Source organism: Verminephrobacter eiseniae EF01-2 (genome assembly GCF_000015565.1).
Lineage (GTDB): Bacteria > Pseudomonadota > Gammaproteobacteria > Burkholderiales > Burkholderiaceae_C > Acidovorax > Acidovorax eiseniae.
The window spans coordinates 1,982,141-2,212,826 of sequence record NC_008786.1 but is presented as its reverse complement, the minus strand read 5'-3'; the positions used below and the strand labels follow the sequence as shown (position 1 = coordinate 2,212,826).

General features: G+C 65.2%; 183 protein-coding genes, 4 tRNA genes, 3 rRNA genes, 1 other RNA gene and 6 pseudogenes (2 of these 197 cut by a window edge). 88 read left to right on the top strand and 109 right to left on the bottom strand.

Annotated features, from left to right (window positions below; all coding sequences use genetic code 11):
* The 4 genes from VEIS_RS09610 to VEIS_RS09595 all read right to left on the bottom strand — a co-directional run.
* A protein-coding gene (locus VEIS_RS09610) for an indolepyruvate oxidoreductase subunit beta family protein (RefSeq protein ID WP_011809724.1) crosses the window boundary here: on the bottom strand, positions 1–1,262 show its 5' portion. The gene continues 271 nt to the left of window position 1, outside the view; only the first 1,262 of its 1,533 coding nucleotides appear in the window; it begins with the start codon at positions 1,260–1,262; its stop codon lies beyond the left edge, outside the window.
* Positions 1,259–3,472 carry a thiamine pyrophosphate-dependent enzyme gene (locus VEIS_RS09605; protein ID WP_011809723.1) on the bottom strand — a complete coding sequence of 738 codons (2,214 nt, stop codon included), beginning with the start codon at positions 3,470–3,472 and terminating at the stop codon, positions 1,259–1,261. The genes VEIS_RS09610 and VEIS_RS09605 overlap by 4 nt, the downstream gene beginning before the upstream one ends.
* 49 nt (positions 3,473–3,521) lie before the next feature.
* Positions 3,522–4,301, bottom strand: a complete 780-nt coding sequence (locus VEIS_RS09600; protein WP_011809722.1) for a cyclase family protein — start codon at positions 4,299–4,301, stop codon at positions 3,522–3,524.
* Between the two features lie 83 nt (positions 4,302–4,384).
* Positions 4,385–5,980: a phytoene desaturase family protein gene (locus tag VEIS_RS09595; RefSeq protein WP_011809721.1), complete on the bottom strand. Its 1,596-nt coding sequence runs from the start codon at positions 5,978–5,980 to the stop codon at positions 4,385–4,387.
* 440 nt (positions 5,981–6,420) lie between these two features.
* On the opposite strand from VEIS_RS09595, the gene VEIS_RS09590 reads away from it, so the two are divergent.
* The 11 genes and pseudogenes from VEIS_RS09590 (at position 6,421) to VEIS_RS09540 (ending at position 19,993) form a co-directional block, all read left to right on the top strand.
* Positions 6,421–7,161, top strand: a complete 741-nt coding sequence (locus tag VEIS_RS09590) for an alpha/beta fold hydrolase (RefSeq protein ID WP_011809720.1) — start codon at positions 6,421–6,423, stop codon at positions 7,159–7,161.
* Between the two features lie 125 nt (positions 7,162–7,286).
* Positions 7,287–8,270 carry an AraC family transcriptional regulator gene (locus VEIS_RS09585; RefSeq protein WP_011809719.1) on the top strand — a complete coding sequence of 328 codons (984 nt, stop codon included), beginning with the start codon at positions 7,287–7,289 and terminating at the stop codon, positions 8,268–8,270.
* 6 nt (positions 8,271–8,276) lie between these two features.
* Positions 8,277–9,848, top strand: coding sequence for a phytoene desaturase family protein (locus VEIS_RS09580; RefSeq protein WP_011809718.1), 1,572 nt, complete (start codon positions 8,277–8,279; stop codon positions 9,846–9,848).
* 223 nt (positions 9,849–10,071) lie between these two features.
* Positions 10,072–11,328: an ABC transporter substrate-binding protein gene (locus VEIS_RS09575; protein ID WP_011809717.1), complete on the top strand. Its 1,257-nt coding sequence runs from the start codon at positions 10,072–10,074 to the stop codon at positions 11,326–11,328.
* A gap of 496 nt (positions 11,329–11,824) precedes the next feature.
* Positions 11,825–12,061, top strand: a pseudogene (locus VEIS_RS30415) (glutamate synthase-related protein); the annotation flags it as partial.
* 195 nt (positions 12,062–12,256) lie between these two features.
* On the top strand, positions 12,257–13,558 hold the full coding sequence (locus VEIS_RS09565; RefSeq protein ID WP_011809715.1) for an ABC transporter substrate-binding protein: 1,302 nt from the start codon (positions 12,257–12,259) through the stop codon (positions 13,556–13,558).
* A 7-nt stretch (positions 13,559–13,565) separates the two neighbouring features.
* Positions 13,566–14,318, top strand: a complete 753-nt coding sequence (locus tag VEIS_RS09560; protein WP_011809714.1) for an ABC transporter ATP-binding protein — start codon at positions 13,566–13,568, stop codon at positions 14,316–14,318.
* Complete coding sequence (locus VEIS_RS09555; protein ID WP_011809713.1) at positions 14,315–15,121, top strand: ABC transporter ATP-binding protein; 807 nt, start codon at positions 14,315–14,317, stop codon at positions 15,119–15,121. The genes VEIS_RS09560 and VEIS_RS09555 overlap by 4 nt, the downstream gene beginning before the upstream one ends.
* A 2-nt stretch (positions 15,122–15,123) precedes the next feature.
* The gene (locus VEIS_RS09550; protein WP_011809712.1) at positions 15,124–16,014 is read left to right on the top strand and encodes a branched-chain amino acid ABC transporter permease; all 891 of its coding nucleotides are present in this window, start codon (positions 15,124–15,126) and stop codon (positions 16,012–16,014) included.
* 2 nt (positions 16,015–16,016) lie between these two features.
* Positions 16,017–17,654 (top strand): branched-chain amino acid ABC transporter permease, encoded by a 1,638-nt coding sequence (locus VEIS_RS09545; RefSeq protein ID WP_011809711.1) that lies wholly within the window; start codon positions 16,017–16,019, stop codon positions 17,652–17,654.
* 17 nt (positions 17,655–17,671) lie between these two features.
* Positions 17,672–19,993: a N,N-dimethylformamidase beta subunit family domain-containing protein gene (locus VEIS_RS09540; RefSeq protein WP_011809710.1), complete on the top strand. Its 2,322-nt coding sequence runs from the start codon at positions 17,672–17,674 to the stop codon at positions 19,991–19,993.
* A gap of 485 nt (positions 19,994–20,478) precedes the next feature.
* Here the strand turns inward: VEIS_RS09540 and VEIS_RS30410 are convergent, their stop codons facing one another.
* Positions 20,479–20,898 carry an acetate--CoA ligase family protein gene (locus VEIS_RS30410; RefSeq protein WP_232287887.1) on the bottom strand — a complete coding sequence of 140 codons (420 nt, stop codon included), beginning with the start codon at positions 20,896–20,898 and terminating at the stop codon, positions 20,479–20,481.
* Between the two features lie 35 nt (positions 20,899–20,933).
* Here VEIS_RS30410 and VEIS_RS31325 point away from each other — a divergent pair.
* Positions 20,934–21,305: pseudogene (locus VEIS_RS31325) on the top strand (hypothetical protein); the annotation flags it as partial.
* 34 nt (positions 21,306–21,339) lie between these two features.
* Here VEIS_RS31325 and VEIS_RS28480 read toward each other — a convergent pair.
* The 4 genes from VEIS_RS28480 to VEIS_RS09520 are packed head-to-tail and all read right to left on the bottom strand — an operon-like array spanning position 21,340 to position 30,289.
* Positions 21,340–22,806 carry a hypothetical protein gene (locus tag VEIS_RS28480; protein ID WP_011809709.1) on the bottom strand — a complete coding sequence of 489 codons (1,467 nt, stop codon included), beginning with the start codon at positions 22,804–22,806 and terminating at the stop codon, positions 21,340–21,342.
* A gap of 1 nt (position 22,807) precedes the next feature.
* A complete protein-coding gene (locus VEIS_RS28475; RefSeq protein WP_157048452.1) occupies positions 22,808–27,262 on the bottom strand; it encodes an ATP-binding protein in 4,455 nt (1,484 codons plus the stop codon).
* Positions 27,263–27,278: 16 nt separating this feature from the next.
* Positions 27,279–29,474 (bottom strand): DNA methyltransferase, encoded by a 2,196-nt coding sequence (locus VEIS_RS09525; RefSeq protein ID WP_011809707.1) that lies wholly within the window; start codon positions 29,472–29,474, stop codon positions 27,279–27,281.
* Entirely contained in the window at positions 29,471–30,289 is an 819-nt protein-coding gene (locus VEIS_RS09520; RefSeq protein ID WP_011809706.1) for a hypothetical protein, read from the bottom strand. The genes VEIS_RS09525 and VEIS_RS09520 overlap by 4 nt, the downstream gene beginning before the upstream one ends.
* A 993-nt stretch (positions 30,290–31,282) precedes the next feature.
* On the opposite strand from VEIS_RS09520, the gene VEIS_RS09515 reads away from it, so the two are divergent.
* Genes VEIS_RS09515 through VEIS_RS09500 form a run of 4 tightly spaced genes read left to right on the top strand, consistent with a single transcriptional unit; the run spans position 31,283 to position 35,754 of the window.
* Complete coding sequence (locus tag VEIS_RS09515) at positions 31,283–32,398, top strand: ABC transporter ATP-binding protein (RefSeq protein ID WP_011809704.1); 1,116 nt, start codon at positions 31,283–31,285, stop codon at positions 32,396–32,398.
* Positions 32,395–33,279 (top strand): ABC transporter permease, encoded by an 885-nt coding sequence (locus tag VEIS_RS09510; protein ID WP_011809703.1) that lies wholly within the window; start codon positions 32,395–32,397, stop codon positions 33,277–33,279. Before VEIS_RS09515 ends, VEIS_RS09510 begins: the two co-directional genes overlap by 4 nt.
* A 2-nt stretch (positions 33,280–33,281) precedes the next feature.
* Positions 33,282–34,145: an ABC transporter permease gene (locus VEIS_RS09505; protein ID WP_011809702.1), complete on the top strand. Its 864-nt coding sequence runs from the start codon at positions 33,282–33,284 to the stop codon at positions 34,143–34,145.
* A gap of 7 nt (positions 34,146–34,152) precedes the next feature.
* Positions 34,153–35,754: a GMC family oxidoreductase gene (locus VEIS_RS09500; RefSeq protein WP_011809701.1), complete on the top strand. Its 1,602-nt coding sequence runs from the start codon at positions 34,153–34,155 to the stop codon at positions 35,752–35,754.
* 402 nt (positions 35,755–36,156) lie between these two features.
* Here the strand turns inward: VEIS_RS09500 and VEIS_RS09490 are convergent, their stop codons facing one another.
* Both VEIS_RS09490 and VEIS_RS25905 read right to left on the bottom strand, forming a co-directional pair.
* The gene (locus tag VEIS_RS09490; RefSeq protein ID WP_011809700.1) at positions 36,157–37,104 is read right to left on the bottom strand and encodes a DMT family transporter; all 948 of its coding nucleotides are present in this window, start codon (positions 37,102–37,104) and stop codon (positions 36,157–36,159) included.
* Positions 37,086–37,763: a phytanoyl-CoA dioxygenase family protein gene (locus VEIS_RS25905; protein WP_011809699.1), complete on the bottom strand. Its 678-nt coding sequence runs from the start codon at positions 37,761–37,763 to the stop codon at positions 37,086–37,088. The genes VEIS_RS09490 and VEIS_RS25905 overlap by 19 nt, the downstream gene beginning before the upstream one ends.
* A 404-nt stretch (positions 37,764–38,167) precedes the next feature.
* Between VEIS_RS25905 and VEIS_RS09480 the strand changes: the two genes are divergently transcribed.
* The 4 genes from VEIS_RS09480 to VEIS_RS09465 all read left to right on the top strand — a co-directional run bounded on the left by VEIS_RS09480 (position 38,168) and on the right by VEIS_RS09465 (position 41,002).
* The gene (locus VEIS_RS09480) at positions 38,168–39,673 is read left to right on the top strand and encodes an aldehyde dehydrogenase family protein (RefSeq protein ID WP_011809698.1); all 1,506 of its coding nucleotides are present in this window, start codon (positions 38,168–38,170) and stop codon (positions 39,671–39,673) included.
* 226 nt (positions 39,674–39,899) lie between these two features.
* Complete coding sequence (locus VEIS_RS09475) at positions 39,900–40,229, top strand: DUF883 family protein (RefSeq protein ID WP_041949925.1); 330 nt, start codon at positions 39,900–39,902, stop codon at positions 40,227–40,229.
* 33 nt (positions 40,230–40,262) lie between these two features.
* Positions 40,263–40,658 (top strand): phage holin family protein, encoded by a 396-nt coding sequence (locus VEIS_RS09470; RefSeq protein ID WP_011809696.1) that lies wholly within the window; start codon positions 40,263–40,265, stop codon positions 40,656–40,658.
* Positions 40,659–40,660: 2 nt separating this feature from the next.
* A complete protein-coding gene (locus VEIS_RS09465) occupies positions 40,661–41,002 on the top strand; it encodes a hypothetical protein (RefSeq protein ID WP_011809695.1) in 342 nt (113 codons plus the stop codon).
* A gap of 78 nt (positions 41,003–41,080) precedes the next feature.
* Here VEIS_RS09465 and VEIS_RS09460 read toward each other — a convergent pair whose 3' ends face one another.
* Positions 41,081–42,163, bottom strand: coding sequence for a quinone-dependent dihydroorotate dehydrogenase (locus VEIS_RS09460; protein WP_011809694.1), 1,083 nt, complete (start codon positions 42,161–42,163; stop codon positions 41,081–41,083).
* A gap of 17 nt (positions 42,164–42,180) precedes the next feature.
* Here VEIS_RS09460 and rpiA point away from each other — a divergent pair, with 17 nt between their 5' ends.
* Entirely contained in the window at positions 42,181–42,948 is a 768-nt protein-coding gene (gene rpiA, locus VEIS_RS09455) for a ribose-5-phosphate isomerase RpiA (RefSeq protein WP_011809693.1), read from the top strand.
* Here rpiA and VEIS_RS09450 read toward each other — a convergent pair.
* The 14 genes from VEIS_RS09450 to VEIS_RS09385 all read right to left on the bottom strand — a co-directional run bounded on the left by VEIS_RS09450 (position 42,937) and on the right by VEIS_RS09385 (position 59,242).
* Entirely contained in the window at positions 42,937–44,478 is a 1,542-nt protein-coding gene (locus VEIS_RS09450) for an acetolactate synthase large subunit (protein WP_011809692.1), read from the bottom strand. The two genes, rpiA and VEIS_RS09450, sit on opposite strands and share 12 nt — an antisense overlap.
* 77 nt (positions 44,479–44,555) lie before the next feature.
* A complete protein-coding gene (locus VEIS_RS09445) occupies positions 44,556–46,136 on the bottom strand; it encodes a gamma-glutamyltransferase family protein (RefSeq protein WP_011809691.1) in 1,581 nt (526 codons plus the stop codon).
* A gap of 152 nt (positions 46,137–46,288) precedes the next feature.
* A complete protein-coding gene (locus VEIS_RS09440; RefSeq protein ID WP_011809690.1) occupies positions 46,289–47,278 on the bottom strand; it encodes a Bug family tripartite tricarboxylate transporter substrate binding protein in 990 nt (329 codons plus the stop codon).
* 18 nt (positions 47,279–47,296) lie between these two features.
* Positions 47,297–47,605, bottom strand: coding sequence for a hypothetical protein (locus VEIS_RS09435; RefSeq protein WP_041949924.1), 309 nt, complete (start codon positions 47,603–47,605; stop codon positions 47,297–47,299).
* A gap of 20 nt (positions 47,606–47,625) precedes the next feature.
* Positions 47,626–49,149, bottom strand: coding sequence for a M81 family metallopeptidase (locus tag VEIS_RS09430; protein ID WP_011809688.1), 1,524 nt, complete (start codon positions 49,147–49,149; stop codon positions 47,626–47,628).
* A gap of 225 nt (positions 49,150–49,374) precedes the next feature.
* Positions 49,375–50,172 (bottom strand): ABC transporter substrate-binding protein, encoded by a 798-nt coding sequence (locus VEIS_RS09425; RefSeq protein WP_011809687.1) that lies wholly within the window; start codon positions 50,170–50,172, stop codon positions 49,375–49,377.
* Between the two features lie 100 nt (positions 50,173–50,272).
* Complete coding sequence (locus VEIS_RS09420; RefSeq protein WP_049774054.1) at positions 50,273–50,971, bottom strand: ABC transporter permease; 699 nt, start codon at positions 50,969–50,971, stop codon at positions 50,273–50,275.
* Between the two features lie 32 nt (positions 50,972–51,003).
* Positions 51,004–51,690 (bottom strand): ABC transporter permease, encoded by a 687-nt coding sequence (locus VEIS_RS09415; protein ID WP_011809685.1) that lies wholly within the window; start codon positions 51,688–51,690, stop codon positions 51,004–51,006.
* Positions 51,680–52,273 (bottom strand): GNAT family N-acetyltransferase, encoded by a 594-nt coding sequence (locus VEIS_RS09410; RefSeq protein ID WP_232287886.1) that lies wholly within the window; start codon positions 52,271–52,273, stop codon positions 51,680–51,682. The genes VEIS_RS09415 and VEIS_RS09410 overlap by 11 nt, the downstream gene beginning before the upstream one ends.
* Positions 52,274–52,375: 102 nt before the next feature.
* The gene (locus VEIS_RS09405; protein WP_011809683.1) at positions 52,376–53,011 is read right to left on the bottom strand and encodes a DUF4124 domain-containing protein; all 636 of its coding nucleotides are present in this window, start codon (positions 53,009–53,011) and stop codon (positions 52,376–52,378) included.
* A gap of 67 nt (positions 53,012–53,078) precedes the next feature.
* On the bottom strand, positions 53,079–55,118 hold the full coding sequence (locus VEIS_RS09400) for a M3 family metallopeptidase (RefSeq protein ID WP_011809682.1): 2,040 nt from the start codon (positions 55,116–55,118) through the stop codon (positions 53,079–53,081).
* Between the two features lie 9 nt (positions 55,119–55,127).
* On the bottom strand, positions 55,128–55,985 hold the full coding sequence (gene folD / locus VEIS_RS09395) for a bifunctional methylenetetrahydrofolate dehydrogenase/methenyltetrahydrofolate cyclohydrolase FolD (protein WP_041950702.1): 858 nt from the start codon (positions 55,983–55,985) through the stop codon (positions 55,128–55,130).
* Positions 55,986–56,063: 78 nt separating this feature from the next.
* On the bottom strand, positions 56,064–56,690 hold the full coding sequence (locus tag VEIS_RS09390) for a response regulator transcription factor (RefSeq protein ID WP_011809680.1): 627 nt from the start codon (positions 56,688–56,690) through the stop codon (positions 56,064–56,066).
* The gene (locus VEIS_RS09385) at positions 56,687–59,242 is read right to left on the bottom strand and encodes a PAS domain S-box protein (protein ID WP_041949922.1); all 2,556 of its coding nucleotides are present in this window, start codon (positions 59,240–59,242) and stop codon (positions 56,687–56,689) included. The genes VEIS_RS09390 and VEIS_RS09385 overlap by 4 nt, the downstream gene beginning before the upstream one ends.
* Before the next feature lie 162 nt (positions 59,243–59,404).
* Between VEIS_RS09385 and aceE the strand changes: the two genes are divergently transcribed.
* The 3 genes from aceE to lpdA are packed head-to-tail and all read left to right on the top strand — an operon-like array spanning position 59,405 to position 65,302.
* Positions 59,405–62,113 (top strand): pyruvate dehydrogenase (acetyl-transferring), homodimeric type, encoded by a 2,709-nt coding sequence (gene aceE, locus VEIS_RS09380; protein ID WP_011809678.1) that lies wholly within the window; start codon positions 59,405–59,407, stop codon positions 62,111–62,113.
* 12 nt (positions 62,114–62,125) lie between these two features.
* The gene (aceF, locus tag VEIS_RS09375; RefSeq protein WP_011809677.1) at positions 62,126–63,457 is read left to right on the top strand and encodes a dihydrolipoyllysine-residue acetyltransferase; all 1,332 of its coding nucleotides are present in this window, start codon (positions 62,126–62,128) and stop codon (positions 63,455–63,457) included.
* A gap of 15 nt (positions 63,458–63,472) precedes the next feature.
* Positions 63,473–65,302, top strand: coding sequence for a dihydrolipoyl dehydrogenase (gene lpdA, locus VEIS_RS09370; RefSeq protein WP_011809676.1), 1,830 nt, complete (start codon positions 63,473–63,475; stop codon positions 65,300–65,302).
* 325 nt (positions 65,303–65,627) lie between these two features.
* Here lpdA and VEIS_RS09365 read toward each other — a convergent pair whose 3' ends face one another.
* From VEIS_RS09365 to VEIS_RS09290, 16 genes are all read right to left on the bottom strand, one after another.
* Entirely contained in the window at positions 65,628–66,491 is an 864-nt protein-coding gene (locus tag VEIS_RS09365; protein ID WP_011809675.1) for an isocitrate lyase/PEP mutase family protein, read from the bottom strand.
* A complete protein-coding gene (locus VEIS_RS09360; protein WP_011809674.1) occupies positions 66,488–67,903 on the bottom strand; it encodes an FAD-dependent oxidoreductase in 1,416 nt (471 codons plus the stop codon). The genes VEIS_RS09365 and VEIS_RS09360 overlap by 4 nt, the downstream gene beginning before the upstream one ends.
* Entirely contained in the window at positions 67,900–68,568 is a 669-nt protein-coding gene (locus VEIS_RS09355; RefSeq protein WP_011809673.1) for a cysteine hydrolase family protein, read from the bottom strand. Before VEIS_RS09355 ends, VEIS_RS09360 begins: the two co-directional genes overlap by 4 nt.
* Positions 68,565–70,619: a hydantoinase/oxoprolinase family protein gene (locus tag VEIS_RS09350; RefSeq protein WP_011809672.1), complete on the bottom strand. Its 2,055-nt coding sequence runs from the start codon at positions 70,617–70,619 to the stop codon at positions 68,565–68,567. The genes VEIS_RS09355 and VEIS_RS09350 overlap by 4 nt, the downstream gene beginning before the upstream one ends.
* Positions 70,616–72,325 (bottom strand): hydantoinase B/oxoprolinase family protein, encoded by a 1,710-nt coding sequence (locus VEIS_RS09345; protein ID WP_011809671.1) that lies wholly within the window; start codon positions 72,323–72,325, stop codon positions 70,616–70,618. The genes VEIS_RS09350 and VEIS_RS09345 overlap by 4 nt, the downstream gene beginning before the upstream one ends.
* Positions 72,318–72,836 carry a LeuD/DmdB family oxidoreductase small subunit gene (locus VEIS_RS09340; RefSeq protein WP_011809670.1) on the bottom strand — a complete coding sequence of 173 codons (519 nt, stop codon included), beginning with the start codon at positions 72,834–72,836 and terminating at the stop codon, positions 72,318–72,320. Before VEIS_RS09340 ends, VEIS_RS09345 begins: the two co-directional genes overlap by 8 nt.
* Positions 72,833–74,119: a 3-isopropylmalate dehydratase large subunit gene (locus VEIS_RS09335; protein ID WP_011809669.1), complete on the bottom strand. Its 1,287-nt coding sequence runs from the start codon at positions 74,117–74,119 to the stop codon at positions 72,833–72,835. The genes VEIS_RS09340 and VEIS_RS09335 overlap by 4 nt, the downstream gene beginning before the upstream one ends.
* Positions 74,116–75,072 (bottom strand): tripartite tricarboxylate transporter substrate binding protein, encoded by a 957-nt coding sequence (locus VEIS_RS09330; RefSeq protein ID WP_011809668.1) that lies wholly within the window; start codon positions 75,070–75,072, stop codon positions 74,116–74,118. Before VEIS_RS09330 ends, VEIS_RS09335 begins: the two co-directional genes overlap by 4 nt.
* A gap of 27 nt (positions 75,073–75,099) precedes the next feature.
* Positions 75,100–75,810 carry an ABC transporter ATP-binding protein gene (locus tag VEIS_RS09325; RefSeq protein WP_041950700.1) on the bottom strand — a complete coding sequence of 237 codons (711 nt, stop codon included), beginning with the start codon at positions 75,808–75,810 and terminating at the stop codon, positions 75,100–75,102.
* A gap of 50 nt (positions 75,811–75,860) precedes the next feature.
* Entirely contained in the window at positions 75,861–76,622 is a 762-nt protein-coding gene (locus tag VEIS_RS09320) for an ABC transporter ATP-binding protein (RefSeq protein ID WP_011809666.1), read from the bottom strand.
* Entirely contained in the window at positions 76,615–77,595 is a 981-nt protein-coding gene (locus VEIS_RS09315) for a branched-chain amino acid ABC transporter permease (RefSeq protein WP_011809665.1), read from the bottom strand. The genes VEIS_RS09320 and VEIS_RS09315 overlap by 8 nt, the downstream gene beginning before the upstream one ends.
* On the bottom strand, positions 77,592–78,464 hold the full coding sequence (locus tag VEIS_RS09310) for a branched-chain amino acid ABC transporter permease (RefSeq protein WP_011809664.1): 873 nt from the start codon (positions 78,462–78,464) through the stop codon (positions 77,592–77,594). The genes VEIS_RS09315 and VEIS_RS09310 overlap by 4 nt, the downstream gene beginning before the upstream one ends.
* Positions 78,465–78,492: 28 nt before the next feature.
* The gene (locus VEIS_RS09305) at positions 78,493–79,695 is read right to left on the bottom strand and encodes an ABC transporter substrate-binding protein (RefSeq protein ID WP_011809663.1); all 1,203 of its coding nucleotides are present in this window, start codon (positions 79,693–79,695) and stop codon (positions 78,493–78,495) included.
* Positions 79,696–79,711: 16 nt separating this feature from the next.
* Positions 79,712–80,503, bottom strand: coding sequence for a GntR family transcriptional regulator (locus tag VEIS_RS09300; RefSeq protein WP_041949921.1), 792 nt, complete (start codon positions 80,501–80,503; stop codon positions 79,712–79,714).
* Positions 80,504–80,822: 319 nt separating this feature from the next.
* Entirely contained in the window at positions 80,823–81,743 is a 921-nt protein-coding gene (gene argF, locus VEIS_RS09295) for an ornithine carbamoyltransferase (protein ID WP_011809661.1), read from the bottom strand.
* 27 nt (positions 81,744–81,770) lie between these two features.
* Positions 81,771–82,973, bottom strand: a complete 1,203-nt coding sequence (locus VEIS_RS09290; RefSeq protein WP_011809660.1) for an aspartate aminotransferase family protein — start codon at positions 82,971–82,973, stop codon at positions 81,771–81,773.
* 191 nt (positions 82,974–83,164) lie between these two features.
* Here VEIS_RS09290 and VEIS_RS09285 point away from each other — a divergent pair, with 191 nt between their 5' ends.
* From VEIS_RS09285 to rnpB, 8 genes are all read left to right on the top strand, one after another.
* Positions 83,165–84,007 (top strand): acyl-CoA thioesterase, encoded by an 843-nt coding sequence (locus tag VEIS_RS09285; protein ID WP_011809659.1) that lies wholly within the window; start codon positions 83,165–83,167, stop codon positions 84,005–84,007.
* A gap of 45 nt (positions 84,008–84,052) precedes the next feature.
* On the top strand, positions 84,053–84,829 hold the full coding sequence (locus tag VEIS_RS09280; RefSeq protein ID WP_011809658.1) for an enoyl-CoA hydratase: 777 nt from the start codon (positions 84,053–84,055) through the stop codon (positions 84,827–84,829).
* A 244-nt stretch (positions 84,830–85,073) separates the two neighbouring features.
* On the top strand, positions 85,074–85,793 hold the full coding sequence (locus VEIS_RS09275; RefSeq protein WP_011809657.1) for a TetR/AcrR family transcriptional regulator: 720 nt from the start codon (positions 85,074–85,076) through the stop codon (positions 85,791–85,793).
* A 2-nt stretch (positions 85,794–85,795) separates the two neighbouring features.
* Positions 85,796–87,412 carry an acyl-CoA carboxylase subunit beta gene (locus VEIS_RS09270; RefSeq protein WP_011809656.1) on the top strand — a complete coding sequence of 539 codons (1,617 nt, stop codon included), beginning with the start codon at positions 85,796–85,798 and terminating at the stop codon, positions 87,410–87,412.
* 41 nt (positions 87,413–87,453) lie between these two features.
* Positions 87,454–88,638: an acyl-CoA dehydrogenase family protein gene (locus VEIS_RS09265; protein WP_011809655.1), complete on the top strand. Its 1,185-nt coding sequence runs from the start codon at positions 87,454–87,456 to the stop codon at positions 88,636–88,638.
* A 260-nt stretch (positions 88,639–88,898) separates the two neighbouring features.
* The gene (locus VEIS_RS09260; protein ID WP_041949919.1) at positions 88,899–90,962 is read left to right on the top strand and encodes an acetyl/propionyl/methylcrotonyl-CoA carboxylase subunit alpha; all 2,064 of its coding nucleotides are present in this window, start codon (positions 88,899–88,901) and stop codon (positions 90,960–90,962) included.
* Positions 90,959–91,831, top strand: a complete 873-nt coding sequence (locus VEIS_RS09255) for a BKACE family enzyme (protein WP_011809653.1) — start codon at positions 90,959–90,961, stop codon at positions 91,829–91,831. The genes VEIS_RS09260 and VEIS_RS09255 overlap by 4 nt, the downstream gene beginning before the upstream one ends.
* Before the next feature lie 53 nt (positions 91,832–91,884).
* An RNA gene (gene rnpB, locus VEIS_RS25070) (RNase P RNA component class A) lies at positions 91,885–92,214 on the top strand.
* 60 nt (positions 92,215–92,274) lie between these two features.
* Here the strand turns inward: rnpB and VEIS_RS09250 are convergent.
* A complete protein-coding gene (locus VEIS_RS09250) occupies positions 92,275–93,471 on the bottom strand; it encodes a M48 family metallopeptidase (protein WP_011809652.1) in 1,197 nt (398 codons plus the stop codon).
* Positions 93,471–94,730: a YjgN family protein gene (locus VEIS_RS09245; protein ID WP_011809651.1), complete on the bottom strand. Its 1,260-nt coding sequence runs from the start codon at positions 94,728–94,730 to the stop codon at positions 93,471–93,473. Before VEIS_RS09245 ends, VEIS_RS09250 begins: the two co-directional genes overlap by 1 nt.
* A 13-nt stretch (positions 94,731–94,743) precedes the next feature.
* On the opposite strand from VEIS_RS09245, the gene VEIS_RS28470 reads away from it, so the two are divergent.
* Positions 94,744–94,911, top strand: a complete 168-nt coding sequence (locus VEIS_RS28470) for a hypothetical protein (protein ID WP_157048451.1) — start codon at positions 94,744–94,746, stop codon at positions 94,909–94,911.
* Between the two features lie 127 nt (positions 94,912–95,038).
* On the opposite strand, the pseudogene VEIS_RS25900 reads toward VEIS_RS28470, so the two are convergent.
* The 5 genes and pseudogenes from VEIS_RS25900 to VEIS_RS09230 all read right to left on the bottom strand — a co-directional run.
* Positions 95,039–96,377, bottom strand: a pseudogene (locus VEIS_RS25900) (DUF898 family protein); the annotation flags it as partial.
* Between the two features lie 141 nt (positions 96,378–96,518).
* A pseudogene (locus VEIS_RS30400) lies at positions 96,519–97,760 on the bottom strand (YjgN family protein); the annotation flags it as partial.
* 111 nt (positions 97,761–97,871) lie between these two features.
* Positions 97,872–99,233 (bottom strand): annotated as a pseudogene (locus tag VEIS_RS25895) (YjgN family protein); the annotation flags it as partial.
* A gap of 88 nt (positions 99,234–99,321) precedes the next feature.
* Entirely contained in the window at positions 99,322–100,116 is a 795-nt protein-coding gene (locus VEIS_RS09235) for an RNA pseudouridine synthase (protein WP_011809648.1), read from the bottom strand.
* A gap of 30 nt (positions 100,117–100,146) precedes the next feature.
* Positions 100,147–101,826, bottom strand: coding sequence for an MBL fold metallo-hydrolase (locus tag VEIS_RS09230; protein WP_011809647.1), 1,680 nt, complete (start codon positions 101,824–101,826; stop codon positions 100,147–100,149).
* A 215-nt stretch (positions 101,827–102,041) separates the two neighbouring features.
* Here VEIS_RS09230 and VEIS_RS25890 point away from each other — a divergent pair, with 215 nt between their 5' ends.
* Both VEIS_RS25890 and VEIS_RS09220 read left to right on the top strand, forming a co-directional pair.
* Positions 102,042–102,377, top strand: coding sequence for a BrnT family toxin (locus VEIS_RS25890; RefSeq protein WP_011809646.1), 336 nt, complete (start codon positions 102,042–102,044; stop codon positions 102,375–102,377).
* Positions 102,274–102,540 (top strand): BrnA antitoxin family protein, encoded by a 267-nt coding sequence (locus VEIS_RS09220; RefSeq protein ID WP_011809645.1) that lies wholly within the window; start codon positions 102,274–102,276, stop codon positions 102,538–102,540. The genes VEIS_RS25890 and VEIS_RS09220 overlap by 104 nt, the downstream gene beginning before the upstream one ends.
* A gap of 144 nt (positions 102,541–102,684) precedes the next feature.
* On the opposite strand, the gene VEIS_RS09215 is transcribed toward VEIS_RS09220, so the two are convergent.
* The 16 genes from VEIS_RS09215 to VEIS_RS09140 all read right to left on the bottom strand — a co-directional run bounded on the left by VEIS_RS09215 (position 102,685) and on the right by VEIS_RS09140 (position 121,301).
* A complete protein-coding gene (locus VEIS_RS09215) occupies positions 102,685–103,656 on the bottom strand; it encodes a Bug family tripartite tricarboxylate transporter substrate binding protein (protein ID WP_011809644.1) in 972 nt (323 codons plus the stop codon).
* Between the two features lie 83 nt (positions 103,657–103,739).
* Positions 103,740–105,485: an acyl-CoA dehydrogenase family protein gene (locus VEIS_RS09210; RefSeq protein ID WP_011809643.1), complete on the bottom strand. Its 1,746-nt coding sequence runs from the start codon at positions 105,483–105,485 to the stop codon at positions 103,740–103,742.
* A 28-nt stretch (positions 105,486–105,513) separates the two neighbouring features.
* Complete coding sequence (locus VEIS_RS09205; protein WP_011809642.1) at positions 105,514–106,629, bottom strand: glycerol dehydrogenase; 1,116 nt, start codon at positions 106,627–106,629, stop codon at positions 105,514–105,516.
* On the bottom strand, positions 106,626–107,564 hold the full coding sequence (locus VEIS_RS28465; protein WP_011809641.1) for an SDR family NAD(P)-dependent oxidoreductase: 939 nt from the start codon (positions 107,562–107,564) through the stop codon (positions 106,626–106,628). The genes VEIS_RS09205 and VEIS_RS28465 overlap by 4 nt, the downstream gene beginning before the upstream one ends.
* A gap of 32 nt (positions 107,565–107,596) precedes the next feature.
* On the bottom strand, positions 107,597–108,430 hold the full coding sequence (locus VEIS_RS09195; RefSeq protein ID WP_011809640.1) for a carbohydrate ABC transporter permease: 834 nt from the start codon (positions 108,428–108,430) through the stop codon (positions 107,597–107,599).
* Entirely contained in the window at positions 108,430–109,290 is an 861-nt protein-coding gene (locus tag VEIS_RS09190) for a carbohydrate ABC transporter permease (RefSeq protein WP_011809639.1), read from the bottom strand. The genes VEIS_RS09195 and VEIS_RS09190 overlap by 1 nt, the downstream gene beginning before the upstream one ends.
* Positions 109,291–109,302: 12 nt before the next feature.
* Positions 109,303–110,664, bottom strand: coding sequence for an ABC transporter substrate-binding protein (locus tag VEIS_RS09185; RefSeq protein WP_011809638.1), 1,362 nt, complete (start codon positions 110,662–110,664; stop codon positions 109,303–109,305).
* 13 nt (positions 110,665–110,677) lie between these two features.
* Entirely contained in the window at positions 110,678–111,793 is a 1,116-nt protein-coding gene (locus tag VEIS_RS09180; protein WP_011809637.1) for an ABC transporter ATP-binding protein, read from the bottom strand.
* A gap of 36 nt (positions 111,794–111,829) precedes the next feature.
* Positions 111,830–113,350, bottom strand: a complete 1,521-nt coding sequence (gene xylB / locus VEIS_RS09175; protein WP_011809636.1) for a xylulokinase — start codon at positions 113,348–113,350, stop codon at positions 111,830–111,832.
* Positions 113,337–114,869 (bottom strand): FAD-binding oxidoreductase, encoded by a 1,533-nt coding sequence (locus VEIS_RS09170; protein ID WP_011809635.1) that lies wholly within the window; start codon positions 114,867–114,869, stop codon positions 113,337–113,339. Before VEIS_RS09170 ends, xylB begins: the two co-directional genes overlap by 14 nt.
* Before the next feature lie 200 nt (positions 114,870–115,069).
* Entirely contained in the window at positions 115,070–116,065 is a 996-nt protein-coding gene (locus VEIS_RS09165; RefSeq protein ID WP_011809634.1) for a LacI family DNA-binding transcriptional regulator, read from the bottom strand.
* A 310-nt stretch (positions 116,066–116,375) separates the two neighbouring features.
* A complete protein-coding gene (locus VEIS_RS09160; RefSeq protein ID WP_011809633.1) occupies positions 116,376–117,077 on the bottom strand; it encodes an ABC transporter ATP-binding protein in 702 nt (233 codons plus the stop codon).
* A complete protein-coding gene (gene livG, locus VEIS_RS09155; protein ID WP_011809632.1) occupies positions 117,077–117,868 on the bottom strand; it encodes a high-affinity branched-chain amino acid ABC transporter ATP-binding protein LivG in 792 nt (263 codons plus the stop codon). The genes VEIS_RS09160 and livG overlap by 1 nt, the downstream gene beginning before the upstream one ends.
* The gene (locus VEIS_RS09150; protein WP_011809631.1) at positions 117,865–119,148 is read right to left on the bottom strand and encodes a high-affinity branched-chain amino acid ABC transporter permease LivM; all 1,284 of its coding nucleotides are present in this window, start codon (positions 119,146–119,148) and stop codon (positions 117,865–117,867) included. Before VEIS_RS09150 ends, livG begins: the two co-directional genes overlap by 4 nt.
* A gap of 8 nt (positions 119,149–119,156) precedes the next feature.
* Positions 119,157–120,083, bottom strand: a complete 927-nt coding sequence (gene livH, locus VEIS_RS09145; protein WP_011809630.1) for a high-affinity branched-chain amino acid ABC transporter permease LivH — start codon at positions 120,081–120,083, stop codon at positions 119,157–119,159.
* 99 nt (positions 120,084–120,182) lie between these two features.
* Positions 120,183–121,301, bottom strand: coding sequence for a branched-chain amino acid ABC transporter substrate-binding protein (locus VEIS_RS09140; RefSeq protein WP_041949917.1), 1,119 nt, complete (start codon positions 121,299–121,301; stop codon positions 120,183–120,185).
* Between the two features lie 1,276 nt (positions 121,302–122,577).
* Between VEIS_RS09140 and VEIS_RS09130 the strand changes: the two genes are divergently transcribed.
* The 9 genes from VEIS_RS09130 (at position 122,578) to flhC (ending at position 132,421) form a co-directional block, all read left to right on the top strand.
* Positions 122,578–124,053: a M81 family metallopeptidase gene (locus tag VEIS_RS09130; RefSeq protein WP_011809627.1), complete on the top strand. Its 1,476-nt coding sequence runs from the start codon at positions 122,578–122,580 to the stop codon at positions 124,051–124,053.
* Between the two features lie 42 nt (positions 124,054–124,095).
* On the top strand, positions 124,096–125,679 hold the full coding sequence (locus tag VEIS_RS09125; protein WP_011809626.1) for an ABC transporter substrate-binding protein: 1,584 nt from the start codon (positions 124,096–124,098) through the stop codon (positions 125,677–125,679).
* 28 nt (positions 125,680–125,707) lie between these two features.
* Entirely contained in the window at positions 125,708–126,643 is a 936-nt protein-coding gene (locus tag VEIS_RS09120; protein WP_011809625.1) for an ABC transporter permease, read from the top strand.
* Positions 126,644–126,652: 9 nt separating this feature from the next.
* Positions 126,653–127,534, top strand: coding sequence for an ABC transporter permease (locus VEIS_RS09115; RefSeq protein ID WP_011809624.1), 882 nt, complete (start codon positions 126,653–126,655; stop codon positions 127,532–127,534).
* Between the two features lie 31 nt (positions 127,535–127,565).
* Positions 127,566–128,618 carry an ABC transporter ATP-binding protein gene (locus VEIS_RS09110; RefSeq protein ID WP_011809623.1) on the top strand — a complete coding sequence of 351 codons (1,053 nt, stop codon included), beginning with the start codon at positions 127,566–127,568 and terminating at the stop codon, positions 128,616–128,618.
* On the top strand, positions 128,615–129,610 hold the full coding sequence (locus VEIS_RS09105; protein WP_011809622.1) for an ABC transporter ATP-binding protein: 996 nt from the start codon (positions 128,615–128,617) through the stop codon (positions 129,608–129,610). The genes VEIS_RS09110 and VEIS_RS09105 overlap by 4 nt, the downstream gene beginning before the upstream one ends.
* A gap of 24 nt (positions 129,611–129,634) precedes the next feature.
* A complete protein-coding gene (locus VEIS_RS09100; RefSeq protein WP_041950689.1) occupies positions 129,635–131,113 on the top strand; it encodes an N-acyl-D-amino-acid deacylase family protein in 1,479 nt (492 codons plus the stop codon).
* A 393-nt stretch (positions 131,114–131,506) separates the two neighbouring features.
* Complete coding sequence (flhD, locus tag VEIS_RS09095; RefSeq protein ID WP_011809619.1) at positions 131,507–131,857, top strand: flagellar transcriptional regulator FlhD; 351 nt, start codon at positions 131,507–131,509, stop codon at positions 131,855–131,857.
* Between the two features lie 9 nt (positions 131,858–131,866).
* Positions 131,867–132,421: a flagellar transcriptional regulator FlhC gene (gene flhC, locus VEIS_RS09090; RefSeq protein WP_011809618.1), complete on the top strand. Its 555-nt coding sequence runs from the start codon at positions 131,867–131,869 to the stop codon at positions 132,419–132,421.
* 41 nt (positions 132,422–132,462) lie between these two features.
* Here the strand turns inward: flhC and VEIS_RS09085 are convergent, their stop codons facing one another.
* The 3 genes from VEIS_RS09085 to VEIS_RS09075 form a co-directional block, all read right to left on the bottom strand.
* Entirely contained in the window at positions 132,463–133,341 is an 879-nt protein-coding gene (locus VEIS_RS09085) for an NHL repeat-containing protein (RefSeq protein ID WP_157048450.1), read from the bottom strand.
* Positions 133,342–133,351: 10 nt separating this feature from the next.
* Positions 133,352–134,275 carry a DMT family transporter gene (locus VEIS_RS09080; RefSeq protein ID WP_011809616.1) on the bottom strand — a complete coding sequence of 308 codons (924 nt, stop codon included), beginning with the start codon at positions 134,273–134,275 and terminating at the stop codon, positions 133,352–133,354.
* A gap of 238 nt (positions 134,276–134,513) precedes the next feature.
* Positions 134,514–135,341 (bottom strand): carboxymuconolactone decarboxylase family protein, encoded by an 828-nt coding sequence (locus VEIS_RS09075; RefSeq protein ID WP_011809615.1) that lies wholly within the window; start codon positions 135,339–135,341, stop codon positions 134,514–134,516.
* Between the two features lie 100 nt (positions 135,342–135,441).
* Here VEIS_RS09075 and VEIS_RS09070 point away from each other — a divergent pair, with 100 nt between their 5' ends.
* From VEIS_RS09070 to VEIS_RS09055, 5 genes are all read left to right on the top strand, one after another.
* Complete coding sequence (locus VEIS_RS09070) at positions 135,442–136,410, top strand: LysR family transcriptional regulator (protein WP_232287885.1); 969 nt, start codon at positions 135,442–135,444, stop codon at positions 136,408–136,410.
* A gap of 334 nt (positions 136,411–136,744) precedes the next feature.
* Positions 136,745–136,821, top strand: a tRNA-Arg gene (locus VEIS_RS09065).
* A 184-nt stretch (positions 136,822–137,005) separates the two neighbouring features.
* Positions 137,006–137,605: a tyrosine-type recombinase/integrase gene (locus VEIS_RS09060; protein WP_011809613.1), complete on the top strand. Its 600-nt coding sequence runs from the start codon at positions 137,006–137,008 to the stop codon at positions 137,603–137,605.
* Positions 137,606–137,616: 11 nt separating this feature from the next.
* Complete coding sequence (locus VEIS_RS31320) at positions 137,617–137,994, top strand: hypothetical protein (RefSeq protein WP_011809612.1); 378 nt, start codon at positions 137,617–137,619, stop codon at positions 137,992–137,994.
* Positions 137,991–138,461, top strand: a complete 471-nt coding sequence (locus VEIS_RS09055) for a hypothetical protein (RefSeq protein ID WP_041949915.1) — start codon at positions 137,991–137,993, stop codon at positions 138,459–138,461. The genes VEIS_RS31320 and VEIS_RS09055 overlap by 4 nt, the downstream gene beginning before the upstream one ends.
* Positions 138,462–138,525: 64 nt before the next feature.
* Here VEIS_RS09055 and VEIS_RS09050 read toward each other — a convergent pair whose 3' ends face one another.
* Positions 138,526–139,557: a LacI family DNA-binding transcriptional regulator gene (locus tag VEIS_RS09050; RefSeq protein ID WP_041949914.1), complete on the bottom strand. Its 1,032-nt coding sequence runs from the start codon at positions 139,555–139,557 to the stop codon at positions 138,526–138,528.
* Between the two features lie 154 nt (positions 139,558–139,711).
* Between VEIS_RS09050 and VEIS_RS09045 the strand changes: the two genes are divergently transcribed.
* On the top strand, positions 139,712–140,887 hold the full coding sequence (locus tag VEIS_RS09045) for a phytanoyl-CoA dioxygenase family protein (RefSeq protein ID WP_011809610.1): 1,176 nt from the start codon (positions 139,712–139,714) through the stop codon (positions 140,885–140,887).
* A 15-nt stretch (positions 140,888–140,902) separates the two neighbouring features.
* Entirely contained in the window at positions 140,903–141,928 is a 1,026-nt protein-coding gene (locus VEIS_RS09040) for a Gfo/Idh/MocA family protein (RefSeq protein ID WP_011809609.1), read from the top strand.
* A 72-nt stretch (positions 141,929–142,000) separates the two neighbouring features.
* Here the strand turns inward: VEIS_RS09040 and VEIS_RS09035 are convergent, their stop codons facing one another.
* The gene (locus tag VEIS_RS09035; protein WP_011809608.1) at positions 142,001–142,990 is read right to left on the bottom strand and encodes a tripartite tricarboxylate transporter substrate binding protein; all 990 of its coding nucleotides are present in this window, start codon (positions 142,988–142,990) and stop codon (positions 142,001–142,003) included.
* A 24-nt stretch (positions 142,991–143,014) separates the two neighbouring features.
* Positions 143,015–143,902, bottom strand: a complete 888-nt coding sequence (locus VEIS_RS09030) for an alpha/beta fold hydrolase (protein WP_011809607.1) — start codon at positions 143,900–143,902, stop codon at positions 143,015–143,017.
* A gap of 181 nt (positions 143,903–144,083) precedes the next feature.
* On the opposite strand from VEIS_RS09030, the gene VEIS_RS09025 reads away from it, so the two are divergent.
* Both VEIS_RS09025 and VEIS_RS09015 read left to right on the top strand, forming a co-directional pair.
* Complete coding sequence (locus VEIS_RS09025) at positions 144,084–144,620, top strand: MarR family winged helix-turn-helix transcriptional regulator (protein WP_011809606.1); 537 nt, start codon at positions 144,084–144,086, stop codon at positions 144,618–144,620.
* 835 nt (positions 144,621–145,455) lie between these two features.
* The gene (locus tag VEIS_RS09015) at positions 145,456–146,178 is read left to right on the top strand and encodes a uracil-DNA glycosylase (RefSeq protein WP_011809605.1); all 723 of its coding nucleotides are present in this window, start codon (positions 145,456–145,458) and stop codon (positions 146,176–146,178) included.
* Positions 146,179–146,183: 5 nt separating this feature from the next.
* Here the strand turns inward: VEIS_RS09015 and VEIS_RS09010 are convergent, their stop codons facing one another.
* Positions 146,184–147,752, bottom strand: coding sequence for an amino acid permease (locus VEIS_RS09010; RefSeq protein ID WP_011809604.1), 1,569 nt, complete (start codon positions 147,750–147,752; stop codon positions 146,184–146,186).
* 285 nt (positions 147,753–148,037) lie between these two features.
* On the opposite strand from VEIS_RS09010, the gene VEIS_RS09005 reads away from it, so the two are divergent.
* Complete coding sequence (locus VEIS_RS09005) at positions 148,038–150,272, top strand: PhoX family protein (protein WP_011809603.1); 2,235 nt, start codon at positions 148,038–148,040, stop codon at positions 150,270–150,272.
* 132 nt (positions 150,273–150,404) lie between these two features.
* Here VEIS_RS09005 and VEIS_RS09000 read toward each other — a convergent pair whose 3' ends face one another.
* Positions 150,405–151,355 (bottom strand): homoserine kinase, encoded by a 951-nt coding sequence (locus VEIS_RS09000; protein ID WP_011809602.1) that lies wholly within the window; start codon positions 151,353–151,355, stop codon positions 150,405–150,407.
* Between the two features lie 15 nt (positions 151,356–151,370).
* Positions 151,371–151,688 (bottom strand): hypothetical protein, encoded by a 318-nt coding sequence (locus VEIS_RS08995; protein ID WP_041949912.1) that lies wholly within the window; start codon positions 151,686–151,688, stop codon positions 151,371–151,373.
* A 68-nt stretch (positions 151,689–151,756) separates the two neighbouring features.
* On the opposite strand from VEIS_RS08995, the gene polA reads away from it, so the two are divergent.
* Positions 151,757–154,567, top strand: coding sequence for a DNA polymerase I (polA, locus tag VEIS_RS08990; protein WP_011809600.1), 2,811 nt, complete (start codon positions 151,757–151,759; stop codon positions 154,565–154,567).
* Positions 154,568–154,752: 185 nt separating this feature from the next.
* Here polA and VEIS_RS08985 read toward each other — a convergent pair whose 3' ends face one another.
* The 9 genes from VEIS_RS08985 to VEIS_RS08940 form a co-directional block, all read right to left on the bottom strand.
* A complete protein-coding gene (locus VEIS_RS08985) occupies positions 154,753–156,072 on the bottom strand; it encodes a dicarboxylate/amino acid:cation symporter (RefSeq protein WP_011809599.1) in 1,320 nt (439 codons plus the stop codon).
* A gap of 362 nt (positions 156,073–156,434) precedes the next feature.
* A complete protein-coding gene (locus VEIS_RS08975) occupies positions 156,435–157,676 on the bottom strand; it encodes a thiolase family protein (protein ID WP_011809597.1) in 1,242 nt (413 codons plus the stop codon).
* A 45-nt stretch (positions 157,677–157,721) separates the two neighbouring features.
* Positions 157,722–159,278, bottom strand: coding sequence for an AMP-binding protein (locus VEIS_RS08970; protein WP_011809596.1), 1,557 nt, complete (start codon positions 159,276–159,278; stop codon positions 157,722–157,724).
* Positions 159,279–159,327: 49 nt separating this feature from the next.
* Entirely contained in the window at positions 159,328–159,741 is a 414-nt protein-coding gene (locus tag VEIS_RS08965; RefSeq protein ID WP_011809595.1) for an SCP2 sterol-binding domain-containing protein, read from the bottom strand.
* 42 nt (positions 159,742–159,783) lie between these two features.
* Positions 159,784–160,587, bottom strand: coding sequence for a hypothetical protein (locus tag VEIS_RS27630; protein WP_011809594.1), 804 nt, complete (start codon positions 160,585–160,587; stop codon positions 159,784–159,786).
* Entirely contained in the window at positions 160,584–162,842 is a 2,259-nt protein-coding gene (locus VEIS_RS08955) for a hydantoinase B/oxoprolinase family protein (protein WP_011809593.1), read from the bottom strand. Before VEIS_RS08955 ends, VEIS_RS27630 begins: the two co-directional genes overlap by 4 nt.
* A gap of 19 nt (positions 162,843–162,861) precedes the next feature.
* Positions 162,862–165,057, bottom strand: a complete 2,196-nt coding sequence (locus VEIS_RS08950; RefSeq protein WP_011809592.1) for a hydantoinase/oxoprolinase family protein — start codon at positions 165,055–165,057, stop codon at positions 162,862–162,864.
* A complete protein-coding gene (locus tag VEIS_RS08945; RefSeq protein WP_011809591.1) occupies positions 165,054–165,407 on the bottom strand; it encodes an acetone carboxylase subunit gamma in 354 nt (117 codons plus the stop codon). The genes VEIS_RS08950 and VEIS_RS08945 overlap by 4 nt, the downstream gene beginning before the upstream one ends.
* Positions 165,408–165,424: 17 nt before the next feature.
* Positions 165,425–167,341, bottom strand: a complete 1,917-nt coding sequence (locus tag VEIS_RS08940; RefSeq protein ID WP_011809590.1) for a hydantoinase/oxoprolinase family protein — start codon at positions 167,339–167,341, stop codon at positions 165,425–165,427.
* A 216-nt stretch (positions 167,342–167,557) separates the two neighbouring features.
* Here VEIS_RS08940 and VEIS_RS08935 point away from each other — a divergent pair, with 216 nt between their 5' ends.
* The 12 genes from VEIS_RS08935 to VEIS_RS08880 all read left to right on the top strand — a co-directional run bounded on the left by VEIS_RS08935 (position 167,558) and on the right by VEIS_RS08880 (position 179,112).
* Positions 167,558–168,604: a helix-turn-helix domain-containing protein gene (locus VEIS_RS08935; RefSeq protein WP_011809589.1), complete on the top strand. Its 1,047-nt coding sequence runs from the start codon at positions 167,558–167,560 to the stop codon at positions 168,602–168,604.
* A gap of 440 nt (positions 168,605–169,044) precedes the next feature.
* Entirely contained in the window at positions 169,045–170,907 is a 1,863-nt protein-coding gene (locus tag VEIS_RS08930) for a methanol/ethanol family PQQ-dependent dehydrogenase (protein ID WP_011809588.1), read from the top strand.
* 12 nt (positions 170,908–170,919) lie between these two features.
* Complete coding sequence (gene moxJ, locus VEIS_RS08925; RefSeq protein WP_011809587.1) at positions 170,920–171,771, top strand: methanol oxidation system protein MoxJ; 852 nt, start codon at positions 170,920–170,922, stop codon at positions 171,769–171,771.
* Complete coding sequence (gene moxG / locus VEIS_RS08920) at positions 171,771–172,247, top strand: cytochrome c(L), periplasmic (protein WP_198137973.1); 477 nt, start codon at positions 171,771–171,773, stop codon at positions 172,245–172,247. The genes moxJ and moxG overlap by 1 nt, the downstream gene beginning before the upstream one ends.
* Positions 172,248–172,320: 73 nt before the next feature.
* A complete protein-coding gene (locus tag VEIS_RS08915) occupies positions 172,321–172,596 on the top strand; it encodes a methanol dehydrogenase [cytochrome c] subunit (RefSeq protein WP_011809585.1) in 276 nt (91 codons plus the stop codon).
* Between the two features lie 258 nt (positions 172,597–172,854).
* Positions 172,855–173,874: an AAA family ATPase gene (locus VEIS_RS08910; protein WP_011809584.1), complete on the top strand. Its 1,020-nt coding sequence runs from the start codon at positions 172,855–172,857 to the stop codon at positions 173,872–173,874.
* Between the two features lie 30 nt (positions 173,875–173,904).
* Positions 173,905–174,777, top strand: coding sequence for a DUF58 domain-containing protein (locus tag VEIS_RS08905; RefSeq protein WP_011809583.1), 873 nt, complete (start codon positions 173,905–173,907; stop codon positions 174,775–174,777).
* A gap of 8 nt (positions 174,778–174,785) precedes the next feature.
* Complete coding sequence (locus tag VEIS_RS24710; protein WP_049773853.1) at positions 174,786–175,865, top strand: hypothetical protein; 1,080 nt, start codon at positions 174,786–174,788, stop codon at positions 175,863–175,865.
* Positions 175,852–176,832 carry a vWA domain-containing protein gene (locus VEIS_RS08895; protein ID WP_011809581.1) on the top strand — a complete coding sequence of 327 codons (981 nt, stop codon included), beginning with the start codon at positions 175,852–175,854 and terminating at the stop codon, positions 176,830–176,832. The genes VEIS_RS24710 and VEIS_RS08895 overlap by 14 nt, the downstream gene beginning before the upstream one ends.
* Complete coding sequence (locus tag VEIS_RS08890) at positions 176,817–177,425, top strand: hypothetical protein (RefSeq protein WP_011809580.1); 609 nt, start codon at positions 176,817–176,819, stop codon at positions 177,423–177,425. The genes VEIS_RS08895 and VEIS_RS08890 overlap by 16 nt, the downstream gene beginning before the upstream one ends.
* A gap of 1 nt (position 177,426) precedes the next feature.
* On the top strand, positions 177,427–178,521 hold the full coding sequence (locus VEIS_RS08885; protein ID WP_011809579.1) for a hypothetical protein: 1,095 nt from the start codon (positions 177,427–177,429) through the stop codon (positions 178,519–178,521).
* Positions 178,522–178,608: 87 nt separating this feature from the next.
* The gene (locus VEIS_RS08880; RefSeq protein WP_198137972.1) at positions 178,609–179,112 is read left to right on the top strand and encodes an SRPBCC family protein; all 504 of its coding nucleotides are present in this window, start codon (positions 178,609–178,611) and stop codon (positions 179,110–179,112) included.
* 305 nt (positions 179,113–179,417) lie between these two features.
* On the opposite strand, the gene VEIS_RS08875 is transcribed toward VEIS_RS08880, so the two are convergent.
* From VEIS_RS08875 to VEIS_RS08845, 7 genes are all read right to left on the bottom strand, one after another.
* Positions 179,418–180,476, bottom strand: coding sequence for a hypothetical protein (locus VEIS_RS08875; protein ID WP_232287884.1), 1,059 nt, complete (start codon positions 180,474–180,476; stop codon positions 179,418–179,420).
* A gap of 47 nt (positions 180,477–180,523) precedes the next feature.
* On the bottom strand, positions 180,524–186,646 hold the full coding sequence (locus VEIS_RS08870) for a P-loop NTPase family protein (RefSeq protein WP_157048449.1): 6,123 nt from the start codon (positions 186,644–186,646) through the stop codon (positions 180,524–180,526).
* A gap of 106 nt (positions 186,647–186,752) precedes the next feature.
* The gene (locus tag VEIS_RS08865; RefSeq protein WP_011809575.1) at positions 186,753–187,568 is read right to left on the bottom strand and encodes an SDR family NAD(P)-dependent oxidoreductase; all 816 of its coding nucleotides are present in this window, start codon (positions 187,566–187,568) and stop codon (positions 186,753–186,755) included.
* Between the two features lie 44 nt (positions 187,569–187,612).
* The gene (locus VEIS_RS08860; protein WP_011809574.1) at positions 187,613–188,419 is read right to left on the bottom strand and encodes an enoyl-CoA hydratase/isomerase family protein; all 807 of its coding nucleotides are present in this window, start codon (positions 188,417–188,419) and stop codon (positions 187,613–187,615) included.
* A 25-nt stretch (positions 188,420–188,444) separates the two neighbouring features.
* On the bottom strand, positions 188,445–189,698 hold the full coding sequence (locus VEIS_RS08855) for a thiolase family protein (protein ID WP_011809573.1): 1,254 nt from the start codon (positions 189,696–189,698) through the stop codon (positions 188,445–188,447).
* Positions 189,695–190,144 carry a Zn-ribbon domain-containing OB-fold protein gene (locus VEIS_RS08850; RefSeq protein WP_011809572.1) on the bottom strand — a complete coding sequence of 150 codons (450 nt, stop codon included), beginning with the start codon at positions 190,142–190,144 and terminating at the stop codon, positions 189,695–189,697. The genes VEIS_RS08855 and VEIS_RS08850 overlap by 4 nt, the downstream gene beginning before the upstream one ends.
* Positions 190,145–190,191: 47 nt before the next feature.
* Positions 190,192–191,172: a Bug family tripartite tricarboxylate transporter substrate binding protein gene (locus VEIS_RS08845; RefSeq protein WP_011809571.1), complete on the bottom strand. Its 981-nt coding sequence runs from the start codon at positions 191,170–191,172 to the stop codon at positions 190,192–190,194.
* 190 nt (positions 191,173–191,362) lie between these two features.
* Between VEIS_RS08845 and VEIS_RS08840 the strand changes: the two genes are divergently transcribed.
* The 4 genes from VEIS_RS08840 to VEIS_RS08825 are packed head-to-tail and all read left to right on the top strand — an operon-like array spanning position 191,363 to position 196,582.
* Positions 191,363–192,127, top strand: coding sequence for an IclR family transcriptional regulator (locus VEIS_RS08840; RefSeq protein WP_011809570.1), 765 nt, complete (start codon positions 191,363–191,365; stop codon positions 192,125–192,127).
* A gap of 42 nt (positions 192,128–192,169) precedes the next feature.
* Positions 192,170–193,315 carry an acyl-CoA dehydrogenase family protein gene (locus VEIS_RS08835; RefSeq protein ID WP_011809569.1) on the top strand — a complete coding sequence of 382 codons (1,146 nt, stop codon included), beginning with the start codon at positions 192,170–192,172 and terminating at the stop codon, positions 193,313–193,315.
* 25 nt (positions 193,316–193,340) lie between these two features.
* Positions 193,341–195,473 carry an acetate--CoA ligase family protein gene (locus tag VEIS_RS08830; protein ID WP_011809568.1) on the top strand — a complete coding sequence of 711 codons (2,133 nt, stop codon included), beginning with the start codon at positions 193,341–193,343 and terminating at the stop codon, positions 195,471–195,473.
* Positions 195,470–196,582, top strand: a complete 1,113-nt coding sequence (locus VEIS_RS08825; RefSeq protein WP_011809567.1) for a CaiB/BaiF CoA transferase family protein — start codon at positions 195,470–195,472, stop codon at positions 196,580–196,582. The genes VEIS_RS08830 and VEIS_RS08825 overlap by 4 nt, the downstream gene beginning before the upstream one ends.
* Positions 196,583–196,854: 272 nt before the next feature.
* On the opposite strand, the gene VEIS_RS08820 is transcribed toward VEIS_RS08825, so the two are convergent.
* The 3 genes and pseudogenes from VEIS_RS08820 to VEIS_RS31555 all read right to left on the bottom strand — a co-directional run.
* Positions 196,855–197,289 carry a carboxymuconolactone decarboxylase family protein gene (locus VEIS_RS08820; protein WP_011809360.1) on the bottom strand — a complete coding sequence of 145 codons (435 nt, stop codon included), beginning with the start codon at positions 197,287–197,289 and terminating at the stop codon, positions 196,855–196,857.
* Complete coding sequence (locus VEIS_RS31100) at positions 197,286–197,498, bottom strand: benzoate/H(+) symporter BenE family transporter (RefSeq protein WP_011809566.1); 213 nt, start codon at positions 197,496–197,498, stop codon at positions 197,286–197,288. Before VEIS_RS31100 ends, VEIS_RS08820 begins: the two co-directional genes overlap by 4 nt.
* Before the next feature lie 20 nt (positions 197,499–197,518).
* Positions 197,519–197,680: pseudogene (locus VEIS_RS31555) on the bottom strand (benzoate/H(+) symporter BenE family transporter); the annotation flags it as partial.
* Between the two features lie 61 nt (positions 197,681–197,741).
* On the opposite strand from VEIS_RS31555, the gene VEIS_RS08815 reads away from it, so the two are divergent.
* Positions 197,742–197,818: transfer RNA gene (locus VEIS_RS08815), tRNA-Pro, on the top strand.
* A 250-nt stretch (positions 197,819–198,068) separates the two neighbouring features.
* Here the strand turns inward: VEIS_RS08815 and VEIS_RS08810 are convergent.
* From VEIS_RS08810 to VEIS_RS08790, 5 genes are all read right to left on the bottom strand, one after another.
* The gene (locus VEIS_RS08810; RefSeq protein ID WP_011809565.1) at positions 198,069–198,854 is read right to left on the bottom strand and encodes a peptidylprolyl isomerase; all 786 of its coding nucleotides are present in this window, start codon (positions 198,852–198,854) and stop codon (positions 198,069–198,071) included.
* Between the two features lie 82 nt (positions 198,855–198,936).
* Entirely contained in the window at positions 198,937–199,197 is a 261-nt protein-coding gene (locus tag VEIS_RS08805) for a BolA family protein (protein WP_011809564.1), read from the bottom strand.
* Positions 199,194–199,730, bottom strand: coding sequence for a septation protein A (locus VEIS_RS08800; RefSeq protein ID WP_011809563.1), 537 nt, complete (start codon positions 199,728–199,730; stop codon positions 199,194–199,196). Before VEIS_RS08800 ends, VEIS_RS08805 begins: the two co-directional genes overlap by 4 nt.
* A 43-nt stretch (positions 199,731–199,773) precedes the next feature.
* On the bottom strand, positions 199,774–200,187 hold the full coding sequence (gene msrB / locus VEIS_RS08795; RefSeq protein WP_011809562.1) for a peptide-methionine (R)-S-oxide reductase MsrB: 414 nt from the start codon (positions 200,185–200,187) through the stop codon (positions 199,774–199,776).
* Positions 200,184–201,680 carry a protein adenylyltransferase SelO gene (locus VEIS_RS08790; RefSeq protein WP_041950679.1) on the bottom strand — a complete coding sequence of 499 codons (1,497 nt, stop codon included), beginning with the start codon at positions 201,678–201,680 and terminating at the stop codon, positions 200,184–200,186. Before VEIS_RS08790 ends, msrB begins: the two co-directional genes overlap by 4 nt.
* A 169-nt stretch (positions 201,681–201,849) precedes the next feature.
* On the opposite strand from VEIS_RS08790, the gene VEIS_RS08785 reads away from it, so the two are divergent.
* From VEIS_RS08785 to VEIS_RS08725, 14 genes are all read left to right on the top strand, one after another.
* The gene (locus VEIS_RS08785) at positions 201,850–203,493 is read left to right on the top strand and encodes a 3-(methylthio)propionyl-CoA ligase (protein WP_011809560.1); all 1,644 of its coding nucleotides are present in this window, start codon (positions 201,850–201,852) and stop codon (positions 203,491–203,493) included.
* Positions 203,494–203,616: 123 nt separating this feature from the next.
* Positions 203,617–204,852 carry a branched-chain amino acid ABC transporter substrate-binding protein gene (locus tag VEIS_RS08780; RefSeq protein ID WP_011809559.1) on the top strand — a complete coding sequence of 412 codons (1,236 nt, stop codon included), beginning with the start codon at positions 203,617–203,619 and terminating at the stop codon, positions 204,850–204,852.
* A gap of 183 nt (positions 204,853–205,035) precedes the next feature.
* A complete protein-coding gene (locus VEIS_RS08775; RefSeq protein WP_011809558.1) occupies positions 205,036–206,274 on the top strand; it encodes a branched-chain amino acid ABC transporter substrate-binding protein in 1,239 nt (412 codons plus the stop codon).
* A gap of 81 nt (positions 206,275–206,355) precedes the next feature.
* The gene (locus tag VEIS_RS08770) at positions 206,356–207,309 is read left to right on the top strand and encodes a branched-chain amino acid ABC transporter permease (protein WP_011809557.1); all 954 of its coding nucleotides are present in this window, start codon (positions 206,356–206,358) and stop codon (positions 207,307–207,309) included.
* Between the two features lie 32 nt (positions 207,310–207,341).
* A complete protein-coding gene (locus VEIS_RS31095; protein WP_265259624.1) occupies positions 207,342–207,470 on the top strand; it encodes a hypothetical protein in 129 nt (42 codons plus the stop codon).
* A 15-nt stretch (positions 207,471–207,485) separates the two neighbouring features.
* On the top strand, positions 207,486–208,778 hold the full coding sequence (locus VEIS_RS08765) for a branched-chain amino acid ABC transporter permease (protein WP_041949910.1): 1,293 nt from the start codon (positions 207,486–207,488) through the stop codon (positions 208,776–208,778).
* The gene (locus tag VEIS_RS08760) at positions 208,765–209,574 is read left to right on the top strand and encodes an ABC transporter ATP-binding protein (protein WP_011809555.1); all 810 of its coding nucleotides are present in this window, start codon (positions 208,765–208,767) and stop codon (positions 209,572–209,574) included. Before VEIS_RS08765 ends, VEIS_RS08760 begins: the two co-directional genes overlap by 14 nt.
* Positions 209,575–209,577: 3 nt before the next feature.
* Complete coding sequence (locus tag VEIS_RS08755) at positions 209,578–210,285, top strand: ABC transporter ATP-binding protein (RefSeq protein ID WP_011809554.1); 708 nt, start codon at positions 209,578–209,580, stop codon at positions 210,283–210,285.
* 102 nt (positions 210,286–210,387) lie between these two features.
* Complete coding sequence (locus tag VEIS_RS08750) at positions 210,388–212,487, top strand: 3-hydroxyacyl-CoA dehydrogenase NAD-binding domain-containing protein (protein WP_011809553.1); 2,100 nt, start codon at positions 210,388–210,390, stop codon at positions 212,485–212,487.
* An 87-nt stretch (positions 212,488–212,574) separates the two neighbouring features.
* Positions 212,575–213,750 (top strand): acetyl-CoA C-acyltransferase, encoded by a 1,176-nt coding sequence (locus tag VEIS_RS08745; RefSeq protein ID WP_011809552.1) that lies wholly within the window; start codon positions 212,575–212,577, stop codon positions 213,748–213,750.
* A gap of 5 nt (positions 213,751–213,755) precedes the next feature.
* The gene (locus tag VEIS_RS08740) at positions 213,756–215,447 is read left to right on the top strand and encodes an acyl-CoA dehydrogenase family protein (RefSeq protein WP_011809551.1); all 1,692 of its coding nucleotides are present in this window, start codon (positions 213,756–213,758) and stop codon (positions 215,445–215,447) included.
* A gap of 142 nt (positions 215,448–215,589) precedes the next feature.
* Positions 215,590–216,222: a TetR/AcrR family transcriptional regulator gene (locus VEIS_RS08735; RefSeq protein WP_011809550.1), complete on the top strand. Its 633-nt coding sequence runs from the start codon at positions 215,590–215,592 to the stop codon at positions 216,220–216,222.
* 144 nt (positions 216,223–216,366) lie between these two features.
* Complete coding sequence (locus VEIS_RS08730) at positions 216,367–217,248, top strand: 23S rRNA (adenine(2030)-N(6))-methyltransferase RlmJ (RefSeq protein WP_011809549.1); 882 nt, start codon at positions 216,367–216,369, stop codon at positions 217,246–217,248.
* Positions 217,249–217,662: 414 nt separating this feature from the next.
* Complete coding sequence (locus VEIS_RS08725) at positions 217,663–219,075, top strand: IS1182-like element ISVei6 family transposase (protein ID WP_011809547.1); 1,413 nt, start codon at positions 217,663–217,665, stop codon at positions 219,073–219,075.
* A 171-nt stretch (positions 219,076–219,246) separates the two neighbouring features.
* On the opposite strand, the gene VEIS_RS08720 is transcribed toward VEIS_RS08725, so the two are convergent.
* A complete protein-coding gene (locus VEIS_RS08720; RefSeq protein ID WP_011809546.1) occupies positions 219,247–220,005 on the bottom strand; it encodes a Nif3-like dinuclear metal center hexameric protein in 759 nt (252 codons plus the stop codon).
* A 116-nt stretch (positions 220,006–220,121) separates the two neighbouring features.
* Here VEIS_RS08720 and VEIS_RS08715 point away from each other — a divergent pair, with 116 nt between their 5' ends.
* Positions 220,122–221,279: a S1C family serine protease gene (locus VEIS_RS08715; protein WP_011809545.1), complete on the top strand. Its 1,158-nt coding sequence runs from the start codon at positions 220,122–220,124 to the stop codon at positions 221,277–221,279.
* Positions 221,280–221,312: 33 nt separating this feature from the next.
* Here the strand turns inward: VEIS_RS08715 and glk are convergent, their stop codons facing one another.
* The 5 genes from glk to tal all read right to left on the bottom strand — a co-directional run bounded on the left by glk (position 221,313) and on the right by tal (position 225,909).
* A complete protein-coding gene (glk, locus tag VEIS_RS08710) occupies positions 221,313–222,326 on the bottom strand; it encodes a glucokinase (protein ID WP_011809544.1) in 1,014 nt (337 codons plus the stop codon).
* A 102-nt stretch (positions 222,327–222,428) separates the two neighbouring features.
* Positions 222,429–222,614, bottom strand: a complete 186-nt coding sequence (locus tag VEIS_RS08705) for a hypothetical protein (protein ID WP_041949907.1) — start codon at positions 222,612–222,614, stop codon at positions 222,429–222,431.
* Between the two features lie 334 nt (positions 222,615–222,948).
* The gene (locus VEIS_RS08700) at positions 222,949–224,136 is read right to left on the bottom strand and encodes a carbohydrate porin (RefSeq protein ID WP_011809542.1); all 1,188 of its coding nucleotides are present in this window, start codon (positions 224,134–224,136) and stop codon (positions 222,949–222,951) included.
* Positions 224,137–224,138: 2 nt separating this feature from the next.
* Positions 224,139–224,639 carry a hypothetical protein gene (locus VEIS_RS08695; protein ID WP_011809541.1) on the bottom strand — a complete coding sequence of 167 codons (501 nt, stop codon included), beginning with the start codon at positions 224,637–224,639 and terminating at the stop codon, positions 224,139–224,141.
* A gap of 319 nt (positions 224,640–224,958) precedes the next feature.
* A complete protein-coding gene (gene tal, locus VEIS_RS08690; RefSeq protein ID WP_011809540.1) occupies positions 224,959–225,909 on the bottom strand; it encodes a transaldolase in 951 nt (316 codons plus the stop codon).
* A gap of 82 nt (positions 225,910–225,991) precedes the next feature.
* Between tal and VEIS_RS08685 the strand changes: the two genes are divergently transcribed.
* Entirely contained in the window at positions 225,992–226,837 is an 846-nt protein-coding gene (locus tag VEIS_RS08685) for a MurR/RpiR family transcriptional regulator (protein WP_011809539.1), read from the top strand.
* A 109-nt stretch (positions 226,838–226,946) separates the two neighbouring features.
* On the opposite strand, the gene rrf is transcribed toward VEIS_RS08685, so the two are convergent.
* From rrf to VEIS_RS08660, 5 genes are all read right to left on the bottom strand, one after another.
* Positions 226,947–227,059: ribosomal RNA gene (gene rrf / locus VEIS_RS08680) — 5S ribosomal RNA — on the bottom strand.
* A gap of 117 nt (positions 227,060–227,176) precedes the next feature.
* A 23S ribosomal RNA gene (locus VEIS_RS08675) occupies positions 227,177–230,063 on the bottom strand.
* A gap of 281 nt (positions 230,064–230,344) precedes the next feature.
* Positions 230,345–230,420, bottom strand: a tRNA-Ala gene (locus VEIS_RS08670).
* A gap of 36 nt (positions 230,421–230,456) precedes the next feature.
* Positions 230,457–230,533: transfer RNA gene (locus VEIS_RS08665), tRNA-Ile, on the bottom strand.
* An 86-nt stretch (positions 230,534–230,619) separates the two neighbouring features.
* Positions 230,620–230,686 (bottom strand): 16S ribosomal RNA (locus VEIS_RS08660); it runs 1,467 nt beyond the window's last position.
* Together the 16S, 23S and 5S rRNA genes with 2 tRNA genes alongside form the textbook arrangement of a ribosomal RNA operon.

The following is a 230,686-nucleotide window of genomic DNA, read 5'->3' as shown; positions in this document are numbered from 1 at the left end:
AGATGGCCCAGTTCCTCGGCGTGGCGACGGCTGCTGCGGCGCCAGCGCCGCAGGCCGGCCACCAGGTGCAACTGCAGATGGCCGCGCAGCGTGTGCGTGCGGATGCGCCGGCCCCGGCTCAGGCGCGAGGCGAGCCAGTCCCTGAGCCGGGGCGAGCCGTCCAGCCAGTCGGCCAGGCGGCGCGGCAGCAGGCCCATGACTTCCTCCATCCGGGGGTGGAAGTACTCCTCGCTGCCGACCACGTCGTCGGCCCCTGCCGCCACCTCGCGCCGCAGGCGCGCCGAACGCTCCGCGCGCGTTTTCAAATCGGCGACACGGATCACGTCGTCGTAACTCATGGCCACCGCGACCCAGCGCGCGGCCTCGATGGCCACCTGGCCGTCTGCGGCGTCGGCGTCGGGGTCGGCGGCCAGCAGGCGGGCCACATGGTCGAGGTACTCGCCGCCGTAGGCCGCGTCCTGGTAGTCCACGACCCGCGCCAGACCTTCGCCGAGCCAGTCCCACGCCGGCCGGGGGAACGCGGCGCGGATGCGCTCCAGCAGCGGTTGCAGTTGCGCGCTGGCGGCCGTTGCAGGCAGCGGGCGCGGCGCCGTGTGCATCGGGTCGGCGGGCGGATCGGGCGGTGCCGCGCTGCGCGCCACGGCGGCGCCGGCGCGCAGCGCGGCGAGGCTTGGCTTGACGCCGACGCCGCTGCGTTCGACCACCGCTTCGAATTCGGCCAGCGCGAAGGGCAGCGCGCCGCTGCCGGCCAGCGCGCCGAACAGGCTTGCCGAGATCACGCTGCCCTGCCCCGCCGCCAGCGCCTGCATGTCGGCCATGACCAGATGACGGGCCTCGCGCCGCACGATGTCCAGCACCTGGGCGCTATCGGCAATGCCGTTGCCCGACACCATCTTTTCCTGGATCGCAAAGACCCGGTGGCTGCTGGCGATCACCGTGGTGCGCCCGGGGGTCACCAAGCCGCGCTCGACGGCGCGGCCGGCTTCCATCAGTTCGGCGGCGATCAGCACGTCCACATCGCCGGGCACGGCCATCAGCGCCAGCACCGGCGCCTGGCCTGGCGTCGGCTCGACCAGTTCGATGTAGTAGATGGTGGCCCCGGTGCGCTGGGCGACCCCGGCCACCGACGTGGCCTGCGCGGTCCAGCCGGCATGTTCGGCCAGGCGCACGATCCAGTCCACCAAAACCCCGCCGCCCTGGCCTCCGAGGGCCATGATCGCGATGTGGATGCTGTGCGGCTTCAGGGTGCTGAGCTGGCTCATCGCGGCGCCTCCAGCGGGAACAGCGCCCGGTGCGCGCGCGCGCGCCATTGGCGCGCCTGCAGCCAGGCCAGCGCACGCCGGCGCCAGCGGTCCAGCCAGCGCTCGGCAGCGCCCGGGTTGTGCACCTTGTGGGCCTTGTAGAAAGAGGGGCAGAGCACGGCGGCGTCGGCCACCTCGCCGCAATGGCCGCAGGCCACGCAGTGCTCGTCCACGCTGGCCACCGGGTCGGGTTTGAGCGCATCGCCGCTGGGCGCCAGCGTCAGGCTCGGGCAGCCCGAGATGCGCATGCAGGCGTGGTCGCCCGAGCAGACGGCGGCATCGACACCGAAGCGTTCCTTGACGACGCGCGCGCCGGCCTCGATCGCCTTGGCGGTGGCGGGCTTGTCGCGCCGCTGGCGGTTGAGCATGCACTCGCTCTGGGCGATCACCACCTTGGGGCCAGGCTCCTTGCTGCTCAAGGCCGCGCGCAAGGCCGCGCGCATGCTTTTCACGTCGTAGGTGCGGGTGATGGTGCGCACCCATTCGACGCCGACCCCGCGCACTGCGCGCTCGATGGGGTGCATGGTGCTGCGGTTCGGGTTGACGGCGCGCGAGGAGGGCAGGTCCTGGCCGCCGGTGGCCGCCGAGTAGTTGTTGTCGACGATCACGAACACGTTGCGCTGCTTGTTGAACACCGCGTTGGCGATGCCCGAGGTCAGGCCGTTGTGCCAAAAACCGCCGTCGCCCATGAAGGCCAGCGCCGGCTTGGAGGCGCCCAGTTGCGCGCCGGCCGCGAAGGCCGAGGCGCTGGAGCCGCCCAGGCCGTAGCCCATGGTGGTGGCGCCCAGGTGGAACGGCGGCATGATGGAAAACAGGTGGCAGCCGATGTCGGCCGAGACATGGTGCATGCCCAGTTCGCGTTCGACCAGTTTCAGCGAGGAGAAAATCGGCCGCTCGGGGCAGCCCACGCACAGCCCGGGCGGACGCGGCGGCAGCAGCGGCGCCAGCGCCGCCGCTGCGGACACAGGCGCGCGCGGCACGCCATCGTCCACGGCGCCTTTGCGCGCCGCCAGCGACAGCGCCACCGGCGCGGCGAAGGCGGCCGGATGGTGGCGCTGCAAGAAGCCCTGTATGCCCTTTTGCAAGGCCGCCACGGTGTAGTCGCCGCCCCTGGGCAGCAGATCCTTGCCGTGCACCGCAGTGTCCAGGCCGCGCCGCCGCAGCAGGGTGTTGAGGTTCTGCTCCAGGTAGTCGGGTTGGCCTTCCTCGACCATCAGCACGGCCCGCTTGCCACGGCAAAACCGGTCCACCTCGTCCTCGATCAGCGGGTAGGCGACGTTCAGGATGTACAGCGGCACGCGGCTGGCGCCGAACAGGTCGGCCTGGCCCAGCAGCTTGAGCGCGCGCAATACGCTGTTGGCCAGGCCGCCCAGGGTCACGATGCCGATGTGCTCGAGGTCGCCCTCGACCCATTCGTTGAGCTTGCGCTCAGTGATGAATTTCACCGCCGCGGGCCAGCGCTGCTCCAGTTTCTCGCGCTCGTGCAGAAAGGATGCGGGCGGCAGCACGATGCGATCGATGTCGCGGCGCGGGTTCTCCAGCGCGTCCTTGAGTGTGAACGCAGGCCGGCGGTTCTCGCGCGTGATGAAGCTGCCGTGCAGGTGGCATGAGCGGATGCGCAACTCCAGCATCACCGGCGTGTGCGTGGCTTCCGACAGCGCAAAGCCGTCGTGCACCGCCTGCACGATGGACGGCAAATGCGGCCGGGGGTCGAGCAGCCACATCTGCGACTTCATCGCAAAGGCGTGGGTGCGCTCTTGCATGATGGAGGAGCCTTCGCCGTAGTCCTCGCCGACGATGATCAGCGCGCCGCCGGTGACGCCGCCGGAGGCCAGGTTGGCCAGCGCATCGGAGGCGACGTTGGTGCCGACGGTGGACTTCCAGGTCACCGCGCCGCGCACCGGGTAGTTCACCGACGCGGACAGGGCGGCGGCGGCGGCGGCCTCGCTCGCGGCAGGCTCGAAGTACACGCCCAGCGCGTTCAGGATGGGCTGGGCGTCGGCCAGCACATCCATCAGGTGCGAAATCGGCGAGCCTTGGTAGCCGGTGACGTAGCTCACCCCGGATTCGAGCAGCGCCTTGGTGACGGCGAGGATGCCCTCGCCACGGAACTCGGTGCCGGCCGGCACGCGCAACTGCTGGACTTCTTTGGCAAATGATCGCTCGGCCATGTCAGGCTCCCTGAAACCGGTGCTGCGCAGCGCTTGTCGCTGGCATGTCTTACGCCACCAGGGCCAGCACGCGCAGCGGACTGCCGGAGCCGGCCTGGATCTTCAGCGGGGCGGCGACGATGACGGCGCCGGTGGGCGGGAGCTGGTCGAGGTTGCGCAGGCACTGCAAGCCGAATTTGTTGGCCCCGTGCATGAGGGTGTGGCAAGGGTAGGCCAGGCTCCAGGCGTAGGACTGGCCGGCGTCGGTGTTGATGGTCTCCACGCCGAAGCCGCGCACGTCGCGCTCCCCGATGAGCCATTGCACGGTCTCCTGGGTCGGCCCGGGGGTGTGGGCGCCGTCCGCGCGCAGGTTGGCGAAAGCGGCGGGGTCGCTCAGCCGATTCGCCCAGCCGGTGCGAAACAGCAGCCAGGCGCCGGCGGGAATGCGGCCATGCCGGTCTTCCCAGGCTTTGAGGAAGTCCACGGTGAGCAGCCAGTCGTCGTTGCCGGCCACCTCGGCGCTGGCGTCGACCACGGCGGCCGGGCCGATGAAGTTGCGCGTGTCCATGGTGTCGACGGTGTTGTCGGGGTGGTCTTTGCCGGTGATCCAGTGCGCCGGGGCGTCGAAGTGCGTGCCGGTGTGCTCGCCGCAGGAAAAGTTGTTCCAGTACCAGCCGGGGCCGGCTTCGTCGTAGTGCGAGATGCGCTCGGATTTGAAGGCCCAGACCTGGCCGAACTGCGGCGGCAGTTGCAGGGCCGGGAAGTCGCTGGAAAGGGTGTGGGTCAGGTCGATGACGCGCAGGGCGCCGGAGGCGATGTCTTGCGCGAACTGGGCGAGCGAGGTGGTCATGGTGTTCTCCTGCGGATGTCGTGGGTCGTGAACGGGCGCGTAATTCATCGAGAAAGCTCGGCGCGCAGGCGCGGCGCAGCGGCTCAGGCGGCGCCCAGCGCCTTGGCCAAGTGCAAGCCGGAGCCGCCGCCCAGGCCCGGGCCGGGGTGGGTGGATGCGCCAATGTGCCACAAGTGTGCCAAGTGTGTCTCGTGGTTGCGCGTTGCGCGCAAGGGGCGCCAGAGGAAGGACTGGTCCAGGCTGCAATCGCCGCCGTAGGGGTCGCCGCCGACCAGGTTCATGTTCAGGCCCTCCAGGTCGGTCGGCGACAGCACGGCGCGGGCGAGCAGGCTGTCCCGCAAATTCGGCACCTGGCGCGCGAGGCGCTCGATGACGCGCTCGGCATAGGCTTCGCGCAACGGGGTCGTCCAGCGCGCGCCTGCGGGCACCGCGATGAGGCCCGCCGCGTCGCCAACGGGTTCGCGCGGGCATTCGGGTAGCTGTATCCACAGGATGTGGCGGCCCTCGGGCGCGCGGCTCGGGTCCAGCGCGGTGGGCTGGGCCACGCAGATCGTAGGCTCGGCCGGCAGCAGGCCGCGCTCGGCCTCGTTGACCGCGCGCGAGACGGCGTCGGCGCCGCTCGTCAGGTGCAGGTAGCCGACGCGATCCAGCGCCGCATCGGGCCATCGCGGCGGCTGCGACAGCGCCAAATGGATTTGCAGGTTGCCCTTGCCGTAGCGCCATTGGCGCGCCTGGGCGGCGATCCCGGCCGGCACCTGCGCGGGATCGAGCAGGCGCTGGTAGAGCTGGGTCGGCGTGACGTTGCAGATCACGTCGCGGGCGCGGTACTCGCGGCCATCGGCCAGGCGCACACCGGCGGCGCAGCCGCGCTCGACCAGCACGCGCTCGACATCGGCCCCGGTTTCCAATTCGCCGCCGGCGGCGCGAATCAGCCGCTCGAAAGCGCGCACCGTGTTCGCGTTGCCGCCCTGCACCAGCGGCATGCCGACGGCTTCGAGCGTGAACGCCACGACCTTGGCCATCAGCGCCGACAAAGGGGCGTCCGGCCCCAGACCGCAGTGCAACACCCACGGGGCGAGCAGCGCGCCGACCAAGTCCGAGCCAAACGCCTGCGACAGCCAGGCCCGCGCGGGCGTGAGCGCCTGGCCGAAGAAGCCGCACAGGGCATGCGGCCCCTGCTGGCAGGCCGCAGTGGCCAGCGCCCGGGCCGTGCCGATGCGCCATAGCTCATTGCCCAGCAGCGGGAACAGCAGCGGCGCCCGGGCCTCGACCTCGCCGAGCGCCGCGCCGTAGGCGGCGCCGTCGCCGGGGTGGGCCTGATCGAAGCGCTGGCAGTTGGCGGCACGCGCGGTCGACAGCACCAGATGGCGGCCATCCGGCAATAAAACGCCGGTGGGCGAATCGGTGTTGCAGTACGCCAATCCAGCCTCGTGCAGGGCCTTGCCCAGCAAGGCGTAGGCCGGCCCCGCCACGAACAGCGGATGCGCGGTGGACAAGGTGTCGTGGCGCAGCCCGGGCAGCGTCAGTTCATCGGTGCGGATGCAGCCGCCGAGCACGCGCTCGCGCTCCAGAACCCGCACCCGGCGGCCACTGCGCGCAAGCAGCGCCGCGCACACCAGCGAGTTGATGCCGCTGCCGACGATGAGCGCGTCATCCTGGCGAATTCGGGCAGTACGCATGGCGCGAATCCTGCACGAATCCACTGCCGAGTGCTATCCGGTTACCGCGCCTGACTGTCCGATTCCCGAAGAATCGGGGCGACAGGGAAAGCCCTGATGCAGGGCCGGATGCTTTACTTCGCTTCGACACTACACTGTTCCACCACTGTCAATGGAAGGAGGATGTTGCCCGTTCCGTGGCGCGACACGGTCAGGGTGTCGATATCGAGGTACTCGGCGAGTTGTTCCTGTGTCAGGCCAACGGCCCGACGGCGGTCTCCGTTGTTGCGCCCCAAGCATCTGATTTGCGTTGCTATACCTGATTTTGATGCCACTTGACGCGCTACATGCTAAACAGACCGCAGATCAAGCTGCATCGACAGGTTAAGCAAAGTTGAGCCATTCAACATGGTTGGATCTTGGTGATGCCAAAATCTGACACTTCTCATAAGGGTAAGTGCATGCAACGAGACATACCATTGGTGATGGTGCATGGCCTCTTCGGCCCGCTGCATTTCTTTCAACCGACTATACGAATGTCCGGTGTCGCAGTGCACACACCAGACCTGCTGGGCTATGGTGGACGCGCCGCACCTATCGAACTGAGCTTGGCGGTACAAGCCAATGAAATCGTGCGCTTTTTGCATGCGCTCGACTCTGGCCCATGCCATCTGCTCGGACATAGTGTGGGTGCAGCTGTAGCGATGCTGTCGGCGGAGCTCGCACCGCAACTGGTCAAAAGCATCATCAGTGTTGAAGGTAATTTCACGCTGGATGATGCATTCATGTGTCGCCGCATCGCTCCGCTGCCAGCCGCAGAGTGGCAAGCAGAATTACAGCGCATTCAGAACCAACCGGCGGACTGGCTGGCCAAGGGGGAGATCGCCGTCACTACGGAGCGATTGCAAATGGCCAACTGCATCCTGCATAACCAATCGGCTGCTACGCTGCAGGCAATGGCGCGCGCGGTGGTGAAAGAAACCGCCGATCGAGCCTATTTGAATACGGTACGCAAATTGATGCAGTACGGCACCCCTTTGCACCTTGTTGCTGGTAGCCGATCCGCAGGAAATTGGAATGTACCTGAATGGGTTCGACAAGGCGCTGCCAGCAGTTTGGTACTGGCTGGATGTGGGCATATGATGATGCTGGAAGACCCGGATCTGTTTTGCAATAGTCTTCTGGAATTATTGTATTCGTAGTAGTTGGATCATAGTTTTGGTGTTGTCTGTCGCGCTATTGCTTACGCAACTGTCCGTGAGAGTAGGGCAAATGCTCGAAGATTTGGTTCAGGTTCAATTTCCGTATTCCACCACCCATTACCACGATGACCATCGCCGCGCATACGCAATTGCTCGATACCTTTCCCTTGGTGCGTTCGCAAAACGTCGAGGACGCCAGAGAGCGCATCGGGCGGTTTTTTTCGCCGCACCGGCTGGAACTGCACGGCAAGCCCGGGCAACTGGATGTGGCCCACAACCAGGTGCGCCTGGCGCGGGTATCGCTGAACGTGCTGCACTATGGTGCGCAGGTGCTCATCGACCCCGGCGAGCGCGGTGACTTCTACATGGTGCAACTGCCGTTGAGCGGCAGCGCGCAGTTGGCCTGCGGCACGGAAAGCGTGTCTGTCGACCCCGGCGTCCTGAGTGTGCTGCAACCCCATATCGAGAGCCGCATGGTGTGGAGCGGGGATTGCACGATGCTCCTGCTCCAGGTGCCGCGCAGCGTGGTGCACGAGCGCACGATGGCATGGGGCATCGACGGGACGCCAAGATTCGCACTCGCGCATTCGCGCCAGGTACCCGAAGTGGCCGCCTGGTGGCAGGCCGTGCTGGGCCTGACGCGCAACATCGACCGCTTCGGCGACCAGTGGCTGCGGCACCCCGCAGCGTATGCGGCGCTGGAAGAATTCCTGCTGTCCGCCTTCACGGCCCTGCTGAGCCCGCCTGACGCCGCGCGCTGCCTTGCGAATCCGGGGGATGCGCGCTGCCTGCGCCGTGCCAAGGAATACATCCATGCCAATCCGGAGCGCGCGCTGCGCTGCGCCGACATTGCAAGCCATGCCTGCGTGTCGCCGCGCACATTGGAGGCGGTGTTCAAGCGCTGCGGCGAGGTGTCGCCGCTGGCCTATGCGCGGCGTTGCCGGCTGCAAGCCGTGCATGAAGCGCTGCGCCTGGCCCGGCACGAGGGCCGGGCGGTGAATGTGACCGAGGTCGCGCTGTCCTACGGCTTTTTGCACATGGGCCGGTTCGCGGCACAGTACCGGGAGCAGTTCGCCTGCAGCCCGTCCGAGACACTGCGCCCGCACTGACGCCGAATGTCCGCTGACGCCATCATCATTGGCGCAGGCCACAACGGCCTGGCCTGCGCGCTGCACCTCGCATCCAGGGGGTGGAAGGTGCTGGTGCTGGAGTCCTCGGACACCCCCGGCGGGGCAGTCAAGACTGCGCAAGTGACCTTGCCCGGGTTTCGGCACGACCTGTATGCGATGAACCTGAGCCTGTTCGCCGGCTCGGCCTTCCATGCGGAGCATGGCGCAACGCTGGCACGGCATGGGCTGGCCTTCATCGCGGCGGCACGGCCCTTTGCCTCGGCCTTTGCCGAAGGCAGCAGCCCCACCTGGCTCGGTCTGGAGCAAGGACTGGAGGCAACGCTGGCCCGGATCGGGCGCGTCAGCGCGCGCGATGCGCAGGCCTGGCGCGCGCTGGATGCGCGCTTCGAACGCGAAGCGCCGCACCTGTTCGCGCTGCTGGGCGCGCCGCTGCCATCCTGGCAGGCCGCCCGCGCGCTGTGGCGCATGGGGCGCTCGCTGGGTTTGGCCGGCATGGCCGACAGCGCCCGCTTGCTGCTGAGTTCCCCCAGGGACTGGCTGTCGGACACCTTCGAGAGCGAGGCCGTGCGCTGCCTGCTCGCCGCCTGGGGCCTGCATCTGGACTTTGCCCCCGACGTGGCCGGCGGCGCGCTGTTCCCGTACCTGGAGGCGATGGCCGGCCAGCGCTTCGGCATGGCACTGGGGCAGGGCGGCGCCGACGTGATCGTGCGCGCCATGGTGGCGGCCTTGCGCGCAGCCGGCGGCGAACTGCGCACCGGCGCGCGCGTGCGCCGCATCCATGTGGCCGGCGGGCGGGCGCAGTCGGTGGAACTCGACGACGGGCAGCGCATCGAGGCGCGCCGCGCAGTCATCGCAAACGTGCATCCAGGCGCCCTCTATGGCGCTTTGCTCGGCGCTGCGGCGCCGCCCGGCAGCGCACAGGCCCGCGACCTGCGCCCCGGCCCTGCGACGATGATGATCCACTTGGCGCTGGACGCCCTGCCGGCGTGGCGCGCAAGCACGGAACTGCAAACCTTCGCCTACGTCCACCTGGCGCCCTCGCTGCAACAAATGGCGCAGGCCTACACGCAGGCAATGGCCGGGCTGCTGCCGCACGAGCCAGTGCTGGTGGTCGGCCAACCCACCGTGTTCGACCCCTCGCGCGCGCCAGCGGGCAAGCATGTGCTGTGGGTGCAGGTGCGGGTGCTGCCGGCCAAGCCATGCGGCGACGCCGCCGGCCAGATGGCGGCGGCGCACTGGGACGACATCAAAGACGCCTATGCCGAGCGTGTGCTCGACATCCTCGAACGCTACGCCCCCGGCCTGCGCGGCTCGGTGCTGGGCCGCTGCGTGCTGTCGCCAGCCGACCTGGAGCGCGACAACCCGAATCTGGTCGGCGGCGACAGCCTCTCGGGCAGCCATCACCTGGACCAGTTCTTCCTATTCCGCCCCGCCTTCGGCCGCTCGCGCTGGCGCACCGGCGTAGGGGGCTTGTTCCACATCGGCGCGAGCACCTGGCCGGGCGCCGGAACCGGCGCGGCCTCGGGCTACCTGCTGGCGCGCGACTTGTCGGGCTGAGCCGGGTCGGACTGAGCCGGGTCGGGATGGAACCGCCGGATGGCCGGCACCGGCCCACGCCGTTTCCCGGTCTGGCGCGGTGGTTCAGCGCAGCGCTTGCGGTCACAGGCCGGGAAGCGACCGGGGCGGCCGAATCCATGCTCCATGGCGCAGCGCAGCGCGCGCAGTGGCATCGCGTTAGCGACATGCGATCGAGCACACGCAACCCTGGAGGAAATCCCGAATGAAGCAACGGTTCAAGTTCGCGGCGAGCGCCATCGCATTCGCCTGCGGCGCAACGGCCCAGGCCGCCTGCCCCACCACCATCGGCGTGGTAGTCCCGATGACCGGCCCGGCCGGCCAATATGGACAGACTGCCGCCAAGGCGATTCAAATGGCCTTTCGCGATCTCAACCAGGCCGGCGGTGTGATCGGCTGCCCGCTCGACACGGAGATTCGTGACGACCAGTCCCAAGGCTCGGTCGGCGTGGACGCGGCCCGGCAACTGGTCGACATCCGGCATGTCCCGGCGATCATCGGCTCCATCATTTCATCGGTCACGCTGCCGGTGCTCACCTCGGTCACCGTGCCGGCGGGTGTGGTGCAGATCTCACCCGCTTCGACCACGCCCACATTGACGACGATGGCGCGCGAGGGCAAGACCCGGGGACTGTTCTTTCGCACGATCACCAGTGATGCGCTGCAAAGCCTGGCGACCGGCCAGTTTGCCGCCGACCTGAAGCTCAAAAAGGTTGCCGTGATCTATGTCAACAACGACTACGGCGTCAATCTCAACAAGGAGTTCGCCCGTGCCTTCACCGCGCTGGGCGGCACCATCGTCAGCGCCACGCCCTATAACGAAAGACAAGCGTCCTACCAGCCCGAAGTGACGAAAGCGCTCGCCAGCAAACCCGAGGCGCTCTACCTGATCGGCTATCCGACCGATGGCGCCACCATCGTGCGCACCTGGATCTCGCTGGGCGGAGCGCAGAAGTTCCTGCTCAACGACGGGCTCAACAGCGACGAGTTCATCAAGGCCGTCGGCCCCAGGTACCTGGCCCAGGCCTATGGAACCTCGTCCGGCACGCCGCCGTCGGCGTCGACCAGGTACTTCGCTGCCGCGTACCCGGCCTTCAGCAACTTCAGCGCGAACGCGCCGGGGGCCGATCGGGCCTATGACGCTGCGGCATTGATCGGCCTGGCAATCGCCTGGGCAGGAAAGGCGGATTCAGCGTCCATTCGCGACGGCATTCGACGGGTGCTCGACCCGCAGGGCACAATGATCGGCGCCGGGCCCGACGAGTTCAAGCGGGGTCTGGCGCTCATCGAGGAGCGCAAGCCGATTCGCTACAACGGCCTGATCGGGCCGGTCCAGTTTGACAAGCACGGCGACATCACAGGGCCGTTCATCAAATGGCAAATCGTGGATGGCAAGGTCAAGAACCTTGGCGAGGTGCCAGTCGGGCAGATCGACTCGCTCAAGGCGCGAACGGGCGAATGAGTTGCCGTTCGTGAAACAACCGGATCACAGACTTCACTTGGGGATTCGCGCATCGCGCAGCGGCCGCTGTTCTCCGAAGCATGGGGCGCCGTGCCTGCGCAAGGCGAGGTGTTGCGCCCGCTGCGCGCGATGGCCGACTTGAAAGCAGGTTGCGCTGCCCTTTGCCGATGGCCCGCCATCGCCACCGCCACCGCCACCGCCACCGCCAGCGATCGGTGATCGGTGATCGGTGATCGGTGATCGGTGATCGGACACCCGGCCCCCATCCGCCGACACCCCATGGTGGTTGGTGTGAACATGTTTCCGATAAAGATCAATTGTTGACTTGAGTAAAACTATCGCCTACGCTGTTCCATCAGACCATCGCCTCGGAGGACGGCTCGGCTGCACCTCACGCAGCCCGTGCCCCGCTCCCTGACCGACCAAGGAAAGGCTCTGAAATGACTCCCGACGAGGCCCAGCAGTTTTTCAGTGACAACCCGGTCAAGCACATGCGCTCGACGGCATGCAAGGTGGCATGGCGGCGACCCGGGAGGTCTTCATCGGTCATGCCGGCATTCCGATCCTCACGGCCATCCGGCCGGCAGTGCCGGTGTTGCAGGGCCTGAACATGCGCCGCAAGGTGCAACCGATCGTCTCCGGCGGCATCCGCAACGGCGCGGATGTCGCCAAGGCCCTGGCGCCTGCTGCCGATGCGGTCGCGACCGGCACTGCGGCGCCGGTTGCGCCCGGCGACGACGACCCGGCCTGCGAAGCCGACGACAACGCGCTCGGCAGCACGGCCGGCGCCCAATGGCTCCCCGGGCAGCGGCTTGCCCCGTCTGACGGCAGCCATCGTCCCGGGTGAAGGGACGATCACGATGGCAAGTCAGTCCATCGGATCGAAAGGCGTGTATGTGCCTCAACGGCTTGAACTGAAGGAGTGGCCATGGTCAATGAATTGCCTCGCACTCGTCGCCGCGTTCTTGCGGCCACAGTGGCTGGTGTTGCTGCGGCGGAGTTCTCACCGGGTTTGATCGGATCGGCGTTCGCGCAATCCGGCAAGCCCGTTTTGCTGGGTGTGCCGACCTGCCAGACCGCTGCGGCGGGCGTGGCGGATGACAATGACCATTGGCAGGGCACGACGCTCGCGATGGAAGAGATCAACGCCGCCGGCGGCATCCTCGGTCGACCGCTGAAGCTCTTCAAGACCGATGTCGACAAGCTCTCGCCCGAAAGTTGCAAGCAGGCGATCGCCACATGCATAGACGCGAAGGTGCACGCCATTTCCAACGCATTCCTGTTCGCGGTGGTCCCGGCGATGGACGAGTCCGCCAAGTACAAGGCCCCGTACCTGCAGGGCAACACGCAGCGCGCCGCGACCGATGCGTTCAAGGCCAACCCGGCCAAGTACAGCCATGTGTTCCAGACCGATCCCTCGGAAGTGCACTACGGCTACACCTACCCGCTGTGGCTGGAAGCGATGGAAAAATCCGGCGCGTGGAAGCCGAAGAATCGCAAGGTGCACATCGTTCAGGAGCAGGTCGGCTATTGCCAGACGATCTCGAAGACCTGCCAGGAGGCGTTGAAGAAAAGCAGTTTCCAGCTCGCCGCCGTGACGGACATCCAGTTTCCGGTGCAGGACTGGGCCCCGGTCATCCGCAAACTGAAGGAAGTCGACGCCGGTGCGATCATGATCGACCACTGGGTGGCGGCCGAATACGCGGCGTTTTGCAAACAGTTCCGCGCCAACCCGGTGAAGAACTCGCTGGTCTACCTGCAGTACGGGCCCTCGCAACCCGAGTTCCTGACACTCGCCGGTGACGCTGCCAACGGCTTTTGTTGGAGCACGGTGCTTGGCGTCTATGCCGACAAGAGGGGCAGCGACTTCCGGGCCAAGTACAAGAAGCGTTTCCCCGGGATCATGGGCCTCGTCTATACCGGCAACGGCTACGACATCGTCCATTACCTGAAGGCGGCCTGGGAAGCGACCAAGAACCCCGAGGACTTCAAGGCGGTCTGCGACTGGATACGTGCCAACCCGTACCGCGGCGTCTGCGGCTACATGGACATGCGCAACCCGTACCAGGAGGCAGCGCATTTCCCCGACAACGGCTACGAGGTTTCGGCAAAGACGCTGGAGGCGGGCATGGGCCAGCTCTACGTGCAGGTGCAGGGCAAGGAGCACAAGATCGTGTTCCCTTACGAGCTCAAGGAGTCCGCGCTGCAAAAGGCGCCCTGGTGGAGCTGAGAGCGTGATGCATGCCGGCACTACTGCGCCCGCAGCCCTGTTTGGCTGCCGCGACATCGCACTCGACCTGGGCGGCCGACAGATCCTGCACGGCATCGGCCTGCAGGTCCGTCGCGGCGAAGTGCTGGGCATCATCGGCCCGAATGGGGCGGGCAAGACCAGCCTGTTGGAGGTGCTTTCAGGGCGCATTCGGCCCAAGCACGGCCGGGTCGAGTTCGAGGGCCGCGACGTGACCGCGTTGCCGCTGTACGAAAGGGCGCGCCTTGGCATCGGCCGCACTTTCCAGACGCCGGTCGTGCCCGACGAACTGACGGTCGGCGAGACCTTCAAGGCCGCGCGCCAAGCCTGCAAGCCCTACCTGACGCGCTTCGACGCCGAGTATGGCGCCGAGGTGGTCGGTTTCAAGTTCGCCGCCGATGTGCCGACCGCGAAGCTCGACGCGCTGGACCGGCGCAAGCTGCTGTTGGCGTGCCTGCTGATGCGGCGCCCGAAGATCTTGCTGATGGACGAGCCGGCGGCCGGTCTGATCAACTCCGAGGTCGACGAGATCGACCAGCACATCCGGCTCCTGTCCAAAGACATGAACATCGCGGTCATCATCGTCGAGCACCGCATCGAACTGCTCGAGGCCATCGCGGACCGGGTGATGGTGATGGATGCCGGTGCGACCATCTCCGAAGGTTCGCTCGCCCATGTGCTGGCGGACGCGAAGGTTCACGCCGCCTATTTCGAGAACGTGGTCGAAGGAGCGCTGACATGAGCGCCGCGCGGCCGCCCGAAGGCGCTCATACCGTAGTAGCCGAAGGCGCAGGCACTCCAGCGGGCGCAGCGGCGGCGGCGCTGCCGCGCAGCGAAGTGCTCGATGTCAAGGGCCTGTCCGCCGGCTACGGCCCGATGCGCGTGCTGCATGACCTGGACTTGAGCGTCCAGGCGGGCGAGCGGGTCGGCCTCGTGGGTCTGAACGGCCACGGCAAGTCCACGCTCTTTTATGCCATCGCCGGTTTGACCGGCTGGCAGCGTGGCTCGGTCCGCCTGAACGGCCACGAAGTCGGCCGCACGCGCAGCCAGGGGCCGGGCCGCTACACGCACCTGATCGTTCGCCGCGGACTCGCGCTGATCCCGCAGGGCGACGAAATCTTCCACGGGCTGACGGTCGAAGAGCATCTCGATTCGGGCGCCTTCACGCCCCGCGCATGGCGTGAACGGGCGCAGCGCAAGGAGCGCGTGCTCGCGATCTTTCCACCCCTGGTGAAACTGATGCGCATTGCGGTCGGCCGCCTCTCGGGCGGTGAGCGGCGCATGGTCGCGATTGGCCGCGGATTGATGGCCGAGGCCTCGCTGTTCCTGGTCGACGAACCGTCTCTCGGCCTCGCGCCGAAGATCGGCAAGGGGGTGATGGATGCGCTGATGTCGGTCGATCTGGGCCTGTCGGCGATGGTGATCGCCGAGCAGAACCTGGCGCTCCTCGAAGGCCGCGTCGATCGGGTCATCGGCATGCACGCCGGCAAACTCAAAGGTGAAGCCTCGGCGCACCTCGGTTTTCAGACCACGCGGGAGAAGTGAGCATGGGACTCGCGGATCTGGGGTTCGTCCTCATCAATGCCGTCGTGCTGGCGTGCATCTACGGCACGCTGGCGATCGGAATCTCGATCACCTGGTCGAGCGTCGGCCTCATCAATCTGGCCTACGGCTTCATCTACGCAGCGGCCGGCTACGGCGCCTGGATGACGGCGCAACACATCACCGGCAACGGCGCCATGGTGCTGGCTGCGGGCGTGCTCACCGGCGCGCTGGCCGGCCTGTTCGTCTGCGCACTGGCCTTCATACCGATACACGACAAACCCAACTTCCCGGTGCGCGGCATGATCGCCACGCTGGCCATCAGCCTGATCGGCATGCAGACCCTGCTCTGGGTGTTCGGTCCCTTGTCGAAAAACCTGCCGGAGATCTTCGGCAGCGGCAGCGTGATGCTCGGCGACACCGCGCTGACAGCCGACAAGATCGGCAACGTGCTGGTCTCGATCGGTTTCGTCGCCGCGGTCGTGATGTGGATGCGTTCGAGCCGACGCGGCCTGGAGATCCGCGCGATGATGATGAACCCGCACGCCGCCGCCATTGTCGGCATTGGCGTGCGCCGCACCGGTTTTTACGTGATGGCGATCACCGGCGCGATGGCGGGGCTTGCCGCCGTGCTGCTCTCGCAGACCTACTACATCTCGCCGTTCGGGGGTCTCACCCCGATGATCAAGGGCGTCAGCATCGCGCTCTGCGGCGGTCTCGGCAGCGTGCAAGGCGCCATCATCGCGGCCGTGATCCTCGGGCTCAATGAAGCGCTCACCAGCGTCGTCCTCGGGGGTCAGTATGTGTTGATCACGCAGTTCCTGCTGATCATCGTGATCCTGCTGATCCGCCCGCGCGGCATCGCCGGCATCGTCGACCGGGCGCGGGAGGCCTGAACATGAGCAACACCTGGCGCAATCCATTGTTCGGCTGGCAGGTCGATCGGGCCGAAGAGGAGATCCCGGCGCACCCCTACCGCCCGCCGCAGGAACCCTGGGACTCGACCCGCGAATCAAAGGTGCCGATGCTGCCGGTCGGCCGCCTGCGCTACTACTACAAGTGGGGCGGTCACGGCGCCGCGCTGTGGAGCAAGATCCGCTATTGGCCGACGCGCCGGCGCATTCTGCACATCCGCGGCGAGTACAACCCGAAGACCTTGCGCCGCGAAAAGACCATCGTCGACAAGCGCCCGATCTGGTGGCTGCTGGGGCTGGCCGCGCTCTTTTTGATGCCGATGTACATGCCGGCGCAGTTGCGCGGCTCCCTGCTCGCGGCGGGCGCGGTCTTCGCTATCTACGCCGCCATCAACCTGTGCTGGATGCTGATCATCGGCACCGCCGGCATCTACTCGCTGGCGAGCTACGCCGTCGTCGGATCGGCTGCGTTCGGCACTGCGTGGCTGTCGATCCACCTGCATGTCCCGTGGTATCTGCTGCCCTTCCTGGGCGCGGGGATCGGACTCGTTTTCGGCGCGATCATCGCGATCCCCGCGACACGGCTCGACGGCTTCTACTACGCCCTGCTGACGATCGGCCTGAACGAGCTGTGCCGCGTCTACACGCTGCAGTCGAAAGCCTTCGGCTCGGCCAGGGGCGGCCTCTACGGCGCCGACAGCTACATCCCGGAATCGTGGACTGCCGACAACCAGTCGCTGCTCGCCTTCTACGCGGCGCTGGTGCTGATGCTGCTCGCGCTGGCATTGTTTCGCGCCGTCAACGGCACGCGGCTCGGCCGCGTGCTGCGCATGGCACCGGAAAAGCGCGAGGCGTTTGCCGAAGCCACGGGCGTGAACTTCCGGGGCGCCCGCATCATGGTGTTCGTCATTTCGTCGGTCGCGCTTGGCTTCATCGGCGGCTTCTACACCGCGCACTACCGGGGGGTGGGATTTTCGATCTTCAGTTTCGACACCGTGCTGCTCGGTCTCGGCATGCTCGTGATCGGCGGCATCGGGCGCGCGGAAGGCGCCGTCGTTGGCGCGCTGATCGTCGTGTTCCTGGACAAGGTGCTGATGCCGCTCGGGCCGATCCGGCTGATCCTGATCGGCCTGATCATGCTCGGCGTGGTGCTGTTCCTGCGCCAAGGCCTGTTCGGCATCAAGCAGCAGTGGCGCGCCTGGCGCGACAAGAAAAAGAGTGAAAAGCGCTCGACCCGTTCCGAAAAAGGAGGCGAAATGCTACCCGAAGAAGCCACCGAAACCCCCGACAAGGACCTGCTCTACTGGCGCCGCTACGACAAGATGCAGCGCGACTATTTGAAGAAGCTGGTCTCGGCCGAGCTGATGGAAGAGCACCGCCGCTGCCCGCTCGGCCAGCACAGCGAGCCGCTCGAACGGCTGCTGCTGTACTTCCGCCGCGCGCCGCTGGGCGACAAGTACGCGATCGTCGCCGTCGAGCAGTTCAAAGCGTACCGCATCGTCGCATTGTCCGGCCATCGCGGCGTCGCGCCGCGCATCGTCGAAGACAAGATTCACGCCACGCAAGAAGAGGCTTACCACGGTGTGTTCCTGCGCCGCGTGCAAGACCTGATGGAGTCCTGAGAAACCACGGAGCCCCCATGGCAGATATCAAACTGTTCGGCTATGCCGACAAGATCTCGGTAAGGCCAGGTGACCCGATCGACTTTCACGTCACGGCCGACGGCACGGCAGAGGTACAGGCGCAACTGGTGCGGCTGATTCACGGCGACCAGCATCCGGACGGGCCCGGTTATCTCGACGAGGAAATGGGCTGCGAAGGCAACGGCGTGTGGGCGGTGAAGAAGCAGTACACCCAGGTCGGATCGTTCCTGCGGGTTGCCGACCCGCAGCACAAACTCGCACTCGAAGCCGGCATCACGCTGTGCGCCTTCATCTTCCCCGGCCTGCCGCTGGCGGGTGTGCGCCAAACCGTGATGGGCCGCTGGGACAACGTCAAGAACGAAGGCTATGCGCTCGGGCTGAATCCGGCGGGGCACCTCGAATTCTGGGTCGGCAGCAACGGCGAAGTCGACTACGTCCAGACCGAAGTCCCGATGCTGGCAAAGCACTGGTATTTCGTCGCCGCCACCCTTGACGCGGCGAGCGGCCGCGCGAGCGTGCATCACGAGAGCGTGGCCAACCGCTACAACAGCCTGCTCGGCGCAGTCTGCCCGATCGACTACCGCTCGCATGTCGGCGAGACCTTCCGGTTCCGGCAGCGCAACCTGCCGGAGACCCCCTTCCTGATCGCCGGTTCGCAAGACTGGCACGAATCGCGCGGCCACTTCGTTTCGCAGATGTACTCGGGCAAGGTCGATCGCCCGATGGTGTGGGAGCGCGCGCTGACCCGCGCCGAACTGGACGGCCTGATGAAGGGTGGCGCGCCGGACCAAAAGGGTTTGGTCGCCTGCTGGGACACCACGCTGGGCTACACCGACCACGGCATCGGCGACACGGTGTACGACGCCGGCCCGCACGGCCTGCATGCCGAGGGCTACAACCGGCCGGTGCGCGCCCAAACCGGCTGGAACTGGGGCGGCCACAACGATTGCTTTCGCCTGAATCCGAAGGAATACGGCGGCGTAGAGTTCCACGCCGATGCGATGATCGACTGCAATTGGGAGTGCACGAAGCGGGTCACGCTACCGGCGCAGATGAAGAGCGGCGTGTACGCGATGCGCTTGCGCGCCGGCCCGGGCATCGGTCTGGCCGAAGAGCACATCGTCTTCTTCGTGCGCCCGAAAAGCGCCAAGGCGCGCCTGGCGCTGCTGATCCCGACCGCCAGCTACATGGCCTACGGCAACGAACACATGAGCTTCGATGCGCAGATCATCCAGCCGATGACGGGGCAGCCGCCGATCATCACCGAGATCGACATCGAGATGTACAAGAAGGACGAATTCGGCCTCTCGACCTACGACCACTGGTCGGACGGCAACGGCGTCTGCTACAGCTCCTACCGCCGGCCGATCGTCAACATGCGGCCCAAGCACCGTATCTCCAGCATGGGCGTGACGTGGCAGTTTCCGGCCGATCTGTCGATCCTCGCATGGCTGGAACACAAGGGCTACGACTATGAGGTGCTCACCGACGAAGACCTGCACCGCGAGGGCCTGGCCGCATTGAAAACCTATTCATGCGTCATCAGCGGCACCCATCCGGAGTACTACTCCGAGCGCATGCTCGACGCCACCGAAGACTACATCGCCACCGGCGGCCGTTACGTCTACATGGGTGGCAACGGCTACTACTGGAACGTCGCGTTCCGTGACGACACGCCATGGGTGATGGAGGTGCGCAAATGCGACTCGGGGATGCGCGCCTGGAATGCACGGCCCGGCGAACACTACCTTGCAACCACGGGCCAGAAGGGCGGCCTTTGGAAGAACCTGGGACGGCCGCCACAAAAGACATTCAGCGTCGGTTTCATCGCCGAGGGCTTCGAGTCGAGCCGCCCTTACCGGCGCATGCCCGACAGCTACCACCGCACCGTGGACTGGATCATGAAGGGCGTGGAAGGCGAGATGATCGGGGACAGCGGCCTGGCCTACGGCGGCGCGGCCGGCCTGGAGCTCGACCGCTACGACCTCACGCTCGGGACGCCGCCGCACACGCGCATCATCGCGTCCTCGGGCGGGCACAGCGACAACTACATGCTGTCGATCGAAGAGATCCTCTACCCCTACCCCGGCCTGAGCGGCTCGCAGGACTACCGCATCCGCGCCGACATGACCTACTTCGGCGCGCCGAATGATGGCGCAGTCTTTTGCGGCGGATCCATCGCGTTCGGCCAGGCCCTTCCGGTGAACGGCTTCAAAAACAACGTCTCCACGGTCCTGGGCAATGTCGTCGACGCCTTCATCGAGCCGGGGCGCCTGCCGGGCGGGTTGTGGGTGAATGACGAGAAGCAGTGGAAGTAGGCCCGCCAGGACTTCAGGGACATGCTGACGGAGTACGGCATCACGGCGTCGATGAGCCGCCGGGCAACGGCTGGGACAACGCCTGCGGCGAAACCCTGTTCGGGTCGCAGAAGGAGAGGCGGCAGCACGGACAGCGCTTGCGACGAGGCGCCAGGCCAGGGATGAACCCATTGCGTGGCTGCTCTGGTGCAACCGAACGAGACGGCACGCGACGCTGGCCTGCGTCAGCCCGGGACGGATCGAGCAAGACGGGCTGGCCGCCCAGGCCAGGCAAGCCCATTCGTGGCTCAGCAAGGGGATCCGGGATCCAGGGGCAAGGTCACCCATCCCAATCTTGCGGGGATCACCGCGTCAGCCCCCCTTTGGTCGATTGGGTCGATTGGGTCGATTTGGTCGATTTGGTCGAGATTTGGTTGATCGGATGGAGCGCGGATTTGAGGGCGGAACGGCCGCCGCAATGGATTCACATTCTGGGGATCACCGCATCAGCGCCGCTCGACCAGCGCGTCAACGACCATGGCGCCCTCGCCCCGGGCGCCGACCAGCACCGGATCGAGGTCGATGGCGGCGATGCTGTCGGGCGCTGCGGCGATCAGTCGGCCAAGCGCAATCACCACCGCACAGAGGGCGGCCGCATCGAGCGGCGGCTCGCCGCGCACGCCGTCCAGCAGCGGCGCGATGCGCAGGGTTTTGAGTGCTGCGTACACGTCGGCGCTGTCGAACGGCGGGATCAGCACGGCGATGTCTTGCAGCGCTTGCACATACCTGCCGCCGTCGCCCACCACGACGGGCCCGAAGACCGGGTCTTGGCGCGCGCCCGCCATGAACTCGTGCCGCCCCGGGTTCTGCCCGTCTCGCCCATTGGGTGCCGAACAGCGCCGCAGCCGCATTGGCGCTGTCGACATGCAGGGCGACGAGGGCGTGCCCCGACTGGTGCGGCATGTCGCCTGAGCGGGCTTTCACCACGCCGCGCCCCAGGCATCGCGTGCCTCGGCTGCGGTGCAGCACAGCCTGTGCGCACCACCGGGATGCCATGCGCGGCCAGCAGGGCCAGGCTTTGGACCTCGTTGAGAAAGCGGCCACTGCCCTGCGGCAACGAAGGCGGCTGCGCCGGCGGCCACGGCGCATGCGACTGGCGCATCAGCGCGGTGTGCGCGGCCAGTTGCGCGAGCACGCCCAGCGCCTGCGTTTCATCCGAAATTTCCCGCGCTCACGGGGTGAGCGAGAGACAAAGTCAGCCGGTATCACACGCGAAGCCTTATACAAGGCATTGCGGCTCGACAGTGCGCCGCGTTTTGATACGGTCAACCGCGTCCGTGCCACCCCTGGCGTACACTTTATTGGCATTACAACTTGCATACTGGGTTCGTATCCAGGCTATCCAGAACACGGCCATATAGAGTTCGCTTATTCCAGTTCATGTGAGAATTATCGCGCTCGAAAATTTTTAGTTCCCAATACCGCTGGAGCCGGAATACGGGATTTGGGGAAAATCCTTCCAGATGCGCCTCCTTCAAGGTGAGAGCAGTACCGCATGGAGTTCCAATTCCCTTGGAATGGGTTGGTTGCCACCTTTGATTCCAGTAAGTGAGATGCCCAATGTGAACACCATCAGCATCAATATCAATGCCTCCGCGAGTAGGCTTGGCCGTCATGCTTTTACCAACGCTGTGATTTGCTGGTAAATATGGGAAACGTGACAACAGGTCGCTCACAAGGTATCCAAAATGACGCATCGGGCCTGGTATTACCCCAGGAAGCATGCTAACGTTATTTGGAAATACTCCGGGCAAAAAGCCAAACGGCTTCACGTCAATCTTATTCACGAGACTTTCTGTTAAGGAAATCATTCTGTTTAAAAGATAATCATGGAGCGCAAATCCATCTTTTGGTCTTGCGCTTTCGTTGTTCACATAGCAGGAAGTGATTCGAAGTTCTGCACGATACATGTTGGATATGCCTAGCGGTGCATTCAGATACATCAGCAGTTCACCGCCGGCGCTGCAATCTCGCACCATCTGTCCAATCAAAGTGGAACATTTATTGGCGTCATCCGGAAGAGCCTCCTGCAATCCGGCAGCCCAGACAGGGCACTCTCCGGGAAGTATCTGGGCATAGACAAGGTCACAAGGAATGGCATATTTCACTTCTTCATGAACAATCTCTTCAGACATACCCCAAAGGTCGAAGGCAAGAGCAAGGGTTCTGAGATAAGCCGATCTGCCGAAATGGCAAGCGTGAGAAATCTGCAGTGCGACGGCATCGGGATCTTTCGACCAATAGTCACGATCGCTGCCAGAAGGCGCGCCCAGGCGGCAAACGAGGCACTCAATCTCATATTCCCATTGCCGTAAAAACGGCAGATCGTGCTGCTTTTCTAAAGCCGCTAATCTGGTGCGTAGTATCGGAGGAACAAGGTGAGCGGCAGTCAAGCTTTGGGCATATTCCGATATTGTGTAGCGTTTGGGTACTTCACCGGAGTGTGATTTCGACCAAGCGTTGATTAGAACGGGTTGTCCTGTAATTCCCATCAGAATGTAGTCGGAAAGCGGTGATGGTCTCGCAATGACACGGTGAAGTGCCGCCACAGTGACCAATGGGGATTTTTTGGCAAGAAATGCCACCATCAATGCCTCGGCAACCTCGGACTCCAACTCCTGATTCTCAATGAAGGTTAGCAACGCATTCCAAACGACTGCTCCATTTTCGGAGATAATTCCTGCCGCAGCAGAATGCGCTACCATCAATTTTACGGGTGGAAGCGGATGGCGAAGTCTGCTGAGACCTACGCGGACAAGAATCTTATCGTCCACGTTAGTTCCCCTTGAACCACAAAGGTATGGGCAGCGGGATATCACTCACTTCTTCTACAGTTGCGTTCACCATTTCCTTCGTTATTTTTATCGCATCTGAAATTTGGCCGACGGCATGGAGAAAGTGCACCAAGCGACTGTGAGGAATAGCCAGTGGCTCTGCATCGAGTCCAGTTTTCGGTGTCGTGGTGTCAAAAATAAAGTCTTCCCATCTCGCTGCATAATGAGATGCGAAGACCTTGAAGCGGTTCAACGCTTCCTCTTCACGGTAATAAAACTCGTCCCAACCTTTGCGATGGATTTGAGCAGCGACAAGCCATCGATATGCTTTTACCGTACCGTCCAGACGAAGACTGATTTCAAACATCGAATCAAAAATGGAGCTTATGCCCGTCGGAACATTCTCTTCGGTCAGGTATTTGCGAAGGTTGCGTAGCAATTCTGCACCCTTTCCTTTGCCTCTCCAATACGCAAACCATTCCCGAACCATTCTTTCTTCAGCGATATATTGTGATTTCTGGTGAAGTGCATCAATCAAAGCCTCATATTGATGTGGCCCAAAAACGCTGATATCAATGCCATGACCGTCGTCAAGGCTGAAAGAGGTGCCGTTCTTTTCTTCATCGCCGAGTTCAAGCGACGCAAGGCCGAGGAATTTTGAGTTGATTTCGATGATTTCGTTTGCATACACGGAGCCAGCCGACGCCAGTGCTCGCAGCTTGCCTACGCTTTCTGCATCCCACATGGTTGGGCCAATGACATTACGGCCAATCGCGCTGCCAACAATGGTAGGAACAACAGCCGAAAGCGCACACTCCGATAGATACCACTCACCAGACTTCAGGAGGTGATCATACATATCGGCATAAGTCTCAGGCATATATTTGGCGAACATTACCGCCATGGTAGCGAGTGCATGTCTCGTCTCGCTTCCATCCGTAATGACGCTGATATTGGCGACCACAGGACAAATTTTGATTAGCATCGATTTGGCGAAGTTGGCATCCGCCTGAGCGACTGCCTGTATTGCATCCAGAACGTGATGAATCGTAGGGTCTTTTCTGCATCCGTAGCCCATTACGCACGCCAAAGAACTGTGCAACAAAGATTTGCCGATCGCTTCAAGTGAATCCGTTTTGCAGGCCAACTCGCAGAGTGCCAAATAACTGTTGGCACGCTCATCAATTTGACTGATTTCCCTTTTGATCGTCGCCATACGGTCTGCCAGTTCACGCCTCACGATATCAGACTCAATCAAAACAACGCCGGTACGCAAACAGTCTTCCAGCCAACCATGGAACCAAAAATGGCGAGCCTGCTTTGCGCGGGTCCATTCAGTGCCTGATATCAGGCGTGGAGCCTCAAGAGCGCCAGATATCAGGAACAAGTCCTTTGAAATTGCCAGAAGCGCGCGTTTAAGTGATTGATGATCAGCATGCGTGTCGTAATCCTTTGTCTCTGGAAGTGAAGATAATGCCGCAAACAAGAAGTCAAACTTCGGACGTTCATGTCTGACCAACATTTTGCCTGCCAATGCCGCGCACCTTGTTATCTCGGTCAGGACTTCATTCAACCATTTACGCTTTTGGGTTGTCGGTGGATTTATTGTTAAATTAGCCCCCTTAACCTCCAAGGTTTTGGCAACAATGTAGAAAAATAGCCCGTGCAAAAAACATTCGAGACTTCCACTGGAAACATCATACCAGGCATCTTTATTGTAGACAGAAGCATCGAGAGAGAATGGAATTGGCCGCGCCTTTGATGGCGCATAGAGGCGTGCCCAGCATTCGGAGATCGGATGTTTGCGTAGCTGCCCAAATTCTGGGTATTCATGGAGGCTAATTCTGTTTATGCCAGCGACACGCACAATCTCAAGTTCCAAATCACTCCGCATTCCGTAGGGTAATGGAATTGGTAACCATCGGAGCAGTTTATCGATGTCGCGTAATTTAGCCAATTCACCAATGAAGAACCTGAATCGCGATGGACCGTAAGCACGTCGCCGGAAGCAGTCCTTCAATACTGTTGATTCAAACGTCGATGTGGCGGCACATAGTTCAAGCAACGCCTTGACATCAGACTCATGGCTCCGGGCGTTGGCTGTCCCGGAACGGATTGTGTCAGCCAATCTGATTCCAATGGCCTTTCTGCATTCGATGGCCTCCTCAATCCTGCGTGCACGCAGATACTGTCGGCCCAAAAGGAGCAGGTCAGCAATGTTTGCTGTACGAAATGCCGTGGATAGATTCTTTAATGGGTAATCATCATCAGTGAGTGAAAGCGCACACTCGTCAATTCGGGTGGGGTTGTCAATTTGAAAAGTTGTCCCGTTTTGCAGGCGTATTTTCAACCAACGCAGACGGACAGCTCTCGCGAAATTCTTTTGAGAAAATGCAGCAGTTTCAGCAGAGGTGAGAATTTTAATCAACTGCTTTTTTGGATAGGCTTTCGACATACTTTTAATAATCCAATCCCGACCAGGCTGAAAAACAAGATTATCAGTGGAACCGCATCGTGCCTGATACAGCCAAAGCCAACCCCAACGATGATAGGCAGGAGCCCTTTCGTTGAGCCACTTGACGACCTTGGGTGCTAAATGCTCAGTTCGAACATCATGTTCTTCCAACTCCCGAATAAAGGCGGGCAAACTTCCATGAAAGGGGATAAGACCTGCTTCCGAGTCATATAAGAGATGCCGAATCTCAGTTTGCAGGATCCCAGGGCGAATACCCAAGGTGTCTTCAAGGCTGAACACAGGCCAGGGGAAGCCGCTGTCTGCCACAAGGTGAAGGGCGTCCTTTGCATCGTAGGAAAGCCTTTGCCATAGTGACTTGTAGTAGCCACGGATGTCGCCATCTGGGCAGGCTGCCAACTGGGCTACCTCCTCGGGCCGGAGTATCCGATGCTGAAGCTTCATCGCCTCGAAGCTATAGGTAAGGTGTAGTGGATGCCCTTGTGAGAGTGTCTGGAACGCCTCCGTAAACTGGGCAATCAGGTCTGCTTTCTCGATTTCGCTCTGTTTCCCGTTCTGTTCATGGAGTTCAAATTGGCCGCTGCGATGCCTTTCTTCGAGCCAGCACCTTGTTGATGCTTGCGACATAAGCGGAAGCTCATACCAATCTTCGGGTTCTGATTGATTATTCAACCGTGATGGCAGTTGTTCGACACTGACGCGCTGTGTGCCTATTACCAAAACGGCATTTTGAGGCAGAGGAAGAAGATGCTGAAACAGTGAATCTAACGGTGCAATGTCCCTATCGTTCTCTCGCCATATGTGGTCAAGTCCATCAACCACGATGACAAATTGCTTCCCACTTTTCTGATATCCCAATGCGCAGGCTTCGATCCATTGCCGCAATGACTCCGGTTTGTTGGATAGCTGGTCTACGAATTGACCATGATAGTTTTCCATTTGCGCCATCATCGAATTGGCGACAGAAACAAGCGAGAACCGCTCCGATGGATCTGATAGGTCAAGAAAGTAGTGCTGCCTTATATATGGAATCTCGCGCTGCTCAAACTCCTTGCAAAGAAAACTCAAATAGGTACTTTTTCCTTGGCCGGGTGACCCCCATAAAACAAAGATTCTGCTTGAGGTGGAAAGAATTTGTGCGCTGAATTTTTGGTGAAATGGAATACTTGGCGGTTCATAGCCAGCAGGCACCTGGAACGACTGATTGAGGGGCGCCGGCCGGTGGCTATCAATTTCTCCTCTGATGATGTCAAGCGTGATTTGTCCGTGTGGTGGAGGGAAGTTTTTCCTGATTGCCCAGTCGACGGTCGCATTCAAGAGAGTATGCCAACCATGGTAGGTGGTATGCCGACCGACGAGTCTGTCTGACAGGGTTCCACGTAAGCTAAGAAAACCTTGGTACGAATGCTGAAAATTAAACGTGCGAAAAAAAGATTCTGCTCGATCAGCCGAAGGTAGTTGTTCCAGCAGTGTGGCTCTGGCATCAGCAGGAATTTTGTCGAATTCAACAAGCAAGGCTGCCGCGTTCATGCAGCCCTGGAACTCGCGGTCGGGTCGGCGGTTTGTGACGAGCGCGGCAAGATGAACCGGCGACCCAGACGCACTTTCCCACGCAGCGTACCATTTCTGTATCAATGACTTACCTTTGGGACGGTGCTCAAGAAGCCATTCCCATGAAAGGAAGTTCTTGGGAGTGGATGGGTCAACGGTGAATTTTACCTGATATAGATCAAGCAAACCATCGGTTCGGTGGGCGACGATATCGTCCAAGCCCTTAGGCGATTCGTCATCATCGGCTTCGAATTTTACCCAGTCATAGAGGTTCGGGTCATCGAGCCAATCACAAAGCAATTTAATTCCGACCAGATTTTGATACAGATACCCACTCAATGGTATCGCGGAGTGTTTGAGAGATATATTACTTGTCATAGTATCGTCGAAGATTGCTTTGATGGAAGTTTGGGCATTCTGAACGTTATTCAAAATCGGTAGTGTCCGGTTAAAAATCGAATAAATTCAATTGATTAACGAATGCGTGTGTTTTTGGAACGGAAAGTTCAATCTCAGGCAGGCTTTCGGATTTCGGTCCGACGGCCAGACGAACTGCCTCAAGATACTCTTTGATTTCGTCGAAACTCAGATCGTCGATTGCCCGGGCAATCAGCGTCTGGGCGGCGCCAATGACAAAGCGATCACTAACTGAAATTCGCAAGCCAGCAGCCTGTAGTCTGACTGTCATCATTTCGACGGCGCCGACCACATTCTCGGCAACTGGCAGATTCGACTGGGCGAATGCTCGCTTGCGGCAGACCAGAATGGCGTCGAGGCTGATTGGGTCTTTGGCGGCCGTTTTTGGGCTTGCTGCGCGCAGTTCGGCATGGACTGGATGAGCAGCCACCACTGCCAACCCGGCTTTGGTAATGGCCTCATAGATGGCCGCCCAGCCTTCGGCACGCGAATGATGGAAACTGAACGCCAGTACACCTTCATCCTTGAGCACACGGCACGCTTCGGTAAACACTGAGGCGAGTTGGCGCGCGAACGCGCGCGGGTCTTTGTGCTGCACTTCACCCTGATCGGATGAGTTTTCACGGGCAAACCATGGGTAGCGGTCACGCAGTGCAGGCGATAACCAAGCGAAAAAGAAATCGCTTAGTTCCGAGTAGTGAACGAAGTCGAAGTAAGGCGGGTCGGTCACGACAGCATCCACTGATGAATCGGGAATTGGGAGCTTGGAACTATCCCCGTTGAGAATCATCATCCCGTGATCGGCTTTCTCCAACTCACCCCAAGTCTCCATGCGGCGTGCCCGGATTGGTTGGCTTGCAACGATCTTACGCGAACCAATGCGCTGTCCGGCCTGGTCGTACTCGAAGGCGATCTCAAAAGGCTCGTCAAGGTAACGCTTGGCTCGCAGCAGCCTGGACTCGAACAGCGTGCTAAACGTGCCACTGCTACGATTCGTGCCCCACACCGAATTTTCAAGCGGAGTACGTTCCGGTTTGAGAATATGGTTGGAGAACATGTGCCGCACGGCCCCGGTGCCCTCTCCCTTGAAACTGCAAAACAGGTTATTGAACTCCAGTGTGCTTGAGAACAAACACAGCATCTGTTCCTGGATATCCGTATTCTCGATATGCAAAATCTCACGCAGCAAGATACCCAGGCAAAGCAACTGGCGTGAATTGAAGAAGTCGCGCCACTGGGTGTAGTTATAGCCACGCGCCTGGTTGGTGTTGTGGCCGGGCCGCACGCTGGATTCAGGCAACGGCAGAACCTCGGTCGCAAGCCGTTCTTGGGCTTCCTTGTACAAGGCCACATCCTCATTGCGCGCTGCCAAGTAGACCTTCGAGTCATCAGGGCGCAGGGCCATCATGGCATAGAGGCGATGATGTGGCGGCGAGCCATCCTTGGGCAGCAGATCCTTGACACGATAGCGATTGCCGCTCCTGTCGGTCAGGTACTGCCCAACAACCGGCCCTATTTGCGGGTTGAAATGGTGGCCGCATTGCGGGCAGTCTGCTGCCGTCGTGTCGTAGCGCTCCTCCATGATCCCCCAGCAGCCGGGGCACACGATCTGAGCCTTCGGCTTTTTCTTGGGGTAGGCGTCCTGCGAAAATACGTAGCGAGACAATAGTGGAATCGACTCCCCTTGCGGGGTCATTACTGTTTTCACCCAGAAGTAGTAAAGCACGGGGATTAACTCACCAGACTGAGGATCACGCGTCTGATAATAACGACGGATTTCTGGGGCGACATCCCGCTCAAGTCGCTCGAAGACTGCTCGAAGTTGATCTTCAGATGCTGGTGTGAACGCTTGCCGAACGAGAAACGTGCTCACCGGGTTAATGTCGGAACCGACCGCCTTGGCACCCAACTTGACGGCCTCACCCAGCGTCGTACCACTGCCCATGAAAGGATCGAGTACCACCATGCCAGCGAGGTCGTGCGTCTCGTAAAACTGTGCCCAAGTGTTTGCACCCGGTTTGGTCAATGCCCCAATGGTGATGCACCGAAATACTGACCCTAGCCGCGTCGCCCACCACTTATGGATGTGATAAATCGGCCGGTTGATCTCTTTCCGCCAACTCTCCTGCTCGGCGATTTGGCTGATTTCGACCACCGGGAAGTCACATTCAAGCGCCGTAGCAGCGGCAGCATTGGCGGCTCCAATCTTGTCGGTGATGGTGTTCATGCTTCGTCGGGCGCTGTGTTTTCATCCGGCAGGACGGGCGCTCTGAGCATCGACACTGGCTTATTGGCTTGATTTGCCAGTCGGAATGCGACAAAGCGATGCTGCGCTCCGGCTCGCGGGTTAGGAATGTACTCGGCTTTTAGCTCGTTGGTTCGCAGGTCGAAAGTGTAGCCCACCACCAGTGTGTCGGCCTCAGCACGGGTAAGGCGCCCCACATTCTGGAAGCGCGGGTCGCCACCCATGCTTTCCGGCACGATCAGCGTTATCAGACCCGTTGTGCCCTCAGTCAGCGCGAAAGGCGTAGGCGCGACGTACATCTTGCGATCACGAATCATGATGTCGCCGTAAGCGCCAAAACCTTTCACGCTTTTGTTTTTGTGGACGTAGTTGTGATCAGCGTTGAGAAAGTCCCCGTGGCAAATCACAAGATCAACCACCGGGTATTGCCTTTGACCATTGCCTTGGTCCGCAAATTGCGCCAAGTCAGCAGGATAGCGGCCAAACACATAGAAGATTTGGCGTCCATTGTGATGGCCGGTCGGTACCTGACTGTTGGCGTCGTAATCCTTCTCGCGGCCTGGCCATGCGAGACCCTTGATCTCATAGCCCTCGGTGTACTCAACCAAGCAGAAGTCGGGATAAATATTGCGACCAGATCCTTCGAAGTGGAGCGCGAGCTTTTGCAGGCGCTTCTGAAACCAGTTTTGAAAGTGGAACTCCTTATCCTTCGCCGACACCGATTCGATCAGTTCCCCGGCTTGCACAGCCAGTACGCATTGCTCGAACACGTCGAAACAGGTGGTCTTTTTGGTCATCGTCTTGTTGTTCCTTCGAGGTTCAAGTGGTCATGTGCGGTGGCATGACGCCACCGTGCTTGTACTTTCCGCTTGCCGCATCATGATTGCATTCTGCTTGCTTCAAGGCATTGTCCTGAAGGGCGATCGTTTGACTATCGACTGGCACAAGAGCATAGCCAAAACACACCCCATACGCTTTTACACCATGGGAAAGTGAACAAACATTCTAACAGTCGCCCGTTTCGCCAAGATGGCGCGTCAAACAGAACCGATTTTATCCAAGGGGACCCAAGCCCGGCCAATCTTGGCCCGAATGTCCGATGGCCCAGATGAATGCCTTGGTGTTGTGCGCCACGATGTAGTCACCAGCGGGCCACCGTGTCATTTGACTGTCAGACGGGCTGTCTTCTCCCCAAAAGAGACTGAATCCAAACTTCCATTTTGAAAAAATGACAGGGTGCCAGAAATCGTCTGCATCATCAGCATGCGCGAATGTTCAGAATGGCCCCTCCTGCCATGATGAAGTCATGGCCTTGGCTCATGCCTCGCTTTGCTCCAGCGCGACACACCCACACCCCACCAAGAATGGACTACCATATTTTTTTAAAATGGGTATTTGTTCCAAGCCAATGTTGGCGTAGCTTAGCGCCTACCATCCGGGGTGCAGGACCCAAGCAGGTAGCCCCCCGCAAGAGCAGTCGGACAAGAAACATGACAATGGAGACTCGACGATGATGAAAATAAAGCGGCTTGTTTTGCCGATGGGCTTGACGGGCTTGGTGGTCGCCACCAGTGTCGCCTGCGCCGAAACCTTGAAACGGCTGGCTTGGAGTGGCCTGGCGCCGCCGGAATCGGTCAAAAAGTCCAGGCAGAAAACCGGCATCGATGTGCAAGTCACGTTCTCGAACCATGAGGACACCATCTCAAGGTTGCGCGCCGCCGCTGGCGCAGTCAGGCCGCTTTTGCGCTGTGCCCGGGCACCCAGTCACGCATCCAGAGGGAGCCAGCCCCATGTCGTATGACCTCGAATGCCGGGATGTCGTCAGGACCTTCGGCAACCATGTCGCCGTTGACTGTGTTTCGCTCGGCGTCAAGCAAGGTTCGTTTTTTTCCATTCTCGGCCCTTCGGGGTGCGGCAAGACCACGCTGTTGCGCATGGTGGCCGGTTTTGGCCAGCCCAGTTCGGGCGATATCCTGATCAAGGGCGCTTCGGTCTTGCACACGCCGCCCAACAAGCGCCCGGTGAATATGGTGTTTCAGCATCTGGCGCTGTTTCCGATGATGTCGGTCGCGGCCAACATTGCCTACGGTCTCAAGCGCAAGGGCGGCATGAGCGGCAGTGTGATCGACAAGAAGGTCAATGAGGCGCTGGAGCGGGTCGGCTTGCCCGGCAGCGGCCACAAGCAGGTGACGCAACTGTCCGGCGGCCAGCGCCAGCGTGTGGCGATTGCGCGCTGTCTGGTGCTGGAGCCTGCGGTGCTGCTGCTCGATGAACCGCTGGGCGCGCTCGACCTGAAACTGCGCGAGCATATGAAGCTGGAGCTCAAGCAGTTGCAGCACCAGTTCGGCACCACCTTCGTCTACATCACGCACGACCAGTCCGAGGCGCTGGTGATGTCGGACCAGGTCGCCGTCATGAACGCTGGCCGCTTCGAGCAGGTGGCCAGCCCGCAAAAACTCTATTACGAACCGGCCACTGCCTTCGTTGCCGGCTTTGTCGGCGATAGCCAGCGCTGGCGCGGGCGCGTCGTGCATGTCGACGGGCAACGGCTGACTGTCTCGCTGCCCACCGGCCAGACCTTTTTTGCCGTCTACGGCGGCGCCGGTCGCGCCATGCGCGGCGATACGCTGGAGCTTTTCGTGCGCCCGGAAGCGATTGATATCAGCACGGACATGACGCCTGCCATCACCTCCGGCGCGCTGCCCAATGTGTTGCAAGGCCGGCTCGAAAGCCTGCTGTTCAATGGCGCCAACAGCCGCGCCATGGTGCGTGTGCAGTCCGGCGACCTGATTGCGGTCGCCTTGCCGCAGAGCCTGAACCATCGCGGCCTGGCGCAGGGCGCCGAGGTGAACATCCGCTTTGGCGCCGACCAGTTGATCGGCCTGCCCGGCGCAGACATGCCATGAGCGCCAGCACCAGCGTCGACACCAGCGGTGGACTGGCCGGGCGCCTGTCCTTTTATCTGGTGCTCACGCCCTTTTTGCTGTGGATGCTGCTGATCATCGTGCTGCCGCATGTCGATTTGCTGCTGCTGTCCTTCAAGGAATCGGCCACCAGCGTCGGCCTGGCCAACTACCGGGAGTTTTTCGGCGAGCCGGTTTATCTGCGCACCCTGGCGCGCACCGTCGTCATCTCCATCCTGACCACCTTGCTGATTCTGCTGATCTCCTGGCCCGTGGCCTACTACATCGCCAAGCTGGCGCGTGGCCGCTCCAAGACCAGTTTGTACCTGGCCTGCCTGCTGCCGTTCTGGGTTGGCGAGTTGGTGCGCGTATTCGGCTGGACCATCATCTTGCGCGAGACCGGCCTGCTCTCGCGCCTGCTCCAGCACCTCGGCGTGGTGCAGGGGCCGATCGAATTTCTCTACAACGACGCCGCCATGATCGTCGGCCTGATCTACACCTTGATGCTGTTCATGATCGTGCCCCTGATCTCGGTGCTGGAAACGCTCGACGATTCGCTGGTGGAAGCCGGCTACGACCTGGGCGGCAACGGCTGGATCGTGCTGCGCCAGATCGTCATCCCGCACGCCATGCCCGGCATCGCCTCCGGCTGCATCATCGTCTTCATGCTCAGCCTCGGCAGCTTTCTCACGCCCATTCTGATGGGCGGCAAAAGCAGCCAATGGTTCACCGAACAAATCTATACCCAATTCATCACCCGCTTCAACTGGGAGCTAGGCTCGGCCTTCGGCTTCGTGCTGCTGGCCGCCTCCAGCCTGGTGGTGTGGGCGGGGCTGAAACTCAGTGGACAGTCCCTGTCCAGTTCACTCGCCAGAGGGAGCTAAACATGTTGCGAACCATACCGGGCAAAAAGTGGTTGCGCTGGATGCACAAGGCCTATCTCGGCCTGTTCCTGGCCTACCTGGCCCTGCCGCTGGCCGTCGTGGCCGTGTTTGCCTTCAACGACTCGACCATCCCCTCGCTGCCGTGGAAGGGCTGGACGCTGGACTGGTTCATCGGCAACGGCAGCACGCGCACCGGCATGTTGCGGGATGGCGAGATCGGCGCCAGCATCGGCCACTCCCTCATCGTCGCCGCGCTGGTGACGCTGTTGTCGATAGGCTGCGGCACCACCACTGCCTTCCTGTTCGAGCGCCACGATTTCAAGGGCAAGAGCTTGCTCTACCTGCTCATGCTGATGCCGCTGGTCATCCCCGGCGTCATCCTCGGCATCGCCATCCTGGCCTTCTCCAGCACCCTCGCCAACGGCCTGGAAACCCACTTCGGCCTCAGCGTGGAAGCCCTGCGGCCCGGCCTGCTGCTGGTGACGCTGGGGCAATTTTCCTTCATCGCCACCATCGCCACCCTGGTCATTTCCGCCAGACTGCGCAAATTCGACCGCTCGCTCGAAGAAGCCGCGCTGAACCTGGGCGCCGGCCCGCTCACCGTGCTGCGCACCATCACCTTGCCGTACCTCTACCCCTCGATGATCGGCTGCGGCGTGGTCGCCTTCCTCATGTCCTTCGAGAACTTCAGCACCACCTTGATGCTGGTCGGCTCGGACGCCCCGCTCACCATCACCATGTTCAACCGCATGCGCCAAGGCTCCACGCCCGAACTCAACGCCGTCTCGCTGGCGCTGATGCTGGCCTCGGCGCTGCTGGGACTGGTCAGCATCCTGGCGCAACACAAAAAACCGCCAAGCGAATAGGCCGCCCATGGGCAGCATGACAGAGTTTGACTACATCGTGATCGGCGCCGGCTCCGCCGGCTGCATCCTCGCCGACCGGCTCACGGAAAGCGGCCAGCACCGCGTGCTCCTGCTCGAAGCCGGCGCCGCCGACCGCTCCCTGTGGCTGCGCATGCCACTGGGCTTCGCCAAGCTCTACCAGCACCCCAAATACAACTGGCGCTACAGCACCACCCCCCAGGCAGAGTTAGCCAACCAGCAGGTCTACACCCCGCGCGGCAAAGTGCTCGGCGGCTCCGGCGCCATCAACGCCCTGGTCTACGTGCGCGGCCAGGCCGGCGACTTCGACGACTGGGCCGCGCAAGGCAACCCCGGCTGGGCCTACGACGACCTGCTGCCCTGGTTCAAACGGCTGGAATCACACCCCCTGGGCGACACCTGCTGGCACAGCAGCAGCGGCAAAATCCGCATCACCCGCGACCCCGTGCACCCCATTTGCCAAGCCTTCTTCGCCGCCTGCGCCAGCCTCGGCTACGCCAGCAACGACGACTTCAACGGCGCCCAATTGGGCGGCTACGGCACCTACGACATCAACACCCGCGACGGCCGCCGCGACTCCTCGGCCAGCGCCTACCTGCACCCCGCCATGCGGCGCCACAACCTGACCGTCAAAACCCGGGCGCTGGCCGAACGCATCCTGTTCGACGAACAGCGCCGCGCCAGCGGCGTCGACGTGCTCATCGGCGGACAGCGCCAGCGCTTTGTCGCACGGCGCGAAATCATCCTGTCCGCCGGCGCCGTCGCCAGCCCGCAACTGCTGCAACTGTCCGGCATCGGCGACGGCGCGCTGCTGCAACGCCACCAGATCCCCCTCATCCACCACGCCCCCGCAGTAGGCCGCAAGCTGCAAGACCACCTGTGCACGTCCTTTTATTTCCGCGCCAACCGCCCGACCATGAACGACCAGATCCGGCACCCCTGGCAACAGGCGCGCGCCGCGCTGCAATACTGGGTCAAACGCCGCGGCCTGCTCGCCACCACCGTCAAGGCCGGCGGATTTTTCAGCAGCGCCGGGCCGGACGGGCCGCTGGACATGCAGCTCTACTTCAACCCCCTGTCCTACACCCTGCCGGACAACGGCGGCACCCCGCGCATCCAGCCCTACTCCGGCTACACCCTGTTCTTTTCCCCCTGCCGACCAAGCAGCCGCGGCAGCATACAAATCAGCAGCGCCGACATCCACAGCGCCCCGCACATCGACCCCAACTACCTGGCCACCGAACAAGACCGCCACACCGCCATCGCCGGCGCCCGCCTGCTGCGCCGCCTGGCCGCCACCCCGGCGCTGACCCAGGTCACCGCCGAGCAAACCGCGCCACGGCCCAACGGCGACGACGACGCCAGCCTGCTGCAATTCGTGCGCGAACAAAGCGGCTCGGTCTACCACCTGTGCGGCAGTTGCGCAATGGGGCGCGACGGCGTGGTCAACAGCCAACTGCAAGTGCACGGCGTGACCGCGCTGCGCGTGGTTGATGCTTCGGTCTTTCCCAACATCACCTCCGGCAACATCAATGCGCCGACCATGATGGTGGCGGAGAGGGCGGCGGGGTTGGTGCTGGATGCGGGCTGACCCGGGATCAAATCCGCAGGGCTTCGTGCAACCCGTGATCGTGCAAATAGGCAGGGTTCGTTGAAAGCCTCGTGTCAGGCACGTGCCAGGCGCATATCCCCCAGATTGGCCGCAGCAAATTCGTCGCTGGCCCCATCATCGAGTTCTTCCGTCGGCCTTGTTTCCCCAGTCAAAAGCCGTCGCCGTGAGAAATCCGTCAATGAATCTGTCCAGCAGATACCCGATGCACGTCGGGATGCACTTGAAGGGCGGTTCAACCGGCCAGATGAAATGGGCACCGACCATCTTCCGTACGGTGTGATTCCATTCCTGAATCATCCGTGCACTTTGTCGGCGTCGCTTGCCGTACATGGGGACTGTCTGCGCTCCGCCCCATATTTCACTAATGAAGCCATCATTCTTTCACACTGACGGCGCAAACACGAGTCGAACGGCGCCAATGGCTCCGGCCAAGATCATCAGGAGGCCGACAATCTCGTTCGCGGCGGGTAGCCGTTGCTGGACGAGCAGCCCAAATGTGGCCGCAAAAAGCGTCTCGACAGAGATCAGCTGACCGGTCAGGACCATAGGCAATCTCTTCGACGCGATGTTCCATGCCCAGGCACCACCAAACGACGACACCACCGCAAGCGACAACGCCCACATATAAAGGTGCCCGGCGTTCGACCACCCGAACCCCAGCGTCGGAAAATTAAACACCGACCATTGCAGACCCAATGGAATCAGCAGCAGTGTTCCGACTCCCGCTCCCGTCATCATTAGCCCGGTCCAGGCTATCGGGTGCAGTTGCGGGTTCCGTTCAAATGCACGCTGGTTGAAAACACTGAAAATGAGCCACGCGGCAACCGCGCTTAACGAGAAGCACACACCGATCAGCAGCGGAGTTCCGGCAGAGCGTTCTCCGCGTGCAAAGTGCTCCAGGTTCGTGAGGCATAGCCCGCATGCCGCAAGTGCGACCAGCGCAATGAGTTTGGTCCACGGCAATGTCTTATTTGTGGCGTTGCCGATAACGGCCGTCAGTATAGGCACCAGACCAAGAAAGGCGGGCGTTATCACGGGCCCAGCGTAGATGACGCCACCCATGATGCACGCCAGATAGCCCACGTAGCCGACCATGCCAAGGCAGAAAGCAAGCGCCATCTCGCCCACACGGAGACGACAGACCTGCGTCCAATGCATCGCCACGAACAAAAGGCCGAGAGCGCCCGCGAAAACAAAGCGCACACCGATGAAGTCATAAGCACTGTAGTGGCCTGTGACATAGGGCGAGAGGAAATTCAAAGACCAACTGAACGTGGCGAAAATGGCGGCGGCGACGCCGATGACGAGGTTCAGATGATCACCCCGCAATGGCGCGAGTTACGGATTTCTTCACCGTTCGCAATGTCCGTGAATTGTGCTCCGTATGTCGTTTGCTCGGGTCTCCCCCAGTCGGTGCCCATGCCCACACCACCGCCGCTTTCGGATTCGCCGTCGAACATGATGCGGTCCAACCGGGAACGCCAGTCAAGGAATCGAATCGTTACCGCCAGCCTGAAATCGGGCCCTTCGGTCTTTAATGGGCCAGATCGGTGCCAAGCCGACTTGGTAAAGAAAAAGGCGTCGCCCGGTTCGAAGTCGTCCTCCTCCTGGTGTTCCTCCATGAGCCCCGTAAGCAAGCTCGGCGTGCTGAAAATTTGGCCCAACGGGGCGGCAATCTCGTCGAGTGACTCCCCGCGCGCCATTTTCGAGGACAACATGCTGGAAATCTGAAAATTGGCTTTTGCAGACAAAATGTTTTCGGGTACATATGCCATACCGCCGCCTCCGCGCTCCACGTCCGCCTTGTCGAGGGGAATCCAAATACTGTAAGCCGAGTCCTGGGGCCGGATGTAACGGAAACTCAGTGAATCATGGTGCCAAGGGAAACCAGTTCGGGACTTGCTCCATTCAAATCCTTGCGCCTCCGTCATGAGACTGACGGCAGGGACTTTCATCGTTCCGGCTTCTTCAGAAGCGAGAGTGGTCACGGGTACCTCTCAGGTCGGTTGCGGCAGCGGTCAATCGCTTTGACGAAGCAGATAATTTGCCCTCTGTCAGCGTCTCGATATTGACGTACAGCGACCAATATTTGCCTGAATGCGACTCTGGGCGGCTTTTTCCCAAGGTGAACTGTCCCGACCATGATCGGGCCCCTGGTCCCGGTGCTGGAAATGCTCGACGATTCGCTGGTGGAAGCCGGCTACGACCTGGGCGGCAAAAGCAGCCAATGGTTCACCGAACGAATCCATACCCCATTCATCACCCGCTTCAACCGGGCACCAGGCTCGGCCTTCGGCTTCGTGCTGCTGGCCGCCCCCAGCCTGGCGGTATGGATGGGGCTGAAACTCGGTGGACAATCCTGTCCAGTTCACTCAGAACATGTTCAGTCCCTATGCAAGCCTCTCCTCCCATCGCCCCCCGTCTCGATCTGTACATCGCCGGCCAATGGGTACAGCCCGAAGGCGGGCGCTACCGTGACATCGTCGATCCGGCCACCGAGCGCTTGCTGACGCAGGCCGCCGAGGCCGGCGCAGCCGATGTGCAGCAGGCCATCGCTGCGGCCCGGCGTGCGTTCGACGAAGGCCCGTGGCGCGACAGCGGCACGCGCGAGCGCGCCCGTTGGCTCCACCGCATCGCCGAGGCCATCGCCGCTGATGCCGAGCACTTGGCCACGCTCGAATCGCTCAATACCGGCAAGACGATCAGCGAAAGCCGCACCGACATGGGCGACATCGCGGCCACGTTCCGCTATTTCGCAGCGCTGGTGGCCACCGCGTCGGGCCGGGTCAACGAGGCGCCGCCGCATGTCATCAGCCGCACGCTGCGCGAGCCGGTGGGCGTGTGCGGCTTGATCACGCCGTGGAACTACCCGCTGTTGCAGGCCGCCTGGAAGCTCGCGCCAGCGCTGGGCGCGGGCAACACGGTGGTGCTCAAGCCGAGCGAGCTGACGCCGCTGAGCACGCACCGCCTGGCCGAATTGCTGATCGACATCGGCTTGCCTCCGGGGGTGTTCAATCTGGTCACCGGCTCCGGCGAGGCCGGCGCCGAACTGGCGCGCCATCGGGAGGTGGATCTGCTGTCGTTCACCGGCGGCGCACTGGCAGGGGCCGCAGTGATGAACGCGGCCAGCGGCAACTTCAAGAAGCTCGCGCTGGAACTGGGCGGTAAAAACCCGAACATCGTGTTCGATGACGCCGACTTCGACACAGCGCTCGATTACGCGCTCAACGCCGCGTTCTTCCATGCCGGCCAAGTCTGTTCGGCCGGCTCGCGGCTGATGGTGCAGAGCGGCATCCACGACCGCTTTGTCGATGCGCTGGTGGCGCGCACGCGCCGCATCCGCCTGGGCAACGGTTTTGCCGATGGCACGCAGATGGGGCCGGTGCAATCGGCCTTGCAGCGCCAAAAGGTAATGGCCATGGTCGCTGCCGGTGTCGAGCAAGGCGCAGTGCTGCGCTGTGGCGGCAAGGCGCCCGCAGCGCAGGCCGGCCAGACCTTCGGGCGCGGCTTCTGGCTGGAGCCGGCTGTGCTCACCAACGTGCGCGCCGAGATGGCGCTCGCAACCGAAGAAATCTTCGGCCCGGTGTTGACCGTCGAGCGCTTTGGCTCCGAGCAAGAGGCGCTACGCCATGCCAACGCCACGCCGTTCGGCCTGGCCGCCGCCGTGTGGACCCGTGACCTCGATCGCGCCAACCGCGTCTCGCGTGCATTGCGCTTTGGCACTGTGTGGGCCAATGACTACCACCCCTATTTCCCTGAAGCGCCTTGGGGCGGCTACAAGGCCAGCGGCATCGGCCGCGAACTGGGGCCGGGTGGCCTCGATGAATACACCGAGCTCAAGCACAGCTATATCAACCTGGCGCCGCGCCCGCTGAACTGGTTCGGCGCCGCCGAATGACCGGCCAAGGCGCCGGTTTGGCCGCAGCGCTGCTGGCTTGACATCGGCCCTGGCGCTTGCCGAACCTGTGGCTGCACCGGTTTGGCAGGTGGCCAGCGATTTGCCATTGCCAACCTCCTGCGCCCCCGTTCCGGGATGGGCCTGCGGGCAGATTGGTAAGATAGGCGCCAATCCCCGTCGCTTGGATTGTTTTTGTTGTGATTCGTTGCTTCACGGAAAGGCTTGTATGACGACTTCTGACACCACCACCACCACGACCACGGCTACGGCTACGACCCAGGGCGATCTGGAAAAGCTGGTCTCCGATCTGCGCGGGCTGCTGGCCAACAAGAACCTGGACGCGGTTCCTGAAATCAGGCAACTGCGCCAGCGCCTGGACGATGGCATGCACAGCGTGCGCGATTCGGCAGTGCGCGCAGCGCAGGACGCGGCCCGGCAGGCCAAGGAAGCGGCTTTGGCCGCCGACCGCTATGCGCATGACGAACCCTGGCGTGTGGCCAGCGCTGCGCTGGCCGTGGGCGCCTTGATCGGGTTCCTGCTGGCACGCCGCTGCTGATCGGCGCGCAATGCCGATCATCGGAGGCGGCGCATGAAATGGCTCTCGTTGCTGGGGCTGGAGGGTTGGTTCGCCCGCTGGCGCGGCCATGTGATCGAAGCGGCCAGCGCCGCCGAGGACCGGATGCACCTGGCCTGTCTGGAGTGGCAGGACCTCAAGCGCCATCTCCAGCAACTGCTGGTGCTGACCATCGCCGTGGTCGCTCTGACGGTGGTGGCGCTGATCATGCTGTCGCTGGCCGTGCTGGTGCATTTCTGGGACAGCCCCCAGCGCCAACTGGTGGCCTGGCTGGTCGCGGGCCTATGGTCTGCGGGCTGGTTTTGCAGCTTGGCGGCCTTGGGTCGCGTGGCGCAACGCACGGGCAATGGCCTGGCACTGACCCGCCGCGAACTGGCGCAGGACTGGCGTGACATCAAGGAGCGCCTGTGAGCATGCCGTTTTCCACTTCGACCCCGGCGCAGCCGGAGCAGGTGTCGCAGCCGGTGCGGATACCGCCGCCGACGGCCGCGCAGCAGTTGGTGCTCGACCGCATCGAGCAGCAGCGTGAACGCTTGCGCGCCCGCCGCGCAGCACATGACCGGCCGCTGGCCGTCGCCGAAAGCCATGCCGGCGCTGGCGCCGATGAATCCCTCGTGCTGCGCACCGCCTGGTTCGTGCGCGAGCACCCTTGGGCCGTGGCCGCGATGGTGCTGCTGGCCGCCGTGGCCGGGCCGCGCAGGCTCGTTCGCTGGGCGGGGGTGCTGCTGCCGGTGCTGGTGCGCCTCAAACGCTGATTCCGTTGCTCAATCATCCGTGCACTTCGTCGGCGCCGCTGGCCGGGCATTCGCACCGTCTGCGCCCCGTCTTCGCGTTCACGAACGATTTGGCAACGCAATGACAGGCCCGCAGCCGCCCATGGCCTTGATCGCCCGGGCCGCCTGCACGACCAGCGCCGGGCCTTCATAGATCAGGCCGGTGTAGATTTGAACCAAGTCTGCGCCTGCGCGGATCTTGCTCACCGCATCTTCGGCGCTCATGATGCCGCCCACGCCGATGATCGGAAAGCCCTTGCCCAAGGCGGCGCGTAGCTGCCCGATGACTTGGTTGCTCGCTTGCAGCACGGGGGCGCCGCTGAGCCCGCCGCTTTCCTGCGCGTGGCGCTGGCCTTGCACGACGGCACGATCGATGGTGGTGTTGGTGGCAATCACGCCGTCGATGCCATGCCGCTGCAATGTGGCGGCCATCAGCGACAGTTGCGCTTCATCCAGATCGGGGGCGATCTTGACGAACACCGGCACGCGCCGCCCATGCCGCGCGGCCAGCGTTGCGCGGCGCTCGGCGATTGCGCCGAGCAAGTGGTCGAGCGCCGCGTCGCCCTGCAGGGTGCGCAGGTTCTGTGTATTCGGTGAACTGATGTTCAGCGCCACATAGTCCGCATGCGGGTAGACGCCTTCCAGACAGGCCAGGTAGTCGCTGCTGGCCTGCGCCATCGGGGTGCTGGCGTTTTTGCCGATGTTCAAACCCAGCCGCAGCGCAGAGCCTGCAGCGCGCAGGCGGGACTGCTGCAGGTTGTGCACAAAGGCTTGCAGTCCGGCATTGTTGAACCCCAGGCGGTTGATCAGCGCCCGGGCTTCGGGCAGGCGGAACATGCGTGGCCGGGGGTTGCCCGGCTGCGCTTGGGGCGTGACCGTACCCGCTTCCACAAAGCCGAAGCCCATCGCGCCCAGCGCATCGATGCACCGGGCGTTTTTGTCCAGGCCCGCAGCCAGGCCGACGCGGTTGGGAAAGCGCAGCCCGGCCAGTTCGATCGGGTCATCCACGGTCTGGTTGCACCAGGCCCATTGCAGCGGCGTGCGCTGCCCGCGTGCCAGCAGGTCGATGATGAGCTCGTGGGCGGCTTCGGCGTCCAGGCCAAAGAGAAAGGGGCGGGTGAGGGCGTAGGGGAGCAGGGGCATGGGAGGATAATTCTCCCATGACGACCACGCCCCCTTTGCCTCGGCAATTGCCCCGGGGCCTGACCCAAGACGAACTCAAGACCCGCGTCGGCCAGGCCGCTTTGCGCTATGTGCTGCCGGGCGATATCGTGGGGGTGGGCACGGGCTCTACCGTGAACAAGTTCATCGATGCTCTGGCGGGCATGAAAGAGCAGATCAAGGGCGCCGTGTCCAGTTCGGTGGCAAGCACCGAACGCCTGCAGGCCCTGGGCATCGCGGTGTTCGATGCCAATGCCGTGCCGTCGCTATCGGTCTGCATCGACGGGGCCGACGAAATCGATGGCCAGGGCCATATGCTCAAGGGCGGCGGCGCCGCGTTGACGCGCGAGAAGATCGTGGCAGCGCTGGCCGAGCGCTTCGTCTGTATTGCCGACGAGTCGAAACTGGTGCGCACACTGGGGCAATTTCCCCTGCCCGTCGAGGTGATCCCGATGGCGGCCAGGCACATCGCCCGCCGTTTTGCAGCCATGGGCGGGCAGGCCAGTCTGCGGCTCAGGAACGGGCAGGCGCTGGTGACCGACAACGGCCAGCATATCCTCGATGTCAAGGGACTGTCGATCACCGACCCGCTGGCGTTCGAGTCGCAAGTCAACCAATGGCCGGGCGTGGTGACCGTGGGGGTGTTTGCGCACCAGAAGGCATCGGTCTGCCTGTTGGGCACGGCCCAGGGGGTCAAGACCCTGGTTTACCCGGGGCCGGACAGGCCGGAGCCGGCGACCCGCCGATGCTCCGCATCAAACCATTAGCTCGATCAGGAATGGCCCGTCTTGCCGGAAGCTGTGCGCCATCAAAGTGGCAAGCTCCTCCATGGTCGAGGCGCGCGCGGCTTCCACTCCCATGCCATTGGCGATCTTCACCCAGTTCAAATCCGGGTCGCCCAAGTCGAGCATTTTCATCGCGGTCGCGCCAGGCTTGGCGCCGACGTTGGCATATTCGCCAATGAGGATGTTGTATTTGCCGTTGTTCAGAATGATCGTGGTGCAGGGCAGTTTTTCGCGCGCTTGGGTCCATAGCGACTGAACCGAATACATGGCCGAGCCGTCTGCCTGCAAACTGATCACCCGACGCTTTCCCCCGGCGGCGATGGCTGCGCCAGTGGCAACCGGCAGGCCGCCGCCGATGGCTCCGCCGGCCAAATGCAGCCAGTCGTGGTCAGGCGCTGCATGCGTTTGGGGGTAAAAGCCGCGCCCATAGGAGATGCTCTCGTCGGACACGATCGAATGCTCCGGCATCAACGCTGCGAGTGTCTGTGCCAGCCCCTCAGGGGTCGGAGCGCCTTTGGCTGCGATGGGGCGCGGGCCAGGGTCCGGGATGGCGGATTCGGGCGCTCCCAGTGCGTCGACCAAGGCGCCGAGGGCCAATTGCGCATCCTGGTCGGGCCGCGACAAAACGTGCAGTTGCGCCGTCGGAGGATATTGCGTCGATGGCTTGCCCGGATAAGCAAAAAAACCAACCGGGGCTTTTGCATTCACCAGGATGATGTGCTCGAAGCGGCTCAATGCCTTGATGGCCTGATCGGTGTTGTACGGCACACGTTGAAGCTGCATATGGCCGCGTCCGCGCGCCAAGTGTGAAGCCATGAAATCAGCCTCGATGGCGGCACCGGTCGCTCGACCGATGCGCCACGCCAGCGCCTGGGAGTTTCCGAGCACGCCATGGCCGGAAAGCAGGATGAGCACGTTCTTGCCGCTGCGCAGCACGCGGGCCGCGTTCTCTACCGCCGCCGGGTCCATCGGCGCAGGTGCGGGCACAGGCAGCGGTTGCGCGACCGTTCCACCCTCGTTCCAACAGGTGTCGGACGGCAAAATCAGCGTGGCCACCCGACCGGGATAGCTGCTCGCCGCTTGCACTGCGGCAGCAGCGTCGCGCCCGACATCGCAGGCATGGGTGCTGGTGCGCACCCAGGCCGAGACAGTGCGCGCCAGGCCATCGGTGTCGGCAGTCAGCGGCGCATCGAACGGGCGATGGTAGGTGGCCTGGTCCCCGACGAGGTTGACGATGCCGCTGTGCGCACGGCGCGCGTTGTGCAAATTCGCCAGGCCATTGGCCAGTCCCGGCCCGCAGTGGAGCAGCGTGCAGGCAGGCTTGCGCGCGATCCGGTAGTAGCCATCTGCCATGCCGGTGACGACGTTTTCCTGCAGCCCCAGCACGCAATGCATTCCAGGGGTCTGGTCCAAGGCCGCAACGAAATGCATTTCGCTGGTTCCGGGATTGGCAAAGCAGGTGTCTACCCCCGAGTCCAGCAGGGTGAGGACGAGACTTTTCGCTCCGTTCATTGTCGATACTCCATTGGTTTGAGAACGCTGTCCATTGCATTGTCAGCAGATGCAGAGGCCATGCGGCGGTCCGGCCATCAGTAGCCCACGGCCTGGCCATCACGCCGCGCATCGGACGCCGCCACGTAGCCCGCATCAGAGCGCTGGATCAGTTGCGCTGCGCCGAACTCAAGGCTGTCCCGTGCTGCAATCGCCACATTGTGGCCCCATCGGCCCAATGTCGCGGCAACCTGCGGATCGACATCGCTTTCGAGGCCCACGCAGTCCGGGTCCACGCGAAAGCGCGGGGCGTCGCTCATGGTCTGAGGGTTTTGGCCGAAATCGGCCAGCCTCGTCATCATCTGCAGATGGCCCTGAGCCTGCATCGCGCCACCCATGACGCCAAAGGCCATCACCGGCACCCCCTGCCGGGTCACGAAGCCGGGAATGATCGTGTGAAAAGGCCGCTTGCCCGGTGCCACTTCATTCGGATGCCCCGCTTGAAGCGAAAAATTCTCGCCGCGACTGTGCAGCGCAATTCCGGTTCCGGGCACGACGACACCAGAGCCAAAGCCGCGATAGTTCGATTGAATGAACGACACCATCATGCCCGACGCATCGGCGGCGGTCAGATAGACCGTTCCCCCGCTCTTTGGCAGCCCCGCCGTCGGCATGTTGGCGCGGTGCGGATCAATCAACCGGGCACGCTCGGCCAGATAGGCCGGATCCAGCAGCGCTTCGGGGCGCACGGTCATTGCGGCCGGATCGGCGACATGCGCATGCAAGTCGGCGAAAGCCAGTTTCATCGCTTCTATCTGCAGGTGATAGAACCGGGCGCTATCGACGGGGCCGAGATCGAAGTGCTCCAGCAATCCCAGTGCGATCAACGCAGCAATGCCCTGCCCGTTCGGCGGAATCTCATGCAGCGTCAATCCCCGGTAGTTTTGCGCGATCGGCGTCACCCATTGCGCGCGGTGCGCCGCGAGATCGGCCAGGCTGATCGAGCCTCCGGTACGCTGCGCATGTGCGGCAATGGCCTCGGCCAGGGGGCCGCGATAAAACGCTTCTCCACCGGTCTCGGCAATCTGTTGCAGCGTGCGCGCCTGCTCTGGAAAGCGCCACGACTGGCCCGCACGCGGCACCGCTCCATCCTTCGCGAAGGCAGAGGCAAAGCCCGGCTCATGCATGAGCGCGGGCGCTTGCATCGCCCATTGGCGTGCGATGCGCGGCGACACCTGGAACCCTTGCTGCGCGTAGTCGATGGCCGGCTCGAAAAGCTGCGCGAATGCAAGTTTGCCAAAACGATCGGCAAGGGCCTTCCAGCCGGCGACCTGGCCTGGAACCGTCACCGTATCCCATCCGGTCCGAGGCATCTGGCTGCGTCCGGCAAAGTGCTTGCGCGTCCACGCGGCAGGCGCACAGCCGCTGGAGTTCAATCCATGCAGTGCGCTACCGTCCCACACCATGGCGAACATGTCGCCGCCGATCCCGTTCATCACGGGCTCAACCACGGTCAACGTGATGGCGGTTGCCAGTGCGGCATCGACAGCGTTGCCACCCGCGAGCAATGCGCGCAGACCCGCCTGCGCGGCCAAAGGCTGGCTGGTCGACACCACATTGCGTGCGAACACCGGCATCCGCTGGGAGCGGTACGGAAAGGCATCGAAACAGGAACTCATATGTACCTCGTCATGGGGGGATGAACCATAGCGACTGCATCGCGGCGGGTATGCCGCCCCGTCAATGGCTGCACGAAATGAAATCGCCGCGTTTCGTGCCAAGGCCAGCGCCAGGCGCCATTTTCATGTGCCGTCATTTGCGGGCCGGCACACTAACGCAGATCGATGCCTGCCAAGCGTACCAATTTCTCGGTTTTGAGAGCATCCTGACGCACCATCTGCGCGAACTGCGCCGGGGAAGCGGCAGTGACCTCGGCACCTGTCATCTCGATTTTCGCCACCAATTGCTTGTCGTGCAGACTGCGATTCAGTGTGCGCCACAGCTTTTCGACGACATCCCCGGGTATGCCTTTGGGTGCGACCAAACCGTACCAGGGATAAATGTCATAGCCCGGGTATCCCTGCTCGGCGATGGTCGGCGTTGCCGGAATCATGGGAGACCGGTGGGCCGTCGTGATACCCAGCGCATGCAGCTTTCCGCTCTTCACATGAGGCAGTCCTGTCACGATGGTGTCGAAGTACAACGGAATCTGGCCGCTCAAGATGGCAGGAATTCCCTCGAATGCACCTTTGTATGGCACATGGAGCATCTCGGTGCCCGTCATCTGCTTGAACAACTCCCCGGCCAAATGTGAAGTCGTGCCATTGCCGAATGACCCGTAGGACAGCTTTCCCGGATTTTCCTTGGCATGGGCAACGAGTTCGTGGAGTGTTTTCGCGGGCACGGTGGAGTTTGCCAGGAGGATGAGCGGTGTGATGCCAATCAGTCCGATCAACTCGAACTGCGACGGGTCGTAGGGCAGTTTCTGGTAGAGATACTTGCCCGTCACCAAAGTGTTATTGGTTCCTATCAGCAACGTATATCCATCGCCTGCCGCCCGTGCTGCTGCCTCCGCCCCGATAATCCCCCCTGCACCGGGGCGATTGTCGATGATCATCGATTGCCCGAGCTCCGTTGCCATGCTTTCACCAATGGCGCGCGCCAAACTGTCAGTGGCCCCGCCGGCAGGAAATGGAACGATCAGGCGTATCGGACGGTCAGGCCAGCCCGTTGCGGGTTGGGCGAGGCCGGGTACCGCCTGCATTGCAGGAACAAGACCTGCGGCTGTCGCCAGTATCTGCTTGAGGAATTTGCGTTTCATGATTTACCTGCAAGGTAGTTACCCAGTCTCTTTGGCGCCGAAGGTGACCCGGGAGTGTGTCACCGCAGCGCGCCCGACAAGCACCGTTGCATGCGAACGCTTTGCGCACTGGCCAATACCGCTGTCGGTGATGCCGACTTTATCGAGGTGATGGTGGGCACGCCCGGTGGCTTGCTGACATGACAAACCCGGTATATGGACAGGTGCTTCGATCGCGTTTTCCGATACCGACATCTGCGACCACGGATCGAAGCTCTGAAACACCATGCCGCGCACCCCATGGCTACCGCAGGATTCATGCAAGTTCTCGACAAACAATGTGGCCATGAAAGCGTCGTGAGGTGATTTCAGGAAAGCCGGTTGCGTGGAAGAAACCGGTAGGGTAGTCGGCTGAAGTCCAGCATCGCCGGGCCTGGGGCGTCAACGTCGATGATGCAGGCCAAATGCTTGGCAAAAGCGGCCCGGAAATGGTTCTTCGCCTTGATGCACAGCAGCCGAACTTGCTGCAAGTCAATACCGTGCAGGCGGCACCAAGCCATGTCGTTGGGGGATTGGCAGGTTTCTGTCACCACGACCCGCAGCAACGGCAGTTGCACCCCCCGCAGCACCACAGTGCGTCCGATATGGCATGACAAACCCTGCTCCATAGGACCGTCGTTAATGAAATCGCCGCTCGTCAGACGCTCCACCACAGCGTCAAAGGCGATAGAGCCGCCGTACTCCGGCACGACACGCCCCCCGAGTTGGACTTGCAAATGGGCGCCGACACCCAGAGCATGGCATTGCCCGACCAGCGCCGGGTCATGAAAAAAGGCGAAAACAGTGTCTTGTCGAATCGGTTGCGCCAGCAACGCGGCCAGCAACCCGGTGGTATCACCGGTGCCTCCCGACAGCGGATTATCAGCAGGATCGACGACGGCAACGCAACCTTGGTGCCGCTCCAGGTAATCGTATGCCTGGCGCAATCCTTCTGATGAATTTGGCAATGTCGGAATGAAATCAGTTCGTCGCGCGAGCAATGCATCCACCATTTTCTGCGCCAGCATCGCGGCGTATTGCCTGGCAGCGTTGAAGCCGGGGTGCTGCAGTGCATCGACACAGACGGTCATGCTGGAGGATGTCTGGGCGGTATCGGCATAGCCAAAACCGCCAAAAGGCGTCACATCCAATGCCTGCCGTCGCTTCACCATGCTGTTGGCCATGGTTTCGAGCGCGTGCATCGGGACTGCTGTCGTAGCCATTGCATGGCTGGGCAAAACCACCCCGGTAATTGCCACATGGCTGAGCGGGCGAATTTCTCCGAGCAAAGAGCGGTGCAGCAGATCCAACGCCCGCTCTGCGGTCTCGTACATATCCACATGCGGATAGGTTTTGTAGCCGACCATGATGTCGGCCAGATCGCTCAGGTATGGGTCATGGTTGGCGTGCAAATCGAAGCTCAGCGCCAGTGGAGTTTTCCAGCCAATGCAGTCGCGTATCCTTTTGACCAGAGCGTAATCGGCGTTATCGTGGTCCTGCGCAACCATTGCGCCATGCAGCGACAGGTAGACACCATCCAACGGATGCCGCACCTGCAATTGCTGCAATCCATGCACGATGTCATTGACGATGGTGTCATAGACCCCGGTATCCAACGGGCCACCCGGTGGCGCAGCAGCGCAACGCAGCACATGGGTCTGGTAATCGGCTGCATGCGCATGCATCCAGTCCACTACCGCGCCCATTTCGGTGCGGGTATTTTCGTAACCGGCGACCATGCTGGCCGCATCATGCCATTCGCGGGTCTGGAAATCTTTCAGCGTGGTGCGGCGTGGGCAAAAGGAGTTGCCTTCAAACCAGAGCCGCGCTACCGCGATATGGCGTTTGTTCATATTCGTTCGGCTAACACCGGCAGGAGGTCGTGCTTGCGGCAGATGCGCGGCATTTCCGGTCGCCAGGTCTTGGGCAAAACGATGACCTCATCCATGTCCTGGACGGGCTTGCCGAAAAAGCAGCACGGCATGGCAGTGCGCGCAGGGCTGATGCAGTCGCAACGGGGGCCTCTGGCGGCGTCGATAAACGGTCGCCAATGAGCGCCTGGTTTTCCAGCGCCGGCTTCATGGTTGCATGTCATTGGCTTGCGGACGAATGCTGATGGGGAAATACTTCTTGTTGATGGCGTCGTATTTGCCATTTTTGAAGATGGTGTCGAGCGCGGCATTGACTTTATTCAGCAACCCGGTGTCGCCCTTGCGCAACGCGACGCCGGCACCTGCACCCATGAATTTGGCATCCATGAAGGGCTGGCCTTTGACTTCGAAGTTCTTGCCTTCGTTGGTCTTGAGCCATTCCAGCATGGGCAACTGTGCGGCCAACACGGCGTCCAGACGACCATTACCCAGGTCCAGATTGTGGTCCGGCACGGCGGCGTAGGACTTGGCTGTCGCCGTCGGGAATTTCTCTTTCAGTATTTTTTCGTAGACGGAAGCTGTTTGAACACCGATGGTCTTGCCCTCGAATCCATCGCTACGGATCGTCATGGCCTTGCCTTTGGGGCCGACGATCACTGCCTGGTCTGTATAGTAGGGTTTGCTGAATGCGACTGCCTTCTTGCGCTTTTCAGTGATCAACACGCTGGAGACGATCATGTCGTACTTGCTGGATATCAGTGCCGGAATGATGCCGTCCCATGTCTGAATGACGAAGCTGCATTTGACCCTCATTTCATCGCACAATGCGTTTGCAATATCTACGTCAAAGCCTTTGACCTTGCCATCCTTGTCGACTTCGTTGAAAGGTGCGTATTCACCCTCCACGCCAATCCGGATGGACTGCTGTGCGTGTGATGCGCTGGCGCCCAGACCCAGGGTCAGTACCAACAACGCGCCCAGGAGGGCTGTCATTTGCTTTTTCATGGTCGTTTCATCCGTTGTCAGTTGTCCGTTGTGCTTGATGGTGGGCAGGCATGGCCGCGCAGATTTTCCCGCCCGGAATCCGTGAAGGCAGCGTATCCATTCAATGTGCCTCGCGCGGACGCAAATAGGCGAGCCAGTGTTTTTCCATGCGGCGGAAAATCCAGGCCAATGCGTTGGTCAACACCAAATAGAAGATGCCGGCAATCAGAAAAGGCTCGAAGGGGTTGTAAGTCTCGGCGTATATCTGTCGTGCGATGCCGGTCAGGTCGGCCAAGGTCACCAGACTGGCCACCGAGGTGGCATGCATCAGCATGATGACTTCGTTGCTGTAGGCTGGCAGGGCGCGGCGCAGGGCGGATGGAAGCACGATGCGGCGCAGTAACAACCAGTGGTTCATGCCCAAGCTGCGCGCTGCTTCCACCTCGCCATGGGGCGTGTTGCGAATTTGACCGGCCAAAATTTCTGCAATATAAGCGGCGGTGTTGAGGGTGAACGCCAAAATGGCACAGCCATAGGCCTCCCGCAGGTAGGGCCAGGCCCAGCTCTCCCGAATCCACGGCCACTGCGCCAGTCCGTAGTACAGCATGAACAACTGGACCAGCAATGGCGTGCCACGAAACAGGCCGGTGTACAACCAGACACTGCGGGACAACAGCCAGTTCGATGAATTGCGTGCCAGCGCCAATGGCACGGCCAGTGCAAAACCAATGGCCGAGGAGATGCTCAGAAGTTCCAGTGTCAATACCAGTCCCTGACCAGTGCTGAATACCGGAGCGTCAGGGCTGCCGCCCAAAAACATGGGAAATTGCTCCACCAGATTCTTGAGTTCCATCACAGGTCTGCCCCCCGCACACCACGCGAAAAGCGTAGCTCCAGCAGCCGGAATACACCAATGGAAACACCGGTGATGGCCAGGTAGACGACACAGACCACCAGGTATGCGCCGAAAGAGTCGCGCGTTGCGGATTTGGCCATCGCCGCCCGGTGCATCAAATCGTTCAGGCCAATCACCGAGACCAGCGCCGTGCTTTTGATCAGCACCATCCAGTTGTTGGAAAAACTGGGCAGTGCAAATCGAACCATCTGCGGCAGCGTGATGCGCCAGAACACACGCAGCGGCGACATTCCGAATGAGAGACCCGCCTCGGCCTGGCCGCTTGGCACTGCCATGATGGCAGCACGAAAAGTCTCCGTCATGTACGCGCCGAAGATGAAGCCGATGGTGGTGATTCCGGCCAGCATGGGGTCGATTTCCACCGCTTGCCAGCCCATGGTCGCGCTGGTCTGGTTAATCAGGATTTGGGCACCGTAGAACAAGAAAAGCAGCCACACCAGTTCCGGCACACCCCGTACCAGCGTCGAATAGGTGGCAGCCAGCAAGGTCAGCAGCCGCGATCCTGACAGTTTGCAGGCTGCACCCACGAGGCCCAAAGCCACTGCCACCGCCAGTGATCCCAGGGCCACCGTCATTGTCACCGTAACGCCTGCGGCAATATGGGGAACATGTTCAATCAGCATGGTGCATGCCTTGGCGCCATGGGCAACGACAGCGTGAAAGTGGTTCCGTCAAAAGTAGCGACGGGTCACGCCATATATAGCGCAGTTCAGGAATTCGGGAGCCATCCGGGGCATGCCAGACAGCCTGGGCATCTTCGACGGCGCGCATGTGGCGATAGAAACTGATGGCTGATTGGTTGGGCGCCACGACCCACAGGTGCAAAGCATTGTCCGGGTAATGCTGCAGCGACCAGCGCGCAATTTGCCCCAGCAGCAGGCGACCGGTTCCCCTTTGCTTTTTTTCCGGGTGCGTGTGAAGGTTTTCCAATAAAGTGCCGGCCTGAACGTCGTAAGCGCCATAGGCACAGGCAAATCCCATCAGATCATCCGGGCGGCCGGCATCGTCCGTTTCCAGCACCACCACGTATTGACCTGCGGGCGGTTCATTCAAACGCCGTTGCCAGTCGTTCAAACGATCGGCATCGAGCCTCTGGTCCAGATACTCATCCGTGAGAACGCCCCGATATGTTTGACGCCAGCTTTCGGCATGCAATGCGGCGACACCTGCCGCATCCGCTGGCGTTGCTGGTCTGAGTTTGATCAAGAGAATCTCTCTTTTCTCGCCTGATTGGGCAAGCACTCATTTTTTCAGTGGTGACACCAACGGATCTGAAATTTCACCGCCTTGTTCATCAGAACTGGTTTGTCAGAACCGGATGCCGGCCGGATTGCTGGGCGTGGGGCCGTCGTTGACCGGGGCGGCTACCCGTTCTGCGGGCGCGGGGGTGCGGTTTTGGGGCGCGGCAGGCTCAACGGCTTTGATGGCGACCAGCGGGCTGGGGGCGGGCCGGCGATAGTTGCCGGGGAGCTGGGACTGCTTGGGGTAGCCGGCTGCGTCCAGGTACTGTGTCCATTCCGTGTCCGAGTAGCCGGTCAATTGCTGGCCGCCAATGGTGCCAAAAGGCAGGCTGGAACTGCCGCTCAGGCGCTGGAGCGCGGCGATGTCCTCGTTGCTCGATACGGTGCGCTCGGTAAATGGCACGCCCCGCGCCGTCAGCATGATGCGCACGCTGGCGCAGGGGGCGCAGTCGTCGCCGGTGTAGATCGTGACCGGAAAGCGGTTGACGATCTGGCGCAGATCGTATGGCAGCGCAGCACCGTTGGCGGCGGCGGGCGCCGGAGCGCGTACCGGCTGGGCTTTGGCGTCGGGCGGCGGGCGGTCCGAGAAGCTGACCTTGCCGTCCGGGCCGACGATGCGATAAACCGTTTGGGCTTGGGCACTGGCGCAGGCCAGCGTCAGCAGCAAGGATGCCAGCAGGGGGGCAAACAGGGGTTGGTGCATGATCGTTGCTCCTTGGGTTTCGATCGGTCGTGATCGGTTGCAGCGGGCCCATGTTGCAGCAGCAGGCTCAGGCGGTCGATTCTTCGATCATGCCGCGGTGGCGCAGCAGGGCATCCAGGCTGGGCGCACGGCCGCGGAAGGCTTTGAACGATTCCATTGCCGGGCGGCTGCCGCCCGTTTCCAGAATGGTTTGGCGATAGCGTCGGCCGGTTTCGATGCTGGGCTGGCCATTTTGGCCTGCGGTTTCTTCAAAGGCGGCATAGGCATCGGCGCTGAGCACTTCGGCCCAGTGGTAGCTGTAGTAGCCCGCCGCATAGCCGCCGGCAAAGATGTGGCTAAAGCTGTGCGCGGGGCGGTTGAATGGGGGCGAGGCCAGCACCGACACTTCGTTGCGCACCCGCTCCAGCAGCGGCATGAAGTCCTCGGCCGGGTCATGCTCGGTGTGCAGCAGCATGTCGAACAACGCGAATTCGATTTGGCGCAGGGTCTGCATGCCGCTTTGGAAGTTGCGCGCCGCGAGCATTTTGTCGAACAGCTCCCGGGGCAGCGGCGCGCCTGTGTCCACATGGGCTGTCATGTGCCCGAGCACATCCCATTCCCAGCAGAAGTTTTCCATGAACTGGCTGGGTAGTTCCACGGCGTCCCATTCCACGCCGCTGATGCCCGAGACATAGAATTCATCGACCTGGGTCAGCAGGTGCTGCAGCCCATGGCCAAATTCGTGGAACAGGGTGATGACATCGTAGTGGGTCAGCAGTGGCGGCCGGCCATCCACGCCGGGCGCGAAGTTGCAGACCAGGTGCGCCACCGGCGTTTGCAGCGCGCCGGTGTCGGGGCGTAGCCAGCGGTTGCGCACATTGTCCATCCAGGCGCCGCCCCGTTTGCCGGTGCGGGCGGGTTGGTCGAGGTAGAACTGGCCGATCAGTCGGCCGCCGCGTTCGATGCGGTAAAACTCGACTGCGGCATCCCATACGGCGGCCGAGTCCGGGCGAATCGAGACTTCAAACAATGTCTCGACGATTTTGAACAGTCCGGCCAGCACCTTGGGGGCGGTGAAGTATTGCTTGACCTCTTGCTCGCTGAAGGCGTAGCGGGCCTGTTTGAGCTGCTCGGACAGGTAGTACCAGTCCCAGGCCTGGGGGTCGTCCAGGCCCTTGTGCCTGGCCGCAAAGGCGCGCAGGTCGGCCAGGTCTTTTTCTGCATGGGGGCGCGCCCGGCGCGCCAGGTCGCGCAAAAAGCCGATCACTTCGGCGGGCGACTGCGCCATTTTGGGCGCGATCGACAGCGCGCCGAAATGGGGGTAGCCAAGCAGTCGGGCTTCTTCGCGGCGCAGCGCGAGAATCTCGGCGATCGATGCGCTGTTGTCGAACTGTCGGTTCTCGGCCTGGTCGGAGGCGCGGGTGACATAGGCGCGGTAGAGTTTTTCGCGCAGTTCGCTGCGGCTGGCAAATTGCATTACCGGCAGGTAGCAGGGCCATTTGAGTGTCAGTTTGTAGCCCGCCCGCCCCTCGGCCTGCGCGGCGGACAGGGCTGCTTGCCGTATGTCGGCCGGCAGGCCGTCGAGTTCTTCGGCGCTGGCGTAATAGGCAAAGGCTTCGGTGGCGTCGAGGACGTTTTCGCTGAATTTCTGGTCCAGTTCGGCCTGGCGCTGCTGGATGCAGGCGAAGCGTTCTTTGGCGGCCCCGGTCAGTTCTGCGCCGGCGAGCACGAAGTTGCGCATGGCGTTGCGGTGGGCCTGGCTTTGCACGGGCGTCAGTGACGCGGGGTCGATGGCCTTGTACTTGGCGTACAGCCGCTCGTTGGTGCCCAGGCGGGTCCAGAATTCGGTGATGCGCGGCAGGGCGGCGTTGTAGGCGGCCCGCAGTGGCGGGGTGTCGGCCACGCTGTTCAAATGGCTGATGGCGCCCCAGGCCCGGAGCAGTTGCTCGTTGGGCACTTCCAACTGCTCCATGATGGCTTGCCAGCGGGCCGGGAAGCCGGGGGCGGTGACGGTCTCCAGTGCCTGGCTGGCGCGCTCCAGCAGCACATCGATGGCGGGCGCGACATCCTGCGCGCCGATGCGGTCGAAGGGGGGCAGGTCCGAGGGGGTCAGAAGGGGGTTGTCCATGTCCGGGTGTCAGGGGTTTGCGGCGCTGCGCTCGGTCGCTTGCATGGTGTTGACCAGTAGCATGGTAATGGTCATCGGGCCCACTCCGCCAGGCACCGGGGTGATCCAGCCTGCCACCTGTTTGACGCGGTCGAAGTCCACGTCGCCGCAGAGCTTGCCGTCGGCTTGGCGGTTGATGCCCACATCGATGACGATGGCGCCCGGTTTGACCATCTCGGCGGTCAGCATCCGGGCCCGGCCGACGGCGGCGACCACGATGTCGGCCTGGCGGGTGTGGTAGCCCAGGTCGGGGGTGGCGCTGTGGCACAGCGTCACCGTGGCATTGGCTTGCAGCAGCAGCAGGGCCATGGGTTTGCCGACGGTCTGGCTGCGCCCCACGATCACTGCGTGCCGGCCTGCGATGGCCTGGCCGGTGGATTCGATCAGTTTCATGCAGCCGTATGGCGTGCAGGGGCGAAAGCCGTCCAGGCCGGCCAGCAGCGCCCCGGCAGACAGCACCGAGTAGCCGTCCACATCCTTGGTGCTGGCAATCGCCTCGGTGACCCGGTGCGGGTCGATGTGTTTGGGCAGCGGCATTTGCACCAGGATGCCATGCACGCCGGGGTCGGCATTCAAGGCGGCGATGCGTTCGAGCAGCGCGGCCTGGCTCAGGTTGGCGGTGTATTTTTCCAGGACGGAGCGCAGGCCGTTGTCTTGGCAGGCGCGGATTTTGTTGCGCACGTAGATGGCGGAGGCCGGGTCTTCGCCGACCAGGATCACGGCCAGACCAGGCTGGTGGCCACGGGCCGTCAGGGCCGCAGCGCGCTGCGCCAGCGCGCTGCGCAACTGGCGCGACAGGGCCAGGCCGTCGATGGTGTGGGCTGTCATGGCGCAAATATCGATGGAGTCTGCTTTGGGTGCTTGATTCATCCGTACCGTTGGCTATTGAAAATGTAGCGGAGTCGATCAACCCTTGGGGGCGTTCTGTCCCAGGGCGATCTTGAGCAGGTCGGCCACGGTGTTGGCGTTGAGTTTTTCCATGATGTTGGCGCGGTGCGCTTCCACCGTTTTGATGCTGATGCCCAGGTCGTCGGCGATTTGCTTGTTCAGACGGCCGGCGACGATGCGTTCGAGCACCTGCGCTTCGCGGCTGGTGAGCTTGGACAGCAGCGCTTCGCGGCAGACGGCCTGCTGGTAGTCGGCGAAGGCTTCGCGCGCATGGTCGAGCATGCGTTCGACCAGCCCTACCAGTTCGGGCTCGTCAAAGGGTTTCTGGATGAAGTCCAGCGCGCCTTTCTTCATCGTGTTCACGGCCATGGGCACGTCGCCATGGCCGGTGATGAAGACGATGGGCAGCGGCGATTTGCGCTCGACCAGGCGGTCTTGCAGTTCCAGCCCGGTCATGCCGCCCATGCGGATGTCCACGATCAGGCAGGCCACTTCGCGCGGGTCGTAGCGTGACAGAAAGGTTTCGGCCGAATCGAAACAACGCACCCGGTAGTCCTTGCCTTCGAGCAGCCATTGCAGCGAGTCGCGCACGGCTTCGTCGTCGTCAACCACGTAAACCGTGCCTTTTTTCGGAATCAAGCTCATGCAACCATCCTTGGGGTCTGTTCGTTTGCTACCGTAGTTGCAGCGGCATCAGCTGGCTTGGCAAGCGGCAGCCAGAAGGTGAATCTGCAACCGGCAAGCTCCAGGCCATTGTAGAGGTTCTCCACATCCATTCTTCCCTGGTGCGATTCGACGATGCTGCGGCATAAGTTCAGGCCCATGCCCATGCCTTCTTCCTTGGTGGAGAAGAACGCCTCGAACAGGCGTTTGCGTACTTCGGGTGCCAGGCCCCGGCCGGTGTCGCACACCGAAAACTCCACCCCATCGTGCTCGTCGACCTGCCGGGGGACTACGCGCAGTTCCACGCTGCGGTTGGGCGGCGGGCGCTTGGCATGCTCGATGGCTTCGGCCCCGTTCTTCATCAGGTTCACCAGCACCTGTTCGATCAGGATGGTGTCGGCCATCACCGGCGGCAGGCGGGCCGCAACGTGGTGTGTCAGGCGCACGTTGCGCCGGCGCAGTTCGATGTCGGCCAGTTCCACGGCCTCGGTGACCATCGAGTGCACATCGGCCAGTGTGCGGTTGGGCTCGCTTTTTTGCACGAAGGAGCGGATGTGCTGGATGATTTGGCCGGCGCGCTGGGCCTGGTGGGCGGTTTTTTGCAGGGTCTCCAGCAGGGCTTCTTCGCCGAGTTGCCCGTTCTGGATGCGAAGCAGCAGCCCGCTGCAGTAGTTGTTGATCGCCGTCAGGGGCTGGTTCAGTTCATGCGCCAGGCTCGATGCCATCTCGCCCATCGTGATCAGGCGGCTGACCGATTGGGCGCGCTCGGCCTGTCGTCCGGCCTGTTCTTCGGCCAGGCGCCGGGGGGTGATGTCGGTGGCAATCACCATCTGGGCCAGGCGCCCGTCGACCCAGTTCAGGTAGCGCGAGCGCACTTCCAGCCATTTGCCCAGTTCGGTCAGGTAGATTTCGGTGTTTTCGCTGCGCGCGCTGGTCAGCGGGTCGGTCGGCAAGCCCATCAGGCCATCCTCGTCGTCCATGCCGCTGTGCTCTTTGCCCGAGATGGGCACCATGCCAGCCTGTGCCACCAATTGCAGATGCCCGCCGGTGTGCGAGCCAAACCATTGGCGGTACAGCTTGTTGGCAAACAGCAGTTCTTCGCTGCCCAGCGGGGCCACCGACACCGATGCGTCCAACGACTCCAGCACGATGGTGAAGCGCTCGTGCGAGGCCGACAACTGCGCCCGGATCCGGTTGGGCTCGGTGATGTCGGTCATTGATGTCATCCAGCCGGTCTGCTGGCCATGGGCATCGATCAGCGGCGACACATACAGCCGCGCATCGAACAGCGTGCCGCTCTTGCGTTTGACGCGCACCTGAAAGCCGCCGGCGGTGGTGTTGCCGCTGAGCTCGTCGCGCAGTTTGGCCTGCAAGGTCTCCAGGTCGGATTCCGGCCAGTAGGGGAATGGCGCTTTCAGGCCCACCAGTTCCTGCGCGCTCCAGCCCGTCATCTGGCAAAAGGCGGCGTTCACATAGCTGATGCGGCCTTCCAGATCCAGCGCGCGCATGCCGGTGAGGATGGAGTTCTCCATCGCCCGGCGGAAGTTGGTTTCGGCCACCAGCGCTTCTTGCGTGCGCATGCGGCGGCGGGTGTGGCGCCAGGTGGCGATCAGCATCCAGGCGGTCATCCCGCTCAGGGTTCCCACCAGCCAGAACAGGCCGCTGCCGACCATGCCCAAGGAGGTGCGGTAGGCCTGGGCACGCAGCGTCAGGCCGTTGCCCACCGGGGAGACGGGCACTTCGTATTCATTGGCGCGCGGCTTCCAGGGCAGCAACTGGCTGGCCTTGTTGCGCGGGCCCAGCGGCGTGCCGGCCAGCAAATGGCCCTTGTCGTCGAGCAGCGTCACGGCATAGCGCGCCAGCACTTCGGTGGGCGTGCCATAGCGCAGCAGGCTGTCGATGGAGTACTCGCTCAGCACCACGCCGCCGAACCGGCCCTGGTTGTTCAGCGGCACTTGCAGTTGCAGCAGCGGCGCGGCGTCGCCCGCAATGACGCTCGGCTGCACGTACACCGGCTGTTGCAGGTCGCGCGCCAGACCAAAGGCGTCGGCGGTATCGCCGGGCTTGAGCACCTCGCCGGCCATGCGCAGTTGCCCGCTGCCCAGCGTGGGGGCGGCCTGGCTGGCGCGGATGCGCCGGCGCTCGTCGATCCAGGTGATGGCTTGCAGTTCGGGGTATTGGCTGATCAGGATCTCGGCGCGGCTGACGAAGTCCACGCGCGCCAAGTCTTGGTTGGACAGGTCGCGGGCAATGCGCATGATTTGCTCCTGGCGCTCGAGCAAGCGCAAGCGCACACGCTGGTGCGCATATTCCACGTCGCGCCGCAGGGCTTCCTGTTCGCGCTCGACCTCTTCGGCGCGCAGATACCAGAACGCTGCAACGATGGCGGCCAGAAACATCAGCACTGCGGCCAGCGGGGCGAGGGCGGCGAACCGGTCTTGCCGGGTGGGCGACAGTCCGCGCCACCAGTTGCGCCACCAGCGTATCGGCGCAGCCACGGACGGCGCCGTGGGGGAAGGGGGCATGGTGTCCATCCCGCAAGTGTAGGGTGCGCAGCGCGCTGCTTTGCCGCAGCCGCCGATGCAGGCCGTTCATATATTGTTGCAATATGAAATTATCAAGCACTATTTGAAATCAGGAAAAGATATGCGAAACTTGCCGCCTGATAATGGCTGCCACATTCAAGGAGACAAAGCATGTCAGCTCAGCCCGTCCCCCCGGCCGGAAACGGCGCCGCATCCGACACCGATCCGCAAGAAACCCGCGAGTGGGTGGATGCGCTGTCCGCCGTCATCGACCAAGCGGGTGCCGAGCGCGCCCATTTCCTGCTCGAGCAACTCATCGAGCAGGCGCGCCAAAGCAGCATCGACATGCCGTTTTCAGCCAACACCGGCTACGTGAACACCATCGAGCCGAACAAGGAAGCGCATTGCCCCGGCAACATACAGATCGAAAAGCGCCTGCGCGCCTACATGCGCTGGAACGCGATGGCCATGGTGGTGCGCGCCAACCGCCTGGACCCGGCCGATGGCGGCGACCTGGGCGGCCACATCGGCTCGTTCGCCTCGGTGGCCAGCATGTTTGGCGCCGGTTTCAATCATTTCTGGCATGCCGAGAGCGAGCACCACGGCGGGGATCTGCTCTATATCCAGGGCCATAGCGCGCCCGGCATCTATGCCCGCGCCTACCTCGAAGGGCGGCTCGATGAAGCGCAGCTCGACAGTTTCCGCCAGGAAGTCGATGGCAAGGGCCTGTCGAGCTACCCGCACCCGAAGCTGATGCCCGAGTTCTGGCAGTTCCCCACGGTGTCGATGGGGCTGGGCCCGCTGATGGCCATCTACCAGGCGCGGTTCCTGAAGTACCTGCACGCGCGCGGCATTGCCGACACCGACAAGCGCAAGGTCTGGGTGTTCTGCGGCGACGGCGAGATGGACGAGCCCGAATCGCTGGGCGCCATCGGCCTGGCGGCGCGCGAGAACCTCGACAACCTGGTCTTCGTGGTCAACTGCAACTTGCAGCGGCTCGACGGTCCGGTGCGCGGCAACGGCAAGATCGTGCAGGAGTTGGAGAGCGAATTTCGCGGCAGCGGCTGGAACGTGATCAAACTGCTGTGGGGCGCGGGCTGGGACGCGCTGCTGGCCCGCGACAGGAGCGGCAGGCTGCGCCAGTTGATGATGGAAACCCTGGACGGCGACTACCAGGCGATGAAGGCCAACGACGGCGCGTTCGTGCGCAAGAACTTCTTCGGCCGGTATCCCGAAACGCTCAAACTGGTCGAGCACATGAGCGACGAGGAGGTGTTCGAGTTGCGCCGTGGCGGCCACGAGCCGACCAAGGTGTACGCCGCTTTTCACGCCGCCAACGCGCACCAGGGCCAGCCCACGGTGCTGCTGGTCAAGACCATCAAGGGCTACGGCATGGGCAAGGCCGGCGAGGGCAAGAACACCGTGCACCAGACGAAAAAGCTCAGCGACGAAGACATACGCTACATCCGCGACCGGTTCAACATCCCGATCCCGGACAGCGAACTGCACAAGATCCCGTACTACAAGCCCGCCGACGACACGCCCGAAATCAAGTACCTGCACGAGCGCCGCCAGGCGCTGGGCGGCTACCTGCCCAAGCGCCGGCCCAAGGCCGACGAGCACTTCACCGTGCCGGCACTGGAGACCTTCAAGGCCGTGCTCGACCCGACAACCGCAGGCCGCGAAATCTCCACCACCCAGGCCTATGTGCGCGTCATCACACAGTTGCTGCGCGACCCGGCCCTGGGCCCGCGCGTGGTGCCCATCCTGGTCGACGAGGCCCGCACCTTCGGCATGGAAGGGCTGTTTCGCCAGATCGGCATCTACAACCCCAAGGGCCAGTTGTATACCCCGGTCGATCGCGATCAGGTCATGTACTACAGGGAAGACAAGGCCGGCCAGATCCTGCAAGAGGGCATCAACGAAGCCGGCGGCATGGCCAGTTGGATCGCTGCGGCCACCAGCTACAGCACGAACAACCGCATCATGGTGCCGTTCTACGTGTACTACTCGATGTTCGGTTTCCAGCGCATCGGCGACCTGGCCTGGGCCGCCGGCGACATGCAGGCGCGCGGCTTCCTGCTGGGCGGCACCTCGGGCCGCACCACGCTCAATGGCGAAGGCTTGCAGCACGAAGACGGCCACAGCCATATCCTGGCCAACACCATTCCCAACTGCGTGAGCTACGACCCCAGCTTCGCGCACGAAGTGGCCGTGATCATGCACCGCGGCCTGCAGCGCATGGTCGAGCAGCAGGAGAATGTCTTTTACTACATCACGCTGCTCAATGAGAACTACGCGATGCCGGGCCTGACGGATGGCACGCAAGAGCAAATCATCCAGGGCATGTACCTGTGCCAGCCCGGCGCCGCAGGCGAGCAGCGCGTGCAACTGCTGGGCTCGGGCAGCATCTTGCGCGAAGCGCTGGCCGCGCAAACCCTGCTGGCCGCCGACTGGGGGGTGCAGGCCGATGTGTGGAGCTGCCCCAGTTTCAACGAACTCACCCGCGAAGGCCAGGACGCCGAGCGCTGGAACCTGCTGCACCCGTTGGCGGCGCCGCGCCAGCCGTTCGTGGCCCGGCAACTGGGCCGCAGCACCGGCCCGGTGGTCGCGTCCACCGACTACATGAAAGCCTATGCCGAGCAGATCCGCCCGTTCATACCCAAGGGCCGCAACTACAAAGTGCTGGGAACCGACGGCTTTGGCCGCAGCGACTTTCGCAGCAAGCTGCGCGAGCATTTCGAGATCGATCGCCACTACATCGTCCTGGCCGCGCTCAAGGCGCTGAGCGAAGACGGCCTGCTGCCCGCCGACAAAGTGGCACAGGCGCTGGCCAAATACGGCATACAGGCCGACAAGACCAACCCGCTGTACGCATAACCGGAGACAAGCATGGCATTGGTAGACATCCAGGTCCCGGACATCGGGGATTTCGACGAGGTCGGCGTGATCGAATTGCTGGTCAAGCCGGGCGACACCATCAAAGTCGAGCAATCGCTGATCACCGTCGAGTCCGACAAGGCATCGATGGAGATTCCATCCAGCCACGCAGGCCAGGTCAAGGAACTGCGCGTGCAGGTCGGCGACAAAGTCAAGGAAGGCTCGGTGCTGCTGACGCTCGAAGTGGCAGGTGCAGCAGGTGCAGCAAATGCAGCAGGTGCGACTGAGCCGGCCACCCCGACCGCTGCCGCGGCTGCACCCGTTGCGGCACCGGCATCGCCGTCCACGGCTGCGGCACCGGCCGGCGCAACGCCACCAGCCATTCCCGCCCAGCAGCCAAGCCCGGCCATGGCCAGCCTGCCGCATGCCTCGCCGTCGGTGCGCAAGTTCGCCCGCGAACTGGGCGTGCCCATCGCGCAAGTCAAGGGCACGGGCCCCAAGGGTCGCATCACGCTGGACGACGTGCAAGCCTTCACCCGGCAGGTGATGAGCGGCGCCATGCAGACCCAGGCACAGGCGGCCCGGGCGCCCGCCGCCGGCTCCGCTGTGGGCTTGGACCTGTTGCCCTGGCCGAAGATCGACTTTGCCAAGTTCGGCCCCGTCGAGCGCAAGGAACTAGGCCGCATCAAGAAAATCAGCGGCGCCAACCTGCACCGCAACTGGGTGCTGATCCCGCATGTCACCAACCATGACGACGCGGACATCACCGAGTTGGAAGCCTTCCGCGTGCAGTTCAACAAGGAAAACGACAAGAGCGGCATCAAGGTCACGATGCTGGCCTTCATGATCCGGGCCGCCGTGGCCGCGCTCAGAAAATTCCCGGAATTCAACGCCTCGATCGACGGCGAACAACTGGTGCTGAAAAACTACTTCCACATCGGTTTTGCGGCCGACACGCCCAACGGCCTGATGGTGCCGGTGATCCGCGACGCCGACCAAAAGGGCATCGTGCAAATCTCGCAAGAGATGGCCGAACTGGCCAAAAAGGCCCGCGACGGCAAGCTGGCCCCGGCCGAGATGAGCGGCGCGGGCTTTAGCATCTCCTCACTCGGCGGCATTGGCGGGCGCTACTTCACGCCCATCATCAACGCCCCCGAGGTCGCCATCATGGGCGTGTGCAAAAGCCGTCTGGAGCCCCAGTGGGACGGCAAGCAGTTCGTCCCGCGCCTGATGCTGCCGCTGAGCCTGAGCTGGGACCACCGCGTGATCGACGGCGCAGCCGCCGCGCGCTTCAACCTGTACTTCGCCTCGCTGCTGGCGGACATGCGCCGCATCATGATGTAACGAAAGGGCAACGCCATGGCAATCATCGACATCAAGGTGCCCGACATCGGCGACTTCAGCGAAGTGGCCATCATCGAAGTGCTGGTCAAACCCGGCGACACCATCCGGGCCGAGCAAAGCCTGGTCACCGTCGAGTCCGACAAGGCTTCGATGGAAATCCCCAGCAGCCACGCCGGCGTGGTCCAGGAACTGCGCGTGCAATTGGGCGACAAGGTGGCCGAAGGCTCGGTGCTGCTGACACTGCAAGAGCCGCAGCACGCCCGCAGCGCGGCATCTGAACGCCAGCCGGTGGCAGCGCATGATCGACAAACGCCATCTGCCATCGATGTGCAAGCATCGAACTGGGCGGGAACGGCCGATCTGGAATGCGACCTGCTGGTGCTCGGCGGCGGCCCCGGCGGCTACTCGGCGGCCTTTCGCGCCGCCGACCTGGGCCTGAAAGCAGTCATCGTCGAGCGCTACGCGACACTGGGCGGCGTATGCCTGAACGTGGGCTGCATCCCCTCCAAGGCGCTGCTGCATGTGGCGGCCGTGATCGACGAAGTGCGCCACCTGTCGACGGCAGGCATCGACTTTGGCGCGCCAGAGGTCAACCTCGAGCGCTTGCGCGGCCACAAGGAAAAAGTCATCGGCAAGCTCACCGGCGGCCTGGCCGCGATGGCCAGAATGCGCAAAGTAACCACCGTGCGCGGCTACGGCGCCTTTGTCGGCGCCCACCATCTTCAAGTGCAAGAGACCACCGGCGCCGGCCAGGAGCAGACCGGCAGCAAGAAAATCATCGCCTTCAAAAAAGCCATCATCGCCGCCGGCAGCCAGGCCCTGCGCCTGCCATTCATGCCCGAAGACCCGCGCGTGATCGACGCCACCGGCGCGCTGGCGCTCAAGGAAATCCCCAAACGCATGCTGATCCTGGGCGGCGGCATCATCGGCCTGGAAATGGGCACGGTGTACAGCACCCTGGGCGCGCGCCTGGATGTGGTGGAAATGCTGGACGGCCTGATGCAGGGCGCCGATCGCGATCTGGTCAAAGTCTGGCAAAAAATGAACGCCCACCGCTTCGACCGCATCATGCTCGGCACCCAAACCATAGGCGCCCAGGCCAGGCCCGAAGGCATCGAAGTCAGCTTTGCCCGCGTCGCAAAAGAGCACCCGTCCGCCCCGCAGACCGACCTGCAGACCTACGACCTGGTGCTGCAGGCCGTCGGCCGCAGACCCAATGGCAAGCAGATCGGAGCCGAAAAAGCCGGGGTGACCGTCACCGACCGGGGCTTCATCGATGTCGACAGACAAATGCGCACCAATGTGCCGCATATCTTCGCCATCGGCGACATCGTGGGCCAGCCGATGCTGGCGCACAAGGCCGTGCACGAGGCGCATGTGGCGGCCGAAGTCATCGCCGGTGAACTGCAGGGCGACAAGGCATTGGCCGGCGCCGCATTCGACGCCCGCGTGATCCCGAGCGTGGCCTACACCGACCCCGAAGTGGCCTGGGTGGGCCTGACCGAAGACCAGGCCAAGGCCCAGGGCATCCGGGTCAAAAAGGGCCTGTTCCCCTGGACCGCCTCGGGCCGCGCCATTGCCAACGGCCGCGACGAGGGCTACACCAAGCTGCTGTTCGACGACGCCCCCGAAGCCCGTGGCCACGGCAAAATCCTGGGCGGCGGCATGGTCGGCAGCCACGCCGGCGACATGATCGGCGAAATCGCCCTGGCCATCGAAATGGGCGCCGACGCAGTGGACATCGCCAAAACCATCCACCCCCACCCCACGCTGGGCGAAAGCATAGGCATGGCGGCGGAGATTGCGCATGGCAGTTGCACGGATGTGCCGCCGGTGAAAAAGTAATTCCGTTGGCGGGCCGCCCCTGGTCGTTGATCTTCGGCAAGGGCCGGCCGCTGGCGCTGGCATCGCCGGCCTTTGTCACCGGTCTGTGTCACCAGCGACTTCCATGCCGGGTGCGCCGCCGTGCTTGCAGGGACGGGCTTCGCTACGCCGATGGCTGATGGCCGATAGCACGAGCACGCTGGCTGGCGCCGGTGCTCGAAGCCGCTGCGCCGTCGCCGTGGCCGATCTGCACGCACCGCTCGCAGCGCGCCGGTAGGTGTGCGACGAACGGTGCCGCGTGCTGCGCTGCAACAGCGGCCGTGTCGGATCAGCCGGATCAGCCGGATCAGTCGTACCGTTGCCCGATGCGCATCAGCTCGGGTGTGCCGATCACTGCATTGAGCGCATCGAAGTCCAGCATCTGCCCGCGCCACGGCTGCGTGGTGCGGTGCCGGTGCAAACTCGCGTAGTAGCCCTGCAGCGTGTGCACCACGGCGCGCGCCGTGCCGCCCGGGAAGATGGCGATGCGAAAACCGCGCCTTTGCAGCGTGTCTGCATCCTGCAGCGGCGTCTTGCCGCCTTCGACCATGTTGGCGAGCAGCGGCACGCGGTGCGCGAAGCGGCGGCAGGCCGCATCCATCTGCCCGGGCGAGCGCAACGCCTCGATGAAGAGCGCGTCCACGCCACATTCAAGGTACGCCTCGGCGCGGTCGAGCGCCGCTTGCAGTCCCTCGACCGCTACCGCGTCGGTGCGCGCCAGGATCAGCGTGTCGTTCGACGAGCGCGCATCGAGCGCGGCCTTGAGCTTGCCCGCCATCTCGCGTTGCGGCACCAGGGCCTTGCCGTCGAGGTGCCCGCAGCGCTTCGGGAAGGTCTGGTCCTCGATCTGCACCATGGCCGCGCCCGCGCGTTCGAAGCCGCGCACGGTGCGCTGCGTGTTCAGCGCGTTGCCAAAGCCGGTGTCGGCATCGACGATCACCGGCAGGCGCACGCGCTCGGTGATGTGCGCGAGCGTGTCGGCCACCTCGGTGAAGGTGGCCAGGCCGATGTCGGAGCGGCCGAGCCGGGTGTAGGCGATCGACGCGCTCGAAAGGTAGAGCGCCTCGAAGCCGGCCTGCTCGGCCACCAGCGCGCTCAGCGCGTCGTACACGCCCGGGGCCAGCAGCACATCGGGCGCCGCCAGCCGGGTCTTGAAGTCGCGGGTCGTCATGATGTGGGCGCCTCCCTGGATTGAACGATCGTGGTGGCGGTGCGCGCCGCGATGTAGCCCCCGGCGACCGCGCTCAGCAGACCATTGCCGGAGAGATAGCCCGATGCCGCATCGCCCGAGACGCCGCCCGCCGCGCCGCCTGCTGCCAGCAGGTTGGCCAGGGGCGTGCCGTCCCGGCGCAGCACACGCATGTCGGGCGCGGTGTCGAGGCCGCCCTGGGTGTGAAAGAGCGCGCCGGTCACCTTGACGGCGAAGTACGGCGCATCGAGTCCGCGCGCGAACACGCGGCCATCGGGTGCAGCCGACGCAGCGCGCACTGTGTCGAGCGTGCGTTGCAGCACCGAGGGCTTGCAGCCGATGCAGTCCGCCAGCGCGGCCACCGACGGGCAGCGGCGCAGCGCGCCCGCCGCCTCGGCCTCGCAAAAGTCGGGAAAGCTGCGCGCCAACGCCAGCAGCGGCGCATCGAACAGGTTCCACGCAATGCCCTGCGGCTGCGCCAGCACATGCAGCGCAGCCTCGGAGTAGCCCTGCGTCTCATCGTGAAAGCGCTGCCCCGCGCCGTTGACCTGCACCGCGCCGGCCATCATCACGGCCCACGACATCAGCGCGCCATGCGGCGTGACCCACGAGCCGTGCCCCTGGTAGCCGCCGAGGTCGCGCAGCCGCGCGCCCAGCGACCGGCCCCAGGCAATGGCGCTGCCGTCGTTGCCGACATGGCCGCAGAACCTGGCCTCGGCCATCTCGGGCAGCAGCGTGCGCACCATCTGCGCATTGCCGCCGAAGCCGTTGCAGGCAAGCAGCAGCGCGGCGCAACCGAGCGTCTCGCGCCGGCCGTCGGGGCGCAGATAGTCGATGCCGAGCACGCGCTGCGCGCTGTCGAGCACCAGCGTATCGACCACGGCCTGCGTCAATATCGGGATGCCTGCCGCCCCGGCGGCCGCGTGCAGCACCGCCATCAACGCCCGGCCCGTCTTCTGCGGCAGCGCGTGCATGCGGCGCACGCTGTGGCCGGGATAGAGAAAGCCGTCGAGCAGCAGCCATTCGAGGCCGTGGCGCTGCTGGAGCGCATCGAGCGCAGGGCCGATGGCCGTTGCATACGCATCGACCAGCGCCGGCGCCGCGCGGCCGCGCGCCTTGGCCTGGATGTCGGCGGCAAAGCGTGCGGCGCTGTCGCCGGTCACACCGTGCGCGCGCTGCGCGCGCGTGCCAGGCGCGGGGATGAAGCCCGAGGACAACGCCGTCGATCCGCTCGGCAGCGCATCGCGTTCCAGCACGACACAATCGACGCCGGCATCGTGGAGCATCAACGCGGCCGTAAGCCCGCAGGCGCCGCCGCCGACGATGGCCACCGCGACATGCACATCGGCCTCGACGCGCGCCGCCCGGCGCATGGTTCGCAGCGGTCCGTTCATGCCAGCGAATCGATGAAAGGCGCGCACGCGGTGACCTCGGCCACATTGCGCATATCGGCCAGCGCGGTCTGGTGGCGCTTTGCGCCGAAGGCAGCGCAACCGTCGGCCAGCACCAGCGTGCGGTAGTCGCGCATCTGCGCATCGCGCACCGTGCTGGCCACGCCGCCGTTGGTGACGATGCCGCAGACCGCCACGGTGTCGATGCCCGCGCGGCGCAGCACCCAGTCGAGCTGGGTATTGAAGAAGGCCGAGTACATGACCTTGCTGATCGTCACATCGACCAGGCCCGCGAGCGCGTCGACATTGGCCTGGCCCCAACTGCCGGGCGCGAAGTCGCCTTTGGCCAGGTACGGGCGCAATGCCTTCAGATGCGGCGGCACCATCGGCGCGCCGGCGGCGTCGGGCCAGAGCGTGAACTGGCTCGCGACGACCAGTCCGCCGGCCGCCTTGAGCGCGCGCGCCACGGCGGCCACGCGCCCGGGCAACAGCAACGCCGGCGGGTTGGTGTCGCCGCCGCGAGCGTAGGCGCCGTTCGCGTCGAGAAAGTCGTTTTGCAGGTCGATGATGAGCAGCGCCGTCTTGGGCGCGACGATCTTCGCGCTCACTGGAGTACCTTCGCCCTCGGCTACGGTATGAGCGCCTTCGGGCGGCCGCGCTGCGCTCATGATGCCCTCACCAGCAGGTTGCCATGCGCATCGACTTCGGCATGAAAGCCCGGTTCGAGCCACACGGTGGTGTCGGCCTGTTCGAGGATCGCGGGGCCGTCGATGCGCGCGGCCACGGGCAGTGCGAGCCGCGCGTAGCGCACCGCGTCGTGCCACCGGCCTCGATGGAACACCTGCTGCACGCCCAGCGGCGCGCTGCTGCCTTTGCCTTTGGGCGCCAGCACGGCCAGATCGAACTTGGGCCGCACGCCGATGCGCGCATAGCGCAGGTTCAGCACGCGGATGGCGATGCCGTCGAGCACGCGGCCGAAGGCTGCGGTGTAAGCGGCATCGAAAGCAGCGCGCACCGATTCGGCCGTCAGCGGCGTCTGGCCCGGATCGGCCAGCAGCACGGACAAGGTGTGCGTCTGGCCGGCGTAGAGCATGTCGAGCGCGATCAGCGCACGCAAATCGTCAAAGCGCATGCCCGACGAATCCAGGCGCTGCTGGCAGTGGGCGGCCAGTTCATCGATGCGGCGGCGCAAGTCGGTCGCGTCGAGGTCGCTCAGCGGCTGGTTGATGGTCTGCACCGCGTCGTGGCGCATGTCGGCGATCACGCAGCCCAGGGCCGAGGTGACGCCCGGGTAGCGCGGCACGATGCCCATGGCGACGCCGACCTCGCGCATCATGGCGCAGACATGCAGCGCGCCGCCGCCGCCGAATGGCATGTAGGCGAAGCGGCGCGGGTCGTGCCCGCGCTCGATGGACACGAGGCGGATCGCGCCGGCCATGCGCGCATTGGCCACCGTGAGGATCGCCTCGGCCGCCGCGTGCACGTCCAGGGCCAGCGGGCGCGCGACATGTTCCTCGATGGCTTGGCGCGACTTTTGCGCGTCCAGCGCCGCGAGGAACCCGCGGCCGAGCGGGCGCTCGGCCGCGATGCGTCCCAACAGCAGGTTCGCGTCGGTCACGGTCGCATACATGCCGCCGCGCCCGTAGCAGGCCGGCCCCGGCACGCTGCCGACCGACTCCGGGCCGACCTGCAACATGCCGCTCGCGTCCACCGATGCGATGGAGCCGCCACCGGCGCCGATGGTCTCGATCTGGATCATCGGCGAGCGGATCACCATGCCGAACTCGATGGCGCTCTGCGGCGCCAGCGCGGCTTGGCCGTCGGCCACCAGCGACACATCGAACGACGTACCGCCCATGTCGCCCGTGATCGCATCCGGAAAACCCGCCGCGCGTGCAATGCTCGCGCAGGCGATCACGCCCGCCGCCGGGCCTGACAGCGCGGTGCGCACCGGCAGGTCGATCGCGGTCTGGCGCGACATCAGGCCGCCGTTGCTTTGCACCACCAGCAGTTCGCCGCCAAAGCCCTGCGCGCGCAGGTCGCTGTCGAGCCGGCCGAGGTAGCGGCCCAGCACCGGCTGCAACGCCGCGTTGAGTGCGGCGGTCGAGCAACGCTCGAACTCGCGGATCTCGGGCAGCACCTCGTGGGCCGACGTGACATGCGGGTTGGGCCAGAGTGCGCGCACTGCCGTCACGGCCAGGCGCTCGTTCTCGGGGTTGGCGTAGGTGTTGATGAAGAAAACGCACACCGCCTCGCAACCGGCGGCGAGCAACGAACGTGTTTCGGTGCGCACCTGTTCCAAATCGACTGGTGTGTGCAGCGTGCCGTCGGCCAGCACGCGCTCGTCGACCTCGCGGCGCAGGTCGCGCGGCACAACCGGCAGGAAACTGCCGCGCAGGCCCCAGGTCTGCGGACGGTCCCGGCGGCGCATCTCCAGCACGTCGCGGAAACCGCGCGTGGTGATGATGCCGGTGCGCGCCACTTTGCGCTCCAGCAGCGCGTTGGTGCCGACCGTGGTGCCGTGCACGATGGTGGCGATGGCCGCCGCCGAATCGGCCACGCGCGCCAGGCCGTGCAGGAAGCCGCGCGCTTCCTCGCCGCGCGTGGAAGGCACTTTGATGATGCGCACCGTGCCGAGGGCCTCGTCGAGCACGAAAAGATCGGTGAAGGTGCCGCCGACATCGACGCCGACGACCAGGGATTTGCCAGCGCAGCTCATTCGGGTGCCTTCTGCGTCCGGTCCGCGCCGGTGCTGGCGTCGATCGTGACGTAGCCCATGGCCACATCGGCCTGGCGCTGCCCGGGGCTGCGCCCGGCGGCGCTGCCCCAGCCGCCACCGCCCGGGGTTTCCAGGCGCACGCGCTCGCCGCGCGCCAGCCGGATGGCGCGCATCTTCGAGACCATCGGCGGCGTATGCCATTGGCCTGCGTTCTCGTAGCGCAACACATTGACCGCGCCAGCGCCGCCGCCTGCGATGCCCTTGGGCGGCGAGGTGCCGCGTTCGCCGAAGACGAACACCTCAGCCTCTTTTTCGAGCAACTCGATTTCATAGACCGCGCCCAGGCCGCCACGGTGCTGGCCGTCGCCGCCCGAGTCTGCGCGCAGCGACCATTGGGTAAAGCGCACCGGGTAGGCCGCTTCAAGAATCTCCAGCGGTGGAATCGTCGCGGTCGAGATCGGCGCATTGCCATGCGCCAGGCCGTCGCCGTCCGAGTGCCCGCCATGACCGCCGCCGAAAAAACTGAACATCACCCAACGCTGGCCTGCACGCGCCTTGTCGCTGCGGTGGCCCGCGATCGACAGCGCGTTGATGGTGCCGTAGGCCTGCGCCACGGCGCGCGCGGGGTCGGCCTGCGCGGCCGCGCTGAAGATCACGTCGATCATGCGCAGGATGGTCTCGGTGTAACCCCCGACCGGGCGCGGGCGCTCGGCGCTGATCAGCAGCCGGTCGGGGATGATGAAGTCCACCGCGTCGAGCACGCCGGCATTGGCAGGCACGTCGGGAAACAGATGCTTGAGCGCAACGTAGCAGGCGGCCACGGCCGTCGCGCGCGAGATGTTGACCGGCCCCGCGCACTGCGCGCAGGTGCGTGAGAAATCGAGCGACAAGCGGTCGCCGGCCACCGTCATGTCGAGCGCGATGGTCAGCGGCGCGTTGACGATGCCGTCGTTGTCCAGCACATCCTCGAAGCTGTAGCGGCCGTCGGGCAGCGCGGCGATATGCGAGCGCATCAGGCGCAGCGCGCGGCCGCGCAACGCGCCCAGCGCGTCCAGCACCAGGCCATCGCCGTACTCGTCGAGCAGGGCATCGAGCCGCCTGGCGCCAAGCGCCAGCGCGGCGAGTTGGCCGTTCAGGTCGCCCCACAGGCTGTCGGGCAGGCGTGTGTTGGCCTGCAAGATGGCGAGCATGTCGGGGTCGAGCACGCCGTTGCGCACGATGCGCACCGGCGGAATCTGCACCGCCTCCTGCCAGCACTCGGTGGCTGCCGGGTTGTAGTTGCCCGGCACCGCACCGCCCACGTCGTGCCAGTGCGCGGCCGAGGCCATGTGGCAGTAGAGCTTGGCGCCACGGAAAAAGGGCTTGACGAGCTTGAAGTCGTTGGCATGTGTGCCGCCGTCGTAGGCGTCGTTGCTGATCCAGATATCGCCGTCTTTCATGCCGCCGCGCGAGGCGGCCACCCGGGCCGTGGCGCGCACCGCGAAGGCCATCGCGCCGACGAACACCGGCAGGCCCGACTTGCCCTGCACCAGCGTGTCGCCGGTGCTGGCGTCGTACAGGCCGTGGCAGGCGTCATGCGCCTCGGCAATGATGGGGTTGAATGCGCTGCGGTAGAGCGTGGCGTCCATCTCGTCGGCCACCTGTTCGAGGCGGCCGCGCAGCACGGCGAGCGTGACGGGGTCGATGGCGCTGGCTGGGTCAGACATCGGGGGCTTTCGTGAAGGCGGGTCGGCCAGCGCGCTGGCGTAGCTGGTTCAGCAGTCCGCCGGCGCGCACCATGTCCATCAGGAACCCGGGCACCGGTTCGCAGGCCAGCAGCCTGCCGTCGGGTGCCACGAGCGCGGGGCGCACAATGTCGATGGCGATGCGATCGCCTTCGCGCAAGACTGTGGCTTCGGCGCAGGTTAGAAGCAGCAGACCCAGATTGAAGGCGTTGCGGAAATACAGACCGCTGTACGACGGCGCGATCACCGCCGCCACGCCCAACTGCACGAGCACGGCTGCGGCCTGCTCGCGTGACGAGCCGATGCCGAAGTTGGCGCCGGCTACGATCACGTCGCCCGGGCGCACTTGGCGCGCGAATTCGGGGCGGATGCTCTCCAGGCAGTGCCGGGCGATGGTGTCGGTGCCGTGCTTCATCGCGTGGCCGGGCGCGAGCGCGTCGGTGTCGATGTTGACGCCCAGGCGCCAGACGCGGTGGCTGCTGGCGGCATTCATGCAAGCACCTCACGCGGATCGGTGACATGGCCACGCAGCGCGGCGGCGGCCACCGTGTACGGCGAGCCCAGGTAGACCTGCGCGCTCGGCGCGCCCATGCGCCCCTTGAAGTTGCGCGCCGTGGTCGAGATGACGGTGATGCCGTCGCCCATCGGCGCGCCATAGCCCGAGCAGGCGCCGCATGCGGTCGGGAGCAGTTCGGCGCCGGCGTCGATCAGCACCTGCAATACGCCTTCCGCGCGCGCCTGCTCCTGGTCCCGGAGGCTGGCGGGCGCGACGATCAGGCGCGTGCCCGCCGCCGCCTTGTGTCCGCGCAGCACCCGGGCTGCGGCACGCAGGTCGTCGAGCTTGGCGCCGGTGCAGGCGCCGATGTAGGCAACGTCCACGGGCATGCCCGCATAACGGCGCACACTGTGGGAATTGGCCGGGCTGTGCGGCGCGGCGATATGCGGCTCCAGCGTGCTGGCGTCGAAGCGGTGGCGCGTGCGCTCGGCGTCCTCGTCGGTAAACCATGGCGCTATATCGACAGGCGGCGCGGCCGCCGCAGCGAGAAAGGCGGCGGTGGTCTCGTCCGGCGCGATCAAGCCCGCCTGCGCACCCAACTCGGCGCTCATGTTCGACAGCGTCATGCGCTCTTGCATCGACAACGCGGCCACGGCAGGCCCGGCGAACTCCACCGCTTGGTAGCGCCCGCCGTTCATGCCGAAGCGGCCGATCATGTGCAGCATCATGTCCTTGGCGCTCACGCCGGCGAGCAGCGCGCCGTCCCACCACATTTGGACAGTTTCGGGCACGCGCAGCCAGATCTCGCCGGTGACGAGCACGCCGAGCATCTCGGTGCTGCCGACGCCGAACATGTAGGCGCCGAACGCGCCACCGGTCGGCGCATGCGAGTCGCCGCCGACGCACAACATGCCGGGGCGGATATGGCCGTTCTGCGGCAACACCACATGGCAGATGCCCTGGCTGTCGTACACATGCGGCAGTTGCTGGTCGCGCGCCCAGTCGCGGGCGATGCGCACGATGCGGTGCGAGTCTTCGTCGCGTTCGGGAACGTAGTGATCGATCACGAGCACGATGCGCGAGCGGTCCCAGACCTGCGCGCCCAGCGCCTGGAGCATCGGCTGGAGGCGGCGCGGGCCTGACGAGTCGTGGAACATGGCCAGATCGACACTGCAAGTGACGATCTCGCCCACCGCGACATGCGCGCGACCGCTGGCGCGCGCGAGCAGCTTTTGCGCCAGCGTCCGGGCCGGCGCGCGCCGGGGCAGCGCGCTGTTCATTGCGGCCGGGCTCCGGAAAATTTCACGACCTTGGCCCAGCGCAGAATCTCGCTTTGCACGAAAGCAGAAAACTGCTCCGGAGAATTGCCGACCGCCATCGCATCTGCGGCATCCAGGCGCTTGCGCATGCCGGGTTGCTGCAATGCATCGCGCGCCGCGTCGCTGATCTTGCGCGCCAGTGCGGCCGGCATCCGGGCCGGGCCGAACAGGCCGAACCACGCGCTCGACTCGTAGCCGGGCAAAGCCTCGGCAATGGCCGGCACATAGGGGAATGCGGGCAGGCGCTGCGCGCTGCTCACGCCCAGCGCCTTGAGCTTGCCGGCCTGGATATGCGCCTTGACGTTGCCGACCGCCGCGAACATCAGCTGCACTTGGCCGGCGAGCAGATCCTGCACGGCCGGCGACGTGCCCTGGTACGGAATGTTCACGATGTCCACGCCCGACTGCATCTTGAACGCCTCGCCCGCCATGTGCAACGACGAGCCCAGCGCGCCGATGGCGATGTTGAGCTGGCCCGGCCTGGCCTTGGCGAGCGCGATCAATTCGCGCATGTCCTTGGCCGGCACCGAAGGGTGGGCCACCAGGATCGACGGCGAGGTGGCCACGCAGGTGAGCGCGGTGAAGTCCTTGACCGGATCGAACGGTAGCGTTGGATACAGCGTGGCGTTGATGGCGTGGCTGGTGAAGCTCATCAGCAGCATGCGGCCGTCGGGTGCGGCCCGGGCGATGGCCTCGGCGGCGATGTTGCCGCCCGCGCCAGGCTTGTTTTCGACGATCACGGCGCGGCCCAGCGCGGTGCCCATGCTGGCGGCCAACGCGCGGGCCAGCGTGTCGGTCGAGCCACCGGCGGGTGCGCCGACGAGGATGCGCACGGGCGCGCTGTCGATCTGCGCGTCGGCGCCGGCGGCGAACGCCAGTGCGGCGGGTGCGATGAGGAGGTCACGGCGGTTCATCAGCAACGGTCCTGGTTGTCCAACGGGTCATAGCCCCAGGTATGCACGCCGCAGCATGTCGCTGCCGAGCAGCGCCTCGGGCGTGCCGGAAAAGCGCATGCTGCCGTTCTCCAGCACGCAGGCGCGGTCGGCGATCTCCAGCGACTGGCCGACGTTCTGCTCGACGAGCAGCACCGCCAGGCCGCCGTCGCGCAACGTGCGGATCAGCGCGAACATCTCTTGCACCAGCCGTGGCGCGAGGCCGAGCGAGGGTTCGTCGAGGATCAGCAGCACGGGCTCGGCCATCAGTCCGCGCGCGATGGCCAGCATTTGCTGCTCGCCGCCGCTCATGGTGCCGGCGCGCTGCGCCATGCATTCGCGCAGCCGCGGAAAGAGGTGGAACATCTTCTCGATATTGGCCGCGCGGCGTTCGTGGGCGCGGGTGAAGGAGCCCAGTTCCAAGTTCTCCCGCACGCTGAGGTCGGGAAATACCTTGCGCCCCTCGGGCACCTGGATCAGGCCGGCCTTGACCACCGCGCGGTAATGCGCGCCGCTCAGGTCCTTGCCATCGAAGCGAATGGTTCCGCTCCATGCGCGGCACAGGCCGCAGACCGTCTTGTTCAGGGTCGTCTTGCCCGCGCCATTGCTGCCGAGCAGCGCGACCATTTCGCCGGCGTGGACCTGCAGGTCCACGCCGCGCAGCACTTGGACGCGGCCGTAGCCGCCGCACAGGCCGCGAATGTCGAGCAGTGCGCCCACTGGCGCGCCTTCGGCTGCGGCATGGGCGCCTTCGGGCGACCGCGCGGCGCTCATGCCGCAGTTCCCGCAGCGACCTTGCGCAGCCGCGCAGCGGTGCCATGGCCCAGGTAGGCTTGGATGACCCGGTCGTCGCAGACAACCTGCGCCGGGCTACCTTCGGCAATGAGCCGGCCCTGCGCCAACACCCACACATGCTCGGCCAGGTTCATTACGGCCTGCATCACATGCTCGATCATCAGCACGGTCACGCCGCTGTCGGCGATGCCGCGCACCACCGGCATCATCCCGGAGATCTCCTGCGGGTTCAGCCCTGCGAGCACTTCGTCGAGCAGCAGCAGGCGCGGCCGTGTGGCGAGCGCGCGGGCCAGTTCCAGGCGCTTGCAGCCGGCCACCGTCAGATCGCAAGCGGGCTTGTCGAGTTGGGCGCCAAGCCCCACGCGCCGTGCGACGGTCTCGGCACAGGCCAGCGCCTCGGCGCGGTGGCGCAGATGCAGGTGTGCGCCCACCGCGATGTTCTCGCGCACGGTCTGCGCGGCAAAGGGCTTGACGATCTGGAACGTGCGCGTCATGCCAAGCGCGGCATTGCGATGCGGCGCGCGGCCGGTGATGTCCTGCCCGGCCAGGCGCACGCTGCCGGTGTCGGGCTTCAGGAAGCCGGACATGAGCGCGAACAGCGTGGTCTTGCCGGCGCCGTTCGGGCCGATCAGCGCCGTGAGACTGCCTTCCTGCACGGCCAGACTCACGTTCTGCACGGCCTTGAGGCCGCCGAATGCGCGCGAGACGCCATCGAGTTGCAAAACAGGCTCAGTCATTGTGGCCTGCCTTCGCGTTCCACCGCTGCCGCACCGAAAGCCCCAGGCCGGCGACGCCGCGCGGCAAAAAGATCACGATGAGCACCAGTGCGCTACCGTAGATGACCATGTTGATGCCCGGCAGCGCACCAAACAGGTTGCGCGTCAAATCCGACAACAGATGCAGCACGGCCGCGCCGAGCACCGGGCCCCACAATGTGCCCATGCCGCCGACGATGGCGCCGACCAGCGCCTCGACCGAGGTGGCCGGGCCGTAGGCGATGCCGGGGTCGATGTACTGGAACACCTGCAGGTAGAACGCACCGGCCGCGCCCATGAAGGCCGCCGAGAGGCTGATGGCCGCGAGCTTGACGCGCAACGGGTTCACGCCGACGGCGCGCGCGGCGTCCTCGTCGTCGCGCACGGCCTGCAGGCAGGCGCCGAAGCGGCCGTTGCGCAGCCACCAGGTGACGAGCAGCGCGCCGACGACCATGGCCAGCGCCACCCACAGGTAGCCGGCGCGCGAAGCGAATTGCAGGTTGCCGGCCGATTCGCGCAGCGGCAGCATCAGGCCGACGCCACCGCCGGTGAAGGAAACCGAGAGCGCGACGATGCGCGACACCTCGGCGAAGGCCAGCGTGACGAGCGCGAAGTACGAGCCTTTGAGACCGCAGCGGAAGGTGGGCGCACCGACGAGCAGGCCGACGAGCGCGCTACCGGCCATGGCCATCGGCAACGCTGCCCACGGGTTGATGCCGCCTTGCAGTTGCGCAATGGCCTGGATGTAGGCGCCGGTGCCGAAGAACAGCGCGTGGCCGAATGAGAATTGCCCGCCGAAGCCGCCGAGGATGTTCCAGGCCTGCGCGATGAGCGTGGCGTAGAGCGCCATCATCACGAAGTGGAGCATGGCGCCGGACCGGGTGAGCAGCGGCACGCAGCCGACCAGCACGGCAAAGAGCGCGATGCCCGCGAGTTGCCTGCTTCCCGCATTCATGCCTTGGCTCCGAACAGGCCCTGTGGGCGCAACAGCACGACGCCGATGAAGATGGCGAAGATGCCGATCTGGCCGAGCGACTCTCCCAGGCAGAGGCCACCGAGCGATTCGGCAACGCCCACCAGCAAGCCGCCGGCCAGCGCCCCCGCGAAGCTGCCCATGCCGCCGAGCACGACGATGGTGAAGGCCACGAGCACGAAGCCGCCGCCCACCTGCGGGTTGACGTAGTAGGCCGGCAGCAGGAAGCAGGCCGCCGCGCCGAGGCAGGCCAGGCCGATGCCGAAGCTCATCGCGTAGACATGGTCGACATCGATGCCCATCAGCTTGGCGCCCTCTTTTTCCTTGGCGACGGCGCGGATGGCACGACCGAGGTCGGTGCGGCCCATGATCCAGTACAGCAGACCGGAAACGGCGAGCGCTCCGGCGCAAGCGAGCAGTTTGGGCACGGCGATCATCGCCGGGCCAATGGCGACGGTGCGCAGCGAGTAGGCGGTGTCGATGCTGCGGGTGTCTGATTGGAAGAACAGCAGTGCGAGGTTTTCCATGACGATGGCGATGCCCAGCGTGGCCAGCAGGCTGTTCTCGTCCTTGCCGTGGCTGGCGCGGTTGATGATGGCGCGCTGCAGCGCGTAGCCGAGCGCGAACATGCCGGGGATGGCAATGGGCAGCGCCATGTAAGGATCGATGCCCCAGCACTCCTTGAGGAAGTACACGGCATAAAGGGCCAGCATCAGGCTGGCACCGTGGGCAAAGTTGATGATGTGCAACACGCCATAGACCAGTGTCAGGCCGACCGCGATCAAAGCGTACACGGCGCCTGTCGCCAGTCCGTTGAGCAGCGAGGGCAAAAAGATGTCGAAGTCTGGCATGTGGCTGGCGTTTGCTTGGCGCTTCTTGTCAGGCTTTGAGCGGAAAGATCGGGTCGACCTCGCGGTACTCGCGCGGGATGATGACCTTGATGTCGTTCTTCACGACCTGCGTCATCAGCGGTTGCGCGCCCTCGTTCTGGCCGTTGACGAACTTCGTCGGGCCATACGGCATGATGTGGTTCGAGAAGTTGCTCTTGTCCAGCGCGTCGATGATCGCGGCGCGTTCCATGGACTTGGCGCGCCCGATGGCATCGGCCAGCAGCCACATGGCGGTGTAGGTCATGAAGACCTCGTAGCTGAAGAACTGGCCCTTGGCTTGCACGCGCTCGCGCAGTTGCTGTGCGCGCTGGTCCTTCGGGTTGAACCAATGGTTGCAGTCGATGATGCCGTTGGCCGCGTCCGGGAATTCCTTCACGAACTTGTAGCTCGATGCGGCGCCGCCCAGCACCGAGAAGATGGCTTGGGGCACCACCTTTTGCTGCTGCATGGTGCGCACCAGCAGCGCGTACTCGTTGTAGTAATTGGCGGGAATGACGATGTCGGGGTTGACCGATTTCATGCGCAGCACGATGTTGTTGAAGTCGCGCGTGGGGTTGGCATGCTTTGCCACCTCTTTCACATCGAAGCCGTAGCCCGGCAACTCGCGCGCGAGCAACTGTGCGGTGCCGACGCCGAAGAGCGATTCCTCGTGAATGATCATCACCGTCTTGGCCGGGCTGCCTGCGGCCTTGTTGAGCAGCATCAGGTTGGCCATGGCCACCCCGGTGGACTTCTTGTAGCCGCAGCCGAAGCGAAAGCTGTTCTTCAGGCCGCGCTCGACGATCTGGTCGGCCACGCCGACATCGACCACATGCGGCAGGCCGTACTTGGCCGCTGCCTGCGTGGTCGCCAGGCAGATCGCCGAGGCGTAGGCGCCGACGATGGCCGAGACGCCCGCTTCGTTCATTTTCTCGACCTCGGCCGCACCGGCCTGCGGCTGCGACTGAGCGTCGCCGAGCAGTGCCTGGAGCTTGGCGCCGCCGAGCGACTCGATGCCGGCTGCGGCATTGATGTCCCCGATGGCCATCAGCGCGCCGAGGCGGCACTGCTGCCCCGAGTAGGCCAGCGCCCCGGTGACCGGATGCAGCACGCCGACCTTGACAGTCTTGGGCTGCGCTCCGGCCACGAGTGGAAAGGCGACGGCGCTGGCCACGGCGGCGGACTGCGACACGAAACGGCGGCGGCTCTGCATCGGGCTTTCCTTTTTTTCAGTTGAACTGGACTGGCCGGGCCGACATGTCCTGGCTGGTCCACACCTTCGCATCGATGCTGCCCATGCGGGAGAGCTGCATTTCGTAGGTGTAGCGGTCGGGGCGGTACAGGCCATGCAGCCACTGCACAGGCTGCCCGTCTGCGTCGTAGATCAGGCGGCGCACTGCGAGCAGGGCCGCGCCGACCGACATGTCGAGGTGCTGCGCGAGCGTGTTGTCGGCCAGCCGCGCAGAGATGGTCTGGTGCGCCCGGCCCACCTTGACACCCGATTCCTCCAGCAGCACAAGGATGGGCTTCTTCGACAGTTCCCGGCGGCCGAAGCGGCGCGCAATCGAGTCGGGCACGTAGGTGGTGATGTGCGAGAGGGGGCCTTCCCTGGTAGAACGCACGCGCACGGCCTTCTGCACCGGGTCGCCAAGCTGCAGTTGCAGCGCCTGGGCCACCGGGGTCGAGGCGGTGATGGTGGCCACCTCGATCACGTTGACCGAGGTGTGCAGGCCCATGGTGACCAGGTTTTCAAGCAGGCCGTGCAGATGGGCGCTTTCCATGCCGTGGCCGTTGGGGCCATCGCTGCTGGCCGGGGGCGCCAGCGCGCGCGTGCGGCGGCCCGGGTTGCGCGCAATCAGCCCTTCGCGGGCCAATTGTTCGAGCGCACGCCGCACCGTGACGCGCGCCACGTCGAACTGCGCCATCAGCGCCAGTTCACCGGGCAGCCCCTGCGCAAAATGCCCTTCGTGCAGTTGCTCGCGCAACACCAAGTAAATCTGGTGGTATTTCGGCAAGTGCATTAGCGACATGCCGTTGATGTTTTTGCCGTTTCAATGTTCTGTCAATGGGACATTTGAACCCGATGGCGGAGACCGCGCTGCCCCCCGGATGTCAAGCACCAGCACGGGTGGGGCGCGAAGAAGCGCGCCATGTGGCCCTGGTGCGTGAAGTTGCGCGACCGCAGTTCGGGATGCACGCGCTCACCGGAGTGCCTTCAGCTACGGTGTGGGCGTCTCCGGACGGCGCCGATGCCGGTCACTGTGCATCACCCACGGCCCACACGCCCGGGGGCGCCGCCTTCAAGGGCAGGCCACCGCTGGCGACACGGGGTGTTGCACCTCAAGCCATGCGGCCCAGCAACAGGTACTCCATCAGCGCCTTTTGCACATGCATCCGGTTTTCCGCCTCGTCCCAGACGACCGATTGCGGGCCGTCGATCACGTCGGCGTGCACCTCCTGGCCCCGGTGCGCGGGCAGGCAGTGCATGAACAGCGCGTCGGGCTTGGCGGCGGCCATCATCTCGGCGTCCACGCACCAGTGGGCAAAGGCTTTTTCGCGCGCCTCGTTCTCGGCCTCGTAGCCCATGCTGGTCCACACATCGGTGGTGACCAGGTCTGCGCCTTCGCAGGCGGCCCGTGGGTCGCTATGAAACTTATAGCTTTCGGCGCATGTTTTGCCTGCACCGGCGACCAGTTTGGCATCTATCTCATAGCCGCGGGGCGTGCTCACATGGACCGTGAAGCCCAGTAGCGCCGCAGCCTGCAGCCAGGTGTTGGCCATGTTGTTGCCGTCGCCCACCCAGGCCACGGTCTTGCCCCGGATGCTGCCACGGCGTTCGATGAAGGTGAAGATGTCGGCCAGGATCTGGCAGGGGTGGAACTCGTTGGTCAGGCCGTTGATGACGGGCACGCGCGAGTGCGCGGCAAAGCGCTCCAGCTTGGCCTGCTCGTAGGTGCGGATCATCACCAAATCGACCATGCGGCTGATGACCCGGGCGCTGTCTTCGATCGGCTCGGCGCGCCCCCATTGGCTGTCGCCCGTGGTCAGATGCACCACGCTGCCGCCGAGTTGGTACATGCCGGCCTCGAAGCTCACGCGGGTGCGGGTGCTGGCCTTCTCGAAGATCATGGCCAGCGTGCGGTCGGCCAGCGGGTGGTGTTTTTCGTAGGCCTTGAACTTGTGTTTGAGCAACGCTGCGCGCTCGAACAGGTAGGCGTAGGTGTCGGCATCGAGGTCGCCAAATTGCAGGTAATGTGTCATGGCAGGTTTCAGTTCTTGCGCTGCGGCTCACTCGGACTCGGCCAGCAGGGTTTTGACCAGGGGCACCAGTTTGGCGACGATCTCGTCGGCCTCGGCGCTGCTCAGGATCAGCGGGGGCACCAGGCGGATCACGCTGTCGGCCGTCACGCTCAGCAGCAGCCCGGCTTCGGCCGCGCGGCCGACCAGGACGGTGCAGGGCCGGCCCAGTTCGATGCCCAGCATCAGGCCCTGGCCCCGGATTTCCTTGACGCCGGGCAGCGGGCCCAATGCGCGCTCGAGGGCGGCTTTGAGTTGCCCGCCCACCGTGGCGACATGCTGCAGCAGGCCGTCTTCTTCCATGATGCGGATGGTCTCCAGCCCGGCGCGCATGGCCAGCAGGTTGCCGCCGAAGGTGCTGCCATGCTGGCCCGGCTGCAGCACCTGGGCGGCCCGGGGGCCGGCCACGACGGCGCCGATCGGCACGCCCGAGCCCAGGCCCTTGGCCAGGGGCATCACATCGGGCCGGATGCCGGCCCATTGGTGGGCAAACCATTGGCCGGTGCGGCCCATGCCGCATTGCACTTCGTCGATCATCATCAGCCAGCCGCGCTCGTCGCAGAGCCGGCGCACCTGCTGCAGGTACTCGATGCGCATCGGGTGGATGCCGCCCTCGCCCTGTATGGTCTCGAAGAACACGGCCACCACGTCGGGCCGGTCTGCGCCGGCCCGCTCGAGGGCCTGGATGTCATTGGGCGGCACGCGCACGAAGCCTTCGAGCAGCGGGCCGAAGCCGCTGGAAATCCTGGGGTTGCCGGTGGCCGACATGGTGGCGATGGAGCGGCCATGGAAGGCTTTTTCGCAGACCACGATCTCGGGTTTGGCGTGGCCCCGGTCGACGCCGTATTTGCGCGCGATCTTGATCGCCGCCTCGTTCGCCTCCAGGCCCGAATTGCAAAAGTACACATTGCTCATGCCCGACAGTTGCACCAGTTTCGCGGCCAGCGCCTCTTGCAGCGGCGCGTGGTAGTAGTTGGAGCCGTGGATCAACTGCGTGAGTTGCTGCTGCAACGCCGGCACCAGCCGGGGATGGTTGTGGCCCAGCGTGTTCACGGCAATGCCGCTCAGGCCATCGAGGTATTCCTTGCCGTTCACGTCCCAGATTCGGCAGCCTTGCCCGCGCGCCAGCGCAATCGGCACGCGGCCATAGGTGTTCATCAAATGGGGCGACGCGGCCTCGATGAAAGCGGTCATGCACAAATCTCCAGACGGTGCGGTGATGGGCCTCGAAGCCCGACAAAGTGAAGGCTGATTCTAGGGGTGCCTGCGGCCGGACCGTTGACGATTGCGCATCGCTGCAATGCCGGCCATGGCCCCGCGTTTTCCCTATTCCTTTGCCGGCCCGCTCCTTCCCCTGCGCCGTCATTTCGCGGCACACTGGCGGCATGACTTCACCGCACCACCCTCTGGACGAGGCGTTGCAGTTGCACGCCGCATCGCCGCCCGGCGCCAGCGCCGGCCAGTACCAAGGCGCCACCCATGCCGGCTACTGGAACATGGTGGGGCCGTTCGGCGGCGTCACTGCCGCCACCATGCTGCAAGCCATCGCGCAGCACCCGCAGCGGCTCGGCGATCCGCTGTCCCTGACGGTGAACTTCGCCGGCGCCCTGGTCGCCGGGCCGTTCACGGTGCAGGCCCAGCCCGTGCGCACCAACCGCTCGACGCAGCACTGGACGCTGGCCATCGTGCAAGCGGGCGCCGATGGCGTGCAGCAGGTCACGACCAGCGCCACGGCCGTGACGGCGCTGCGCCGCGAAACCTGGAGCGTCGGCGATGTGCCGATGCCGCAGGTGCCGGCGCCCGCAGGCCAGCCGGCGATCCCCCCGGGCTTTGGCGTCGAATGGCTCAACCGCTATGAAATACGCCTGATCACCGGCGCCATTCCCGGCACCTGGGATGGCACCGGCGAGCACAGCCTGACGCAACTGTGGGTGCGCGACGCGCCGCCCCGCGCGCTCGATTTTTGCGCGCTGGCCGCGCTGGCCGATGTGTTCTTTCCGCGCGTATGGCTGCGCCGCGCGCGCCGGGTGCCGGCCGGCACCGTGTCGATCACCGTGTACTTTCATGCCGGCAGCGCGCAATTGCAGCAAACCGGCACGGGCTACCTGCTGGGCCAGGCGCAGGGGCGGGAATTTCGCAACGGTTTTTTTGACCAGACCGCGCAACTGTGGAACCAGGCCGGCACCATGCTGGCCACCAGCCACCAGATCGTCTACTACAAGGAATGAGGCCGCGCGCAGCGCAGCACCTGTCCACGCAGACCCCGAAGCACCATGACCGAAGCCAACCAAGACATCCTGGTTCACACCGCAGCCGGCGTGAGCAGCATTACTTTCCAGCGTGTGGCCAAGAAGAACGCCATCACCAGCGCCATGTACGCGGCGCTGGCCGATGCGCTGGCTGCGGCACAGGCCGATGCCGGCGTGCGCGTGCTCGTGTTCCAGGGCGATGCGGGCATCTTCAGCGCGGGCAATGACATTGCCGATTTTCTGCAGCAGCCCCCGCCGACGCAGGATTCACCGGTGCTGCGCTTTCTGCACGGCATCGCGACCTTTGCCAAACCGGTGGTCGCCTCGGTCTGCGGCCCGGCGGTGGGCATCGGCACCACCATGCTGCTGCACTGCGATCTGGTCTATGCCGGCGACAACGCGCTGTTCTCGATGCCGTTCGTGAACCTGGGCCTGTGCCCCGAGGCGGCATCGAGCCTGCTGCTGCCACAACTGCTGGGCTACCAGCGCGCGGCCGAGGCGCTGCTGCTCGGCGAGCCTTTCACGGCCGATACGGCGCTGGCGCTGGGCCTGGTCAACCGCGTGGTGCCGCCCGCCGAGTGCAATGGCCTGGCGCAGGCGCAGGCCGGCAAACTGGCGCGCAAGCCGCTGTCGGCGTTGATCGAGACCAAGCGCTTGATGAAATGCGGCCAGAGCGCGCAGGTGCTCGCGGCCATGGCGCAAGAGGCCGCCAGCTTTGGCCGCATGCTGCGCGAGCCGGCGGCGCGGGAGGCGTTTGCGGCGTTCATGCAAAAGCGCCAGCCCGATTTCAGCGCTCTTTGATTCCATTTCCCCATCGTTCGTGGGCGCGATGGCGGCAAAGTGCGCCGATGATGCAGGAATGGAATGACGGCGCAGCCAACCGCTTTCGTGCCATTTCATCGATCGCCACCGGGCATGGGAGCCGCGCGCAGCCGGCCCGAGCGATCGACAGTCCGGGCGCCAGCGGTCATTTTCACCAAGCACTTGCTTGCTGAAAATGGGCCGGTTTGCTATCGTGGCGCCCATGCAAGCCCCCGCCCGGCGCATGCGCGCCACTGCCCTTTCGCTGGCCAGCCTGCCAGCGCGCCCGCACAAGACGGCCGACCTCGCGCCCGGCACGCCCGCCGCCGTCGTCACCGCACCGCCGCCGCGTCGCCCCCGTGGCCGCCCGCGCAAGACGGCGCAAGAGCGCAGCGACGGCAATCGCCGCCGCCAACTGATGGACGGCGCGGCCCAACTCTTTCGCAGCAAGGGCTTTGCGGCCACCGGCACGCGCGACATCGCCGCCGCCGCGGGCATGCACAGCGGCTCGCCCTTCTACCACTTTGCCAGCAAGAGCGCGCTGCTGTTTGCCGTGATGAACGAAGGCATGGCCAGCGCCGTGCAGAGCCAGCAGCAGGCGCTGGCCGTGCTGGCCCCGCAGGCGCCGGCGCGCGAGTGCCTGCGCGTGCTGATCCGCCACCACTTCGAGGTGCTGCTCGGGCCGCGCAGCAGCTTCATTGCGGTGATGCTGTACGAGTGGCGCTCGCTCACGCCGGTGCAGCGCCGGCGCATTGCGCTGGTCAAAGACAGCTACGAGGCGGCCTGGATGCCCGCGCTGACGGCGCTGGGCCAGCAGGGCCTGCTGCAGGCCGAGCCGGGCGTGGCGCGGCTGTTCATCTTTGGCGCGCTCAACTGGGCCGTGCAGTGGTTTGCGCCCGACAAGGGCAAGTCGCTCGATGAGCTGACCGAGCAGGCCCTGGCGCTGTTCATCCACGCAGGCTGACGATGGCCGCCTTTGCCTGCCGCTTCAACGCCGCCACGGCACAGGCGCAGGCGCGCCGCGCCGCGCTGCTGGCGCGCCTGGCGACGCTGCACGCGCTGCACGAGCGCGCCGCAGCCGCATCGGCGCGCGCGCAAGCGCAGTTTGACCAGCGCGGGCAGTTGCTGCCGCGCCAGCGCGTTGCGCTGCTGCTCGACGCGGGCGCGCCCTGGCTGCCGCTGGCCGCGCTGGCGGGCTATTTGCAAGACATTCCGGACCCGCAGCAATCCGTGCCCGGCGGCGGTCAGATCGCGGGCATCGGTGTGGTGGCGGGCGTGCGCTGCATGGTGCTGGCCAGCGACTCGGGCATCGAGGCCGGTGCGATGCAGCCGATGGGGCTGGAGAAAATCCTGCGCGTGCAACAAATCGCGCTGCAAAACCGCCTGCCCTTTGTGCACCTGGTCGAGAGCGCGGGCGCCAACCTGATGCGCTACCGCGTCGAAGGCTTCGTGCATGGCGGCCGCCTGTTTCGCAATCTGGCGCGGCTGTCGGCGGCGGGCATTCCGGTGATCACGGTGCTGCATGGCTCGGGCACGGCGGGCGGCGCCTACATGCCGGGCCTGTCGGACGTGGTGATCATGGTGCGGGGCCGCTCGCGGGCTTTTCTGGCCGGCCCGCCGCTGCTGGCCGCCGCCACCGGCGAGCGCGCCACCGAGGAAGAGCTCGGCGGCGCCGACATGCACACCACCCTGTCGGGCCTGGGTGAATACCTGGCGCAGGACGACCGCCACGCCATAGGTCTGGCGCGCGAACTGCTCGCGGCCACCGGCTGGGGACGGCAACGCCAGGCGCCCGGCCACGGCGCCGAACCCCTGCTGCCCGCCGATGACCTGCTGGCCCTGATGCCCGAGGATCTGCGCCAGCCCGTGGACATGCGCGCAGTCATCGCGCGCCTGGTGGACGGCTCCGAACTGCTGGAATTCAAGGCGCGCCATGGCGCGGCCACCGTCTGCGCACAGGCGCGCATTGCCGGCCACCCGGTGGGCCTGGTCAGCAACAACGGCCCCATCGACGTGGCCGGCGCCAACAAGGCCACGCATTTCATCCAGTGGATGTGCCAGTTGGGCCAGCCCCTGATCTACCTGCAAAACACCACCGGCTACATGGTCGGCAAGGACAGCGAGCAAGGCGGCATGATCAAGCATGGCAGCAAGATGCTCCAGGCCGTGACCCAGGCCACGGTGCCACAGCTCACCATACAGTGCGGCGCCAGCTTCGGCGCCGGCAACTACGGCATGTGCGGGCGCGGCTTTGCGCCGCGCTTTTTGTTCAGTTGGCCGGGCGCCAAAACCGCCGTGATGGGCGGCGAGCAGGCCGCGCGCACGATGCAGATCGTGACCGATGCGGCGCTGGCACGCAAAGGCCGCGTGCCCGATGCGGCCCAGTCGCAAGCCCGGTTCGAGCAGATCGTGGCCCGGTTCGAGACCCAGGCCGACGCGCTCTACACCAGCGGCCTGCTGCTCGACGACGGCGTGATCGACCCGCGCGACACGCGCGCCGTGCTGGCCCTGTGCCTGACCACCATCGCCGAAGGCGCAGCGCGCACGCTGCGGCCCCTGCAGTTCGGGGTGGCGCGCATGTGAATGCGCGCCGCCTGCCCGCGCACCCCACGGAGACAAGCACCATGCAGTTCACACACCAGCACCGCGAAATCCAGGACAGCCTCAAGCGCTTCATCGACGAGGAGATCAACCCCCATGTCGACGACTGGGAGGCGGCCGAGATCTTCCCCGCGCACGAGATCTTCAAAAAACTGGGCCGGCTCGGGTTTCTCGGCCTGTGCCAGCCCGAAGCCTATGGCGGCGCGGGGCTGGACTACTCGTACAGCCTGGCGATGGCCGAGACCCTGGGCCATATCCACTGCGGCGGCGTGCCGATGGCCATTGGCGTGCAGACCGACATGTGCACCCCGGCGCTGGCCCGCCACGGCAGCGAGGAGCTCAAGCAGCAATTCCTGGCCCCGGCGATAGCCGGCGACATGGTCGGCTGCATCGGCGTGAGCGAGCCGGACGCCGGCAGCGATGTCGCGGGCATCCGCAGCGTGGCGCGCAAGGATGGCGCCGACTACCTGATCAGCGGCCAGAAGATGTGGATCACCAACAGCCTGCAGGCCGACTGGATGTGCATGCTGGTCAACACCGACAGCGGCAGCGGCAGCGCGCACAAGAACAAAAGCCTGGTGATCGTGCCGCTGCGCGCCGGCCCCGGCGGCAAGCTGACCCCGGGCGTGCAGATCGCGCAGAAGATCCGCAAGATCGGCATGCACAGCAGCGACACCGGGCTGCTCCATTTCGATGAAGTGCGCGTGCCGCAGCGCTACCGCATCGGCGCCGAAGGCCAGGGCTTCGTCTACCAGATGCAGCAGTTTCAGCAAGAGCGCCTGTGGTGCGCGGCCAGCACGCTCGAAACGCTGACCCACTGCATCGACTGGACCATCGAATGGGCCCGGCAGCGCCAACTCTTTGGCGGTGCGCTGGCCGACCAGCAGTGGGTGCAGTTCAAGCTGGCCGAGCTGAAAACCGAGGTCGAGGCCCTGCGCGCGCTCACTTACCGCGCCTGCGACCTGTATGTGGCCGGGCAGGATGTGCTGGAACTGGCCAGCATGGCCAAACTCAAGGCCGGCCGGCTCAACCGCACCGTGCCCGACACCTGCCTGCAGTTCTGGGGCGGCATGGGCTACACGCTGGAGAACAAGGTCGCGCGCATGTACCGCGACGGCCGGCTGGCCTCGATCGGCGGCGGCGCGGACGAGGTGATGCTGGGCATCATCGCCAAGACCATGGGGATTGCCAAGCGGCCCGGGCATTGAACATGGGGCGCGGGCCAAACCATGCCGATGGCCGCCGCCGCATCGGAAAACGAACCCATCGCCGGTCATGCCACCTTCCATCCGTCACACCGTGGGCAGGGGTCCAATCAGCGCCGCACGGCCGCCCGAAGGCGCTCGCACCGCCGCCGAAGGCCAAGCCACTCCCGTGAGCCGCCATGGCTGAATCCCGCATCCGTGCAACTTGCGCAGCGGCTGACACCGACGGATGCGCCGGGGGTCTTGGCGCGCGGGCACGGCCCATGAAAAAACTGCTGGTCGCCAATCGCGGCGAGATCGCCCGCCGGGTGATCCACACCGCCCACGCGATGGGCATTGCCACCGTGGCCGTTCATTCCGACCCTGACGCGCAGGCCCTTCATGTGCGCGAGGCCACGCAGGCCGTCGCGCTGGGCGGCGCGGCCAGCGCCGACAGCTACCTGCGCGGCGACAAACTGCTGGCCGCAGCGCGCGCCACCGGCGCCGATGCGCTGCACCCCGGCTACGGCTTTCTGAGCGAGAACGCCGACTTTGCCCAGGCCGTGCTGGATGCGGGCCTGCTCTGGGTCGGCCCGCCGCCGGCGGCCATTCGCGCACTGGGCAACAAGGCGGCGGCCAAGGCGCTGGCGGCGGCGCACGCCGTGCCCTGTCTGCCGGGCTATGCGGGCGCAGACCAAAGCCCGGAGCGCTTTGCCGCCGAGGCCCGGCGCACGGGCTATCCGCTGATGGTCAAGGCCGTCGCCGGCGGCGGCGGGCGGGGCCTGCGGCTGGTGACCGATGCCGCGCAGTTGCCCGCCGCGCTGGCCAGTGCGCGCTCGGAGGCGCTGGCCGGTTTTGGCTGCGGCGATTTGCTGATCGAGCGCGCGCTGCTGCACCCGCGCCATCTGGAGGTGCAGGTCTTTGCCGACGCGCATGGCGCCTGCATCCACCTGGGCGAGCGCGACTGCTCGGTGCAGCGGCGCCACCAGAAACTCATCGAAGAATCGCCCAGCCCGGCCGTCGATGCCGCGCTGCGCGAGCGCCTGGGCGCTTGCGCCGTCGCATTGGCGCGCGCTGCGGGCTATGTGGGCGCGGGCACGGTGGAGTTTTTGCTCGAGGAGGGGCAGTTTTTTCTGCTGGAGATGAACACCCGCCTGCAGGTGGAGCACCCGGTGACCGAAGCCCTCGCCGGGCTGGACCTGGTGGAGTGGCAGTTGCGCGTGGCGCGCGGCGAGCCGCTGGCGCTGGCGCAGCACCAGGTGGCGCTGCAGGGCCATGCGATCGAAGTGCGGCTGTACGCCGAAGACGCGCAATTTCAGCCGCACACCGGGCGCGTGCTGCACTGGAGCACACCGCCGGCCACGCTGTTCGGGCGCGCCGCATCCGGCGCGCTGCGCATCGACCATGCGCTGGAGCCAGGCAGCGACATCCCGCCCCACTACGACGCGATGCTCGGCAAACTGATCATGCACGCGCCCACACGCGAGCAGGCCATTGCCGCGCTGGTGCGCGCGCTCGATGGCACCAGCGTGCTGGGCCTGCCGACCAACCGCGCATTGCTTGCGGCCTGCCTGGATCACCCCCGGTTCCGCAGCGGACAGGCGCTGGTGTCGTTTCTGCGCGAACCGGACGGGGCGCTGCATGATTTGCGTCAGGCGCTATTGAAAAATGAGCTACAGGTCATCATTCCATCTGCGCTATCGGCCATATATGCAGAAAACGCTGCGGCATCGGCCCTGCCTTGCGGCCTGGCCCGGCCGCTGCAGTTGCGCCACCAGGGGCAGTTGCACCGGCTGACCGTGCGCGAGTGCGGAGCCGGGCGGCTACAGATCGGGCAGACCGGCAGCAGCACCGAGCTACGGCTCACACCGCAGCCCGATGGCAGCATGCGCTGCACCCTGGCGCGCGCGGCCGATGGCGCAGGCAACCCGGGCGGGCCTGGCAATGACCTCGTGCGCACGGTGCACGACGTGCGCGCCGTGCCGGTGGGCGCGCTGCGCTGGCACTGGCAGGCCGGCAGCGTCGACGGCTGGGTGCAAGACGCATCCTGGGAGCCGGCCACGGGCGCGGATGCCGGCACCGGCCTGGGCGCGGCCGGCAACGCCAGCGAACTGCGCGCCCCCTGCAACGGCCGCGTGCTGGCCCTGCCCGCCAGCGTGGGGCAGGCGCTGGCGGCGGGCGAGACCGTGGTGGTCATCGAATCCATGAAGCTCGAACACCGCCTGGCCAGCCCCGACGCCGCGACGCTGGCCGAGTTGCTGGTCGGCCCTGGCCAGCAGGTGTCGCCCGGCCAGGTTCTGGCGCGCTTTGCGGCGGCAGCGGCATTACCACCGGAGACAGCCCCATGAACGACAAGGCCATCATCACCTGCGCCATCACCGGCGTGTTGACCGACCCCGGGCAGCACCCCGTGCCCGTCAGCCCCGGGCAACTCGCCCGCGAGGCGCGCCGCGCCTGCGATGCGGGCGCCACCGTGGTGCATGTGCACTTTCGCCAGCAAGCGCCCGGCAAGGGCCACCTGCCATCGTGGGAGCCGCAGGTGGCGCTCGACTGCGTGCAGGCCATGCGCGCAGCCTGCCCCGGCCTGATCATCAACCAGAGCACCGGCGTGGTCGGCCCGCATTGCCAAGGCCCGATCGCCTGCCTGCGCGCGACGCGGCCCGAAATGGCGGCCTGCAACGCCGGCTCGCTGAACTACCTGAAGGTGCGCAGCAACGGCAGTTGGGCCTGGCCGCCGATGCTGTTCGACAACCCGCCGGCCAAGGTCAAGGACTTCATCGACGTGATGGCCGAGACCGGCACATTGCCCGAATTCGAATGCTTCGACCTGGGCATCGTGCGCTGCGTGCAGATGTACGTTCAGACCGGCATCTACACCCGGGGGCGGCCCGCGTACAACTTCGTGATGGGCGTCGAATCCGGCATGCCCGCCGACCCGGACCTGCTGCCCATCCTGCTGCGGCTCACCATTGCGGGCGCCCCCTGGCAAGCCACCGTGATCGGCCGCGCCGAGGTCTGGCCCGTGCACCAGCGCGTGGCCGAGCTGGGCGGGCATCTGCGCAGCGGACTGGAAGACCTGTTCTACCTGCCCGACGGCACCCGGGTGGACTCCAACGGCCCGCTGATCGAGCAGTTGGCCCGCTGCGCCCGCAACGCCGGCCGCGAAGTGGCCACGGCGCAAGAGGCGCGCGCGATGCTGGGGTTGCCGGGCGCATGAAACGGCGGCGGACTGCGCCACCGGCGCGCCGCATGAACGATAATCCGCGCCGTGAAGCGCGCCAGACCGCCGCTGGTGCAATCTGGGAAACCAGGCACTGGAGGAACGTCCGGACTGCACAGGACAGCGTAGCAGCTAACGGCTGCCCACCGCGAGGTGAGGATCAGAGCAACAGAGACGAGTCGGGGGGCGGCAACGCGCCCCGGGTGAAACGGGCAATCTCTACGCGCAGCAATACCAAGTAGGCCAGCGTCGATGTGGTTCCGCAGAGCTGGCGGGTAGGTAGCACCGAGCCGTGGTGGCGACACCCGGCCCAGATCGATGGCGGTCACGCTGCGGGTCACCGCAGCGCACAGAATCCGGCTTATCGGCGCGCTTCACACTCGGTCGCGCCATCCGCCATCCGCCATCCGCCATCCGCCATCCGCCATCCGCCATCCACCCTACGGCGCGCAATGCGGCATGTCTGCCCGTTGCAGTTGCATGGCGCGCTGCGCGGTGTCCGGATGGGTGCTCAGCAGCGACCAGGCCGGGTGCGGCCCGCTGGTTTCCTGGTGGCGCCGGCCTGCGGCTTCGGCGCTGGCGCGCGCCTCGATGCCGGACGGGTCCTCGTCCTTGGCCTGCGCCTGCTCATCCTGCGCAATGCCCAGCAGCAACTGGCCCATCGGCGCCGTCGGCAAGGCCAGATAGCCCATCAGGGCGAGCGCGTAGCAGTCGGCCTCGCGTTCATGGTCGCGGCTGTAGGCCAGGCTCGTGAGCGCGTAAGCGCTGGCGGCCAGCATGCCGGACATATCGCCCAGCGCCAAGCCCAGCCCCATGCCGAGCACCCCCTGCTGCACCAAATTGCGGGTGCCGTGGCGCTGCATCACATGGCCGATCTCGTGGGCCAGCACGCCGAGCAGCGCGTTGTCATCCAGACCGTTGGCGGCAGCGGCCCGCACGATCTGGTCGCTCAGCACCACCTGGCCGCCGGGCAGCGCAAAGGCGTTGGCGCCGATGCCGGAGCGAAACTCCAGCGCCCACTGCGGCCGGTATCCGGGGTAGCGCAGCAGGCCGGGCGGCGGCTGCCGGGCCAGCGCAGCGAAACGCGCGCGCAACTGCGCCTGCCGCTCCTGCGGAAGCTGCGAGGGCCTGAGCGGGCCGCGCTCGAGCTGCTCGAGCGCTCGTTCGGCCACGCTGCGCTCCCAGGCCAAGGGCACCCAGCGCGTGAGCTGCGTGGCCACCCAGGGCGTGCCGTAGCGGAAAACCAGCGCCAGGCCGATGGCCGCCACGGCGCCCATGCCCAGCAACCAGGGCCAGCGGGTCTGCATGCGCTGCGCAATGCCGGGGCGCTGGCCGCAGGCCGCAAGGGCGGCGCGCCATTGGCCCGGCGCATCGATCTCCAGGCTGCCCTGCTCGCGCAGATCGAGCACCACGCAGCGTTGCGCCGACAGGTCCCAGGTTTCGGGCCAGTCCACCTCGGCATGGCCGAAGACATTCGGCGCAGCGTCCGGGCATGACAGCGGATGCAGCATCAGCGCCGGCCCCTCGGGCGTGGCTTGCAGGCCCACCAGCACCGGCCGGGCACGGCTGCTCAGGCCGTCGAACCAGCGCCCCGGCAGCAGGGCGCCCGTGAAAGACGCGGACGCAGGACGCTGCATCACCCGATCAAGTCCAGGCCCACCGCGTCGGCGAGCGCGTCACCGAGGCCGCCAGGCTGCTGGCGCACCATCGCGCCGACCACCTGCTCGACGCCGCCGTTGACATACAGGGTCACCGATTCGAGCCGCATGCGGTATTCGCTGACCCGCGCATACGGGCGGTAGAACCCCAGCGTGAGCAAGACCAGCAGCAGGTTCCTGATGCGCAGCAGCACATAGCGGCCGATGGCCAACCGGCATTTGAAGCGCGCCACCTGGCCGATGCCGATGTGGTTCCAGACCAGTTGGAACATGCGTGCCTCGCGGTACGCCCGGGCGGGCGCCGACAACAGCAGCGCCAGCAGGGCGCCAACGATGTAAATGATCAGCATGGTGAGCACCAACGACAGGGGATCGGTGCGTGGGTCCGCTCGCCCGAACAACCAGGCGAGCACGCCGAAAAGCTGGCCCGTCAGCACGACGCTCAGTGCCCAAAAGCCCAGCACGCACAGCATGAACAGCGCCACCGAGGCCAGCCAAACCTTCACGAAGTCCATGTACACCAGCTTCCAGTGGCCCTGCTCGGCGCCCCATCGGGCCTTGCACACCAGCAGGTTCTTGCAGTTGTAGTCGATGCGGATGATGCACAGCAGCGTCAGCACCAGACCGAGCAGCAGCCACGCGCCCCCGGCGGGCGTGACGCCGGTGGTTTTCTCGTTCGGCTCCGGGGCATTGGGCATTTCCGGCGCCAGCCACTTCAGGCCCAGGAGCAGGACCCACCACAGCGGCACCAGCATCCACAGGGGCCAACTGGCGCGGTAGACCTCGCGCCAACGGGCGGCAAACTGCAGACGCAGGCCGCGCCAGCGGGTGGCCCTGAAGCGAAAGCGCATCGCGCTGCCCCAGGCCCAGGGCACCAGCGCCGCAGCGGCCAGCAGCAGCAGCGTCACGACCAGTTTCTGCCCGGTGATCGAGGCGATGTCGCGGGCCAGAAGGAGCAGCAGCACCAGCACGAAGCCCAGCACCATCGAGCGCAGTCGTCCGGTGAATTCGAGGGGACTATGGGCCACCAGGGTGTGGCTGTAGAAATACTGCGCCGTGCGGCGGCGGGCCCAGGGCGTGTAGATGCCGACCGTCACGCAGCACAGCAGCAGATTGACGATCCACACCCGGAAATACGCGCCTGCGCTGCCGGTGAACTCCAGCGGGTAGGCTTCGGTGTCTCGTGGCGCCGGGCTTGGTGCCGACTCGGCCGCGCCACTGGCTGGATGTGGGTGCATCGGATTCTCCCTCGTGTCGTGTCACGGATCAGATGTCGTAGGCTGCGCGCAGCCATCGGAGCGCAGCGCAAGGCGCATCGCGCGGCCCATACCGAGCGTATTGGCAAGCGATGCAAGGCCGCGATGCGCTTCGATGGCCAGCGCAGACCGACAGATGATCGGTGACGCGGCACTAGGCTGACGCGCAGTGTAACAGCGGCCTATCGGACAGGCGGCCGGGCATGGAGGCCGCCCCAAGCCATCCCGGCAACGCCCCGGCATGGCAGCAAGGCAGCCGCCAGGGATCGGATGGCGCAGCGCTGCATCACCCCGATCCGGCCCGGCCCCGCCGTGTCGGCACGCGCATCACCGAGGCCCGGCTGCTGGCGCCCCGGTCAGTTGCTCGACACCGCCGTCGGCAACATGCAGGGTCACCGATTCGAGCTTCATCCGGTATTCGCTGACGCGCGCAAACGGGCGGTACAGCCCGAGCGTGAGCAGGGTCAGCAGCAGGTTCCCGATGCGCGCCAGCACAAAGCCGATGCTGGACAGCCGGCATTTGCAGTGCGCCGCCTGGCCGATGCCGATGCCGTTCCACAGCAGTTGGAACATGCGCGCCTCGCGGTACGCCCGGGCGGGTGTCGATACCAGCATCAGCAGCAGAAAGTTGCTCAGGCCAAAGAGCGCCATCGTGAGCACGAACCACACGCGGCTGCGGGTTTCCTGGAACCAGTCGAGAAGCACGAACCATGTGAGGCCGGTGCGGGGGGGCATGCGCACAGGCAATCGGGCGAGCAGGTCGAAGATGCCGCCCGTCAGCACCGCGTTCAGTGCCACGAAGCCCGGCATGCACAGTATGAACAGCACCACCGTGGCCAGCCAGACATTCACGAAGTCCCTGTACACCGGCGTCCAGCGGACTTGCCCGGCGCCCAGCCAGACATTGCGCGCCAGCAGACTCTTGCTGTCGTAGTCGAGGCGGATGCTGCACAGCAGCGTCAGCACCAAGGCCGGCAACACCAATGCGCGCCAGGTGAGGAACGAATCGGCCAGCCCGGGCACCAGCGTCCGCATGTACAGGAACAGGCCCGTCCACAACAGCGCCATCACCCTCAGCGGCCGGCTGGCGCGGTAGACCTCGCGCCAGCCGGCGGCAAATTGCAGATGCAGGCCGCGCCAGACTGTGGCCCCGAGACGAAAGCGCATCGCATGGCCCCAAAAGAAGGGCGCCAGCGCCGCACCGACCAGCACAAACGATGCCACGGCCAGGTTCTGCCCGAATGTCCCGGTGATGTCGTAGGCCGAAAAGGTTGCTCCTTCGGCCATGCCATAGAGCGCGAGCTCTCCTCTTTCATAGATCAGATAGATCAAAGTGGACAAACTGGCCATGGCGCCGTAAGCCAGCAGGAGCAGCAGCACAAAGATCAGCAGCATCGGGCGCGGTCGTCCGGTGAATTCGAGGGGGCGGCCGGCCACCAGGGTGTGGCGGTAGAAATACCGGGCCGTGCGGCGGCGTGCCCAGGGTGCGTACAGGCCCAGCGTCACGCAGCACAGCAGCACATTGACGAGCCACACCGGGAAATACGCGCCAGCGCTGCCGATGAACGCCAGAGGGGGGAGTTTGCCGCCTTCCGGTATCGGGCTTTCCGGCCCGAGCTTGTGCACCAGGCGCCGAAGCGGCGCCAGCCATTGCGCGCGCTGCAAGTAGTGCCGCAGCGCGCGCCGGCCCGAGAAGTCCGGCACGGCACCAAGGCCCGTCTGCTGGCGCAGCATGGCGCCGGCCACTTGGTCCAGATCGCCGGTGACATGCAGCGTCACCGATGCGAGCTTCATCCGGTATTCGCTCAAGCGCGCCAGCGGGCGGTAGAACCCGAGCGTGAGCAGGGTCAGCAGCAGGTTCTGGATGCGCAGCAGCACAAAGCGGTCGCTGGACAACCGGCATTTGAAGTGCGCGGCCTGGTTGACGCCGATGCCGTTCCACACCAGTTGGAACATGCGCGCCTCGCGGTACGCCCGGGCGGGGGCCGACAACAGCAGCAGCGGCAGCACAACGATCACGACCCTGTACAGCACGGACATGACGCTCGCCGAGCCGTTGCGGCTGCGCCCCACCCCGAAAAATGGGGGTTTGTCGAAGTAGCCGCCCGGCAGGCATTTCCAGACCACGAAACCCAGCGACAGGCCCAGCATGCACAGCATCACCGTGACCAGCCAGGTCTCCATGACGTTCGGGAGCACCGGCCTCTTGTGGCGCACCGGCTCGGCGCCCACCCGGGTCTTGCGCAACAGCAGGTCGAGGCGGTTGTAGTCGAGGCGGCAAAGGCACAGCAGCGTCAGCGCCGCGCCCAGCAGCCAGGCGATCATGACCGTGAACCTGGCGATGGCTGGCTTGTCGGCCAGCAGTTCGGGCATCGAAAAAGGTTGCGGACCAAAACCAAAGTACAGACTCCAGGACAGCCCCCCCCACAGCAGCGCCAGCACCCACAAAAGTCCGCTGCCGCCGTAGATCTCGCGCCAATGGCTGGCAAATTGCAGACGCAGCCCGCGCCAGCGGGTGGCGCCGAGGCGAAAGCGCATCGCACTGCCCCAGACCCAGGGCAGCAGCGCCGCACCGGCCAGCACAGGCACGGCCATGCTCTTGTGGCCGATGCTTGCGAAGATGCCGAAAGTCGGGATCCATTCGGCGGCCCGGAACAGCCAGGGCAACTCGTCGCCTTTGATCCGCAGGTCGAAAATCGGGATCCACCGCAGCATCTGGTGCAGCCAAGCGCTCCAGAGGATGCCGGAGGCCAGCGCGAGCATGAGCAGCAGCCACAGCAGGAGCAGCAGCACAAAGCCCAGCACCTGCCCACGCGGTCGTCCGGTGAATTCGAGGGGGCTGCCGGCCACCAGGGTGTGGCGGTAGAAATACTGCGCCGTGCGCTGGCGCGCCCAGGGCGTGTACAGGCCCAGCGTCACGCAGCACAGCAGCAGGTTGACGATCCACACCCGGAAATACGCGCCCGTGCCGCCGGTGAACGCCAGCGGGTGGGTATAGCCGTTCCGTGGCATCGCGCCTGGCACCGGGCCTGGCACCAGGATGGGCGCCGATTCGGGCGCGCCGCTGGCCTGCGCCCCGGCGGCAAGGCCCGCGTCATGGGCCGGGTCGCGGGGCGCTGCGTGCCCGATCGAGTCCCGACCCGCCGCGTCGCCGGCGCGCGCATCGTCGGGAGCGCCAGCCACCTGCCCGGCACCGCCCTTGACATACAGGGTCACCGATTCGAGCTTCATCCGGTATTCGCTGACGCGCGCCAACGGGCGGTACAGCCCGAGCGTGAGCAGGGTCAGCAGCAGGTTCCCGAAGCGCGCCAGCACAAAGTCGACGCTGGACAACCGGCATTTGAAGCGCGCCACCTGGCCGATGCCGATGTGGTTCCACATCAGTTGGAACATCCGTGCCTCGCGGTACGCACGGGCGGGTGCCGACAGCACCAGCAACAGCAGGAACAAAATCGACCCGACGACCACGACATCCGTGGGGTCCTTGAAGATCAGCTGGTAGAACTTGCCCATGGTCGCCATGACCCCGAAGAGGATGAAGACCCAGGCGTCTTTCGGCAGCACGGCGTTCAGTGCCGCGCCGACCAGCATGCCCAGCATGGGCGCGCTCAGCACGAACAGCGCCACCGCAGCCAGCCAGACATTGACGCAGTCCCGGTACTCCGGCTGCCTCCAGTGGCCCTGCCCGGCGCCCGATTGGGCCTTGCACACCCGCAGCCGCCTGTAGTCGTAGTCCAGCCGCGCGAGGCACAGCAGCGCCAGCATCAGGCCCAGCAGCAGCCATGCGAGCCCGTCGGAGGTGACGATTTTTGCCTTGAAGACCTTCGCCAGGGTATCGGTCAGTCCGGCGCCTTGCCAGAACATGCCCATCAGGCCCGCCGGCAACAGCGCCAGCACCTGGCGGCCGATCGGCATCGCGCCAGTGGCGGATCGGGCCAGGTACAGGCCGAGCCACGACAGTGCCAGCACCCACAAAGGCCAACTGGCGCGGTAGATGTCGCGCCAACTGGCCGCCGATTGCAGACGCAGGCCGCGCCAGCGTGTCGCATCGAGGCGAAAGCGCATCGCGCTGCCCCAGACCAGGGGCGCCAGCAGCACGATGCTCAGCAGAAAACCGGCCAGAAACCCTGCCGTGATCTTCTGGCACGGCCCGCCGCTCCGGGCAGAGTCGTAGGCCAGGCAAATATCCAATTTCCAGAACAGCCCGAGGCTCCAGGCGATGCCCCAGCCCAGGACGAGCATGGCCACCAGCGCCAAGCCGGGCACCGGCACGCGCAGTCGTCCGGTGAATTCGAGGGGGCTGCCGGCCACCAGGGTGTGGCGGTAGAAATACCGGGCCGTGCGGCGGCGTGCCCAGGGTATGTACAGGCCCAGCGTCACGCAGCACAGCAGCAGGTTGACGATCCACACCTGGAAATACGCGCCGCCGCTGCCGGTGAACGCCAACGGGTGGGCTTCGATCTCCTGGGGCAGCGGGCTTGGCATCGATTCGGCTGCGCCGCTGGCTGGGTGGGGGTACATTGGCTTGCCTCCGGGCTGGCACACAATGTAACAGTTGCCTGCCGCAGGCCGGTCAGAACCTCTCCCATGGCAGCAGGTAGCGCCACTGCCCCGGTGGCTGCCTGGCCAGCGCCACGCGGCCGATGCGGATGCGTTTGATGGCCTCCACCGTCAGGCCCACGGCCGCACAGATGGCCGGGATCTGCCCGGGCCGCACGCCCTTGAGCGCAAAACGCAGCCGGGTTTCGTTTTGCCAGCTCGCGCGGATCGGCGGCAGCCGCAGGCCGTCCAACAACAGGCCCTGGCGCAGGCGCTGCAAGCCGTCGGGGGCGATCGTGCCGGCCACTTGCACGATGCATTCCTGCTCCGGCGAGTGCGTCTGTTGCGCGGGCTGGCGCAGCGCCATGTCTTGCGCGAAATCTTGCGCAAAAACGCGCGCCAGGCGCCGATCCTGCGTGTAGACCACCAGGCCGCTGGCCTCGGTCGGCAGCGGCGTCAGGCAGGCCAGGTGCAGGAAGTGGCGCGGCAGCACGCGCATGCCCGAGGCGTCTTCAGCCAGGTGCGAGGCGGCATGCAGCAGCGCGCTGGCCTGCGGCCCGTCCGGTGGCGCGGCGCTGCTGGCGGCAAAGCCTGCGGGTTTGTGCAGCAGCAAGGTGACGGGGCGGGGGTCGGGCAGCGCGGCGTCTTGCGCCACCGTCACGTTCTGCTGCGCGCTCACGCGCGCGCCGGGGGCTTGCACCACCTGGCCTTGCACGCTGACGCAGCCGTTTTCTATCAGCTGCTCGGCGGTGCTGCGCGAGCAGTTCAATTGCCGGGCCACGCGCCGGGTCAGGCGGAGCAGGCCCGGGTCGGGCTGGTTCTCGGTCATGGCGCCGGGCAAGGCCGTGCTGGGGCGGCGTCAGCCGTTGCCGGGCTGCAATGCGCGGATGCGCTCCACATGGGCCAGCAGCGAGCGCTGGGCCACGGGCCACATGCGCGGCGGCACATCGTCATAGGCTTGGCGCACCCAGTCGTCGATGCTGCCCTGGGGCAGCGCCTGCATCGCGGCCAGCACCTTGGCCTCGCGCGCGAGCCGGTGCGCCTTCAGGCGGGCAATCGCAGTGCGCGCCGCGCCCAGCACATAGCCGTGCGCGGGCAGGATGAATTCGACACCATGCGCTGCGCACAACGCATCGAGCCGATCCAGGGAGTCCAGGTAATCGGCCATGTTGCCGTCGGGCGGATCGACCACCGTGGTGCTGCCATTGAGGATGTGGTCGCCGCTGAACAGCAGGCTGTCTTCCAGCAGCAGCAGGCACAGGTGGTTGGCGGCATGGCCGGGGGTGTGGATCACCTGCAGGGTGTGGGTCGTGGTCTGGCCATCGGGCGCTCGGTGCTCCAGCACCAGCAGTTCATCGTTTTGCAGCACCCTGTCGGGTGTGAACTGGCTGGCCGCGCGTGCCGTGGGCGCCGATGGCAGCCCCAGGATCGGCACCGCTGCGCGCCCGGCCCGCCGGCACAGCGCTTGCAGCGGGGCGGCGCCGGGCGCGTGGTCGGGGTGCGAGTGGGTGCAGACGATCATGCGGATGTCGCCGCCGGCAGCGCGCCAGAGCCGGTCGAGGTGCTCTGCATCGGCCGGGCCGGGGTCGATGGCGATGAAGCCCGTGGCCGGCTCGCCGAGCAGGTAGCTGTTGGTGCCGGGGCCGGTCATCACGCCCGGGTTGGGGGCCGTCAGGCGTTGCAGGTTTTTCAGCAGCGGCACCACGCGCTCGCTCTGCCAGTCGAGCGGATGCACGATTTGCCCATCGGGGCAGACCAGCGCCAGCTCGCCAAACGGTGGATCGTCTTCCATGTAGCGCGCCTGCTTGCCCGCCAGGATGCCGGCGCGCGGGCAGCTCACCCACAGCGGTTTTTCTTGCGCCACGGCGTCGAGCACGGCCTGGGTGTCGGCAAACCGGGACAGGCGTTGCAGCGTGCGGATGGTCGGAAAGATCATGAAGAACTGCCCGGCCTCGTGACGTGCCAGCGCGTCGGCAGGGCGCACCCACAGCGGCTCGAACTGCTCGGCCTCGTCGGCCACCGGCGTTTGCCCCTCGGGCATGCGGGCGACCAGAAACGGCACCTCGAAGCGGCGCGGCAGGTCGCGGTCGGCCGTCCAGTGGGCCAGCAGGTAAACGCTGTCGGCCGCCAGCCGCAGGCCGCGGGCCTGGCACTGTGCGACGAACGGCTGGTGGCGGGCCATGGCGGCAATGTCCTGCGCATCGGCCATGCGGCCATCGGCATGGCGCGCCAGCAGCACGCCGAGTTCTTCGAAGCTCTCGCGGATCGCGGCAATGGCCTGCGTCAGTTGCAGTTCGCTTTGCGTGGCACGGCGGTCGGCGGCGGCATGCGCGCCGGCGTCGAGCGCGTCGATGCCGCCGCCGGGAAAGACATAGGCGCCGGGCGCAAAGCTGGCCTGGGCCGAGCGCCGGGTCATCAGCACTTCAAGCCCGCCAGCGCCCGCTGCATCCGGCGCATCGCGCAGCAGCAGCACGGTGGCTGCCGCCCGGGTGGCCACAGGCTCGCGGTGGGGGTGCAGTTGTTGGGTGGTGCGGGGCATCGCGCCATTATCGTCACTCTGGCACGCCACGGGCGATCGGGGAAAACGGGCGCTCGAGGAATTCGCGGCAGGCGCGGCAGGCGCGGCGCCCCAAGCGCCCCCCTGGGCGCCCGATGAATTCATCCCCCGGCGCCAGCGGCGCATGCCGGTAGATCCGCCAGGCCACGACACGGAGCGCCAGAGGCAACGCCACTCAACGCCACTACGATGGCGCCATGCAGATCGGATACGACTCTGACAGGCAAGACGGGACATTGCGGCAGCGCGGTTGGGACTGTGCCCGCGCCAGTGAGGTTTTCGCCGGGCGCCACTGCACGGCGGAAGACTTGCGCGAACCCTGGGGCGAACCGCGCTTGGTCACGGTTGGCCTGCTCGATTGCCGGATGGTCGCCATGGTCTGGGCACCATGCGGCGAAGCTCGCCGCATCATCAGCATGAGGAAAGCCAATGAACGCGAAATCACAAAATACACCCGCCGCCTCGCCTGGGCCGGACGATGCGCCAGAACTCGGCGACGAGTTTTTCGAGCGCGCCGACGAGTACCCGGGTGACAAGCTCGTGCACCGTGGCAGGCCGCGCCTGGCACGGCCCCAGCAGTTGTTGACCATTCTCTTCGATGCCGATGTGATCGAGGCCTTCAAAGCGACCGGAAGCGGCTGGCAAACGCGCATGAACGATGCACTGAAAGACTGGGTGGCAGCGCATCGGGCCTGAATTTCATCCGGGCTGAACCCACGGACCTCGGCCCCCATGCCATTTCTGAATCGTTCGTGAACGTGAACGCGAAGGCGAAGCGCCGACAGCACGAATGCACGGCAAGCGAAGCCGGCAAAGTGCACGGATGATCGAGGAATGGAATCAATCGAGCTGCGCGCCCGATTGCCGCACCACGGCGGACCACAGCGCCATTTGCGCGGGGATGAATTGGCCCAGTTGCTCGGGCGTCGAGGCCGGCGCCGGCTCCAGCCCCTGGGCGGCGAATTTCTGCCGCACCTCGGGCGCGGCCAGCACCTGGGCGAAAGCGCGGTTGAGTTGGCGCACGCGCTCTGGCGGTGTCTGGGCGGGCGCGACGATGCCAAAGAAGACGCTCACGTCGTAGCCGGCCAGGCCCTGCTCGGCAATGCTGGGCAGATCGGGCAGCACCTGCGAGCGTGCCGCGGTGGCAATGCCCAGCGCGCGCAACCTGCCGGCCTTGACGTAGGGCGCGGCGGTCAGCACGTCGGTAAAGCTCATGCTGACCTGGCCGCCGAGCAGGTCGTTGAGCGCCGGCCCCGTGCCCTTGTACGGGATGTGCTGCAACTGAACGCCGGCGCTGGCGTTGAACAGCACGCCGGCCAGGTGCGAGGAGGCGCCATTGCCCGAGGAGGCATAGCTGAGCCGGCCCGGGTGGGCCTTCGCGTAGGCCAGCAGTTCCTTGACGTTGTGCACCGGCACCGCCGGATGCACCACCAGGATATTGGGCAGGTGCCCGACCTGTATCACGGGCGCAAAGCTCTTGACCGGGTCGTAGCCGATCTTGCGGTACAGGCTGGCGTTGATGGCCAGCGGGCCCGAGGTGCCAAACAGCAGCGTCTGGCCGTCGGCCGCAGCGCGCGCCACGTACTCGGCCCCGATGTTGCCGCCGGCGCCGGCGCGGTTTTCCACCACCATGGTCTGGCCGAGCAGGTCTTTCATCGAGGCGGCCAGCGTGCGCGCCATCGCGTCGGTCGGGCCGCCCGGCGGGAAGGGCACGACCAGCGTGATCGGCCTGTCGGCCAGGCTGTCCGCCTGCGCGGGCAGCAGGGGCAGGGCCAGCGCGCAGGCGATGAGCAAGGTGGTGCGGCGTTGCATGGGGGAATGTCTCCGGTGTTTTACAGATGAAAAGCGGCGCCGGGAAACGACGCTGAACAGCAGCGCCGGGAATGGCGCTGCGCTCAGGCCGACACGGGCTGCGTGACGGTGGCCGTGGCGGCGACTGCGGCGGCGGCCGTGGCGGCCGTCGTGGTGGCGCCAGCCGATGCCCAACTCGCCGGCAGCGCGGCAACGGCCAGCGGGTCGCGCGGCAGCACGCGGTGCAGCAAGACCGACTGCGCCCAGCGGATGCGCTGCTCCGAGCCGCAACGCACACCCTCCCAGGCCATCGCAATCGCGCTGCAACTGTGGTACAGCGCCGATGCGGCCTGGCGCGCAATGCCGGCCCCGTCAGCCTGCGCGGCCGTGCTGGCCAGGGCCGCAGCGCGCGTGAGCGCAGCGCCCAACGCGGCAGAAAAAGCCGGCGCCACGGCCGTTTGCTCCAGCAAGGCGCCAAAGTGGCGCTGCAGCGCAGGCAGCGCCTGCTCGCGCCGGATGGCGCGCATCACGTCCAGCGCCACGATGTTGCTGGTGCCTTCCCAGATCGAGCCCAGATGGGCATCGCGCACCAGGCGCGGGTCGCTCCACTCCTCGATGTAGCCGCAGCCGCCGCGCACCTCCATCGCGTCGCCGGTGACCTTGCGCGCATCGCGGCAGGCGCGGAACTTGATCAGCGGGGTCAGGATGCGCAGCAGCGCATAGGCGCCGGCATCACCGCCGTCGGCGCGCGCCAGCGCCTGCGCCGTCTGAAACACCATGCTGCGCGCCTGCTCGGTGGGCAGGCGCAGTTTGTCGAGTTGGCGCTGCATCAGCGGCATGTCCGCCAGGCGCTGGCCAAAGGCCAGGCGCTCGCTGGCAATGAACTCGGCCTCGGCCAGCGCGCGGCGCATCAGGCCGGCGGCGCGCACCCCGTTGGACAGGCGCGAGTTGTTCACCATGTCGGCCATTTGCTGAAAGCCCCGGCCCGCCTGGCCCACCAGGTAGGCGACGGCGCCTTCGAGCCGAATCTCGCCGCTGGCCATCGAGCGCGTGCCGAGCTTGTCCTTGAGCCGGATGATGCGGTAGTGGTTGGCGCTGCCGTCTTCGAGCCGGCGCGGCAGCAGGAACAGCGACAGGCCCTGCATGCCGGCCGGCGCCGCATCGGGCCTGGCCAGCACCATCGCCAAATCGGCGTCCGGGTTCGAGCAAAACCACTTGTCGCCGCTCAGGCGCCATAGCCCCTGCCCGTCTTGCCAGGCGCGGGTTTGCGTGGCTGCGATGTCGGAGCCGGCGGCCTGCTCGGTCATGAACATCGCGCCCTGGGCCAACTGGTCGAAATCGAGCGCTTGCAAGCGCGGCAAAAAGCGCCCGATCAGTTCCGGGCTGCCGAACTTGCCGAGCGTGCGGGCCAGCGAATCGCTCATCGAGACCGGGCAGCACAGGCCGAACTCCGCCTGCACGAAAAGGTAGGTCAGCAGGTACTTGACGATGGGCGGCATCCGGCCCTTCCAGCCCAAGGTCTCCTGGCGGTGCGACATCGCGGCCAGGCCGAATTCGCTGAACGCCATGCGCTCCATCTCGACATAGGCCGGGTGCTTGACGATGCGCTGCGCGTCGATGCCGGTGCGCGTGCGGTGTTCGAGCCGGGGCGGGTTCTGGTCGGCCACCTGCGCCAGCGCATCCAGGCGGCCCCCGGCGAGCGCGCCCAGGCGCTCGAAATGCGGCTGCATATGGCGCAGCAGATCGGGCGGCAGGTACAGCGCCAGCAGCCCGTGCAGTTGCGTGTCGCTGGTAAAGAGGTTCTGCCCGTGGCGATCTGGCACGGGGTGGGTGCTCGTCATGCTCGTCATGCTCATCTCCTGTCGTCTGCCCGTCATGTCATCGGCCGGTGCCCGGCCCGTGGCCCGGTTCGTCCGCCGGCCCGCGATCGGCCTGTGCGATGGCCTGCGCAAGCTGCTGCGCGTCGACGCGGGTCTGAAACTGTTGCACATAGGGCGCGTCGGCCACGGTGCGCTGCGCGATGGTACGGATGGCCTGGTCTTTGTCGGCCACCAGGCCGAGGCCGGACAGGCCCACCGGCAGACCCGCCTGGCGGTAGAAGGCTTTGAGTTCGGCGATGAACGCTGGCGCGCGCCGTTCCAGGCACAGTTGCACCAGCAGACCGAAAGCCACCTGCTCGCCATGCAACGCGCCCTGTAGCGCGGAGATGGCCGAAAAGCCCCGGGTCAGCGCGTGCGCGATCGACAAGCCGCCGCTCTCGAACGCCAGCCCGCTGGACAGGATGGTCGCCTCGACCACCCGCTCCAGGGCCTCGTTCGGCGTCTTGCGCGCCACCGCTTCGAGCGCATCGAGCGCGTGCGCGCGCAAGGTGCGGTAGCACTGGTCGGCGATCATCACGGCCAGCGCGGTCGGGCGGGCCTGGTAGAAATTCAGGCCCCCGGCACGCTCGCATTGCTCGACCTCGAACTTCTTGCTCAGCGCGTCGCCGATGCCGGCGACGAAAAAGCGCCGGGGCGCGGCGGCGATGATGGCGCTGTCGACCACCACCGCGTCGGGGTTGGTCGGCATCATCCGGACTTCGCTGAGCGCATGGTCTTCGCGGTACAACACCACGAGCCGGCTGGTGGGCGCATCGTTGGAAGCGACGGTCGGCACCACGATCAGAGCGCCACCGCGAATGATGCGCAGGCCCTTGGCCGTGTCGATCGCCTTGCCGCCGCCGATGCCCAGCACCAAATCGCTTTGCGCGGCGCCCGCCGCTTGCGCCATGGCGTCGATGCCGGCGGCGGTGCATTCGCCGCTGAAGACGCCAAAGCGGATCGTCTCGACCACATCGCGCAGCATGGCCTGCAGCCGCGCGCGCAGCGTGTCCGCCAGCGCCACATCGAGCACCACGAACGGCCGCTTGCCATACATCGGCACCAGCGCGGCGAGTTCCGCCAGCGCGCCCGGCCCCTGCAAATAGCGGTGCGGGCCGCCAAAGACGCGGATCATGTGTCGGCCCAGAAAAAGTCGCGCTTGCCGCCATCCATGCAGATCAGCGCGCCGTTGATGTAGGCGGCCTGCACCGAGCACAGAAAGGCCACCAGAGCGCCCACCTCGTCAGGCCGGCAGAACCGGCCCAGCGGATTTTGCCCGGTCACGACGGCGCGCTTGGCCGGCGAAAATCCGGCAATCAGCGCGGTCTCGACATAGCCCGGCGCGATGGCATTGACGGTGATGCCGGCTGCGCCGACCTCTTTGGCCAGCGTGCGGGTCAAGCCGATGACACCGGCTTTGGCCGCCGAATAATTGCCCACGCCGGGCCGGCCGCCGCCAGTGACGTTCATCGACGAGGTGTTGACGATGCGGCCAAAGCCGCTGGCCCGCAACGCCGGCAGCGCGAACTTGCTGCACAGGAAGCTGCTGCGCAGATGGGTTTGCACGATGATGTCCCAGTCCTCGATCGGCATCTCCTGGACGCTGCGCCCCAGATGCTGGCCACCAGCCCCGGCATTGTTGACTGGTGTCGCGTCACCGATCATCTGTCGGTCTGCGCTGGCCATCGAAGCGCATCGCGGCGTTGCATCGCTTGCCAATACGCTCGGTATTGGCTGCGCGATGCGCCTTGCGCTGCGCTCCGATGGCTGCGCGCAGCCTACGACATCTGATCGGTGACGCGACACCAGGATATGCAGCCCGCCGAGTTGCTCCAGCGCCGCTTGCACCACCTGCCTGGCGCCTTCCGGCGTGGCCACATCGCCGGCGCAGGCCACGGCCCTGGCGCCGCACTGGCGCAGCGCCTCGGCGCAGGCCAGCGCCGCCGCCGCATCGATGTCGTTGATGGCCAGCGCCACGCCTTCGGCGGCCAGCGCCTGCGCCTCGGCCCTGCCGATGCCCCGCGCGGCGCCCGTGACCAGCGCTTTCTTGTCGGCTATGCCAAAGTCCATCACATCTCCTTGGGTTCAGACCGATGGTTCCATCAACCTTTGACCGCCCCGGCGCCCAGCCCCTGGATGAAATACTTCGTCAGGAACGCGAACGCCACGAACAGCGGCAGCGCAATCAGCGTGGCGCCGGCCATCACCTCGCCCCAGCGCAGGTCGAACGAGCCGAGCATCGAGGCCAGCCCCACCGGCAGCGTCTTGTTGGCGTCGCTGCCGATCATGATCAGGGCGAAGGTGTAGTCGGTCCACGACAGCAGGAACGAGAAAATCGAGACGGTGATCAATCCCGGCAGCGCCAGCGGCAGCACCACGCGCACGAAAGCACCGAGCCTGGTGCAGCCATCGACCATCGCGGCCTCTTCGAGCTCGAACGGCATGTTCTTGAAAAAGCCCCACAGGAACCAGACCCCGAGCGGCAGCGTCAGCGTCAGATGCGCGGCGATCAATCCGGCCAGGGTGTCGCCCAGGCCCCACTGCGCAAAGATCGTGTACATCGGAATCGCGATCAGCAGCGGCGGGAACATGTAGGCGTACAGCATCGCGCCCACGATCAGTTTCTTGCCACGGATGCGCTGGCGCGTCACCGCGTAGGCGATCATCACCGAGAACACCATGGTGACGGCCACGGTCACCAGCGCCACGATCGCGCTGTTGGCGAAATGCGCCGGGTAGTCGGTCAACTCCAGCAGATTGCGGTACGACTGCAGTGACAGCGGCGACGGCAGCAGCTCGATCTGGTTCAGCAAGGCCGCCGGTTCGCGCAGGCTGGAGACGATCATCCAGTAGATCGGAAAGCCGGCATAGCCCGCGATCAGCAGCGCTGCGGCATACAGGCCGATCCGCGCCGGTATCGCTGCGGGGCGCGCCATCACTCGTCCTCCAGCGGAAAAATCCTGAAATAGACCAGCACCGCCGCCGACAGGATCAGGAACGAGATGGTGGCAATCGCCGCGCCGCCGCCAATGTCGAACAGGCCAAAGGCGTGGCGGTAGGACAGCAGCGCCAGGTTCTCCGTAGCGCCCACCGGCCCGCCGCGCGTCAGGAGCCAGATCACGTCGAACTTGTTGAACATCCAGATCGCGCGCAGCAGCACCACCACCGTGAGGATGGGCCGCAGCATCGGCAATGTGATGTGCCAGAAGCGCTGCACGGCGTTGGTGCCGTCGACCCGGGCCGCCTCGTACAGTGCCGGCGGCACGGTTTGCAGCGCGGCAAGAAAGCAGGTGCTGACGAACGGTGTCCACATCCAGACGCTGACCAGCACCGTCGAGGCCATCGCCGCGCCGGGGCTTTCGAACCATTGGATCGCCGGCCAGCCGAGCGCGGCGACCATCCGGGTGACGATGCCTATGCTGCCATCGACCATCCACTTGAAGGTCAGGATCACCACCACGGTGGGCAGCAGATAGGGCAGGATCGACAGGCCGCGCACCAGGTTGCGCCCGAAGAATTTTTCGTTCAATACCAGCGCGCAGGCGATGCCCAGCGCCACCTGCAGCGCGATGCTCGCCAGCGCATAGAGCGCGCCGTTGCACAGCGCGCGCCAAAACTGCGCTTCGCGCAGCACCGCGGCATAGTTGTCCAGCCCGACCCACCGGGCGCTGCCGACGAACGAGTCCATCGCGTAGAAGCTCAGGCCCACCGCATGGATGGCCGGCGCCACGATCAGCGCCAGCGTCAACGCCAGCCCCGCGCACAGGAAGCTGTAGATCGTGGCTTTGGAACTCACCGCCCGGCTCCGCTACGCAGCACCTGCGCCAGCCCCGGTGAGCTTGCGCATCTTGTCGGCGGCGAGCTTCACGCATTCGGCCGACGGCATGTTTTTCAGCACCTTGTTTTGCAGCATTTCGGGGATCACGAAGCCTTCGAGCACCTTGCCGGGGCGCAGATCGGGCGCCGGGCCTTCGGTATCCACGGAAGTCAGGATGACCGACTTGTCGGTGATGAAGCTGCGCATCGTCTCGACCGCCTCCTGGTGCTTGGCGATCAGCGGGTGGGCGCGCCAGCGCAGGTCGTCGTAGATGTCCAGGCGGGGCGGCTGAAAGTGCAGCGGCGCGGTGTGCAGGAAGTTGATGTACTGGTGCTCGGTGAACCAGGCCATGAATTTCATGGCCTCGTCGGAGTTCGGCGTCTTGAGCACCACCCAGCCGTCGTAGCCGTGGTTGACCGCCTTCGCCCGGCCCTTGCTGTCCATGTAGGGGGTGATGCCGTAGCGGGTCGACAGCGCCGGCGCGTTGCGCTCGAGCGCCTCGATGATGCGCCCGGCGTAGGCCACATGCGCCACCTTGTCGGAGGAAAAATTGCTGAGCATTTCGCCGAAGCCCGCCTGGCTCGCGCCCGCCGGCATGCTCTTGTAGAGCGCGGCGAAAAAGTCCAGATAGCGCCCCACCCGGGGCGCCATCTCGGCGCTGTCCAGCAGCACGTTCCACTGGTCGTCGAACAGCTTCACGCCCTCGGCCCACATGAAGCCCGACGACAGCCAGTTCGTCGCGCCGTTGCTGCCGATCGGAAACAGCGCGCCATGGCGGCCATCGGCGCTCAGCGTCTGCGCGTTCTTGAGCATCTGCTCGTAAGACTTGGGAACGCTCAGGCCCTTTTGCTCGTACAGGTCCTTGCGGTAATAGATCCACGCCAGGTTGTAGTCATAGGGGTACCAGTAGACCTGGTTCTTGAGCGGGAACAGGATTTTGTGCCCCCACTGGTGCTTGCTGGTCAGTTCGGTCAGCGGCATCAGGCGGTCGTCGGCCTGCAACAGCAGCACATGGCCGACAAAGGCCAGCGTGGCGATGTCATAGGGCTGTCCGCCGCGCAGCGAGGTCGTGACCTTGATGAAGGCGTCGTCGATGGGAACGGAATCGATCACGATCCGGGTGCCGAACTGCCTTTCGTAGTCGGCGCAGGCGACTTTCAGCGCGCGGATGCTGTCGATCGAGGTTTCGCTGTTGAGAAAGCGCAGCGTCTTCTTGCCCTGCCCCCACACCGTGGGCGCGCCCAGCGTCAGCGCGGCGCCGAGCGCAGCACTGCCGCGCCGGATCAGCGTGCGCCGACGAAGGCCGGCCGGTTGTCGCTGCGTGGTGGCTGTGGTGGCTGTGGTTTCCGTCATGGTCTCGTCTCCGTCATGGGCCTGTGGTCTGTGCTCGGTGCGCGCCGGTGCCCGAGGGCAATCGCTGTCCGTCGGATGGGTCGAACCAATGCAGGCGCGCTGGCTGCAGCCGGACGCGGACGCTGTGCCCGGGCGCCCAGCCATCGACCCGCTCGCCGAGGATGCGCAGGCGCTGGCCGGCGATCTCGCCAATGCACAGCGTTTGCGCGCCGAGTTGCTCGATCAGGCGCACGGTGAAGTCGAAGTCGGCACCGCCCTGATCGCGGTCGCCCGCGCCATGCACCAGCGCGATATGCTCCGGGCGGATGCCGAGCACCACGGCCGCCCCGGAGCGGGCGGCGACGGGTGCGGCAGGCAGCACGAAGCGGTCGGCGACGAAGCGGGCGCCATCGATCCGCCCCTCGATCAAATTCATCTCTGGCGAGCCGATGAAGCCCGCGACGAACAGGTTCGCCGGCCGGTCGTAGACCGCCAGCGGCGCGCCGATCTGCTGCACATGGCCGTCGCGCATGATCACGATGCGGTCGGCCAGCGTCATCGCCTCGACCTGATCGTGGGTCACATAGACCATGCTGGTGCCGATCTCCTGGTGCAGGCGCGCGATTTCCTCGCGCATCCGCGCGCGCAGTTTCGCGTCGAGGTTGGACAGCGGCTCGTCGAGCAGAAACACGTCCGGCTCGCGCACCAGCGCGCGGCCGAGCGCGACGCGCTGCATCTGGCCGCCGGAGAGCTGCTTGGGCCGGCGCCCCAGCAGTTCCGCCAGGCCCAGCATGGCCGCCGCCTTGCGCACCCGCGCGTCGATCTGATCGCGCCCCATCTTGCGCATGCGCAGGCCGAAGGCCAGGTTGTCGTAGATCGTCTTGTGCGGATAGAGCGCGTAGTTCTGGAACACCATCGCGATGTTGCGATCCTTGGGCTCCAGCGTGGTGACATCGCGCTCACCGATGCGGATCGTGCCGGAGCTGGTCTCCTCGAGCCCGGCGATCATGCGCAGCGTGGTCGATTTGCCGCAGCCCGAGGGGCCCAGAAACACGAGCAACTCGCCGTCGCCGATGCACAGGTCGACACCATGCACCGCAACCACATTGCCGTAGGTCTTGCGCACCTTTTCCAGCCGGATTTCAGCCATGCGCGGCCTTGCCGACCCGGGGCCGGTCTGCGCTCGTCATCGCCCCGCCACGAAGTCATGGATGCGATGGTTCAGCGGCGCCAGCGCCGCCTGTATATCGCGATAAATGGGCGCGCCACGCTCGTAGAGCGCCACGCGGGCCGGATCGGGCCGGGTGCGCGCGGCCACGGTCACGAGCTTGGCCGCGTCTTGCTCGCTGGCGAACACGCCGACGCCGACACCGGCGAGCAGCGCTGCGCCGAACGAGGCATCGGCGACCGTCGGGAGTTCGACCTGGACATCGAGCATGTCGGCGACGATCTGGCGCCACAGCGCGCTGCGCGCTCCGCCGCCGGTCAGCCGCGCCACCGCAAAGCCGAGGCCCCGGGCCTGGAGCACATCGCGGCAGTCGCGCAGCGAATAGGCGATGCCCTCATAAAGGGCGCGCACGAAATGCCCGGCGCCGTGGTTGAAGCCGGCGCCGACGAAATCGGCGCGCAGCAGCGGATCCCAGTGCGGGCTGCGCTCGCCGTTCAGATAGGGGTGGAAGAACAGCCCTTCGGCGCCGGCCGCAACCGCTGCCGCCTGCCGGTCCATCGCGTCAAAGACCGCGCTGCCATCGTCACCGGCGCGGCGAAAGAAGGTGTCGCGCAGCCATTTGTGCGCCGAGGCGCAGGAATTGGTCGCAGTGATGACGTACCAATGCCCGGGAACGATGTGGTAGTAGTTGATCAGCGCCCAGTCCGGCCGTGGCTGCGGCGACAGCACGCTGACCGTGGCGGCGGTGGCCAGTTTCACCACGCCCATGCCTTCGTGCACCATGCCGGCGCCAAAGGTCTCGGCGGCGGTGTCGGAACTGCCGCAGACCACCGGCGTGCCCTCGGCCAGTCCGGTCGCCCGCGCTGCGGCTGCGCCGACATGGCCGACGACGGCCTTGGACGCGACGATCGGCGGCAGCGTCGCCATGCGCCAGCCGATCAGGTCGCACAGCGTCTGCGACCAGCGCACCGAGGCCGCGTCCAGCATCAAGGTGCCAAGCGCATCGATGCTGTCGGTCTCCCAGGTGCCGGTGAATCTGGCGCGCAGCCAATCCTTGGCCAGGTACAGCCGCGCTACCCGCGCAAAGGACTCTGGCTCGGCGTCGCGCAGCCACAGCATCTGCGGCAGCGTCCAGGTGGGATTGGCGCGGTTGGCGGCGATGGCGAAGATTTGCGCGTCGGCCTGCGCGCGCAACGCCTGGGTCTGCGCCCGGCTGCGCTGGTCGTTCCACAAAATGGCCGGGCGGATGACCCGGCCCTGGGCGTCCTCCAGCACCTGGGTGTGGGCGCCGGCGGAAAACGAAATCGCAGCGATGGCGCGCGCCGGACAGGCCGCCTGCGCCAGCACCGCGCGCAATGCCTGGCAGCAGGCGCGCCACCAGTCCTGCGGGTCTTGCTCGCTCCAGCCCGGCTGTGGCGACTCCGTGGCGACCGGCCTGGACGCTTCGGCCACCAGCGCGCCGTCGGCCCGGACGATGCTCACCTTCAGTGAACCCGCGCCGAGGTCGATGCCGGCGAGCAGCGCTTCAGTCGCCGCCATGGCCTGCGCCCCGCCCGGTGAAACCCTGGCGAATATCCTTGGCCCCGGCGCGGGGCCGCAGGCCGAGCTTGCCGGGGTTGAGCAGATTGCCCGGATCGAGCGCGTCCTTGATCGCCTGCAGCACGTCCAGCCCGGTGCCGAGTTCGCGCCCCATCCACGGCCCGCGAAACAGCCCGGCGCCGTGGTGGTGCGCAATCGATCCGCCATGCGCCAGCGTCAAATCCTGCACCACTTGCCACAGCTCGGCGTGCAGCGGCAGCGCGGTCTGCGCGTCCATCGGCGGCAGGCGCACGGTCATGTACTGGCAGGCGCCCTCCGGATAGACATGCGACCAGTGCGCGCCGAAATGCAGCAGCGGATGCACCTGCCGCACGGCCAGGGCAATCGCTTCATACAGGGCCGGAATCGCCGACCAGTTCGCCGTCACTTCGATGGTGTCGTTGAAGTAGCCCGCTGCATGCCACTTCTGCGAATAGGCGACGTAGCGGTTTTGCTGCCAATGCTCGAAAGGGCCGAGCGGTGCTTGCCGGCCGTCGAACGCTGCCGCGATGGCCAGCGCCGTCGACGACTCGGCGGCGACCATCGGCTCGCTGCCGCAAAACGCCATCATCGCCAGGATCGGCCGGGTCTCGAACGGCGCCAGGTCCCGGGTGCGCTCGGCGCTCTCGACATGGTCGTAGATGCGCACGATCTGCGGGCGCAGTTCGGCCTGCATCATCTCGCGCGCGCAGCCCCAGGCCGCCGGCAATGACGGAAAAGCCAGCACCACGGCGCGCTCGAGCGCCGGTTTTTTCCAGACCCGCAGCGTCACTTCGGTGATGATGCCGAACACCCCTTCGCTGCCGACCAGCAGATCGAGTATCGACGGCCCCACCGAGCGCCGCGCCACCGGCCGCACTTCGATGCTCCTGCCGTCCGGCAGCACCGCCTTCAGCCCGACGACGATGTCTTCGATCTTGCCGTAGCGGCTCGATGCCTGGCCGCCGCCACGACAGGCCACCCAGCCCCCGACGGTGGAAATCTCGATCGATTGCGGCAGATGCCCGGTGGTCAGCCCTTGGGCATCGAGCGCGGCCTCCAGTCGGGCGCCGTTCATTCCGCATTCGACGGTGACCATCGCATCGAGCGGATGGATGGCGACGATCCGGTCGAGCCGGCGCAGATCGACGAGCACCTCGCCGCCGAGCGCGATCGCGCCACCGAGCACGCCCGAGCCGCTGCCATACGGAATGACCGGAATACCGTTGGCGCAGGCATGGCGCACGATGGCCGCCACCTGGGCCGCGTCCGCCGGGCGCAGGACCAGCCGCGGCACGGCGCCGGCAATGCCGCCCGCGCGCTCGCGAAACACCGCGAATGGCAAGCGGTCGCGCGCATACGCAAGGCGCGCATCGAACGCGGTGATGACCTGCTGCGCGCCGACGATCTGGCCGAATGCCTCGGCCAGACCGGTGTCCACACGGTCATGCCGGCGCGCGGCGGCAATGGTGTCGATCGTGCCGATGGTGCTCGCGTCCAAGTCGTTGTCTCCTCGATTCTGCCCCGGTGTGCCGATGCGGCGCCTGATACATGGCGCGATGTACGGGATGCGGCGCCATGAGCAATCGTTTGTTCAATGGTGCGCGATCCGGTGCGATCCGTCAACCCCCTTTTCCCTTTCCCCTCTCCCCCTTGCCCGGCCCCGGCCCCGGCACCGGCACCTTGGCGCCAGCGGCCCGGTCAACCGGCCACCGGCCCGGTGGAGGCGCGGATCACCAGGCCGTCGGGCGGCAAGGGCGCGACGGCTTTGACGCGCTGGTGTCCGGTCAGCGCCACCAGCAGATCGGTGGCCAACTCGCCCATCCGCTCGGTCGGCATGCGCACGGTGGTCAGCGGTGGATAGAGCATGGTCGCGACCAGCGCGTCGTGCAGGCCGATCACCGATATGTCGGCAGGAATTTGCAGCCGCGCCTCGTGCAACACCATCATCGCCCCGGCGGCGCTGACCAGCGTCGCGCCGAGCACGGCGGTCGGGCGTTGCGGCAGCAGGCTGCGCATCGCCGCCGCGCCGCCCTCGGCGGTGTAGCCGGCGACGGCGACCAGGCGCGCATCGAACCTGATGCCGTGGCGCCGCAGCGCCGCGCGATAGCCGGCCAGGCGTTCGCCGGCATTGAAGCCGCCCGGGCGTCCGGCCAAATGGGCGATGCGCCGATGCCCGAGCGACACCAGATGATCGACGGCGATTTCGGCCGCCGCCCGGCTGTCCAGGACGACGCAGTGCGCAGCGCCGGCCAGCTTGCGGTTCAACAGCACGAACGGCACGTTCGTCGCGTCAAGCTCCGGTTTCAGCAGGGCCTGGTCGTCCAGGCTCGCCACCAGCAGGCCGTCGACCCGATTGCCATGCGCCAGGCGCCGATAGACCGAATCGGTGGCCCCGGATTGGCGGTGCGCGATCAGCAGTGAATAGCCGTGCCGGCGGGCCGATAGCTCGGCCCCCTCGATGGCGGTCGAAAACACCGGGTTGTCGAGCTGCGGCACCACGATGCCGAAGGTCTTGCTGCGCGCGGTGCGCAGACCCCGGGCCAGTTCATTGGGCGCGTAGTTCAGTTGGCGCGCGCTGGCCAGGATGCGCCCGCGCGTTTCTTCGCGGATGCGCTGCATGGACTCGCCGCGCAACACGCGGGAGGCGGTCGAGATGTCGACGCCTGCCAACTGCGCCACATCGATCAGTTTCACGTTCACCTGCTGTCCGTTGCGGCAAGCCGCGACACTCCACTCCTTGTGATCGATCGACTGTAGCGCAAGCCGGCGCCGGCACGGCAAGGCATTGCTTTGGCAATGCGCATGCCCGGGGCGGCCATCCGGCGCCGGCGGCAAGCGCGCCGGGCGCAGATTGACACAGCACATTGACACGGCACATGGGGCCGGGAGCATGTGCGCGCCAGGGCGCTGCCGGCAACCCGAGGCCGCGCAGCGTACCGGGGCGGCCACGCTGCGCCATGCGCGCAGCGTCCGGCGGCGGCAGCGGGGGCGCGCCGGCAAAGCCCTATCCCCCCAGGTAGGCTTTCCTTACGCTGTCGTTCGCCAGCAGGCTCTGCCCGGTGCCCGCCAGCACCACGCGCCCTGTCTCCAGCACGTAGCCCCGGTCCGCCACCTGCAGCGCCTTGTTCACGTTCTGTTCGACCAAAAAGACCGTCACGCCCTGTTGCCGGATCGTGCGGATGATGTCGAAGATCTGCGCGATGATCAGCGGCGCCAGGCCCAGCGTAGGCTCGTCGAGCAACAGCAGGCGCGGGCGGCTCATCAGCGCCCGGCCGATCGCCAGCATCTGCTGCTCGCCGCCCGACATCGTGCCGGCGCGCTGCGCCGATCGCTGCTGCAGGCGCGGAAAGAGCTGGAAAACATGCTCGATGCCCGCCTCGATGTCGTCACGGCGCGCGAAAAAGCCGCCCATCTTCAGGTTCTCCAGCACCGTCAGGCCCGGGAACACGCGGCGCCCCTCGGGCGCGATTGCCAGGCCCATGCGCATGATCTCGTGGGTCTGCCGGTTCGTGATGTCCCGGCCCTCGAACAGCACGCGGCCGCTCGATGCGCGGGGCGCGCCGCAGACCGTCATCATGAGGGTCGTCTTGCCGGCGCCGTTGCAGCCGATCAGGGTGACGATCTCGCCCTGTTTGACTTCGATCGACACGCCCGACAGGGCCTGCACCGCGCCGTAGTGGGTGTGGATCTGCTCCAGTTCGAGCATCAGTCCTCCCCCAGGTAGGCGTTGATCACGCGCCTGTCGCTGCGCACCTCGTCGGGCTTGGCCGTCACGATCGGCCGGCCATGCTCCATCACCATGATGCGATCGGACACCCCCATCACCAGGCTCATGTCGTGCTCGATCAACAAGACGGAAATGCCGAACTCCCGGCGCAGGCCGTCGATCAACTGCTGCAACGCTATCTTCTCCTGCGGATTCAGCCCTGCGGCAGGCTCGTCGAGCATCAGCAGGCGCGGCTCGGTGATCATGCAGCGCGCGATCTCCAGCCGGCGCTGGTGGCCGTAGGAGAGCGTGCCCGCCTCCTGGTTGGCGACCTTGCCCAGCCCCATGCGTTCGAGCCACTGCGCGGCACGCTCGAGCGCCTGGCGCTCGGCGCGGCGGTAGGCCGGGGTGGCGAACAAGCCGTGCAACAGGCCGGTCTCGACCTGCAGGTGCTGCGCCACCAGCAGGTTCTCGAGCACGGTCAATTGCTTGAACAGGCGGATGTTCTGGAAGGTGCGCACCAGCCCCTTGCGCGCCACGAGGTGGCTGGGCAAGCCGGCGATGCGCTGGCCGTCGAACATCACCTGCCCGCCGGTGGGCTGGTAAAAGCCTCCGACGCAATTGAACACCGTGGTCTTGCCGGCGCCGTTGGGGCCGATGATGGCAAAGACCTCGCGCGGGCGCACCTCGAAGTCGATGCCGTCGACGGCCAGCAGACCGCCGAAACGCATCTGCAGGCCCGACACCGCGAGCAGTTGCGCAGACCGCGCCGGGGCGGCCGTCGGGATCATCGCGGCAACTCCACATGCGGGCGGCGCGCGGGCAGCAGGCCCTGCGGACGCCACATCATCATCAGGATCATCACCAGGCCGAAGATCAGCATCCGGTACTCGGCGAATTCGCGCGTCAGTTCCGGCAGCGCGGTCAGCAAGAGGGCGGCGAGGATCACGCCGAGCTGCGAGCCCATGCCCCCCAGCACCACCACCGCGAGGATCAGCGCCGATTCGATGAAGGTGAAGGACTCGGGGTTGACCAGGCCCTGGCGCGCGGCAAAGAAGGCGCCGCCGATGCCGGCGAAAGACGCGCCCAGCGTGAAGGCCGACAGCTTGATGCGCGTCGGGTTCAGGCCCAGCGAGCGGCAGGCGATTTCGTCCTCGCGCAGAGCTTCCCAGGCGCGGCCCATCGGCATGCGGATCAACCGGCTGCTGACCAGCAGCGTAGCGCCCACCAGCAGCAGCGCCAGCAGGTACAGGAAAATCACCATGTGCTCGCCGCTGTAGGTCCAGCCCAGTAGTTCGTGGAAAGTCCGGTCGCCTTCGACCTTGGCGCTGCGCGCCATCTCGATGCCGAACACGGTGGGCTTCGGTATCCCGGAGATCCCGTCCGGGCCGCCCGTCAGGCTGGTGAGGTTGTTCAGCAGCAGGCGGATGATCTCGCCAAAGCCCAGCGTGACGATGGCCAGGTAGTCGCCGCGCAGACGCAGCACCGGAAAGCCGAGCAGGAAGCCGAACAGCGCCGACATCGCGCCCGCGATCGGCAGGCATTCCCAGAAAGTCAACCCAAAATACTGGTTGAGCAGCGCGTAGGTGTAGCCGCCGACCGCGTAAAAGCCCACATAACCCAGATCGAGCAGGCCGGCGAAACCGACCACGATGTTCAGGCCCAGGCCCAAAATCACGTAGATGAGCGCCAGCGTGGCGACATCCACGGCGCCGCGCGAGCCGAAAAAGGGCCACACCAAGCCGGCCACGAACAGCACCCCGATGGCCATGCGCTGCTGGCGCGCGCCCAGCGCAGGCAGCGACGGCAGCCGCACGGCCCCGCCGCACGCGCGGCGGAGCACCGGCCGGCACAACTGGAACAGGAACACCGCGATCACGGCCATCCAGACCGGGCGCCAGTGCGGCTCCAGCACGACCTCGTAGCCCTCGATCCTCAGTTTCAGGCCGAGCGCGGGAATGGTGAGCACGGCCGTGACCAGCGCCGCGATGACGGCGTTTTTGAGCGTGCCCGGGGCCGCAGCGGCCGATGCCGGGGCGGGTTGGCTGGAACTGGCCCGCGCCATGCTCATGTCGTCCATCACACCTTCTGCACATCCGGCCTGCCCAGCAGACCGGTGGGGCGCAGCAGCAGCACCAGAATCAGCAGGCCGAAAGCCACCACGTCCTTGTATTCGCCGGGCATGTAGCCGGAGGCGAAGGTCTCGGCCAGCCCCAGCAACACCCCGCCCAGCATGGCCCCGGGGATGCTGCCGATACCGCCGAGCACCGCCGCCGTGAAAGCCTTGATGCCGGCGATGAAGCCGATGAAAGGGTTGAGCTTGCCGATGCTCAACCCGATCAGCACCCCGCCGACGGCAGCCAGCATGGCGCCGAGCACGAAGGTGAAGGAGATCACCTTGTTGGTGTCGATGCCCAGCAGATTGGCCATCTGCATGTCCTCGGCGCAGGCGCGGCAGGCGCGCCCCATGCGCGAATGCGCGATGAACAGCGTCAGCGCGATCATCAGCGCCAGCGTCACGCCCACGATCAACAAACGCCCATAGGGCACGGTGACCGTGAAGTCGCCGCCCATGTCGAACTCCAGCGCCCCGGAAACGAGGAGCGGAACGGAGACATCGCGCGCGCCCTGGCCGATCTGCATGTAGTTCTGCAAGAAGATGGACATGCCGATCGCGGAGATCAGCGGCACCAGCCGCGGCCCGCCCCGCAACGGGCGGTAGGCCACGCGCTCGACCACGAAGCCATATGTCCCCGTGACCAGCACCGAGACGAACAAAGCCGCGCCGAGAACCAGCGGCAGCGGATAGCCGCCCTGCGTGCCAATGGCGGTCAGCGTCACCAGGCCGACATAGGCGCCGATCATGTAAATCTCGCCGTGGGCGAAGTTGATCATGCCGATGATCCCGTAGACCATCGTGTAGCCGATGGCGATCAGCGCATAGATCGCGCCCAGCGTCAGGCCGTTGACCAACTGCTGGGTGAACTGGGCAAGAAAATCATTCATGCGCAAAGCCTGCCGGCGGGCAAGCCCGATGGGTAAGCCCGATACTGAAACGCCCCGCTCATCGGATGAGAAACGGGGCGTTGCGGAAAAGGCGCGAGATCAATGGACGGCCGTCTTGGTGGCGTCCTTGTGCCAGGTGAAGACCACGAACTTGAACGACTTCAGGTCGCCCTGCGCGTCGTACTCGACCTTGCCGATCGGGGTCTGGAAGGCGTTCTGGTGCATGTAGGCCGCGACCTTGGCCGGGTCGGCGCTCTTGGTTCCCGCCATGGCGTCGGCGATGATCTTCACGGCTGCGTATGCGGGCAACTGGAACGGGCCGTTGATGTCGCGCTTCTTGTCGGCAAAGGCTTTGACGAGCGCGGCGTTGGCCGGGTCTTCCGAGAAGTCCGCAGGCAGTGTCACGAGCATCCCTTCGGAGGCCGGCCCGGCGATTGCCGTCACATCCTTGTTGCCCACCCCTTCGGGGCCCATGAAGGTCGCCTTCACACCCTGCTCGCGCGCCTGGCGCAGCAGCAGGCCCATCTCGGGGTGGTAGCCGCCGAAGTAGACGAAGTCCGCGCCCTGCGCTTTGATCTTGGTGATGACCGCCGAATAGTCGCTGTCGCCCGCGTTGACGCCCTCGAACAGGACCACCGGAACCTTGGCCTCATCCAGGACCTTCTTCACCGAGGTGGCCAGGCCCTGGCCATAGGACTGCTTGTCGTGCAGCACGGCAACCTTCCCGGGCTGGACTTTGGCGATGATGTGCCGGGCCGCCACCGGCCCCTGCTGGTCGTCGCGGCCCGTGGTGCGGAAGATGAACTTGCGCTTCTTGCCCTCGGTGATCTGGGGCACCGTGGCCGACGGCGTCACCATCACGATGCCCTCGTTCTCATAGATGTCCGACGCGGGGATCGTCGATCCCGAGCACATATGGCCGATCACGTACTTGATGCGCTGGCTGACGATCTTGTTGGCCACCGCCACGGCCTGCTTGGGCTCGCAGGCGTCGTCCATCATGACCGCCTCCAGTTTGTGGCCGCCGGCGGCGCCAGCGGCGTTGATCTGCTCGATGGCCGTCAGCACGCCGGCTTTGACCATATCCCCGTACTGGGCCACGGAGCCGCTCATGGGGCCGGCGATGGCGATCTGGACGGTCTGCGCCTGCGCCGACAAGCCGAAGATGGCAAGCATGGATGCGGCCGCGATCGAATGGATGCGAATGGATGATTGCATGGTGCTCGTATGGATGCCTCCCGGCGGTGGGCAAGACCCGCGTCGTGTCGTGAAGAAGTCGGCTGCGACCCTGTATCCGGCCTTGCGGGCGGACGGCCTTGGTTTTTCCGCAATCGCCCGCCGGCCCCGATACCGTCGGCTGACGAGCGCCTGATTCCGGCCCCGTTCCGACGGGTGGACTGTTTCCAAGTCCATGCGCCGATTCAGGTCTGGCCCGTCCCGGTCCGACTGCTTCACTTCACATCACGATGCTTGCTGCCTGCCAGCCTTCAAAGGCTTGCCATATCCTTTCCTTCAGTGTGGGTTGATATGTGGCTGTCTGTGCTCGACACCGCTTGCAGCCCAGCGCTTTGGCAGCCCCGCCGATAGTCTTGCATGGCCGCCCGCCGACTACAAGTAAAAATCCTGATCGTGCGGCGAAGAAACCGGCGGCTGCGCTGTATCCGGCCTTGCGGGTCAGCCGCTCCCGATTTGACCACACCGTCGACGATGCGAAGTTTTCGCCGTGAAAAAAGAAAAGGAAGGGTTGCGATCGCCTGCCCCATCCGAAGCCCGGCTGAACCACTGGGTGCGGCGGGTCTTGCCGGGCAGATGCGGGCCCTGTTTGCGGCCCTGCCCGATCGGCGCCGCAGCGGCGGCTGCCAGCGCAGCGCGATGGCCAATGCGGCGTTGCCGGCCTTCGTCGGCAGCCGCAAACCCGCACACCGTTTGCTGCGAGGCTTCGTCTGGCTTGATTTTCGACACAGTCGCCCGATAACCGGGATCACCCCCCGGGCTTCATGCCGGGCGGTTTGGCTATTGCCAAGCGCTTGCAATGGGGCCATGGGGCCATGGGGTGAAATTCAAATGGACGATTCCTGCACGGCAGCCGGCAGCCTTGCAACATTGCAAGAATGGGAATATGGTGTTGCCGGATGTGCAGCGGCAGGCCAATGGTGCAACGGGTGCAACGGCAGGTGCGCCGCACGGATCAGGTCTCGACATTCATCATCTCCACGCATCCGGCATTTGGTCTGGCGAATCGGGATCAGCGGGCGTGGATTCAAGGATCGACATGCAAGCCGATTGCCAATGCCCGGTCTCATGTCTGCGTCGCAGGCCGCTGCGCCCGGGTTTGTGCCAGGATGGCGCAGACACGATACCTGCCCCGGTTGCTCGTGGCCGCAGGCGCGCACGCTCCGGCTTGCGTGGCACAGACCGTGACATGGTGCATCCGGCTCCGGCGATCCGCCCACAAATCTGCCCATGACCCACGGCACTCCATCGGGGTTTCATCATGCGTGTATTCAGCGCCTCTCTGGCCACCGAAACCAACACTTTTGCGCCGCAGCCGACCAGCATCGCCAGTTTCAAGGAGCGCAGCTACTTTCCGGCGGGTCGGCACCCGCAGCAATTGACCCTCTTTTCCGGGCCGTTGTGCGCCGCGCGCGAAGTGGCTGCCGCCAAGGGCTGGACGCTGATCGAGGGCATGGTGGCCAGCGCTCAGCCCGGCGGCACCGTCACGCGCGCAGCCTACGAGGGTTTGCGCGCGGAGTTGCTGCGCGACCTGCAGGCCGCGTTGCCGCTGGATATGGTGCTGCTGGGCCTGCATGGCGCGATGGTGGCCGAGGGCTACGACGATTGCGAAGGCGACTTGCTGGAGCGGGTGCGCGCGCTGGTGGGCGCCAAGACCGTGGTGGGCGCCGAGTTGGACCCGCATATGCATCTGACGCCGGCGATGGTGCGGCACGCCGACCTGCTGGTCTCGATGAAGGAATACCCGCACACCGACGTGATGCCACGGGCCCGCGAATTGCTGGCCCTGTGCGAGGCCTGCGCGTCGGGACGCATCCGGCCCGAGGCGGCGCTGGTCGATTGCCGGATGGTGGTGCCGATGCATACGACCAGGCAGCCGGCGCGCGGCTTCATCGACAAGGTGATCGCGCTGGAGGGTTGCGACGGTGTGCTGTCCATCTCCATCGGCCAGGGCTTCGCGCATGGCGATGTGCCCGAAATGGGCTGCAAGGTGCTGGTCTACACGGACGGCGATGCCGCCAAGGCGCAGTCGCTGGCGCTGCAACTGGCCGAGGAAATGATCGCCATGCGCGAGCAATTGGCGGTGCGTCGTCCGCCGGTCGATGAGGCGCTCGACGAAGCATTGCGGGCCTGCGGCCGCGGCCCGGTCGTGCTCGCCGATCCCGCCGACAACCCGGGCAGCGGCGCCCCTGGCGATTCCACTTTCATTGCGCGGCGGCTCATCGAGCGCGGCATCCGCAATGTGGCCATCGGCCCGATATGGGACCCGGTCGCGGCCCGCATCGCGTTCGACGCCGGTGCCGGCGCGCAGCTTGCGCTGCGCATCGGCGGCAAGATCGGCCCGCTGTCCGGCCAGCCTCTGGACCTGCTGTGCCGGGTGCGGGCGCTCAGGCCCGACATGGTGATGACGGGTCTGGCGGGCGCGCCCGCCAACATGGGCGATTGCGCGCTGGTGGAGGCCGAAGGCCTGGAGATCGTGCTGTGCTCGATACGCCACCAGGCGATCGACACCGACCTGTTCACGCAACTCGGTTGCGTGCTCGGCAGCAAGGCGATGGTGGTCGTCAAATCGGCCCAGCATTTTTATGCGTCGTTCGCCAAAATCGCCGCCGAGGTGATTTATGTCGACGCCCCCGGTGTCGCAGCGCAGCATATGTCTGCGCTGCGATACACCAGGATCCGCCGCCCGCGTTGGCCGATCGACGCCGTCGCCACGCCGCTTCTGATGACCTTCTGATGATCTTCTGATGACCGTTTGACGCCAGGGAGCCGGGAAACCATGCGCCTGAACCACTTTGCCTGCGCCGCTGCATTGCTTGCCGCCACGGCCGCCGCGCTCGTCCCGGCGCCCGCGCAGGCCCAAACCAAGACGCTGCGCTTCGTCCCACATGCCGATCTGAAGATCCTCGACCCGGGTTTCACCACCGCATACATCTCGCGCAACTTCGGCTACATGGTGTATGACACCTTGTTTGCGCTGGACGGCAACGGCAAGCCGCAGCCGCAGATGGTCGATAGCTACACCAGGTCCCAGGATGGCCTGGCCTGGACCTTCGTTTTGCGCCCGGGCCTGAAGTTCTCTGACGGCAAGGACGTGACCGCAGCCGACGCGGTCGCTTCCATCGAGCGCTGGGCCATGCGCGATCCGTTCGGCGCGGCGCTGAAGAATGCCGGCGCGCAGTGGGCGGGCATCGACGCTGCGACCTTCAGGCTCAGCTTGAAGCGGCCTTTCGAGATGGTGCTCGATGCGCTGTCCAAGCCTTCTTCGTTTGCGCTGGTGGTCCTGCCGCAGCGCCTGGCGCAACGGCCGACCACCGCGCCGCTGTCCGAGGTCGTTGGCTCCGGCCCGTATCTGTTCAAGCGCGACGAGTGGGTGCCGGGCAACAAAACCGTGTTCGTGCGCAATCCCGGCTATGTGCCGCGCAAGGAGCCGCCCAGCGGGTTGGCCGGCAGCAAGCAGGCGCATTTCGACCGCATCGAGTGGCTGTACCTGCCGGACAGCAACAGCGCCGTCGCCGCGCTCCGAAGGGGCGAGGTGGATTTCATCGAGAGTTTGCCGGCCGACTTCATCGCGTCGATGCAAACCGACCCCGGCATGAACCTGCAGTCGTCCGGCGCGTACCAGGGGCAGTTGGTGATGAACCACTTGCACCCGCCTTTCGACAATCCCAAGGTGCGGCAGGCGGTGTTGCAGGCGGTGGACCAGGAGCGCTTCATGGCGGCCATCGGCTACCCGCCGAACATGCGCATGGCCCATTGCGCGACCTATTTCATTTGCGGCAGTCCGAACGAAACGGCCGCTGGCGCCGAGCCTTACCGCAAGGCCGATCTGGCCCGGGCCAGGCAGATGCTGCGCGATGCCGGCTACAAGAACGAGAAGGTGCTGCTGCTCGTGCCCAGCGACGTGACCTACCTGAATGCGCTGGCGCTGGTGATGCAGCAGACCATGAAAAGCATTGGTTTGAACGTCGAGCCGGTGAGCATGGACTGGTCCTCGGTCACTGCGCGCCGCGCCAAGCGCAATGCGCCGGACGCGGGCGGCTGGAGCGCCTACGCCACGGTGGCCAACGAGTTCTCGGCCAATAGCCCGATCGCCAACATCTATCTGAGCGCCGCTTGCGGCAACACGCTGCCGGGCTGGCCCTGCGACCAGCGGCTCGATGCGTTGCGCGCGGCCTGGCTGTATGAAACCGCGCCCGCCAGACGCCGGCAACTGCTCGACGATTTCCAGCGCCGCGCCTACGAAACCGTGCCCTATGTCAGCCTGGGCCAGTACCAGGCGGCGTCCGTGGCGCGCAAGGAGTTGAAGGGCACAGACAAACTGTGGGCCGGCATTCCGAATCTTTGGGTGCTGGACAAATGACGGCCGCCAGGCGCCAGGGCGCATCGCCATGAGCTACCTGATTGGCCGCCTGCTCGCGGCGCTCCCGGTGATGGCGGTGGTGGCCGTGGTGGTGTTCCTGCTGATCCATCTGTCGCCAGGCGATCCGGCTGCGCTGATCGCCGGCGACCTGGCCACCGGCGAGGACATCGAAAAACTGCGCGTGGCACTCGGGCTGGACCTGCCGCTGTGGCAGCAGTTCATGGTCTGGTTTGGCAAACTCGTCACCGGCGATTTGGGCGTTTCGATCTTCTCGCAGGTGCCGGTCACGCAATTGCTGGCGCAGCGGCTGGAGCCGACGCTGTCGATCGCCGCGCTGACGATGGCGCTCACGCTGCTGGTCGCGCTGCCGCTGGGCACGCTCGCGGCGCATCGCGCCGGCAGTTGGATCGACCGGCTGGTGATGCTGTTTGCGGTGCTGGCCTTTTCGGTGCCGGTGTTTCTCGTCGGCTATCTGCTGGTGTATGGCTTTGCCATCCGGCTGCCATGGTTTCCGGTGCAGGGCTATGCGCGGCTGGCCGACGGCGCCGGGCCATGGCTGCGTTCGCTGGTCCTGCCCTGTGTCACGCTGGCGCTGGTGTACATCGCCTTGGTGACGCGCATGACGCGCGCCACCGTGCTCGAAGCGCTGCACGAAGACTACATCCGCACCGCGCGGGCCAAGGGCCTGGGCGTGCTGCCGGTGCTGCTCCAGGCGCTGCACAACGCCGCCGTTCCGATTGCCACCACCGTGGGCATGGGCATCGCGCTGCTGATCGGCGGCGTGGTGGTGACCGAGACCGTGTTCGCCATCGCCGGTGTCGGCCGGCTGGTGGTCGATTCCGTGCAGCGCCACGACTACCCCGTGATCCAGAGCGTGCTGCTGATCTCCGCTGGCGTTTATGTGTTGATCAACCTGCTGATCGACTTGAGCTACCGCTTCCTCGACCCGCGCATCCAGTATTAGGGCCACTCCATGCCGCCTGCCGCAACCCTGACCGAAGCCCAAGCGCCGGCATTTTTCGCGCTGCCGCGCTGGCACCGGGTGCGCAAGCACCCGACGCTGATCATTGGCGCGCTGTTGCTGATCGCGGTGGCCATCATCGCCGCCGCAGCGCCCTGGATCGCCACGCATGATCCGCAGGACATCGACCCGCTCGCCCGCATGCTGCCGCCCTCGGCCGGGCATTGGTTCGGCACCGACGCGCTGGGCCGCGACGTGTTCAGCCGCGCGGTGTGGGGCGCCCGGGTGTCGTTGATCGTCGGCGTCTCGGTCGCGTTGCTGGCCACCGGCCTGGGCGTCGTGATCGGGCTGGCATCGGGTTTCGTGCGCTGGGCCGACGGCTTCATCATGCGCGTGATGGACGGGCTGATGGCCATCCCCGGCATCTTGCTGGCCATCGCGTTGATGGCCGTGACGCAGGCCAGCCTGGCGACGGTGATCATCGCCATCACGGTGCCCGAGATTCCCCGCGTGGTGCGGCTGGTGCGCTCGCTGGCGCTGACGCTGCGCGAGCAGCCGTTCGTCGAGGCCGCGCATGCGGTAGGCACGCGGCTGCCGATGATCCTGGCGCGCCATATCGTGCCCGGCATCGTCGCCCCGCTGATGGTGCTGGCCACCTTCGTCGCGGCGGCTGCGGTGCTGACCGAGGCGGCGCTTTCCTTTCTCGGCGTCGGCGTGCCGACGAACACGCCCAGTTGGGGCAACATGATGGCCGAAGGCCGCAATTTCGTGGCGCTGGCATTCCACATCATCCTGTACCCGGGGCTGCTGCTGGCGGCGACCGTGCTGGCCATCAACCTGCTCGGCGACGGCCTGCGCGACGCGCTCGACCCGCGCCTGGCGCGGCAACTGTGAGCCTGGGCATGAACCCGGCTGTGAGCGCCCGATGACGACCGCTATGCCCGAGGCGGCGCTGCCTGCCGGCGCACCGCTGCTCGAAGTCGATGGCCTGTGCACCTGGTTCGACACGCTGGCCGGCACGGTGCGCCCGGTCGATGGGGTCTCGTTCATCGTGCGCGCCGGTCTCACGCTCGGTGTGGTCGGCGAATCGGGCTGCGGCAAAAGCGTGACCGCGCTGTCCATCCTGCGCTTGCTGCCGACCCCGCCTGCGCGCCACATGGGCGCGGTGCGGCTGCGCGGCACCGACCTGATGCGCCTGAGCGAGCGCCAGATGCGGCAGATTCGCGGCAACCGCATCTCGATGATCTTTCAGGAGCCGATGAGCTCGCTGAACCCGGTGCTCACCGTGGGCCGGCAGATTGCCGAGACCGTGCGACTGCACCAGCGCGCCAGCCGCGCCGATGCCATGCAGCGCGCGGTCGAAATGCTGCGCCTGGTGCAAATCCCCGAGCCGGAGCGGCGCGTGGCCGAGTACCCGCACCAACTGTCGGGCGGCATGCGCCAGCGCGTGATGATCGCACTGGCGCTGGCCTGCAACCCCGAATTGCTGATCGCCGACGAGCCCACGACGGCGCTCGATGTCACCATCCAGGCGCAGATTCTCGACCTCATCGGGCGCTTGCAGGCGCAGTTGGGCATGGGCGTGGTGCTGATCACGCATGACCTGGGCGTGGTGGCCGAAAACTGCGACCGCGTGCTCGTGATGTATGCCGGGCGCAAGGTCGAGGAGGCCGACGTGACCGATCTCTTCGACCGGCCGCTGCACCCCTACACGCGCGCGCTGATGGCCTCGATGCCGGCGCTGAACCAGACCAGCGCGCGCCTGGCCGAAATCCCGGGGCTGGTGCCGGCGGCGCACGAGCTCGGCCGCGGCTGCGCCTTTGCCGCGCGTTGCAGCGCCGCGCGCGCACGCTGCCACAGCGAAACGCCGCAGCTCATGCGCCAAGGCGGCGACCATCTGGTGGCCTGCTTTGCCGTCGAGCAGCAGTGGCAGCCGTGGGTCGACCACCCGGACGCCACGCTCGGGTTGCCCGCATGACGAACCAGCCGCCGCCGCTGCTCCAGGTGCGCGACCTGCGCAAGCACTACCTGCGGCCCCAGCGCTGGCTGCGCCCGGCCATGCCGGCGATCAAGGCGGTCGATGGCGTCTCGTTCTCGGTGGCGCGCGGCGAGACGCTGGCGCTGGTCGGCGAGTCCGGCTGCGGCAAAACCACGACGGCCAAGGCGGTGCTGCGGCTGATCGAGCCCGACGCCGGCTCGGTGCAACTCGATGGCCAGGAACTGCTGACGCTGTCTGCGCGCGAGATGCGGCTGCGCCGGCGCCAGATGCAGATCATCTTCCAGGACCCGTATGCTTCGCTCGATCCGCGCCTGAAGGCTGGCGCCATCGTGGCCGAGCCGCTGCGCAATTTCGGCTCGGGCACGGCGCCTGAGCAGCGCGAGCGCGTGCAATGGCTGTTGGCGCGCGTCGGCCTGCGCCCCGAAGCGGTGAAGAAGTTTCCGCACGAATTCTCCGGCGGCCAGCGGCAGCGGCTGGGCATTGCGCGCGCGCTGGCGCTGAACCCCCGGCTCATCGTCTGCGACGAACCGGTGTCCGCGCTCGATGTATCGGTGCAGGCGCAGGTGGTGAACCTGCTGATGGATTTGCAGGCCGAGTTCGGCATCGCCTACCTTTTCGTGGCGCACGACCTGGCCGTGGTGCGCCATATCAGCCACCGGGTGGCAGTGATGTACCTGGGGCAGATCGTCGAGATCGCCGACCGCGACCCATTGTTCACGGCGCCGCTGCATCCTTACACCGAGATCCTGCTAGCGTCCGCGCCCGTGCCCAACCCGCATCTGCGCACCCGCCGCCTGCTGCTCCAGGGCGACCCGCCCAGCCCGGCCAACCCGCCTGCCGGTTGCCGCTTCCACACCCGCTGCCCGATCGCCCAGCCGATCTGCGCGACGACCGTGCCCGCGCTGGGCACCCGGCCAGCAACGACCCAGGCCACCCGGGGCGAGCACCAAGTGGCCTGCCATTTCCGTTGAATTTCCGTTGAAAGCACCCCGATGATGAGCGACAAAACCTGCCACTACGACCTGCTGATTCGCGGCGGTACCGTGATCGACGGCACCAGGGCGCCGCGCTTTGCGGCCGACCTGGGCATCCTGGACGGGCGCATCGCCGCCATCGGGCGGCTTGCCGGGCACAGCGCCGAGCAGCAGTTGGACGCGAGCGGCCGCATCGTTGCGCCCGGCTTCATCGACGCGCACACGCACGACGACCAGGCGCTGCTGTCGCAGCCGCAGATGCCGTTCAAAGTCTCGCAGGGCGTGACCACGGTGATCACCGGCAATTGCGGCATCAGCGCCGCGCCGCTGCGCGATGACATGGCTTTGCCGATGCCGCTGGGCCTGCTCGATGTGCCGGCGCAAGGGCGCTTTGCCTGCTTTGCGGCCTACCTCGATGCGCTGCGCGCCGCGCCCTCGTCGGTGAACGTGGCGGCCATGGTCGGGCATTCGACCTTGCGCGCCGTGGCCATGTCCGACCTGGAGCGGCCCGCGAACGGGCAGGAGATCGCCGCGATGCAGGCGCATGTCCAGCAGGCGCTGCAGGCCGGCGCCATCGGCCTGTCCACCGGCACCTTCTACCCGCCGGCGGCCAAGGCGACGACCGAAGAAATCATCGAAGTGGCCCGCCCGCTCACGGCGCACAAGGCGCTGTACGCGACGCACATGCGCAACGAGGGCGACCATGTGATCGAGTCGCTGGAAGAAACTTTCCGCATCGGCCGCGCGCTGGATGTTCCGGTGGTGGTATCGCACCACAAGGTGCAGTACCCGCAAAATTTCGGCAGGAGCAGCGCCACGCTCGCCTTGATCGGGCAGGCCATGCAGCACCAGTGCATCGGGCTCGATTGCTACCCCTACACGGCAGGCTCGACGATGATCCGCACCGACCGCAGCATGATGGAAGGCCGCGTGCTGATCGCATCGAGCCAGCCCCACCCCGAATGCGCAGGGCGCGACTTGAAAGACATCGCGGCCGAGTGGGGCCTGTCGAGACAAGAGGCGGCGCGCAGGCTGCAGCCGGGCAGCGCGATCTATTTCATGATGGACGAGGGCGATGTGCAGCGCATCCTTGCGTTCGACGAAACCATGATCGGCTCCGACGGCATCCCCTTCGGCGCCAAGCCGCACCCGCGGCTGTGGGGCACGTTCCCGCGGGTGCTCGGGCATTACAGCCGCGACATCGGTTTGTTCCCGCTGGAGACGGCGGTGTGGAAGATGACCGGGCTTACGGCCCGCACCTTCGGCCTGCATGAACGCGGCACGCTGCAGCCGGGCCAGCGCGCCGATCTGGTGATCTTCGACGCGGCGGCGGTTCGCGACAGCGCGACCTACGAAGCACCGGCGCAGCCCGCCGTCGGCATCGATGCGGTGATCGTCAACGGCGCGCTGACCTGGCAGCATGGCGCGCATTGCGGGGCGCGCAACGGCCAGGTTCTGCGCTCCGTGCCCCGTCCAACCCCTCGCCCCGGCGTGCGCTGATGGAAAACGACTACCGGGTCAGCGACGCCATCGTCATGCACTTTTGAACCCGCAGCCAGCGCGGCAGGGCCTGCGCCGGGGCGCGGCGCTGGCGTGCGCCAATGGCGCCCTGGTCTGCCGTGGCAGCGCCGACACGCCGGTCGTGCCGGCCCGCGCAGCGCGCATGCGCAGACGCGGCAGGTGACGGCCCGCGCCACTGGCGGCCCCCGCAGCAGGCAGCGCCGCTGGCATGGCAGGACTTTGGTTGCAGTCCTTGTCAGGCAAATTCCTGCAAGCGGCCACACACAACCAGACAGGCAATAGCGCCAAACACCGACTTCATTTCCGCTTGGGGCCATTTCACAATCCATTTCAACCGATCACCCCGGAACCGGAACCCCCAAGGAAATCACCATGCTCCAAGAACAACTGCTGGCGGAAATCCGCGAAGCCAACCTCACCTACCTGATGCTGGCGCAGACCCTGATCCGCCAAGACAAGGCCGAAGCGGTTTTCCGCCTGGGCATGAACGAGGAATCGGCCGATATCCTGGCCGCGCTGTCGGCAGCGCAGGTGATGAAACTGGCGTCCAGAAGCACGCTGCTGTGCCGCCTGCGTGTCGACGACAACCTGGTGTGGGGCCTGCTGACCAATCACGCCACCAGCCACGCGCCGGACCATGCAGCCAAAAAGGTGGGCAACGAAGCCACCAACGCGCTGCACGCCGGCATCCTGATGGCCAGCCGCGTGTCGGAAGTGCTCTGAAAGCGCGCCATGTCCACCAACGTTGCCAAAGCCCGCGTGAAAAGCGTTCTGAATGAATCCCGGCAGATCGAACGCGCGGCAGTGCTGATCCGCATGGGTGCCCGGATGCAGGTGCTGGAATCGGAAACCACGCTGTCGTATGAGCGGCTGATCCGCCTGTACAAAGAGATCGCCGGCAAGTCTCCGTCCAAAGGGCAGTTGCCATTTTCGACCGACTGGTTTCTGACCTGGCAGGAGAACATCCACAGCTCGCTGTTCCTGAACATCTACGAGTACCTCTCCAAGGGCCTGGACCTGGATGCCGTGGAACTACTGATCCGGGCCTACCGCCTGTACGACGAACAGGTGACCACGACCGCGATTGCGCCGCTGCTGTCCTTCACCCGCGCCTGGCGCCTGGTGAAGTTCGTCGACGCCGGCATGTTGACCCGCACTCGGTGCGCGCGCTGCGGCGGCCAGTTCGTGACCGAGTTGTACGAGAGCCGCCACTTCATCTGCGGCCTGTGCCACCCGCCCGCCCGCGCCGGCAAAAGCCGGGTCGCAGGCGCGTTGATGCTGCATTGAGTTGGATGGGCAAACGTGGAGGACGAAGCGCCTTTGCTGCGCTAACCGGCGCCGATCGACATTTCATAAGCCGCATTGGAACCCCAATCGGTAACCACCGCCCGGCGCCGATCGGCAGACAGGGCAATTCCTGCAGGGCTGCGAAAACCTGCTGCGACAACATGGGTAGTGCCATCCTTGTGCACCTGCTTGACCTCGGTTCCGCCGTAATCCACGACATACACCGACCCGGCGTCGGCAACGGCGATGCCCGGGCCGGGTGCAACGAAATCGCGCGAGACGGTGCGCGCGCGGCCATCGGGACCGGCGCAGGAAACGCCGCCATCGATGTTGGACACGAAATACCCGCCATCCGGCATCTGGACGGCGCCGACCGGCGTTTGCAATTCACCTTCCACCGCCACCGAGTGCTTGCCTGCGGGGTCGACCGCGAGAATCTGGTTGGTGCGGCGATTGGCAATCAGCAGTTTGCCCCGGTTGTCGAAAGAAATCCCCGCCGGGGTGGACAAACCGCGAACGAATACCTCCGGCTTGCCACCCGCTGCGGGAATCCTCCACACCAAGTCTTCGTTATACGAAGCAACGAAAATATCCCCATTCGCAGCAATGGCCAGGCCCGATGGTCCACTGAGGCCGGTTGCCAGCGCGGTGGTCTTGCCATCCTGCGTGACGCGAATGACCGTGCCGGCGCTCCAGTTCGCCACGACCAGCCTGCCCTCCGAGTCCAGGCCCATCCCGACCGGCGAAGACAGGCCCGCCGTAATGATGCGCTCGCGCCGCCAGAGCCTTGCTGCCGCTTGGGCGGATGCACCGCAAGCAAGCAGCGGATAGCTGGCGGCAAATGCCAAAATATTGCGACGGTTCATGACGGAATTTCTCCTTGAATGGCGCTGACGGGGTATTGAGGCGATTGAAACCATGCCGCGCGCCTCATTTCCGGGAGACGGCGCTACGTTTGAAAAGCAAGCCCGAAAAGCGGCCCTGCCCCACGAAAACGCCCAAAATTGTGATGACGATCCCGATGATCTGGACAGCGTGCGGCACAATGCCCATCGTGAGTTGGATCAGCAGCGCAAAGACCGGCACGAAGTTGAAGAAGATCGACGTCTTGCCCGGACCACGCACAGCGATACCGACGTTCCAGAAAAGATAGGCAAGGACAGACCCTGCCGTTCCCATCCACAGCGTTGCGGCAAAGCTCAGCCCCGTTCCCCCGATCGCGGCCTGAATCGGGTTTTCGCAGATGAACGCGACAATGACCAAGGCGATGGTGCCAAAAAGCATTGTCCAACCCGTGGTTTCCAGCGGCGTCGCACCAGACACGAAGGCGCGGGTGCCGACCGTATAAGCCGCCCAGCAGATCGAGCCGGCAAGAATGATCAGATCCCCGGAGGCAAACACCAGATGTCCCGACAGGATTTGCCCCTCGGTAATCACAAGGGATACGCCCACAAGGCTGATGGCCATGCCGATGATCCGATCCATCCCGGGCATCCGCTTGCCCAAGATCGCCTCGATGATATTGGCCGAGATCGGCGTGGTCGCCATGATGAGCGATGCAGTGATGGGGCTTGCACTCTGCAGGCCCACGAAAAGCGCGCCGTTGAACCCTGCTACGCCGATCACGCCCAGCAGGATGAAGGCGAGCAAATTGCGCGACAAAATGTCCCGGCGCACCCCTTCCTTGATGGCCATGATCAAGAAAATGCCTGCGACCGCAATCAGAAAGCGCTCGACGGAGGCTGTCCAGGGCGGCAGGCCAGATAGCGCAAACCTGGTTGCCTGAAAGTTGGATCCCCAGAAGAAGGTAGCGAGCAGCGTCAGCAAGACGGCCGTATTTGGGGTGGTTTTCATCGGATGAATTCCTTGGCCTCGATGCCAGAGCGGAGTGTCAGAGAATTGCGCCGTCTCCGGCGTTGAAACGATTTTCTGCCGATAAAGCATCGAATAGAAGCACTAGTGTCGCGTCACGGATCAGATGTAGATGATCGGTGACGCGACACTAGCATGTTCAGCACTACTGCCAAAGCGGTTGTCGCAGTCATTTCGCGCCATCCATGCCCAATCCGGATCGGCCCCAATTCCGCGCTTTTCATACCGCGCATGTCGCGCCGCCATCGACATCTCGCTCGGCAAATACTTCTTTCGCCAGAAGGGCAGCGTTGATGGCGGCCGGAAAACCTGCATAGGCCGCGATATGAATGGCCAATTCGACCATCTGTTCACGCGTACCGCCCACATTCAGAAGGCCATGAATATGCACCTTGAGTTGGGGCGTGGCGGTGCCCAGCGCAGCAAGCGCCGCGACGGTAATCATCTCGCGCTCCAGCAGCCCCAGCGCGGGGCGCTTGTAAATTTCGCCAAAACCAAACTCGACGATGAAACGGCCCAGGTCCGGGGCTATTCCTTTCAGCGCGGAAATCACCGCTTCCCCGGCATGGCCATCGATGCGCGAAAGTGCCTCCATGCCTTTCTGGAATCTGGCATCGGGAGCGCAAGACATGGTGGTCTCGGGAATGAAATTCAGCTTGCGTTCGTCAAACACTTCCTTGGCCGCAAAGACACCGTTCAAGGCGGCGGGAAAGCCCGCGTAGAGCACGAGTTGTATCATCGATTCGATGATTTCAGCGCCGGTGCATCCCACATTGAGCGCAGCGGCGATGTGGAATTTCAATTGTGGCCGCGCATTGCCCAGCGCGGCCAGAGCAGCCACGGTAACCAATTGCCTGTCGCGGTAGCTCAGGTGCGGCCGCTGGTAGATTTCGCCATACACGAAACTGATGGCCAATCTCCCAAGATCGGGGCAAATGTCCGCCATGGCAGCAATGATCGCAGGATTGCCTGTTGCCTCGACAGTGCACAGGCATTCCAGCCCAAGCTCATAGGTGCTGCGATTTGTTTCGTCAAGTGGTTGGTTCATGCACAAACGATAAGGATTTATATTTTGCTTGACCAATGTTTAATTTATTGATACCTTTTGGGTATCGAATGCTGCGGCAGGGAGAAAAATGGACAGGTCTGTGAATCTCAGGCAGTTGAAATACTTCGTTGCCGTGGCGGAGGAATTGAGTTTCCGGCGCGCCGCAACGCGGCTGTGCATCACACAACCGCCGCTGAGCAGGCAAATACACGCGCTGGAAGAGCACCTTGGCGCGCTGCTCTTTGAGCGGGGTGGCCGGCGCATCGCGCTGACCGATACCGGGATGCTGTTTTTGGAACGGGCGCGGGCACTGCTCAGAGACTCCGATCGACTGGTCTCGCAGTTCGGCCAGCAACCGGCCGAGCGATCCGGGTTGAATCTGGGCATCACCACCGTCATTGATGCCAGCCTTTTTTCGTGGATAGAGCCGGAATTTGCGCAGCGCTTTCCATCGATTCGCCTCAACGTGAAGCGGCAGCTCTCGGCCGCCTGCGTGCGCGACTTGAACCGTGGCGTCCTGGATGTCGCGGTGATTGGCCTGCCATCGCACACGGAAGGCTTGGTCGTGGAGCATCTGCTGGACGAGCCTATGGTCGTGGGCCTTGCCGTGGATCATCCGGCCGGCAAGAAGCGCAAGCTGTCCCTGAGCGACATCCGTCAAGACCATCTCTTTTGGTTCGACCGCAAACTCAACCCGGCCTACCACGATCATTGCGAGCGCATCTTCGCGCGCAACCGCTTCGCCCCGCCCCGCATCATCGAGCCGTCGGACTACCATATCCTCTTGAGCCTGGTCGCCGAAGGGCAAGGTGTCGCCCTGATTCCCCGCTCGCTCAAGACCATGCAGCGCAAGGGCGTCCTGTACAAAGACCTCGACGAGGGCGAGCAACTGGGCATCGCCATAGCCATCGCCCGCCGCACGGGGGAGCAGTCAGGCCAGGTCGCGGGCTTTATTGCCTTCTTGAAGGAACGCCTGGGATCGTTGGGTGCCATTTCCGCAATGACATCCAGCCCCGCCCCGCGCTCGTTCTCACCGTCTTCGACGACAACGATCCGCATTTCACGCTGAGAATCGCCTGCGGCACGAGCCAGCGCACGACGACACTTTGCTGCGGGGGATTTCCCGACCCTGAGAAAACGCAACCAGCAAGACCGACCGTTCCCATGCCGACATGGACATGCCGACCCGCACCCCCGGTGCGCACATTGCGGCGGCCAGTTCGTGACCGAACTGCACGACCGTCGCCACGGCCCCGGCGGCCTGTGCCGCCCATGCGCGCCGGCACACACCGGACCGCAGGCGCGTTGGTGTTGCCCCGGTTTTCATGGGTCGATCGGGCAGTGCCAGCAGGTATGATCGGGCGCTTGGCGCCGGCCGAGTCAGTGCCATATCGGTGCAATGACTGCCCGTAGCTCAACCGGATAGAGCAATAGCCTTCTAAGCTATAGGTCGGGGGTTCGAGTCCCTCCGGGCAGGCCATTGATAAGTTTCAAGAGGTCCCAGTAAGTCCCAGATTGTCTCGCAAGCCGTTGATTTCAATACAGTTTATTGAAATTGACGTCCCGCAAGATTCCGGACTGACCCATTGCAGCTCACCCAAAACGGGGGAACAATTGGGGGAACGAGGCCCGATTTTGGGCCACTCAACCGAGGTCGTTCCCCCATGTTGACCGAAATCGCCTGCAAATCCGCGGTGTGCCTGCCGGGCAAAGCGCGTGCCCGGCTGACCGATGCCGGTGGCCTGTACCTGGAAATATCACCGACCGGATTCAAACGCTGGTTCTGGAAATACCGCTTTGCCACCAAGGAAAAGCGCCTCGCGCTCGGCACCTACCCAGCGGTTTCCCTGAAGCAAGCCCGCAGCGAGCGTGATCTCGCCCGCCGCATCCTGCAGTCGGGCTCTGACCCGTCCAAACGCCGGCAGATCGAGCGGCTTGAACTTCAGCTGGCGGAAGCCAACACCTTCGAAGAAGTCGCTCGCGAGTTGCATGCCACCAAGGCCAGCGGGTGGAGCAAGCAGTACGGGGAACGTTGGCTTGAACGGATGGAAAAGGACTTGTTCCCCTGGATCGGTCCTGTTCCCCTACCCGAGATCACCGCCCCCATGCTGCTCAACACGCTGCGCAAAATTGAAAAGCGCGGGGCCCGGGAAACGGCACACACATTGCGGCAGACGGCTGGCCAGGTGTTCCGCTATGGGGTGGCCACCGCCGCTGCGAGCGCAATCCCGCTCCCGACCTTCACGGCGCGCTGCAGCCGCTGAACATCAAGCACATGGCCGCCATCCTGGAGCCCGCACAGGCCGGCGAACTGATGCGGGCCATCCACGACTATTCCGGCCAGCCAGTCACACGCGCCGCCCTGCTCCTGTCCGCCCTGCTCTTCCAGCGCCCCGGCAACATGCAGGCCATGCAATGGAACGAGCTGGACTGCAAGCTGGGGGCGAACGAAATCTATGGGCGCATCAAGGGAACAAAGACCGATCTGACCACACTGGCAACCGATCCCACAGACTACAAGGCGCTGATCGCCCAAGCCAAAGGCACCAGCGAGAAACTGGCACTGGCCCAGAAGCTGGCCACGCGGCGTCTGGCCTTCGGCGTGGTGCCGGAGCTCGATGCCTGCTTCGCGGCGCTGGAGTTCGAGCCATGAACGGCATGAGCAACGCCAAGGAGGCGCTCATCGCCGAAGTGCTGGGTGACATGGCATCCCTGATTGAGCGGATCGAGAAGCTCGGACCTGATATGGAAGTCTCGCGCAGGGAACTGCTCAAGGCCAGCAACCACCTCGCATTCCAGATGTCGGGATTCGAAGGCCGTATTGCCAAGCTCTCCGAGAATGCCGTGGACCTTTGCGTCAGTCAGATCAACCAAAAGGCCAGCGGTGTCTGCGCCAACACACAGAACACCCAGATCGCGGCCATGCAGTCTGCGGCGCGAGAAATGTTCAACAAAGAGTTCCACCCCGTGGTGAACCGGGTGGTGTCCCAACTGGAGCAATTGGCGCGACTGTTTCAACCCGACCGTAACCCCTGGCTGCCATGGCTGACGCATGGCGGTGCCTTTGTCACCGGCGCCGCGCTGACCTGGCTGCTCGTGGTCATGATCTGGGTTCGGTGAACACAGGACTGCGAAGAAGAATGGGGCCGACCAACATCGGGACGAACCCCACCGGCACCGTGTCTCAACGCGACAGGTTCGCCGGCAGGTTGAAGGGCGTGATCACCTCCACGTTCGAGCGCTTCGGTGCCGCCGCACTGGGCGCCGCGCCGTGGTGCTGCATCAGCAGGTGGCAGGCCAGGTGCAAGTCGTGGTGCAGATCGTGGTGGAGCACCGCCGACAGCTGCCGTTTCCGCAGCAGGGCCAGGTTGTCGTCGTCCAGGTCGTGCCCGATGAACACCCGACAGGCACGGCCCGCCTGCTCGAAGGCCGCGCGAATCGCCGCGTTGGCACCGCCCACCGAGTACACGGCCGCGATCCACGGCTGACGCGTCAGCAGGCGCCCCACTGCCGCCACCGTGGGCGCGTGCAAGCCCTGCCCCGCGTCCAGCACCTGGACGCCACAGTCGGAGCGTGCAGCGGCCAGCGCTACACGGAACGCCTCGATGCGTTCGCCTTCGCCCTGAAAGCGCTGCCCGCTGCTGGACACCAGCACATCACAGCAATGCGCGCCCAGCCACTGGTCCATCAGGTAGGCCGCCGTCTGGCCGGCGCAGCGGTTGTCCAGCCCGACATAGGACAGCCGGGGCGCCGACGGCATATCGGTGACCAGGGTGACGACGGGAATGCGGCGCGCCTGCAGCCGCGCCACCGCATCCGCCACCACCGGCAGGTCTGGTGCCTTGAGCAGCACACCGTGGCTGCCGCGGCGGGCAATCCCGTCCAGCACCGCCACCCATTGTTCGGCGCTCCGGGTTTCGGCCAGGTGATCGCGGGCGCGGAACACCGCCGGCTGCGTGCGCCGCATGGCCTCGTCCAGCGCGCCGCGCACCATGCGCGAAAACCGGGTGGGTGCCTCCATCACCAGGTCGATCAGCAAGCGCTGCCCCCGCAAGCCCACCTGTTGCTGCTGCCGCTCCAGCTCGGCCCAGGCCTGCTGCACGCGCCGCTGCGTGGCCGCGCGCACGCCGGGCCGCTGGTGCAACACGCGGTCCACCGTGGCCAGGCTCACGCCGGCCTGCAAGGCCAGCTCTTTCATCGCGAAGTCATGGGCCAAGGTGTGTCCGTCTGTGGGTGCGCAAATGCGCGTGGAAATGGGGGTGGATTTGATGGTGATCCGGTGGTGAATTCTGAGGTGTTTTTGAGGTGTTTGTCAGCCCCGGAAAAGCGCTCCGCTGCCTAGACTGGCCCCACAAACACCAGGAGACAACATGACCCAGTCCCTTCACCGGCACGGCCTGCGCGCCAACGAGGCGCGCCTCGACGATCTGCAAGCCGTTCTCGCCCAGAAGACCGACCCGCGGGACTGCCCTAACGCCGCGCACACCACCCACGACGTGCCGGTCTACGACTGCGCGGCCTTGCGCACACAGCTGCACGGCGATGACGGCTTCCGCTCGGCGCTGATGGCCGAATGGGCCAGGGTGTGGGAGCATGGCCCCGGCATCCTGGTGCTCAAGGGCGCCCTGCCCGACCATGCGCTGGTCGATGCCGTCACGCAGCGCTTCCAGGCCATCATCGAATCCGAGCGCCACGGCCAAAGCGGCGGTGACCATTTCGCCAAGGCCGGAGCGAACGACCGGGTATGGAACGCGCTGGAAAAACTCTGCCTGCTCGACCCGGCCCTGTTTGCCCGCTACTACGCCAGCGACATGATTGCGCTGGCCAGCCACGCCTGGCTGGGCCCGGGCTACCAGGTCACCTCGCAGGTCAACAACGTGCGGCCCGGCGGCGCGGCGCAGATGCCCCACCGCGACTACCACCTGGGCTTCTGCACCGCCACGCAGGCCGAGGCCTACCCGGCACACGCCCACCGCCTCTCGCCCATGCTGACCCTGCAGGGCGCGGTGGCGCACGTGGACATGCCGCTGGAGAGCGGGCCCACGCTCTACCTGCCCCATTCACAGAAGTTCAGCCACGGCTACCTGGTGGCCGAGCGCGCCGACTTCCGGACCTATTTCGAGCAGCACCGTGTGCAACTGCCGCTGGCCAAGGGAGACGCGGTGTTCTTCAACCCGGCCCTGCTGCACGCGGCGGGCGAAAACCGCTCGGCGGACATTCAGCGCATGGCCAACCTGCTGCAAGTGTCGGCGGCCTTCGGTCGCGCGATGGAGACCGTGGACCGGCACCGCATGGCGCTGACCCTGTACCCGCCGCTGCTGACCCTGCTGCGGGACGGCCAGCTCGACCCGGGAGCCGCAAGGCGCGCCGTGGCCGCCAGCGCCGAGGGTTACGCCTTCCCGACCAACCTCGACCGCGACCCGCCGCTGGGCGGCCTGGCCCCCGAAAGCCCGCAGGCGGTGATGCAGCGCGCGCTGCACGAAGCCTGGCCACCCGAACAGTTCCAGCGCCACATGGACACGCTGGCCGAACACCGCCTCAGCTGAACCCAGGAGACCGTCATGACATCCGCCACCCCCTTGAACGTCGGCATCGTCGGCCTCGGTCGCCTGGGCCGCCGCCACGCTGAATGCCTGGCCCACCACGTGCCCGGTGCCCGGCTCGTCGCCGCCTGCAACCCCAGCGCGGGCGCCCTCGACTGGGCCCGTGACCAGCTGGGCGTGACGCAGCTCCACCAGGATTTCAACCACTTCATCACCACCGCCGACATCGACGCCGTGGTGCTGGCCAGCCCCACCACCGAACACGCCCACCAGTTCGAGGCCGCGCTGCGCGCCGGCAAACACGTGTTCGTGGAGAAACCCCTGTCGCTCGATGTCGCCACCTGCGAAGCGCTGGCCGCTCTCGCGGCCGCGCACCCGGCACAGGTGGTGATGGTCGGTTTCGAACGGCGCTTCGACCCCGATCTGGTGCGCGCCCGCGCGGCCATCGAACGCGGCGAGCTGGGCCGGCCCTTCCTGGTGCGCTCGCAGACCTGCGACAGGATCGACCCAGACGGATTTTTCGTGAAGTTCGCCCCCACCTCGGGTGGCATCTTCAATGACTGCAGCGTGCACGACATCGACCTGGCCCGCTGGATGCTGGGCAACCCCAAGGCCACCAAGGTGTTCGCCAGCGGCACCAACGCGGTCCACCCGGAGCTGGCGCAGCACGACGACGTGGACAACGGCCTGGCGATCATCGAGTTCGAGGGCGGCGCCCGCGCCGTGCTGTACGCCAGCCGCACCATGCCCCACGGCCACGAGACCACGCTGGAGGTGATCGGCACCGCGGGCACGGTGCAGGTGGGTTTCGGCGCCCAGCTGGGTGCCACCACCTTCCGCTCGGCGCAGGGCGTGCACCACCCGGCGCTGCCCGACTTCTACGCGCGCTTCGAACAGGCGTTTCAACAGGAGATGCGGGCATTCGTGGCCGCCTGTCGGGGCACCGGCACCCTGCCGGGGGACCTGAGCGACGCCATCGAGGCCACCCGCATCGCGCACGCGCTCCAGCGGTCGTTTCTGACGGGGGAGACGGTTAGGCTGTGAGCACTCCGCATCGAAGCGGCAGATTGTGCGAACGGGAGGACTCAAGTGCCTCCCAGATCTCAGAAGAATGTCTCAGTTCAATGTGATATTGGCCGCCCGGATGTAGCTGCCCCAGCGATCAAACTCTCGGTTGTAGAACTGCTGGTAGGACGACGTGCTCATGGGCGTCATCACCATGGACATCTTGCGCATGGTTTCTGCCACCTGTGCATCGGCCAGAGAGCCTTCGATGGCGTCGTGCAGGCGCGTGACGATCTCGGCCGGTGTGTTCGCGGGTGCCACGAAGCCGAGCCAGGGACCGATGTCGATGTCGACGCCAAACTCCTTGAGGGTCGGCACATTGGGGTGTCCGGCCAGACGCTCGGGGGCGGTGACCGCCAACATGCGGATCGCACCGACCGCCACATGCTGTTCCGCCACCAGCGAGGGGATGACGGAACAGTCGATCTGCTTGGCAAGCTGGGCCTGCATCAACGGCGCGGTGCTGTTGTACGGCACATGCAGCAGCGGGGAACCTGTGCTCTTGTTCAGCACTTCCATGATGATCTGGCCCGAGCTGCCCTGGCCCCAGGAGCCGTAGGTCGGAGCGTCCTTCGCTTGCTTGGCCATCTGCAGAAACTCGGTCAGCGTCTTGGCCGGATGGGAGGCATGCACCATCACGGTCAGCGGGGTGAACCCGATCGGAGCCACCGCGAGGAAGTCCTTCTTTGAATCGTAGGGCGTGGGCTTGATGATGTGCGGCGCGATGGAATGCGAGTCGGCCGCCCCATAGATCAAGGTGTAGCCGTCGGCAGGGCTTCTGGCGCCCAGCAAGCTACCGATCGTGCCAATCGCCCCGGGACGGTTGTCGACGACCACGGGTTGCCCCAGGCGCTGGGACAGCACCGGCGCCATCGCCCGCACCAGGGCATCGCCGCCGCCGCCGGCCGCCCAGGGCACGATGATCTTGATCGGGCGCGACGGGTAGGCGTTGCCCTGCGCCAGGGAAGTGAGCGCCGTGCCGCCGATGACGGGCAGCGAAAGCAGGCGCAGCGCCTTGCGCCGGTTCAGGTTGGTGTTCATGGGGTCTCCTTCGTGGGGTGGGGGTCAAAGGCTTCTCTGATCGAGCCAGTGGCCGATGTGGGCCGCCAGCTGCTCGTGGTTGTCTTCCAGCATCAGCATGTGGCCGTTGCCGGTGATGCCGATGTCGGGGAGCCAGATGAAATCGGCGCCCAGGAACGTCGCCAGGGCGCCATCCACTTCCTTCGGATGGCGGGGGTCGGCGTCGCCGGTCATGACCAGGATCGGCAGGGTGCCCAGCTGTTCGGGGCGCTCCAGGCGCAGACCGCTGCCTCCGATGTTGAAGCGCTCGTTCAGGATCCGCGGGCTCTCGTGACCGATGGAGCGGGCGTAGGCCTCGAATGCGCCATGAGGAAAGCGCAGGCTGTTGGCCCAGTAGGTCTGGATGAACGACCGGTCCACGAAGGCCGGGCGATCGGTGGGCGCATAGATGGCGTGACTTCCAGCATCGCCGTCACCCGCCGTGTCTGGCTCGGTCGGAAGTTCCGGGACCAGGTTCGCGGGCGCTCCCGGCGCAATGCCGACAATCGCTTTGACGTGCGAGCGGTGGTTTTCCGCGACCCACCAAACAATGGGTCCGCCCGCCGAGTGTGCGAACACGATGGAAGGGCCGATGTCGTGCAGCAAGGCGGCCAGCGAGCGGCCCACATCGGCCATCGACAGCTCCAGGAAACGGGCGGAGGTCGGCGAACGGCCGTGCCCTGGCCAGTCCATCACATGAACGTCGTGTCCCCGGCGGCAGAACAAAGCCGCCCAGCCTTCACGGCCATCGGGTGTGGCCAGGTAGCCGGTTCCGTTGTGGAACCCGCCGTGAAGCATGACGATGGGCAGTTTCTCGGTCTTCTCCTCAGCGACCAGCACGTCCACATAGACGGGGTGATCTGCCGTGCCGGAGTAGATAAATCGCTGCTTCATGGTCTGGTTCCTTCGCTGGCGGGTCCGACGTCGTCAGAAAACCGCATGCCCAAATAGTCCCATATGGAACTATTTAAACGCAAAGGGTTTTCCCTTGGAGGGCACGGTGGCACGCCGCCCCCGATGGCTGGAAGGCCATCGACGTTCCTATACTTGAACGCATGCCCAGCTCCATCGCACCATGAAACGTCCGCTCAACGACATCCTCGACGGCGTCTCCATCCCCTTCGCCTACAAGCTCGGGTACATGATCAACTCGTACCGGGAGCCTTCGTTTCGAGCCATCGAGGCGACGCACGGACTGACGCGCCCCGAGATCCTTTCGCTCATCTTTCTGTGCTTCAGGGACGGCATCTCGGCGGCGGACATCTGCGATTTTTCCGGCCACCTCAAGAACAACATCAGCCGGGCCATCACGGCGCTGGAGGGCAAGGGGCTGGTGCGGCGCGAGCCCGATCCGCAAGACCAACGCCGGCTCATCCTCTACATCACGGCGGCCGGCCGGCGCCTGCACGACAAGTTCATGCCGGCGCTCCAGCAGCGCGAACAGGACATGATGGCCTGCCTGTCAGAGACAGAGCGGAGAACCTTTGAAGGTTTGCTGCGCAAGCTCTGCGCCCATGGGCCGGACTGGAACAGCAAGGAACACTGGTGTGTCACGCCGACCAAGGACTTGCCTGCCTCCGAGCAAAAACCTCGGCGAATGAAGAAAGCGTGACTCACGCATGTAGGGCTTCAGCGCAGCGAAGTGGGTTTTCCGGGACAGATGTCTCTTTGAAGAATGCTCGCACCGACTGTGCTTAAGACACGTGGGGGAACGAGTAGGGGAACACGCGAAAAACCGAACACACAAAACCGAGGCTCCATGCGGCTTCCATAGGTTTGTTCGAATTCCTCCGGGGCCAGGCAGCGGCAGAAAAAGGCGCTGCCCGCGCGCACCATCTGCTTTGCGGTACTGATGTTTCCAAACTTCCCGTTGATGGCATTCGGCTCCACCATCGGGCCCCTGTGCGCTGCCAACACCTTCCCGATGGCGGCGCGTGTCGAGACAGTTGTCGTCTCATTCACCCGCAGCCCGGCCTTGCCCAATGACTTGGGTTCGGACCTGCGGGGCCCAGCGCTGGGGGGCTGCGGTTTGCTGGAGTTCTGGCTGTCCAGATGGCGCCGCACTGGCCGCTCGCTGATTCGAATCGGCTGTCGCTACCCAGCCGCGCCAGCGCCGTCAACTACAATCCGCGACTCGATGCAACAGCTATCCGACCCATGGCCGATCGGCGGGCGCAAGGCCCACAGGGGTGGCACCCTGCGCCAAGTGGCCGCGCCCGATGTCGTCGTCACCCATGCCCCGCCCGGGCATTGCGCTGTCTGCCAGAGCAGCCCGGGCCAGGCCCTGCCTGGCGGGCGGGCACAAGCAGGCGCCCCTCTTTTCGATGCGCTCACGCACGCCTTTCCGGGCCCAACGCTCCAGCCTGGCTTGGGTTGATGGGCCGGGGTGCGGGCTTGGTGGCTTGTCGGTAGTGACTGCAAATCGTGCACACAAGCCCTGTTCGACGATGAATGACGCACTACCACCCCCGACCCGGCTGCTGAGCGCCGACCCGGCCGACTGGCCCGTGGCGCCGGGCTGGCAGCCACTGGTGCAAGACTTCTTTGCGGCGGCCAGCGGACAGGCGTTGCTGGCGTTTTTGCAGGCCCGGCTACAGGCCGGCGCCACCATCTTTCCACCCCGGCCACTGCGCGCGCTGGAACTGACACCGCCCGAGCAGGTGCGTGTGGTCATCCTGGGGCAGGACCCGTACCACGGCCACGGCCAGGCCGAAGGGCTGGCGTTTTCCGTCGCGCCGGGCGTGCCACTGCCGCCCTCGCTGCGCAACATCTTCCAGGAGTTGCAGCGCGACCTGGGCACCGCCTTTCCCGCTTGGCCGAATCCGGGCGGCAGCTTGGTGAAATGGGCCAAAAACGGCGTGCTGCTGCTCAACAGCGTCCTGACGGTCACTGAGGGCCAAGCCGCCAGCCACGCCGGCAAAGGCTGGGAGGCGCTGACCGACGCGGTCATCCGCCATGTGGCCGAAGGCCCGCGCCCGGTGGTTTTCATGCTCTGGGGCGCGCACGCCCAGTCCAAACGCGCCTGTATTGCGTCAAATCGCGGGCATCTGCTGCTGACCTCGAACCACCCCTCGCCGCTATCGGCGCTGCGCCCCCCGGTGCCATTCATCGGCAATGGCCACTTTGGCAAGGCGCGGGAGTTTCGGCTGCGGCAGCAGGCGCCGGGCTGATCCCGTCACCGCCCCGGGGATGCGACCTCCCCGACCGCCTCCTCGGCAGCCTCTATCTCATGGGCGCGGCGGGTGATTTCAGCCCCGATCGGAGGGCCTTTGAAACGGCGACGCGCCACGCCGAACCAGAGCACGGTCAAGAACACGACGATGCCGATGATGTAGTTGATCAAAATATCCGAAGGGGGCTGGATCCCCGCATACACCAGCACCAGAACGCCCGCCGACGACAGCGCCGCCAACGGCTTGGACCAGAAACCCAAGCGAAACGGGCCAAATTCCGTCCAACTCTTGCCTTCAGCAAAAAAGCCGGCGGCAATCGGCATCGCGTAAGAAACGTAGAGGAAAAGGGCGCAGCCTGCGGCCAGCGCCGAAAAAGCCGGGGAATACAGGGTGGCCGCGACCGAGCAGCCGGCCCCCAGCCAAATGGCTGCCACCGGCGTGCGCCAGCGCACACTCACATGGCGCCAGATACGCGACCCCGGCAAACCCCCATCCCGCGCAAAAGCAAAAATCATCCGCGACGCCGAGGTAAGCCCGGCCAGCGCGCAGATGAAATTGGCCACGACGATGGCAATCGCCAGAAAATCCTTCAGCCAGGTCGGTGCCGGCAGGTTGTTGAACAGATTGAACCAGGCGCTGCCGCCCTCCTTGGCCGTTGCCGCCAAATCGGGACTGGCCAGCACAAAGGACCCCGCCATCACCAGACCAAAGACCACAGACCACAAAACCGCATGCAACATGCCGCGCGGCACTGCCACCCGGGCGTTGTGGGTCTCTTCCGCCGTGTGGGCCGAGGCATCAAAACCTGTCAGCGTGTAGAGCGGGTAGAGCAGACCGATCAGGAAAGCGATGAACATGCTGCGCGGCTGCGGCACCAGCCCACCGCCCGCTTCTCCGGTCATGTTGACGAATGTGAACAGCCGGGAAAAATCCCATGTCGCGCCCCAGATCAGGAAGGTTCCGGTGAGCACGATGGCGACGACAAAAATCAGATAGCCGGAAAAATCCGTCAGCATCGTCGTCAGCTTGATGCCGAAATGGTTGCTGAGCGCCTGCAGCGTCGTAATCAGCAAGACGACGAAGATTTGCACCGCTACGGCCTGGCCGTTGTCCTGCCGGGCGGCATCCACGGTGATGCTGCTCACGTCCATATGGAACACGCCGGCCAGCACCAGATCACGGAAAAGATACCAGACACCCACATTCACCGAGGCCACCACGAACAGCAGGCCAATCAAATTGAACCACGCCGTGGCCCAACCCCAACCGCGTCCGCCAAAAATCGAGGACCAGTGATAAAGCCCCCCTGCCGTCGGATAAGCCGAGCCGATCTGCCCCAGACAAAGCGCCACCACCAGGGCAAAACAACCGCCGACGATCCAGCCGACGAACACCTGAAACCCGAACCCGGTGCTCAAAGCCTGCGGCAAGGAAGTAATGCCGCCCGCCAAAATGCAAACGATCGAAAAGGAAATCGCAAAATTGGAAAATCCGCTCATGCGCCGCGCCAACTCCTGGGCATAGCCCATGGAATGGAGCGTCTTGACATCCTCGTCCAATGGTTGGTTCATGGAATCTCCTGCAGAGTTGAAATCACGGCTTGCCGCTGGCCGCCAGTGTGCGTGTGCGTGCGTGTGTGTGCACTGGTAAGCATACAGCCACGGTTGTTGCACGCACTGTGCCAGGGCGCGTGGTGATTGCCGGTGTTCCCCTTGGACCGTTGCCCGTGCCGATCGTCATCCGGACTGTCATCCAGCGGACATCAAAACTTCACCGCGCTGTCACCTGCGGTTTCTATGCTGCACAGGCTTCGTCTCCCGCCAATACCCACGAACCCACGACCCACGAGGAACCCCATGACCCACCCTATCGATGCGCTCGCGCCAGCGTTCGACTTCAACGACGAGAACTCCAATTCCTCCGCCAACCCGAGCTTTGCGGCGGTGCTCGACGCGCGCCTGTCGCGCCGTGGCCTGCTGCGCGGCAGCGTGGGCTCGGTGGGCAGCGCGATGCTGGCCGGCTTGGGCATGACCGCTTGCGCTGGCGGCGACGATGCCACGGCGCCGGCAACACCCGCATCGCCCCGGCTGCTGGGTTTCAGCGCCGTGGCCAAGAGCCTGGCCGATACCGTGACCGTGCCCGCCGGCTACAGCGCCAGCGTGCTGTTTGCGCTGGGCGACCCGATCGCCGCCGGCCTGGCCGCTTACAAGAACGATGGCAGCGACACTGATTTCGAGCGCCGCGCCGGCGACCACCATGACGGCATCGAATGGTTCGGCCTGGGGGCCGATGGCAAACGCAACGACAACGCCAGCGAGCGCGGCCTGCTGGCCATCAACCATGAGGCCACCACCGACGAGAAGCTGTCCTCGTATTTCCTGCACCCCGATGGCGGCACCAGCAGCTTGCCCCGCCCGGCGGCCGAAGTGGACAAGGAAATCACCGTCCACGGCATTACCGTGGTCGAAGTGGCCAAGTCGGCCGGCAAGTGGGCCTATGTGCCTGGGTCGGCGCTGAATTTCCGCCTCACCGCGCAAAGCCCGATCGAGATCGCCGGCCCGGCCCGTGGCAGCGCGCAATTGATCACCAAGTATTCCCCCACGGGCACCATGACCCGTGGCACGCTGAACAACTGCGGCACCGGCAAGACGCCCTGGGGGAGTTTTCTCACGGCCGAAGAAAACTGGGCCGGCTACTTCACCCGCAGCGCGGCCGATGACGCTGCGCGTGGCAACGGCAAGAGCGTCACGGCGCTCAAGCGCTATGGCCGCAACCAGGGCGCAGCCTCGCGCCACGGCTGGGAAACGGGCGGCGCCGGTGACCAATACCAGCGCTGGAACAACAGCCTGATCGGCGCCTCGGCCGACGGCAGCGATGACTACCGCAACGCGATGAACTGCATGGGCTACATCGTCGAGATCGACCCCTACGACAAGACCCGCATGGCCAAAAAGCGCACCGCCCTGGGCCGCTTCGCCCACGAGAACGCGGTCTTCGGCACGCCGGTGGCGGGCCAGCCTCTGAGCGTCTACATGGGCGACGATTCGCGCGGCGAGTACATCTACAAGTTCGTCTCCAGCGCCCTGTGGAATGCGGCCGATGCCAATGCCAGCGACCGCATGGCCGTGGGCGACAAGTACCTGGACAGCGGCCGGCTGTATGTCGCCCGGTTCGATGCCGATGGCACCGGCGCCTGGGTGGAACTGGCGCTGTCCAACAGCGCCATTGCGAACTACGCGGCCTACCGGTTTGCCGATGCGGCCGATATCGCCATCAATACCCGGCTGGCCGCCGATGCCGTGGGCGCGACCCGGATGGACCGGCCCGAGTGGGCTGCCGTGAACCCGGCCAATGGCGAGGCCTATTTCACGCTGACCAACAACAACCAAAGCCGCAACATCAACCCGGGCAGCGGCCAGTACCCGCCGGATGCGGCCAACCCCCGGGCCTATACCGACATGAAGGGCACGACCAGGCAGGAGGGCAACCCCAACGGCCACCTGGTGCGCCTCAAGGAAAACCCCAGGGATCCGGTCACGGGCTTTAGCTGGGACGTGTATCTGTTTGGTGCCGAGGCCGGCGCCGACAAGGCCATGGTGAACCTCTCGGCGCTCACGCACGAGCAGGACTTCTCCAGCCCTGACGGCCTGGTCTTCAGCCAGGCCACCGGCATTTGCTGGATCGAGACCGACGACAACGCCTATACCGATGTGAGCAACTGCATGCTGCTGGCCGCCACGCCCGGCCAAGTGGGCGATGGCGCGAAAAAGACGCTGAGCTACACCCGGGCCGATGGCAGCCGGCTGGACATCGTCACCCCCGTGGGCCGGGCGGCGACGGCCGATACCCTCAAGCGCTTTCTGGTCGGCCCCAAGGGCTGCGAAATCACCGGCCTGGCCGAAACCCCGGATGGCAAGGCGCTGTTCGTGAACGTCCAGCACCCCGGCGAGTCCACCGGCATAGCCAATCTGGCAGACCCGGCCAAATACCAGAGCCAATGGCCCGCCAATGCGGGCTACGGCGCCGGCAAGCGCCCCCGTTCGGCGACCATCGTGATCACCAGGAATGACGGCGGCAGCGTCGGCACCTGATTCCATTTCCACATCGTTCGTGAACGCGAAGGCGGAGCGCAGACAGCACGAATGCACGGCAAGCGGCGCCGACGAAGTGACGAAGCGCGCGGATGATTCAGGAATGGAATGAATGCGGCGCCTACACGGCGCCTACACCCGCACCGGGTCGGCCACGCGCCCGCGCAGCACCCGCTCGAAGTGGGTCGGGTCGTGCGGCTTGAGCATGGCGGCCGGGCGCGGCAGGTACCAGTCCCACAGGCGCGAAATCCAAAAGCGCAGCGCGCCCGCGCGCAGCATCGCGGGCAGCAGGCCGCGCTCGGCAGCGGTCAGCGGGCGCTCGGCCTGGTATGCGGCCAGCATGCGCGCTGCGCGCGCGCCGTCGTGGGCGCCGCTGGCCAGGTCGATGCACCAGTCGTTCAGGCACACCGCGAGGTCGAACAACCAACTGTCCACGCCGGCAAAGTAGAAATCGAAAAAACCCGTCAGTTCCTGGCCATCGAACAGCACGTTGTCGCGAAACAGATCGGCATGTACCGGCCCCCGGGGCAGGGCGGCGTAGGCCGCGCTGGCGGCCACATGGTTCTGGTAGGCCAGTTCCGCGCGCAGCAGCGCCGCCTGGGCCGCAGCGACATGCGGCAACACCACGGGCACGGTGTCGTTCCACCACCGCAGGCCGCGCAAATTGGGCTGGTGGCGCTCAAAGCCGCGCCCGGCCAGGTGCATGCGCGCCAACATGCGGCCCACGGCGGCGCAATGCGCGCCTTGTGGCGCCAGTTCGCTGCTGCCGCGCAGTTTGTTCACGACGGCGGCCGGCTTGCCGCAGACGCTGTGCAGGATGACGCCGCCCGGGTCGGCACGCGGGTCCGGCACCGGCACGCCGCCCTGTGCCAGGTGCTTCATCAGGTGCAGGTAAAACGGCAGTTGCCCGGCCGTCAGGCGCTCGAACAGCGTCAGCACGAACTCGCCCTGCTCGCAGGTCAGAAAGTAGTTGGTGTTCTCGATGCCGCCCTCGATGCCGCGCAGCGCCAGCAGTTCGCCGAGGCGCAAGCGCCGCAGCAGCGCGCGCGCCTCTGGCTCGGAGACTTCGGTAAAAACGGCCACCGCCAACCCGCCAAGTCAGAACTTCAGTATGTTCCAGACGCGGGGGGCGGTGGCGGTTTCGGCGCCGCTTTGGCTGCCGGCGCGGCGCAGTGCGCCATCGGGCGACTGCACTTCGTAGCCGGGCATGGGGCCGATCTTGGGCTGCACCGAAATGATTCTGGTCTGGCCGCCCACGCGCAGTTCGTCGATCCGGCTGCCGGCGTCTTCGAGCCGGATGCGTTCGCTGCGCTGCTGGCTGTGGCCCGGGGGCGGCCCGGAATCGGGCAGCGCCTGGGCCAAGGCGATGCCGCAGGCCAGTCCCGGCAAGCAAAGAAGATGATGAACGGCACGCATGGGCATGGATTGTAGGGCGCGCGTCCATGCCCCATGCCTGATGACCGGCCCAAGTGCACAATCCGCGCATGACCGATCCCAAGACCCTGGTGCTGGTGGATGGCTCCAGCTACCTCTACCGCGCCTTCCATGCCCTGCCCGATCTGCGGGTGGTTCCGGGCGATGCGCGCAGCGCCGCCACCGGCGCCATCCGCGGCATGATCAACATGCTGCAGGCGCTGCGCAAGGAGCGGCCGGCCAACTACGCGGCCTGCGTTTTCGATGCCTCCGGCCCGACCTTCCGCGACAGCATTTACCCCGAATACAAGGCCCGGCGCGCGCCGATGCCCGAGGACTTGCGCGCGCAGATCGCGCCGACCCACGAGGTGGTGCGCCTGCTGGGCTGGCCGGTGCTGGCCATCGCCGGCGTGGAGGCCGACGACGTGATCGGCACGCTGGCCGTGACGGCGGCGGCGCAGGGCATGCAGGTGCTGGTGTCCAGCGGCGACAAGGATTTGAGCCAGTTGGTGAACCAGCACATCACCATCGTCGACACGATGAGCGGCAAAAAACGCGATGTGGCGGGCGTGACCGCCGAGTTTGGCGTGCCCCCGCAACTCATGGTCGACTACCAGACCCTGATGGGCGACGCCGTGGACAACGTGCCCGGCGTGCCCAAGGTCGGCCCCAAGACCGCCGCCAAGTGGTTGCAGGAATACGGCTCGCTGGATGCGCTGCTGGCGCATGCGCACGAGATCAAGGGCGTGGTGGGCGAGAACCTGCGCGGCGCCATCGGCTGGCTGCCCACCGGCCGCCAACTCGTCACCATCCGGACCGACTGCGACCTGGCCGCGCATGTGCCCGGCCTGCCCGCGCTCGACGCCCTGGCCATGGGCGCGCCGCAGGTGCCCGGGTTGCGCGCGTTCTACGAGAAATACGGTTTCAAGGGCCTGGCCCGCGCGCTGCAAGACCCTGCCCCCCCTGCCCTGCCCCTGTCCGGCGCAACGGGCGACCTGTTTGCCGACCCCGCCGCCGACGTCCCCGTCCCCGTTCCCGGGCACGGCGCCGACCCGCCGGCCTCGGCCGCCCGGCAACACCCGGTGCAGTACGAATCGATCCTGAACTGGCAGGACTTCGAGCAATGGCTGCAGCGGCTGCAACAGGCCGATCTGGTGGCGCTGGACACCGAAACCGATTCGCTCGACGAAATGCGGGCGCAGATCGTCGGCATCTCGCTGAGCGTGCAGCCTGGCGCTGCGGCCTACATCCCGCTGCAGCACAGCGGGCCGGATGCGCCCGCGCAACTGCCCATCGGCCAAGTGCTGGCACGCCTCAAACCCTGGCTGGAAGATGGCCGGCGGCACAAGCTGGGCCAGCACATCAAGTACGACCGCCATGTGTTTGCCAACCACGGCATCGAGGTGCAGGGCTATGTGCACGACACCATGCTGCAAAGCTATGTGCTGGAGGTGCACAAGCCGCACAACCTGGGCAGCCTGGCCGAGCGCCACACCGGCCGCAAGGGCATCAGCTATGAAGACCTGTGCGGCAAGGGCGCGCACCAGTTGCCGTTTGCCCAGGTGCCGGTGGACAAGGCCGCCGCCTATTCGTGCGAAGACGCCGACCTGACCCTGAACGTGCACCAGACCCTGTGGCCGCAGCTACAGGCCCATGACAGGCTGCGCTTCATCTACGAACTGGAAATCGCCAGCAGCGAGGCGCTGTACCGCATCGAGCGCAATGGCGTGCTGATCGACGCGCCCACGCTGGCCCAGCAAAGCCATGAATTGGGCCAGCGCATCGAGCAGTTGCAAGCCGACGCCTATGCGCTGGCGGGCCAGCCCTTCAACCTGAGCAGCCCCAAGCAATTGGGCGAAATCTTCTTCGACAAGCTGGGCATGCCGGTGGTCAAGAAAACAGCCACCGGCGCGCGCAGCACCGACGAAGAAGTGCTGGAAAAGCTGGCCGAGAACTACCCGCTGCCGGCCAAACTGCTCGAACACCGGGGCCTGATCAAACTCAAGGGCACCTACACCGACAAACTGACCCAACTGGCGCTGCCGCGCACGGGCCGGGTGCACACGCACTATGCGCAGGCCGTGGCGGTGACGGGCCGCCTGTCGAGCAACGACCCGAACCTGCAAAACATCCCCATCCGCACGCCCGAAGGCCGGCGCGTGCGCGAAGCCTTCGTGGCCCCGGCCGGTTGCGTGATTGCCAGCGCCGACTACTCGCAGATCGAGCTGCGCATCATGGCCCACCTCAGCGACGACCAGGCCCTGCTGCACGCCTTCCACGCCGGCCTGGACGTGCACCGCGCCACCGCCGCCGAAGTGTTCGGTGTCGCGCTCGATCAGGTCAGCAGCGAACAGCGCCGCTACGCCAAGGTGATCAATTTCGGCCTGATCTACGGCATGGGCAGCTTTGGCCTGGCCAAGAACCTGGGGCTGGAGAACAAGGCCGCAGCGGCCTACATCGACCGCTACTTTCAGCGCTACCCGGGCGTCAAGCAGTACATGGACCAGACCCGGGCAGCCGCCAAGTCCAACGGCTATGTCGAAACCGTGTTTGGCCGCCGCCTGTACCTGCCCGAGATCAACTCGCCCAACGGCCCGCGCCGCAGCGGGGCCGAGCGCTCGGCCATCAACGCCCCGATGCAGGGCACGGCGGCCGACCTGATCAAAATGGCCATGGTGGCGGTGCAAAAAGAACTCGACGCGCAGCAGCCCGCGATCCGGATGATCATGCAGGTGCATGACGAACTGGTGTTCGAGCTGCCCGGGAACGCCGTCGACTGGCTCCGAACCCATGTCCCGCGCCTGATGGCCGAGGTCGCAACGCTCAAGGTGCCGCTGCTGGCCGAAGTCGGGGTCGGGCCGAACTGGGAGCAAGCGCATTGATGGCGCAATGACGGCCAGCGGGGTGGGGCATGGTGGTAGCCCGACCGGGCGCCATTGCCGGCACCGGGCTGCGCCTGATAGATCACCGTGACCGGCAGGCCGCGCTGCCGCAGTTCATGGCAGGTGGCAGGGCGCCCGGGGCGGGGCTTTGGGCCATGGCCGCCCCCGCCGGCAAATGCAAATGATCAGTGATGAATCCGGGATTCCATCCGGTCAGGCAGGGCTTGCGGCGCGCTGGCTTCTTCCGCGGTCTGACCGTTCAACTGCGCATGCAGGCGCTGCTCGTCCAGTTCCTTGCTCCACTTGGCAACGACGATGCTTGCCACGCCGTTGCCGATGGTGTTGGTCAGTGCGCGCGCTTCGGACATGAAGCGGTCGATGCCGAGAATCAGCGCCAGCCCCGCCACCGGCAAGTGGCCGACCGCCGACAGGGAGGCGGCCAGCACGATAAAGCCGCTGCCGGTAATCCCGGCGGCACCCTTCGAGGTCAGCAACAGCACGGCCAGCAGCGTCACCTCCTGCATCAGCGTCATCGGCGTATTCGTCGCCTGCGCGATGAACACCGCCGCCATGGTCAGGTAGATCGCCGTGCCGTCCAGGTTGAACGAATAGCCGGTGGGTATCACCAGGCCGACGACGGTCTTTTTGGCGCCCAGGTTTTCCATCTTGCTCAGCATGCGCGGCAGAACCGATTCTGACGATGAGGTGCCCAGCACGATCAGCAACTCTTCCTTGATGTACTTGACGAATTTCCACACACTGAAGCCGTGCAGGCGCGTGATGGTGCCCAGCACGGCGAAGATGAAGAACAGGCAGGTCAGGTAGAACGTGCCCATCAGTTTGCCCAGCGACAGCAGCGAGCCGATGCCGTATTTGCCGATGGTGAATGCCATTGCGCCGAAAGCGCCGATGGGGGCGGCCTTCATGATGGTGCCGACGATGGCAAACAAGACCTGCGAGACTTTTTCGATGAAGTCGAAAACCATCGTGCCGCGCCCGCCGAAGCGATGCAAGGCAAAACCGAACAGCACCGAGATCAGCAGCACCTGCAATATGTCGCCCTTGGCGAAGGCATCCACCATGCTGACCGGGATGATATTGAGCAGGAACTCCACCGTGCCGGTCATCTTGCCGGGGCCGGTGTAGGCCGTGATGGCCTTGGTATCGATCGTGCGCGGATCGATGTTCATGCCCGCGCCGGGTTGCAGCACATTGACCAGCACCAGGCCGACGATGAGCGCCAAGGTGCTGACGATTTCAAAGTACAGCAGCGCCAGGCCGCCGGTCTTGCCGACCTTCTTCATGTCTTCCATGCCGGCGATGCCCAGCACCACGGTACAGAAGATCACCGGGGCGATGATCATCTTGATCAGCTTGATGAAGCCGTCGCCGAGCGGCTTCATGGCCTCGCCCGACGGCGGGTAAAAATGGCCGAGCACGACGCCGATGACGATGGCCGCCAGCACCTGGACATACAGTGATTTATGAAGTGGCGCCTTGGTCATGATGCTCCGCTCATTCCGGGATCCGGGGAAACCTGTCGTGCAGTCGACAATGCCAAAGAACGAAGCCGCAACGGTCACCGCAGGCGCAAGTATGCACGAGCAGCAGCGGCGCGGCGCGTGCCAGGATGCTTGTCGCCTCATTGACACAGCCGGCGGCGGGATATCCCGCGCTGGCACGCATTTCGACGGCCAATCCGTGGTCGCGGCCGGGGGCCACGGCCTCGATGGGGGCTCCGTTGCGCGTGGTGCCTGGCCAGGATGGGGTGGTGCCGGGAATGGTGCCGGGAATGGTGCCGGAAATGACACCAGCGGTGGCGCCGGCAGTGGCGCCCGCCCGGGACATGCCCGGAGCCATCACCGGCTCAAGACTTGCTCAGGATGTGAATGGCAACGGCGGCTTCTTCGATGCCCAGGAAGCCGCCGCCGTTTTCCTGCATCGCGTGGCGCGCGCCAGGCACCTGCCTGGGGCCTGCCTCGCCGCGCAACTGGGTCGTGAGCTCGTAGAGCTGGCCCAGCCCGGTCGCACCCAGCGGGTGGCCCTTGGACTCCAGGCCGCCGGACGGGTTCACGGGCAGGCGCCCGCCCAGGGTGAAGTCGCCACGCTCCTGGGCCGGCCCGCCTTCGCCCAGTGGCGCAAAGCCGAGGTTCTCGACCTGGATGATCTCGCCCATGGCGGTGGCGTCATGCACCTCGGCCACGTCGATGTCCTGCGGCTGCAGGCCCGTCTGCTCGTAGGCTTGCAGCGCGGCCAGGCGCGAAACGTGCAAATAGGGCTGCGCCAGCGTGCGGTGGCTGAAGCTGCGCATCACGCTCGCCGCCACGCGCACGCAGCGTGAACGGTCGGCGCCCAGGCGCTCGATGCCCTCTTGCGTGCACAGGATGGCCGCCGCCGCGCCGTCAGACAAAGGCGCGCACATCGGCACGGTGAGCGGGTAGGAAATGGGCGCCGCCGCCAGCACCTCCTCGACGCTGAAGGGCTTGCGGAACTGCGCGTAGGGGTTGTGCTGCGAATGCCGATGGTTCTTGGCCGACACCGCCGCAATCTGGCGCCGGGTGGTGCCGTAGGTCTTCATGTGCTGGCGGCAGAAGGCGGCGTAGATGGCCATGAACTTGCTGTAGGGCCGCTCGGATTCGGAGCCTGGGGGCGGCTCCACGCCCTCGCCCATGCGCAGCAGGGTCTGGTAGTTCTCCTCGGCGCGCGAGACATCCCATCCGCCCTCGAACAAGGCCATCGCCCGGGCTTTGTCCGGGATGACCATCTTCTCCACACCCAGGGCCAGGGCGACATCGGTGGCGCCGGCCTTGAGGCTGTGCACCGCCAGGTGGACGGCGGTGCTGCCCGAGGCGCAGGCGTTCTCCACATTGAAAATGGGGATGGAATGCAGGCCCAGGCTGGCAAGCACCACCTGCCCGGGAATGGACAACTGCCCGTGCAGCGGCCCCTGGGTGAGTCCGGCATGGAAGGCCACGCCGATGTCGGCTGCGGCGCAGCCGGCGTCTTTCAGTGCCCCGCCCAGGGCCTCGCGCGCCAGATCGTTCACCGAGCGCTCCGGATGGCGGCCGAACACCGTCATCGCGATGCCGACTATGTAGATGTTGCTCATGAAACCCCGTGCCGATCCTGTGTCCTGGCCATGTCTTCAGATTTTTCAGATGTGGCGCTGCACGTCGCGCCAATAGGCTTGGCGCAGGTCTTTCTTGAGCACCTTGCCCACGGGGCTGCGCGGCAGCGCGGCGATGAAGTCCACCGACTTGGGCGCCTTCATGCTGCCCAGCTTTTGCTTGCACAGCGCGATCAGTTCGGCAGCCGTGACGCTCTGCGCCGGCTTGAGTTCGACCACGGCCTTGACCGCCTCGCCCCACTGCTCGTCAGGCACGCCGATCACGGCGCAGTCTTGCACTGCGGGGTGCGACCAGATCACCTGCTCGATTTCGCCCGGGTAGATGTTGAAGCCGCCCGAGATGATCATGTCCTTCTTGCGGTCGGTGATGTGCAGGTAGCCCTCGGCGTCCAGGTGGCCCATGTCGCCCGTGTGCAGCCAGCCGTCGACGATCGTCTCGGCGGTGCGCTCGGGCTGTTTGTAATAGCCTTTCATCACGAGGTCGCCACGCACGCAGATCTCGCCGCTTTGCCCTGCGGGCAGGCAGCGCTGCTGCTCGTCGAGGATCTCGACCCGTATCAACGGGTTCGGCCGGCCCACCGAGCTCAGGCGTTCATCGCTGGCGAGTTGGCCATTGACGAAGTGCTCGTCGGGCCGCAGGTAGGCAATCGAGGCCGGCGCCTCGGTCTGGCCATAGCCGCCCAGCATCACCGGGCCGAATACCGCGATGGCTTGCTTGAGCTTTTGCACGGACATCGGGGCCGCGCCGTACATGAAGTATTTCAGCGAGGAAAAGTCGATGCGCTCGATGCCGGGAATGCCCAGCAACCGGTAGATCACCGTGGGCGGCAGAAAAAGCTCGGTCACCCTGTGCCTGGCAATGGCCTCGAACATCCCGGCCGGATCAGGGCTGGGCAGCACCACGACCGTGCCGCCGCGTGCCGTGCAGGGAATGCCCAACACGCCGGCAGTGTGCGTTATCGGCGCCGCAGCCAGGTTGACGGGATGTTCGTCGCTGCCATAGCTGCAGGCGATCATGTAGTGCGCCACGAAGGTCTGCACGCTGCGATGCGTGTTCATCACGCCCTTGGGGGCGCCAGTGGTGCCGCCGGTGGGCATCACCGTGATGATGTCGTCGGGCAGCATCCGGACATCGGGCGCGGTGCCGGGCTGCTGGCCGCACCAGTGTTGCAGCGAGGGCGCGTCGGCCAGTTCGTCATCGATGCAGACCCAAAGCCGGATGCGCGGCAGTTGCGGCCGCAGTTCGGCCACCATGCCAGCGAAAGCCTTCTGGAAAAAGAGGGCCTCGCAATCGAAGCCATCGAGAATGAAGCGGTTCTCCCCGGCAGTGCTGCGCGAATTGACCGGAATCCAGGCCAGACCGGCACGCCACAGCCCGAGCGCGCAGATCCATGCAACCGGGTCGTTCATGGACAGCACGGCCACCTTGGCCTCTTTGGCCAGGCCGGCCGCCAACAGTCCATGGGCCACGCGGCAGGACAGTTCGCGCGCCTGCGTAAAGGTGTAGCTGCGCTCGCCCATGATGTAGGCGATGCCATTCGGGTTGGCGCGCCAGCCCCGGTCGAAAAAGTCGATGAATGCCATGGGACGGGTCTCCTTGTGGATGGCAGTCTTGGGCCTCAGGCAGCGCCGTTCAGGCGATCGGCCCGAGCCCGCCTTCGGCCTCGGCCGGTATGCCCTGCATGAGTTCGACGATGCGGTTGATGGCCGCCGTAAAGCGCAGCAGTTTCAGCAGGTCGCCGGCGACGAAGATGCGGCGCGCGGTCAAGGCGACGATGGCATTGGTCTTGCCCGCCAGCACGTCGTGAAAGATCTCGTAGGAGGTGGTCATGGTGAAGGAGGGTTTCTCGTGCAGTCCGAGACCGTGCACGGTGGCCTCGGGGAACTTGATCCACCAGACGAAGGGCTTGTCGCCGGCACTCTCCTTGGGCGGCTTGACCACGTACTGGTAGATGGCATCGAAGCCACGGGCCTTCCTCTGAAAGACCTCGTCGCTGGCCGCGCGGCGGGCCAGTTCGCTGACCCATTGTTCGTCGTAGAGCTTCATGGCGATTCCTTGCGGCCGGGCCGCTTCGAGTGTGGGGCGCTGTCAGGATTGGTTGCGCCAGCGCGCAATTTGCGCCAGCACGTCGTCGGGGGCGGCCTGGGCGGGAACCCGGGCCACGACAAAGGGGACGCCGGGCGTGGCCTGGCGCACCCAGTTGGCTTCGTTGCACCACAGGCCCATGCCGGGTATGGCCGGGTGTACGGCCAGCGCGTCAAAGCCCCGGGGGACGCCATGCGTGGTCGCGCTGCACAGCACGCAAGGCCAGCCGTGGTGGCCGGCGGCATTGGTCAGGGCGGCGTAGAGCTCGGCCGGGTCGGTGCCCAGGCCGGCCTGCTGCTGCACCACCAAGGCCCCCAGGCCGCTGCCCGCGAGACGGTGCAGCAGCGCCGCCAGATAGACCGATACGTCCTCGGCGTCGGCCCCGTCGAGCGCATCCACATCGGCAGCGGCGCCGACCCAGGAAAGCCATGGCCCGGGCCCGTCTATCTGCAGCGCCAGGCCGGCCGTGCTGCCGATGGCGCTGTGCAAGGCGCGCAGCGCATCCAGCAGTGCCGCCCTGAGCCTGGGGTCCTCCAGGCGCGCCTGGAGTGCACGCCGGGGTTTGACCATGCCTTGCCCGGGCCGGCCGTGGGCCTGCCACCAGGCCTGTACCCATTCGCGCAGCGGCAAGACGAACCAGTCCGGATGCAGGCTTTGCGCCATCGGACGGCACACGGCCAGCAGCGCGGGGGTGCCGAACCAGTGCTCGTCATCGTTGCCGAACACCCGCCGGGCGTAGGAGAGCGCGTCCAGGCACAGTGCCGGGCCGCCCCGCAGGGCCGGGCCGGGGAATCGGCTCTTGCTCATGCCGTGCGCTCCGCGCGCAGTTGCCGCACCTGCGCCTCGAGCTCGCGGATGCGCAGCCATTGCGGGTCTTGCATCATCACGGGCTGCAACGCATCGGCCGGGGAAGGCACCTCCTCGTTGCCCATCCAGATTTCGTCGGGCTTGTCCCAGCAGCCGAAATAGGGGGCGGGCAGGCCGCTGGGCCCGGGCGTGACCCAGTCGGCGATGAACTCGGCATAGGGCCGACCGCGCGCCAGGCGTTCGGCGCGCAGTTGGGCGCGCACACGCTGTGTGGCGTCTTCGTCCAGGGCCTGGGTCTGCGCGTGCAGCACCACACCATAGACTTGGCGGGCCACGGCGGCGCAGAGGATCTGGTCGCACACATCGCGCCACACGGACAGCGGTTCGCGCTCGAGCACATCGCCCCAGCCGCCGCCGGTGCCCTGGCTCATCAAATAAATGTCGCCGCGCTGCGCCAACTCGAAGGGCATGGCCATGGTGTGGGTTTCGTAGCGGGCGCCTGCGATCGGGCGCTGGTTCATGATCTCGGCCAGGTCGTAGCTGGCGAATGCGCGCGGGTCGTCTTCGATGCGCTCGAAGATGTCCACGCCCAGCACCTTGCAGATCGGGTAGGTGCCGCAGCCATAGCCGCCGAATATGCCCGAAATGTTCGGGTAGGCCGATCCGCTGGCCACGGTGGCAAAGCCCCAGAGCGGGCTGTCCTTGGGCGAGATGGCCCATTGGAAACCCGAGCCGCCGCGGAACTTGCCAAAGCCCTGGTTGTCGCGCAGCAGCTTCTTGCCAATCAGGCTGAGGTAGGGCACCTCCTGTTCCTGCACCTCGATCTCGGGCAGGTCGCCCATGATGGAAAAGAGCGCGGCAATGGAGTGCTCGCCGTCGGCGCCATCGCGCGCGCCGCCGGGCATTCCGTTGACGTTTGCACTGATGCTGGCCACCATCTGGCCGCGCTGGTTCACGCCGGCGTAGATGTAGGTGTTGATCATGTTGTACCAGGGCGCCAGGGCCCGGGTGCGTGCCTGCGGCGCGGCGTAGGAGAGCTTGGTAAAGGCCACCTGCAGGGCGGTGAAGGTGGGAAACAGCGTCAGCATGCTGATGGAATTCGGGGTCTCGAAGCTGGAGTTCAGGCAAGAGCCCGGATCGACCTCGAACTCCACCGGCGCCAGCACCGCCTGGTTGCGCGGCAGGTCGGGCCAGACGAAGCCGCACAGCAGGTTGCCGACGACGGCCTTCGTGGAGCCCAGCACCGAGTTGATGGTGCGGTTGGCAAACTCCGGCGCGCTGCCGCGCACATTGACCACCAGGCGTTCGCCGCTCTTGCGCAGTTCGACGTTGCACTTGATGTAGGCCTGCTCGCGCAGCGTGCTGTCGGCAAAGGCGATGGCGCGCGTCGTGCCGTCGGGCAGCGCGGCGATGCGCCGGCGCACCTCGGCCTGCACGTCCTCCAGCCCCAGCCGGAGCATGCCGATGAAATCGTCGGCGCCGAACTCGGCAATCGCGTCGTGCACGCGCTGCACCAGTGTCTTGCAGACGGCCAGGCGGGCCTTCATGTCCTCGTACATCAGCGCGCGGTCGCGCACCATGTTCTGCATGAAGGTCACCAGATCGCGCTTGAGTTCGCCGCCCTCGGCGATCTTCATCGGCGAGATGCGCAGGCCCTCGCCGTAGACCGACTCGGCCAGCGCGCTCAGGCCGCCCGGCTCGATGGCGCCGTTCTCGCCCAGGTGTTCGGAGCAGCCAACCCAGCACGCCAACTCGCCGCCGGCGAACACGGGCATGAAGGTGGCGAAGTCGGCCGGGTGGATGGAGCCCCAGCGCGCGTCGTTGTGCATGAAGGCATCGCCATCATTGACGCCTATGCTCGGCTCGCCACGCCAGTACTTCATGATGTGGCGCAACGCATAGTGCGTGATCGAGGCGAAGCCGAGCACGCCGCCGGTGCTGACCACGGCCAGATCGCCCGAAGCGGTCCAGATGCCGGTGATGGAATCGCCCCACTTGGCGCCGGGAGACGAGGCGATTGCGCTCATCACTTGCCAGGTCTCGTTGCAGTTGGAGATCAGCCGGTCGCGCATCAGGCCCACACGATCGCGCTCCCAGTCGCGGGCCAGCAGCGCGTGCTCGCGCGGGGTGCGCGGCGCCAGTCCATGGTCGCGCATGATGTCGGGGTCGGGCCCGATGAACACGGTCTGGTTCTTCAGGAAAGCCTCCACCGATTCAAAGGCTTCGCGTTCATCGGGGTTCAGATCGTTTTTCATGTCCTGGCTCCTTGCGGGTTCAATGCGCGCGCGTCATCCAGGCCGCGCCCTCTTGGCAAAGGACGAAATGCCACTGCGGCTCGATCAGGATCGTCGTGACCCTGGACACCACCACCGCCGGCCCGGCAATGCGCTGGCCCGGCACGAGGGATTCGAAGGTGAACACCGGTGTTTCCACCCCCCCGGGCGCCGCGCCGAAGTGGCAGCGGCGGTGTGCCGCGGGTTGCGCAGGCCCAGCGCAGGCGACGCTCCCGGCGCGCAGCGCGCTGAAGTCGATGCGCTCGCTGTCGGCAAAACTCACCACGCGCACGGCCGTGATCACCACGCCAGCCTGCGGCTGCGCGCTGCCTGGGCCGAAACGGCGCTGATAGTCTTGCGCAAAACGGCCGATGACGCTCAGCACATCGCGGGCGCTCGTGAAACGCGCAAGGCCGGCCACCACCGAGGTCTGGGCGAGCTGATTGCCATAGCGCATGTCCAACTCCAGCCGGTGCTGCACGCGCTCGGCGGGCAGCCCTTGGCGCAGCATGTCCTCGCGGCCGCCCGTTTCCAGGGATTCGATCAGCGCGTTCAACTCGTCGAAGTCGCTCATGACTTCCTTGTAGGTGGGGTCGTAGAGCCAGAAGATCTTGCTGTGCTCGTGGATATGGATCTGGTCCAGGTTGCCGGCGCCCAGCGCCGAGAAAACGGCGCTGAACGGTGGCACGAAGATGCGCTTCATGCCGATCGCGTCGGCGATGCCGCAGGCGTGCAGCGGCCCATTGCCGCCATAGGCCAGCAGGGTGAAGTCCGCCGGTTCGTAGCCCTTGGCCCGCAGTTCGCGTCCGATGCCGATGGCCATGTTGGCATCGACCTTGGCCTTGATGGCCAGGGCCGCGTCCGTCACGCTCAGCGGAATACCTGCGCCTTCGGCTGCGGTATGAGCGCCTTCGGGCGGCCGGGCAGCGCTCATGCCAAGCCGCTCGACGATCTCGTCTTCGATCGCCCGCTGTGCGCGCCGCAGGTTGAGCGTGATCGTCCCGGCGGCGTAGTTGAGCGGGTCGAGGTAACCGAGCACCAGGTCGCTGTCGGTTACGGTGGGCATCGTGCCGCCCTGGTTGAAGCAGGCCGGGCCTGGCTCCGAGCCGGCGCTTTCCGGGCCGACTTCGATCGTGTGGAATATGGCGTCGACACGCGCGATCGAGCCGCCGCCGGCACCCAGCGACAACAGGTGGATCATCGGCGTCGTGCAGAGCCAGCGGTCGATGACGGGATTGAAGTCGTAGAACTTGACATCGCCGCCAACCACCAGACTGATGTCGAACGATGTGCCGCCCATGTCGGCGCACACGAGCTTGTCGATGCCCGACTCGGCGGCCAATTGCTCGGCCGCACTGATGCCCGCCACGGGTCCGGAGTGAATCGTTTGCAGCGCCGATGTGGAATTGAGCTGCGCCATGCCACCCGAGTTGTGCACCAGCATCATCGGGCGCGTGTAGCTTGCGTCGCGCAGCCGTTGCTCCATCGCCGCCAGCCCGTGGTACATCACCGCGTGCAAATAGGCGTTGATGATGGCCGAGTTGGTGCGGGCATATTCCGACTTGCGTCCGGACACGCGGTGCGACAGCGTGACCGGCAGCGCGCCGAGCATGTGGGAGGGGTATTCGTCGAGGATGATCTCCTCGACCAGACGTTCGTGCTCGGCGTTGACGACCGAATTTGTCAGCGCCACGACAAAGGCCTGCGCGCCCTGGTCCACGAGCAGGCGCAACTGCGCGCGCAAGTCATCCACGTCGAGGGGGATCACGATGGCGCCGAACCCATCGACCCGTTCACGAACACCGGCGATCAGCGCCATCGGCACGAGCGGCTGCGGCCGCGTGGCATTGGGCAGATCCCGTTGAACGCTGTCGGACATGCCGTCGCCGTAGCCCCGGCCGCGTGACAGCGGCACTGTGGCCTCGAACCCTGCGGTGACCAACAGCCCGACACGGGGCCCGCCACGCTCGATCAGCGCATTGGTGCCAAGCGTCGTTGCATAGCGGATCGAATCGAGGTCTGCCAGCGACATGTCTGCGGGCACACCGGCTTGCACGAACGCATTGCCGAGTGCTTCCTGAAACCCGACGGCAAGGTTGTGGTGCGTGGTCAGCGCCTTGCCGCCGAACTTGCGCTCGTTCCAGACGAGAAAGCAGTCGGTGAAGGTGCCGCCGATATCGACCGAGACGCGCTTCATTGCGCGGCCCCTTGGATGCGGGCGGCCAGCGCGCGCAAGCTTGCCAGGTCGAATTGCATGTCGTGCACCGGAGGATGGCCGGGCGGAAGGTACTCGGCCTCGACGAGCAGCGCGCACTGCGGGCAGTAGTACTCGATGATGCGCACCCATTCGGGCTGCGGCGCGAAGGTTTTGGCGTACTGCTGCGGGTCGATGATGGCTTGATGCACTTGGCGCGGATCGCGCGCATACACCAGCAGACCCTGCTTGTAATTTTGCTCGGCTGGCCCATGCTCATGGCCGCACTTGCGGCAGACCCAGCCGCACCGATCCATGTCGATGGCCAGGGCCTCGGTCATGTTGATTTTCATTGCTTGCCCTTTCGGTTTCAGTGAGCACTGCGCTGCAACAGCATGTCGCGATTGGCCGTGATTTCAAAGCGCCAGCCCGGCAGCACGCGCGCCGTGGTGTAGGCGTCCTCCAGCAAGGCGGGGCCGTCGCCCTGCGCGCCGGGTTGGAGCTCCTGTGGCGCATACAGCGGCAGATCGAGGCGCCGTCCATCGGGCAGCAGGCAGTTGCGCTTGCGCGTGGTCGTCGCCGGATGCGGGTCGACGGCAAGGATTTCGGCCACCGGGAACGACTGCAGAGGGCGCACGATCTCCAGGCGCAGGCGCGTATCGGGCCGGATGGTGTCGGGCCAGTGCTCACCATCGACGGCCACATCGGCCTGGCCGTCGACGATCAGCGAGCGCATCAGTTTGCAGCCGCCGAGCTCGAAGCCTTCGGCATACATGTCGCGGCCCGCGCGCTGCATCAGCGCCTCGAAGGTCGCCCGGACATCCTCGCCGACGACGGCCTCGTAGCGGTAGCGCACATCCGAAAATCCGATGCCGTAGGCGCAGAACACGGCCGCTGCATGTGGCACGATCACGCGGTCGACGCCGAGCAACTGGCCGACGCTGCAGGCGCTCATGGGTCCGGCGCCACCGATGGCCATCAGCAGCGTGTCGCGCGCTGGCGCCGTGTGCGCCGCGATGGCGTCGGCCATGGCCCGGTGGTAGGCGTCGTCCAGTGCGAGCAACGCGGCGTCCTGTTCCAGTTTGGCCGGGCCAGACACATGCTCGTGCAGCGCCTGCGCAGAAAGGGCGCGATCGATAGGCAGCCGGCCGGCAAAGTATGTCTCTGGATCGAACCAGCCGCCGAGCAGGTAGACATCGGTCATCGTCAATCGTTTGCCGCCACGGCCGAAGCAGGCCGGGCCGGGGACTGCACCCACGCTCTGCGGACCCACCTCGAAACCATTGCCGCTCCAGCCGAGCACGGAACTGCCGCCGATGCCGGCACTGAGGATGTTGCACAGCGCAAAGGAGGTCTGCACACCTGCCACCGGGCCGTGCGCCATCTCATCGATGACCTCGGCGCCGGCCATGCTGATGTCCGTGGTGGTGCCGCCGACATCGAAGCTGACGATGCGCGAAACGCCATAGGCCCGTGCGTAGGCGCGAGCGCCTTCGACGCCTGCGCGCGGGCCGCAGCTGTAGGTCTTCAATGCCACGGTCTTGGCCACCCGGCTGGCATTGCCGTCATTGCGAAAAATCATCAGCGGCCGCGTCGCGCCGTGGCGGCGCAGTTCGCCTTCGGCGTGGTACAGGAAATGCTCCATCGTCGGATGCAAAAAGGCGTTGAGCAACGCCGTCCAGGTCCGGCGACCGACGCTGGTGTCGTCCGTCAACTGGTGCGCCAGCAGCAGGGGCACGGCGCCGAGGAAGTGGCGCGGAAAGCAGCGCAGGAAGACGCGCCGGAAGGCGAGCTCGCGCGCCCCGTACTGCCTGCCGTCGAGCGCCAAGACCATGCGGTTGCAGCCCTTGCGCAGCAGCGCATTGACCGCCTCGATCACGGCCAGGTCGTCGGCGTCGTCGCGGATATGGCCGACCCGCTCGCCGACCAATGCGGCGAACAATGCCTGCTCATTCGGCGTGGACAGCAGCGCCGTGGCGGCCATGCCCTCGGGCAGCAGTAGCCCGAGCCGTGGGCCTTTGTCGCGGCCCTGCACCAAGGCGTTCGTGCCCTGGGTCGTGGCGTAGCGGATCGACCCGGTTTCCTGGAGCAGGCGCTCGATGGCGGTCTCGCCGAAAATCTCGCGCGACAGCGCGGCGATCGACTCGATGAAGCACTGGCTCAGATCGTGCGCAGTGGTGATCGCCTTGGCGCGAAAAAAGCGGCCGCCGCGCACCGCAATCGCGTCGGTGAGCGTGCCACCGTTGTCGACGCAGATCAGCGTGGAGCGGGGGGTTTCTGGTGTCATGGTTGGGATGCGCAGGTCGGCGATGCCCCTGTGGCAAGTTCGGTAGACGAAAACCGGTCCGGGGACTAGCATCGGCTCGCTTGCCGGACACGGTTGGCTCTTGGTTCGCTACGCGAGATCATTGGCACGGCGCGCGATGCGCGCGATTGCCGTACCGGACGCTGGCATGACAATTCCCGCCAAATGAGTGAATACCCTGACCCCCGGTGATACCCCATGACGGCTCCCGCCAAGCGCAGTCCGGTGCGCTATTTCGTCTTGCTGCTCGACGCGCTGCGCCGGCAGGGCGTCGAAACGGCGCAGTTGCTGCGCAAGGCAGGTTTCGAGGAGACACGCTTCGATCGGCGCAAGATGCCGCTGCTGCCGGCCGAGATCGAAGCCTTCGTGGCGTCTGCGCGCCAACTCACCGGACGCACCGATCTGGGCTTCGAGATGGGCAGCCTGATCAAGATGAACTCGCACGATCTGCTCGGCTACGGCATGTGGAGTTGCCGCAACTTCGATGAGGTCATGTGGATGGTCAGCCGGCACTTTCACCTGATGACCGAGACGTTCACGATGACGTATCGCCGCACCAGGTCGCACGGCGAGGCGGTGTACACGCCCGTCACCAGCTTTGCGCCGGAGACTCTGCGCTTCATGTATGAGGTGATGGCCACCTCGCACGGCAACCAGGTGCGGCTGACCTTCGGGCAGGACACGCCCGTCTACGACATCCATCTGTCCATGCCCGAGCCATCCCATATCGCCCGCTACCGCGCGCTGGCACCGGCGCGATTTCACTTCGGAGAGCGGGGGCTGGGCGGAGTTCGCGTGGTCATGGGCGCCGATCTGCTGGACAAGGCCCTGCCCATGGCCGACCCGCATGTCGTGAAAGAGGTCGACGAACGCTGCGGGATACTGGGGCAAAGGCCGCCGCCCGGCGACCCCGGATGGGGCGACTACGTGAGCATGATGCTGCGCGATGACCTGGGCGAACTGGTCACGCTGGACGACCTGGCGCGCCGCATCAACTTGTCGGCGCGCACGGTGGATCGCCACCTGAAAAAGGAGAACCTGACGTTCCGCGACCTCTCGCAGAAGGTGCGCTTCGAGCGGGCCTGCGAACTCCTGGCCGACCCCGCAGCGACGGTGGTGCAGGTTGCGCTCGGCCTGGGCTTCACCGACCCGGCCAGTTTCAGCCGCGCGTTCCGGCGCGTGGTCGGCGTATCACCCGGCCAATTCCAGCAGCGCCTGAACTCCGCGACGGACGCCGGCCGCTGACACGGCGCTCATGGCCGCGCGCCCGCACCTTGCGCGCTGCATACGGAGACACGCGCAAACAGGTATGTTCGGCCCCGCTTTTCGGGGTGGCGGCCAGGCACACAAGCCGGGCGCCCAGCAGCGTTTCAGTGCGCTCACCCCGGCCTTGCGGGGCGCAGCGCTCGAACCCGTTTTGGTGGATCGGCGTGGGCCATGGGTCTGGTGGCTGAGTAGTTACATTTTTGGATTCATCTCGTGAGTTTATCCCGTAGCCAACGGGACAATTTCACTGTCCTGCGACCAAGAAGGCTCCTAGGATTCGTTCACCGTTTGAAACAGCGGGTGATTGCAAGGGTCGGCGGAGAACGCGCTCCAAGACCTCCGGCACATCGCCCCGGTACCGTAGCGGTGTTCAGAATATTCGGTTTGTCTATCAACCCGGGATAACACAGGAGACTTCAATGAAAGCATTTCAAAAGGGACATCCGTCTCAAAAGGGGCGTCTGTCCGGCAACGCCAATGCGGCGTCGCCGCGCTTGGCCACGGTGGCATGTGCCCTCCGGCTGATGCTGGCGGGCGGCATGCTCGCCGGACTGTCGCAGACGGCGCTGGCCAACGACGAGTTGATACGGCTGGCGCAAGACCACAAGCAATGGGCCCAGCAGGGCAAGGACTACGACCATAGTCACTACAGCGGCCTGACCCAGATCAACCGCAAGAACGTCAAGGATTTGAAGGCCGCCTGGACCTTTTCCACCGGCGTGCTGCATGGCCATGAAGGCGGGCCCCTGGTGGTCGGCGGCATCATGTACGTGCACACGCCCTTCCCGAACATCACCTACGCGATCGACCTGAACGACCCGAACAAGATTCTCTGGGAACACAAGCCAAAGCAGGATGCGTCGGTGCGCGCCGTGGCCTGCTGCGATGTGGTCAACCGCGGTCTGGCCTATGGTGACGGCAAGATTTTCAAGACCCAACTCGATGGCCGCGTCGTGGCATTGGACGCCAAGACGGGCAAGGTCATCTGGGAGATGGAAAACTCCGATCCGAGCGTCGGCTCCACGCTGACGCAGGCGCCACTGGTGGTGGAAGACTTGGTGATCATCGGCTCCTCCGGTGCCGAACTGGGCGTGCGCGGGTACGTCACCGCCTACAGGATGAAGGATGGCGAGCAGGTCTGGCGCGCCTATGCCACCGGCCCCGACAGCGACTTGCTGCTGGCGGACAACTTCAACGCCACCAACCCGCACTATGGCCAAAAGGGCCTGGGCACCAGCACCTGGGAAGGCGATGCGTGGAAGATCGGCGGCGGCACCAACTGGGGCTGGTACGCCTACGACCCGTCGCTCAAGCAGCTTTTCTACGGATCGGGCAACCCCGCGCCGTGGAACGAGACCATGCGCCCCGGCGACAACAAGTGGACCATGTCGATCTGGAGCCGCGACGTAAAGACCGGCAAAGCCAAGTTCGCCTTCCAAAAGACGCCGCACGATGAATGGGACTATGCCGGCGTGAACTGGATCGGCCTGTCCGAGCAGGTGGTGGACGGCAAGAAGCAAAAATTGCTGACCCACCCCGACCGCAACGGCATCGTCTACACGCTGAACCGCGAGAGCGGCAACCTCGTGCGGGCCGACAAGATCGACCCCACGGTCAATGTCTTCAAGGGCTACGACATGAAGAAGGGGGTGCCGATCCGCGACCCCGAGTACAGCACCCGCATGGACCACCAGGCCAAGGGCATCTGCCCCTCGGCGATGGGCTACCACAACCAGGGCCACGACTCCTACGACAAGAAGCGTGAGCTGATGATGTTCGGCACGAACATGATCTGCATGGACTGGGAGCCGTTCATGCTGCCTTACCGGGCGGGCCAGTTCTTCGTCGGCGCCACGCTGAACATGTATGCCACACCGGGCAACAACGGCAATATGGGCCAGGTCAAGGCCTACGATGTCAAAACGTCGAAGTTCAAGTGGACCAAGGATGAGAAGTTCGCGGTCTGGGGTGGCACCACCACCACTGCCGGCGACTTGGTCTTCTACGGCACGCTCGACGGGTTCATCAAGGCCCGCGACGCCGACACCGGCGATCTTCTGTGGCAGTTCAAGCTGCCGTCGGGCGTGATCGGCCACCCGGTCACCTACGAGCACCGGGGCAAGCAGTATGTCGCCATCTACTACGGCGTCGGTGGCTGGCCGGGTGTGGGCTTGGTGTTCGACCTGACCGACCCGACGGCCGGCCTGGGCGCGGTGGGAGCCTTCAAGGAACTGCAAAAGTACACCAAGATGGGTGGCGGCATGATGGTCTTCTCGCTGTAAGAGGTGGGCGACATGGACCCGATGCGCTTCATCAGTGTTGCGGCGGCGCTGCTGCTCGCCGCAGCGGCGGCGACAGCCGCGCCAACGTTGCGGGTCTGTGCCGCCGACGATGACCTGCCATACAGCACGGCCACCGGCGCCGGCTTCGAGGATCGATTGGCCGCGCAGCTCGGCGCCGCGCTGGGCATGGCGGTGGAGCGGGTGCCGTTCGCCGACCCGCGCTACATCGTGCGTGACGGTATCGACAAGGACATGTGCGATGTGATGCTCGGCGTCGACAGCGGCGACCCGCGGCTGCAAACCACCAGTCCCTATTACCGCTCCAGCTATGTGTTCCTCACCCGGGCCAAGGACGCGCCGGACGTGCGCGACTGGAACAGCGAGGTGCTCAAGACGGCCAAGCTCGGCGTGATTCCCGGCACGCCGGCCGAGACCATGCTGCGCCAGATCGGGCGCTACTCGGACTCTTTTTCCTACCTGATGTCCCTGGGCGGCAACAGGGCCATGCGCAACCGCTTCGTGCGCTACGACGTCGAAAAGCTGGTGCGCGACCTGGCCGAAGGCCGCATCGATGTCGCAGTGGCCTGGGCGCCGGCCGTGGCGCGCTATGTCAAGGCCAGCAAAGAGCCGTTGCGCTCGGTGGTCGTGCCCGAGGCGCGGCGCAGCGACGGCGAGCGGGTGATCTTCAGCTACGACACCTCGATCGGCGTGAAGAAGGGCAACACCCTTTTGCTATCGCAGATCGAAACGGCCATGGCCCGCCTGCAACCCGTCTTCGACCAAGTCCTGGGCAGCGAGGGGATTACCGCCCTCACGCCACAGACCGCGCCCATGGCCGCAGCAGCAGGGGTCGTGCGCCAATGATGATCCGTCGCGCCTTCTACGCCATCCCCATCGCGCTGAGTGCGCTCCAGTTCAGCGTGCACGGCATGGCCCAAGCACCGCGTTTCTACCACCAGATCGAAGGCACGCCGCTCAATTTCGGCGGGCTCAAGGAGACCGAGACGGCTGCCGTCAAGGCATTCAAGGAGACCGGCAAAAACCCCTACAACAAGGACGCCGCCGCGATCAAGAAAGGGGAGTCGTTGTTCGCGACCGCCTGCTCCGGTTGCCACGGCCACAAGGCCGAGGGCAAACTCGGGCCAGGTTTGGCGGACGACTACTGGACCTACCCGAAGAACAACACCGACGCCGGCTTGTTCTCCAGTGTCTACGGCGGACTGGCCGGCTCCATGGGGCCCCAGCGCGGCCGCTTGACGCAGGACGAAATCCTGCAACTCATGGCCTGGATGCGCTCCATCTATGTGGGCGATCCGGCCAAGGCCGCATGGACCAAATAGCGGAGTGGGCCCGAACCGGACCCGGCCCACGCCATATCACCAACCCCAACCCCAGACCCTCAAGGAGACTCACATGAAGACATACCATGCCCTGTCCATCGCCGCCGCAGCCCTGTTCATCGGTGCCGGCGCCCAAGCCTACGACGGCACCAACTGCAAGGCCGCCGGCGATTGCTGGGAACCCAAACCCGGCTATCCCGCCAAACTGGCCGGCAGCAAGTACGACCCCAAGCACGACCCTGCCGAGTTGAACAAGAACCAGCAGGCCGTCCAGTCGATGGAAGAGCGCAACGCCAAGCGCTTGGCCAATGCGCGTGCGACGGGAACCTTCAAGTTCGACGTGAACTGAAGACGCCGCCCGCCAGACGCCCCAACAGCTGTACCTCCCCGCCGTTCATCGATGAACGCTGAGCGAGTCCCCGCGATGGCATGCGCCCGGGCCGGCAAGGATGCCAGGCGCACGCCCGGCAATAGCCGCAGCCATCGCGCGGTTTTGCAAAGCCGCAAACGCCCCTAGCCAGGGGCACATGGCACATGGCGTATGGGACTTGGGTTGAATGCTGCCCAAAAGCCCTTCGTCCCCTGGCGCCACCCTTTCTTTTCCCCCATGACCTCCGACAACCTGCTCGCGGACTGGCGGCAACGCGCCCTCACGCTCGAAAATGCCTTGAATGCCGTGATGGTCGGTATGCCCAAGCCCGTGCGCAGCGTGGTCGTCGCGCTGTTCGCCCGGGGCCATGTGCTGCTCGAAGGCGATGTCGGCGTCGGCAAGACCACGCTGCTACAGGCGCTGGCGCGGGGCATCGGCGGCGGCTACCAGCGCATCGAGGGCACCATCGACCTGATGCCCAGCGACCTGATCTACTACACCCAGCTCGGTGACGACGGCCGCCCCCGCGTGCTGCCCGGGCCGCTGCTGGCGCAGGGCGAAAAACTCTCGGTCTTCTTCTTCAACGAAATCAACCGTGCGCGCCCGCAGGTGCACGCATTGCTGCTGCGGCTGATGGCCGAGCGCACCATTGCGGCGTTCAACCGCGAATTCGAGTTTGCCCACCTGACGGTGTTCGCCGACCGCAACCGGGTCGAGCGCGAGGAAACCTTCGAGTTGCCGGCCGCGTCGCGCGACCGCTTTCTGATGGAGATCCTGATCGAAGCGCCCACCGATCGGGCACACCTCGAAGCGCTGATGTTCGATGCCCGCTTCCACGACACGCAGGCGCTGCTATCGCCGGTTCCCGAAGGTCTGATCGACCCGGCGCAACTCGATGGGCTGGCATCGACGCTGCAACACACCATCAGCGCCAGCCCGGCCCTGCGCCACTACGGCACGGAACTGTGGCTGGCCACGCGAGAGCCGGCGCGCTACGGCGTGCTGTTGCCCGAGATCGAAGTCGAAGAACTGATGGCGGCCGGCGCCGGCCCGCGTGGTGTCGCGATGCTGGTCCGCGCGGCGCGTGTGCATGCCTGGCTGGAGGGCCGCGCGGCGATCGTGCCCGAAGACCTGCGCACGGTGTTCGTCGACACCATCGCGCACCGCTTGGCATTGCAGCCGGTGTACGAGGCGCAGCGGGCCGAGATTGCACGGCCCCTGGCGGCGGAGATACTGCGCCGGGTCGCCGCACCGTGACGCCAGCGCCGTGACACCATCGAGCGCTCCATGACCCGCGCCGCCGAAGAGCTTGCCTACCGCATCCGCTGGCGCGCCGCCGATGTGCACCCCGGCAGCCACCGCTCCCGCGTGGCCGGTAGCGGCGAAGAGTTTCGCGGCGTGGTGCCGCTTGCCGTGGGGCGCGATGCGCGCCGCATCGACCTGCGCGCCAGCGTCGCCGACCCGTTTGGCCGGCCCTGGGTGCGCGAGTTTCGCCAGCGCAGCCGGATCCCGGTGGTATTGCTGGCCGACCTGTCGCGCTCGATGCGCTTTGCCGGCAGCGTCGAGCGCTTCGAACTCACCGCCCGCTTTGCCCGGGCGCTGGCGCGTGGCGCATTCCGTCGCGGCGACCCGTTCGGCTTCATCGGCTGCGATGGCGCCGTGCGGCGCGAACTGCTGCTGCCGCCAACGCTGTCACGCCACGCCGGCGAGCATGTCGCCCGGCAACTGCGCGACCTGGCCGTACAAGGCGCCGCACGCGAAGCGAGCGCCCAGGGCCTGGTGCAGGCGACCCGCTGGCTGCCACGGCAGCGCTCTCTGGTGTTCGTGGTCTCCGACCTCTACTTCGACATGGCGCTGTTCGAGAAAATGCTCAAGCAGTTGGCGCAGCACGAAGTCGTGGTCGTGCTGCTGGCCGACAGCCTGGAGCGCGCGCCGCCAGCCCGCTGGGGGCTGGTGCGTCTGGCCGATCTGGAAAACGCGCGCGAGCGGCTGGTGTTCCTGCACCCGGGCTTGGCCGATCGCCTGGCTGCGGCGCAACAGGCGCGCCATGCCGGCGCGGCGCAAATGGCGCGGCGCCACGGCGCCTCGCTGCTGGTGGCGCAAGACGGGCTGAACCTGGCAGCGCTGGCGCGGCATTTCCTGGCCCGGGGCGGCACATGAGACATCCTGTGTCGACCCCCCGCCGGTTTGACGAGCCACTGAGCGCCTGCGGCATCGCGCTGGCCATGCTGATGGCCTGGATGCTTGGCACGCTCCCGGCTTCGGCCACGACATCGGCCATGTCGGCCACATCGGCCACTACGTCAGCCACCACATCGGCGGCCGCAGCGCCCGATGGCGCGCCGATGCCGCGATTGCTGCGCACGCAGCCGCCCCGCGACAGCGCCCGCCACCTGGGCGACTTGCTCGTCTACCGTGCCCTGATCGAATGGCCGCCGGGCTGGGAGATCGACCGCGACGGGCTGCAAGCGCCCACCCGTGAAGACGGCCCGCTGGAACTGCGGGGCCACAGCGTCGAGCCGGCCGGCAGCGTCTGCGCAAATTGCCGGTGGTTGTCCGTCACTTGGCAACTGTTCAAAACGGTGCACAACACCACCGACGTGCCGTTGCCAGCCACCCCGCTGCGGCTGCGCAAGGGCGCGCAGATCACCCGGCTGATGCTGCCGGCCAGCCGGCTATCGCTGTCGCCGCTGGTGCCGTGGGAGCGCCGGGCCGGCTGGGTCGACAGCATGCGCCCGGGTTGGCAAGCCAACCGGCTGGACGTGCGTAGCCGGCTGATCGAGAGCGGCATCTGGCTCGGCGTGGCGCTGCTGGCGCTGGCCGGCTGGGCCTGGAGCAGCGGGCGCTGGCTGCTGCGGCGCAGCACCCGGCCCTTCGCCCAGGCTTGGCGCACCGTGAAGTCCCGCCCGCGCGCCGGTGCGGGCGGGGTGCTGCCAGCCGACGCCGACGACCTGCGCTGCTGGCACCGGGCCTTCGATGCGACGGCCGCAGAAGTGGTGTTTGCCGATCGGCTCGACGCCTTCTTCGCCGCGCATCCCGGGCTGGCGCCTCTGGCCAGCCAGGTGCGCGAGGTATTCGCAGCGTCGCAGTGCGCCTTCTACCTCGACCCCGGGGCTGCCGCCCCCGCCACGCGGCTGGCACGGCAGGACCTGGCCGCACTGCTGCGCCGCTTGGCGCAGCGCGAGTTTCGGCTGGCGGCCGAGTTCAGCCGCTCGCCCGGCCGCCGGAGGGCGCATGCCCGAGTTTGAGCATCCTGCCTGGCTCTATGGCCTGGCCTTGGCCGTGCTGCCATGGTGGCTGCACGGCCAGCGACGGGTGATGTGGGCCAGCGTCGGCACCTGGCCCGTGGATGCGGCGTCACGCTGGGTCGACATGGGCCTGCGCTGCGCCGCCAGCCTGGCGCTCGCCGCCGCCGCGCTCAGTCTGGCCGGCGGCTATCTGCAAGGACTACCGATCGAGCGCACCGGCACCGGCGCGCACCTGGCCATCGTGCTCGACCGCAGCGCCAGCATGGCCGACGGCTTTGCCGCCGCGCGCCAGGCCGGCGAGGAGTCCAAGAGCGAGGCCGCAGCGCGGCTGCTCGACGGCTTTGTCAAAGAGCGTCCGCTCGACCTGTTCGGCCTGACCCTGTTTTCCACCGCGCCGATGCAGGTGCTGGGCCTGTCGTCCGACCACGAAGCGGTGCGCGCCGCGCTGCGCGCCGCAGCGACGCCGGGCATCGGACTGACCAATGTCGCGGCCGGCCTGGCGCTGGCGCTGGCGCAGTTCGGCGAGCAGCCTCATACCGGTTCGCGCGTGATCCTGTTCGTGTCCGACGGCGCAGCCCAGATCGAGCCGCGTGCCCAAATCAAGCTGCGCCGCTTGTTCGAGGAATACCGCGTCCAGTTGTACTGGGTGTACCTGCGCTCGCCCGGCAGCAACAGCCCTACCCGTCCGCCCGACCCGCAGGCCGGCGCCGACGTGGCGCCCGAATACCACCTCCACACCTTCTTCCAAGACCTGGGCACACCCTACCGGCTGTACGAGGCCGACAACCCGCAGGCCCTCGCGGCCGCGATCAGCGATGTCTCGCGGCTGCAAAACCTGCCGCTGCGCTACCTGCAAGCGCAGCCACGGCGCAACTTGGCACCGTGGTGCGATGCCATCGCGCTATCGTGCGCGCTGCTGCTGCTGCTGGCGCGCAGCCTGGAGATAGAGCGTTGGCAGCGCGGCTGACCCCGGCACGCCTGCGGCCCATGCTGCTGGCAGGGCGCTGGCTGCCATGGCTGTGCCTGCTCACGGCCTTGCTCGCGGCAGCGCTGGCCGGCGCGCGCGCGTTCGACGCCTGGCAAGCGGCGCAGACCAACCAGCAGATGAGCGCGGGGCTTGCGGCGCCCGGCGCGCCGGCACCGGTGCTGCTGGCACATGCCATCGCGCTGGAGCGGCAGGGCCGCTTCGACGAAGCGCTGAGCGCCTACGCAGACGCACAAGCACTGGGCAGCGACAGCGTGCGCCAGGCGGTGCGGGTCAACGTCGCCAACCTGTACCTGCGCCGCGGCATCGAGGCCGCGCGCGACGAAGGCAGCACGGAACGCGCGATGGCGCTGCTGCAACTGGCCAAATCCGGCTACCGCCGGGCGCTGCGGATACAGCCCGACGACTGGAACACCCGCTACAACTTCGAGCTTGCATTGCGCGTGCTGCCCGATCTGGAGGTGCGCAACTGGCGCCGCTCCGGCAGCGACCTCGACGACGAGGCGCAGCAGCGCCTGCTCAAGGACAAAGCCGCCTGGACCGAAATGGTCGGGCCGCCGCGCGGAATGCATTGAGATGACTGGCACCCGGCCATCGTCCACGCCAAAAACAGCCCTGCGCCATCGCGCACGCTGGTGGCTCGCCATCCTGGCCGTGCTGGCCTTTGCGCTGGCACTGCTGCGCCCCGGCTTCACCTGGCCGTCGCGCGTCGGCACCACCTTGTTGGTCGTCGACATCACGCAGAGCATGAACGTGGCCGACATGCACGGGCAACCCCCGGACGGCAACTTGCCGGCAGACGCCGCGCCCATCACACGCCTGGCCTACACACGCGCACTCCTGCGCCGCGTGGTGCGCGAACTGCCCTGCGGCCACAGTGCCGGCGTCGGCGTGTTCACCGAACGCAAAACCCTGGTGCTGATGGCGCCGGTCGAAGTCTGCGCGCACTACGCGGCGCTCGACGATGTGCTGACCAACCTCGACTGGCGCATGGCATGGGCGGCCGACAGCCACATCTTTTACGGCACCTACTCGGCGCTGGAGCAGATCCGGCAGCACTGGCCCGGCACCGCGCTGGCCTTGTTCACCGACGGCCACCAGGCGCCGCCGATCTTCCCCGGCAGAGAGCCACGCTTTGACCGATCGGCCAACACCCCGGCAGGGGCCCTGTTCGGCGTCGGCGGCCTGCAACCCCAGCCCGTGCCGCGCACCGGCGCCCAGGGCCAGACCATTGGCTACTGGACGCAGGAAGAAGCAGCGGCCTTTGCCTCCCCGGGAGCCCAGCCCGCGATTCCTGCGCCGGACAGAGAGCGCATGGCCGCCGCCGGAGAGGACCTGCGCAACCGACCCCAGCGCCCGCCCAGTGCGGGCACCGAGCACCTGTCGTGGCGCCGGGACGAAGTCCTCGCCCGCATCGCCGAAATCACCGGGCTGCAAGTCCATACGGCCAGCGATGCCGGCACCGTGGTCACCGCGCTGCAAAGACTGCCAGGCGGCGCCACACGGCCACAGCGCCACGAACTGCACGCCCCTTTGGTGCTGCTCGGCGCGCTGGCACTGCTGGCGGGCCTGCTGCCCGAATGGCGCCGGCAACGCCAACCCCTGCCGGGCGCCACAGGCGCAGGCCGGCGCATCGCCCCTGCCACCCTTTCCCGACCCACACCCCTTTGACGCATGAAATCACAGCCTCACCCTCACCCTCACCCGGCACACCGCCGCAGCCACCGTGGACTGCCGGCCCTGGCATTTGCATTGGCCGTGCTGACCGCGCCATCGGCGCACGCGCACGGGCCGACGCCACAAAAGATCGATGAAGCGGTCGAAATCGCCGCCGCACCCGCTGCGGTGTGGGCGCTGGTCGGCGACTTCGGATCGCTAGCGCGCTGGAACCCGCGCCTGAAGGCCAGCGAGGCCGACCAAGGCAACGCCGTCGGCTCGAAACGGCGCCTGACCTTCGACCAAGGCGCCGGCGTCAGCGAAGAACTCGACGAGCACCTGCCGGCAGAAATGAGCATGTCCTACCGCTCGGGGCGGACGATAGACACCAAGGTGCTTCCGGTCGGCTCCTACTCGGCACGGCTGCGGGTCGTGCCTGCCGGCAGTGGCAGCCGACTCGAATGGCGCGCGCGCGCCTACCGCGCCGACACCGGCAACGAGCCCGCAGCGGGTCTGGACGACGCCGCCGCCGTGCAAGCGCTGCGCGACTTCATGCTGCCCGCACTGCATGCGGCAAAGAAAAAACTGGAAGACAAGCAAAACTGATGCAGCGGCCTTGCCCGACGAGGTGCCCAAGGCGTGGACGAACAAGGCACACAAGACGCAACGCACAAGGCGCGACCGGCCCGCATCGAGGGCAAACCAACGGGGGTGGATCGGGTGCAGGCCATCGCCAATGCCGTCAACCGGGAGATCGCCCAGCGCGATGCAGAGCCGAACTGGCCGGCGCGGATGTCAGCGCCAATGGCCACCCACGAGATCAGGATCGATCCGCACACGAGATGCATATCGCTCCGGATGCAGCCCATGTGCAGGCACCGGCAGGCGTTGGACATTGCCGTCGTCAGCCGTCAGTCGTCAGTCGTCGAGTGCTGGTACAGCTTTTCGTCAAACACATCGATCGCGTCCAGCGCATCAAGATGCGCGAGTTTGTTGCGCAATCGCTTGAGCTTTTCCGCCGTCCGCTGGATGTTGTCACTCAGGCCCTGCCTATGAGCCACATAAGACAGTGGCCCAATCTCCATATCGTTGAGGTCGCAGTACCTGATGCCCGCCACATCTATCGGTGTTGCAACCAACCCCCGCATGAGGCGAACGAGGTTGCGACGTTGCAGCTCGAGCGCCGGAAGCACCTCAGTCGCTTGAGCCGCCCACAGGCGCATCGTCAGCTCTTGCTGTGCATCGCCTTCCCGCACAATCAAGAAGGGGTGAGCGCACTGCACATCGTCAAAGCACTGCAAACCACCGGATTGCCATGTCCTGTCCAGTCCGGCCGGCATCCCGAGTTCGCGCAAAGCGTCGTTGAGCACTACCGCAGGGTGAAAAAGATCCTCCGGATTGCGCTCGATGAGGTAGGCGGCGACAGCCAAATCCCACAACGCCAAGCGGCTAATCATTCGTCCGACGAGTCGCAATTCGTAGCCGGGTCTTGTGCCATTACGTAGCAAAGAAGTCACAAACAGCAAGACATCGAGTTCGCCGACCACGTTGTTCCACGCCAATGCACGTAGCGCAACAGCTGTTTGCGGCATCTCCAAAAGCGCGACACCTTCGGTGAACAGCACGATGAGCGGGCGCTCACACATGCCAATGCTGCGGCTTGCGATTTCGTATTCACCGATGAACTGCTTCCAAGCGCTCCAACTGCACGGCAGGACCCTGTCAACGAGCACAACCTGCCCGGGATCGAGCCTTTGCCGAAGCAGCGCGACCGTTCGCCTTTGATTGCCGTCATCGAGTCCGAGCGCCGAAAACATCTGCTCGACTGGATCACCACCATCATCTTCGACGACGGGCGCCACGTTCCAGCCATCGAAGTGCAGCCGATCTTCGAGCGCTTTTCGCAAGCCATTCAGACCGTGTGCAGGCACCGGCAAAAGTAAGCTGCAACCATCCCTGAGTGCAGCCACCGCTTGGTCAAGAAAGTGGCTGGGACCTGGAAGACTCCAAAGACGCATCAGTTCTCCAGTTTGTTGAGCAGTCCGCTGATGAAAGGGTCCAGACTCCAATAGTCGCCACCCCCACGAACGACCAATCCGAGAAGGTCTGCCCACCTCAAGGACCGCTCGACAATCTCCAAAGAGACCTCCGCGAGCTCAGCGAGCTCAGCTACGGTGACCGGCTCACAATATGCGGCCAGTCTGCAAAGCACAAGTTGAGGCTCACAAACGACAAAACCGAAGGACTTGGCCCATGCATCAATTTGGTCAGGCCCCATGCCGATGAAATGGGATTCAATGCGACGCTTGAGTTCGCTTTCCTGATTGCAGTTCCTCACCAGATCCTGCAAAGCCGATGCCCAGTAGCCGGTCACTTGCCGAACTTGCTGGCGAGTTTCCTTTTCCGAAGGTAGTTGTTGCTCGGTGAGCCAGTGCTTGACGAACTCGTCAGCCCAGGGCAACAAAGACATCCACGGCACTTGCATGTCTGCAAAGGTAGCCCTGTCGCTCATTGCGCCCCACAAAGTCACTGGGTTCGCCAGGAAAACAAGGGACACGAACTTGCTTGGGCTTCTGAGCAAGTTGAGCTTTTGGCGGCCAGCCTCAATCCATTCCGAACTCCACGCAACCGTAGCCGGAACGAGCACCAGCGTGTTTCCTTCAGTTTCTCGAGCCTTGAGTGCACGGTCGAGAGCGTGCGTGAACGACATGGTGTCCAGGCAATCGTCCTCCAACACCTTCACCTGTGCAGTCTCTCCAACATAGTCGCGTAGAGCCTCGATCACGTCAGAGATGCCGCCCGCATGGCTTCCAGCGATGGCCGTCACTGTGTTCTCGCGCCGCATGAGCTTGTCGAGTTGCTGATACGTGAGCGGATTGCGTTGCGGACTGTTGGTTGATGATTTCAAGGACGGACGGAAGGACGACAGCTCGAATTCGACTGATGGCTCTCTATCCTTGACGAGTACCGCCTCTATTTCATCGCGACTGCCCAAAAGCAACAGGATATTCAGATTGCGCAACGTGTAGTAGCCTTCGCGCGCCCTGCTCAACACACCAAGCTCAACCATCTCATCAAGGAGCACGCAGAAATCGCGCTCGCTTGTGTCCTGGAATCCTTCCGGCCACCAGTGCAGCGCACCTTTCTCGCGGATGCTCTTCCAGTTCAATCCGTCTGCGTGCTTGTAAGTGCCCTCCAAAGTGGCCCACGCCAGGGCGTAGGCAACCACCTCATAGCGTGGGTCCAACTGTAATGTCAGACGGAATTTGGAGCGGATCTCATCGCGAAGTTCTCCACTTGAGTAGACCGACTCGATGTCCTTGTCCGAGATGATGTAGCGTGGCCCTGGTGGGTGTCGTGCCGATGCCAGCCTCGACTGCATGTGCCCCAAAAGGCGCGAGCAATAAAATTGTATGAGGCTTGGGTAGTAGTTCGTTTGTGCCAGGATCCGAATGACCAGGTTTCGTGACTCGAACTCGAACCCTGCGGCTGCCATGGGGCGGCGCACCAATTCCTCAGCTTCCTTGACTTCGTCTTCATCTACCAGCGGTCCGACCTTGATGGGCTCGCCGAAGTGAGCGAGCGGATGGTTCGCTCGCTCGGTCATCCGCAGCACGTTGTGCAGTCCGGCAAAGACGACCTTGAAATGCCTGGACGTTTCGTCCATCAGTTGCTTGAGGCGGCGGGTCTCGGCGAAGTCCTTTTTGCCATCCTGCTCGAAAAATCGGTCGGCTTCGTCAAGTAACAGCAGGATGCGCCTGTCGTCATCTTGCCCAAGAAAGTGTCTGATCTCCTGAATGATGGTGTCGATGCTTCCTTTGCGTGAGGGACTCGGAATCGGGACAACCGCCTCCAGTACCTTGATGAGCTTGAGTTGCTCGGCAAGACAAACCCAAATCTCTTCGGCTTGACGACTGACGCCGATCCCCTCGGCGCGCAGGTCTACCCAGCGCGAGAATCGCCCCGCGTCCGGTGCGTGGAACGACTGCTCCGCACGACGTAACAGCGCTGTCTTGCCCAACTGACGACCACCGTAAATGAAGCAGCGACCGTTGATCCCCTTGACCGCATCAAGCTCGGCGCTTCGGCCATAGAACATTTCGGGGGGAACCAAACCGGCTGTAGCGTCATACGGCGTTGAGTATGCGAACGGTAGTGCCAGTTGAAACAGGCCCGAGACCTTTGACGTCGACTGCGCCAAAAGATAGATCAGCATCAATTCGTCGACGAGCAGGAACGCTTTGCGACTGGTCTTGGCAATCCGCGCGAGTTCCCTGCGCCTGCGTTCTTTTATCCGGGTGAAGTGCAGGACGATAGTTGGTTTCTGAAGCGTCGGGTCGCCCACGAGTTGGAGGATATCCTCGTCGGCAAGTTGCTCCCAGACACAAATCACGCGATAGCGCCCCTTGGCCATGGAACCGAAGTGCGGCACCGGACACACCGCGCGGTCGTTCATCGGCTCCAACTCCAGGCTCCAGACTTCTTCGCGCGCACTCGGCCGTTCGGTGACCACCTGAATTCGCTTGAACTGAAACCCGAGCCCGCTAAACAGCGATTCGAGCTTCCCGGCATCGACACGCTTTTTCGATTTGATCTCAGACCACAAGCCAAACAGCTTGACCGCATGCTCACGCTGTGCAGTTCCCAGGGGGTCAAAATCCAACGCACCGAGCTTTTGACCACTGCGCATGGCTCCTTCAATGACGCTGCGGGGTGAATTCGCATCCAACCACGCATCCAGGGTTTGCAAAGTGTGCGGGAAGAATTCCTTGAACCCGTCAACCAGCGCATGTTCTTCCGGCCAAACGGGCTTGCCCTCCACCAATCGCTGCAATAGCTCATGGGCAGTAGCGACATCGCCATCACGAAGTACACGCTCGACCTCATCGATGCCTGGCGCACTCTCGGCGGTTCGGTTGATTTCCGATAGCGCTCGTTGAACCTGTTGCGTGCGCTTGGCACGATGTTCCGCCAATGCCTTGCGAGCATCGTCAACAGCCGCAAGGGCCACATCGAACTGGCCCTGCTCGGCACGATCTTGGCAGCGCCTGAGTTCCGTCTCGAAATGACCAAGGTCTTGGTCATTCAAATAGCCATATGCCCGACCTACCTCCATGTCTCGCCGGGCCTCGGCAATGCGGCGGTTGAGATCATTTCTCCAAGACTCTCGCATGCGCTTGAGTTCCACACGCCATCGCTCTGCGGCCTCGAAGTCCGGGTACTTTTGCACGATGAGTTCGGCACCGAAAAGGTCACCGCTTTCCAAGCGTGCCCGGAAAGCATCTTCCAAAGTTCCGGGGAAAGCAGACCATTGCGCAATGGCAGACACCACCTGCGCAAGCTCCGTCCTGAGTTCCCATCGTTCGTGCAGGTGCAAGCAAGGAACGAGCAATACCGCACGTGCGAGCGCTTCGGCCGCAGTGGGCTCTGCGGGGAGCAACTCGGCCGCAGGGTCGAACAGATTGCGCATTGCCTTGAACTGCGACGACACCACGGATCGCGCCGCCGCGACGAGGCCCCACTCGTCGGGATCTCCGTTGGCCAGTTCGACGTCAACGCTTGAAGCCGCCTTGCTCAGCGTCTGCCTAACCTCGTGGAGCAATTCGCGCAGCCTGTTGCCGCTTTGCCCTTCGGATTCGGCCAAAATGATCCACTTGCGGGCGTAGGTGCGCGCTTCGGCAACGCTGCGCTGGAGTTGGTCAAGCGCGCCAGAGTGAATGTCTTCTCCCCTGATTCGGCGAAGTATTTTGCGGTCCGTCTCTCGCACCAGGCGCGAGAATTCGTTCGGATCAGATAGCTTCATGACCAGAGACTTGGCGTGTTGCAAGTCGGTAGACCTGTTGGCCGCAACAATTGAAACAAGCTGGTGCAGCACCCCCTGTGGCTTCGTCCAATGCCGCCACACGTTTGTGGCCGCAGCGAACTTCATCGTCATCGCCGGAGCATGCTCGCCCAACCACTCGGTCGCACCTCGTTGCAGGTGCGCCAATTCCTCGCGCATTCCCGCTTCGGAGCGAGCGGCCTTGAGCGCCGCCGGTTCAATCCGGAATCCCTGCAGCCTCTCGCTGAACTCTTTGATTTCGACGACCAACCGATACAGCGCAGGATAGTTGGATAGGCGCAGGTATCCCGCTGCCGTCGTTGCACCTACGCCGGGAGCAAGCACCATCGGACGCAACGTCGCAGCGACCAGCAGAAGGTTCAGCGCCGTATGCCAAGCATACGGTCCGTCCTGAACAAACATGTCGGACGTGAGTTCGTTCAAATGGTTCGTCAGGGCTTCCCTGATGGCACCGTCTGGCAGTGCGAGCTCTTTGGCCAGCGTGACAGCAGCCAATAGCGCCGGCGGCGGCACTCTGAGGGTCGGCTTCTGTTCTGCAATCGCTTTGGTGAATTGATACGCAAGACCCAACTGATGTGAGCCAAGCAGAGTCCAAATCGGTTTGCACAACTCTCCCGCCTCGACCGAGTAGAGGTTGTCATCGACATTTGTTTCAAACTCCGCTGGAAGCACAGGCGTGGGCACCTTGACGTCGACGACATTGTTCGGCGCTGCCACCGATGGCTCTGATGCAGGCGCCATCACAGGCGGCGCTGCAATCGGTGGCGTAGCTTGCAGTGGCGCAGTGTGCTGCTCGAGCACAAGCTCACAACACGCGCTTTGCGTTTGCGCCTTGGGCTGGGCGTCAATTTCTGCGGGGACTGGTTCCACGACGGGCTGTTTTGCCTCAATCTCGGGCAAGACAGCGTTTGTTTGCCCATCCTGCTGAAGCAATTGTCCGCTTTGATAGTTCGATGAACGGTCGAAGGACTTCTCAAACGGGGACGCGCTGGCCAGCAAATCAGCCTCAAGTCCGGACACCGCAGCCTCTGCATCCGCAAGCAGGCGATAACTCTCTTGCCTCCTTAGTTCCAACACTCGACGCTCTGCAAAAGGCTTGGCGGATGTGATGGCGGCACTGGCTTGGTCAACTGCTTTCTCCAAGTCTGTTCGTTCTTGCCATGCCTGTCGAAGACGCTCCGCGCAATCGATCGTCTGGGACATGGCGCGTTCGGCATCGTCGGCCAATGCAGCCAGCGCTTTGGCGTCAGTGCACTCTTGCTGTGCCAACTGCCAGCGCGCCGGAACTTTCCCGACGAGTTCATCGACGAGACCGTCGAGTACAGGCTCTTGGCTCAAACTGCGGCAATGGTCTGCCAAGACCTTGACTGCGGCTTCAAGCCTGGCCCTTTCCACAACATCTTGAGAAGGCATTTGTTGCACCGCAACACCCAGCTCACCGCAAAGTTGCTCCAGCGCCGTGACGCCTTCGAGGCTCGGCTGCTTTAGCCGTTCCGTGAGGCACTCAAGCCTTTCGAGCAGCACATCCCAACTCGCGCGCCACTCTTGGCAAGCGGTTGCAGCAGCGTTGACAACGGGCACGAGAGGTTCTTCTCTATCCATGCTCGGCACCTTCCCGATCTCAGACGGATGCACCAGATCGCCCAACTCTTCTTGCAATGCGGGGCAGCGCGTCAAAGCCTCTTTGATAAACCAATCTGTGGCACCAACGGAAGACAGTGAGAAGACGACTCGCGCGAGGATCAGACGTTGCTCCTGCTCCCGTGCGTCCCAGGCTGCCAAGTCTGCCAGGACTTTGGGCCACAACATGAATACGCCAAAAGAAACTTGCTCTTTCGGTCGATTGGTCAGGCGTTGAATCCGCTCCCGAATGCCGCGCCACTGCGGGCACGATGCGGACATTGCAGTTTCGTCATATCCGAGGTGCATCCAGTCCGGGTTGTACGCGGCGAGCAGTTGAACGTCGAGTGCCATTGCATATGCCTTTGTGCCTACCGGCCATTTGCCGTCCCCACTCAAAAACATCCCGCTGCAAGACCAAAAGGTACGAAAACGCACGGCCGGACTCAGATTGCAAGCCAGTATCCGCTCGTCGAATTTCGACAGTCGTCCGGCTACTCGCGCTCGCCACTCCGCCGGAATTTGCATTTCGTACTTAATTGCATGACGAATTTCCCGGTTGAGGCAGGCTTTTCGCCGCATCAAGGCAATCACAGCAACCGTGTGGTCTTCCCGGTCCAGCAAAGAGGCAGGCAAGCCATAGACACCAAGATGTTTTGGAAACGATTCAATGCGCAATGCTCTTCTCCGATTGTTTGTGGTATTACATCATGGCTGTCGGCTCTCATTGAGCCTTGAACTTCGCTCCATGGCCAGTCAATGACCAGGGCACGCGCCCAGCCCACTACGGCATCGCAAACCCGCCCGAGGCCCCTATCGTCTGGCCGGTGATGAACAGGGCGCGCCCGGACGCGAGAAAGGCGACCAGTGCGGAGATGTCTTCGGGCCGCGCGAGCCGTCCGGCACCTTGGGCGATGGGGTAGACCTTGAGCATCTTGCCCAGCCGTTCGTCGTTGTCTGCGCTGGCGTGGAGGGCCAGCGGCCCGTCCTTGATGCCGGCGTGGGACACCGCGCCGAGCGCTACCGAATTCACGGTGATCGCGTGCCGCCCATGCTCGCGCGCCAAGGCCCTGCCAAAGCCTGCCATCGCGGCCTTGGCGCCGGAGTACACGGCCATGTTGGCTTCGCCGATGCGGCCGGCTTCCGAGATGATGTTGATGATGCGGCCGCCGTTGCGCTCGACCATGCCCGGCAGCACGCTGTGGCAGCAGTTCATCGTGCCGTAGAGGTTCAGGTCGACGATCTTGGCCCAGTCCGCCGTCGGCATGTCGAGAAAGGCTGGCGTGCGCCCGCCTTTTTCGCGGCGCTCGGGGATGATGCCGGCGTTGTTCACCAGCACCGTCACCGGCGCATCGAAATGCGCGCTGCCCCGGGCGACCATGGCCTGCACCTGTGGGCTGTGCGTGATGTCGGCCGGTGCTGCCAGCGCCTGTCCGCCGGCGGCGGTGATTTCTTTGGCGACGGCCTCGGCGCGTTGCGCGAACAGGTCGTTGACGATGACGCGCGCGCCTTCGGTCGCCAGTTCGATGCAGATTTGACGGCCCACGCCCTGGCCGCCGCCGGTCACGAGCGCGACCTGGCCTTCCAATCCGAGTTTCATGCTTGTCTGCCTGGATGTTCGTTGAAAAAAAACAGGGCCGGCGCTCAGCGCCCGGTGAACACCGGCTTGCGCTTTTCGACGAAGGCCCGCATGCCCTCCTTGCGGTCTGCGCTGTCGATGACCATCGCGGCCGCATAGCGCTCGTATTCCAGGCCCGAGTCGAGGTCGGTCTGCAAGCCGCGGTTGATGGCGCGCTTGGCGAATCTGACCGCCAGCGGCGGGTGTTCGGCGATGCGCTGCGCGAACGCGATGGCGGCGGGCATCAGTTCGGCCTGCGGCAGCACGCGGCTGACGATGCCGTAGCGCAGCGCGGTGTCGGCGTCGATCAGGTCTGCGGTGAGGATCAGTTCCTTGGCCCGCGCCTGGCCGATCAGGCGCGGCAGGCGCTGCGTGCCGCCGGCGGCGGGAATCACGCCGAGTTTGACCTCGGGCAGTCCGAAGCGCGCACTGTCGCAGGCGAGGCGGATGTCGCAGCACAGCGCGACCTCCAGCCCGCCGCCGAGCGCCACGCCGTTGATCGCGGCGACCACTGGTTTCTCGAACTCTTCGATGTTGCGCAGCAACTCGTGCGTGGCCTTTTGCGCGACGAAGTAGTCGCTGCCCGTGGTCTGCTGGTCGGCGCGTTCCTTGATGTCGGCGCCGGCGCAAAAGGCGCGCTCGCCGCTGCCGGTGATGAGCACCGCGCGCACGCGCTCGTCAGCGCGGGCGTACTCGAAGAAGGCGCGCGCAAGGTCGGGCTTCATCGAGCCGCCGAGCGTGTTCATGCGCCCGGGGCGGTTGAGCGTGACGATGGCAACGTTCTCGCGCCGTTCGTACAGCACGCTGGCCAGCGCCGCAGGGGCTGCGCTCATCGGGGTCGTTCCTTCCTGTGTTGGCTCAGGCCGATAGCACATGCGCTATGGCCACCGCGCCCAAGCCGATCATGTGGGCCATGCCCCAGCGTGCGCCCGGGTGCTGGCGGCCCTCGGCGGCGCCGCGCAGTTGCCGGGTGATTTCGACGATCTGCCCGATGCCTGTCGGCCCGAGCGGGTGACCCATGCCGAGCAGTCCGCCCGAGGCGTTGATCGCGCAGCGCCCTCCTATCTGCGAGTCGCCGCGTTCGAGGTAGGCCGGGCCTTCGCCGGGTGCGCACAGGCCAATGGCTTCGCTGTAGAGCAGTTCTTCCACCGAGAAGGCGTCATGCAGTTCGAGCAGATCGAGTTGCGTGGCCGCGATGCCGGCCTGTTCGAGCGCCGCCTGGGCGCTGCTGCGCACCAGTTCGATCGCGCTGGCGCCATGGCGGGGGGCGCCCGGTGCGCTGCGCTCGGGATGCTGATGACCCTGGCTGCGCTCGGGGGGCTGATGACGCTCGCTGCGCTCGGGACACTGATGGCCCTCGCTGCGCTCGGGGTGCTGATGACGCTCGCTGTTGGCGCACGAGGCGCGCACGCGCACGCAGCGTTTTCGCTCCAGGCCCAGGCGCCCGAGCGCATGGCCCGAGACCAGCAGCACCGCCGCTGCGCCTTCGCCGCGCGGGCAGCATTGCGGCACCGTCAGGTCGCCCACCACCTTGGTGGCGGCCAGCACCTGCTCCAGCGTGCGCGGCTTGCGCAACTGCGCATACGGGTTGCGCGCTGCGTTGCCGTGGTTCTTGACCGCCACCCGGGCCATGGCCTCGGCGCCGGCGCCGCGCTCGCGCAGGTAGCTGCGCGCCATCAGCGCGAACTTGACCGCCGGGATGGTGGCGCTGTCGCTCAGATGTTCCAGCCCGTCCTTGTTCGCTGCGCGGCGGCCGTCGCCATGCTTGTCCACGCCCAGCGCCAGCACCACGTCGCTGATGCCATGCGTGACTTCGATGCAGGCTTGGCGAAAGGCGAAGGAGCCCGAGGCCGAGGCGTTCTCGACCTGCATGACCGCCAGGCCGCCAGCGCCGAGGTGGCGCAGCATCACCGGGCCTGCGGCCATGCCGATCGAGGTGGTGCCGATGTAGGCGCTTTGCACCTGCTGCCAGGCCAGCCCGGCGTCTGCCAGCGCTGCGCGCACCGCCGTCAGGCCCAGGTGGGTGTAGGGCGTTTGCGTCGGGAACTGGTAGCGGTGCAGGCCGATGCCGGCAACGTAGACGCCGCCGTTGCCGTCGATCCAATGGCTCATTGCGCGGCCTGCCGATCTGGAACGAACACGCATCCATAGCCGTCGCCCGAAGCCAGCGGCTGCGCCCGTGCGCGCAGCGCCATGCCGGGGTGCAGCCGGCTTTCGTCATCGACCGCAATCAGGCCCTGCTGCACCACTCGATCGGCAATGCGGATGTCGCCCACGATGCCCGGGACGGGCAGGCCCGGGGCCAGCGCCAGATGCAGCGTCACATATTCGAGCAGCGTGCCGCCGCCGGGCCGCAGCACCTGCGCGCTGGCGTCGATGGCCTGGCCGCAGTGCATGCAGCCAGGCGCGTTCGCCGGAAAGCTCAGGGCCTGGCAGGCCGGGCATTGCGCGAACAGAAAGTCCAGCGAGCGGCCGTCGGCGGCCAAGCGGTACAGCGACGGCCGCTGCGCCGGCAGTGTGCTCAGGTCTCGGGTCATCGCAGCAGGGTCATGGGTCATGGCGACAGGGTGGACAGGGTGAAGGTGGACAGGATGGAAAGGGCCGCTCATTCCAGCTTGGCGCCGGAGGCCTGAACCAGTTCGCGCCAGCGCACCATCTCGGTCTTGACGAACTCGCCGAGCCTGGCGTCGCGCAGGTCCTTCAGGGGCAGGCTGCCGAACTTCTCGGTCGCTTGCAGCATCTCGGGGTCGGCAATGGCCTGCGCAATCGCGTCGCCCAGGCGTTTGGCGATGCCGGGCGGGGTCTGGGCCGGCAGGAACACGGCGCTCCAGGCGCTGACCTCGGCCTTGGGCAGCCCTAGTTCGCCCACGCCCGGAACGTCGGGCATGGCCGCCAGCCGGGTCTTGCTGGTCACGGCCAGCGGCCGCAGCTTGCCGGCCTGCACGAAGGGCAGCACGACGGCGGCGTAGTCGAACATCAGGTCGAGGTTGCCGGCCATCAGGTCGGTCAGTGCCGGGCTGCTGCCCTTGTAGGGCACATGGGTCATGCGGATGCCGGTGGTCGCCTGGAATAGTTCGGCCGACAGGTGCGTGCCAGTGCCGGCGCCGGCCGAGCCGAAGTTCAGTTGGCCGGGGTGGGCCTTGGCGTAGGCGATCAGTGCGGGCACGGTCTTGAATGGCCGCTCAGGGTGGACCACCAGCACCAGCGGCGTTGCCGACAGCGCGTGCACCGGCACGAAGTCCTTGACCGGGTCGTAGCGGATGTTCTTGTACAGCGCGAGGTTGGCCGCCTGCGTGCCCGAGGTGCCGTAGATCATCGTGTAGCCGTCGGGCGGCTGGCGCACGGCCGCTTCCACGCCAATCGAGCCGCCGGCGCCTGGCCGGTTCTCGACCACCACCGGCTGGCCGAGCTTGTCGCTCAGGATTTTGGCCAGCAGCCGCGAATTGCTGTCGGTGATGCCGCCGGGCGTGAACGGCACGACGAAGCTGATCGGCCGCGTTGGCCAGGTCTGCCCGGCCGCATCTGCGGGCGCCAAAGCAGCCACCACCCACAGCCCGGCCAGCGCTTTCTTGCAGAACTTGTCCATGCAGGTCTCCAGATGGTTGTTTACAATTTCTACGACATACCGGAATGTATTTCTGTATTTCGTTGAGAATCAATAGGGTATGTCCCAATGACGTTCGCCACATCACGCCAAACACTGCATCATCAAGAAAGAACACACCTGGCGTTTGATCCGGTATATTCGTGTTTGTCTACGAAATATCGGAGTAAAAATGCCCATCATCGTCCCTGCTGCCGCCCGCACCATGTCTTTGCTCGAACTATTCGCCCGGGAAAAGCGCGAGCTATCCAACGCCGACCTGGCGCGGCTGCTGGACCTGCCCGAAAGCAGTTGTTCAGACCTGCTGCACACGCTGCACGAGCTTGGCTATCTGCTGCGCACCGCGCGCAGCCGGCGCTTTTATCCGACGGCCCGGCTGCTGTCGGTGGCCCGGGAGATTTCTGCCAGCGATCCGCTCTACGCGGTGGCCTCGGAAGCGGCCGAACTGCTGCGCGACAAGACCGGCGAGACAGGGCTGTGCGGCCGCATCGAAGCCGGCGTGGTCAAGGTGCTGGCGTTCACCGCAGGGCGGCATCCGCTGCGCTACATGCAGAACGTCGGCGACAAGCTGAGCCTGCATGTGTCGGCGCTCGGCAAGGCCATCCTCGCGCTCGGCACGCCCGAGGAGGCGGCGCGCCAGTTGCGGCTCAAGCCGCTGCGCAAGATTGCCGAAGGCAGCATCGTCGACTTGGCCGCGCTGCAAGCGCAGGTGGCGCAGGCGCGCACGCAGGGCTGGATCTGGGTCGAGAACGAGGGCGGCGACGGCCTGTCGGCGCTGGCGGTCGCGGGCCATGCGGGCGGCGCGCCGCTGGCGCTTTCGGTGGCCGGCCCCACCGACCGCCTGCGCCCGCAGCGCCAAGCCCTGCTGGCTGCGTTGCAGGAGGTGCAGGCGCTGGTCTTTCGTCCGCGCAGCGGCAGCGAGCCTGGCGCCGCATAGCGCGCAGGCCATTTTTTCCATCCACCCCCAGGAGGCAGCCCGATGAATTTCACCCCCGACGCCGAGCAGACGCTGCTGCGCGAGAACATCCGACGCTTCATGAAAAGCCAGGTCGCGCCGCTGGTCGCCAGGCATGACGCCGACAAGAGCTTTCCGTTCGAGCTCCTCGAGGAACTGGCGCAGTTCGGCTACATCGGCGGCAGGTTGCCGCAGGCCGAAGGCGGCATGGACCTGGACTCGCTCACCTGGGCCATGCTGATGGAGGAGGCCGGCTACGCCTGGCTGTCGCTGCGCACCATGCTCAACATCACGAACGGCTCGATCCACAAAATCGCCGCCGAGGGCACGCCCGAGCAAAAGGAGCGCTTCCTCCAGCCGCTGCTGGCCTCGCAGCGCCGCTGCTTTACCGCCATCAGCGAGCCGGGCACAGGCTCGAACATCGCGCAGGTCCAGACCCGCGCCGATCTCCAGGGCGACCACTACGTGCTCAACGGCCGCAAGCTCTGGATCAGCAACGGCGCGTTTGCCGACTTCGGCATCGTGGTCGCGCGCACCTTCAGCCCCGACTGCCAGGGCCAGTTGTCCACCTTCCTGGTCGAGCGCGCCGTCTCGCCCTACGAGATGCGCCGCGTAGACACCATGGTGCTGCGCAGCACCGGCACCGCCGAGCTCGGCTTCGACCAGGTGAAAGTGCCGCGCGCCAACCTGCTCGGCGCCGAGGGCGGCGCGCTCAAGCGCATGCTGGCGGGGCTGGACGGCGCGCGCGTCAACATCGCGATGGGCGCGGTCGGCGCGGCGCAGGCGGCGCTGGACCTGTCCATCGACTACGCGCGCACCCGCAGCCAGTTCGGCCGGCCGATCGGCAGCTTCCAACTGGTGCAAAAGCTCATCGTCGACATGACGGTGCGCGTGCAAGCCGCGCGGGCGCTGGGCCTGCGCGCTGCGGCAGCGCTCGGCACGCAGGACGCGCGCATGGCCTCCTGCATCGCCAAGCTCTACGCCACCGAGGCCGCGCACGAGGTGGCGAGCATGGCGCTGCAGGTGCACGGCGGCCTGGGCTACGCGAGCGATTACCCGATCGAGCGCATCTTCCGCGACACGCGCGGCGGCACCATCCCCGAGGGCACGACCGAAGTCCAGACGCTGATCGTCGGGCGCGAGATCCTCGGCATCTCGGCCATCGCCTGAAAAGGAACACCCAAGGAACACCCCCATGGAGCACCACCGCCCGGCCGACCTGGCGCGCCTGATCCATCCGCGCTCGATCGCCCTCGTCGGCGCATCCGAGCGCGCGGGCAGCATCGGCGAACGCACGCTCACCAACCTGCTCACGCATTCCGAACTGGCCGGCCCGCTGTATCTGGTCAACCCGAGCCGGCCCGAACTGCGCGGCCAGCGCTGCTGGCCCAGCGTCGCGGCGCTGCCGGCCACGCCCGATGTGGTGGTGGTTGCCGTGCCCGCCAGCGGCGTGCTCGCGGTGATCGAGGACTGCGCAGCGCGCGGCGTGGCCTTCGCGGTCATCCTGAGCTCGGGCTTTGGCGAGGCCGGCGACCAGGGCCGGCGCCAAGAGCAGCGCCTGCAAGAGATCGCCGCGCGCAGCGGCCTGCGCCTGTACGGCCCGAACTGCCCGGGCCTGACCAACGTCAACCAGCGCCTGGGCCTGACCTTCTCGCCCTCATTCCCGCATGACCTCGTCAAAGGCCCGATTGGCCTGGCGACGCAGGGCGGCGGACTCGGGCGCAACGTGATGCAGGCGATGGAGCGCGGCATCGGCATCGGCTTGTGGGCATCGACCGGCAACGAGGTCGACCTGCAGGTGGCCGATTTCATCCACTACATGGCCGATGCGCCCGACATCCGGGTCATCGTCAGCTTGCTCGAAGGCATCAAGGACGGCCCGAAATTCGTCGCCGCCGTGCAGCGCGCGGCGGCCAACGGCAAGCCGGTGATCGTGCTCAAGGTCGGCAAGTCGGAATACGGCCGGCGCGCGGCGCAGTCGCACACCGCCGCGCTGACCGGCTCGGCGCAGGTCAACAGCGCCATCTTTCGGCAGTTCGGCGTGGTCGAGGTCGACGACATCGACGAACTGGCAGACACCGCGTGGCTGTTCGCGCGCGCCATGCCCGGCGCCCGGGAGGCGCTGGGCATCTACTGCTCATCGGGCGGCACGGCGGCGCTCACCGCAGACGCCGTCGGCGCCGCCGGACTCAGGCTCGCGGCCTTCACGCCCGAGACCACGGCGCTGCTGCGCGCCCGGCTGCCGGACTACGCCGCCATCGGCAACCCGGTCGATACCACCGCCATGGTGCTCAGCGACCAGAGCGTGGTCGAGACCACGCTGGGCCGCGTGGCCAGCGATGCCAACCTGGGCCTGACCATCGTGCCCATCGCCCTGGACTACGGCGCAAGCACCACGCGCATGGCCGATTGCATCATCCACGCGCAACAGGGCTGCGCCGCGCCCATCGTGCCGATCTGGATGAGCGACCGGCTCGGCGAAGGCTACCAGCGGCTCGTCGCCGCAGGCTTTGCGCCGCCGCGCTCGGTGGGCAAGGCGGTATCGGCCATCAGGCGCTGGGTGGAATACGGGCGCCACCGGCGCGCCAACCCCGACGTCGGAGCGCTCCAGCGCCCGCTCGCGCAGCCCGGCCAGCGATCGCACGATGGCGGCGCAACGCGCAGCCTCGGTGAAGCACAGGCCAAGCAAATGCTGCAACAGGCCGGTGTCAGGCTGATGCCGAACGCGCTCGCCAAGAGCGCCGACGAAGCGCTCGCGCACGCCGGGCGCATCGGCTACCCGGTGGTTGCCAAGATCGTCAGCGCGGACATCGCGCACAAGTCCGACATCGGCGGCGTGCAAGTCGGCCTGCGCGATGCCGCGCAGTTGCAAGCGGCCTGGCACACGATCATGAGCACCGTCACGGCGCGGCAACCCGGCGCGCGCATCGCCGGCCTGCTGATCGAGAAAATGGCCGCGCCCGGCAGTGTCGAGCTGATGATCGGCGTGACGCGCGACCCGGTGTTCGGCCATGTGCTGACCTTCGGCCTTGGCGGCATCTACGTCGAGCTTCTGCGCCACGTCACGCGCCGCCTGCTGCCGATCGCCGCGCGCGATGCGGCGGCCATGGTGCACACGGTGCGCGCGCTGCTCGGCGGCGCACGCGGCCAGCCGCCCGCCGACATCGCCGCGCTCGAAGAACTGCTGGTGCGCATCTCCGACTTCGTGCTGCGCCACGCAGACCGCATCGAAGAATTGGAACTGAACCCGGTCTGGGTCGGCGCCAAAGGCCAGGGCGCAATACCGCTGGACGCGCTGATCATCGAGCGCACCGGAGCCGCCGCATGACGGCCGGCACCGCGCCGCCACCGCTGGCCGACATCACCGTCATCGATTTCAGTGAACTGCTGCCCGGCCCGTTTTTCACGCAAAACCTGGCCGAACTCGGCGCGCGCGTCATCAAGATCGAACGCCCGCCCGGCGGCGACAACCTGCGGCGCATGGGCCCGGGCCTGTTCGATGCGCTCCACCGTGGCAAGCAAAGCCTGCTGGCCGACCTGAAGGACGAGGCGCAACGCGCCCGAGTGCGCGCACTGATCGGCCAGGCCGATGTGCTGGTCGAGTCCTACCGGCCCGGCGTGATGGCACGGCTGGGGCTGGACGCGGCCCGGGTGCGCGCCGAATTTCCGCGCCTGATCTACGTCTCGCTCAGCGGCTACGGGCAGCAAGGGCCTTGGGCCGACCTGCCGGGCCACGACATCAACTACCTGGCCGCCGCCGGCGTGCTGGCGGTGTCAGGCACCCCCGGCGGCGGGCCTGCGCAGAGCTTCGGCCTGCCGCTGGCAGACCTGTGCAGCGCGATGTATGCGCTGTCATCGACGCTCGCCGCGCTGTACCAACGCCAGCACACCGGCGCCGGCCAGCACCTCGATGTGGCGCTGGCAGACTGCGCGCTGCACTGGATGAATCCGCGCCTGGCCGCATACCGCGAGGCCGGCGCGCACACACTGGCGGAGCAGCGCCAGGCCACGCTGGTCAAGCCCGCCTATGGCGCCTTCGCCTGCCGCGACGGTCGGCATCTTTCCATCGCCGCGCTCGAAGACCATTTCTGGGCGCGGCTGTGCCAGGCGCTGGACCTTGCGCCCTACGCCACTGCGGCCTTGCGCCAGATGCCGGCGCGCAAGGCCATGGCCGGCGCCATCAATGCCCGCATCGCCGAAGTCTTGGCCGAGCGTGACCTGAACGAGGTTTTCACCTTGCTGCAAAAGCACGACATCCCCGCAGCACCCGTGATCGGGCCGTCAGAGCTGGCCGCCCTGCCGCAGTTTGCGCAGCGCGACAAGTTCGAGGCCGAGGCCGGCCAAAGGCTCCCGCTGGCGCGCTACCCGGTGGCCATGGCCGGCGTGCGGCCGGGCCGGCTCGGCGTCGCGCCGGTGCTGGGCAATGCGCGAGCCTGACCACCGGTCGGGGCGGGGAATGGGGGAGGATGAAAGGATGAAGGAGGGTGGCAAGCGCACCGCTGCACGGCATTGGCGCCAGCGGGGCCCCGGTGCACCGCGCGCAGTCGGCACCGTTTGCGCCAACGCCAGCGCGGCATGCCGGCACGACCTGAAGGGGCATGGATGCGGATATTTTGCTTTCAGTCCATGGATATGCCGCCACCAGATACAGCCCACGACCATCCCGTTTTTGTCGCGCCGTCGAAGCCCGATGCGGGCAAGCCCAGTGCTTACTGGCGCATGCCAATGGCAAGGCGGGTCATTGCATTCATCAGCGCGATGGCGAAGGTCAGATCGGAAATTTCCTGATCGCTGAAATGCTCCTTCAGCGGGAAGAAGGCTTCGTCCGGGGCATGGGTATCGGCCACATGGGTCAGCGATTCGGCCCACTCCAATGCCGACTTCTCGCGCTGGCTGAACTGGGAACTGACGCGCCAGCCGGCCAGTTCGGCCAGACGACGATCCGTCTCATTGCGCTCACGCAAGGTTTTGGTGTGCATATTCAGGCAATACGAACAACCGTTGATCTGCGCGACGCGCAGATAGACAAGTTCGATCAATGGCAGACCCAGGGGACTGGCCTCCAGATCGACCTTGATTTGACGCAACCCTTGCAATAGCTGTGGTGAAAGTTCGTAGTACGGAAGGCGCAAACTGCTTTTCATGGTGCAAGCTCCGGTGTGGACGATGATGAAAGTTGAGAGTGTGCGCCATGCATCGATGCGTCTGCCAACACCCCCCAACCAAAATTGAGCAGCACTCCAGCCAGCAGACCCGCACTGATGCCCTGTGGAATTTTTTTGATGAAGGCGTCGAATACGCCTGTGATGCCAAGCAATAGAACCATGGTGCCTGCCACCAGATATGCACCCATGAGCCTGGTTCAGGCAGTGACCCGATCAGCAGGACTGCGCCGGGCGTAGACCAGGCAGTGATGACAGGCATTTTGTAACGCACGCCGCGCCACCAACCAAGCGCGCCACTGCCCATGGAGATAGCCCCAATTGGGGGCTGCAATCTTGTGACGGCACTGTCTGAGTCGCCATGAAAAATCACCAAACGGACACTGCGCCAGAAAGCAGGGGCTTGGCAGATCAGGGTGTAGAATGCAGGCCATCGGAGCGTAGCGCAGCCTGGTAGCGCATCTGCTTTGGGAGCAGGGGGTCGCGAGTTCGAATCCCGCCGCTCCGACCAACGTCTGAAGGCCTTGCGGCGCGTTTGCCGCAAGGCCTTTTTTCTTGTCCTTTTGTCACAAGACCCGCACCCCGGCCCATCCACCAAAGCGCGGCTGCAAGCGCCAAGCCCTGAAGGCCGTGGGACAGTGGGGCCAGCAACTCGGCGGCCTGAGCGCTGACGCCCTCGATCGTCGCTTCGGACATGGGCCGGTCGAACAGGCCGCCCATCAGGTCGCGCGCGTTTTCGGCAAGCGCCCGCTGAACTCCACTTACTCGATCTTGGCCTTGGCGCGCAGCTCTTCCTGGTATTTGGCCTGCTTTTGCTGCAGCAATTGCTGGGCTACCTGGGGCTTGACATCTTCGAGCTTGGGCAATTGGATCGGGCGCATATCGTCCAGGCGGATCACATGCCAGCCAAACTGGCTCTTGACCGGGGCATCGGTCATCTTGCCTTGGTCCAGCTTGATCAGGGCCTCGGTGAATTCGCTCACATAGCTTGCCGGGCTGGCCCAGCCCAGGTCACCACCCTTGGCGCCGGAGCCCGGGTCCTTGGACTGCTTCTTGGCAATGTCCTCGAACTTGGCGCCCTTTTTGATGGCCGCGATGATGGCCTTGGCGTCGGCCTCCTTGTCCACCAGGATGTGGCTGGCCTTGTATTCCTTGCCGTTGTTGGCGGCAACGAACTTGTCGTATTCGGCCTGGGTTTCGGCGTCGGTCACGGGGTTGGCCTTGCGGAAATCGGCGAACAGCGCGTTGATCAAAATCGCCTCGCGGGCCAGTTCCATTTGGTTCTTGTAGTCTGCCGAGCCTTCCAGGCCACGCTCGAGCGCTGCCTGTACGAGGACTTCACGGTCGATGACTTCGGCGTTGATCTGCTTTTCTATCTCTGGCGTCACGGGGCGGCCCGAGCGTTCCAACTGCTGCCGGAGCATGTCGGCGCGCTCCTTGGGCACGGGCTTGCCATTGACGATGGCGATGTTCTGGGCGGAAACGGGCGGGGCGGCCAGGCCCAGCAGGGCTGCGGCGATCAGGCCGGACAGGAGCTGTTTCTTCATGCGAAGTCCAAAAGATGAGGCAGTCGCCGGCAGGCAACCGGATGACGGGATGATGAGGTGAGGTAAGGAGAAAGAGGTCGGCTCAAAGAACTTCAATGGCCAGGGCGTGGACGCCTTGGCCCATGAATTCTTGCAGCGCATCATACACAAGGCGGTGCTGCGCCAGCCGGGAGCGCCCTGTAAAAAGAGGTGACGCGATGCGCACCCGGATATGGCTGCCCTGGCCGGTGTCGTTGGCTCCGGCATGGCCTGCATGGGCGGCACTTTCGTCGAGCACTTGCAGCCGGGTGGGCACCAGCCGCTCCAGCAGGCGCTGGTGGATTCGTTGTGCCGTGCCGGTCATGTGCGCCCCTGGTTTTTCAGGTGCGGCGCAATATAAAGACCCTGGCCGATCAGAAAGACCAGCGGGAAGACATAGCCCCAGAGTTTGAAGTCCACCCAGGCATCGGTGCTCCAGTGCAGCACCACGTAGGCGTTGATGGCCGACATGAAGGCGCAATAAGCGATCCAGGCCCAATTCAGACGCAACCACACCATGTCCGGCAAGGCCAGTTGGCTGCCCAGCAGCAGTTTCAGGAAGTTTTTCTTCAGGGCCCACAGGGTCAGCGCCAGTGCGACGGACATGGCGCCATAAAGCACCGTCGGTTTCCACTTGATGAAGCGGTCATCTTGCAGCGCCAGCGTCAGCGCACCAAACGACAAGATCAGCGCCAGCGTGACCTTGTGCATGGTTTGCAGGCGCCGGTCGATGGCGTAGATCAGCGCCATCTGCAGCGCCGTGGCGGCCATCAGCACGGCCGTGGCCACATAGATGCCGTAGAGCTTGTAGCTCCCGAAGAACAGCACGATGGGCAGGAAGTCGAGCAGGATTTTCATGGGGAGGGATGGGTCGCAATGGAGACGCGGGGCCTTCGGTTTTTTATGCCTTGCCGGATTCAAAGTCCAGCGCAGCCGAGTTCATGCAATAGCGCAAGCCGCCGGGGGCCGGGCCATCATCGAAGACATGGCCCAGATGCGCCCCGCATTGTGCACATACCGTTTCCGTGCGCAGCATGCCGTGGCTGCGGTCTGCGATGCGGGTGATCGCGCCCGGGATGGCTTGGCAAAAGCTCGGCCAGCCGCAGCCGGCGTCGAATTTGCTGTCCGAGTCGAACAGCTTGGCGCCGCAGCAGATGCAGTGGTAGCTGCCATCGGCCCAGTGGGCTTGGTACTTGCCGGTAAAGGGGCGCTCGGTGGCGGCATGGCGCGTTACCTGCAAGGCCATCGGCTCGGCGCCCTTGGCGTGCAGGATGGCTTGCCACTGGGCGTCGGTTTTCTGGACGGGGGCATTCATGATGAGCAACTGATGGCGATGGTGGCGGCCCAGTCGGGCGGAAAGGCGGCGTAGGCATCATGCCCCGGGTGCTCGTCGAAGGGGCGCTCGAGCAGCCGCAAAAGGGTTTCGATGGCGCCAAAGTCGCCCTGCTGCGCGGCGCGGATGGCTTGTTCGCCCAGATGGTTGCGGAGCACGAATTTAGGGTTGGTCTTGAGCATCATGCCGGCCATCTGCGCGTGATCCATATGCGTCGTATGCTCTGAAAACAATAGCAACCAGCGCTCCGCATCCGCGCGCTGTGCAAACAGCGCGCGCACCGGCTCGAAATCGCCGCAGCCCACGGCCTGCGACAGGCGGCGCCAGAAGATGGTGTAGTCGACCCGATGGCGCGCCAGCAGCATGAGGACGCCATCGATCAACGCGGCATCGCCGTCACGCGCCTGCAACAGGCCCAGCTTGGCGCGCATGCCGGCCATGAACTCGGCGGAAAAGACGCCGGGGTAGGATGCCAGCGCAGCCAGGGCGCCGTCCCGCTCGCCGATCAGCGGCAACAGGGCCTGCGCCAGGCACAGCAGGTTCCAGTACGCCACATCGGGCTGGCGCTGATAGGCATAGCGGCCCTGGGTGTCGCTGTGATTGCAGCGATGCTCGGGGATGAAGGCGTCGAGAAACTGGAACGGGCCATAGTCCATGGTCAGGCCCAGGATGCTCATGTTGTCGGTGTTCATCACCCCATGGCAAAAGCCCACCGCCTGCCACTGGGCCATGAGCCTGGCCGTGCGTTCGCTGACGGCCTGCAACAGGGCGGCATACGGGTTGGCAGCGCCGGCGCGGCATTGCGGGTAGTAGCGGGCGATGACGTAGTCGGCCAGGGCTTGCAACTGCGGCGTCTGGCGTTGGGCGCAAAAATGCTCGAAATGGCCGAAGCGCACAAAACTGGGCGCCACGCGCGTGACCACGGCGGCCGTCTCGGTCTCTTCGCGCCGCACCGGGGCCGGCGAGCCGGTGATGCACAGCGCGCGCGTCGTCGGAATGCCCAGGCCGTGCATGGCTTCACTGCACAGGAATTCACGGATGCTCGAGCGCAGCACTGCGCGCCCGTCGCCCATGCGCGAGTAGGGCGTGCGACCTGCGCCCTTGAGCTGGATTTCCCAGCCCGCGGCGGTCTCGCCCAGCATGATTGCGCGGCCGTCGCCCAGTTGCCCGGCCCATACGCCGAACTGGTGGCCGCCGTAGACGCTGGCCAAAGGGCGTGCACCAGCCAGCGGGCCGTTGCCGGTGAAGGCTTGCAGGGCCGCGTCGCTGTGCAGCCAGGCCGCATCGAGGCCGAGCAGCCGGGCCACGGCGCTGCTGCGGCCGACCCAGTGCGCAGCGGGCAGCGGGCTGGGGCGCAGTTCGGTGAAAAAGTCGGCCCCCAGGGCAGCAAAACCATGCTGCCATGCCAAACCGGTATCGGCACCGGCGCTGCTGTCGCTGACTGTGGCTGTGGCTGTGGCTGTGGGCAGGTTCATGGCCCCGATTGTCTCGTACCGCACAGGCCCTGGCGCTGGCAGGGCCATCTGCGCGCGCCCATCGAACGGGCACACCGGCATTGGGGGATCTGTGGAAATGGGCGCCAGCGCGCTACCATGCCCGCTTCTTTTCATAACCTCTTTTGCAACCCGTCCAAGGAGCACTTCCATGCTGGGCCTGATACAAGATCAACCATTGCTGATCTCATCGATGATCGAGTTTGCCGAACGCCACCATGGCGACACCGAGATCGTTTCCCGTCGGGTCGAGGGGGACATCCATCGCTACAACTACCGCGAGCTTGGCCTGCGTGCCCGGCGCCTGGCCAATGCGCTCGACAAGCTCGGGCTGCTGTTCAGCGACAGGGTCGCCACCCTGGCCTGGAACGGCTACCGCCACATGGAGATGTACTTCGGCGTCAGTGGCTCGGGCCGCGTTCTGCACACCATCAACCCGCGCCTGCATCCCGAGCAGATCGCCTGGATCATGAACCATGCCGAAGACCAGTTGCTGTGCTTTGACCTGAGCTTTTTGCCCCTGGTGCAGGCCGTGCATGCCAAATGCCCTGGCGTCAAGCATTGGGTGGCCTTGTGCAACGCAGACCGGCTGCCGGCAGACTCCGGCATCCCTGGCCTTTTGAGCTATGAGGACTGGATCGGCGCGCAGTCGCCGGACTATGCATGGCCCCGGTTCGACGAGAACTCGGCCTCCAGCATGTGCTACACCAGCGGCACCACGGGCAACCCCAAGGCCGCCCTCTACAGCCACCGCTCGACCACGCTGCATGCCTACGCAGCGGCCTTGCCCGACGTGATGTGCTTGTCGGCGCGCGACTCGGTGCTGCCCGTGGTGCCGATGTTCCATGTCAATGCCTGGGGCATTCCGTACTCGGCGGCGCTGATGGGCTGCAAGCTGGTGTTTCCCGGGCCGGCGATGGATGGCAAGTCGATCTACGAACTGATCGAGGCCGAACAGGTCAACTACGCCGCCGGCGTGCCCACCGTCTGGCAGATGATGCTCGGCCACATGAAGCCTGCGGGGCTCCGGTTCTCGACATTGCGGCGCACCGTGATTGGCGGCTCGGCATGCCCGCCGGCGATGATCCACACCTTCAAGGAAGACTATGGCGTCGAGGTGCTGCACGCCTGGGGCATGACCGAGATGAGCCCGCTGGGCACGCTGTGCACCCTGAAGAGCAAGCACCTTGCGTACCCCAAAGACGAGCAGATGAAGCTCCTGCAAAAACAGGGCCGCGCGATCTACGGCGTCGACCTGAAGATCGTGGACGGCGATGGCAAGGAACTGCCCTGGGATGGCAAGACCTACGGGGACCTGCTGGTCCGTGGCCCATGGATCGTGAACGGCTACTTCAAGGGCGAGGGGGGCGACCCGCTCATCGAGGACGAACAAGGCCGGCGCTGGTTCCCGACCGGGGATGTGGCCACCATAGACGCCGACGGCTTCATGCAGATCACCGACCGCAGCAAGGACGTGATCAAGTCCGGGGGCGAGTGGATCAGCTCGATCGCGATCGAAAACCTGGCCATGGCGCACCCCGCCGTCGCCATGGCCGCCTGCGTGGGCATGCCGCACCCCAAGTGGGACGAGCGCCCCATCGTGGCCGTGGTCAAACGCCCCGGCGCGCAGCTCACGCGCGAGGAGATGCTGGCGTTCTACGAGGGCAAGGTCGCCAAGTGGCAAATCCCCGATGACGTGGTGTTCGTCGAAGCCATCCCGCTGGGCGCCACCGGCAAGATGCTCAAGACCAAACTGCGCGAGCAGCTCAAAGGCTACCAACTGCCGAGCCTGTAACCGGCGTTGCCAGGCCGCAGGCGACGGGAATGGGCATTGCGCCACCTCGTAGGGGCAATCCCTGGGCAGCGTCCGGTGCAAACACGCTACGCTGCGGGGCACTTGTCTACAAGGAGTTACGCAATGAAATGTGCCCTCAAGTTTGCAGCGGCCTCGGTCATCCTGGCGGGCGCCTGCGGGGCCTCTGCGCAAAAAGGCGAGACGGTGAAAGTGGCCTGGATCGACCCGCTGTCGGGCCTGATGGCGTCGGTCGGAACGAACCAGCTCAAGAGCTTTCAGTTCGTTGCCGAAGAGTTCTTCAACAAGAAGAATGCCGCTGGCGTCAAATTTGAAATCATCGCCATCGACAACAAGCTCAGCCCGCAAGAGACCACCAGCGCTTTGCGCTCGGTCATCGACCAGGGGGTGCGCTATGTGATACAGGGCAACGGCTCCGGTCCGGCCTTGGCCATCATCGACGCGCTGGAAAAGCACAACGCGCGCAATCCCGGCAAGGAAGTCCTGTACCTGAACCACGCGGCCGTGGACCCGGATCTGACCAACAGCCGGTGCAGTTACTGGCATTTCCGTCTGGATGCCGACACCTCGATGAAGATGGAGGCGCTGACCACGTACATGAAGGACATGCCCGGAATCAAGAAGATCTACCTGATCAACCAGAACTACTCGCATGGCCACCAAGTCTCGAAGTTCGCCAAGGAGATGATGCGGCGCAAGCGCCCGGACGTGCAATTCGTCGGCGACGACCTGCACCCGCTGGCGCAGGTACGCGACTTTGCGCCCTATATCGCGAAGATCAAGCAGTCCGGCGCCGACACCGTGATCACCGGCAACTGGGGCCCGGACCTGGCGCTGCTGATCAAGGCGGCCAACGATGCCGGCTTGAACCATGTCGCCTTCTACACCTACTACGCCTCCGTCATCGGCGGACCCACGGCGATCGGCGCCGCCGCTGCGGGACGGGTGTACATGGTGGCGTATGCCCACCCCAATCTGCCGGGCGAGATCAACAAGATCGTTGTCGACTTCGAAAAGAAGTTCGGCGAAGACATGTTCACGCCCTCGGTCTACCACGCCTACTCGCTGCTCGCCGCAGGCTTTGCCAAAGCCCGCTCGACCGACCCCGTGAAGGTGGCCGCAGCGCTCGAAGGTCTGAAATTCAACAGCTTCAACGGTGAGGTCGAGATGCGCAAGACCGACCACCAACTCCAGCAAGGGCTGTTCATCTCGAAGTGGGACAAGGCCGGCGGCAAGTTCCCTATCGATGCTGAAAAAACCGGCTACACCTTCATCCCGGTGCAGTACTTCGAGCCCTATGTGGCCAGCACGCCCACCTCGTGCCAAATGAAGCGGCCGTGAGCGCCGCGCGGCCGCCCGAAAGCGCTCATGCCGTCGCCGAAGGCGAAGGCACCCCAGTGAGCGCCAAGCCCTGGGCCTGGCGTTTGCGCGGCGCCCAAAGGCGGAAATGAGCAAGGGTAAACCCTGATCCTGGCCCCATGGCAACCCGCTAGGCTACGGGGCTTTGTAACGAGGAGACACCCTATGCAACGGGCCATCAAGGCTGTAGCGGCCTCGATCATCTTGGCAAGCGCCTGCGGGGTCTCCGCGCAAAAAGGCCAGACAGTGAAAATTGCCTGGATCGACCCGTTGTCGGGTCTGATGGCGGCGACGGGAACCAACCAGCTCCAGAGCTACCAGTTCATGGCGGAAGAGTTTTTCAACAAGAAGAATGCTGCCGGCGTCAAATTTGAAATCATCGCCGTAGACAACAAGCTCAGCCCGCAAGAGACCACCAGCGCTTTGCGCTCGGCCATCGACCAGGGGATGCGCTACGTGGTGCAGGGCAACGGCTCCGGCCCGGCGCTGGCCATCATCGACGCGCTGGAAAAGCACAACGCGCGCAATCCCGGCAAGGAAGTCCTGTACCTGAACTACGCGGCCGTGGACCCGGACCTGACCAACAGCCGGTGCAGCTACTGGCATTTCCGTCTGGATGCCGACACCTCGATGAAGATGGAGGCGCTGACCACGTACATGAAGGACATGCCCGGAATCCAAAAGATCTACCTGATCAACCAGAACTACTCGCATGGCCAGCAAGTCTCGAAGTTCGCCAAAGAGATGATGAAGAACAAGCGCCCGGACGTGCAGTTCGTCGGCGACGACCTGCACCCGCTGGCGCAGGTGCGCGACTTTGCGCCCTATATCGCGAAGATCAAGCAATCCGGCGCCGACACCGTGATCACCGGCAACTGGGGCTCGGACTTGGCGCTGCTGATCAAGGCGGCCAATGATGCGGGCCTGAACCATGTCGCCTTCTACACCTACTACGCGGCGAGCGTGGGCAGCCCCACTGCGCTGGGCGCCACTGCGGCGGGGCGGGTCTACACCGTCAATTACGGGCACCTGAACCTGCCGGGCGAGATCAACAAACTGGTTCTCGGCTACAAGAAAAAGTTCGCCGGCGACATGACCACCAGTGCCATCTACCATGTGTTCGCCATGCTCGCGGAAGGCTTTGCCAGAACCGGCTCGACCGACCCCGTGAAAGTGGCCGCCGTGCTCGAAGGAATGAAATTCAACAGCTTCAACGGCGAGGTCGAGATGCGCAAGGCCGACCACCAGATCCAGCAAGGGCTGTTCATCTCGAAGTGGGACAAGGCCGGTGGCAAGTTCCCCATCGACTATGAAAACACCGGCTACGCCTTCATCCCGGTGAAGTACTACGCGCCCTATGTGGCCAGCACGCCCACCTCGTGCCAGATGAAGCGGCCGACATGACCGTCCGTGTCGACGCCCTGGCAACGCCTGCAGGCCCGAACGACACGGGCTTTTTTTGACCCCCTGCAACGAAAAATTCCAATGAATGCCGAATTCTTCGTGACCTCCTTGTTGAACGGCATCAGCTACGGGCTGCTGCTGTTCATGCTCAGTTCCGGCATCACGCTGATCTTCAGCATGATGGGCGTGCTCAACTTTGCCCATGCCAGCTTTTACATGCTGGGCGCTTATTTCGCGTTCACCATCTCCGGGCTGCTGGGCTTTGGGCTGGCGCTGGTGATCGCGCCCCTGCTCGTCTTTGCGCTGGGCGCCGCGTTCGAGCGCTATTGCCTGCGCCGGGTGCATCCATTCGGACATGTGCCGGAACTGCTGGTGACCTTTGGCCTGTCGTACCTGATCCTTGAAGTGGTGCAACTGGTGTGGGGCCGTTCCACCGTGCCCTATGGGCTGCCCGGGTGGCTGGAAGGCCCGCTGTTCACGCTGTACGGCACGCAGTTTCCCCGGTCGCGCTCGTTCGTGATGCTGGTGGCCTTGCTGATGCTGGCCTCGGTATGGTTGCTGCTGACGCGCACGCGCATTGGCCTGGTGATACAGGCGGCGCTCAAATACCCAGAGATGGTCGAGGCGCTGGGCCACAACGTGCCACGGGTCTTCATGCTGGTGTTCGGCGGTGGCGCGGCGCTGGCCGCGCTGGCCGGCGTGATCGGTGGCAACACCTACGTCACCGAGCCGGCGATGGCGGCCTCGGTCGGCTCCATTGTCTTCGTGGTGGTCGTGGTGGGGGGCATGGGCTCGCTGCCCGGGGCTTTTCTGGCGTCGCTGCTGATCGGGCTGGTGCAGACCTTTGCGGTGGCGCTGGACTATTCGCTGATCAGCGTCTTCGCGGCTGTGGGCCTGGCGGTGACCGAGCAGAGCTTTGGCTACCCGGTGCTCAAACTGACGATCTCCCAGGTGGCGCCAATCCTGCCGTATCTGTTTCTGGTGCTGATCCTGATCTTTCGCCCCAAGGGCTTGCTGGGCACGCGCGTGAGTTGAAAAAGTGACACCCTGCCCCCTGTGTCGTGCCCGTGTCGCGTCTGCGTCGCCTGCATCCCGAAGGGCGGCCCGTTCGGCTATCGCCCGGCGCCACCGGCGGCGCTGCGTTCCCGGTCTGGGGCCATGCCCGTTTCATGCGCCGTGGCTGGCGCGTCGTGTGATGGAAAACTGATGTGATGAATTCCGCTGTCCCGAATGCCATGCTCCGCTCCAAGCCCTGGAACCGGGGGCGCCTGATCGTCTGGACCCTGTTTGCCATCACGCTGCTCGTCGCGCCGATGCTGTTGCGCAGCGGTCTGGCGCTGACCATGCTCTCGCAGATCGGCTACATGATCATCATCTGTCTGAGCTACAACATGTTGCTCGGGCAGGGGGGGATGCTCAGCTTCGGCCATGCGGTCTATACCGGCCTGGGCTCGTTCATTGCGATCCACGCGATGAACCTGGCCGGCAAGGGCAGTTGGCAGATTCCGCTGGTGCTGATTCCGCTGGTGGGCGGTCTGGCCGGGGCCTCGTTTGCGGTCTTGCTGGGCTTTGTCACCACCAAGAAGGCGGGCACCACGTTTGCGATGATCACGATGGGCGTGGGCGAACTGGTGGCCTCGATGGCGCTGATGCTGCCCGAGTTCTTCGGCGGCGAGGGCGGCATCACCACCGACCGGGTGTACGGCCAGCCGTTCCTGGGCTGGAGCTTCGGGCCGGCGATCGAGGTGTATTACCTGATTGCCGCCTACTGCTTTGTCTGCACTGCGGCGATGTTTGCGTTCACCGGCACGCCGCTGGGCCGCATTCTGAACGCCGTGCGCGACAACCCCGAGCGTGTCGAATTCATCGGCTACGACACGCAGCGGGTGCGCTACTTCGCGTTCATCATCGCGGGCTTTTTCGCCGGCATCGGCGGCGGCCTGACCACGATCAACTTCGAGATCATCACCGGCGCCGACAGCTTGAGCATCGTGCGCTCCGGGGGCTACCTGTTGTTCACCTTCCTGGGCGGGGCCACGTTCTTTTTCGGCCCCATCATCGGCGCGGTGCTGCTGGTGCTGGCCTCGGTGCTGCTGGCCGAACTGACCAAGGCTTGGCCGCTGTATCTGGGCCTGGTGTTCCTGTTCATGGTGATGTATGCGCCCGGCGGCGTGGCCAGCCTGATCATGATGAACCTGCGGCTGGCCAGGTTTGGCAAGCTGCGCCAACTGTGGCCCGCGTACCTGGGGTTGGGCGGCACGGCCTTGGTGGGTGTGACGGGCATGGCCTGCATGGTGGAGATGGCCTACCACTTGCAGCTCAACGCTGCGCTCGGGCCGGTGCTGAGCTTCCTGGGGACAGCGCTGAACGCCAACGGCGCGGGCAGTTGGGCCGGCGCCGGCCTGGTGATGGTCACGGGCTTCGGTCTGTTTGAACTGTGCCGCCGCCGGTTTGTGCGCCGCTGGAGCCGGATTCAGGAAGAAATCGAACATGCGAACAAGTAATCAGGCGCCGGCCATGGGGGCGAACGACGCCGGCCCGGCGCTGGAACTGCGCGACCTGCGCAAGAGCTTCGGCAGGACTGAAATCATCCGTGGCGCCAATTTGGCGGTCGCACCCGGCGAGCGGGTGGCCATCATCGGCCCCAACGGCGCGGGCAAGTCCACGCTGTTCAACCTGATCAGCGGGCGCTTCGTGCCCAGCAGTGGCGATGTGCTGCTGAACGGCCAGCGCATCAACGGGCTGGCGCCATATGAGATCAACCGCCGGGGGTTGTCGCGCAGCTTTCAGATCACGAACATCTTTCCCAAGCTGAGCGTGTTCGAGAACCTGCGCTGCGGCGTGCTTTGGAGCATGGGCTACCGGTACAGCTTTTGGCGCTTCCTGTCGCAACTGCACGATGCCAATGAGCGCACCCGGGAACTGATGGCGCTGATCGCGCTCGACCACAAGCGCGACACGCTGGCGCTGAACCTGACTTACGCCGAGCAGCGCGCGCTGGAGATCGGCATCACCATCGCCGGAGGTGCCAGCGTGATCTTGCTCGACGAGCCTACGGCCGGCATGAGCAAGACCGAAACCACGCACTTCATTGGCCTGATCAGGCAGGTCACCGAGGGCCGTACCCTGCTCACGGTGGAGCACGACATGGGCGTGGTGTTTGGCCTGGCCGACAAGATTGCGGTGGTGGTCTACGGCGAGGTGATCGCTTTCGACCGCCCGGAGAAAGTGCGCGCCAACCCGCAGGTGCAACAAGCCTATCTGGGCACGGTCGCCGACGACCTGCCGGGAGCACATTGACCCATGCTGACCATCGACAACCTGCATGCCTACTACGGCAAGAGCCATGTGCTGCATGGCGTGAGCTTCGACGTGGCGCCCGGCGAGATCGTGGCCCTGCTGGGGCGCAACGGCTCGGGCCGCTCCACCACTGCCAAGGCCATCATGGGCCTGGTCCACTGGGAGGGAGCGCTGCACTGGAAGGGGCAGGCGCTCGCCGGCAAGAAGGCTTACGAGATTGCCCACCTGGGGCTGGGCTATGTGCCGGAAAGCCGCGACGTATTCCCCAACCTCACGGTGCAGCAAAACCTGCTGCTCGGCCAAAAGGGCAATGGCAAGGCGGCAGGCAAGGGCAGCCGCTGGTCATTCGACGACATGTACCGGATGTTTCCGCTGCTCAAGGAGCGCCAGCACACCGAGGCCGGCGTGATGTCGGGCGGCGAGCAGCAGATGCTCACGCTGTGCCGCACGCTGATGGGCGACCCGGACCTGATCATCATCGACGAGCCGACCGAGGGCCTGGCGCCGAAGATCGTGGAACTGGTGGGGCAGTACCTGCAAACCATCAAGGCCCGGGGCATCTCGGTGCTGCTGATCGAGCAAAAGCTCACCATCGCGATGAAGATTTCTGACCGGGCATTGGTCATGGGCCATGGCGCCATCGTGTTCCAGGGCACGCCCGATAGCCTGCGGGCCGACAACGATATCCGCAAGGAATGGCTGGAGGTCTGACAGTTCGTTCCATTGGCCACCCACCGACACCGGCACAGTCGGCCGAAGTCTCTACAATAAAAACGCACGCCCGTTCTTTTTCACTCTACAAGGAAGCACAGCATGAGCGCTGATTACCAAGTCCACGGCAGCGTCGCCGTGATCACCATGGCCAACCCCCCCGTCAACGGACTGGGGCTGGCCACCCGCCAGGGCCTTGTCGACGGCCTGCTGCGGGCCGATGCCGACGCGGCCGTGAGCGCCATCGTCATCACCGGCGCCGGCAGCGCCTTCTCCGGTGGCGCCGACATCAACGAATTCGGCACAGACAAATCCGCGCAAGAGCCGCACCTGCTGTCGGTGATCGCGGTGATCGAAAACTCCAGCAAACCGGTGGTGGCCGCGCTGCACAGCGTGGCCATGGGTGGCGGTCTGGAGTTGGCGCTGGGTTGCCACTACCGCATTGCGGCGCCGAGCTGCCGCATTGCGCTGCCTGAAGTCAAACTGGGCCTGATCCCTGGCGCGGGCGGCACGCAGCGGCTGCCGCGCGCGCTCGGCGTGGAGGCCGCGCTCAACCTGATCGTCAGCGGCGAGTCGGTCAACAGCGAAATGATAGGCGCGCTGCCCGGCCAGAAACTGCTCGACAAGCTGTCGACATCGGCCCAGGCGCTGGCTGCCGAGGCGCTGGCTTTCGCGCAGGGCGTGGCCGCCGCGCGCCCGCTGCCGCTGGTGCGCAACCTGCCCTGCCGGCATCCCGAGGGCCAGGCTTACTTTCAGTTCGCGCGCAACATGGTCAAGGGCATGTCCCGGAATTTCCCGGCGCCGGCGCTGTGCGTGGACGCGGTCGAGGCCGCCACCCGGGGCCCGTTTGCCGATGGCATGCAGATCGAGCGCGCGATTTTCATGAAGCTGATGCAGACCCCCGAGTCGCGCGCGCTGCGCCATCTGTTCATGGCCGAGCGCGCAGCCTCGAAGATCCCGGACGTGCCCTCCGACACCCCCCGGCGCGACATCCGGGCCGTGGCCGTGATCGGCGCTGGCACCATGGGTGGCGGCATCGCGATGAACTTCCTGAACGCGGGCCTGCCGGTCAAGATTCTGGAGATGAAGCCGCAAGCGCTGGAGCGCGGCCTGGCCACCATCGGCAAGAACTACGAAGCCCAGGTCAAAAAGGGCAAGCTCACGCAGGACAAATACCAGCAGCGCATGGCCCTGCTGTCCACCACGCTGGACTATGCCGACATCCGGGACGCCGATCTGGTGATCGAAGCGGTGTTCGAGGACTTGGGCGTCAAGGAATCGGTGTTCCGGCAACTCGACGCGCAGATGAAGCCGGGCGCGATTTTGGCGTCCAACACCTCCACGCTCGACATCGACAAGATAGCCACCTTCACCGGGCGCCCGCAGGACGTGGTCGGCATGCATTTCTTCAGCCCCGCCAACGTGATGAAGCTGCTGGAAGTGGTGCGCGGCAAGGCCACCGCCAAGGATGTGCTGGCCACCGTGATGGCCATCGCCAAGAAGATCAGGAAGACCGCCGTGGTCGCCGGTGTGTGCGATGGTTTCATCGGCAACCGCATGATCGAGCAGTACAGCCGCCAGGCCGGTTTTCTGCTCGACGAAGGCTGCACGCCCGAACAGGTGGACAAGGCGATCGAGAAGTTCGGCTTTGCGATGGGGCCATTTCGCATGGGCGACCTGGCCGGCAACGACATCGGCTGGGCCATCCGCAAGCGCCGCGCCGTCGAGCGTGCCGAGATGAAGTACAGCCGCACGTCGGACAAGCTCTGCGAGCTGGGCCGCTTCGGCCAGAAGACCGCAGCCGGCTGGTACGACTACCAGGCCGGCAAGCGCGACGCGATTGCGAGCGCGCTGGTCCACCGGATGATCGAAGAGCATCGCCAGCAATTGGGCATCACGCCGCGCAAGATTGCCGACGAAGAGATCGTGCAGCGCCTGGTGTTCGCGCTGGTCAACGAAGGCGCGCGCATTCTGGAAGACGGCATCGCCAGCAAGTCCGGCGATATCGACATGGTCTACATCACGGGTTATGGTTTTCCGATGCACCGTGGCGGCCCGATGCGCTACGCCAGCGAACTGGGCTTGTTCAACGTGGTGCAGGCCATGGGCCGCTTTGCCCGCAACCCGCACGATGACGCGGCGTTCTGGCAGCCCGCCCCATTGCTGGCCCGATTGGCGGCGCAAGGCAAAACCTTCAACTGAACGGGCCGAGCCTGCCGCTGGCCTGCCACTGAATCACCACGCAACCGCCCCGGCGGCGCTGCGTTCCACCCCTGAAAGGATTTCCCCATGACCCGCGCCGTGATTGTTTCCACCGCCCGCACCCCGCTGACCAAGAGTTGGAAGGGTTCCTTCAACATGACCCATGGCGCCACGCTCGGAGGCCATGCCGTGCAACATGCGGTAGCGCGCGCCGGCATCGAGGCGGCCGAGGTCGAAGACGTGATCATGGGTTGCGCCAACCCCGAAGGCGCAACCGGCAGCAACATCGCGCGCCAATGCGCGCTCAGGGCCGGCCTGCCGATCACCACGGCGGGCATGACCGTGAACCGTTTTTGCTCCTCCGGCCTGCAAACCATTGCGCTGGCGGCCCAGCGCATCATCAGCGGCGAGGCCGAGGTGTTCGTCGCCGGCGGTGTGGAAAGCATCTCCTGCGTGCAGCAGGAAATGAACCAGCACATGCTGCGGGACCCGGCCCTGACCCGGCAAAAGCCCGAGATCTACTGGAGCATGTTGCAGACCGCCGAGCAGGTCGCCAAGCGCTACGGCATCGGCCGCCAGGCCATGGACGAATATGGCGCCGCCAGCCAGCAAAAAGCCTGCGCAGCCCAGGCCGCCGGCCGGTTCGATGCCGAAATCGCCCCCATCACCGTGACCACCGGCGTGACCGACAAGACCTTGGGCCTGATCACCCGGCAGGTGACGGTCAGCCGGGACGAAGGCACGCGCGAAGGCACCACGGTGGAAGTCATCAGCGGCCTGCGCCCGGCGCTGCCCGGGGGGCTGGTTTCTGCCGGCAACGCCAGCCAGTTCTCCGATGGCGCCGGCGCCTGCGTGCTGACCAGCGAGGACTACGCCAGCAAAAAGGGCCTGCAACCCCTGGGCCGCTTCCTGGGCTTTGCGGTGGCCGGCTGCGAGCCTGATGAAATGGGCATCGGCCCGGTGTTCGCCGTGCCCAAGGTGCTCGACAAACTCGGCCTTGCGGTCAGCGACATCGACCTGTGGGAACTGAACGAAGCCTTTGCCGTGCAGGTGATCTACTGCCGCGACAGGCTGGGCATTCCCGCGCAGCAACTGAACGTCAACGGCGGCGCCATTGCCGTGGGCCACCCCTATGGCGTGTCGGGCCAGCGCCTGACCGGCCACGCGCTGATCGAAGGCAAACGCCGTGGCGCCCGCCGCGTGTGCGTGACCATGTGCATAGGCGGCGGCATGGGTGCTGCCGGCGTCTTCGAGGTGCTGTAAACACCATGAGCCTGCGCCCGGCCATCGATTTCCTGCTGTACCAGTGGCTGCAGGTGCCAACGCTGACCAGGCACAGCCGCTTTGCCGAGCACTCGCGCGAGACCTTCGATGCCGTGCTCGACAGTTGCGAGCGCATGGCCCGCGAGAAATACGCGCCCTTCAACCGCACCGTCGATAGCCAGGAGCCGTACTTCGACGGCGAGCGCGTGATACTGCCCCAGTGCACGCACGATGCGCACCGCGCCTATGCCGCATCGGGCATGCTCAGCGCCGCGCAGGACTATTCGATAGGCGGCATGCAACTGCCCTGCACGGTCGTTGCGGCGGCGAACAGCTTTTTCGCCATCGCCTCGGTCAGCATAGGCTCGGGCCTGCTGACGGTCGGCAACGCCAACCTGCTGATGGTGCACGGCACCCGGCGGCAGCAGACGGTGTTCGCGCACAACGGGTTTTCCGGCCGCTTCTCGGGCACCATGTGCTTGTCCGAGCCGCAGGCAGGCTCCTCGCTCGGCGATGTGACGACCCGGGCCGTGCCCGATGGCGCGGACTTTGCCAGCGACCCGCTGGGCCCGCGCTATCGCATCGAGGGCCACAAGATGTGGATCTCGGCCGGCGAGCATGAACTGACCGAGAACATCATCCACCTGGTGCTGGCCAAGATTCCCGGGGCCGACGGCCAACTGCTTGCCGGCACCAAGGGCCTGTCGCTGTTCATCGTGCCCAAGAAACTGGTGGACACCGAGGGGCAACTGACCGGCGTGCGCAACGATGTGGCGCTGGCGGGCCTGAACCACAAGCTGGGCTGGCGCGGCACCAGCAACACGCTGCTCAACTTTGGCGAAGGCAAATACCCGGTGCAGGGCCAGGCGGGCGCCATCGGCTACCTGGTGGGCCAGGCGGGCCGGGGCCTGCACTGCATGTTCCACATGATGAACGAGGCGCGCATTGGCGTGGGCATGGCGGCCACGATGCTGGGACTGGCCGGTTACTACGCCAGCCTGGACTACGCCCGCAACCGGCCCCAGGGTCGGCCCGTGCCAAGCCAGCCAGACGGCGCCGGCGGCGCCCTGGCCAAGGACGCGGCCCAACCCCCGGTGCGCATCATCGAGCATGCCGATGTCAAGCGCATGCTGCTGGCGCAAAAATCCTATGGCGAAGGCGCGCTGGCGCTGGACCTGTACTGCGCGCGCCTGGTCGATGACATGCGCACCGCTGACGCTGGCGCCGCCGATGAAGCCCGCATGCTGCTGGAACTGTTGACACCGATCGCCAAAAGCTGGCCCAGCGAGTGGTGCCTGGAGGCGAACTCGCTGGCCATACAGATCCATGGCGGCTACGGCTACACGCGCGACTTCCCGGTGGAGCAGTACTGGCGCGACAACCGCCTGAACATGATCCACGAAGGCACGCACGGCATGCAGGCCATGGACCTGCTGGGCCGCAAACTGCGGATGGACGGCGGGCGCGGCCTGCAACTGCTGGCCGGGCGCATCCAGGCCAGCATCGGGCGCGCCCTTGCCGTGCCCGCATTGGCCGCGCATGCCCAGGCCCTGGTGTCGCGTCACCGATCATCTGTCGGTCCGCGCTGGCCATCGAAGCGCATCGCGGCGTTGCATCGCTTGCCAATACGCTCGGTATTGGCAAGCGATGCGCCTTGCGCTGCGCTCCGATGGCTGCGCGCAGCCTACGACATCTGATCGGTGACGCGACACTAGCCTGGCACCGGAAGCGTTTTGATGGCGCCAGCGTATACCCTGTCACACCAGCGCCCACCAGGCAGTGCCGGCGCCGCCGGGCGCCGGTTTGCGGCGCGGCGCGGCCTGCGGGAGATTGCGCGCCATGCATAAAATGCCAGCCATGCTCACGGTGCCACCCAAAGTTTCGTTCAAGGCGCAGATGTACCAGGCGCGTGAGGCGGCGATCCTGGCGTCGGCCTGCCGTCTGCTGGGCGAAAAGGCGTTCGACCTGATGACCATGGACGATGTCGCCAATGCCGTGGGCATTGCCAAAGCCAGCCTGTACAAGCACTTTGGCAGCAAGGAAGCGCTGTGCACCGCCGCCATGGTGCAGATGCTCGGGCGCGTGCAAACCTATCTGGCCAGCCTGCCGGCGCAAACCCCTGCGCTGGAAAAGCTCCACGCGTTGCTGCGCTGGTCGCTCGAGCAGTTGCTGGGCAACCAAATGCCGCTGCTGCCCGGTCGCCATTCGGGTTTGCGTGCGGTGTTGATGGCCAACCAGGACTATCGCGCCGGCCTGCGGGCGCTCAGTGAGCAGATCGGCGCCTGGATCACCGAGGCCCAGGCCCAGGGCCTGATCGACCCTGGCCTGCCGTTGGTGGTGGTGCAGTACACCTTGTACGCGCGGGCCTGCGACCCGGCGCTGTGCCTGCTCAAGGAGGGCGGCCAGTATTCGGACGCGGAAATCGTGGAACTGGTGCTGCGCACCTGTTTCGATGGCCTGGTAGCGCGCTGAGCGCGGGGGCACCGGGCGTTTGCGCACGCCACATCACAAGAGCGCCTGCGCAGATCATCGAGCGCCTGCGCAAGATCATTGAGCGCCTGCGCGCTGTGCCGGCACGCAAGGCGCCGCCGTTGGCGCAATCGTTACCATCGGCGCATGTTCAGTTATCGCCACGCCTTCCACGCAGGCAACCATGCCGATGTGTTCAAGCACACGGTGTTGATCGCCACCCTGCAATACCTCACCGACAAGGATGCGGCGCTGACCGTGCTCGACAGCCATGCCGGCGCGGGCCTGTACCGGCTTGACGGGGACTATGCCCGCACCAGTGGCGAGGCCGCAGACGGCGTGGTGCGCCTGTTTGCTGCGCCGGGCAGCGCGCTGGCCCCGGCCCTGCAAGCCTATGTGGACATGGTCGGCGCCTTCAACCAGGGCCGCCGGTTGCGGGTCTATCCCGGCTCGCCCTGCATCACGCAGCGGCTGCTGCGCGAAAGTGACAAGCTCAAGCTATTCGAGTGGCACCCGACCGACCTGCGGGCCTTGGCCGGCCATGTGGCCCAGTTGCAAGCGGGCCGCCAAGTGGCCGTATTCCACGAGGACGGTTTTCAGGGCATCCGGAAATTTCTACCACCGCCCCAGCGCCGCGCTTTGCTGCTGTGCGATCCAAGCTATGAAATCAAAAGCGACTATGGCAAGGTGCTGGACTTGGCCACGGACTCGCTCAAGCGCTTTGCCACCGGCTGCTACATGTTCTGGTACCCCATCATCGGGCGCCCCGAAGCGCATGAACTGCCCCGGCGCCTGAAAACGTTGGCCAGCAAAGCCGGCAAGAGCTGGCTGCATGCCACGCTGACCGTCAAATCGGGCCAACGCACGGCAGCCGGTAGCCTCAAGCGCCCCGGCCTGCCAGCCAGCGGCATGTTTCTGATCAACCCGCCGTTCACGCTGAAGGCGGCGCTGACCCCCGCGCTGCCGCAGATGGTGCAGTTGCTGGCGCAGGACAGACACGCCACGCACACGCTCGAATCAGCGGGGTGACGACAAACCGCCGGGTTCTTGCCGCGCGCCAGGCAACCCTGCCCGCCACCCTCCGGCGCAAACAGTTGCACCAACTTGAACCCCGGGGGGTGCATCGGGAAAAATACGGTCGCGCATGGCAGATGCGCATTGACGGTGCCGGCGCCTGGTTGCGCATTGCGCGCGCTACCCGTTGGCGGGCGCAGGCCCTGTGCGGGTTGCATGCCTTTGGTCTCTGGTTCGACGAGGTCGAGGTGCCGGCCACTGCCGGACGGGGGCAAGACGCCGGCCACTGCCGGACGCGATCGAGGCGCCGGCCACTGCCGGCTCAGAGCTTGAGAGTTTTTCCCCGCTGACCGTTGGGAAGTGGCCCGAGACTGGCTTGGGCAAGGTATGACGTCAAGCCAGCGCTCCGCGATGCCCCAGGATCAGGCCATGTTCGAAGGCATGGATGTGCCAGCAGCGAGTGCTGGCGCGCCAATGCACCCTTGTAGCGCACCGCCAGCCAGTGCCCCGGCACGCGTGCAGGAGCCCAACCGTTTGCAAGTGGAGCTGCGCGCATCCGACCTGGATTCGCTGCTGCCTGCAGACCATCGGGCCCGACTGGTGTGGCGCTACGTGGAGCAGCAGGATCTGAGCGTGCTGTTCGATGCCATCCGGGCCCGAGGTTCGGCGCCTGGGCGCCGGGCCATTGATCCACGCATCCTGTTCTCGCTGTGGCTGTACGCCACGCTGGATGGCGTCGGCAGCGGGCGCGAGGTCGCCCGGTTGAGCCAAAGCCACGACGCGTACCGCTGGATCTGTGGTGGTGTGTCGGTGAACTACCACGCGCTCAATGACTTTCGGGTGGGCAACGAGGCGCTGATGGACCGCCTGCTCAGCCACAACGTGGCCGCGCTGGCTGCCGTCGGGGTGATCCGGCTGGTGCGCGTGGCGCAAGACGGCATGCGGGTACGCGCCAGCGCCGGGGCGGCCTCGTTCCGGCGCAAGGGCACGCTCAAGGAGCACCATGCCAAGGCCACCGAGATGGTGCACTCGCTCAAGGAGCAAGCCCGCGAGAACCCGGGGCAGGCCGAGCGACGGGCACAGGCGGCCAGGCTGCGGGCAGCCGAGCTGCGCGAGCAGCAACTGGCCGCGGCACTGGCGCGGCTGCCCGAGTTGGAGGCAATCAAGCAGCGCAATGGCCGGCCGATCGACAAGGCGCGTGCCAGCACGACAGATGCCGATGCCAGCAACATGAAGATGGCCGACGGCGGCTGGCGCCCGGCCTACAACGTGCAACTGGCCACCGACTGCGCCAGCCAGGTGATCGTGGGCGTGGACACCGTCACCGCCGGCAGCGACATGGCCCAGTTGGCGCCCATGGTCCAACAAGTGCACCAGCGCGTGGGCAAGGCGGCCGAACAATGGCTGGTCGACGGCGGCTTGCCAGCGCACGGCCAACTGGACGCGGTGGCCGACAAGACCGAGGTCTATGCGCCGGTGCCCCAAGCCAGGGCACCCAAGGGAAAGAACCAAGGCCAGGACGACGAGCAGCAGCCGCCCGCACCGGGCAGCCAGTTCCAACCCAAGGCCGGCGACAGCACAGCCGTGGCGCAGTGGCGCCAGCGCATGAGCACCGATGAGGCCCGCGAGATCTACAAGGATCGGGCGGCCACGGCCGAATGCGTGAACGCGCAGGCGCGCAACCGCGGCCTGCTGCGCATGCCCGTGCGCGGACTGGCCAAGGTCAAGTGCATTGCCTGGTGGTATGCCCTGGCACACAACCTGATGAGGACGGTGGCGCTGGCGCCGCAGCTCATCGGCTGGGGCACAGGTGCGTGCGCAGGTGCGGCAGCGCTGACTTGAGGGCCCTGCGCGCCAGGATCAATGCGCCGCAAGGCCATGGTGAGCGACCTGCAACGCTCAAAGCCAACGTACCCGCCGCACTGTGGCTACCTCACTCGCGCCGCGAACACGCCGCCATGGCTGGCGTAGGGCAGCCGTCCACCTTCTGAAAATCGAAAAACTCTCAGACTCTCAGGCCGGGTTGTCGATCTCGATGAACCGGTGGTCCAGGCCCCATTGGGCGGCTACCTGCGCGGCCACGGCCGGTGCGCCATAGCGCTCGGTGGCGTGGTGCCCGGCAGCGATGAAGACCACGCCCAACTCGCGCACCAGATGGGCCTGGGGTTCCGAGATTTCGCCGGTGATGAAGGCATCGGCGCCGGCCGCAATGGCCGACTCGAAGTAACCCTGCGCGCCCCCGGTGCACCAGGCCACGCGACGGATGGGGCGCTGCGCCGCTGCGTCGGGCTGCACCAGCGTCACCGCGCGCCCCAGGGCCTGCGCCACATGGTCTGCCAGGGCTTGGCCGCTGGCAAAGGTGGCGCTTGCCGCAAAGCCCAGGTCTTGCTCGCCAAAGCGCGCATCCGCTGTCAAGCCGAGCACCCGGCCGAGTTGGGCGTTGTTGCCCCACTCGGCATGGGCGTCCAGCGGCAGGTGGTAGGCGAACAGGTTGATGTCATGCGCCAGCAGCAATTGCAGCCGCTGCTTGAGCCAGCCGGTCACGCGGCCGTCTTGTCCGCGCCAGAACAGGCCGTGGTGCACGAAGATGGCATCGGCCTGCGCGGCGATGGCCGCTTCGATCAGCGCGCGGCTGGCGCTCACGCCGCTGACGATGCGTGCAATCTCGGCCCGGCCTTCGACCTGCAGGCCGTTGGGGCCGTAGTCCTTGAAGCGCTCGGGCTGCAGCAGGCTGTCAAAGGCTTGCAGAAGTCGGGGGCGGGAGATCGGCATGCGGCTATTGTCGCGCTTGTCGCTGGTGACCGGCGGGCGCGCATTGGGGGACAATGCGGCCCTGAGATCGGGGGCAGACGCCTCCTCCCATGGCCCACCATCGGTGCAGATATTTCATGAAACGACTCTGGCTGTTGTTTTCCCAGGCCGTGACGGTGTTCGTTGCGGCCTATTTCGTCGTCGCCACGTTGCAGCCCGAATGGCTGGGCCGGGGCGGTACGCGCTCCGCAGCCGGCGTTGCCTTGCTGCAGGCGCCGGCCACGCCCGGCGCGCAGCCGGCGAACGGCAGCTTCAGCGCGGCAGCGCACCGGGCGGCGCCGGCGGTGGTCAGCATCAATACCAGCAAGGAAGTGCGGAGTTTGCGCAGCAACGACCCGTGGTTCCAGTTCTTCTTTGGCGACCAGGGCGGACAGGGCAGCCAGTCGCAGGTCGGGCTGGGCAGCGGCGTGATCGTCAGTCCGGATGGCTATATCCTCACCAACAACCATGTGGTCGAGGGGGCCGACGAGATCGAGGTCACATTGACCGATGGCCGCCGCGCCCGTGCCCGCGTGATCGGCACCGATCCCGACACCGACCTGGCGATCCTGAAGGTCGCGCTGGACAAACTGCCCGTGATCGTGCTGGGCAACTCCGATACGCTCGATGTGGGCGACCGGGTGCTGGCCATTGGCAATCCGTTCGGCGTGGGCCAGACCGTGACCAGCGGCATCGTCAGTGCGCTGGGCCGCAACCAGTTGGGTATCAACACCTTCGAGAACTTCATTCAGACCGACGCGGCCATCAACCCCGGCAATTCGGGCGGCGCGCTGGTCGATGTGAGCGGCAATCTGTTGGGCATCAACACCGCGATCTATTCGCGCTCGGGCGGCAGCATGGGGATAGGCTTTGCGATCCCGGTGTCCACGGCCCGGCTGGTGCTCGACAGCATCGTCAGGGATGGCAAGGTCACGCGGGGCTGGATTGGCGTGGAGCCCAGTGTGCTGTCGCCCGAACTGGCCGAAGCCTTTGGCGTGAAGAAGACCACCAGGGGCGTGATCGTCATTGGTGTCGCGCAGAATGGCCCCGCAGCCCAGGCCGGCATGCGCCCGGGCGATGTGGTGCTGCGCGTCGATGGCAAGAGCGTGGTCAGCGCGCCCGAGTTGCTCAGCGCCGTGGCGGCACTCAAGCCCGGCACGGACTCGGTCTTTCAGGTGCAGCGCGGGGATCGACTGGTGGAATTGCACGTCAATCCCGGCGTGCGCCCCCGGCCACAGCGCAACGTGCGGCGCTGATGCCGCCCTCTGACAGCCGCCGCAGACCGGCGCTTACGCACTGCCCGCGATATCCAGCGCCCGCGCTGCGCCATGCAGCGCGGGCGTGGCGCCGGGGTCGATGATCCAGCATGGAATCGCGGCCAGGTAGGTCTGAAAGCGCCCCTTGGCCTCAAAGCGGGGGCGAAAGGTCGAGCGATCAAACCATGTCCCCAGGCGCGGCACCATGCCGCCGCCGATGTAGACCCCGCCATGTGCGCCCAGCGTCAGCGCCAGGTTGCCGGCCACGCTGCCGAGAAAGCCGCAGAACATCTCCAGCGCCTGCAAGGCAATGGGGTCGCTGCCTTGCAATGCCCGCTCGGTGACCTGCGCGGCCGTGCTCGGGTCGCTCGCGCCCAACGGGCCCGATGGACCTCCTGATGGGCCTGACGGGTTCGATGGAGCCAATTGGCGCAAAGCCTGGTACAGATCGACCAGCCCGGCACCGCACACGGCGCGCTCGGCGGAGGCATGGCCGTACCGCGCTTGCAGGATGCGCAGCACGTCAAACTCCTGCTGCGTCTGTGCGGCCAGGCTCACATGCCCGCCCTCGCCGGACAGCGGCACGCCGCCGTGGGAGCCGGGCGGAAACACCAGGCCCGACACCCCCAGCCCCGTGCCCGGCCCGATCAGCACGACCGCGCTGCCGGCCACCGCCGCGCCGCCGCCGACTTGGCGCAGTTGTTCGGGCCTGAGCAAGGGCAGCGCCAGCGCCAGCGCGGTGAAGTCGTTGAGCACCAGCAGCCGCTGCAGGCCCAGTTGCGCGCGCAACGCACGCTGCGAAAAACTCCAACTGTGGTTGGTCATGCGCACCGCATCGCCAGTCACCGGGTTGGCCATGCCCAAGGCCGCCTCGCGCGGGGTGGCCAGACCCTGCTCGGCCAGATAGGCGGTGATGGCGGCCGCCACCGTGGGGTAGTTGGCGCAGGGCAACACGCGGGTGTCATGCAACGGGCCGCCGGGCTGGTCTTGCCAGGCCAGGCGGATATTGGTGCCGCCGATGTCGGCCAACAGGCGCAGTGGGTTCATCGCTGATTCCATGGGCCAAACCGGCCTATGGGGCACGATCTTACTTCGTCATACGCTATACGTTCAATAGCAATGAGAATGCCGGTCTGCGGCCGGTCTTCCTCAAGCCGAGCGATTTTCGCTGTCGGCATCCAGCCAGTGCGCGTTGGCGGGTTCGATGGCCGGGCCGGCCTCGTCGCCAGGCTGCGCGCAGATATATGCATCGGGGCGCAGCAGGCGCATCGTCGGCGCGCCGATGGCGCTGGCCGCCTCGGTGTTGGCCAGGCGATGGTGGATTTCCTCGGGCATGCCGCACCGGGCACCATGCCGCCTTTCATCACGGCGACGTGCGCGCCCGGCACCATGACCTCTGCTGGGGCCATGCGTCACGTATACGCGGGGGATGAAGGCAAAAGCCCGGCACGGCCGGCATCACGACAGCCTGGGCAGCAGCCAGGCTTGCACAAAATTCTTCATGGCTGCGGCGATTTCTGCGACCTGCCTGTCGAAAAAATGGGGGCACGCAAAGTGCCCCCAAGAACAAAGCAACCTCGGACTCACTCGCTCATTCCATGTCCGGCCTCGACATGCATGCACGGCCCCGGGCCGATACAGCGCAGGTGGGTGGCCGAAGTGGAATCCTCTACCACCAGACCTCGTACTGCACGCCCACCAGCGTGCGCGAGGTCTTGCCATTGGCACCAAAGCTGCCCGCATTCGCGATGGCAGCGGCTTGGTTCCAGTTGGCCTTGGTCACATACAGGCGCAGTTCGGGGCGTGACCAGAAGTCTTCCGACAAGGCCAGGGCACCGGCCAGTGTGAGCTTGTTCAGGCGCTGGTCAGGCCCGGCACCCTTGCGCGTCGTGGTCGACAGCTCGGCCAGGGCCTTGACGTTCTTCGTGAACGCATACGCACCGCGTCCGCCCAGCGTGAAATCCTTGGTCGTGACGTTGGTGCGGTCGACCTTGCCGGTCTGGTAGGCGACCAGCGCCTGACCACTGAAAGGACCGCTTTGCCAGTTGATCGAATCGGCAATGCGCGTGGCCGTCTTGCCGGCGCTCTTGCCGTCGATGGACTCGAACTCGCCATCGATGCGGGCATGGCCACGGGAGGTCTGCAGGAACAGTGAGTTGCTCAGACCCTTCATCCCGAGGTCGGCCTGGTTGTGCAGCAGCGAGATGCCCGAACCCGAACCGCCACCGACCTGACCGCTACCGCTGACGGCCGTGACCAGCACCCGCAGCTTGCCACCCGGATTGGTCGCGATCTCCGAGATGTCGGCATTGACGCGGTACGCCTTCACGTTGTCGGGCAGACTGTTGCCAAACCGGTCGCCGCTGAATATCCCGACGCCGAGTTTGGCCCCGCCCAGCGGAATGGCGGTCACACCGGCACCCTGGTAGTCGCCGTAGTTCATCAGGAAGTAGTCAACGATATGCACATCCTCGATACGCAGGCGACGCTGGCCGATCCAGAATTTGGCCTCGGGGGAGAACGACAGTCCGCTCATCTCCACATAGGCCTGCTCGGTGCCGATGTCGCCACTGCCCCACTTGCTGGGCATGTAGTTCGCGCTCCACTTGATGCCATCGGTATCGAAATTGCGCGTCAAGCCGACTTCGATACCGATGTCACCCTCATTGCCCAGGCGGTATTTCTGCAAATCCCCCCCCAGGGTGAGGCCGCCCTTGATGCCGTCGGACTGGTTGAACACCGGGCCCGCACGGGAATAGCCGCTCAATTCAAGGCCGGCAACATCCAGCGCCATCGCGCCACTGCTGCATACGACGGCCAAAGCCAATGCCGTCAATCGGTTTTTTCTCATCTTCATGGCTATCTCCTTGTGGTGGTTGATTCGGTTTCCGCGGCGCGCGCGACCTTCTTCATGGTGTCAGCAATGCTGACCATGTCGTCATTCCAGGATTGGCTGGCGACAATTCTTGATGGTGCCCTTCGGGGCCATGCCATGGGCCACGCCGGGCAGCAAACGGCCGCTCTTGCGGTCTCGGCAAAGTCCTTGCCGGAGAGTTTGTCGCAGCCATCGGGTAGGTTGGCCAGCATGGCCCATTCCTGAATCGCCGGGCCCTGGGCCCGGGCTGTGGCAGGCGGGTTGCCCGGGATCGCGCGGCTCTTGGGCTGCGTCACGGTGCTGCTGCCGGCGCCACCGGCCATGGCATGGTCGCGCCAACTGTGGCCCCCGGACTGCATGACCATCTTGCGCTCGGCGGCCGACCCGGCCTGGCCGCTCGATATCCCGTCGTGCAGCACCACCTCGATCACCCCTGCGCTGGCAGATTGCGCCACCGCCCAACCGTCTGCTGCTGCGGTGATCATTGCCATTCTCCCCATACCCTTACCTCCTCGGTGTTGTTTTGAATCCTTGGCACGCCATGCAACCGGGTGCCATGCAGAATGGTTGGTAATCTAATTACATCCTCGAATCCTTGGCTAAGGGCTTTCCCTGGGCGTTGCATCCAAGCCACGGGGAAGTGTCACATCCGTGTCCGTGGCGCGACACGCCACCCACGGCCCATGGAACGGGCCTGGTCCACGCCAGGGACGCGGCAGAACGGGCTTTGCCAAGCCACAGGCGTTCCTCCAAGCCGCAGGGCACCCCTTGATCGGCAAGCGCCGCCGGCGGCATGGGGGTGTTTCACCCCGAGGCCAGGATCAGCTGCTCCAGTTTCACGGCATCTGCGGCGAAAGCGCGTATGCCTTCGGCCAACTTCTCCGTGGCCATCGCGTCTTCGTTGAGCGCATAGCGCCAGCCTGCTTCGTCGTAGTTGACGGCGGGCAGCGCCATGCCTTTGGCCGCTTCGGCGTCGAGTGCAGGCTGCAGCGGCGCAGCGCTGGCGACCAAGCGGGCCAGCAGTTCCGGCGCAATCGTCAGCAAGTCGCAGCCCGCCAGCGCCGTGATCTGGCCCAGGTTGCGGAAACTCGCCCCCATCACCTCGGTGGCGATGCCGAAATGCTTGTAGTGGTTGTAGATTTGCGTGACCGACCGCACGCCCGGATCGTTGGCGCCGGCCGCCGCCGCCTCGTCCCAATGGGCGCCGGCCTGCTTTTTGTGCCAGTCATAAATGCGGCCGACGAAGGGCGAGATCAATTGCACCCTGGCCTGACCGCAGGCCACGGCCTGGGCGAACGAGAACAGCAATGTGAGGTTGGTATGGATGCCGCGCTGTTCGAGCTTTTCTGCCGCCTTGATGCCCTCCCAGGTCGCGGCGATCTTGATCAGAACACGGTCGATGTCGATGCCCTCGGCCTGGTATAGATCGATGATGCGCTCGGCGCGCGTGATGCTGGCATAGGTGTCAAAGCTCAGACGGGCATCCACCTCGGTAGAGACGCGGCCGGGAATGATGGCCAGGATCTCGCAACCGAAACGCACCAGCAGGCGGTCGATGATGTCATCCATGGTGCGCCCCTTGCACCGCGCCACGGTGTCTTGCAACAATGGCGCGTACTCGGGCTGCTGCACGGCTTTGAGAATCAGCGATGGGTTGGTGGTGGCATCCTGGGGCTGGAATTGCGCCAGTTGCTTGAAGTCGCCGGTATCGGCAACCACGGTGGTGAACTGTTTGAGGGCGTCGAGTTGGTTCATGCCGCCATTATTCCGCAGCGCAACGGTTCTCTGTGGGGTGCAAACCCGGTTACATTGCTGGGCCCCTCTTACCCTTGCTGACATGCTGGACCGCATCACCGCCTCCTTGCCCTCACTGGCCCCTGCCGAACAGCGCGTGGCCAGACTGGTACTGACCGACCCCCACGCCTTTGCCCGGCAGCCGATACGCGAGCTGGCCGAGCGTGCGCAGGTGAGCAAACCGACCGTGGTGCGCTTTTGCCGCAGCATGGGCTATGGCGGGCTGGCCGATTTCAAGCTCAAGCTCGCCGGCAGCGTGAGCGAAGGCGTACCCTTCGTCCACCGCAGCGTGGATGCCGACGACAAAACCGGCGACGTGCTCGTGAAGGTGGTGGACAACGCCGTGGCGGCCTTGTTGCATTACCGCAACGCGGCCAGCACGGCGGCCGTCGAACGTGCCGTCGAGGCCATTGCCGCCACCTGGAAGACCGGCAAGCGTATCGAGTTTTACGGCGTGGGCAACTCGGGCATCGTGGCGCAGGATGCGCAGCACAAATTTTTCCGCCTGGGGATCACGTCGATCGCCAGCAGCGACGGTCATATCCAAGTGATGAGCGCCACACTGCTCGGGCCGGGCGACTGCGCGGTCATCATCTCCAACTCGGGCCGCACGCGCGACCTGATGGATGCCGCCGAAATTGCCCGTAAAAATGGCGCCACCACCATTGTCATCACGGCCAGCGGCTCTCCCTTGGCCAGCAGTTGCCAGATTCACTTGGCGGCCGACCACCCGGAAGCATATGACCGCTACAGTCCGATGGTGTCGCGGCTGCTGCACCTGCTGATCATCGACGTGCTGGCCACCTGCGTGGCCTTGCGCATCGGTAGTTCGTTGCCGCCGATTTTGCAGCGGATGAAGGAGAATTTGCGGGCCAAGAGATACACCTGAGATACGGTACAGGCACACCTGAGACAACCGGATTCAATTGTGCTGCCGAAATGCAAAAACCCCCCAGTGGATCATGACTGGGGGGGTGTTGGTTGGTTGGTAGAAGGGAGCCTGACGATGACCTACTTTCACACGGGGAGCCGCACTATCATCGGCGCGAAGTCGTTTCACTGTCCTGTTCGGGATGGGAAGGAGTGGGGCCAACTTGCTATGGTCATCAGGCGTAACTGGGTGGAGGCGGGCCTGAGGGAGGGGGTGGTACAGGCGCGCCGGCATTCATAGGGTCGAGGGGGTCAGTTGGGGAATCCGATTGCGTAGATTGCGGGACAACAAAGTTATGGGGTCAAGCCGCACGAGCAATTAGTACAGGTAAGCTCAACGCATTGCTGCGGGTACACACCCTGCCTATCAACGTTCTGGTCTGGAACGGCTCTTGAGGGGGCTCAAGGCCCCGGCAGATCTCATCTTGAAACGAGTTTCCCGCTTAGATGCTTTCAGCGGTTATCTCTTCCACACATAGCTACTCGGCGATGCCACTGGCGTGACAACCGATACACCAGAGGTGTGTCCACTCCGGTCCTCTCGTACTAGGAGCAGGCTTTCTCAAATCTGCAGCGCCCACGGAAGATAGGGACCAAACTGTCTCACGACGTTTTAAACCCAGCTCACGTACCTCTTTAAATGGCGAACAGCCATACCCTTGGGACCGGCTACAGCCCCAGGATGAGATGAGCCGACATCGAGGTGCCAAACACCGCCGTCGATATGAACTCTTGGGCGGTATCAGCCTGTTATCCCCAGAGTACCTTTTATCCGTTGAGCGATGGCCCTTCCATACAGAACCACCGGATCACTATGTCCTGCTTTCGCATCTGCTCGACATGTCCGTCTCGCAGTCAAGCACGCTTATGCCATTGCACTATCGTCACGATGTCCGACCGTAACTAGCGTACCTTCGAGCTCCTCCGTTACGCTTTGGGAGGAGACCGCCCCAGTCAAACTGCCTACCATGCACTGTTCCCGATCCAGATGATGGACCCGGGTTAGAACCTCGAACATGCCAGGGTGGTATTTCAACGTTGGCTCCATGAAGTCTGGCGACCTCACTTCAAAGCCTCCCACCTATCCTACACAGACCTGTTCAAAGTCCAATACAAAGCTGCAGTAAAGATTCATGGGGTCTTTCCGTCTTTCCGCGGGGAGATTGCATCATCACAAACATTTCAACTTCGCTGAGTCTCAGGAGGAGACAGTGTGGCCATCGTTACGCCATTCGTGCAGGTCGGAACTTACCCGACAAGGAATTTCGCTACCTTAGGACCGTTATAGTTACGGCCGCCGTTTACTGGGACTTCAATCAAGAGCTTGCACCCCATCATTTAATCTTCCAGCACCGGGCAGGCGTCACACCCTATACGTCCACTTTCGTGTTTGCAGAGTGCTGTGTTTTTATTAAACAGTCGCAGCCACCGTTTTTTTGCAACCCCGATCGGCTCCCTCTGTTCGAGTTCACCTACTTGGGGCATACCTTCTCCCGAAGTTACGGTATCAATTTGCCGAGTTCCTTCTCCTGAGTTCTCTCAAGCGCCTTAGAATACTCATCTCGCGCACCTGTGTCGGTTTGCGGTACGGTCGTGTGCAGCTGAAGCTTAGTGGCTTTTCCTGGAAGCCGGGTATCACTCACTTCGTCTGCGAGCAGACTCGTTATCACCTCTCATCTGCACCCGGTGGATTTGCCTGCCGGGCATGACTACGGGCTTGAACCAACTCTTCCAACCGTTGGCTGAGCTAACCTTCTTCGTTCCCACATCGCACTGCACATCGGTACAGGAATATTGACCTGTTTCCCATCAGCTACGCATTTCTGCCTCGCCTTAGGGGCCGACTCACTCTACGCCGATGAACGTTGCGTAGAAAACCTTGCGCTTACGGCGAGGGGGCTTTTCACCCCCTTTAACGCTACTCATGTCAGCATTCGCACTTCTGATACCTCCAGCATCCGTTGCCGGACACCTTCACTGGCCTACAGAACGCTCTCCTACCACTTGCCAAGCGCGGGGCCTGGCAAATCCGCAGCTTCGGTAACTGGCTTGAGCCCCGTTACATCTTCCGCGCAGGACGACTCGATCAGTGAGCTATTACGCTTTCTTTAAATGATGGCTGCTTCTAAGCCAACATCCTGACTGTTTTTGCCTTCCCACTTCGTTTCCCACTTAGCCAATTTTAGGGACCTTAGCTGGCGGTCTGGGTTGTTTCCCTCTTGAGTCCGGACGTTAGCACCCGGTGCTCTGTCTCCCAAGCTGTACTCTGCGGTATTCGGAGTTTGCATAGGTTTGGTAAGTCGCCATGACCCCCTAGCCTAGACAGTGCTCTACCCCCGCAGGTAATACTTGAGGCACTACCTAAATAGTTTTCGGAGAGAACCAGCTATTTCCAAGTTTGATTAGCCTTTCACCCCTATCCACAGCTCATCCCCTGGTTTTGCAACACCAGTGGGTTCGGACCTCCAGTACCTGTTACGGCACCTTCATCCTGGCCATGGATAGATCACTTGGTTTCGGGTCTACACCCAGCGACTTTCTCGCCCTGTTCGGACTCGATTTCTCTTCGGCTTCCCTATTCGGTTAACCTTGCCACTGAATGTAAGTCGCTGACCCATTATACAAAAGGTACGCAGTCACCCTTGCGGGCTCCTACTTTTTGTAAGCATGCGGTTTCAGGATCTGTTTCACTCCCCTCCCGGGGTTCTTTTCGCCTTTCCCTCACGGTACTGGTTCACTATCGGTCGATTACGAGTATTTAGCCTTGGAGGATGGTCCCCCCGTCTTCAGACAGGATTTCTCGTGTCCCGCCCTACTTTTCTCCAGCTCGGTACCACATTCCGGTTTTCGCATACAGGGCTTTCACCTTCTATGGCCGGGCTTTCCAGCCCGTTTTGCTAACCGTCATGCTATCTCTGGATGGCTGTTCCGATTTCGCTCGCCACTACTTTCGGAATCTCGGTTGATGTCTTTTCCTCGGGCTACTGAGATGTTTCAGTTCGCCCGGTTCGCCTCGCGCGCCTATGTATTGAGCGCGCGATACCTCTTGCGAGGTGGGTTTCCCCATTCAGATATCTCCGGATCAATGCTCGTTCGCCAGCTCCCCGGAGCTTTTCGCAGGCCTTCACGTCTTTCGTCGCCTGTAATCGCCAAGGCATCCACCACATGCTCTTAGTCACTTGACCCCATAACTTTGATGTCTTTCGCAAGTCATCTGTGTTCAGTTCTTCAAGCGCTGTTTGAATATCCGTTTTGACGCAATCGGATTTCCCTGTCGCCAGCCAGCGCTGCTCGGCCCTTGGTCGGGCCCGCAGCCTTTGCCGGCGACGCTGATTCGACTCTATGAATTTTTAATGAACAGCCGTTCGATCTCTCGATGTCGATCAACAACGAAGGGGTCTTTTGTCTTTCCCGAGGTTTCGCTGTCCCTCGTTTCGGACTCAAGGCCGCTTTGGTGTTGTCGGTGTGGTGGAGGATGACGGGATCGAACCGACGACCCCCTGCTTGCAAAGCAGGTGCTCTCCCAGCTGAGCTAATCCCCCGGGCCTGCCTGTTGTCTGGCTCTGGTGTCTGCCCTCTGGTGGGTCTGGTTGGGCTCGAACCAACGACCCCCGCCTTATCAAGACGGTGCTCTGACCAACTGAGCTACAGACCCCGTCGGCTCGCGCCAACCCGTTCCAACAACCGATAAGTGTGGGCGTTCGATTTCGTTTGCTGCTTTTGTCTGCTGTCTTTTTCCAGAAAGGAGGTGATCCAGCCGCACCTTCCGATACGGCTACCTTGTTACGACTTCACCCCAGTCACGAAC

Coding starts and splice junctions, on each gene's coding strand:
- VEIS_RS08725 (WP_011809547.1), top strand. CDS start 217,663: ATGTTCGAAGGCATGGATGTGCCAGCAGCGAGTGCTGGCGCGCCAATG.
- VEIS_RS09510 (WP_011809703.1), top strand. CDS start 32,395: ATGAGCGCCAGCACCAGCGTCGACACCAGCGGTGGACTGGCCGGGCGC.
- VEIS_RS09425 (WP_011809687.1), bottom strand. CDS start 50,172: ATGAAAAAGCAAATGACAGCCCTCCTGGGCGCGTTGTTGGTACTGACC.
- VEIS_RS09235 (WP_011809648.1), bottom strand. CDS start 100,116: ATGACCGAGAACCAGCCCGACCCGGGCCTGCTCCGCCTGACCCGGCGC.
- VEIS_RS09005 (WP_011809603.1), top strand. CDS start 148,038: ATGACCCACCCTATCGATGCGCTCGCGCCAGCGTTCGACTTCAACGAC.
- VEIS_RS08740 (WP_011809551.1), top strand. CDS start 213,756: ATGAGCCTGCGCCCGGCCATCGATTTCCTGCTGTACCAGTGGCTGCAG.
- VEIS_RS08850 (WP_011809572.1), bottom strand. CDS start 190,144: ATGACCCATGACCCTGCTGCGATGACCCGAGACCTGAGCACACTGCCG.
- VEIS_RS09100 (WP_041950689.1), top strand. CDS start 129,635: ATGAGCGACAAAACCTGCCACTACGACCTGCTGATTCGCGGCGGTACC.
- VEIS_RS08805 (WP_011809564.1), bottom strand. CDS start 199,197: ATGACCGGCACGGCACAACGAATCCACCAGCGCCTGCTGGAGCGGCTG.
- VEIS_RS08905 (WP_011809583.1), top strand. CDS start 173,905: ATGACCCGCGCCGCCGAAGAGCTTGCCTACCGCATCCGCTGGCGCGCC.
- VEIS_RS09310 (WP_011809664.1), bottom strand. CDS start 78,464: ATGCCAGACTTCGACATCTTTTTGCCCTCGCTGCTCAACGGACTGGCG.
- flhC (WP_011809618.1), top strand. CDS start 131,867: ATGTCCACCAACGTTGCCAAAGCCCGCGTGAAAAGCGTTCTGAATGAA.
- VEIS_RS08745 (WP_011809552.1), top strand. CDS start 212,575: ATGACCCGCGCCGTGATTGTTTCCACCGCCCGCACCCCGCTGACCAAG.
- VEIS_RS09140 (WP_041949917.1), bottom strand. CDS start 121,301: ATGCAATCATCCATTCGCATCCATTCGATCGCGGCCGCATCCATGCTT.
- VEIS_RS09205 (WP_011809642.1), bottom strand. CDS start 106,629: ATGATCCGCGTCTTTGGCGGCCCGCACCGCTATTTGCAGGGGCCGGGC.
- VEIS_RS08790 (WP_041950679.1), bottom strand. CDS start 201,680: ATGAACCTGCCCACAGCCACAGCCACAGCCACAGTCAGCGACAGCAGC.
- VEIS_RS09445 (WP_011809691.1), bottom strand. CDS start 46,136: ATGAGTTCCTGTTTCGATGCCTTTCCGTACCGCTCCCAGCGGATGCCG.
- VEIS_RS09075 (WP_011809615.1), bottom strand. CDS start 135,341: ATGAACCAACCACTTGACGAAACAAATCGCAGCACCTATGAGCTTGGG.
- xylB (WP_011809636.1), bottom strand. CDS start 113,350: ATGGCGGCGACTGAAGCGCTGCTCGCCGGCATCGACCTCGGCGCGGGT.
- VEIS_RS08970 (WP_011809596.1), bottom strand. CDS start 159,278: ATGGCATTCATCGACTTTTTCGACCGGGGCTGGCGCGCCAACCCGAAT.
- VEIS_RS09270 (WP_011809656.1), top strand. CDS start 85,796: ATGGCCGCCTTTGCCTGCCGCTTCAACGCCGCCACGGCACAGGCGCAG.
- VEIS_RS09385 (WP_041949922.1), bottom strand. CDS start 59,242: ATGGACACCATGCCCCCTTCCCCCACGGCGCCGTCCGTGGCTGCGCCG.
- VEIS_RS09415 (WP_011809685.1), bottom strand. CDS start 51,690: ATGCTGATTGAACATGTTCCCCATATTGCCGCAGGCGTTACGGTGACA.
- VEIS_RS09195 (WP_011809640.1), bottom strand. CDS start 108,430: ATGGCGCGCCCCGCAGCGATACCGGCGCGGATCGGCCTGTATGCCGCA.
- VEIS_RS09355 (WP_011809673.1), bottom strand. CDS start 68,568: ATGAGCGCAGCGCGGCCGCCCGAAGGCGCTCATACCGTAGCCGAGGGC.
- VEIS_RS09300 (WP_041949921.1), bottom strand. CDS start 80,503: ATGCACTTGCCGAAATACCACCAGATTTACTTGGTGTTGCGCGAGCAA.
- VEIS_RS08945 (WP_011809591.1), bottom strand. CDS start 165,407: ATGAAAATCAACATGACCGAGGCCCTGGCCATCGACATGGATCGGTGC.
- glk (WP_011809544.1), bottom strand. CDS start 222,326: ATGAACCCACTGCGCCTGTTGGCCGACATCGGCGGCACCAATATCCGC.
- tal (WP_011809540.1), bottom strand. CDS start 225,909: ATGAACCAACTCGACGCCCTCAAACAGTTCACCACCGTGGTTGCCGAT.
- VEIS_RS09505 (WP_011809702.1), top strand. CDS start 33,282: ATGTTGCGAACCATACCGGGCAAAAAGTGGTTGCGCTGGATGCACAAG.
- moxJ (WP_011809587.1), top strand. CDS start 170,920: ATGGACCCGATGCGCTTCATCAGTGTTGCGGCGGCGCTGCTGCTCGCC.
- VEIS_RS09210 (WP_011809643.1), bottom strand. CDS start 105,485: ATGACGAGCATGACGAGCACCCACCCCGTGCCAGATCGCCACGGGCAG.
- VEIS_RS08995 (WP_041949912.1), bottom strand. CDS start 151,688: ATGCGTGCCGTTCATCATCTTCTTTGCTTGCCGGGACTGGCCTGCGGC.
- VEIS_RS08695 (WP_011809541.1), bottom strand. CDS start 224,639: ATGATCACCGCAGCAGCAGACGGTTGGGCGGTGGCGCAATCTGCCAGC.
- VEIS_RS09440 (WP_011809690.1), bottom strand. CDS start 47,278: ATGAAACGCAAATTCCTCAAGCAGATACTGGCGACAGCCGCAGGTCTT.
- VEIS_RS09565 (WP_011809715.1), top strand. CDS start 12,257: ATGGTCAATGAATTGCCTCGCACTCGTCGCCGCGTTCTTGCGGCCACA.
- VEIS_RS08855 (WP_011809573.1), bottom strand. CDS start 189,698: ATGAGCCATTGGATCGACGGCAACGGCGGCGTCTACGTTGCCGGCATC.
- VEIS_RS08885 (WP_011809579.1), top strand. CDS start 177,427: ATGACTGGCACCCGGCCATCGTCCACGCCAAAAACAGCCCTGCGCCAT.
- VEIS_RS09595 (WP_011809721.1), bottom strand. CDS start 5,980: ATGCGTACTGCCCGAATTCGCCAGGATGACGCGCTCATCGTCGGCAGC.
- VEIS_RS09515 (WP_011809704.1), top strand. CDS start 31,283: ATGTCGTATGACCTCGAATGCCGGGATGTCGTCAGGACCTTCGGCAAC.
- VEIS_RS09060 (WP_011809613.1), top strand. CDS start 137,006: ATGTTGACCGAAATCGCCTGCAAATCCGCGGTGTGCCTGCCGGGCAAA.
- livH (WP_011809630.1), bottom strand. CDS start 120,083: ATGAATGATTTTCTTGCCCAGTTCACCCAGCAGTTGGTCAACGGCCTG.
- VEIS_RS08965 (WP_011809595.1), bottom strand. CDS start 159,741: ATGAAGCTCTACGACGAACAATGGGTCAGCGAACTGGCCCGCCGCGCG.
- VEIS_RS08910 (WP_011809584.1), top strand. CDS start 172,855: ATGACCTCCGACAACCTGCTCGCGGACTGGCGGCAACGCGCCCTCACG.
- VEIS_RS09475 (WP_041949925.1), top strand. CDS start 39,900: ATGACGACTTCTGACACCACCACCACCACGACCACGGCTACGGCTACG.
- VEIS_RS08750 (WP_011809553.1), top strand. CDS start 210,388: ATGAGCGCTGATTACCAAGTCCACGGCAGCGTCGCCGTGATCACCATG.
- argF (WP_011809661.1), bottom strand. CDS start 81,743: ATGACACATTACCTGCAATTTGGCGACCTCGATGCCGACACCTACGCC.
- aceE (WP_011809678.1), top strand. CDS start 59,405: ATGTCAGCTCAGCCCGTCCCCCCGGCCGGAAACGGCGCCGCATCCGAC.
- VEIS_RS09390 (WP_011809680.1), bottom strand. CDS start 56,690: ATGAGCTTGATTCCGAAAAAAGGCACGGTTTACGTGGTTGACGACGAC.
- VEIS_RS09255 (WP_011809653.1), top strand. CDS start 90,959: ATGAACGACAAGGCCATCATCACCTGCGCCATCACCGGCGTGTTGACC.
- VEIS_RS09010 (WP_011809604.1), bottom strand. CDS start 147,752: ATGAACCAACCATTGGACGAGGATGTCAAGACGCTCCATTCCATGGGC.
- VEIS_RS09040 (WP_011809609.1), top strand. CDS start 140,903: ATGACATCCGCCACCCCCTTGAACGTCGGCATCGTCGGCCTCGGTCGC.
- rpiA (WP_011809693.1), top strand. CDS start 42,181: ATGACGACCACGCCCCCTTTGCCTCGGCAATTGCCCCGGGGCCTGACC.
- VEIS_RS09470 (WP_011809696.1), top strand. CDS start 40,263: ATGAAATGGCTCTCGTTGCTGGGGCTGGAGGGTTGGTTCGCCCGCTGG.
- VEIS_RS09315 (WP_011809665.1), bottom strand. CDS start 77,595: ATGAATGCGGGAAGCAGGCAACTCGCGGGCATCGCGCTCTTTGCCGTG.
- VEIS_RS08840 (WP_011809570.1), top strand. CDS start 191,363: ATGCCCATCATCGTCCCTGCTGCCGCCCGCACCATGTCTTTGCTCGAA.
- VEIS_RS09105 (WP_011809622.1), top strand. CDS start 128,615: ATGACGAACCAGCCGCCGCCGCTGCTCCAGGTGCGCGACCTGCGCAAG.
- VEIS_RS09585 (WP_011809719.1), top strand. CDS start 7,287: ATGACCATCGCCGCGCATACGCAATTGCTCGATACCTTTCCCTTGGTG.
- VEIS_RS09015 (WP_011809605.1), top strand. CDS start 145,456: ATGAATGACGCACTACCACCCCCGACCCGGCTGCTGAGCGCCGACCCG.
- VEIS_RS08950 (WP_011809592.1), bottom strand. CDS start 165,057: ATGAAGCGCGTCTCGGTCGATATCGGCGGCACCTTCACCGACTGCTTT.
- VEIS_RS08785 (WP_011809560.1), top strand. CDS start 201,850: ATGCTGGGCCTGATACAAGATCAACCATTGCTGATCTCATCGATGATC.
- VEIS_RS08705 (WP_041949907.1), bottom strand. CDS start 222,614: ATGCCCGAGGAAATCCACCATCGCCTGGCCAACACCGAGGCGGCCAGC.
- VEIS_RS09560 (WP_011809714.1), top strand. CDS start 13,566: ATGCATGCCGGCACTACTGCGCCCGCAGCCCTGTTTGGCTGCCGCGAC.
- VEIS_RS09435 (WP_041949924.1), bottom strand. CDS start 47,605: ATGGCCACATTGTTTGTCGAGAACTTGCATGAATCCTGCGGTAGCCAT.
- VEIS_RS09280 (WP_011809658.1), top strand. CDS start 84,053: ATGACCGAAGCCAACCAAGACATCCTGGTTCACACCGCAGCCGGCGTG.
- VEIS_RS09305 (WP_011809663.1), bottom strand. CDS start 79,695: ATGCAGAGCCGCCGCCGTTTCGTGTCGCAGTCCGCCGCCGTGGCCAGC.
- VEIS_RS08780 (WP_011809559.1), top strand. CDS start 203,617: ATGAAATGTGCCCTCAAGTTTGCAGCGGCCTCGGTCATCCTGGCGGGC.
- livG (WP_011809632.1), bottom strand. CDS start 117,868: ATGATCCCGACGGCCGCCCCGGCGCGGTCTGCGCAACTGCTCGCGGTG.
- VEIS_RS09130 (WP_011809627.1), top strand. CDS start 122,578: ATGCGTGTATTCAGCGCCTCTCTGGCCACCGAAACCAACACTTTTGCG.
- VEIS_RS09185 (WP_011809638.1), bottom strand. CDS start 110,664: ATGACGGAAACCACAGCCACCACAGCCACCACGCAGCGACAACCGGCC.
- VEIS_RS09575 (WP_011809717.1), top strand. CDS start 10,072: ATGAAGCAACGGTTCAAGTTCGCGGCGAGCGCCATCGCATTCGCCTGC.
- VEIS_RS09350 (WP_011809672.1), bottom strand. CDS start 70,619: ATGAGCTGCGCTGGCAAATCCCTGGTCGTCGGCGTCGATGTCGGCGGC.
- VEIS_RS09320 (WP_011809666.1), bottom strand. CDS start 76,622: ATGACTGAGCCTGTTTTGCAACTCGATGGCGTCTCGCGCGCATTCGGC.
- VEIS_RS08940 (WP_011809590.1), bottom strand. CDS start 167,341: ATGACACCAGAAACCCCCCGCTCCACGCTGATCTGCGTCGACAACGGT.
- VEIS_RS08730 (WP_011809549.1), top strand. CDS start 216,367: ATGTTCAGTTATCGCCACGCCTTCCACGCAGGCAACCATGCCGATGTG.
- VEIS_RS08735 (WP_011809550.1), top strand. CDS start 215,590: ATGCATAAAATGCCAGCCATGCTCACGGTGCCACCCAAAGTTTCGTTC.
- VEIS_RS09340 (WP_011809670.1), bottom strand. CDS start 72,836: ATGAATGCCGCCAGCAGCCACCGCGTCTGGCGCCTGGGCGTCAACATC.
- VEIS_RS09420 (WP_049774054.1), bottom strand. CDS start 50,971: ATGTTTTTGGGCGGCAGCCCTGACGCTCCGGTATTCAGCACTGGTCAG.
- VEIS_RS08755 (WP_011809554.1), top strand. CDS start 209,578: ATGCTGACCATCGACAACCTGCATGCCTACTACGGCAAGAGCCATGTG.
- VEIS_RS09605 (WP_011809723.1), bottom strand. CDS start 3,472: ATGGCCGAGCGATCATTTGCCAAAGAAGTCCAGCAGTTGCGCGTGCCG.
- VEIS_RS27630 (WP_011809594.1), bottom strand. CDS start 160,587: ATGAGCAAGAGCCGATTCCCCGGCCCGGCCCTGCGGGGCGGCCCGGCA.
- VEIS_RS09120 (WP_011809625.1), top strand. CDS start 125,708: ATGAGCTACCTGATTGGCCGCCTGCTCGCGGCGCTCCCGGTGATGGCG.
- VEIS_RS08765 (WP_041949910.1), top strand. CDS start 207,486: ATGAATTCCGCTGTCCCGAATGCCATGCTCCGCTCCAAGCCCTGGAAC.
- VEIS_RS09285 (WP_011809659.1), top strand. CDS start 83,165: ATGACTTCACCGCACCACCCTCTGGACGAGGCGTTGCAGTTGCACGCC.
- VEIS_RS09030 (WP_011809607.1), bottom strand. CDS start 143,902: ATGAAGCAGCGATTTATCTACTCCGGCACGGCAGATCACCCCGTCTAT.
- VEIS_RS09250 (WP_011809652.1), bottom strand. CDS start 93,471: ATGCAGCGTCCTGCGTCCGCGTCTTTCACGGGCGCCCTGCTGCCGGGG.
- VEIS_RS09335 (WP_011809669.1), bottom strand. CDS start 74,119: ATGAACAGCGCGCTGCCCCGGCGCGCGCCGGCCCGGACGCTGGCGCAA.
- VEIS_RS08810 (WP_011809565.1), bottom strand. CDS start 198,854: ATGAAGAAACAGCTCCTGTCCGGCCTGATCGCCGCAGCCCTGCTGGGC.
- VEIS_RS08860 (WP_011809574.1), bottom strand. CDS start 188,419: ATGAGCGCAGCCCCTGCGGCGCTGGCCAGCGTGCTGTACGAACGGCGC.
- VEIS_RS09230 (WP_011809647.1), bottom strand. CDS start 101,826: ATGCCCCGCACCACCCAACAACTGCACCCCCACCGCGAGCCTGTGGCC.
- VEIS_RS09345 (WP_011809671.1), bottom strand. CDS start 72,325: ATGTCTGACCCAGCCAGCGCCATCGACCCCGTCACGCTCGCCGTGCTG.
- VEIS_RS08830 (WP_011809568.1), top strand. CDS start 193,341: ATGGAGCACCACCGCCCGGCCGACCTGGCGCGCCTGATCCATCCGCGC.
- VEIS_RS09220 (WP_011809645.1), top strand. CDS start 102,274: ATGAACGCGAAATCACAAAATACACCCGCCGCCTCGCCTGGGCCGGAC.
- VEIS_RS30410 (WP_232287887.1), bottom strand. CDS start 20,898: ATGTCGACAGCGCCAATGCGGCTGCGGCGCTGTTCGGCACCCAATGGG.
- VEIS_RS09450 (WP_011809692.1), bottom strand. CDS start 44,478: ATGAACGGAGCGAAAAGTCTCGTCCTCACCCTGCTGGACTCGGGGGTA.
- aceF (WP_011809677.1), top strand. CDS start 62,126: ATGGCATTGGTAGACATCCAGGTCCCGGACATCGGGGATTTCGACGAG.
- VEIS_RS09580 (WP_011809718.1), top strand. CDS start 8,277: ATGTCCGCTGACGCCATCATCATTGGCGCAGGCCACAACGGCCTGGCC.
- VEIS_RS09590 (WP_011809720.1), top strand. CDS start 6,421: ATGCAACGAGACATACCATTGGTGATGGTGCATGGCCTCTTCGGCCCG.
- moxG (WP_198137973.1), top strand. CDS start 171,771: ATGATCCGTCGCGCCTTCTACGCCATCCCCATCGCGCTGAGTGCGCTC.
- VEIS_RS09365 (WP_011809675.1), bottom strand. CDS start 66,491: ATGACGACCCGCGACTTCAAGACCCGGCTGGCGGCGCCCGATGTGCTG.
- VEIS_RS09245 (WP_011809651.1), bottom strand. CDS start 94,730: ATGCACCCACATCCAGCCAGTGGCGCGGCCGAGTCGGCACCAAGCCCG.
- VEIS_RS09460 (WP_011809694.1), bottom strand. CDS start 42,163: ATGCCCCTGCTCCCCTACGCCCTCACCCGCCCCTTTCTCTTTGGCCTG.
- VEIS_RS09160 (WP_011809633.1), bottom strand. CDS start 117,077: ATGCTCGAACTGGAGCAGATCCACACCCACTACGGCGCGGTGCAGGCC.
- VEIS_RS08720 (WP_011809546.1), bottom strand. CDS start 220,005: ATGCCGATCTCCCGCCCCCGACTTCTGCAAGCCTTTGACAGCCTGCTG.
- VEIS_RS09430 (WP_011809688.1), bottom strand. CDS start 49,149: ATGAACAAACGCCATATCGCGGTAGCGCGGCTCTGGTTTGAAGGCAAC.
- VEIS_RS09330 (WP_011809668.1), bottom strand. CDS start 75,072: ATGAACCGCCGTGACCTCCTCATCGCACCCGCCGCACTGGCGTTCGCC.
- VEIS_RS09525 (WP_011809707.1), bottom strand. CDS start 29,474: ATGAACACCATCACCGACAAGATTGGAGCCGCCAATGCTGCCGCTGCT.
- VEIS_RS08895 (WP_011809581.1), top strand. CDS start 175,852: ATGCCCGAGTTTGAGCATCCTGCCTGGCTCTATGGCCTGGCCTTGGCC.
- VEIS_RS08985 (WP_011809599.1), bottom strand. CDS start 156,072: ATGACCAAGGCGCCACTTCATAAATCACTGTATGTCCAGGTGCTGGCG.
- VEIS_RS08820 (WP_011809360.1), bottom strand. CDS start 197,289: ATGAAAAGCAGTTTGCGCCTTCCGTACTACGAACTTTCACCACAGCTA.
- VEIS_RS09150 (WP_011809631.1), bottom strand. CDS start 119,148: ATGAGCATGGCGCGGGCCAGTTCCAGCCAACCCGCCCCGGCATCGGCC.
- VEIS_RS09555 (WP_011809713.1), top strand. CDS start 14,315: ATGAGCGCCGCGCGGCCGCCCGAAGGCGCTCATACCGTAGTAGCCGAA.
- VEIS_RS09265 (WP_011809655.1), top strand. CDS start 87,454: ATGCAGTTCACACACCAGCACCGCGAAATCCAGGACAGCCTCAAGCGC.
- VEIS_RS09045 (WP_011809610.1), top strand. CDS start 139,712: ATGACCCAGTCCCTTCACCGGCACGGCCTGCGCGCCAACGAGGCGCGC.
- VEIS_RS08935 (WP_011809589.1), top strand. CDS start 167,558: ATGACGGCTCCCGCCAAGCGCAGTCCGGTGCGCTATTTCGTCTTGCTG.
- VEIS_RS09465 (WP_011809695.1), top strand. CDS start 40,661: ATGCCGTTTTCCACTTCGACCCCGGCGCAGCCGGAGCAGGTGTCGCAG.
- msrB (WP_011809562.1), bottom strand. CDS start 200,187: ATGAATGCCCCCGTCCAGAAAACCGACGCCCAGTGGCAAGCCATCCTG.
- VEIS_RS09600 (WP_011809722.1), bottom strand. CDS start 4,301: ATGACCACCTCGCTCGCCCAGTTCGCGCAAGACATCGCCTCCGGCGCC.
- folD (WP_041950702.1), bottom strand. CDS start 55,985: ATGACAGCCCACACCATCGACGGCCTGGCCCTGTCGCGCCAGTTGCGC.
- VEIS_RS08700 (WP_011809542.1), bottom strand. CDS start 224,136: ATGAAGATGAGAAAAAACCGATTGACGGCATTGGCTTTGGCCGTCGTA.
- VEIS_RS09480 (WP_011809698.1), top strand. CDS start 38,168: ATGCAAGCCTCTCCTCCCATCGCCCCCCGTCTCGATCTGTACATCGCC.
- VEIS_RS09405 (WP_011809683.1), bottom strand. CDS start 53,011: ATGCACCAACCCCTGTTTGCCCCCCTGCTGGCATCCTTGCTGCTGACG.
- VEIS_RS09180 (WP_011809637.1), bottom strand. CDS start 111,793: ATGGCTGAAATCCGGCTGGAAAAGGTGCGCAAGACCTACGGCAATGTG.
- VEIS_RS09025 (WP_011809606.1), top strand. CDS start 144,084: ATGAAACGTCCGCTCAACGACATCCTCGACGGCGTCTCCATCCCCTTC.
- VEIS_RS09540 (WP_011809710.1), top strand. CDS start 17,672: ATGGCAGATATCAAACTGTTCGGCTATGCCGACAAGATCTCGGTAAGG.
- VEIS_RS09125 (WP_011809626.1), top strand. CDS start 124,096: ATGCGCCTGAACCACTTTGCCTGCGCCGCTGCATTGCTTGCCGCCACG.
- VEIS_RS08770 (WP_011809557.1), top strand. CDS start 206,356: ATGAATGCCGAATTCTTCGTGACCTCCTTGTTGAACGGCATCAGCTAC.
- VEIS_RS09110 (WP_011809623.1), top strand. CDS start 127,566: ATGACGACCGCTATGCCCGAGGCGGCGCTGCCTGCCGGCGCACCGCTG.
- VEIS_RS08835 (WP_011809569.1), top strand. CDS start 192,170: ATGAATTTCACCCCCGACGCCGAGCAGACGCTGCTGCGCGAGAACATC.
- VEIS_RS09400 (WP_011809682.1), bottom strand. CDS start 55,118: ATGGACAACCCCCTTCTGACCCCCTCGGACCTGCCCCCCTTCGACCGC.
- VEIS_RS08975 (WP_011809597.1), bottom strand. CDS start 157,676: ATGAGCAACATCTACATAGTCGGCATCGCGATGACGGTGTTCGGCCGC.
- VEIS_RS08865 (WP_011809575.1), bottom strand. CDS start 187,568: ATGAAACTCGGATTGGAAGGCCAGGTCGCGCTCGTGACCGGCGGCGGC.
- VEIS_RS09550 (WP_011809712.1), top strand. CDS start 15,124: ATGGGACTCGCGGATCTGGGGTTCGTCCTCATCAATGCCGTCGTGCTG.
- VEIS_RS09080 (WP_011809616.1), bottom strand. CDS start 134,275: ATGAAAACCACCCCAAATACGGCCGTCTTGCTGACGCTGCTCGCTACC.
- VEIS_RS08775 (WP_011809558.1), top strand. CDS start 205,036: ATGCAACGGGCCATCAAGGCTGTAGCGGCCTCGATCATCTTGGCAAGC.
- VEIS_RS08845 (WP_011809571.1), bottom strand. CDS start 191,172: ATGGACAAGTTCTGCAAGAAAGCGCTGGCCGGGCTGTGGGTGGTGGCT.
- VEIS_RS08825 (WP_011809567.1), top strand. CDS start 195,470: ATGACGGCCGGCACCGCGCCGCCACCGCTGGCCGACATCACCGTCATC.
- VEIS_RS08715 (WP_011809545.1), top strand. CDS start 220,122: ATGAAACGACTCTGGCTGTTGTTTTCCCAGGCCGTGACGGTGTTCGTT.
- VEIS_RS31320 (WP_011809612.1), top strand. CDS start 137,617: ATGGCCGCCATCCTGGAGCCCGCACAGGCCGGCGAACTGATGCGGGCC.
- flhD (WP_011809619.1), top strand. CDS start 131,507: ATGCTCCAAGAACAACTGCTGGCGGAAATCCGCGAAGCCAACCTCACC.
- VEIS_RS28465 (WP_011809641.1), bottom strand. CDS start 107,564: ATGGACTTTGGCATAGCCGACAAGAAAGCGCTGGTCACGGGCGCCGCG.
- VEIS_RS09360 (WP_011809674.1), bottom strand. CDS start 67,903: ATGAACGGACCGCTGCGAACCATGCGCCGGGCGGCGCGCGTCGAGGCC.
- VEIS_RS09520 (WP_011809706.1), bottom strand. CDS start 30,289: ATGACCAAAAAGACCACCTGTTTCGACGTGTTCGAGCAATGCGTACTG.
- VEIS_RS09545 (WP_011809711.1), top strand. CDS start 16,017: ATGAGCAACACCTGGCGCAATCCATTGTTCGGCTGGCAGGTCGATCGG.
- VEIS_RS09275 (WP_011809657.1), top strand. CDS start 85,074: ATGCGCGCCACTGCCCTTTCGCTGGCCAGCCTGCCAGCGCGCCCGCAC.
- VEIS_RS08915 (WP_011809585.1), top strand. CDS start 172,321: ATGAAGACATACCATGCCCTGTCCATCGCCGCCGCAGCCCTGTTCATC.
- VEIS_RS09115 (WP_011809624.1), top strand. CDS start 126,653: ATGCCGCCTGCCGCAACCCTGACCGAAGCCCAAGCGCCGGCATTTTTC.
- lpdA (WP_011809676.1), top strand. CDS start 63,473: ATGGCAATCATCGACATCAAGGTGCCCGACATCGGCGACTTCAGCGAA.
- VEIS_RS09290 (WP_011809660.1), bottom strand. CDS start 82,973: ATGACCGCTTTCATCGAGGCCGCGTCGCCCCATTTGATGAACACCTAT.
- VEIS_RS09215 (WP_011809644.1), bottom strand. CDS start 103,656: ATGCAACGCCGCACCACCTTGCTCATCGCCTGCGCGCTGGCCCTGCCC.
- VEIS_RS08760 (WP_011809555.1), top strand. CDS start 208,765: ATGCGAACAAGTAATCAGGCGCCGGCCATGGGGGCGAACGACGCCGGC.
- VEIS_RS08800 (WP_011809563.1), bottom strand. CDS start 199,730: ATGAAAATCCTGCTCGACTTCCTGCCCATCGTGCTGTTCTTCGGGAGC.
- VEIS_RS09085 (WP_157048450.1), bottom strand. CDS start 133,341: ATGGTTTCAATCGCCTCAATACCCCGTCAGCGCCATTCAAGGAGAAAT.
- VEIS_RS08955 (WP_011809593.1), bottom strand. CDS start 162,842: ATGAAAAACGATCTGAACCCCGATGAACGCGAAGCCTTTGAATCGGTG.
- VEIS_RS31100 (WP_011809566.1), bottom strand. CDS start 197,498: ATGGGTGCATATCTGGTGGCAGGCACCATGGTTCTATTGCTTGGCATC.
- VEIS_RS09500 (WP_011809701.1), top strand. CDS start 34,153: ATGGGCAGCATGACAGAGTTTGACTACATCGTGATCGGCGCCGGCTCC.
- VEIS_RS09055 (WP_041949915.1), top strand. CDS start 137,991: ATGAACGGCATGAGCAACGCCAAGGAGGCGCTCATCGCCGAAGTGCTG.
- VEIS_RS08685 (WP_011809539.1), top strand. CDS start 225,992: ATGCTGGACCGCATCACCGCCTCCTTGCCCTCACTGGCCCCTGCCGAA.
- VEIS_RS09035 (WP_011809608.1), bottom strand. CDS start 142,990: ATGAACACCAACCTGAACCGGCGCAAGGCGCTGCGCCTGCTTTCGCTG.
- VEIS_RS09260 (WP_041949919.1), top strand. CDS start 88,899: ATGAAAAAACTGCTGGTCGCCAATCGCGGCGAGATCGCCCGCCGGGTG.
- VEIS_RS25890 (WP_011809646.1), top strand. CDS start 102,042: ATGCAGATCGGATACGACTCTGACAGGCAAGACGGGACATTGCGGCAG.
- VEIS_RS08930 (WP_011809588.1), top strand. CDS start 169,045: ATGAAAGCATTTCAAAAGGGACATCCGTCTCAAAAGGGGCGTCTGTCC.
- polA (WP_011809600.1), top strand. CDS start 151,757: ATGACCGATCCCAAGACCCTGGTGCTGGTGGATGGCTCCAGCTACCTC.